The organism is Streptomyces sp. NBC_00358 (genome assembly GCF_036099295.1).
Lineage (GTDB): Bacteria > Actinomycetota > Actinomycetes > Streptomycetales > Streptomycetaceae > Streptomyces.
Window position 1 is genome coordinate 974,458 of the sequence record NZ_CP107976.1, and the last position, 229,987, is coordinate 1,204,444.

Sequence of the window (229,987 nt, forward strand, 5' to 3'; positions counted from 1 at the left end):
GGGCGAGCTCGTCGTTGGTGACCGCCCTGGGCGGCAGCCAGGAACCGAGTCCGCACACGACTGCGGCCCGAGCGGTCACAGGGCTTCCTCGAGGCCCATGTAGGCGAGCCGCGCGCGCTGCATCCTGTCCGCCCATTCGTGCGCCGTCCCGGCCCGCTCCTCGGCGGTGGTGTCGACCAGCCGCCGCCCCGGCCAGGCCTCGTAGTCGCCGACCAGTTCGCCGTGCCGTTCGAGGCCCTGCTGGAACAGCTCCTCGCGGCGCATCACCAGATCCTGCGAGGGCAGCTTCTCCCACAGGGCGTACCCCTCCTGGATCAGCTCCAGGATCCGCGGCTTGTCCTCGGGGTGGCGCAGCAGGTGCTCCCGGGCGATGGAGCTGCCGACGGTGAGGTGCCGGATCTCGTCGATGCCCGCGCCGCGCTCGATGTCGGCCGCCGCCGGATCGAAGACCCGCCACTTGCGCTCGCTCAGTTCCGCGGAGGGGGCGAGAACCCCCTCGACGAGCACCGTGAGGATCACGACGCCACCGATGAAGTCCCGCCGGTCGCGCAGGGCGCGCAGGCCGAACTCCTCCAGCGGCACCAGGATGCGCTCGCTGTCGGCGGCGGCCAGCCGGTCGATCGCCGTCCACAGGTCGTCCTCGGCGATGCCGAGCGACAGAAGATGGCGCCGGAAGACCATCGCGTGCCGTGCCTCGTCGAGCAGTTGCGTCGAGTAGAACTCCAGCGAGGCGTTGTCGGGGGCCACCGCCACCATGTACGCGATGGCACGGGTGGCCTTCTCCTCCGCGATGGAGCGGAAGGCCAGTTCCTGGCTGAGCGCGCTGTTCAGCGGCCCCGGCTCGGCCATCACCGGCAACGGTCGTACGTCGTCGGGGTGGCCGAGGGGATGGCCGCGCAGCGTGCCCTGCGGCACGGACCGCAGCCAGTAGCGCAGATCGCAGGAGTCGGCGGTCAGTTCCAGGTTCATGGCGCCGTCGACGAGTGAGGGCGCGTGCTCCCAGTCGGCTTCGGGTGGCGTGCTGGACACGGTCATCGATCCCTTTCCACGGACAGCGGGCGGACGGCGGCACGGCCGGGGCTCAGTTCCTCGGCGAAGTTGACCAGTGGGGTCCCGGTGCTCCGGGAGCCGCAGGAGACACCGGCGAAGATCACCCGGTGGTCGCCGACGGCGGTGCTGCGCAGGATGTGGCACTCCAGCCAGGCGACGGCGTCCTTCAGCCGGGGCACCCCGTGCGAGCTCAGTCCCGCCCAGGTATCGGACGGCAGTTGGGCCAGTCCCCGGGGGCGCTTCTTCGAGGCGAAGTGGTCGGCGAGGAAGGCCTGTCCGGACGCGAGGCCGTTGACGACGAAGCGGTCGCGTGCCAGCAGGGACCGCAGACCCCGGCTGTCCTCCCGCAGGGCCACGGAGATGATCGGCGGCTCCATGGACGCGAGCGCCACCGTGCTCACCGTGACCCCTTCGACGGTGTCGGGATCGCCGCAGGTCAGTACCGCGACACCGGTCGCCAGGCGGCGGACGGTGGCCCGCGTCTGCTGCGCGCCGGCCGCGGTGCCCGTCCGCCGCTCGGCGGCGAGGGTCTCCCTCATGACGTCCTCGCGTCCAGGTGGGCGGACACGGGGGCGAGCCGCTCCTCCTTGCCCTCGAACCCGGCGCGGAAGCGCAGGTACCCGGGGTCCTCGACCGGCTCGAACGGCAGCCGGAAGCTCTTGAGGAAGTTCCCGAACAGGGCACGGTCGCCGAAGAGATGGATCGGCAGGGCGAGCAGCGCCCACTCGGCACCGAACGCCCAGATCCACACCAGGGCCACGAGACCTTCGGTGACGAGGCTGTGCATGACGTTGTAGAGCACGTAGTAGACCTTGGAGATGTCCTTGGTCGTACTGCGGTGGTAGGCGATCGCTCCGGGGATGTAGCCGATCAGGTCGATGTAGAGGAACAGGCCGATGAAGGCCGGCCAGGACACGTCTCCCAGGTGGTCGAAGAACAGTACGGCGGCCACCACCAGGCCCAGGGCGTACTCGGCGCGGTGCAGTTTCGCCGTGGTCGGCGTCTCGAAGAGGTTCTTGGCGTCCATCAGCGTGCTCCTCCCACCGGGGCTGCCGCCGCCAGGACGGCGGCCAGTGCCCTGGCTACGGCCTCGTCGCCGATCACCTCGGCGTTCGGGAACAGTCCCCGCACCACGCGGGCGATGGTCTCCTTGAACACCCGCTCCGCCACCGGGTCGAGAATCCCGGCGAGGGAGGGGATGCCGAAGTCGAAGGCGGTGTCGAAGGCGATCCGGCAGCCGTCGCCGTCGGCGGCGATCACCCAACTCCCGGAGAATTCCTCGAAGTCGCCGTCGATCTGCTCGAAGACGATGGTCAGCGCCGCCGGATCGAACCGGTCGGTCTCGGTCCAGCGCAGGATGCCGTTGCGGAAGTACACCTCCCAGTCGCTGGACTCGTCCGTGTCGCTGGTGTGACGGACCGTCACGGACCGTACGACGTCTACGAGATCGGGGTAGGCGGCGAAGTCCTTCACCCGGGCGAAAGCGGCCTGAGGACTCACCCCCGGCACTCCGAGGGTCACATGGGCACTACGCATGGCCGTCGCCACCTTCCGACGAGAGCGAGTAGGCGGAGGCCTGCCTGCCGCACGCGCGGTCGAAGGCCTCGTACAGGAAGTCCGTTTCGGAACGGGACAGCACGGCGGGCGGGGTGAGCCGCAGCACGTGGTCCGAGTTGAGCGAGTGGTTGGCGATGACGCCCTGTTCCACGAGCTCGATCAGCAGGTCTCCGGCCGCGCCGGGCCGGACGAACTCGAAGCCCAGCAGCAGGCCCCGGCCGCGCACCTCGCGCAGTCCGTCGCCGTAGTGGCCGCGGGCGATCTCCCCCAGCGAGGCGAGCAGTTCGTCGCCGAGAACCCGGGCCCGCTCGACGAGACCGTCCTCGTGGATCGCGGCGAGCGCCCCTTGGGCCGCCGCCATGGCGAGCGGCGCCCCGGAGAACGTCGAGGTGTGCAGATACGGGTCCCGGTCGAAGACCGCGAAGGCCGCCGGGGTGGCGACCACGGCCGAGACCGGGACGATCCCGCCGCTGAGCCCCTTGCCGACGAGCAGCGCGTCCGGGGTGATCCGTTCCCGGTCGGCGCCCCACCAGGCGCCGAGCCGGCCGAGGCCTGTCTGCACCTCGTCGAGCACGAAGAACGCGCCGTGGCTGCGGCACAGCTCCTGTACCCGGGTGAGGTAGCCGTCCGGCGGGACGACCACGCCGGCCTCGCCCTGGACCGGCTCGACCACGACACAGCACTCGCCCGGATGCCGGGCCAGGACTTCCTCCAGGGCCGTGGCGTCACCGTAGGCGACATGATCCACGTCCGGCAGCAGGGGGCCGAAGGGGTCGCGGAAGACGTCGCGGCCGGTCAGGCTGAGGGCGCCCATGGTCTTGCCGTGGTAGCCGTCCACGGTGGCGACGAGATGCCGTTTGTCCTGGGTGCGGGCCATCTTGATGGCGCATTCGACGGCCTCGGCGCCCGAGCCCGCGAAGTGCACCCGTTCCAGTCCGGGCGGGGCGACCGCCACCAGCGCGTCGGCGGCCAGCGCGGCCTGCGGCTCCAGGAACACCCGGGTCGCGACGGGGTGCCGGTGCAGTTGCTCGGAGACGTACCGGACCACCGTGGGGTGCCGGGCGCCCATCAACAGCACCCCGTAGCCACCGCAGTTGAGGAACCCGCGGCCCTCGGAGGTGTACACCCAGGCCCCGCGCGACTCGGTCTCGATGTGGCCGCCGAACATCTCGCCCAGGACGGCCCGGCCCTTGTTGAGGCGGCGCCGGTAGAGCCGCCCCAGCTCCTCCCGGTTCAGGGGTGAGCGGGCGGGCGCGGCGGTACCGAGGGAGGCCGGGGCCGGCGAAGGCGAAGGCGAAGGCGAAGGCGAAGGCGAAGGCGAAGGCGAAGGCGAAGGCGAAGGTAACTGTGACGGCGGCTGTGACGGCGGCTGTGACGGTACGGATGTGGCGGAGGCCGGGGACACGGTCATCGCCGGCCTCACGCGATCCGCAGCGGTCGGCCGGCCAGGTGCTCCAGGAGCGGGCCGGCGATGCTCGACCTGGACGGCGGGTGGAAGGACAGTCCGTGCGAGGCCGCCGCCAGGTAGGCGACGTCCGGCGAGCCGATGAACGCCATCCCGCCGAGGAGTTCGACGGCCTGGTGCACGGACTCCGCGAGGGCGTCCTGCGCCGCGTACCGCGCGATCAGGGACTTGGCGAGCGCCTCGTCGCCGGTCTCCCCCTGCTCGATCATCCGCGCCATGCCCTCCAGGAGCAGTGCCGCGCCCTCCAGCCGGCACAGCAGCCGCGCCCGTTCGGAGTCGGTGCCCCGGCCGCGCTCCACGACGCGTTCCGCCAGGGCACTCGCCATCCCGAGGTACGAACCGGAGATGAGCAGTTCGAACCAGATGAACCCGACCGTCTGGAGGTTGTCCATGGCCCCCTGGTCGGCCTGCTCCGTCCGCATGAGCTGCTGCTCGCTGATGAACACGTCCTCCAGCCGCAGCTCGTCGCTCTCCGCGCCCGCGAGGACGGAGTTCGCCCAGAACGGATGCACCGACAGGCCGTCGACGCCCTTGGGCACCAGCAGGACGGCCGAGGCGTCCTCGCCGGGCACGGCCACGCTCGCGGTGAGCAGATCCATCGACCGCGACAGACTGCATGGCTTCTTCGAGCCGTTGATCCGGTAGCCGCCCTCGACGACGGTGGCCCGCATGGACGGGGTCAGGATGCCCTGGCCGGTGCGGCCCTCGGCGAAGCCGGAGGCGACCAGCAGGTTCTGTTCCGCGATGCCCTCCAGGAGAGCCCACTCGGCACCGCCGGCCTGCAGGCTGTCGGCCAGGGTGAACAGGGTGGCCACGGAGAAGTGGTGCATGGTCGTGGCCACCGCCAGCGAAGGCGCCGCCGCTCCGAGGGCGCGGGTGACCTGCAGTGCCTCCCGGGGACCCGCGCCTGAGCCGGCGTAGGTCTTGGGGATGACCAGTTGGGGTCCCCCGTGACGACGGAACAGGGCGATGGCGGGAGAGTCCGGGGACTCCAGTTCGGTCAGCGGGAACTCGCCGAGTCCGGCGAGCAGTCCGGGCATGAATTTCTCGCACGTCTCGCGCGCGGCATCCAATGGGCGCATGGCAGCTCTCTCCTAGTGCGCGGACGGGGTGTTCAGCACTCTCGCCGGTCCATGGCCCGCCAGGCACCGAAGACCGCGTCACGGGGACGCGACCCGGTGCTCACGCTGAGCCCCTGGACGTGCGAGGTGCGCAGGATCGGGTAGTTGGCCTCGCCGAAGACGCCGCCGGTCAGGCCCGTACCGCCGTGCGTCGGCAGATAGGGGAGGAAACCGATGTGCGAGTCGTTCACCTTCAGGATTCCGCCGGTGGTGATCCGGGCGACGAACGCGTCGACGACCGCCCGGTCGCGGGCCCATACGGAATTCCGCAGGCCGTAGGCGTTGGAGTTGACGAAGTCGACGAAACTGTCGATGAGTTCGGCGTCCGGTGCCGGTTCCGCGACCACCACCGGGATCAGCGGAAAGAAGGTCTCGTCGCGTACGGCGTCGATCTCCCGGGCGTCCTCCAGTCCGCGGACGACGACCACCGTGGGCTCCAGGAAGATGCCGGCCGTGTCGCGGGTCTCGTCGATCTGCATGGCGTGCCCGCCGCAGGCGATCTCCGCGCCGTTCTCCACGGCGTCCCGCAGGCAGGAGAAGAACTTCTCGTTGCGCAGGACGGGTGTCAGGAGGACATCCTCCTCCCAGGCGTATCCGGGGCGGATATGACCGGCAAGACGGACGATGTTCGCGATGAGCCGATCGGCGGCCTCCGGGTGCACGAGCACCTGGTTCGGAATCATGCAGAGTTGTCCCGAACCGAAGAAGCTCTCGGTGATCGCCTCCGCCGCCAGTTCGAGATCGGCGTCCTTCCAGACCACGACGGCGTCGTTTCCGGCCAGTTCCAGGATGGGCTTCTTGCCGGCCGCGATGCATCGTTCCTCGAAGGTGATGCCGTTCTCGCTGCTCCCGAAGTACATGATGTCGTCGACCTTCGGGCTCCGCAGCCAGGCGGCGAGCATGGGTGCCGGGTCGCCGCACACCACGTTCAGGGTGCCGGGCGGGGCGCCGATCTCCTCCAGTGCCGGGACGACGATCTCGTGCAGGACGTACATCGCCCCCAGCGGGGCGCTGCGCGGTGCGCGGACGACCAGGGAGTTGCCCGCCATGATCGCGGTGGCGCCCAGCAGGGTGCTGGACAGCGGTGCGTTCTGCGGCGGGTTGAGGCACACCACGCCGTCCGGGAGCCTGCGCACGGCCAGTTGCCGGTCGTTCTGCCGGAACTCCTGGAGCATCTGGGACCGGTAGAAGCCCAGCGACTGCGGCCCGAAGCAGTCGAGCATGCCGGACACCTGCCAGCGGGCCAGCGGCAGCGGATGTCCCTCGTCCACGAGGACGTCCACGATCTCCTGGGCGCGCTCCACGATGCGCCGGTGGATCTGACGGCCCAGCTCGGTGAGCCGTACGTCGAGCGGGAACGCCGCCCAGCGCGGAGCGGCCTCGGCCGCGGCCTCCACGGCCAGCGCGACGGTGTCGCGGTCCGCCTTGGCCACCTTGGCCACGATGCTGCCGGGCAGTTCGTCGGGCTCCCGCTGCCCGCGCTCCAGCTTGCGCTTGAGGCTGAGGCTCGCGAACGCGTCGTCGAGCAGTGCGTCGGCGCCGACGACATAGACCCACTCACCGCCGTCCAGGCATTCTCCGTTCACATAGGACCGGTACGTACGCAACCGCCGAGCGGAAATCCCGCCGCGTCGCCGGCCGGCCGGAGCGGACAACTGAACGCTGGTCACCCCAGGTCCCCCGCCTTCTGTAGACCAACTTCGACTGATTCGACGGCAACCTTCGCCAAGGCCTCTGAGAAAGCGCTGAGACGGTTCTGAGACCGTTGTTTCAGTCGGCTTCACGTCCCCGCTGAAAGAGTTCCGGGCGTTCCTGCAGATCCTCGAAGGGCGGTGCGGTGAATCGATCACGGATACGGCGGACGGCGGCACCCGCGGCGGACGCGAGCGACGGCGTCCACTCCGGTTTGCTGTCGGCCGTGGAGAAGCACGCCGACAATCCGAGCGCGTTCCTCGCGCTCAATGAGGGGAACCAGTACTTCCGCGACAGGGGTGGCGACGGCTTCGTCGTCTACCGGCGTTCCGGCCACCATCTCGTCCAGTTCGGCGGGGTGTTCGCCGCTCCGGAACAACGGGCGTCCCTCCTGCGTTCGTTCCGCTCCTTCGCGCGTGAACAGCGCTGCACGATCGTGGGAATCCAGTTGCAGCGCGAGGATCTCGGCCTGTTCCACGAAGAGGGTTTCACCATCAACCAGGTGGGCTCGTCGTATTCGCTGGACCTCACCGGATTCAGCCTGCGCGGTTCGAAGTTCGTGAAGCTGCGCAACAAGATCTCCCGCGCCCGGCGCAGCGGTCTGACGGTCGCCGAGACGGACTGGGAGACGTGCGCGCGGAGCATCGAGCGGATCGACAAGGCGTGGCTCCGTTCAAAGGGCCGGCACGTCAAGGAGATCGAGTTCCTGGTGGGCCAACTGGGCGGCCCCGCGCAGCAGCACCGGCGGCTCTTCGTCGGCACGCTGGACTCCGGACCGGTCTCGTACATCTCCTACAGTCCCGCCCACGGCAGCCGGCCGGGCTGGCTGCACGACCTCAGCAGGCGGCTGCCGGACGCCCCGCCGGGGGTGATGGAGGCGGTCAACCTGCACGCGACGGAGACCTTCATCAAGGAGGGCGCCGACTGGCTGCACTTCGGCTTCACCCCGTTCACCGGCCTCGCCCCGGAGCACGAGCCGGCCGGGGCGAGCAGGATGACGGGGCGGTTCATGCGGCTGCTCGCCGAGCACGGGCACGCCGTCTACCCGGCCTCGACCCAGCTCGCGTACAAGGAGAAGTGGGGTCCGCAGGTGGTGCTGCCGGAGTATCTCGCCTTCGAGCACGGCGCCAGTCTCGGAGCGATCTGGCAGGTCCTGCGGGTCACCAAGTCGGTGTGAGGCGGGGGCGGTTGCGAGCACGGCCGTCCGGCGCGAAAGCGTCGTTCGAACCATCGAATCCAGGGAGTACGGTGTGCACTCGCCGGACCACAGAGTGCGACACACGGGGGAACCATGCGTACGGAGACCGCGCTGCGGCGCGAGGAGAGCGATGAGCACTGCCTGAGTACCGCAGAGGCGGAGGCCTGTCTGGCGGGGGCGCGCTGGCGGCGCTTCCTGGTGATCGGCGACGAGGTCGCCGACGGCCGGGGAGAGCCGGCCGAGGGCTACGGCCGTGACGGCTGGGCGGATCGGGTGGCCGGGTCCCTGCGCCGGGTCCAGCCCGGCCTCGCGTATCTCAACCTCGGCAGGAAGGGCCGGCTGGCGGCCGAGATCCGGTCCCGGCAGCTCGGCCGCGTACTGGAGTTCAAGCCCGATCTGACGGCGCTGACCTGCTGCGGCAGCGAACTGCTGCGCGACCCCTTCGACGCGGACACCGTGGAGGGGGAGTTCGACCGGGTGGTGGCGCCGTTGCGCGACAACGGGGGTGACGTGCTGCTGCTGAACTGGTTCGACATCACCCGCTACGGGCCCGGTACGGACGAGGAGACCGAGCGCCTCCGGATCCGGCTGCGCGAACTGGCCGAGCGCAAACAGGCGGTGGCCCTCAGGCACGGCGCGATCTATGTGAACCTCGCCGCGCACGCGGCGGCCGCCGACCGGAACGTGTACGGCGCCGACGGCAGCACCCCCACCATGCGGGGTCATGCCATCGCCGCCGCCTCGGTGATCCGCGGGCTCGGCGCCCATCTCGCCGGTGCCGCGGACGAGCGCCGGTGAGACTTCGGCGCCGGCCCGGAAACCCGTCAGGCCTTGGCGAAGGACGAGAAGAGCAGACGGAACTGGCGCAGCGTGGCATCGAGCAACTCGTCGGCGTCGCCGTCGGCGTGGGCCAGCGCGACGGCGCTCTCGCAGGCGGCGCCGTGCACCATCGAGGCGACGGCCGTCACGTCCGCGCGCGAACGCTCCCTGCCGAGCAACTGGCCGAGACCGTAGGCGATCATGCGCCGGCAGTCCGAGCGGATCGCCCGCATCTCCGCCCAGCCCAGCGCTCCCGGCGCGTCGATGAGGGTGATGCGCTGGGTGCTCGGCTCCATCGACATGACCAGGAACTCGCGCATGCCCTCGTACAGGCCGTCCCAGGGGTCCTCGTGGAGGGTGAACGTCTGCGCGATGGCGCTCGACAGCCGGCTCTCCTCCGCCTCGTAGACGGCGCGGAACAGGTCCCGCTTGTTCTTGAAGTGGTGGTAGAGCGCGCCCTTGCTCGCCCCGATCTCCTCACAGATCGCGTCGAGCGAGGTCGCGGTGTACCCGTCTCTGGCGAAGAGCTTGCGAGCGGCGGAGAGCAGTTCGTTCGTCGTCGTACGAGAACGCTCTTCCTGCGATCGGCGTACCCGCTGCTGGCTGCCCATGGATCCGACCCGCCCTCCTGACCCCCCGAAAACGTCCATCGTTCGATCTTAGCGTCTCCCCCTCGTACCGAGAGTTCACCGATCCTCGGTTTCATAGACATACCATCGGTTGGAATGTAACATCACGGCCGCAGGGCGCCAACCCCGAGTCCAGGCCCGCGGCAGGTCCCCGTCCCTCTGGCCGTATCCGGCAAGGAGGTCATCAGCCATGCACAGCCCCGCACCTCCCGGCGCACAGGTTCCCGCTGACCGATGGGAACTGTTGCTCCCGCACCGGGAGCGCATCCACCGGCTCGCGAGGTCCCGGCTCTCCGGGGACCAGGAGGCCGAGGACTGCGCACAGGAGGCCCTGATCCGTGCGGCGACCTTCCGCGACCTCGACGAGAGCCGGGTCGGCCCGTTCCTCACCACGGTGACCCTGCGGCTCTGCATCGACATCCACCGCCGCGACGAGCGCGCCCGGCGGCTGCTGCGCGGCCCCTGCGCCGAGGTCACGGCGAGCCCGGAGGAGCTGATCTGCGCGGCCCAGGAGGAGGCCTGGGCGCTGGAACAGGTCGACCGGCTCGCCGGGCGCGAACACCAGGTGATCGTCGCCCGCCTCAACGGCATCAGCACCCGCGAGTTCGCCAGCCGGCGCGGCATCTCCCTCAAGGCGGCCGAGAGCGCCTTCACCAAGGCCCGCGCCAGACTGCGCCGCTGGTACGAGGAGGCGTTGACGGGCTGAGCGGACGGCAGGGAACGGCTGGGCGGACGGACCGCCGGGCCGCGTCGGGAGCGCCGGCACCTCGCGGGCGCGCGGCCGACCGGACCGCGGCGGGTCGGATCACGAAAACGTGGGGTGGCGGAACATGGGACACCGATCGGGAGACGGACCGGGGGTCGGAGGGCAGGCCTCGACCTGCCCGTGCCCCCGCTGCCCGACCGGGCCCCCTCCAGCCGGCCCTCGCCTCGCGAGCCTCGACGACTCTCAGTTCCTGGGCTTCGACGGCGCCCGGCAGCCGTGCGCAGGCCATCGCGATACCCGGCGGCATCCTGACGGACTCCGCCGTACCCCAGTGGCGACCGGACCCCCCGACGCCCAGCCGCAGGCGCACACACGCCGCGGCACCTCACCACGGGCCCACGCACTCCCCCATGACCGGCCCCAGCCTGCTCGGCTCCCCCATGGCCAGGCGCGGACCGACGGACCTCGGGATACCCGGCCACGGGTGCGGGGAATCGGTCCGGCGCATCATCGGGCCCTGGGGCCGCGTCTCGGCGTCGCCGGTAACCCAATAATCGTGAGCCCGCGGGTAGCGGGACCGCACTTCGGCCTCGCCGGAACCCCGGTGACGGTGAACCTGCGGGAAGCGGGACCGCCTTTCGGCGTCGCCGGAACCCCGGTGACCGTGGGCCCGCGGGTAGCGGGACCGCACTTCGGCGTCGCCGGAACCCCGGTGACCGTGAACCTGTGGGACGCCGGACCGCACTTCGGCGTCGCCGGAACCCCGGTGATCGTGGACCTGCGGGAAGCGGGACCGCGCTTCGGCGTCGCCGGAACCCCGGTGACCGTGGGCCCGCGGGAAGCCGGGCCGCGCTTCGGCGTCGCCGGTACCCCGGGGGCCGTGGGCCTGCCGGGAGTGGCGCCGCCGCTGGGGGCGCCGGGTTCATGCGGTCGTCCGCTCCAGCGCCGCGTTCAGGAGCTTGGTCACCTCCTGGGCGGAGGCCGTCTCCAGAGCGGCCATCGCGTCGGCGGTGTCCGCGGTCCCTCCGGTGCCGAGGAACTTCTCGCGCACCAGGGAGGCGGCCGGCGGTCCGCCCACCGCTCCTACCGGAACGTCCACCTGCCGGCTCACCGAACGACCGTCGCGGAACTCGACGGTCACCCGCGCCCCCGTCACCTTCCGCGCGGAACGGAAGTCCTCGCTCGGCGCCTCCAGCTCGCCCACCAGATCCACCAGCCACTGCCCGTCGTCCTTCCAGCGCGCGCCGAACGGGCGCAGCCACTCGGCGGCCCGGGGGCCCGCCTGCCGGAGCGCCTCGCCGAAGGGAACCTCGCTGTGGAACAGGTCGTAGGTCATCCGTTCGTCGAGGCGCGGCTCGACGAGTTCCGCGAGCCGCCACCGCTCCTCGTCCGCGACTCCCGGGGCGGCGAAGTCCCCGGTGGTCAGGTCACCGGTGAGCAGCACGGTCGCCAGCAGGTACGGCAGCGCGAACACCAGCGCGCTCACCGGCGAGTCGGCGCCCCGCAGATACACGCCCGCCTGGGCGTTCACCAGCATCGTGTAGAGCGAGGTGTCCACGGTGATCCCGGTGATGTCCCGGGCCCGTACCGGCCCCAGCTCCCGGTGGAGTTCGAGTCCGCAGTCGACCGCCGCGTCCATGCCAGGACCACCGGGGTGCACCTTGAACGACGTCGTATGGGTGTGCCAGCGCCGCCCGAGCCCGGAGGTCACGGCGGCGGGCAGCGGCACGGCGGCGAACCGGGACAGGAATCCGTCCGGGTGTTCCAGGATCTCCTTGCTGCCGGTGAAGCCCGCCGCGGCGGCGTCGCACGCGTCCAGGCCCACGGAGACGGGCGTCGAGGCGCTGAAGACCTTGGCGTCACCGCCGAGGAACCCGATCGGCACGGTGCGCGGCGGCAGCCCGAGGCCGAGGCCGATCGCGTCGACCCAGCGCCGCGCGGTCGCGTTCTCGCCCCGCAGCCGCCCGGCGATGGCGCCGATCACATGGGTGAAGGTGGCGCTCTGCCCGCGGAAGGGCCCCAGGGTGGCCGCCGCCGTGACGCGCGCGGCGCACTCGTTGGCCACGACGACCGAGGTCAGCAGCGCGCGCCCGTCCAGCTCCTGGCTCTGCGCGTACGCCATGGGCACGGCCACGGTCGAGTTGGACAGGTGCCCGGCGAACGCCGTGTCGTCGAAGTGCAGCCACGACCCGAGTCCGGCGAGCACGAAGGCGGCGCGCCGCGGATCGGGCTGCAGCGGCGGTCCGAAGCCCGCGGCCAGTTTCCGGCCCAGCGGATGCGTCGCGCCGATGCGCATGGCCGCGCACTGGGACAGTATCTGCAGCTTTGCTATGTCCACGACATCCGGCGGTATGTCCTCGAACCGCAGAGCATGGGCCCATTCCGAGAGTTCTTCGGTGAGGGTCATCGGTCTCCTTCACGGCCGCCGTTGCACACGGCGGCGTCCACGGCGGTCACCCTGCGCCGCCCTGCTTCTTTCCGGTTACGCGACAAGGGCGCCGAACCCTCGCAAACAACGGGAATCCCCGGGCCCGGAAAACGGAATACGCCCTTACTCAGGGGCTTACCGGAGTGGGCGCGTAAGACAGTCGACGCACACGCGCCCTTCACTCACCGGCTCTTCTCCCGCGCTCCCCATGGGCCGAATTCCGGAAAGGAATCACCATGCTGACACCGCACCAGCCGACCCGAATGCAATCGGGTCTGCCGAGCGACACCGCGTACCTCACCGCACGCGCCCGCGCCGCCGACGCGATCGTCGAACCCGCGCGCCGGCTGCTCGACGACCGCTTCGCCTCCCTGTTCGTCACCGAGCCCCCGCTCCCCCGGACGTCCGAGGAGGCGATCGCCCGGCTGACCGCGATGGACTCCGCGCACGGCGGCTTCATCGCGGAGATCCTGCTGCGCCAGCGGTTCTTCGAGGACCAGCTGATACGCGCGGTCGCCACCGGCATCCGCCAGGTGGTGCTGCTGGGCGCCGGCTACGACACCACCGCGCTGCGGATGCCCGGATACGACCGGCTGCGCTACTTCGAGGTCGACCACCCCGCCACCCAGCGCGCGAAGCTCGAAACCCTGGTGGAGGCGGCCGTCGACGCCCCGTCGGTGACCTACGTCCCGGTGGACTTCGAGGCGGGCGACTCGCTCACCGAGGCCCTCGCCGACGCGGGGTTCGTGAGCGGCCGGCCGTGCGTCGTCGGCTGGCTGGGCGTCACCTTCTTCCTGCGCCGCGACGCCTTCGAGCGCACCCTGCACCACCTCACCGACCTGTGCGCACCAGGGAGCAGCCTCGTCTTCGACTACATGGACGAGAGCGTCGTCGACGGCACCACCCGCTACGAGGGCGCCCTGTCGATGGCCCGCAAGGTGGGCGCGCAGGGCGAGCCGTACGTCACCGGGCTGACCGCGGAGACCGCGTCCGAGGCCGCTCGCCAGGCGGGCTTCTGGCCGACCGAGGAGGTGCGGGTCCCCGAGCTCGTACGGCGCTACGGCGGCGCCGATCCCTACTGCAAGGACGACGACTTCATGGGCCTGATCGCGGCCGAACGCGCCGCGCGGGAGAACGGAGAAACGACATGACCACGACCGAAGGACCCACCGCCGAGGAGACCGACGCGCATGTCCTGCCCCCCGAGGAGGTCGACCGGTTGCTGGGCAAGGCCCCCTGGAAGCGCTTCGCGGTCATCGGGGACAGCCTCGCCGAAGGACTCGGGGAGTCCTCCCCCGGCTACGCGGACTCGCCCTGGGCGGAGCGGGTCCTGGAGGCGCTGCGCCGGGTCGATCCCGGTATGGAGTACCTGAACCTGGGTGTACGCCATCTCAAGGCGGCCCAGGTGCGGGCGGGACAGCTCGAAGAGGCCCTGGACTTCCGTCCGGACCTCGCCTCGGTGGTGTGCGGCGGCAACGACATGCTCGCCCGCGACTTCTCGGCGGAAGCCGTGGAGGCCGAACTCGACGCGATGGTAAGGCCGTTGCGCGAGCGGGGCGCCGACGTCTTCGTCTTCACCATCCAGGACATCACGAAGGTCTTCCCCGAACAGCTCGGCGGCGGAGGCCTGAGCGGTCGCATCGAGATCTTCAACGACCAGGTGCGCAAGGTGGCCGCTCGGCACGGTGCCCTCGTCATCGACATGTGGGCCCACCCCACCAGCAGCTCCCGCAGCGTCTTCAGCGCGGACATGCTGCACGCCTCGATGCGCGGCCACGCCGTGCTGGCGTCAGCGGTGTTCGCCCAGCTCGGCGCGCATCTGGCGGCGTCGCAGGGCCACTGAGAGGGCCGTGTCAGAGAGATCTCAGAACGCCCTGGCACCTTGGAGATGTGCACCGAACCGCAAGCCTTCGAGGCAAGCGCTTCGGTGTACGAGGAGAGATTCCCGTAGCGGCCCAACGGGGATCCGGGAAGCATCCCGGACCGGGGCTTCATCGCCCTCGCAGGTTCGAATCCTGCTCTCTCCGCCGCTCCGTGTCAGGTTCCGGTCGTCCGCCCGTCGAGATCCGAGGAGTTCAGGCATGCAGCCAGGCCGGTGGGCGGACTCCGGTGTACTGATCACCAACCCCCTCGCCGGGGCGGGACGCGTCGACCTCGTCGACGCCGGCACACTGGCCAGGTCCTGCGCGGAACTGGTCGGGGACCTCACGGTGATCGGGACCAGGTATCGCGGCCATGCCGAGGAGATCGCGGTCAAGGCCGTCGCCGACGGCGCCGACCTGGTGGTCGTGGCAGGCGGCGACGGCACCACCCGCGAGGTGGCCTCCGGGCTCGTCCGGGCCGGCGTGGAGCGGTCCGGGGCGTTGCTGCCCGCGCTGTTCTGCGTACCCGTCGGCACCGCCAACTCCTTCTACCGCGAGATCTGGTCCGACCGTCCCTGGCGACAGACGCTGGCCGAGGCGCTGTCCGGGCCCGCACGCCGGGTACGGCACATCGACGTGGCGCACATTCAGGAGAGCGACACCTACGCCCTGCTCGGCACGGGAACGGGTGTCGTCGCCGAGGTTCTCGCCGCCGCCAACCGCCTCACCGAGCTGGCCGGCCGCGACCGCTACCGGCAGGCGGTGGCCCGGGTCGTGGCGGCGCACAGGCCCTACCCCGCGCGGATAACGGTGGACGGCGAGGTGGTGCACGACGGGACCGTCCAGCTCACCAACATAGGTGGCGGCCGGTACCGCGCCGGGCAGTTCAAACTGATGCCGCGCTCCGTCCTCGACGACGGACTGCTGGACCTGTGCGCGTTCGACGGCACCTGCGACCTGATCGAACTGCTGAACCTGACCCGCGAGGGACAGCACGTCGAACGCCCCGGGGTGATCTACACCCGGGGCCGGCACTTCGTCGTGGAGCGCACCGACGGCGCGCCCCTGTCCCTGGAGTACGACGGCGAGATGGCGACCGGGGAGCGGTCCCGCTGCACAGTGGGTCTCCGCGCCGGCGTCCTGCCGTTTCTCGCACCGCCGCACCGGGCGTGAGCCGGGGAAGAGCGGCGGCACCCGGATACGGAGGAGACCCCCATGCACGGTGCCGAGCGCACCGCCGACGACCGGTGGGTGCTGCCCACGGCAGGCGACACCCACTTCACCTGGAACTACGACGAGGGCCGGGACCGGCTGCTGAGCCTGTACCAGAAGGGCAAGGACAAGCAGTGGGACAGCACGGCGCGCATCGCCTGGGAGACCGAGGTCGACCCGTACGACGCGCTCGGCACTCCGGAGAACACGCTCGCCCTGTACGGCTCCCGGCAGTACGCGAAACTGAACGAACGCGAGCGGCGGGAAATGCGCCGCCACATGGCGTCCTGGGAATTCAGCCAGTTCCTGCACGGTGAACAGGGGGCGATGATCTGCTCGGCGCGGATCGTCGAATCGGTCCCCGATCTCGACTCGAAGTTCTATGCCGCGACCCAGGTGATGGACGAGGCCCGGCATGCCGAGATCTTCTCCCGTTTCCTGAAGGAGAAGATCGGGATGGAATACCCGATCAACTCCCATCTGAAGAGCCTGCTCGGCGACTCCCTCTCGGATTCACGGTGGGACATGCCGTATCTCGGAATGCAGGTGCTGATCGAGGGTCTGGCGCTCGCGGCGTTCGGAATTCTCCGGGACAAGACGAACAAGCCGCTGCCGAAGCAGATCCTCGCCTACGTCATGCAGGACGAGGCCCGGCACGTCGCCTTCGGCAGGCTGGCCCTTCGGGACTACTACGCGGAGCTGACCTCCCGGGAGAGGGCCGAGCGCGAGGAGTTCGTGGTCGAGGGCTGCTACCTCATGCGGGACCGCTTCCGGATGCAGGAGGTCTGGGAGAACCTCGGTTTCGACATGGCCGAGTGCATGGAGTACATGGACAAGGGCCCCCGCATGCAGGCGTTCCGCTCCCGCCTCTTCACCCGGATCGTCCCCTGCGTGAAGGACATCGGGCTGTGGGGACCGGCCGTGAAGAGGGCGTACGAGGACATGGGTGTCCTCGACATGGCCAAGAGCGATCTGCTCGCCCTGATGGCCTCGGACGAGGCGCAGGCCGAGTTGCTGGACCGCGAGCGCCGCGAGGAGCGCGAGCGCGAGAACCACGAACTGGCGGTCCGTGTCGCCGAGGTGGACGCGGCTGTCGCGGCAGGGGCGGAGGGACCCGTGGGGGCCGACGGAGCGACGGGGACCAGGGGTACGGCGCAGACCAGGGACACGGCCTGAGACGGGGCGTGCGCCCCAGGGGCCGAGACCCGAGACCCACCTCCCGGACCCTCGGGGCACGCGCTCCCGCTCGCCGCCCGTCCGGCCCGCGCACGGCCGGCGCACGGCCCTCCCCCGGCGCGCAGACCCGGCAGTGCGAGCGACGGGTCGGCTGCGCTCAGTGACAACCCGATTGACGGCCGAGCACTCACACAGATACATTCCAACCATCGGTATGTTGGAGGTGTTAAGCGATGAGCGCTGGGCCCGCTGAAGCGGCGGCCAAGCGGGGGTACGTGCCCCTGCTGCTCCTCGCGTCGAGTGCGACCTTCCTGGCCGTCCTCGACGTGACGATCGTCAACCTGGCCATTCCTGATCTGCACAAGGACTTCAAGGGCTCCGCCCTGGCGGACCTGTCCTGGGTGATCACCGTCTACGCCACTGTGTTCGCCGCGCTGCTGGCACCCGCGGGGCGCCTCGCGGACGTGATCGGCCGACGTTCCCTCTTCACCGCCGGCATCGCCGTCTTCACGGCGATGTCCCTGGTGTGCGCACTGGCTCCGAACATCCCCGTCCTGCTGGCCGCCAGGGCCCTGCAGGGCGCCGGAGCCGCCGCGATGATCCCGGCGTCCCTCGCCATCGTCCTGATGGACACACCGCCCGAGGAGCGGCGCGCCGCGATCGGCAAGTGGAGCGCGGCCTCCGCGTTCGCCGCCGCGGTGGGCCCGTCGATCGGTGGTGTCCTGGTCGACACCCTCGGCTGGCGGTCGCTGTTCCTGATCAATGTCCCGTTCGGCCTGCTGCTCCTGCTCCGCGCGCCCATCATTCCCCGGACCACCCGCCCGGAGAGCAGCAAGGTGCCGGACCTGATCGGCACGATCCTGCTCGGGCTCGGCATCGGACTGCTCAGCCTCGGCATCTCCAAGGGCGAGGACTGGGGCTGGGGCGACGCGGCGACAGTGGGCTGTCTGGCCGTGGGCGCCGTCTCCATGGCGATCACCCTGATGCGCTCCAGGACCCACTCGGCTCCGGCCGTGGAGACCAGCCTGTGGCGCAGCCGGACCTTCGCCCTGGCGAACCTGTCCGTGTTCTTCTACGGCGCCTGCCTGTTCGCCTGGCTCCTGGTCGGCGTCCTCTACGTCACCTCGGTGTGGCACTGGTCGGAGCTGAAGGCGGGCCTGGCGGTGACCCCGGGCGCCATCGCGGCGACCCTGGTGGCCCTGTACTCGGGCAGGATCCAGACGAAGTACGGTCCGCGGGTCGTCGTGGTGGCCGGGGCGATCGTGCTCGCGGGCACCGGTTTCTTCCTCGCCTTCACCCTGCCGGACGAGCCCGACTTCCTCGGCTACTGGCTGCCCACCGGCATCCTGGCCGGCGCGGGCATGGGCGCGATCACCACGGGAACGTCGACCGCCGCCGCCCTCTCGGTCTCCCCGCTGCGCTTCGCGGCGGCGACCGGACTCAACCAGACGGCCCGCCAGGTCGGCGGCGCCTTCGGTATCGCCACGCTGGCCACCCTGCTCAGCAAGGCGAGCACGGACGCCGCCGACTACGGGCACGTGCTGCTGTTCTGCTCCATCGTCACCGCCCTGTCCGGCCTGGCGGGCCTCGGGCTCGTCATCAAGGCCCCGCCGGCCGCGCCCCAGGGCCAGTCCGCCCAGGGCACGGCGTCCGGCGCCGAGCGGACGGCCGAGGCGAAACCGACCACCCGCTGACCTCCGAGGGGCGGCGCGCGCCGGATGCCGCCCACCCGGTCGCCGTCCATCCGATCCAGGTACACACAAAACCGACGGAAGGTACGCAAGAGATGCCCATCAAGTCCAGCGAAGCTCTCTACACCGCAGTCGCCACCGCCGAGGGTGGCCGGGAGGGCCGCGTATCCACCGAGGACGGCAAGCTCGACATCGTCGTCAGCCAGCCCAAGGAACTGGGCGGCACGGGCGGTGGCACCAATCCCGAGCAGCTCTTCGCCGCCTGCTACAGCGCGTGTTTCCACGCCTCGATCGGAATCATCGCCCAGATGCAGAAGATCGACATCACCGGTTCCAGCGTGACGGCCCGCGTCGGCATCGGCCGCAACGACGCCGGCTTCGGCATCGTCGCCGAACTCACCGCCCACCTCCCCTCGGTGGACGAGGCCACCGCCAAGGCGCTGGTGGAGAAGGCGGACCAGATCTGCCCGTACTCCAAGGTGACCCGTGGCGACATCGAGGTAACGATCAAGACGGCCTGACCCACGCCGCGAAGACCCCGCCGTCCGGTGAACCAGCCGGGCGGCGGGGTCTTCGTCCGTCCCGGCCGCCCGCACCGGACGGCCCACCACCCCGGGCACGGCAGGCGGAAGCACCAGGACGCGCGTCAACACGGTTGATTCGGGGCGGAGTTGCCGGTCCGGGCCGCCGGGTGACCCCAACCTGCCGGGCCTGCGTCCGGCCGAGGGGTGCACCCCGGCCGAGGCGGACGTGTTCACCCGCCGTCCGCGATCGCCGCCGGTGGTCCGCACGCCTGCCACCACCTGACCCGGGGCCCTCGCCGGTGCCGCCGGACCGCGGCACCGGCGCGTCCGTGCTCGCGGCCCGCGCGTCTCCTGCCTAGGCTCTAAGGGGTGGGCGGAACGGTGGAGGACCGGCTCGGAGCGGCGGGACCGGTCGACCCGGAGGACCGACGAGGGCTGCCATGGTGACGGGTTTCCCTTTCGTGGGACGCGAGGACGCACTCGGAGAACTCCGGGAGGCGCGGGAGCGCGCCGCCGCGGGCAGGGGCGGGCTCGTCACCCTCACGGGGGCGGCCGGAGCGGGCAAGACCCGCCTCGCGGAGGAGGCCACCGCTCGCGCCGAGGGTTTTCGGACGGTGTGGACCTGGTGCCCGCCGGACGCCGTGGACCACGCGCTGAGACCCTGGTCGCGGTTGCTGCGTGAGCTGGTCGTGGACAACGTGCGGTGCGGGCGGCTGGTCGCCGGGTCCCCGTCGCTGCGGGCGCTGGTGGCCGGGTCCGCGGAAGGCGGTCGGACGGAGGCCGACCCCGAGGTCGCGCGGCTGAGGCTGGCGGGGGATGTCACCGAGGTCCTGGGGACCGTTGCACGGCAGCGCCCGCTGCTGCTGGTCCTCGACGACGTCCACGCGGCCGACGCCTCCTCGCTGCGGCTGCTCCTGGAGACCGCGGACGCCGTGCGCGGTGCCCGGGTGCTGTTGCTGGCCACGGCCCGCGACGACGACACCGCCTGGCACGACCGCGCCTGGGCACGCGCTCAACTGCTGCGCCGCGGGCGCGCGTTGCCGGTCGGACCGCTCCGGGAGAAGGACGTGGCTGCCTTGCTCGACGCGGCGACCGGCAACGCGCCCGCGCCCTCGGCCGTGCAGGCCCTGACCCGGTACACGGGCGGTGACGCCTTCTTCGTGACGGAACTCCTGCGGGCGGGCGGCGGCCCCGACGGGCCCGGTCCCGGGGGCCCGGCCACGGCCGTCTCCGTCCGGGTCCGGGACGCGGTCCGTACCCGTAGTTCCGAACTCTCCCCCCGCGCGGCGCGGTTGCTGGACCTCGCCTCGCTGCTGGGCACACGGTTCCGGCTCGACGTACTCGCCGAGGCCGCCGCGGTGCCTCTCGACGAGGTGCGTGCCCTGCTCGGGGAGGCGGCCGGTGCCGGGCTCCTGGCGGAGGCCGGGGCGAACGAGGGCCGCTTCCGGCACGATCTCCTGCGCGAGGCCCTGTCCGAGAGGCCGTCACCCGGTGAGCGGGCCGGGCTGCACCGCACGGTGGCGACCGTGCTAACCGGCTACGCCCGGCGCGGCCGCGACACCGGCCCCGCCGAAGTCGCCCACCACCTCCTTCTCTCCGGCCCGGAACACGCCCGTGAGGCCGCCGGGTACTGCCGGGAGGCCGCCGATCGTGCCGCCGCGCTGCTCGCGTTCGAGGACGCGGCGCGCTGGTACGAGCGAGCCGAACAGGCGTACACGACCGGCGTCCTCGACGCTCCGGAGGAATCCGGGAACGGTACCGGCACCGGGACCGGCACCAACGCGGGTGCGGTGACGGTTGCCGGGGATGCTGCCGGGGCGGGGGTGCATGGCGGTGCCAGTGCAGGTGCCGGGGCAGGAGGACCTTCCGGGGTGGTCCGGGGTGGCGAGGTCCCCGGTGTCGGGCTCCGTGACGCCGACGCGCGCGTCGAGGTGCTGCTCGGCCTCGGGGCGGCGCGGCTCGGGTCCGGCGACTGGGCGGCGGCCCGTTCCGCGCTGCTGCGCGCCGCCGCGCTGGCCCGCCGGGCGGGGCGGCCCGATCTGCTCGCGCGGGCCGCTCTCGGCCTGGGTACGGGGCCCGTCGGCTTCGAGGTCGATGTCGCCGACCGCGAACAGGTCGACCTGCTGGGCGAGGCGCGGGCCGCGCTGGCGGACGATCCGGAGCGCGCCGCGCTCCGGGCCGCCGTCACGGCCCGGCTGTCCCTGGCGGCGGCTCTCCTCGAACCCGAGGGGCGCCGGGTCGCCCTCGCGGAGGAGGCGGTGGCCACCGCCCGTACGGTCGGCGCCGCGACGACCCTCGGCCCGGCGCTCGCGGCCCTGTGCGACGCCCGGCCCGGCCCCGACCACTGCCGTGACCGCCTCGAATGGTCCCAGGAGATCATCTCCGTGGCCCGTGCCGGGCGTGAGCTCGCCCTCGAACTCCTGGGCCGTCGACTGCGGTTGGTCGCGCTGATGGAGACCGGCTCGTTCACCGAGGCCGACGCCGAGTCGGCGGCGTACGAGGCGGCGGCCAGGCCGCTGCGGCAACCGCTGTACCAGTGGTACGTGCCGCTGTGGCGCGGCACCCGCGCCCTGATGGAGGGGCGGTACGACGACTGCGCCGACGCGCTCGACGAGGTGGACGCGCTGGGCGGAGCGGCGGGCAGCGGCAACGCCGCGCTGCTCGCCGAGACACAGCGCTGGTGTCTGTACGCCGAGACCGGCGACCGGGACAGGCTGCGGGAGCTGCGCGACCGGGCGCCGTTGGAGCGGATGCCCGGCGTGTGGCCCCGCGTCACGCTCGGCCTGCTCGCCGCGCAACTGGGCAGTCCCGAGGAGGCCGGACGGCGGCTGACCGCGGTGCTGCCGTCGCTGCTCCGGGCGCCCCGGGACAGCGAGTGGCTGCCGATGATGGCCCAGGCGGCGGAGACCGTCGGCGCGGTGGGCGAGCATGCCGCCGCCTCCCCGCTCTACGACGCCCTGGCACCGTACGCGGGCCTGTTCGCGGTGGAGGGCATCGGCGCGGCGATCCGCGGCCCGGTCGACCGTCATCTGGCCCTGCTGGCCCGGTCCCTGGGCGACGACCGCACGGCCCGCCGCCACCGCGACCGCGCGGTGCGGGCCGCCGTGGAGGCCGGGGCGGTCGCGCTCGCCGAGCGCATCTCGCACGAGACCGCGGAGACCCGGCGCGGTCCGCGGGACGGGAACGGGACCGCCGTTCCGGCACCGACGGCGTCCGGCGGGGGCGCTCCCCGGGCGCGGGAACGCACGATCGACACCGCGTCGCCCCCGGCCTCCACCGATGGGCCGGCCCAGGATTCGCCCCATCCCGCGACGCCGCCACCCGCCGCCGTTGTCCGGCCGGACTCCGGCCTTCCCGCAGCGCTCTTCCGCCGCGAAGGCCCACTGTGGCACCTCGTCTACGCCGGCCGGGAGGTCCGCCTCCCGGACAGCAAGGGCCTGCACGACATCGCCGTGCTCCTGGGGCGGCCGGGCACCCCGGTCCCGGCGGTCGATCTGGCGGCGCCCGGTCCCGCCGCCGTCACCGGTGAGCCCGGGGCAGCGGAGCTGCACCCTCCCGGTGACCTGGGTGAGGTGATCGACGCCACCGCGCGCGCCGCGTACCGGCGACGGCTGCGGGAGCTGGAGGAGGAGACCGAGGACGCCGACACGAGTGGGGACGCCGGGCGGTCGCGGCGGATCGCCGAGGAGAAGGACGCCCTCGTCCGCCAGTTGTCCGCCGCGTACGGCATCGGCGGCCGCGTCCGCCGCGCCGGTTCCCCCGCGGAACGCGCCCGCACCGCCGTCACGGCGCGGGTCCGCGCCGCCGTGCGCCGCGTCGCGAAGGTCCACCCGGAGCTCGGACGCCATCTGGAGACCGCTGTGCGCACCGGCACCCTCTGCGTCTACGAACCCGAGAACCCGCCCGACTGGCGCCTGTGACTCCCCGGGCCGGGCCCACCGGTCCGCGAGCGACGCCGGTGAGCCGTCACCTCACACCGTGCCGTCCGACCTCACGCCTGCGGGGTGAAGGCGCCGTACGAACCGGGTACGGCCTCGGAACGAAGGTCAGGAGACGTCATGCCACGCACAGCCAAGGCGGAGGCGGAGCTCAAGGTCGACGAGCCGGTGATCGAGGGCCGGTACGCCGAGGTGGGCCCGTACACCGTCTCGTACGAGACCATGAAGGCGGACATGGATCCGGCGCCGCTGTTCCAGGGGCTCCCCGACGACCGCTGCCAGTGCCCGCACTGGGGCCAGGTGATCTCCGGAAAGATCGTCTTCCGGTACGCCGACCACGACGAGGTCTTCCACGCCGGGGACGCCTATTACGGCGCACCGGGCCATCTGCCCCTCCTCTTCGCCGGGACCGAAGTCGTCGAGTTCAGCCCCACCACCGAGCTGGACCGCACCATGCGGACCGTCGGCCGCAATCTCGCGGAGGCACTGTCATGAGCGCCCTCGACGCCCGCCGGGCCAAGGAACTCGCCGAGCTCTTCGTGGAGTTCCTGCAGACGAACAGCGCCCCCGCCGGACTCTTCACGGACGATGTGTTCGTCGACCTCAGCCTGCCCCAGTGGCGGCTCCAGACATCCGGCCGGGACAACCTCGTGGCCCTGCGCCGAACCAGCCATCCCTTCCTCGGCAGCGTGCCACGCCACCGGGCCGACGTCACCGAGACCGGCATCGTCATCGAGTTCGAGGAGCGCTGGGAGGGCGCCGGCGGCACCTGGTACTGCCGCGAACTGCTCCGCGCCGACGTACGCGACGGCTCGATGAGCGAGGTGTCCGTCTACTGCACCGGCGACTGGTCCCCCGAGGTCCAGGACTCCCACCGCCGAGAGGTCACCCTCGTTCGGCCCTGAGGACAGCAGGCGGAAGGAAGCGGACAGCGATGGAAGGGGGGCGAGGCTGCTGGACGGCACCGCCATCCAGGTGACCATGTGGTGCGCCTGCCGCACGGCACGCCGCCCACCGGGAAGGTTGAGTCCGCGGGCCGACTCGGTCGCAAGGGCACGGCGGCGGGCATCGGGGCGGAGCGGTGGGCGGGAAGTCGAGGAGCAGTCGCCGGCAGACGCTGCGCGCCACCCTGCGGTCGCTCCTGACATCGGCCGTTCTCGTCGCCGCCTACTACCGGCTCCCGCTCGACTCGGCCTTCACCCCGGGCACGGTCCTCGCACTCGTGGGCGGCATCCTCGCGGTGGCGCTGCTCCTGGCCTGGCAGATCCGCGAGATCACCCGGGCCCCGCGGCCCGAGTTGCGCGCGATGGAGGCGCTGGCGACCACCTTCCCGCTCTACCTGCTCCTGTTCGCGACGGTCTACTACCTGATGGAGCACAGCGCGGCGGGCAGCTTCAGCGAGCCGCTGTCGCGGACCGACGCGCTGTACTTCACCATGACGGTCTTCAGTACCGTGGGCTTCGGGGACATCAGTCCGCGCAGCCAAACGGCCCGGCTGCTGGTCACGGGGCAGATGACGGTGAACCTGCTGCTGATCGGCGTGGCCGCCCGGCTTCTCGTGTCGGCGGTCCAGCGAGGCAGGCTCCAGCGGAACGCGCCGGGGACGCCCGGCACGGAGAGCGACGGGCTCCCGGGCGACCGGTGAATCCATGCGGCGAATCCGCGAGGTGCCGGCCATCGGCGGCCGCGCCGCCGGACCGGCACCCGCACCGCCCGCGACCGCCCGCGACCGCTTGCGACCGCCTCCTGCCGACGACGGAAGGAGAACCTGACGAGGCGGCCCTAGACGTTGGGCTCCGCCTCGATCTCCGCCTCGGCAACGGCGATCGCGATGCCGAACGCCGCCGCGATGTTCCCCGCCGCCGTCATGACACGCGCCGTACCCACGATGGGAGCGATGGCCACCAGGACATCCTGCACCGCGGCCATGGTCAGATCGGCCTTGATGGCGGGATCGATGTGCGCGAGGTAGGAGATGGGCGGCGCGTCCGAGGCCGCGAGCGCCGCGATGCGCGTGAGCAGGAGTTGGTCCGTCGGCAGTCCGCACCGCTCCAGGGAGTCGACGGTCATGGCGGCGATGGTGTCCAGGACAGGGGTGTCGGATGCTGTGGTCATGGTGGCCGGCCTCCTGATGCGCTGACGGGGGCGCTGGAGGCGGAAGGAGTCGCTGTCCGCGGGCGCCGCTCTGTGCGTCAACCGTAGGTGCATTCCGGACACCGCGCGCGCGGAGCCCGGAGGGGGCCCGAAGGTCCCGCCCCGGTCCCGGCCGGCTTCCCTGGCGGGTCGCCACCCGCGTTCGGGGCGGGCGCTGTTCGGTGTCCGGGCCCGTCAACTCGCCCGAGCGCTCGACCGGGAGAGTCGCCCGTCCGTGACCTCGGCCGACGGGACGAGCTCCGCCCCGGCGAGAACTCGTCCCGTGCGCTCGGACGCCGGTCAGGAACCGACGTACGCCGCGAGGTGTTCGCCGGTGAGGGTGGAGCGGGCGGCGACGAGGTCGGCCGGGGTTCCCTCGAAGACGAGCCGGCCGCCGTCGTGACCGGCTCCGGGGCCGAGATCGATGATCCAGTCGGCGTGTGCCATGACCGCCTGGTGGTGCTCGACGACGATGACCGACTTGCCGGAGTCGACGATCCGGTCGAGCAGACCGAGCAACTGCTCGACATCGGCGAGGTGCAGGCCGGTGGTCGGCTCGTCGAGGACGTAGACGCCGCCCTTGTCGCCGAGGTGCGTGGCGAGCTTGAGCCGCTGTCGCTCGCCGCCGGACAGCGTGGTGAGCGGCTGTCCGAGGGTGAGGTAGCCGAGCCCGACGTCGGCGAGCCGCCCGAGGACGCGCTGCGCGGCCGGCGTGTGCGCCTCACCGGCGCCGAAGAACTCCTCGGCCTCGTCCACGGACATCGCGAGCACCTCGCTGATGTCACGGCCGCCGAGGTGGTACTCGAGGACCGACGCGTCGAACCGCTTGCCCTCGCAGTCCTCGCAGGTGGTGGCGACGCCGGCCATCATCGCCAGGTCCGTGTAGATGACGCCCGCGCCGTTGCAGGTGGGACACGCCCCCTCGGAGTTGGCGCTGAACAGCGCGGGCTTCACGTCGTTGGCCTTCGCGAAGGCCTTGCGGATCGGGTCGAGCAGACCGGTGTACGTCGCCGGGTTGCTCCGCCGCGAACCGCGGATCGGCGCCTGGTCGATCGACACCACACCCTCCCCGGCCGGGATGGACCCGTGCACGAGCGAGCTCTTGCCGGAGCCGGCGACGCCGGTGACGACGACCAGGACCCCGAGCGGGACGTCGACGTCGACGTCACGCAGGTTGTTCGCCGACGCGCCGCGGATCTCCAGCGTGCCGGTGGGCTTGCGCAGCGTCTCCTTGACGGAGGCCCGGTCGTCGAAGTGGCGGCCGGTGACCGTGCCGCCGGTCCGCAGTTCCTCGACCGTGCCCTCGAAACAGACGGAGCCGCCGCCCGTACCGGCTCCGGGGCCGAGGTCGACGACGTGATCGGCGATCACGATGGTCTCGGGCTTGTGCTCCACGACGAGCACCGTGTTGCCCTTGTCCCGCAGCCGCAGCAACAGGTCGTTCATCCGCTGGATGTCATGGGGGTGCAGGCCCGCCGTGGGCTCGTCGAAGACGTAGGTGACATCGGTGAGCGAGGAGCCGAGGTGGCGGATCATCTTGACGCGCTGCGCCTCGCCGCCGGACAGTGTGCCCGCCGGCCGGTTCAGAGCGAGGTAGCCGAGGCCGATCTCCACGAACGAGTCGAGGGTCTGCTGGAGCGCGGAGAGCAGCGGCGCGACCGAGGGTTCGTCCAGATCACGGACCCATGCGGCGAGATCGCTGATCTGCATGGCGCAGGCGTCGGCGATGCTGATCCGCTTGATCTTCGACGAACGGGCGCCCTCGCTGAGCCGGGTGCCGTCGCACTCGGGGCAGGTGGTGAAGGCGACGGCCCGGTCCACGAACGCCCTGATGTGCGGCTGCATCGCCTCCTTGTCCTTGGAGAGCATCGACTTCTGGATCCGCGGGATCAGACCCTCGTAGGTCATGTTGATGCCCGCGATCTTCATCCTGACCGGCTCGTGGTGGAGGAAGTCGTGCAGCTCCTTCTTCGTGTACTTGCGGATCGCCTTGTCCGGGTCGACGAAGCCCGACTCCTTGTAGAGCCGCATGTTCCAGCCGTCCGAGCCGTAGCCGGGGATGGTGATGGCGCCCTCGTTGAGGGACTTGGAGTCGTCGTAGAGCTGGGTGAGGTCGATGTCGGAGACCGTGCCGCGGCCCTCGCAGCGCACGCACATGCCGCCGGTGCGGTTGAAGGTCGCCTTCACCGCCTTCTTGGCACCGCGCTCCACGGTGATGGCACCGCTGGCCTTGACCGAGGGGACGTTGAAGGCGTACGCGCTGGGCGGGCCGATGTGCGGCTTGCCGAGCCGGCTGAAGAGGATGCGCAGCATCGCGTTGGCGTCGGTGGCGGTGCCGACCGTGGAGCGGGGGTCGGAGCCCATCCGCTGCTGGTCGACGATGATGGCGGTGGTCAGGCCTTCGAGGACGTCGACCTCGGGCCGTGCGAGGGTGGGCATGAATCCCTGCACGAAGCTGCTGTAGGTCTCGTTGATCAGCCGTTGCGACTCGGCGGCGATGGTGTTGAACACCAGCGAGCTCTTGCCCGAGCCGGACACGCCGGTGAACACCGTCAGCCGGCGCTTCGGGATCTCGATGCTGACGTCCTTGAGATTGTTCTCCCGCGCGCCGAGCACGCGGATCAGATCGTGGCTGTCGGCACCATGCGGCGCGGACGGCTGCGGGTCCGTCCTCGTGGCCTTGCTCATCGTGTCTCCATCTGTCGGGCGGGGCCGCCTTCACGGTCTCCGCCTGCATCGCCTGCCTCGATCCAACCAGTTTCGCGCGGTGCTCCGGGTTCTCGTTCGCCGACTCCGTCCGTGCGGTCGTGGCCACCGCCCGCGGCGTACGCCACCGTCGGTGCCGGCCGATGTGATGGGACGGTGTCCATGCGCCACGCTAGGTGAGGCCCGGCCGTCGGCGCTTCTCCAATCCTGATCGGTCCGGGCACCCTCGAACGCTGATCGGGCACCCCCGAATCCTGCTCGGTCCTGGCACCCCCCGTCGGTCCGGGCACCCGTCGTCTGGGGAAGTATCGGGTCCGGGGCGAGAATCGGAGGGTGACCATGCCATCCGAGACGTCGCCCCTGTCAGGTCAGACTCAGTGCGGCAACCGCGCCCGCAGCCCGTTGCGCGCGTTCCTGCGGACGGAGACCGGCAGCGCCGCCGTGCTGCTGGCCGCCACCTTGGTGGCGCTGGCCTGGGCCAACATCGGTCCCGACTCGTACGAGAGCGTGTGGGGCACCGAGCTGTCGATCCGTATCGGGTCGGGCGGAGTGTCGATGGACCTGCGCGAATGGGTGAACAGCGGCCTGATGACGCTGTTCTTCTTCGTCGTCGGCCTGGAGGCGCGCCGCGAGTTCGACCTGGGCGAGCTGCGAGAACGCCGCCGGGTCACCCTGCCGCTGCTGGCGGGTCTCAGCGGCATGATCGTCCCCGTCGTCGTGTACCTGGCCATCACCTCGGGCCATGGCTCCGCGGCGCACGGCTGGGGTGCCGCCATGTCGACCGACACCGCCTTCGCCCTGGGCATGCTGGCCATCTTCGGCTCACGGCTGCCCACCAATCTCCGCGTCTTCATGCTCACCGTCGCCGTGGTGGACGACTTCCTGGCGCTGGCCATCATCGTCGTCGCCTACAGCGACACCATCTCGCTGCCCGCGCTGCTGACGGCGCTCGGCCTGTTCGTGGTCGTCCTGTTGCTGCGGCGCACCATCGGCGCGCGGATTCCGTCCCTTTACGGCGTGCTGGGCGTGGCGATCTGGGTGGCGCTCCTGAAGTCGGGCATCGACCCGGTGGTGACAGGTCTCGCGATGGGCATGCTGACGTACGCGTACTCGGCGGAGCGCAGCGATCTGGAACACGCCAGCCGACTGTTCCGGCGTTTCCGCGAGCAGCCGACGCCGGAGCTGGAGCGCACGGTGCGGCGCGGTCTCGCCTCGACGCTCTCCCCGAACGAGCGGCTCCAGCAGATGTTCCATCCCTGGACCAGTTACGTGATCGTGCCGCTGTTCGCCCTCGCCAACGCCGGAATCACCCTGAGCGCCGGTCAGCTCGCCGACGCCTTCACCTCACCGGTCACCCTCGGCATCCTCTTCGGCTACCTGCTGGGCAAGCCCGTCGGCATCATCGGCGGCACCTGGCTCACCACACGCGCCGCCCGAGGACGTCTTCACCCGCCCGTGGGCTGGGGCGCCATCACGGCCGGGGGCACGCTGGCCGGTGTGGGCTTCACCGTGGCGCTGCTGATCGCGTCGCTGGCCTTCACCGGCGACCGTCTGGCGCAGGCAAAGGTCGGCATTCTGGCCGCGGTCGCGTGCTCGTTCCTCCTGACCTGGGTCGTCACCCTGGTCATCGGTGCGCTCACCGGGCGCTCCCGCGCGCGGGCGCTCCTCGGCACCGGTCAGAGCATCGTGGACCTCAGCGAACCCGTCGATGTGGAGCGCGACCATGTGCGCGGGCCGCTCGAAGCGCCCGTGACCCTCGTCGAGTACGGCGACTTCGAGTGTCCGTACTGCGGTCTTGCCGAGACCGTGGTGCGCGAACTGCTCGCCGACTTCGGTGACGTGCGCTATGTGTGGCGCCATCTTCCGCTCACCGACGTGCACCCCAACGCGCAGCTCGCCGCCCAGGCGGCCGAGGCCGCGGCCCGCCAGGACCGCTATTGGGAGATGCACGACCTTCTCATGGGACACCAGGGTGACCTGGGGCCGAAGGACCTCTTCCGGTACTCCGCCCGCCTCGGCCTCGACAGCGACCGTTTCCGCGAGGACCTCCGGGGCGTCGCGGCCGCGGCCCGGGTGGCCATGGACGTCGAATCGGCCGACCTCAGCGGTGTGTCGGGCACACCGACGTTCTTCGTCAACGGCCGCCGTCACTACGGCGCCTACGACATCGCCTCGCTGACGGCCGCCGTCCGCGCCGCGCGCCAGCGGGCGTCGCTGACGGGAGCGGGTCAGGAGACCTGAGACCCACTCGTGCGACCCGCTCATGAGGGCCGCTCATGAGGGCCGCTCGTCGCGGTTCAGTTCGCGCGGGCCCGGAGACGGCGCAGCATGCGGGCGTCTTCGAAGCCCACCGCGTGGGCCGCGGCGTCGACGGTGGCACCGTGGCTGATGAGGTGCTCGGCGCGCTCCAGACGCAGGGCCTGCTGATAGCGCAGCGGTGTGAGGCCGTCGGTCGCGCGCCCGAACAGGCGGGTGAGGGTGCGTTCGCTCACGCCGACGGCCGCGGCCAGTTCCGGCAGGGGCAGCGGCCGGTCGAAGCGGGCGTCGAGCAGGTCCTGGGCCCGGTGCACGGTGTCGTCCAGGTGGGACCGGTACCGGAGCATCGCGCTGGTCTGCGGTTCATGGCCGTTGCGCCGTGCGTAGACCACCATGTCCCGCGCCACCCGGGCACCGACGGCCGGGCCGTGCCGGGTGGCGATCAGGTGCAGGGCGAGATCGATCCCGCTGGCGATCCCCGCCGAGGTGACCACCCGGTCGTCCTCGGTGTAGAGGACGTCGCGGACCACGACCGCCCGGGGGTAACGGCGGGCGAGATCGTCCTGGACGTCGTGGTGCGTGGTGCAGCGACGGCCGTCGAGCAGACCGGCCCGGCCGAGCGCGTCGGCTCCCGCGCAGACACTGGCGACGGTGCCGCCGTTCGCGTGGTGGTCCCGCAGGACCCGCAGGCCGGCCTCACCGATGGGCGGACCGTCGGTGAGGGTGGGCGCCCGCCAGCCGGGCACGACGATCAGATCCTCGGGGCCGAGCTCGGGCCAGTCGAGCCGGGTCACCAGCGGCAGCCCCTGAGCGGTGCGGATCCGCGGCTGCTCGGCGACGTAGTCGAGGGTGTAGGGGTGCCCGAAGTCGTCGGCCGTGGAGAAGACCTGCGCGGGGCCGGCCAGGTCCAGCAGATGGACTCCGGGCACCAGGAAGAAGACGATGTGGCTCACGATCCGGTCATCATGCCCGAGACCCGGCCCCGGTCTCCAGCTCGTCCACCGTGGCGATGGTGGCGAAGCGCCCGGCCAGGGCGTACTCGGTGCGCCGGATGACTTCCTCGGCGCTCAGGGTCCGGGGGTCCGCCAGCAGTTCGGCCACGCTCCGGTCGGCGGGGGCGTCGCGGTGCGGGACGGGGTTGGTGGCGGTGGCGTCGGTGACGAAGGTGACCCGGTAGCCGAGGTCGCTCGCGAGGCGGGTGGTGGTCTCCACGCACTGCTCGGTGCGGATGCCGCAGACGGTGAGCTCGCGGACACCGCGCTCGGTGAGGAGTTGCTGCAGATTGGTGGTGGTGAAGGCGTTGTGCGAGGTCTTGTGGATCAGCGGTTCGCCGTCCTGGCGCCGGAGCTCCTCCATCAGCCGGACATGGCCGAGGGCCGGGTCGAACACATCACCGCTGCCGGGCTCCGAGTGCAGCACCCACACCACCGTGTCGCCGGCCCGGCGGGCGAGCCCGACCAGTCGGTCCACCTGGTCGGCGATCTTCGGGTTGGAGATGGTCTCCCACAGCGGGTGGGCGCGGAAGGATTCCTGGACGTCGATGACGATCAGTGCTCGATTCATGCCACCCACTCTGTCCGGCGGGCCTGCCCTGGGGACAGGCCGCATCGGGTCCGGGTGCGGACCGATCCGGTCACACCGGAAGCAGGCCCGAAACGCCCGGGTGCGAGCGCCATGACGGCGCGGGCACGACGACGGACACATGAACAGGGACCAGACATGAACACATGAACACTTGAGGACGCGGGTGCCGACGCAGGCGAACATCGTGCCGCACATGAACACATGAACGGTCGAGGACACAGGACATGGCGCATGGGACATGGGACATGGGCGCTGAGGGACAGGGAGGCCGTCGGGCCATCGGGTCTGTCGCGGTTTCCGCCCGCCCGGGGGGCCGGCGGAAACCGCGACAGGGCGACTACGTACGGGACGCGCGTTCCGCCGCCTCGGCGACGCGCTTGATGTTCGCCAGGCGCCGGTCCCAGTCGGCGGCGAGTGCGGCCATCCAACGAGCGGTCGCGTTCAACGCGGCCGGCCGTACCGCGTACCGCACCTCGCGCCCCACCCGGCTCCCGGTGACGAGGCCGGCCGCGTCCAGCACAGCGAGATGCTTGACCACCGCCTGACGCGAGACGGGCAGTTCCTCGGCGAGTTGTGTGGCCGTGACCTCGCCCCGGGCCGCCAGCAGATCGAGCAGATGGCGTCTCGTCGGATCGGCCAGCGCGGCGAGGACGCCGTCGACCTCCTCGGCCTCGCCTCGTTCCTCGGTCACACCGACGGCTGGGTGGCGCGCTTCTTGAACGCGTCGAGCACCTGGGGCCAGCCGTTGCTGTTGTCCTCGTGAGCCTTGCGCCGCAGGTCCGGCGACCCGGAGAGCGCCGCGAAGCCGCTCTCGACGACACGCAGCCGCGTGTTCGCGCCTTCCGGGATCAGGGTGAACTCGACCAGGGTGCTGTTGCCGTCGCTCAACTCGTCTCCCGGGAACGCACTGGTCCAGCGGTAGGCGACGTACGTGGGCGGCTGGACCTTCTCCACCCGCACCGGGAACTCCCCGTACTGGGCGTTCTTGACCACCGCCGACTCGCCTTCCGTGCCCTGCGCCGTGGGCAGGCTCTCCTCGTCGGCCACCCAGAATCCGGGCACGGCCACCAACGGCCATACCCGCTCCAGGGGCGCTTCGATCAGGGTCTCGCGTTCGATCCGGTCCTCGGTCATGAGGGGCTCCTTCACAGCAACGAATGATGCAACTCCAGGGTTGCACGTCGGGCCGACATTCGCAACCACCCGGTTGCACGTCCCTGGAGCCGCCCGCCCCGATCGAGCCACCGCCTAGCAGGCGAGCATCTTCTGGATGGCCTGCCGCGTCACGCCGAGCTCCCGCGCAATGTCCGCCTGCGACACTCCCTGATCGATGAGCCCTTGCATCAACTCGCGCCGCTCGACAGCGAATTGCCGGGCCAGACGCGCGTGATGGATGGCCTGTGCGCGCACTTCCTTGATGCGACCGAGAGTCGGCTCGTACTCGGAGAGGTCCTTCGTGTTCGCCATGCCCCCAGAATGACAACCCCCCGTTGTCACGTCAACCCCCCGTTGTCATGTCGGAGAGCGACGACACCTCACCCCGGAGCCACGAAGGAACACATCCAGCCATAGTCCGTCATGGTGGTCGCAGACATGAAACGCCTCCCCCCAACTCCACGGAGTTAATTGATTGTTGAGGTACCAGCTCTATGCAAGGGGGGTCGCGGTGCCGATCATTCTTGTCATGAACCTGCAGCCCGATGGGCGGGTCGCAGCCTCATGGAGGTGTGGGATGCACCGAAGACTCGCCACCGGCCTTGCCGCCTCGGCCATGGCCATTGCCACCATCACAGCGACCGCTACAGCCGCTAGCGCCGCCCCTGCCGACAAGCCCCAGGTCCTGTCCAGTTGGACCCAGACCAGCGCGTCGAGCTACAACACCTGGGTCGCCGCCCGAGCGAACCAGTCCGCCTGGTCAGCGTATGCCTTCGACTGGTCCACCGACTACTGTTCCGACTCGCCGGACAACCCGTTCGGCTTCCCCTTCGCCACCTCATGTGCCCGCCACGACTTCGGCTACCGCAACTACAAGGCCGCCGGCGCCTTCGATGCCAACAAGTCACGTCTGGACAGCGCCCTTTACGCGGATCTCGAACGGGTCTGCGCCAACTACAGCGGCGCGACGAAGGTCTCCTGCGACAGCACCGCCTGGACCTACTACCAAGCGGTCAAGGCCTTCGGCTGAGCCTCCGCGCATGAAGGGGAGCACCGAACAGAGCGTGACCACGACGTGACACGCGCCCTGCCCGCGCCCCGGTGCGATTCGAGCCAACCCCTGTCGACCTGAGCCTTGATGATGGTTCGTCAGTTTTCGTCGCGGCACGGCGGCCGACGTGTGTCCGGTCCGCAGCCGGGCCCCTGCCACCCACCCCGCACTCACGACCATTCCCTCGTCCGCCGTGCGTCCACGGCACCGAGGGCGAGCACGCCATGGCTGTGGGAGCGCGGGTCGGGTGGCGCGGGCCGTCGTCCATGACCTTGCCGTCCACTCCGCGCCCGGTCCGGCGACCCACCACCCCTCTTCCCCTCCCCTCCCCCTCTTCTCCCTCTTACCCCTCCCCCCTTTCCTCTCTCCTCCCCTCCTTCCTCCCTTCCTTTCACGATCGGCCGAGAGCGGGGCCGGCCTCCGTGCCGTTCCGCCGGCCCTCCGCTGCGGTTCGGCCGTGCCCCGGCCGTTGCGGGCACCGGCCGGGGGCGCGTCGTCCGTGAGGCGGTTTCGACCGGACGGTCCCAGAATGAGTGGGACGGCCTCGTACCCGGCCGTCGAGCCGTCTCGGGGCGGTCTGATCGGGACCGTGGGCACCGCGGTCTCCGCCCCCTGAGGCTCGAGTCTTGCGAGCGCGCGGGTGGTTCAGCGATGAAGACGGACGAGCCGGCATCCACGGCCGACGAGAGCGGCGCACCGCGGGAAGCGGGTCGCGCCCCCGCTCCGCCCGCAGGCACCGGCCCGACGGCAGCCCCCGCCGCTCACCCGGGCGTCCGCCAGGCCGAGACGGTCGCCCTCCTTCGGCTGGCCGCACGGTTGAAGGCCGCCTACCCCTCGGTCGACCCGTCCGTCGTGGATCAGGTGGTCGCGACGGCCCGCGGTTCGTTCCAGCAGGCGAAGGTGAGAACGTACGTCCCGATCCTGGTCGAACGCCGGGTCCGGCTGCTGCTGGGCGCCCTCGACCGTGACCGGACCCCCGCCGCGCCGGAAGCCGTCGGCGACGCGACCGTGGAACGGCCGACACAGGCCGGAACGGCGGATCGGCAGACCCGGAACCCGGGACGGCCAACTCTGCTCGGCCGGTGGATACCCGCCAGACTCCGGCCCGCTCCCGCGCCCGACATGGGGCGTGCCGGTGAGCGCTGACGACCGCGTGGTACTCACCGTGAGAAGCAGAGAGGCGGGTCGTCATGACGGATGCCAGGGCCGAGCGCGTCGCGAAGCTCATCGAGCCACTGCGGGTCGAACCGGGATCGCGTGTGAACCTGGGCGAGGACTTCGACCCCCGGTACAAGGCCGGTCTGAAGAAGAAGCACGGCGCGGAGCTGCTCCGCGCCGGCGTGTCGCTCCTCGCCGAGTACCAGGAACGGCTGGCGGCCCAGGACACGTACGGCGTACTGCTCTGTCTCCAGGCGCTCGACGCCGGTGGCAAGGACGGCACGATCCGGCACGTCATGAGCGGGGTGAACCCGCAGGGCGTCAAGGTGAGCAGCTTCAAGCAGCCCTCCGCCGAGGAGCTCGACCACGACTACCTGTGGCGGTACGCCACCAAGCTGCCAGCGCGTGGCGACATCGCGATCTTCAACCGTTCGCACTACGAGGAGGTGCTCGTCGTCCGGGTGCATCCGGAGCTCCTCGACCGGCAGCGGCTGCCGGCGGACGTGCGCGGCGCGGACATCTGGGATCGCCGCTACCGGGCCGTCAACGACTGGGAACGCTATCTGACCGACAACGGGTTCAAGGTCGTGAAGATCTTCCTGAACCTGTCCAAGGAGGAGCAGCGCACCCGGTTCATGAAGCGGCTCGACCTGCCGGAGCGGAACTGGAAGTTCTCCGCCGCCGACGTCCGGGAGCGCAGGCGGTGGGATGCGTACCAGGAGGCGTTCTCCGAGATGCTGTCGCGGACCAGTACGCCGTGGGCGCCCTGGTACGTCGTCCCGGCGGACCGGAAGTGGTTCGCGCGCGTCGCGACCGCGGCGGTGCTGGTTCACACGCTCATGGACATCGACCCTCGTTACCCGGTGGTGGGCAAGGAGGCGCGCAAGGACCTCCGGGCCGCGAGGCGGGAACTGGAGGCCGACGCTCCCGAGGGCGCGCCGGCCGATCCGTACGCGGCCACGCATCCCGTCCCCGAAGGGGGCGGCGGACGACGGCGGAGCGGCCACCGGGCGAAGGGGCGGCAGACGTCCGCCGGCGCATCGCGGACCGGGAAGGGCAAGCGCGAGTGAGTCCCCCGGGACACGGACGGCGGACCGAATCCAGAGCGGAGAGCTGAGATGGCGATGCAGTCGAGCGGCCCGAAGGCTCCGGAGCGTGCTGCTCCGGAGCTCTGGTACGCGCGTGCTCCGCAGGACGTCGCGTCGGCCTTCGGTGTCGATCCGGCCTCCGGACTCAGCGCTGCGCGGGTCGCCGAACTGCTGGCGGAGAACGGGCCGAACGCGCTGCCCGAGGAGAAGCCGAAGCCTGCGTGGCGGCGGTTCGTCGAGCAGTACCGCAGCTACATGCAGATCGTCCTCGTGGTGGCGGCGATCGTGTCGCTGGCGATCGCCGAGTGGAGCACCGCGATCCTGCTCGTCCTGCTGACGCTGCTGAACGCGATCGTGGGTCTGCGGCAGGAGGGCAAGGCCGAGAGCGCGATGAACGCGCTCAAGTCGATGCTGACGGCGACCGCCCGGGTGCGGCGCGACGGAACGGAGTCGGAGATCCCGGCCGAGCAACTGGTCGTGGGCGATGTCGTGCACATCTCCGCGGGTGACCAGGTTCCGGCGGACGGCCGGCTCATCGAGGCCCACGCGCTGCAGATCGACGAGTCGGCCCTGACCGGCGAGAGCGTGCCCGCCTCGAAGGACGCCACGACCCTGCCGAAGGTCATCATGGGCCCGGGGGACCAGTCGAACATGGCGTTCATGCACACCCCGGTCACCCATGGCAGCGGTGTCGCGGTCATCACCGCGACCGGTGAGGGGACCGAGCTCGGAAAGATCTCGGAGATGCTGTCGGCGACCGAGCGCGAGGAGGCGCCGCTCACCACGGAGCTCAACACGCTGACGCTGTGGATCACGGCCGCCGCTGGTCTGACCATGATCGTGATGTTCGCGCTCGGGCGCAGCCGCGACCAGGCGTGGGACGCCCTGTTCGTCAGCGCGGTGTCGCTGGCCATCGCCGCCATTCCGGAGGCCCTGCCGACGGTGACCCAGGCGATCCTGTCCGTCGGCAGCCTCAATCTGGCGAAGCGCGACGCGATCGTGAAGGAGCTGCCGTCCGTCGAGACCCTGGCGTTCACGTCGGCGATCAACTCGGACAAGACCGGCACCCTGACCATGAACCAGATGACGGCCGTGGAGGTCGTGACGCCCACCGACCGGTACACCGTCTCGGGTACGGGTTACGGCCTGGACGGGCGGATCCAGCACGCCGCCGGTTCCTCCGCGGGCATCGAGGACGCGATCCTTCCGTACCTCGTCGCGAACGACGCCAAGCTGGTGGACGGTGAGGTCGTGGGCGATCCCACCGAGGGCGCGTTCCTGGTGCTGGCCCACAAGGCGGGGCTGGACCTCGACGCCACGCACAGGCGGTTGCCCCGTGTCGCCACGCTGCCCTTCGACCCGGGTTACAAGCTGATGGCCACCTTCAACTCGGCCGTCGACGCCGTGGGCCGGCCGGTGGTGCGCTGTTTCGTCAAGGGCGCGGCTCCGGCGGTGACGGCCCGTGCGGCCAGCGCGCTGTCGGGCGGCGCGACCGTCCCGTGGGACGAGGAGCTGAGCCGGCGAGCCGATGAACAGGCCGAGCGCATGGGCGGTGAGGGCCGCCGGGTGATGGCGGCGGCGACCCGGGATCTGGACCCGGCCGACTTCGATCCCGGCGGCGACCTGCTCGCCTATGTCACCGGCCTGCGGATGACGAGTCTGGTCGGGATGGTCGACCCGCCCCGTGAGGAGTCCCGGGCCGCGGTGGCCAGCGCCCAGGCCGCCCACATCCGGGTCCGCATGGTCACCGGGGACGACGTCACGACCGGTGCCGCGATCGCCCGGCAGCTCGGCATCCCGGGCGAGGCGGTCCTCGGCGCCGACTTCGCCGCGCTGCCGGAGCACGAACAACTGGCCCGCATCGACGACATCGGTGTGGTGGGGCGGGTGGCGCCGGAGCACAAGGTGCTGCTGGCGGACACGCTCAAGAAGAAGGGCGATGTCGTCGCGATGACCGGCGACGGCGTCAACGACGCTCCCGCCATCAAGTCCGCCGACATCGGTATCGCGATGGGCAGTGGTACGGACGTGGCGAAGAACGCGGCGCGGATGATCCTTTCCGACGACAACTTCGCGACGATCGTCTACGCCGTGGAGCAGGGCCGCAAGCTCTACGACAATCTCACCAAGTACATCCGCTTCGTCCTCCTGCTGCTCGTCACCTTCGTGCTGACCTTCCTCGGGGCGACCATCTTCAACATCGCGGCCGGTGAACCCTTCACCCCTCCCCAGGTGCTGTGGATCCACTTCGTGGTCAACGCCTCGTTCGGTTTCGCGCTCGGCTTCGACAAGGAGAGCGCGGGGCTGATGCGGCGCAGGCCGCGTCCTCGGGGGGAGTCGGTGCTGACCCGGCCCGTGATGGTCACGGTCGGGCTCAGCGGGCTGGCGATCACGCTCATCCTGCTCGGGCTGATCAAGCTGGGCGAGTCCCGCTTCGACAGCGTCCGCGTCGGCAGTTCGATGGCGTTCACCGCGTTCGCGCTCTGTCTGATCGTGGCCGCGTTCGAGTGCCGCAGCGAGACGGAGTCGGTGCTGACGACGAGCACCTTCGACAGCAAGCAGATGAACTGGACGGCCCTGGCGCAGTTCGTCCTCGCGGTCCTGGTGACCCAGATGGACGGGTTCCGTCGCATCCTCGGGACCACCGAGATCGACCTGAAGCAGTTCGGCTGGGCCCTGCTGTCCGCCGTCGCGCTCCTGGTCCTGTGGGAGGTGGGTAAGCTCCTGGCCCGCAGGGCTCAGCGCACCGAGTGAGTGCGCGGGCCCGTGTCCGTGGCCCGTCGGGCGCGGACCTACCCGAAGGACAGCCGTGTCGAAGCACCCCGGCACCCCAGGCGGAGGGTGGCGCCGTGCTGTGCCGGGGGTCCCCGGCCTCGCGGTGCTCAGGGGATACCGGCGGGACTGGCTGCGCGGGGACCTGCTGGCCGGGGTCACCGTCGCGGCCTATCTGGTGCCCCAGGTCATGGCGTACGCCAGTGTCGCGGGACTGCCGCCCGTCGTGGGTCTGTGGGCCATCCTGCCCGCCATCGTGCTGTACGCCCTGCTGGGCTCGTCCCGGCTGCTGTCGGTGGGGCCCGAGTCGACGACGGCGCTGATGACCGCGACCGTCGTCGGGCCGCTCGCCGGCGGCGACCCCGCGCGCTACGCGGTGCTGGCCTCGGCGCTCGCGGTCGCGGTGGGCCTGATGTGTCTCGTGGCGTGGGCCGCCCGGCTGGGGTTCGTGGCCGATCTGCTCTCCCGGCCCGTGCTCATCGGGTATCTGGCGGGCGTGGCACTGATCATGATGGTGGATCAGCTCACCAAACTCACCGGTGTCCCGACGGACGGTTCGGAGTTCTTCCCGAAACTGGCGTCCTTCTTCGGCAACCTGGACCAGGCGCATCCCACCACGGTGATCTTCAGTGCCGTGACGTTGGTCTTCCTCTACCTGGCCACGCGTTTCCGCTGGAGCATCCCGGGGCCGCTGCTGGCGCTCGCCCTCGGCACCGCCGTGGTCGCGGCGTTCGACCTGCAGGACCACGGCCTCGATGTGATCGGGGAGATCCCGGCCGGGCTGCCCAGCCCGCGGCTGCCCGATCTGGGCAGCCTGCCCCAACTGCTGCTGCCCGCCGTCGGTGTCCTGCTGGTGGGCTACACCGACTTCATCCTGACCGCGCGCGCCTTCACGACCGACGACGGCGGTACGGAGCTGGACGCGAACCAGGAGTTGCTGGCCCTGGGCGCCGTGAACCTCGGCGCCGGCGCCCTTCAGGGGTTCCCGGTGAGCAGCAGCGCCAGCCGTACGGCACTCGCGCAGTCCACCGGCGCGCACAGCCAGGCGTACGGGCTCACGGCCGGGGTGTCCGTACTGGCGGTCCTGCTGTTCCTGAGTCCGCTGCTCACCAACACCCCCATGGCGGTCCTCGGGGCGCTGGTCGTGTACGCCGCGATCCGGATGATCGACCTGGCGGGCTTCCGGCGGCTGGCGTCCTTCCGGGCCCGGGAACTCCTGCTGGCCCTCGGCTGCCTCGTCGGAGTCCTCGCGCTCGACATCCTCTACGGGGTGCTGGTGGCCGTGGGTCTGTCGGTGGCCGAGTTGCTGAGCCGGGTGGCGCGCCCGCACGACGCGGTGCAGGGGCTGGTGCCGGGCATGGCGGGCATGCACGACATCGACGACTTCCCCGAGGCCCGGGTGATTCCCGGTCTGCTGGTCTACCGCTACGACTCCCCGCTGTTCTTCGCCAACGCGGAGGACTTCCGACGCAGTGCCCTGGGCGCGGTGGCCGAACAGGAGATCCCGGTGCGGTGGTTCGTCCTCAACGCGGAGGCCAACGTGGAGGTGGACATCACCGCGCTGGACTCGCTGGACGAGCTGCGCCAGGAACTCAACCGGCGGGGCATCGAGTTCGCGATGGCCCGGGTCAAGCAGGATCTGCGCGACGAGCTGGACGCGTACGGGCTGAGCGCGTCCGTCGGCGAGGACCGGATCTTCCCCACCCTGCCCACCGCGGTCGCCGCGTACCACTCCTGGTGCGGCGGCGAGGGTGGCGATCCCGGCTTCAGGGAATCTCCTGTTCGGCCCAGATGACCTTTCCCTCCGCCGTGTGGCGAGCCCCCCAGCGATGGGACAGCTGGGCCACGAGGAACAGGCCGCGACCGCCCTCGTCCGTGCTGCGGGCGTGCCTGAGTCGTGGGGCGGTGCTGCTGGAGTCGGAGACCTCGCAGGTCAGCCGGGTGTCGCAGAGCAGCCGTAGTCGAATGGGCGGTTCGGCGTAGCGGATCGCGTTGGTGACCAGTTCGCTCACGATGAGTTCGGTCGTCATGGTCAGTTCCCCGAGACCCCAGGATTCGACGAGGCTCGTGGCACGGGCCCGCAGGTCGGAGACGGCGGCCGGGTCCACGGGCACCTCCCACGAGACGACGTGGTCCTCTCCCAGGGTGTGCGTGCGCGCCAGGAGCAGGGCGATGTCGTCGGGCTGGGGCACGGGCACGAGCTGCCGTACGACGTCGGCACACAGCGCTTCGAGGTCGGGGTCCGACCGGGCGAGCAGTTCCCCGAGCCGGGCCATGCCGAGCTCCATGTCGTAGTGCCCGCCCTCGACCAGACCGTCAGTGTAGAGACCGATCAGGCTGTTCTCGGCGAGTTCGATCTCATGGCTCTCGAACGCCATCCCGCCGAGCCCGAGCGGGGGGCCGGCGGGGAGCTCGGGAAAGGTGACCTGTCCGTCGGGGGCGACGACGACGGGCGGCGGGTGTCCGGCCCGGGCCATCGTGCAGCGTCTGGTGACGGGGTCGTAGACGGCGTACAGGCAGGTCGCGCCGAGGAAGGACGCGGTCGTGCTCCGGTCGGCCTCCTGCTCGTGGGTGCGCTCCTCGCTCAGCCGGAGCACGAGGTCGTCCAGGTGGGCGAGCAGTTCGTCGGGGGGCATCTCCATGTCGGCGAGGGTCTGCACCGCGGTGCGCAGCCGGCCCATGGTCGCGGCCGCGGTGATGCCGTGGCCGACCACGTCGCCGACGACCAGGCCGACGCGGGCACCGGACAGCGGGATGACGTCGAACCAGTCACCGCCGACCCCGCCGCTCGGGTCCGCGGGCAGATAGGAGGAGGCGATCTCCAGGGCTGTCCCGCCCGTCAGGGCGTGCGGCAGCAGACTGCGCTGAAGGGTGACCGCGGCCGTGTGTTCGCGGGTGTAGCGGCGGGCGTTGTCGACGCACAGCGCCGCGCGTGCCACCACCTCGCGTGCCAGCAGGACGTCGTCCGGCTGGAACGAGACCGGATTGATGGACCGTACGAACGTGGTGAGGCCGAGGGCGGTGTTGCGTGCCCGCATCGGCACGGAGATGAGGGAGTGCAGCCCGTACCGGCGGATGCTCTCCGCTCGCTCGGGTTCCTCGGCGATCCACAGGTCGTCGTCCGGGTCGAGGACCTGGATGAGGACCGGCTCGCCGTTGGTGAGCAGGTGCACGTCGTGGGGCGGCGGGAGGAAGTCCGCCCGGTCCCCGATGCGGGCCACGGCCTCCGGGCAGCCCTCCCGTACGGAGCTCATGCCGGCGCGCCGCATCATCGGCTTGGCGGGGGCCGGTCCGGCGTCCGACAGCCAGGCTCCGAGCCCCTCGGTGCTCAGGACGGAATCCAGGAGGTCGACGATGACGAAGTCCGCGAAGCGGGGCACGGCGAAGTCCGCGAGCTCCTGTGCCGTCCGCATGACGTCGAGGGTCCTGCCGATGGTGGTCCCGGCTTCGTTCACCAGCGACAGGAGCTGCCGGGCGTTCCACCGCTCGGTGACGTCCAGGACCATGTAGCACACGCCGGTGTAGGAGTTGTCGACGCCGAGCAGCGGGAAGAACGAGGTGGAATAGGCGTGCCGGCGATGCGGGTCGGCCCAGCTCCATCCCAGGTACTCGTAGTCGATCACGGGCTCGCCGGTCGCCAGGACCTTGTGCATCAGTCCCTCGATGGTCTCCGACTGGAACCCCGGCAGCAGTTCGGGGAGCCGGCGCCCGAGCCGCTGCTCGCGGGGCACACCGCCCAGGTGTTCCAGGGTGTCGTTCATCCAGACGTAGCGCAGTTGGAGGTCCAGCACCGCCATGCCGACGGGCGAGCGGGTCAGGAATCCGTCGATGAAGTCCGGGCCCACCGTCCACTGCCGTCTCCGGTTCCGTGCCGAGAGCAGGAAGCACTCGCTCTCGCCCATGTGGAAGGACGCGGAGACGCGCAGGTCCACGTCGATGCGCCGGCCGTCGCGGTGGCGTACGGGGATGAGGCCGCTCCAGCCCATGCCGGCACGGCACCGCGCCGCGACACCGGCCACCCGGAGCGGGTCCCTGGGCAGCGCCAGCAGACGCGCGGCCGAGGTGCCGACCGTCTCGGCCGCCGGGTAGCCGAGGAGTGCTTCGGCGCCCCTGGTCCAGCTCAGCACGACGCCGTCGCCGGAGACCACCGCCGCCGCGTCCGTGGACGCGTCGAAGGGATCGCCCGGTCCATCGGACGCGGGCGCGTCGGAACCTTCCTGCGCAGAATCCATGAAGCTCTCATCCTTTACACGACCATGTTCCTGCTTGTCCGGCCGATGTGCACGGCCCGGCGGACGATCACGGGACCGGGGCGGACCGCACCGCCGGACACCGCACCGGAGCGGCACCGCGCGGCGTCCCACGTCTGCTCCTGAACATGCCAAGGCGCTGCTCTGGAGTGGGCATCGCCGGGGGCAGGGCGCAGCATGGAAGGGCCGGGGTCGGCACACGGATGCGTGACGTCGGCGACGGAGCCCGGCACACCGCGCCGGCCGGTGGAGGAGGGCCAGGGATGACAGCCGATTCCCCGCAGTCCGATCGTGGAGGCTTCGAGCCGGGGCCCATCCGGCCGACCGGTCTGCTGGACGTGCTGAGCGTCGGCGCGATGGTCCTCGACGTCGAGGGGCGCATCGTGTTCTGGACCCCGCAGGCCGAGGAGCTCATCGGCTACTCGGCGGAGGAGGCTCTCGGCAAGTACGCGGCGCGCCTGATCATCCACCCCGAGCACCTGCAGTCCGTCACCAAGCTGTTCGCCGACGTGCTCCAGACGGGGCGGAGTTGGGCCGGTGCCTTTCCGATCCGGCACAAGGACGGCAGCACCCGTCTGATGGAGTTCCGCAACATGCGGCTCCTGGACGACCGCGGGGAGGTCTACGCCCTCGGTATCGCCGCGGACCACACCCTGCTCCAGCGGGTGGAGACGGATCTGGCCCTGTGCGAGCAACTGATCAACCAGTCGCCGATAGGTCTGGCCCTGATGGACCCGGACCTGCGCTATCTCATGGTCAACCCGGCGCTGGAGCGCATCGACGGCATCCCGGCCGAGGACCACATCGGCCGTCATCTGCGCGAGACGCTGCCCTTTCCCGATGTGGACACCGTCGAGTCCGCGCTGCGCCAGGTGCTGACCACGGGCACACCCCTGCTCGACCAGTACCACGTGGGCCGTCCCCCGGTCGATCCCGAGCACGAGCATGCCTGGTCGCTGTCCTTCTACCGGCTGGAGGACGCGGGCGGGCGGGTGCTGGGCGCGGCCGCCTCGGTCGTCGACGTCACCGAGCGCCATCGCGCGGCCGCCGAGGCCGACCGGGCAAGGCGGCGCCTCGCGCTCATCGCCAGCGCCTCCACGCGGGTCGGCACCACGCTGGAGGTGGAGCAGACCGCTCGTGAACTGGCCGAGATCGCGGCCCCCGAACTGGCCGACGTGGTCGCCGTGGACGTCCTCGACTCCGTCCTGTCCTGCCGTCGCAAGCGCAGACCGGACAACGGGCCGGAGTTCTTCCGCGCGCTCGCGCTCAAGGCGTCCCATCCCACCGTGGCGCTGCGCGCGGCCGACCCGCCCGGTGACCTGGCGGCGTACGACGGTGACCGGATGGTGACCCTGTGCGTCCACACCGGCAGGCCGGTCCTGGTGCGGCACGTCGGGGAACACGATCTGCCCCGCATCGCCCGCGACGCCGAGGGGACGGCGCTGCTGGCACGGGCCGGTGTCCACTCGTATCTCGCGGTTCCGCTGATCGCGCACGGTGAGGTGCTCGGCGCGCTCGACCTCAAGCGCACCCGCAATCCGCTCCCTTTCGACGACGACGACGTCGTCCTGGCGACCGAGCTGGCCGCCCGTGCCGCCGTGGCCATCGACAACGCCCGGTGGTTCCAGAGCGTGCGCAACACGGCCGTCACCCTCCAGCGCAGCCTGCTGCCCGAGCATCCACCGCATCTCACCGGTCTGGAGGTGGCCTCCCGCTATCAGCCCGCGCAGGCCACCAGTGAGGTCGGCGGCGACTGGTACGACGTGATCCCGCTGGCCGGCGACCGCACCGCGCTGGTGGTCGGTGACGTCATGGGCAACGGCATCGACGCGGCCGCCACCATGGGCCGGCTGCGCACCGCCACCTGTGCCTACGCCGACCTCGACCTCGACCCCGGTGATGTGCTCCAGCACCTGGACAAGATCACGTGCGACCTGGAGCACTACATCGTCACCTGTATCTACGCCGTCTACGACCCCCACAGCAGGAAGTGCCGCATCGCCAACGCCGGACACATGCCGCCCGCGCTGGCCCGCCCCGACGCCGCCCCCAGACTGCTGGACCTGCCGTCGGGCGCCCCCCTCGGCGTCGGCGGCGTCCCCTTCGAGACCACCGAGGTCGAACTCGAACCCGACGACGTCCTGGTCCTCTACACGGACGGTCTGGTCGAGACCCGGCTGCATCCCATCGACGACCGTCTGAACGTGCTCCTCACCTTCCTCGACGAACCCCGTCGGCCGCTGGAGGAGATCTGCGACCTCCTGCTGTACGGCCTGCGCAACTCCGACGACCACGACGACGTCGCCCTGCTCGTCGCCCGCGCGACGTAGGAGCCCTACGGCTTCTTCGCGTCCTTGGTGCGGCGGTGGGAGGAGACTTGTTCGCGGGTGGTCCGCCAGCGCGACCGGGCCTGATCGACCACGCTGTCCCACTGACGGCGGACCTCGTCGTCGGAGGGTCGGTCGCCTCCTCGGATCCGGGTGAACTCGTCGCGCATCTCGCGCCCGAGGGCCGCGGACGCGACGATGACGAACATGGCGGCGAAGAGCGCCGAGATCATCGCGAAGACGGCGCCCACGGCTCCGTAGCGTGCGGCGTAGGAGTTGAACAGCCGCGGAAGGTAGACGGTCGCGCCCACCGAGTAGAGCGCGGTCAGGATCCCCGCCGTGATGCCGAACGGCAGCAGGTCGCGCCAGGGGATCCGCTTCGCCGACAGGTCCCAGCCGCTCCAGACGAGGAAGACGACACTCACCGGGATCTCGCACACCGAGGCCACCACCCCCAGCTTGCTCCCGCCGAGGACCGCGTGGAGCCAGCCGGTGGCCGCCGCGTAGCCGCCGAGCCCGAGGATCCACCACAGGCCGTTCCTCGTGTTGCGGACGCTGAGCGGGGCCAGTTGCCAGGTCTGCTCGAACAGTCGCTGCGCCGCGCGCGAGAAGCTCAGCACGGAGATGATCAGGAACACGCCGCCGAAGACACCCACGCTCGCGGTGGTGCCCTCGGCGGGGGCGAGCAGGGACCTGACCGCCTCGGCGCCCTGGCCGGTGAGTCCGTAGCGCTGGATGATGCGCTCGGCGGCGTCGTAGTCGGAGAAGCTGCTCAGCACGGCGCCGCAGAGGATCGTGAGCGGGATCAGCGCGGTGAGCGCACTGGATGCCAGGGCCATCGAGCGGTCGAAGCCCACGATCTTCTGGAACCGGTTGATGACCCGCAACGCGAAGGCGGGACGCAGCCAGAACGTCAGCGTTCTGACGAGGCGCTCGCGATTGATCCCCGCCGTCCTGTCCTCCGAATGTCCGGGCCCGGTCTGGCGCTGCGAGCGTAACGAAGGCCGTCCGGGCGGAGATGGACGACACGGCGGGGCGGGGGCGTCCGGGCGGGCGATCCGTGTCAGGCCACCCGGTCGGCCGCTACCGTGGGTAACCTGGCCGAGCGGGCCGTTCGGTCGGCCGGTCGCCACGGGTGCCGGCCGGTGGTCCGCGCGCTCAGAAGTCGTCCTCGGAGAGGGCGACCTCCGCCCAGATCGTCTTGCCGCGTGCCTCGGGCCGGGTCCCCCAGCGCCGGCTGACCTGCCAGGTGAGGTACAGGCCCCGGCCGCCCTCGTCGACCTCCTCGGCGTGCCGCAGGTGGGGCGCGGTACTGCTGTCGTCGGTCACCTCGCAGACGATCGCGGACCCGTCGAGGATGAGGCGCACGTCGATGGGACCGTCCGAGTACCGGACCGCGTTGGTGACGAGTTCGCTGACCACCAGCGTGGTGGTGAAGGCGTGCTGCTCCAGGCCCCAGTCCGCCAGCGCGCTCTCGGTGCGGGCGCGCGCGTCGGCCACGGACGCGGGGTGGTTGGGCAGCGTCCACGACGCGACCTGGGCCGGTCCGAGGACGCGGGTACGGGCCAGCAGCAGGACGGCGTCGTTCTCCACCTGTTCCGGCGTGAGCTGGTACAGCACCTCGTCGCAGATCTCCTGCAGCGGCCGGTCGGCCGGCAGCAGCGCGTCGCTGATGCGGGCCAACTGCTCCTGGGGGTCGTCCGAGACGGCACGCAGCATGGCGGTGTTGGACAGCAGGAGGATGCTGCCCTCGGCGAGTTCGAACTCGGCGGTGCCGTACTTCGCCAGACCACGGCCGAGCGACGGTCCCGCGGGCACCATGGCGTACTCGACGGTGCCGTCGGGCACGGCCACCACCGGAGGCGGATGCCCGGCACTCGCGACGGCGCAGCGGCGGGTGACGGGGCTGTAGACGAGGTAGAGGCAGGTGGTGTCCTCCGGGCCGTCGTCGTCGGCCATGGGGTCCAGCCGGTCGGGCCGTTCTCCGCGCAGGCGCGTCACCAGGGCGTGCAGCCGTTCCAGGACCTCGTCGGGAGCCAGGTCGAGGACGGCGAGCGCGCTGATCGCGGCCCTCACCTCGCCCATCGTGGCGGCGGCCCGCAGACCCCGGCCCGCCGTGTCGCCCGTCACCAGGGCCACCCTCGCTCCGGACAGCGGGATCACGTCGAACCAGTCCCCGCCCGCGCCGAGCGGGCAGTAGCTGTAGGCGGTCTCCACCGCGGCATGGCCGTGGACCCGGGCCGGCCGGAGACTGAGCTGGAGGATGCGGGCGGCGGATCGCTCCCTGGTGTAGAGCCGGGCGTTGTCCAGACACAGGGCCACGCGATCGGCGAGTTCGGCGGCGAGCGCGAGTTCGCCCTCGTCGAAGCCGTGCGGCGTGCGGTCCCGGTAGCAGTGCGCCACCCCGATCACGGAACCGCGGGCGGCCAGCGGCAGCACGAGCAGCGAGTGGGCCCCGCCTTCGATCATGCGGCGCCCCCGTACCGGTTCCCTGCGCAGCCAGTCCGCGTCCGGGCTCAGCTGCTCGATCCTGCGGGGCGCGAGGTCGGACAGGCACTGGGAGAAGGGGGTCGCCGACGACAGGCCGATCGCCTCACCGATGGAGGGAAGGTACTGCTCGGCGCCCGGAGCGACGGAACGACGGCCCGTGCACCGCAGGGCCCCGTACTCCATGACGGTGCCCGGCGCGGAGACCTCGCCCCGCAGGACGGAGTCCAGGACCTCGATCACCACCGTGTCGGCGAGCGCGGGCACCACCTCGTCGGCGAACTCCTGCGCCGTACGGAAGATGTCCAGCGTCGTACCGATGCGCCCGCTCGCCCGCTCCAGCAGGGCGAGCCGCGCCGCCGCCCGTTTGCGCTCGGTGATGTCCACGACCGCGGTCGCCAGCCCGAGGACGCCGCCGGCCGCGTCCTCCAGCCGGAAGCAGGAGACCGACAGGACGATCTCGGGCTGGTCGGGCCTCAGATGGCCGCGCACCTCGACATCCAGCGCCGGCACCCCGGTGTCCAGCACCTCCAGCACGGTCGACTCGTAGTTTCCCGTGTAGAAGTCACCGGCCCATTCCCTGGGGTGCCGGCCCAGTGCCTCCTCCAGGGCGAACGCCTGGACGTAGCGGGCCGCCGTGTTGAACCGCACCAGGCGAAGCTGCGTGTCGAGGACATGCAGGCCAACGGTCGACTCGGAGAAGAGCGCCCCGAGCACAGCCTCGTCCAGCTCCGACCCCGGTCGGCCATGTCCGCCCAGCGATGCATCCATGACACTTCCGTAGACCGTTACCCGCCTATACATTCCGGTTTGCCAGAGTTCCACCATATTCGCTCATCGGCGGCGCGCGACCCGGGAGCCGGCGGCCGTCGCTCCGGCGCGCTGCCCGAGCACCCGTGACGGGCAGCGCGCCGGAACCCTAGAACGGCGTCAGGGTCACGCGGATCGCCGTGGGCGCGGTGTCCTGGATGTAGGAGGCGAAGTCGGCGACGTCGTCGAAGGCGAAGCCGTAGGCCTTGCCGTCCTCGGTGGCCGCGTGAATGGCCTTGGAGTAGTGGTTGGTGAGGTCGGTCCGGTAGAAGTCGGCCGCAGAGGTGGTCGGTTGGGCCGGGTTGCTGAGCAGCGTGGAGCGGTTGAACCCGGCCCCGAGCACCGCGGCCACCGGGCCGGTCGTGCCGTCGTTGGGGGCGGCCAGCGTTCCGTCGCAGAAGAGGACGTCACGGGTGGAGGGCTTGGCGAACGAGACGGAGGCGGGTCCGTCGAACGTGAACCGGTCCGCGCGCACCCGGCCGGTGAACGTGCCCGCGTTGGTGGTGACGGTCAGGTCCTTGCCCGTGTACGTGCTCCACACCTCGTCGATGTACGGGGCGAAGTAGTCCTTGGCGAACAGACCGGAGTCGAGGCCGTGCCCGGGGGCGATGACGCGGAGGTCGTCCACCACCAGGGGCGCGAAGTCCTCGATCTGCTTCACCGCGGCGAAGGCGGCGGCCCGTCCGCCGTCACGGACCGTTCCGGTGGTCTGCACCTTGTCACCGCTCAGCCGGATGCTCATGGGCACGCTGAACATGTCGACCATGGTCGTGTTGCAGAACATGCCGGCGGCGTTGTGCGTGAACTCGGCGCAGTCGTGCAGCACCTTGAAGCTGGGGTCGGAGGTGACCCAGCCGGCCGGGTACTGGAGGGCCGCGTTGCCGTTTCCGTCCTTGACCGCCTTGAACTTCAGCTTCTCGCCCAGCGCCACATAGATGCGTCCGGACATGTACGGGAGGCTGAGCTGCGTCTCTCCGCTCCCGGCCAGCGTGAGCGCGTAGTCGGTGAACCCGTCCGCGCCGTTGTCCGAGAGCGCGATCGGCGCCAGGGTGCCGTCCTGGGTGACCCGGACCTGCTGGCCGTCCTGGTTGCCGACGATGTACACGTACACCGACTGGTTGCCGAACGAGCCGCTGTTGTTGACGATCGTCAGCGGGAGCGAGCCCGCGGCCGCCTTGGTGGCGGCGTCCGTCGTTCCCGCCATGGCGTACGGCGCGATCGCCGCGATGGCGGGCGCGGCCACGGCCGCGCCGCCGAGAGCGAACAGCACCTTGCGGCGGGACAGGTTGCGCTGGTGACGAGGCGTCATGTGACGTGTGCTCCTTGGTGCTTGTGCCTCGGGGAGGCGGTGGGGGGAGGTAGGGCTGAGGAACTCGTGGGGTCGGCGGGTCAGCCGAGGGTCCACTTCTGGTTGGCGGTTCCGCCGCAGGTCCAGATCTGCAGACGGGTGCCGTCGGCCGAGGAGCCGTCCTTGGCGTCGAGGCACTTGCCCGAGCCGGTGTTCGTCAGATCGCCGGCGGAGGTCAGGGTCCACTGCTGCGCCTTCGTGCCGTTGCAGCCGTAGAGCTGAACCGGCGCTCCGTTGTCCGTGGAGGCGGCGCGTACGTCGAGGCACTTGCCCAGGGCTCGTACGGTGCCGTCGCCGCTCACGGTCCACTTCTGGGCGTCGGCCCCGTTGCAGCCGTGGAGCTGGATCGGCGTCTCGTCGGCGCTGGAGGCACCCGCCACGTCGACGCACATGCCGCCGATGCCCTTGATGGCGCCTGTGGTGCCGGTCCCGGTGGTGGGCTGGGCGGTGTCGGCGCTGGTGACCCGTACGTAGTCGACGGTCATGGTCTGCGGGAAGGACGTGCCGGAATCCGGGCTGCCGGGCCAGTCACCCCCGACGGCGAGGTTCAGGATGGCGAAGAACGGGTGGTCGTAGACCCACTTGTTGCCGTTCACGTCGGCCGGTGTGCGGGTCTCGTACTTCTGCCCGTCCACGGACCAGGTGATGGCTGTGGGGCTCCAGTCGACGGCGAAGACGTGGAAGTCGTCCGCGAAGGCCTTGCCGCCGGGCAGGGTGTACGCGGCACCGATACCGCCCGCGCCGGAGTATCCCGGGCCGTGGATGGTGCCGTGCACGGTGCCGGGTTCCTTGCCGACGTTCTCCATGACGTCGATCTCGCCGCTGTTCGGCCAGCCCGCGCTGTCCAGGTTGTCGCCCAGCATCCAGAAGGCCGGCCAGACACCCTGCCCGCGCGGCACCTTGATGCGCGCCTCGAACCTCCCGTACGCCTGGGTGAAGGTCCGTGCGGTGTTGAGCCGGGCCGAGGTGTACTGGCAGGTGCCGTTCCAGCACTGGAGTCCGCTGTCGCCGTTCTTGCGCGCGGTGATCACCAGGTGGCCGTCGCCGTCGAGGGCGGCGTTGTCCGGACTCTTCGTGTAGTACTGCAGCTCGTGATTGCCGTTGCCCGAACCACCGGTCTCCAGCGTCCACTTGGCGGTGCTCGGCGCGCTTCCGGCGGCTCCGTCGAATTCGTCGGACCAGGTCTGCACGGCGGAAGCGGCATGGGCCCGGTTCACGGCGGGACCCGTGGTGGTGAAGAGGACGCCACCGGCGACGCCTGTGGCGAGCAGCAACGCCAGCCCTCCGAGGGACCATCGACGTGCGCGATGAGCAGCCATGGCTGAACACACCTTGTCTGTGGGGAGGTTGAACCCGTGCTCCGGCCCGAACTCGCTGTTCGGGCGACGAGGACGCATCGATGAGAGCGCTCTCGTGCCAGCGGTGGACGGCACCGGTGGGCCCCGATGCTACGCACGAGTTGTTGAGAGTCCAACTGACGTCCGAGTACACCAAATGGCTCTGAGCTGGGGTTACTTGCGGAAGCACAGGGTGCCCAGGGTTACTTAAGACGCGTTTAACCCGCACTTAAGAAGGCGCGTTCCGCTTCCGCGGCGCCATCCGCCCGGTCTGTCGTGGATCCGCCCGATCGGCCACCCGAGTTCAGTTCACTTCCGGCCGGCGGCGCTCGCCCCCCGTTCCGGACCAGCGGTACACGAACGTCGGGAAGTCCTCACCCGTCTCTCGTCTCCAGGCCGGTACGACCGTGTCCCGGTGCTCCGCGAGGGCCTGGGCGAAGGCGGCCACGCAGCGGACGTGGACGTCCGACCTGTCGGTACGTCGGGTGAGAGCCAGCAGGGAGCGCAGGGCGAGGACCGCGTCGTCGGTACGGCCGTCGGCCAGGTGGGCATCGGCCGCCGCCCCGAGTGTGCGGGCGAGACCGATATGGGTGCCCCCGAGGTCGGCGGCGTGGCGGCCGGTCCCGGCAGCCTCCGAGGCCTCCGAGGCTGCCGCCAGGATGCTCTCCGACTCCTCGTAGCAGGCCACAGCCGCCCCGAGGTCGCCGTTGCGGCGGAGGGCACGGCCGAGCAGACGGAGACGGCGGGCTGTCAGGGCGTGGTGGGCGAGCCAGTCGGACTCGGCCAGGCGGCGGGTGAGGGCGACCGCCTCCCGGGCGTCCCCGATGGCGCCGTCGAGGTCCCCGTCGTCCCCCCGCAGACGGCTCAGGTTCGCCAGCATCCGGGCGAGCCTCGGCTCATGGGCGGCGGGGTCCAGGTCCGCGGCGCGTCGCTGCGCCGCCACGCCACGCTCACTCGCCCGCAGCGCCGAGGAACGGTCGCCCGAAGCGTCCTGGCAGTCGGCCAGCCGCTCAAGACAAGCGGCCAGGAGCGGGTCGTAGACGTCGGGCCGCTGGGCCGCGAGGGCGGCGCACAGGTCGACCGCTTCCCGGCGCGCACCCAACTCGGCCGCCGACTCGCCCAGTTCACCGAGCTCGTCGGCAAGACAGTCGAGCGCCGTGATCAGCGACGGCTCCCCCGCCCCCCGGTCCCGGCCTGCCAGGTTCCGGGCCTCGGCGACGGCTTCCTCCGCGGTCGTCCGCGCCGCCGGCAGGTCTCCGGTGGCCTCCAGGCAACGGGCCAGGTCCGTGAGAAGCCGTACCCGCGAAGACCGTGCGGTGTCGGGCAAGGCCCACAGGATCATCGGGTCCGTGGCGTCCCTCGCCTCCCGCCCGACGGACAGCGCCTCCTCGTACCGGCCTGACGCCCGCAATCGGCTGGTCAGTTCACCCAGTACGAGCACCCGCAGCAGCGCCACGCGACCCAGTTCCCCTGTCGACACAGTCCGCAGCAGCCCGGCGCACTCCTCGTAGGCGGCCACGGACTCCTCGGAGCGGTCCAGGGCGGCCAACACCATTGCGTACGTGCGCAACGCCCTCGGCAGACCGCCGAGGGCACGATCCCGGCGTGCGGGAAGAAGCCGGCGGTAGGCGGCCACGCACTCCTCCGCCGGGCCGAGCGCGTCGTCCGGTCGGGCCAGTTCGAACCGCGCCTGCGCCTGGAGAAGAAGCAGGAACGCCCGCTGCGCCGGCGACCACCGCGCGCCCGGTACGGCCATTGCCGCGTCCAACGCCGTGCGGGACTCCTCGCTGCGGCCGACGAGCTGCAGCGCGTGGCCGTGCAGGACCAGACTGCGGGCCAGGTCGTCCCGGTGTCGCGGCCGGGGGGCCGCCGTCTCGACGAGCGCCCGGCACACGGCCACCGCCTCCTCGGCCCAGGCCAGCCGTCGTTGCGGCGACGGAGGCCGCAACAGCACCCTGTAGGGGACGACGCAGCGCATCAGCGCGGCGCCGTGCAGCCGCCGCCCCGAACGTGTGTTCAACCGGGCCGCCGCCCGGGACAGCGGCAGCAGTGTGCGCACCAGACCCATCAGTGCCTCCCCCGCGGGATCCTCAACCAGAGGACGCCCGAGCGCCCGGACCGGTTGCCCGGGCAGCGTGGACTCCGGAACATCCGGTGAGCACCGGCGCGTTGACCGGCGGAGGTCCGGGGGAACGCGAACGGAGGCTGTCGCCCCATCGGCCGCCTTGGGGTGGGCGGCGTGACGGCTCGGGGCGACAGCCTCCGTGTACGTACTACTTCAGGCCGTAGGCGCGGATCACCTCCTGGGTGATCCGGTTGCCCGCGTCGTCCCAGCCCTCGGCCTTGAGCGACACGTAGCCGTGGTGCGGGGCGTCGTAACGGGCGGTCCAGGTACCGGACTTGCCGTCGGTTCCGACCGGTGTCCAGGTCGCGCCGTCGTCGTACGACACCGCCAGTGTGGCGCCCTGGAGTGGCGCTGCGACCACCAGTAGGTGCCTCCGTTGGCGGGGCGCGGAGTCCTGACCATAGCCCTCGTCGGAGAGCACCTTGCCGATCAGCAGGTCGGCGCCGGGCGCGACGCCCTTCTCCGCGCCGTCCGAGGCGGCCCCGCTGCCGCCGACGGTGGAGGCGGTGTGGGTGCCGTGGCCGTGTCCGTCCTCGGTGGTCTCGTCGGGGACGAAACTCCGCGACGCGCCGACCCGTCCGGCCAGGTCGGGGTGGTGGGAGTCGGTACCGGTGTCCAGGGCGGCGACCTTGACGCCCTTGCCGTCATAGCCCTTGTCCCAGGCGGCGGGTGCGCCGATCTGCGCGGTGCTGTCCTTCAGGGTGGCCTTGACGCGGCCGTCCAGCCAGATCTTCGACAGCCGGTCGCCGAGCCGGGCGGAGACGAGGCCATTCGCGACGCCCTGGCCGCACAGCACGTCGAAGGCCCCTGGGGTGCGCTTCCGCGCATGTCCGGTACACGTGCCCGGGGCGTCTCGGGCGCAGACGGGCCCGACCCTGCTCGGCGTCGCCGGCCTACCGACGCCCCTGCCTCCGACGACCTTCGACGCGGCCGGGCGAGCCGACTCCGACGACCGCCGCCTCCGGCTTCCGGCTTCCGGCTTCCGGCTTCCGGCTTCCGGCGGGGGAATCAGACACGGGAATCCGGGGCGGCACCCCCGGTCACACCCGCGCGGCCGGTCACGAGCGGGCGGGAGACGCCCCCGGCTCCGAGGCCGCGGGCGAGGAGGTGTCCACCGCGCCGGTCGAGCCGGGCTGCGGAGTCTGCGCGGAGCTGCTGTCCGGCGAGAACCAGGCCACGCCCACGAGTACCGCCAGAACGAAGACCACCGCTCCGGCGGCGGCTCCCACGGCTCTTCGCCGATGGGTGAGGAGCTCGCCGACCCCCGGACGCGGGCGCCGCCGCGACCGGTGGCCGCCCGAACCGTCCCGCGCCACCGACGGCAGGGCGTACGTGGTCGCGGGGCCGGTGGCCCTGAGGTCCTGCCGGTGGCGCCCCGGCTCCGGCATCGCGGCCGGGAGCGGCTCGGGGCGCCCCTTCCAGGCTCCCGTTCCGTACCAGGCGGCCGCCTGAACCGCGGTGGGCCGGTCCTCGGGTTTCTTGGCGAGCAGCCCCAGCAGATAGTTCTCGAAGGCGGGCGGCAGGTCGGCGCCGAGCTCCCGGGGCGGCGTGGGCGCGGTGTCGAGGTGGTGATGGAGGACCGCGACAGGGCTGTTGGCCTGGAACGGCGGTCGCCCGGTGAGGAGTTGGTACAGGACACAGCCGAGGGAGTACATGTCGGACGGTGGCCCGGCGGTCTTGCCCAGGGCCCGCTCGGGAGCCAGGTACAGGCTGGTGCCGACGATCTGCCCGGTCGCGGTCAGACCGCCCGCCGGATCGTCCAGGAAGCGGGCGATCCCGAAGTCGCCGATCTTGACACTCCCGCCGGCGTCCAGCAGCAGGTTCCCCGGCTTGATGTCCCGGTGGACGATGCCCTGTTGATGCGCGGCGGCCAGACCCGCGGCGGCCTGGGCCGCGATCTGTGCGACCCGCTCGGCGGTGAGCGTCCCGGCACTGGCGAGGACCCGGGCCAGGCTGTCGCCCTCGACCAGCTCCATCACCAGGAAGAGCCGGTTCTCGTACGACCCGAAGTCCAGGACGCCCACCACATGAGGATGGTTCAGCAGGCCCGCGGTCTGGGCCTCCAGACGGAACCGGGCCGCGGCGGTCGGGTCGGCGTCCTGGGAGAGGAGCAGCTTGACGGCCACGGACCGGCCGATCATCTCGTCGTAGGCCCGCCACACCTCCCCCATCGCGCCCCGCCCGAGGGTCGTGTGCAGCCGATACCGCCCCGCTATCAGCACTTGTGCTTCATCCTCACGCAGTTGGGATCTTGTCGGTCACCGCGGGTCAATGCCCTACCGAGCAGGAGTGATCATCGGGGCGGCGCCGCAGCAGGTTGAGCCTACTGCCAACACGGCAGTGATCAGACGCTGTTCACCCTCGGCCCCGAGATCGCGACGAACCGGTCGGAGTGCCACTGAACCTTGACTGATGGTGACGAGGAAGGTCGATCCGGGGGTCGCTGGAGGGGGGGTCGCGCAACGAACTCGACAACACTGTCACTCCGGACCGTCACTCCGGGAGGCGTGCCCGCGTCGCCACGACGGCGGCGTCCGTGCACGATGGGAGGGTCCCCTCGCGCATTCGGAAAGGCTCCCCCGTGATCAGCATCCCGGCCCGCACGGCCCACGACGGTACGCGGATCCCGGCCGTCGGCCTGGGCACCTGGCCGATGAACGACGCAGAGGCGGAGGAGGCGGTGAGCCACGCGCTCGGAATCGGCTACCGGCTCATCGACACGGCGACCAACTACGGGAACGAGACCGGCACCGGCCGGGGCATCGCCCGTGCCGATGTGCCGCGCGAGGAGATCGTCGTCACCACCAAGCTGCCGGGCAGGCATCACGGCCACGACGAGACACTCGCCTCCTTCGAGGAGTCGCGCGGCCGGCTCGGTCTGTCCCACGTCGATCTCTACCTCATTCACTGGCCGCTGCCTCGCGTCGACAGGTACGTGGACTCCTGGAAGGCGATGATCGAGCTTCGCGACGCGGGCCTGGTGCGTGCGATCGGCGTCTCGAACTTCACCGCCGACCAGCTCACCCGGCTGGAGGACGAGACCGGAGTGATGCCTTCGGTGAACCAGATCGAACTCCATCCGGCCTTTCCCCAGGACGAGTTGCGCGCCTTCCACACGGCCAAGGGCATCATCACGGAGAGCTGGAGCCCGTTGGGCCGCGGCAGCAGCCTCCTGGACGATCCGGCGCTCGGAAGGATCGCCGGGGCGCACGGCGTGACACCGGGCCAGGTCGTACTGCGCTGGCACACCCAGCTCGGGGCGGTCCCGATCCCCAAGTCCGCCGACGCCGGGCGGCAACGGGAGAACCTGGACATCCTCGGATTCGAGCTGACCGCCGCCGAGATGGCGGCCGTCACGGACCGTCCGCGGCGGCGCCTCGGCGGCGACCCCATGACACACGAGGAGTTCTGACGCACGAGGGGTTCCGAGGTCGCCAGGGGTTCCGGACCGGCTCGTGCGGTGGGCTACGCGGGGTCGTACACCGTGCCGGTGAACTCCGGCCCATCGTGCGTGGCACCGCTCCCGTCGGAGAACGTGGCTCGCAGCCGGACCGTCTCCTCGGGCTCGGTCACGGCGTCCGCGAGGGTGGGGACGGTGATCTCCGTGCTGGTCCGGCCGGCCGGGACCTCGGCGAAGAGGAAGAGCCCGCGCACCTGGGAGAGAGGCCGTGACGGCAGTGGTTCCTCGCCGGAGTTCTGCCGCAGCCACCGGGGATCGACGTCGGTCGTCGACAGTTCGGCTCCGCCGGTGGACGGCAGGACGGCGAGGTCGGCCTGGATGTCCGCGTCGGCCGCCGAGGAGAGGGACATCCGCCAGGTCAGGGGCCTGCCCTCGGCGGCGCGGGCGGCGGCCGGGGTCACCTTGAGCGTAGGTACCGGATCGTCGTTCAGGGCGGTGACACCGCCCCGGTGGGCACCGATCACCGCTCCGTGGACCGCCTTGACGAAGACGTCGTGCGAGACGTCGTAGCCGAAGCGGGTGTTGCCCCGGACCTCGACCCTCACCTCGGGTCCCGTGCCCCCGGGCCGTACGCTCACCTCGCGCGAAGCGGTCCGGCCCGTGTCCGGATCGACGACGAACAGGCGGACCGTGCCGCTCCCGTGCCCGGTGACCCTCACGGGCACGCGATAGCTCCGGACGCCGGCGTCGCCCTCCTTGACGATCAGGCGGCCCAGATCGACGCGCGACAGCGCCGCGGCCCGGACGACGGGCGTGCCGGGGCGCCATCCCCACGAGTCGATGAGCCACGCCTGCCCGGACGGGGTGCGCGGGACGATCTCCAGGGCCGTGACGCGGTGCAGGTCGACGCCCGCGCGGGTGGCGGCGGCCAGGGGCAGCCGGACCTCCTGGCCCCAGTAGGAGGCGGTGCGGCTCGTTCCGGGCAGCCCGTCGAGGTGGACGCGGCCGAGGGTCGCCCGGTGGCCGGACGCGTCGGCCAGGGCGATGTCGAGCCGGTTGTCCCGGGTGTTCGGCGGAACGATCAGGCGCAGCGCCAGAGCCTCGGAGCCGGCGATCGAGACCGGCCTCGCCGCGCCGACCCGGACCCTGGAGCCCGAGGCCGTCCAGCGCAGCGCCACGGCACGCCGGCCGGGCTCCGCCGACGTCTCCCAGCGGGCGAAGTGCGGTGAGACACCGTTCGTACCCGTGCCCAGGCAGGCCTCCGCCGTGTCGTCGTCCACCTCCTCGCACAGCCGGCCGCCGGTGGTGGAGACGGGTCCGTCCGGCAGGAAGGCGGGAGTGCGGTGGGCGCCGACCGCGTGGGTGAGGACCCGCGCGGGTCCGGCGGAGGGCGCACGGCGCCCCGACCCGTCGAGCAGCGGCCGTACCCGGTCGTCACCGGCGACGAACAGCCGCGCGGCCGCGGCGATGTAGGTGGCGCCGGCGGTCTGCTGCTGACGGGCCGTCAACCTCGTTGCCGCCCCCGGCGAACACACCCGGTCCGGGCGGTCCCCGCTCCAGAAGTCGTCCTCCGCGGGGGCCTCGGCCTGGCCCGGTGTCCACTCGCTGTTGAAGAAGTTGTGGTCGGCGCCGACCAGGTAGACGGCGCTGTGCAGGGCGGCGCCGCGGCTGACTCCGCGGGTGGCGTCGGCGTACATCTCGCCCTGGAGGTCGGACACATCGCCGTCGCAGCCGGGCAGGATCGTGGCGGACGGCACGTCGGGGGTCGGGTTCTGCCCGAAGACGGTGGGGCCGATCAGAACGGTGCCGCGGATGTGCCAGCGCACCGGTCCGCGGTAGCCGTCCTGGTCGGCCGGGGCGCGGTACAGGCTGTCCATGGCGGCCCGGTTCACGCCCTCGCCACCGCGCGAGTGGCCGACCAGCAGGACGCGCGACAGATCGGCGACCGCCGTCCGCCGTACGATCGCGGGCGCGGCGGCCGGATGCGCCGACCAGTCCGCCCAGCGGGCCAAGTGCTGCCGCACCAGGGACGATCTGGCCTGCGCGCCGCCGTCCTCCGCGGCGTAGTCCTGTCCGTTGACGCCGTTGGCGGCGACGGACACGGTCACATATCCCTGCGAGGCCAGCAGTTTCTGGTCGGCGAGGTAGCCCCGGTAGCTCGGGATCGGCTTCGCGCCCGCGGGGCACGGCCATTCGCCGCCGGTCTCGTCGCCGCGGCCGGTGTAGCAGGTGGCGTGGCGGCCGTGCAGGAACAGGGCCAGGGGCCGGTGTCCCGGGGCGTCCGTGGGCGCGACCACCACCGCACGCATCTCCACGGGCTGCGGGAAGCCGGGCAACCGGACCGGGGCGAGCGCGTAGTCACCGGTCGCCGTCCGGTAGGTGCCCGGCTTCCCGGGGTCAACCGCGTTGGCCGGAAGCCGGGTCGAGGGCTGGGCCGTGAGTCCGGGGCGTTGCCCGGCGGGCCGATTCTGCTCGCCGCCCGCCGCGTCGAGGCGCCGTTCACCGGTCCGCGCCTGGAGGTCCGACGGTTTCCCGAGCGGTGCCGGACCGAGCGCGAGCCGGAAGGAGCGGCCGTCCGGGGCGCCGACGGGGCGGCCGAGGAACCGGTCCCCGGCATAGAACGCGACGCCGGAATCGGTGACCGGCACCGGACGGTCCGAGCGCCAGACCAACTGGCGCGCCGCTCCGCCGCCGGTGACGCTCCACCCGGCGGGCAGTGGGCCCCGCACGGCCGCGGCCGACGCGTGTCCCGCCGACTGTGCGGTGCCGGCGGTGTTCTCCTGCGCCTGCGTCGATCCTGGCGATCCCGCGACCGCCGCGCACAACACAGCGGCGACGACTCCTGTGCGCCGGACACGGAACAAGGCCTTCTCCTCCTGGTCGGCGTTCACCCCGGTCGCCCCGTTGGTCCCGAAGCGCTCCCCCGTCCCACGAGGACGGAGGGCGAAGCCCGGGGGTTGCCTCGTGCCGGCGGCATGGCGCGTTCTCAACCCCCTTTCTCGGGAGCGGAGTCAGGTAGTCCGGGCACGGCGAGGAGGTACACCGTCAGGAGATCCGGTGTACGGCGGCAGGTCAGGTGTCACGCGTCCGAGGCCGCGCGCCGCGGCACGTGGGGCGGCGCGGCTCTCAGTCGTCCTCCGGGCAGAGGAAGTTCCCCGAGGGCCCCCAGTGCGTCACCGGATCCTCCTTCGCGGCCACGGCTCCGCACGTCAGGTCGGTGATCCTGGTGCCGTCCCCGGTGATCTCCCGGATGTCGACCTCCTTGTCCACCGGGTACTTGTGTCCCTTGCCGAAGGTCATGATCCCCGACTCGCCCACATAGTCGGTGACTCCGGTCGACTGGAGGAAGGTGACGACGGCACTGGGGGTGAACTGCGGGTCGGTGACCGCGATTTCGTTCATGACCTGGAAGAACACCTTCACCGCGTCATAGCCGGCGGCGCCGTCGCTGTCGGAGGAAACCCCGTAGGAATCGCGGAAGTTGGTGGCGAAGGGCCCCTTGGCGTCGGGCAGGCTGAACTGGTTGTAGAAGAGGCTGAGCGAGCCGTACTCCCGCGCCATCAGTTCCGGGTGCAGTACGAGATTGGGGGCGGCGCTCTCGGCCAGCACGGCGACGCGGCCCTGGTGCGTACGGCATTGCTTGTCGCCCTGCAGGTAGTAGAACAGGTCGTACATGACACTGGACCGGCCGGCGTAGAGGATGAAGCCGTCCGTCCTGCGGATCAGCGCGCAGACACTGGCCGCCACGGAAGGCGTCTGGCTGTCGTTGCCCGATTCGCCGTACGGCACCGGGTAGACCTGTGCCGCCGAACCGTAGGCGTCGGTGAACCGCTTCTTGAGATCCGCGCTGAAGTACGTGTCGTGCGGGTCGAAGACCAGGACGGCGGCGGGCGCGGTGTGCCCCGGGGCGACTTTGGTGAGGGCCGCCAGACGGGGTGAGCGCCGGGCGAAGGACGCCATGACACGGGCCACCCGTGCGTCCGGCGCCGAGAGCTGGAAGTACGACACCGGGGAGTCGCCGTCGACCATGGGCTGGCCCGAGACACCGGTACCGAGGACCGTGACGCCCTGGGCGTCGAGTTCGATGGCGGCCTGGAGGGACTCGGGGCGGCTCTGCGTGAGGCCGATGACACCGGCGATGTGGTCCCGGTGGATGCGGTCGACGATCATGTGGGCGACATCCACACCGGAGTGGTTGGCCGTGTTGAGTCCGCCGTGCGATCCGAACGCGAAGTACTCCCCCGCGTTGGCGACGAGCAGCCGGATCGGCATCTGGGACTTGAGGTTGAGGTCGTTCACCTCCTTCTGGGCGAGCAGCGCGCCGCGCAGCATCTGGAAGCCCGTGGGCACGGTCCGGCGTGACGCGGACCCGACACTCAGCGGGGCGAAGAAGACCAGGGTGCGATAGGGCTTGGTCAGGTCGACGCGCGCGTTCTGGCGTCCCAGTCGGGCTTCGAGTGACCGCAGTTCGGGCGCGTACAGGCCGTGGGCGAGTTCGCAGGTGTCGCTGCCGTCGGTGATCCCGACGCGTTCGCCCGTGCTGACCCGCGGACACCAGGTGTCGGTGGCGTGGTGTACCGCGCTCGTCCCGGCGCCGGCGTGGGTCGCGCCGGTCCGCAGTCCTTGGAACAGTCCGGCGGCGACCACGGCTGTGACGGCCAGCGCGGCCACCACGGGACGCAGCCAGTCGCCCGGGCGCCGGTCGCGGGAGCGCACGGCCCTTTGCACGCAGGGCCGTTCGGCACTCGTCCCGTTGTCGCGGACGCGGGAGAGCGGCACCGCACGCACCGCTTCGACCGGTTGTCCGGCGGCGCCCGCCGCGAGCAGCGAGGCCACGGCGCGGGCGGTCGTGCCCTCGGTGGTGTGCCGGGTCGCCTGGGACGGGATGCCCTGGGATGCGGGGTCCTGCCGGGGAAGGCCGACGGCGTACGGCGGGATGTCCGCGGTGGCGGCGCCCAGCACGAGCAGCGGGCAGGTCCCGAGGTCCTCGGAGACCGCGGAGAAGGAGTTCAGGAGTCTGCGGCTCGGGGAATCGTCGTCGCCGACGGTCGGCAGCAGCAGGACGAACGGCCATTGCCGCCGCGGCCTGCGCACACTCCACACCGGCGGGCGGGCCGCCCGCGCGAGGTCGTGGATGAGGGCGGTCAGCAGGACCTGCCGGACCACCGCCTCGTCACGGGCCGATACGGCGGACGCGGCGGAGCGGGCCGAGGCGGCCGCCGTACCCGCGTCGGCCGGTGCTCCCTGGTCGGCCCTGTCCTGGGCGCGCGACCGCAGATGGGCGTCGCGCAGGGACATCGCGGCGTTGAGGAAGCTGCGCCCCGGCTCGTCGAGCATCCCGCCGACCCACCGGAAGCGCGCCCCGCGGTCGATCCGTACCCCGTACGACCACCGCCACAGCCAGGCCAGTGGTGTGGTCACCAGCTTCGTGATCGCCGACCACTGCCGGGCGCCGAGTTCGTCGCCGAGAGCGGTGACCTCAGCGGCGAACCCGAACTTCCAGGCGTACTTGTCGTAGATCCTGTCGCGCAGCGCGCGCCGTTCGTCCGCCACGTCCCCCTCGGCGACGACGGCGCGCAGCACCGACAGGCAGGCGTCGAACTCGGTCATGCGCAGGGTGCCGGAACCGTCCGGCATGGTGACGCGCAGTTGTCTGGCGACCCGGTCCAGCAGGCGTACGTGCGGGCCGTCCTGCCTCCCGCCGTCCTCCCCGGGGTGCTCGCACGCGAGCAGTTCCTCGTCGACCAGCGCATGCGGCGCGAGGCTGGCCAGGTGGCCCGTCTCCCCGGTGCCGAGGCGTACCAGCCGGTGGTGGTAGACGTGCACCAGCGCCGAGAGGGCGGGATCCGGCTCGCCGCGGCCGCTGTAGGCCGTCGCGGCACCGGCCGCCGTCGCGCCCTCCGCGGCCGGGTCGGCCGGCGGCTCGCGGGTGAGCAGCAGTGCGGGGAGCCGGTGCCGTGAGCTCTGCCGCCCGCGCGGGATGCCGTGCCGCCGGTCGACGACATAGCGGTCGATCACTCGGACGATGTCGTCGAAACCGCTGGGGAGGACGAGATCGGGTTCGTCCGTCCGATGGGGTTGCGGCACGCGGGGCTCCCGGATGCTGAGAAACAGGAGGCGATCCTAGAAACGTCCGGGCCGGTTCACGGTGCTTTGGTTCTAATAGGCGCCCATTGAGCGATTGCGGCCGCTTGTCTTTCGGATCGGACCCGCCCCGGTGGACGGGCTCGGCGGCGGTGTTCGCCGCTTCCCGTGATCGGGCCCGTTCCGCGGTCGTACGCGCGAGGCCGCTCACTTCCACCCGTAGGCGTAGGCGGCCACCCAGGTGACGTCGAGTTCGGCGCTGCTGCCGGGCGCCGCGCCGGGGCCTTCGAGCGCGCTCTCGTTCTGCAGCACCCAGGACAGGGGTGCGGTGGGAACCCCGCGGGTGTCCTCACCGATCCGGCGTCCGTCGACGAAGAAGCGCACCCGTCCGGGAGTCCATTCCGTCGACACGGTGTGCCAGTGGGTCCAGTCGTCGCCGCTCGGGAAGTAGCCCTGCCGTCCTCCTCCGCACGGATGGTGGAAGGCGGTGACGGTGCCGGTCCACTCTCCTTCGGGATGGTCCATCTCGCAGCCGGCGCCGTAGTGCAGCCAGGCGGACTTGTAGCCGGGGGCCGGCTTCGTCACCTTGATACGGGCGCTGTACTTGCCGTACGCCATCTGCATCACGGCACGGGGCACGAGTGCCGCAGCGTGCACGGGGCCGCCGTCCTCGGGGCGCCACATCCGGATGTGCATCATCCCGTCGCCGTTCTCGCCGGGACCCACGCTCACGGTGTCCTCGGGGTGGTACTCGCCCACGACGTCCCGGCCCCGGTCGTTCGCCGTGTCACGCCAACCGGTGGGATACGCCCACCAGTTGTCGCGGTAGGTGCCGCTCAGCCCACCGCAGTACGCGGCGGACGTGTCGACGTGGTGGTCGCAGTCGCGGAACGAGCCCAGCGGGACCCGGTCGCCGTTGAAGTCCTCCGCGAGGACCTGCCAGAACGGCCCGCAGTCGCCGCGGGGCAGGACCGTACCCGCGTTGTGGCAGGCGTCCGCCGGGCGCGGTGCTCCGTCGGCGCGGGGAATCCAGAACAGGGCGCCGGCCAGCAGGACGAGAGCGAGAGGCATGAGCAGTGCCCGCCCGCGCCGGCCGGGCGCCGCGTGTGAACCCATCGGGGCCTCCCTCGCTCCTCGGCGTGCGGACGCCGCAGCCCTCCCCCGCACGGGGTCCGCGAGAACCGCTCCGGAGACCGTCCGCGGCGGCGAGCACCACGCGAGGGAGCATCCTCGCGTCCCGGCACGGGCGGCACCACCCCGTGGACAGCGCTCGATGCGGACGGTCCGGCTCCGGCGCGCCGTCGTCGCGGGCCCCGGGTCCGGTGTTCTCCGGTGTCCGGCGGACCCGCGCGTGCGGCGCCCTTCGGTGTCCAGCGGGCCCCGGCGCGGTGGATCCGCGCAAGGGCCCGCGCTTCGGCGACTCAGGGTTGCAGCGGCATCGTCCAGCAGTTGGAGGTGGCGCGCTTGCCGGAGAGGCGGTCGGTCAGCCAGGAGATGGCGTCGCCCTGGTCGGTGATGAGGGGCGCGACGTGGTTGGTGAGCAGTCCGTCGCCGAGGTTCGGCAGGTTGATGGCCTCGTAGGTGATGTCGGCGCCCTTGCGGCACCAGTCGACGGCGAGTTGGCGCGCCTGGGCGTGCGGGACGATGTCGTCCTGGATGCCGGTGGCCACGCGGACCGGACTGGTCGGCTTCAGGTTCCCGATGCGCTGGTTGTCGATCGTGGCCTGGAGCGCCGGTGTGCTCGCGACGAGTTCGCTGACGGACTCGCCGTTCGTCGTCCACGACGTGCTCTTCTTGAACGCGTATCCGAGGATCGCGTCGCCGACGCACATCGTGGACAGGTCGTCCAGCGCGGCCTTCCCGGCGGCGTTGAGGTCGGCGTCGGCGATGGCCCGCAGGCCGGGGTCGGACTGGATGAAGCCGTTGAGGGACCAGCCCAGGGCGCCGGCGAGGGCACTGCCGTCGATGCCCTTGATGACCTCGGTGAGGTTGGCGGGCGGTGCTCCGGAGTAGGTGCCGGCCAGCGTGACGTCCGGGGCGTAGGAGGGCTGGAGTTCGGCCGCGGACGCGCTGGCGCCGCCGCCCTGGCTGTAGCCGAAGAGGCCGACGGGTGAGGCGGAGGTGACCGACGCCCCGGTGAGCGAGCGGGCCGCGCGGACGGCGTCGAGGAGTGCGTGACCGCCGTCGAGGCGGTTGACATAGGTGTGGAGCCGGTCGGTCGCGCCCAGCCCGGCGTAGTCGGTGACGACCACCGCCGTGCCGGAGGCCAGGAGCCGGTAGATCGCGAGGTCCTCGTAACCGACCGACACCGTCTGGCCGTTCAGGGTGATCGGGCTCTGCAGGCCCATGGAGGCCGCGCACTGGTCGCCCTGGCCCATGGTGCCGGGGGCCACGGCCACCAAGGGGCGCGGGCCGCTTCCCTTCCAGGCGGCGGAGGGCTCGATGTAGGCGCCGGTCACCGCGACGGGCAGACCGTTGGAGTCGGTGGACTTGTACATCAGGCGGGTCGCGGTGCCGGGGAGCGGACCGTCGAGGCCGGGCAGGCTGAGGGCGAGCGGAAGGGGTTCGCTGCGGATGAGGGCGCCGTCGGCCGAGGGGAGGTTCGCGGGCGGGGTGTAGAACGCGGGAATGGTCACGCCTCGGGAGACCACGTCGCTCGCACCGGCGGCCGCCGCGGGGATCGCCTGGACACTCAGGCAGGCGAGGGCGGCGAGGGCGGTGGCGAGGAGAAGGCGGCCGCGGTTCGGCGCGGCGGGACCCGGGCGCACGGCGGGGGAAGTCCGCTCCGGGTGGGGACGTCGGCTGAACGCCGGATGCGGCTGATGGGGGTTGTGGGGTCGTTCCATGCGGCTCACTCCCTGCTTCGTCAAAACGTGGGGGTCGTGCGGGCGGCCGACGGCGTCAATGGCGTGACACCGGTTCGGGCTGGGGCGCAGGCCGGGGCCGCCACCGGGGACTTCTGGTGGTGGTCCCGGGCCGGAGCGGGGGAATAGGGCAGCGTGGATCGACGGACGGGGGCGGGGCTGGGCGGGGCGGGACCGCATTCGCCCGCATCACGGACATGGGGAGGCGACGGCACCGCCCGCGCGCCGTCGGCCGGGCGGCACGCAGTGCGGCGCCCGCCCGTACGTCGTACGACGCCGGGCGAAGCGGTGGTCCTGAGGGTTCTGTATACGGCGGAGCCCGGTGCTCGTGGCTGCGGCTCCGCCGTCCTGTCCTGTCCTGTACTGCCTTGTTCCGGTATCCGTGCTCGGCAGCGACGGACGTCGAAGTCCCGTGCGACATCCGTTAGTTACTCCCGAGTCACATCAGGAGAGTAGGAGCGGATGTCACTCAGTGACAAGATGTCTGCGCACGTCATTTCCGAGCGACTCGCTATGCTGCCGACGGTCGAGAAGACAGGGGTGGTGGCAACGGTGCGCGACGCGGCGCCCGCAGACCGGGCCACGACGGCCGCGAGGCCGTCACTGGGCGAACGACGCAAGGAGGCCCTCCGCCTCGACATAGCCCGCGAGGCCGTCCGCCTGTTCGTCTCACAGGGCGTCACCGGCACCACGGGGGACCAGATCGCGGAGGCCGTCGGCGTCTCGACGCGCACCCTGTGGCGCCACTTCCCCACGAAGGAGAGCTGCGTACGCCCCTTACTCACGGCGGGACTTGACGCCGCCACGGATCAACTGCGGCACTGGCCGCCGGAGACCGGCCTGCTGGACTTCCTCACCCATTCCTGCCGGCACGGCGGACTGCCCTCCGCCGACCCCGCCGTACTCGACCTGATCCGCATGACCCCCACGGAGCCCGCGCTGCGCGCCGTCTGGCTCCAGGCGCACGACGACGCGCTGCCCGTCCTCACCGAACTCCTCGCCCGGCGCTCCGGCAGGAGCGCCGACGACCTGCGGGTGAAGGTGCACGCGGCCACGGTGAACGGCGCGCTGCGCGCGGCGGCGGAGGACTTCGCCGTGCGCTTCGCCGACGAGGAACGGGCCTCGGAAGCGGATCTCGCCACGTGCATGCACGCCGCCCTGCACGCGGCGTCCGAGGGCCTGCCCTACTGACAACAGCCCAGCGGGACAGCCGAGTTGGACCGGCCCCGGTCCAGCCGTGCGGCCGAGTCGGGCCGGCTCCAGCCACGAGCGAGGAGCCCGCGAGGAGCGAATCGCCCCCTCGCGCCCCACAAGGCACGAGAAGGGAGCGTCAGCCGGGTAAAGAGTTTGCCTGGTCTAGTCCAAAGGCCTGCCTGGTCTAGTCCAACCATATTGACGTGATCGCGACAGGACCGGAAGCTGGGGCTCCCCCACCCCTCTGGAGGCACAGTGAGACGTCTTCGCGCATGTCTGGGCGCGGCAGCCGCCGTCAGCCTGGCTGCGGTCGGCACTACCGCGCTCGTCGCGGGCAGCGCCTCGGGCGCGACCAGCGCGCTCAGCAACCGGTGGTACGCCGCCGCCCCTTACCTGATGCCGCTGGACAACGACCCGCCGGACGCGGCCGCCATCATGGACGCCACCGGTCTCAAGGCGTTCCAGCTCGCCTTCGTCCTCGCCCCCAACGGCGGTGGATGCTCACCCACTTGGGGCGGCACGAACGCGGTCTCCTCGGACACCGCCGTGCAGTCGGTCATCAACACGATCCGCGCCAAGGGCGGCGACGTCTCCATCTCCATCGGTGGCTACGGCGGCACCAAGCTCGGCCAGACCTGCTCGGACGCGGCCTCCACCGCCGCCGCGTACCAGCAGGTCATCACCAAGTACGGCCTGCACGCGATCGACTTCGACCTTGAGGAGCCGGAGTACGAGAACACCGCGGCCATCAAGAACGAGATCGGTGCCGCCAAGATCCTGCAGCAGAACAACGCGGGACTGTACGTGTCCGTCACCACGCCCGGAACGGCGGACGGCACGGGCTGGTTCGGCAAGCAGATGCTGCTGGAGGCGAAGTCGCAGGGCTTCACGCCCAACAACTTCTCCATCATGCCGTTCGACGGCGGCTTCAACGGCGCCGCGTCCCAGACCAGCGCGCTCGCCAACTTCAACTCGATCCTCCAGTCCACCTTCGGCTGGGACCAGGCGACCGCGTACGCCCATGAGGGCTTCTCGGGCATGAACGGCCGCAGCGACAGTGGCGAGTACTTCTCCCAGGCCGACTTCCAGACGGTGCTGGACTTCGCCACCAGCCACAACATGGACCGCTTCACCTTCTGGTCCCTCAACCGGGACCGTCAGTGCTCCCCCGCCGACAACGGCGGCCGCACGTCGGGCACTTGCTCCAGCGTGGCCCAGAACTCCTGGGACTTCGCGAAGTACTCGGTGAAGTTCGCCGGCGCGACCCCGCCCACCGGCACTCCCACCCCGACGCCCACGCCGACCCCGACGCCGACTCCCACGCCGCCGAGCAGCGGCTGCAAGACGGCTTGGAGTTCGAGCACGGTCTACACCGCCGGCAACGAGGCTTCGTACAACAACCACAACTGGAAAGCCAAGTGGTGGACCCAGAACGAGACGCCGACCGGCGTCGACTGGGGTCCGTGGCAGGACGAAGGCCCCTGCTGACACCCGGCCGGTTCCGGGCGGGGTGCCCGTGGGGTGCCCCGCCCGGCTCCGTCGGTCCCATCGGCTTCAGGCCTCGCGCCGAGCCGTGACCCCGAGGGGACGACGTCACCCGAGTCCGGGCGGCGCCGTCCCCTCGGTGCGTTCGCCCTTGGCCGGTTCGAGTCCGCGCCTGCCGCGCCACTACCCTGACTCCGTGACCCAGCGAATGAGCACGGTCGTTCTGATGTGCGGCCTTCCGGGGGCGGGCAAGACCACCTACGCGATGGAACTGGTGCGACGTGGCTGGGTTCGGCTGTCGATCGACGAGGCGGTCTGGCGGCGTCTCGGGCAGCGCGACGCCGGCCTCGTGCTGGACCCGGCGGATTTCGACCGGCTCAAGGAAGAGGTCCGCGGCGAGCAGCGGCGGGAACTGGTCGAGTTGATGCTGGCCGGGCGCGACACGGTGGTGGACTACAGCTTCTGGAGCCGCGCCGCCCGCGACGACTACAAGGCGCTGGTCGAAAGCCATGGCTGCCGTTGGGAACTGGTCCACCTCAAGGCCGACCGGCAGACGCTGGAGCGCCGCCTGACCATCCGCAACGGCCAGGACGGGGCGAATTCCGTCAGCGTGGACCAGAACCTGCTCCATCGCTACCTGGCCAAGTTCGAGGAACCGCACGGCGAGGGTGAGCGGGTCATCACGCAGCCCTCGCGCTGAGGCCGCCTGAACCGGCACCACGGGGAGGAGCGAGCGCCGGGGTCCTGCCGCCCGCCCATGGCAGCACCCGACAACACGGCGCGCGGGGCCCGAATGCCCGCTTTGCCCACGGAGTCCCTCCGTCCTGACGCGTTCGCGCTGCTCAGGGTCTTGTCGCTGCCCTCTTTGCCTGATCTTCTGTACGCCCGGTGGGCAAGAACGCCTCGCCTCGCACGGACTGCACGCAGCCCGCTCCGAGGCGGGCCGGCAGGAATCAGGAAAGGCGACGACGTGGACGCAGTGGCGGGGCAGGACGTGCGGAGGCCGCTGCCCGAAGGGCTGAGTGCGGCGATACACGAGACCGCCGAGGAGATCGCCGCGCTGCTGCGGGCCGACGCCGACATGGACCGCCGGATTCCCGGAGCGGAGTGGAACGTCGGCGAGGCGGCGGCACACCTGGCCCTGGCCAACGAGCTGATGGCGGAGCTCGCCGCCGGCCGAGCGCGCCCCTACGGTGACGGCACACCGGACAGCCTCGCCGGGGCCAACGAGCGGTCGCTGGCGGAGTTCCCGGAACGGGCTGCCGAACCACTGGCGGCGATGATCGTCGAGCACGCCGACGCCTGTGTGAAGGCGCTGGAGCAGGGAACGGCGGACGGCCCGGTGGCCACTCCGCTGGGCTCGATGAGCCCGCAGGAGCTGGGGTCGTATCTCCTCACGCACATGCTCGGCCACGGCTACGATCTGGCGCGCGCGCTGGGCCGGGCGCACATGATCGACCGGACCCGCGTGGGACTGACCCTGCCGTTCATGCTCACGGCGATGCCACGGGTGACCGATCCGCTCCGCACCGCCGGTATGAACGCCCGCTACGCCATACGGCTGTGGGGCGGCGGCCGGTTCGGCGTGACGCTGGCCGACGGCGTACTGACCGTCGACCCGCAGCCGCCGGCCGGGCCCGACTGCACCATCTCCATCGAACCCGTCACCTTCCTGCTGATGGCACTCGGCCGCCAGGGACAGGTGGGCCCGATCGCCCGCGGCCGCATCCTCGTCCGGGGCCGCAAGCCCTGGCTCGCGCCGCGCTTCCCGGGACTCTTCACGGCGCCCTGAGCCGGGTGTCCGGATCGTTCGTCAGCCGAGCTTGCGGTCGAGGTTGAAGGCCGCGCTGATCAGAGCGAGGTGGGTGAAGGCCTGGGGGAAGTTGCCGCACTGCTCCCCGGTGTGGCCGATCTCCTCCGCGTAGAGACCGAGGTGGTTGGCGTACGTGAGCATCTTCTCGAAGGCGAGCCTGGCCTCGTCGAGCCGGCCCGCGCGGGTCAGGGCCTCGACGTACCAGAAGGAGCAGATCGAGAAGGTGCCCTCCTCGCCCTTGAGTCCGTCGGGGCTGGCCTGCGGGTCGTAGCGGTAGACCAGGGAGTCGGAGACCAGGTCCTCGCCCAGGGCGTCGAGGGTGGCGAGCCATTTCGGGTCGGTCGGGGAGATGAACTTCCCCATCGGCATCATCAGCAGCGACGCGTCGAGGATGTCGCTGTTCTCGGTCTGGGTGAAGGCGTTGCGGGTGCTGGACCAGCCCCGGGTCATGATCCGCCGGTAGATCGTGTCGCGGACCTCGCCCCAGCGGATGATGTCGGCCGGCAGGCCGCGGTGCCGGGCCAGCCGCATCGCCCGTTCGATGGCCACCCAGCACATGAGACGGGAGTACAGGAAGGGCTTGCGGCCCCCGCGGGTCTCCCACACCCCTTCGTCGGGCTGGTCCCAGTTGTCGCACACCCAGTCGACGAGCCCGCTGACGGTGTCCCAGTGGGCGCTGGAGAGGGGCTGCCCCCACTTGTCGTAGAGGTAGAGGCAATCGATCAGCGCTCCGTAGATGTCCAGCTGGAGCTGGCCCACGGCGTCGTTGCCGATGCGCACGGGAGCGGATCCGCGGTAGCCCTCCAGATGGGTCAGCTCGCGTTCGGGCAGGTCACGGCGCCCGTCGATGCCGTACATGATCTGCAGCGGGCCGTCCGGGCCGACGCGTTCGGGCAGGTCGCTCTGGACGTGCTCGGCGAGGAAGCCCATGAAGGCCTCGGCCTCGTCGGTGAAACCGAGACGCAGCAGGGCGTACACGCAGAACGCCGCGTCACGGATCCACACGTAGCGGTAGTCCCAGTTGCGCTCGCCGCCGATCCTTTCGGGCAGGCTGGTGGTCGGCGCGGCGATGATGGCGCCGGTGGGGGCGTACGTGAGCAGTTTCAGGGTGAGGGCGGAGCGGTGCACCATCTCCCGCCAGCGGCCTCGGTACCGCGACCGGGACAGCCAGTGCCGCCAGTAGCGCACGGTGGCGTTGAAGTCCCTCTCGGCCTCGGTCACGGCACAGAAACGCGGACTCGTCTCGTCGTCGATCTGGTCGAGGGCGAAGACCGCGGTCTCCCCCTCGTGGAGCTTGAACAGCGACCACACATCCTGTCCGGCGACCTCGATCGGCACGGTGGACGTCAGGGCCAGCGTGAGCGCGGGTGAGGTGAAGACGGCCTGGCCGGACTCCACCCGCACGGTGTGCGCGACCGTCCCGTACTCGAAGCGGGGTGCGATCCGCGCGCGAAAGGGCAGCGTTCCCCGGACGCACACCACACGGCGGATGAGCCGGTGCCGACGGGCCTCGCGCGAGTCGTCGACGACCGGCATGAAGTCCTGGATCTCACCGACCCCGTCGTCCGCGAAGAACCGGGTGATCAACACGTTCGTATCGGGGAAGTAGAACTGCTTCGTACGCGCGGGGACGTCGGCGGCGAGTTCGAAGCAGCCGCCCCGGTCGGCGTCCAGGATCGAGGCGAAGACGCTGGGCGCGTCGAAGCGCGGGCAGCAGTACCAGTCGATGGTGCCGTCCGTGCCGACCAGGGCCGCGCTGCGCAGGTCGCCGATCAGACCGTGGTCGGCGATGGGCAGATACCGCGGAGTGCCGGTGCCACCCGGTCCAGCGGGCGCACCACGGGTCCCGTCGCTCGCTCCGGCCCCAGAAGTCACATGAGCCGTACCGGCCATACCGGCCTCCTCTGGGCCGTCACCCGAGCCTCCCCCTCCCGTCCAGGCTAACGAGTGGCTCGACCGCCGGGCCACTCGTCTCCTGCCGTCAGTGCTTCAGGACGACCTTGGCGGCCACGATGATCAGTCCGAGAGTCAGGTTGGCGAAGCCCTCGGCGACGATCAGCCCGCGCGAGGCACCGGCGCGCGCGGCTCCGAGGCACGCCCACATCACCTGCTGGGCGACCGCGGTGGCCAGAGCCACCCACAGGCCCGCGCCGACACTCATGTCGAACACGGCGCTGAGGGCCACGGCGGCCGCGGGAAGGGTGGCGGCCTCGACGATGGACCACTCGTGCGTACCGATCCGGCGGATCTCCCGCAAGGACCAGGGCTGCCCCACCATGCGCTCGCCAGCGATCTGCGCGTAGACATGGGTCGCCCAGAAGACCAGGCCGGTGATCACCAGCAGGACGACGACCTCCAGCCGCGGGTACTCCCCTCCCGTTCCGGCCGTGGCCACCACGGAGGCGGCCAGGATCGAGCCGTAGATGGCGCCCGCGTAGTCGGTTCGATGGCTGGCCGGCGGGTCTGCTCGATCGTCGAGTTCAGGCGGTTCGCTGGAGCCACTCACCAATTCAACATAGGCGGCGGCCCGGGCCCACGCCCGGCGGGTGGGCCGTCCGGGCGTGGGCCCTGTGGACGGGCCCGGGACGCGCCCGGCACTCGGTGCCCCGGGGCGACAGGCTGGGGTGCGGTCGGGGTCGCACCGGCGGTCCGCCGGTCCCGGACCGGACGCATCCGCGGGCTGGACGCGCGGAGCCGGTGCCCGTGGTCCCGGTCCCGCACGGGCGTCGGGTCAAGCGGTCCAGGCCGGCCCGATGCCGACCGCCTCGGCCGCGAGTTCACCGCGGATCACTTCCAGCAGTCGTCCGATCCAGTTCCGTCCGCGCTGCCCGGCCTCGCCCCAGTAGTACGAATCGGCGCCGGAGTAGAGGATCTTGCCGTCCCGTGTGCTGAGCAGGAGCTCCGCGAGCGCGGGATGCTGGGCGTACTTGGCCCGCATCAACTGCGCCATCACGGCGAGTCGGGCCTGCTCCCAGCCTCGGCGCCGGGGAGCCTTCTCCGCGGCCCGCTTGGCCGCGAAGTCGCTCTCGGCCGCCAGCACGGCGCGCTGCCCGTTCTCGTCGTCGGTCGACAGGGCCAGGTAGGCGCGCTCGACATTGGCGTATTCGACGCCCCGCACCTGGATGGGGCAGGGGTACTCGTTGCGCAGCGCGAGGAGTCCGGGGTCGTCGGGCCAGCCCTTCGGGAACACCACGTGCTGCAGCCTGACAGCGGGGGCCAGGGGCTCGACAGGTCCGAAGGCCTCCCTTCCGGCCTTGGATTCGGTGTCTGCTTCTTTGTACTCGGCGAAGTACGTGAGCGCCGCCGCGTGCATCTCCTCGGTGACGGTCGCGTTGCCACGCGACACCCGGCCGCCGACACCGACCGCCAGCACCTGAAGCGGCCAGTCCTTGTAGTCCATGTCGCCCAACGCGTAGTGGCGCAGGTGTTCGGGAATCGCCAGGTAGGCGTCGAGGAGCCGGCTCCGGGACTCCTCCGTCCGGTCGGCGAGATAGACGTCGACCGCGGCCAGGCACCGGTCGGTCGAGTCGGGGCGATCGTTCAGCGTGTCGATGGCGTCCCTGACCTCGCCGAGAAGCATCTCCGGGGTGACCCACGACTGCGGCTCGTCGAACTTCCACGCGGCGACGTGATGGACCGAAGCCCTGGCTCCCTCTTCGAGCGTGGTGGCGACCCATCCGGAGCGGAGCTTCTCCTCGAACTCCACCAGGCCGACGAGTCCCCAGCAGTCGATCAGGCCGTCGGCGTAGACGATCAGGTCGGTGAGGTGGTAGTCGCTGCCGTTCCGGATGAAGGCGTGCCGCGTGATACCGGGTATCCGCTCGTCGTCGACATATCTGTACGTGGGGTGCTGAGCTGGCATGGCGCCACCCTAAGGGCTGTCCTGCAACCCTCAAGCGGCGAGCGACGGCCCCGTGGCACGGGAGCCTCAGTCTTCGTTTCGTCCCTCTGATACGGCGCGATCACGCACCTGAGCTTCGGAAGCTGCCAGCCACTCGTCCACCACGTCGTGGGCTTCGTCCAGGGCAGGATCGCGTCTCCCATCGGGTGCATAGGCCGGGGACCGATCCGCGCGCAGCGGCAAGTGAGCGCAGTACCAAGCGCGTTCGGCGCCAGCTCGCTCTGCCTCCGTGCCCGAGCGGAGGTGATCGAGCAGTGCCGTCATCACCCTGCGGCGCCCGAACGTGTAGAGCGCCGGCTCGACGAACCAGCGGCAGAAGCTCGGGTCTGGGTCATAGACGGCGGCGGCCATCAACGGAGCGAAGAACTCTTCGGGCGGGCTGACGCGTTCGAGTAGTGGCCTGCGTACCGCGTGGGTCAGGTGCCGCGCGCGTTGATCTTCCGGCACGTCGGCCACGTCACCGAGGTCCAGCAGTTGGGCCACCTCGGCTGCGGATGACAGGAATGAACGTGCTGCTACCTCGTTGCGGTCGTCATCGGTCATGACAGAATTCTGGACCGTCCAACGGTCGTCAGGCACCGCGATGTTGGTGGCTGATCCACGCACGATGGCTGCTTGCTCAGCTGCCTCTTCCCAGTTGAAACGATCACCTTGTGGCTGGTGTGTCCACGGCGTCGGTGCCGTCCTGGATAGAACCCTTCACCGGGCTGACCCCGCGCTGTTTCGGCAAGCTGGTAGCCGAGGTACGACGCGAACGGGGCGCAGATCAACAGCGTGTTCGCCCTTGGAGTCTGGCCCTGGAGGACCGCGTCCTGCTGGTCACGGCATATTGGCGCACGAACTTGACGATGTGACAGTTCGCTCCGCTGTTCGGGGTCACCAAGTCGGCCGCAGACCGGATCATCGACCACCTCGGTCCGCTGCCGGCGCTCAGGCAGCGGAAGCGGTTCCGCAAGAACACCGTGCTCATCGTCGAGGGCACCTTGGTGCCCACCCGCGATCACCGGCGACCTATTAGAACCTCAACCTAGCCGGATAGGCGAACCACTCGGAGCAGCCGACCTTGCCCGTCCCAACTCCAAGATCGTTACGGGACAGCCCTTACGCATGACCGCTGTCGTCTCTGACTTGAAAGGCCCATTCCCTACAGGGAATTGCCGGTCTCCCCTACGCCCCGCAGGATCTGGTCCGAAAGGACCTGCCCGGGCAAGGAGACGAAGATGATCGAGATCGACCCGCAGCAGCTGGCCGACCACTACATGGACCAATGGAACGTGCCCGACGCCGCAGAGCGCCGCGCGGCCATCGAGCAACTCTGGGCCGAGGACGGCACCCACATCCTTCACCCGCCCGCGGAGATACGGGAGACCGCCGCGGAACTCGGCTTCGACCATCCGACTCTGGAGGCTCGGGGATACGACGCCATCGAGACCCGAGTGGCGCGAAGCTACGAGCGGTTCGTCGAGAAACAGGGATTCGTCTTCCGGGCGCGCCCCGGTGCGGTACGTCTCCATGACGTGGTCAGGATCGGCTGGGAGGCGGTGTCCACCGCAACCGGCGACGTGGTGGGTGGTGGTTCGGATCTGCTCGTACTCGACGACAACGGCCGCATCAAGACCGATTACATGTTCCCGGGTTCCTGACCGGCGGCAGTGCGAGCCATTGCCCCGGCGGCTGCGGAGAGAGCCTCGGCCGTCGCCGGGTCGGCCGGCAGGAACGCCTCCAGCTTCAGCTCGGCAAGTGTCACGTCAACGGCGGTGGCGAAGGTCGTCACGGTCGTCATCAGGCGCAACTCACCGTACGAGGACCGCAGGCGGAGCGGCACCGCGAAACCGAGTTGCCCGGCGGACGGCTCCAGCTCGGGAACGTACCCGGTGAGCTCGGCGCGCAACTCCTCCAGATGGCCAAGGCGCGCCAAGATGTGGCGCGCCCACTCGGCGAGGTTGAGGATACGGGGAGCCAGGCCGTCGGGATGCAGTGCCAGGCGGTAGACATTCGTGCCCGGACCCACCAGCTCGGCAGCGGCGCCCTCGGTGATCAGGTCGAATGCGGTGTTCGCGGCGATCAGGTCACCGCCCCGGTCCACCACCAGCGCCGGATACGGCAGATGCCCGCGGAGGATATGGTCGATCGCGGTGCGCACGGGGGCCAGCACCGGATCGTCCAGTGAGCTCTCCGAGTAGGCGGGCGCGTATCCGGCGGCCAGCAGCAACTCGTTGCGCTCCCGCAGCGGCAGCTCCAGCGACTCGGCCAGGCGCACGACCATGTTCCGGCCCGGGACAGACCTGCCAGATTCAATGAAGCTGAGGTGGCGCTGGGTGGTGCCCGCTCGCAGCGCCAGGTCGAGCTGGCTGACATGACGGCGGGTACGGCGTTCACGAAGCGTACGAGGAAAGTCCACGGGCCTGTTGTAACGGCGGCGGAGGGTCCCAGGCCATTCCCCGCAGGGAATTGTCGCCACTCGCACCGGTCGTGACCATTGCCGACATGGACATCGGTGTACTCCTTCCGACCGGAACCGCCCAGTGGGGCGCTGCCGACGACCCCCGCGAGCTGATTGCCTTCGGCCAGCCGTGTTCACGATCGAGGCCAGCCGGAGAAAGCAGCACCGAGACGCGCGCCCGACGTCCAGCTACTTCTGCGGGGCGCGGGTGCGGACGGACCCCACCAGGAGAGCACGTCACGCTCGAAAGCTCAGACCCTCGACCGAGGATGATAAGGAACAGGCTTAGCGGCGGATTTCGAACCCTCCGGCGCCGACCGCGGCCGGGCCACACCCTGCCGACGTCCAGGCGTCGTGCGGCCGGCACACAACGCTCGGCCAACCCCCCACTCCGGCAACGGAGTTCGGCGTCCGCCGGGCCGCCGCCCGGCACCGCGGTCTTCGGTCCCATCGAGCGCGGCTGCGCCCGACGCGGACCGCGCGCAAGGGCGGCGTACTCCCGCTTCAGAGGCTGCGGGCGGTGATGGTGCCGTGGGTGGTGGTCGCCCGGAGGGCCAGGGCGGGGGTGGTGTCGGAGTTCTTGAGGGTGTTGTCGATCCGGCCGTAGGTGGTGCCGGCGTCGAGGGTGGCGGAGACTCCGGCGGCCGCGCCGATGTTGATGTCGCCCTTCTGGGTGCTCAGGGTGAGCGTGCCGCGGACGGCTTCGGTGATGGTCAGGTCGCCTCGCTGGGTGCTGATCTCGCCGGGGCCGGTCAGGCGGCCGATGGTGATGTCGGCGTCGAGGCCGGTCAGGTGCACGGTGTCGGCCTCGTCGAGCTTGACCTGGCCGTGGGCGCCGTCGAAGGTGAGGTCGCCGAGGCGTCCGACGCCGCGGAGTCCGGCGGCGGCGGCCGTGGCCTGGACGCGGGAGCCGGCGGGGAGCTGGACGGTGACCTCGATGGAGCCGGAGGGGCCGAGGAGCCGGTTCCTGGCCTGGGGGGTGCGGACGCGCAGGACGCCGTCCTGGTAGGTGACCTCGGTCTGTTCGGCCGTCTTGATGTCGCGGCTCCTGGTGGCGTCGGCGGGCAGGATCTCGACGGTGGTGTCGGCGCGGTCGGCGGCGATGAGCCGGATGTGTCCGGCGGTGATGTCGAGGACGGCCAGGACGGCGGCGGGGGTGTCGAACTTCTGCATGGTGCTCTCCTTCGTCTGTCGCGTCCGCGGTGGGTCCGTCTCCGCGGTTCGCGTTTTCCGATGAAGGAAACGCTACGTTGCATTCGAGGTTCGGGCAATGCTGTTGTTGCGTCAGATCGCTTTAACCGCAGGTGATGGCCGTGAAATCGTTGCAATGATTTTGGGAGCGAATGCAACAGGCCGCGATGCGTTCGTTGCAATGAAATGCCGGTGAACGCTATACCGGTGAACGCCCCGCCGGGGACACCCGAACCACGCCCGTCACCGGAACAGGACGAGAAGCGCGGCGAGCAGCAGCGCGCCCGCGACGGACAGCCCGAGGGGCCGGTAGAGGCGCCACGGCGTCAGCGCCAGGCCGCCCGCCCACACCGCCGCCACCACCGTCGCCGACCACGAGCCGACCACCTCCCGCGCAGCGAGAACCGGGAAGGGGGCCAGCAGGATCGTCGGCGGGACGACCACCCGCCGCGGGCGGATGCCCAGCAGCCGGTACACCAGGATCAGCGCGACGAGCGCGATGACGAACGAGGCGGGAACCGAGATGAGCGGCCACGGCGTCATGCAGAATTCCTGCGCCTGGGCGCAGGTGCGGGCATCGTAGCGGTAGGCGCTGTCCACCAGCCAGAAGGACAAATACGTGAGGGCCGCGCCGGTCGCGGCGGCGCCCATGACACGCACGGCCAGGACCTGGCCGGAGGGTGCGACATGCTCGTCGCGCGACGATGTGGAAGCAGTGTTCATGACAGAATTCTTCCCCTCCTTGGCGGCTGTGGCCTGAGTACGGGTACTCAGGCCACAGCACTCCGAAGTGAAGTGGGCCGACGCCCCGCCCCTTCGAGCCGGAGATCATCGATTCACGCGGCCCGGCGCGATGTCTGTACGCGGCCCGGGTCCTGAGATAGCGTCACCTCGCCCACCGCGATTGAATCGTTTCAAACCGTTGAGGAACGAGGCGCCATGCCCTCTGACAGCACTTCCGGGAACGCTCCGCGCGAGAACGCCCCGCGGTCCGGTCTCCCCCGGCGTACGGTCATCGCCGCCGGGGCCGGCGCCCTGGCCCTGCCCGCCGTGGGTTTCCCGGCCGCGGGGACCGCGGCCGCCGCCGAGAGACCGGCCGGCGCGACGGCCCCCTCGGCCGGGCACGCGCCCCGCTCCGGAACGGGCTGGCAGGCCTACGTACAGGCGCCCGCCTCCCGCGCGGTGCGACCCGTGCGCGTCACCGCCTCCACCGGAGACGTCGACAGCCCCGAAGGCCTGCTGCGGCCCGGCGGCCCCCGGACCGTCCTGCGGCGGCCGCGCCCCGCACCGGCCCCGCGCTGGCCGGACGGCACCACGGCCGAGGCGTCGTCGGCGCACGCGGGGAACAACGGCAACGACGGACAACCACGCACCTACGACGCCCGGAACGCCATCGACGGCGATCCCGACACCTTCTGGAACGACGACACGCTGGGCGTGTTTCCCGACACCCTCACCATCACGCTGCCCGCCACACGCGAGATGTCGGGCATCACGCTGGTCTCCAACAGCGACGGCGTCCCCACCGACTTCGTGGTCGACGTGTGGCAGAACGGCGCGTGGCAGACAGCCGCCACCGTCTTGGACAACGATGTCATCCAGCGTGCCGTGGCGTTCGCGTCCAAGGTGTCCACCACCGGGGTCCGGATCACGGTGACACGCGTCCAGGACACCTCGCGAGGGGCGTTCACCCGGGTCAACGAGGTGTGGCCGGAGGCCGTCGCGCCGGTGGTGACACCGGCCGTCACGGTGGACTTCGGCAAGGTCGTCGTCGGACACCCGCGCGTCCGCTTCGCCTCCGCGTCGGACAACTCCCCCGGTGTGCGGCTCGCGTTCTCCGAGACCCTGCAGTTCCTCACCGACCGCTCCGACTTCACCCGCTCCGACCAGTCCGGCGGGGCGGGCCGGGGAACCGACCAGTTCGCCGTACCGACCGCGGGCGCGGACTGGACCGACCAGAAGGGCTATCAGGCGGGCGACAAGGTCTACGCGGACGGGCTGCACGGCTTCCGCTATCTCAGGATCACACTGGACGCACTGCCGGGCGACGCGCCTGCCGCCCAGCCGTGGGGAACGGTCGAGATCGACTCCGTCGGCCTCGACTTCAGCGCCTACCTGGGCACGCCCGGTACCTACCGGGGATGGTTCCTGTGCTCCGACGACGACCTCAATCGGTACTGGTACGGAGCCTCGTACACCAATGAGCTGGTCACGGACACCTTCCGTCAGGACGACGTCGACCCGCGCAACGCCTGGAGCCCTTCCCTCGAAGGCAAGTCGGTGCTGCACGACGGCGCGAAGCGCGACCGGGACCCGTACGTCGGTGACCTGGCGGTGTCGGCGCGCACCCTCTACCTGACCCATGACGACGCGGCCGCCGCCGCGCGCAACGTCCTGGCCGACCTGGCCGACCATCAGCGCGCCGACGGCTGGATCCCTCCCGCCTCCATCTCCGGTTACGCACTGCCCCTGTTCGACTATCCGCTGTGGTGGGTGACATGCAGTTGGGACTACGTGCTCTACACGGGGGACCGCTCCTACGCGAACCGCTACTACCCGAACCTGCTGAAGGTGCTCGACACCTGGTACCCGAGTGTCACCGACGACGCCGGTCTCCTGAGCAAGGGCCTGAACGGCACGGGCGGATACGGCGACTACGCCTTCCTGGACCGCACCGGACGCATCACCTACTACAACGCCAACTACGTCCAGGCCCTCAACGACGCCGCGCGGATGGCTGGTTGGCTGGGCCGGACCGCGGACGCGCAGCGCTGGAGCCGGCGGGCGTCGGCGGTCAAGGACGCCATCAACACGCATCTGTGGGACGACACCGCCGGCGCCTATCTCGACTCCGCGACGGGACCGGTCAGGCACGCGCAGGACGGCAACGCGATCGCCATCACCGCGGGTGTCGCCGGGAGCGACCGCGCCGCCTCGGCCCTCGCGCATCTGGACGCCACCACACAACGCCCCTACGGCAACGCGTTCATGGACAACGACACCCTCTTCGCAGATGCCTCACAGCGCGTGTACGCCTTCACCTCGTACCCCGAGATCGTGGCACGCTTCGAGGCCGGTCGCGCGGAGTCCGCCGTCGACCAGATCCGGCGCACCTACGGCTGGATGGACAGCCACGACCCCGGCATCACCAACTGGGAGGGCATCGGTCCCGGCGGATCGTTGTACGAGGGCGCCTACACCAGCATGGCGCACGGCTGGTCCACGGGTGTCCTCCCCGCGCTGAGCCATCAACTGCTGGGCGCTCAGCCGACATCCCCCGGATACGCCACCTGGGAGGTGCGGCCCAATCCCGGGGGCATCGCCTGGGCCCAAGGACAACTTCCCACCCCTCAGGGGCCTTTGGAGGTCAGTTGGGACAACGGTGAGAACACCTTCGTACTGACCGTTCATGTGCCCTCGGGAACCCGGGGCACTGTCGCGTTCCCGATGAGCGGTCATGATGTGACGGTCCGCAGGAACGGGCGCGTGCTCTGGGACGGTCGCCGGGTCCCGGCCGACCATGACGTTCGGGTCGTCGACGGCCGGATCACGGTGTCGGGCCTGCGCGCGGGCACCCACAGGTTCTCCGCCGTCCGCCACGGCTGAGGCGCGCCGCGGGTGGTGCGACCGGGCCACCCGCACCAGGAATCCGGAGCGGGGCCGACAGCGGGTCGGCCCCGCGGCCGACCCTCGGGTCGAACGCGCGCTCACCGGCGTTCATGGGTGTTCATGGAGGTTCATGGATGTTCATGGCCCAGTAGATCCTGCTCCGCCGGACTGGGCATCCCTCTGTGCCGGCGGCACGCGGGACATCGACGCACCCGCTCGGCCCATGAAGGACGGGGAACCTCAGTCACCGTCGTCGCGCTGTCCGGCGCCGACCGGGCGGAAGCACGCCGTGACCGTCTTCCCGTGCCGCTGGCACTTCATGCCCCACTCGTCGGCGAGCATCCGCACGATGCCGACCCCACGGCCGGACAACGCCCCGGGCTCCGGATCGCGTTGGGTCGGCAGCGTGGAGTCCTCGTCGTGGACACTCACGTGCAGGCAGTCGCCGTCCCAGGTGAGGACGAGATGCGCGTCGCTGCGGGCGTGGATGTGGGCGTTGGTGAGCAGTTCCGACACCGTCAGCACGACGGCGTCCACCGTCTCGGGTTCCTCGGCCGTCCACGCGAGGGACTCCAGGTGTCCGCGGGTCCAGCGCCGCCCGGCACCGACCCCTCCCGAGACCGGGAACGAGTGTGCCCAGCCCATCGCCCTGACCGCCATCGCCCGACCTCGCTCCCGTTGTTGTCGCCCGTTCCCGCCTCTGCCGCTCTCGTACTCGGCGGGTACCCGGAACGCGGCCCGGTACCCGGAAGCCGGTCACGCGGTGGGCGGCACCGCCGACTCGCCGGAACCCTGTGGAGGTCGATCGGCACCACAACAGGCGCTCCCCTTTGGGGCGAACCGGCACGCTAAGGGAACAACGTGCCAACGCTGTCCGTACTATCTGTAAGCCGGGGCATACGCATCAAGTGCGTCCGCCCAGCCATACAGCCCGGTCAACATGAACACGCCCTGCCCTCCGGCCCCATCGCGGCGTGTTCATGCGGCGACCGCGCGCCGAAGAGAGGTCTCCATCGTGCCCGACACCAAGACTCCCACCGAACTGACATCTCAGTACACCGCTCAGGTGGTCGGCGACCTGGAGCGCAACGCCAAGGAGCAGGAGCGCGTGGGCGCGGAGATCGACGCTCTGCAGGAGCAGTTGAACGCTCTGCGGCACGACCACGCGGTCCTCACCAACCTGCACCAGGCGCTGGGCGTCACGGGCGGGCTCGTCGAGGCCGGCCCCGAGCCGGTGGCGGCCTCCTCGGTGCCGCGCCAGAAGGCTCGCGGCAAGTCCGCCGACGGCAAGCGGTCACGGACCAGGAAGACCGCCGCCACCAAGGCCACCGCGGCGCGGACGGCGGACGCCGACAAGCCCACGGACAAGGCCGGTTCCGCCCAGCCCACCCTCATCGAGCTCATCCGCCGCTACCTCACGGAACAGAGCGAACCGCGCTCCGCCGCGGAGGTGTCCACGGCGCTCGTCCAAACCCACCCCGACCGCCGCATCCAGACGAACGTCGTACGGACCACTCTGGAGAACCTCGTGGCCAAGAGCCATGCCCATCGCGCCAAGCAGGGCAGCTCCGTGTTCTACACGGCCGTCGATGAGCAGGACCCCTCGGAGCCGGCGACGGACACGGAACAGCCGGCCGAGGCCAAGAGCAACTGACTGTTCGTCAATTGCATTTCACCGGAGCGGACTTGAGCGTCCACGCGATCCCGTCGACGGCGATGGCGGGCGCTCGCGTCGGCCGTCGGGGGGTCCGGCGCGGCTCCGCACCGGACGCTTCGATGCGCGGCGCGCCCGGAGGGCCGCTCAGGCCGTCACCTTGGCGATGAACGCCGCGAGGTTCGCCACGGTCCGCTGGATCTTCTCCTCCGGGGTCAGCGACTCATGGAGCCGCCCTCCGACGCCCGCGTCCTTCTTCCCCCGCACGTACAGAGAGCAGGCGAGGTCGCTGCACAGGTAGGCGCCGACCGAGTTCCCCTGTTGTCCGGCCTTCCCCGCCTTGGGCGCGACCATCAGGGAGACGCCGCCGGTGTGCATGGTCACGCACACCGAGCACATGCTGCGCCGCATGTGGCCCGAGGTCGCGCTGGGGCAGCGGAGCTGGAGGGCCTTGGGGCCGTCGTCCAGTTCCGCCACCAGGTACGCGCGCTCCGGCGCCTGGGGGTCGCGCCAGCCGAGGTAGTCGAGGTCGTCCCAGGGCCGGTCGGTCAGGTCACGCGGGACGGAGAGGCGCTTCGCCTCGCCCTTGGTGCAGTTCACGAAGGCGGCGCGGATCTCTTGCTCGGTCAACGGCTTCATATGGCTCACGGTAATTTGCCTAAAGGTATTAGGCAAATACATAATCGGTTACGCCTAGGGAGAGGAAGGACATGGTTCGCGCGGGACTGAACGCCGAGCGCCTGACGCGAGCGGGGGCCGAGCTGGCCGACGAGGTCGGCTTCGACCAGGTGACCGTGTCGGGGCTGGCCCGGCGGTTCGACGTCAAGGTCGCGAGTCTGTACTCGCACGTGAAGAGCTCCCACGACCTCAAGACCAGGATCGCCCTCCTCGCGCTCGACGAACTCGCCGACAGGGGGGCCGCCGCGCTGGCGGGGCGGGCCGGCAAGGACGCCCTGACCGCCTTCGCGAACGTCTACCGCGACTACGCCAGGGAGCACCCGGGCCGCTACGCGGCGGCACAACTGAGGCTCGACCCGGAGACGGCGGCGGCGAGCGCCGGGGTCAAGCACGCGCGGATGATGCGGGCGATCCTGCGCGGCTACGACCTGACGGAACCGGACCAGACCCATGCCGTGCGGATGCTGGGAAGTGTGTTCCACGGCTATGTCAGCCTGGAGACGGCCGGAGGGTTCAGCCACAGCACCCCCGACTCGCAGGAGAGCTGGTCGCGTGTCCTGGACGCCCTCGACGCCCTGCTGCGGAACTGGCCCGCTCCCTGAGAGCCGACGCGTCGAGCGACGGGATGCCGACCACCCGGGCGTCCCTTTCCGGTCCTGATACCGGACACCGGCCATTCTGCCGGTGTCCGGCACAGGACCGTCCGCCGTGCTCCCCTGCCCACATCGTGCATCGCCGTACGTGACAGCCGCATTGCCGGTTCCCGGCAGTGTTGCCTAGGCTCTGCGTGCCGGTCACCGTCAAGAAGTCGTCACCGGGCCGTCAGGAAACCGGGGGACGAATTGATGGAGCGACAGATACCCGAGCAGTATCTGGAGGGCTATGCCCGGATACTGGCCGAGGTCTCCGTCACCGGCCGCCGTCTCACCCGGGACGAGATCGAGTCCCGGCGAGTGCTGGGCGAGCGGGCCGCCATCGCCGGTCACGGCCTGCCCGCGCTCGTCAGTGCCCACCTCTCCGCCGCCCGCGCCGCCTGGCCCGCGGCGCCCGCCGCGGCCGACTGCACCCTCGCGGCGGTCCAACAGGTCATCGACGCCTTCGCCGAGGGCTACGAGCGGGCCCAACTCCTCGCGGTACGCAAGGAGGAGGCCGCGCGCCGCGAGTTCATCGACGACCTCCTCTACGGGCGCAGCGACCTGGGCCGCCTCGCCGAGCGTTCCGAACGCTTCGGCCTGCGCCTCTCGCACGCGCACGCCGTCGCCGTCGCCGAGGGCCCGTCGGCGTACGACGAGTCGGCGCCGGTCCCCCGACGGGTGGAGCAGGCCGTCATCGCCCGGTTCGGCGACCGCAGCATCCTGTTCACCACGAAGGGCGGGCGGATGCTGTGCGTCGCGCCCGGCGACCAGGAGGACGTCCTCACCCACTTCGCCCAGCAGGCGCACGCGGCGACCGGCGGCGGACGCGTCGCCATCGGCCGCCCCCAGCCCGGCCCCGGCGGGGTCGTCCAGTCCTACGAGGAGGCCCTGAACACCCTGGAACTCGCCGAGCGGCTCGGCCTGGACGCTCCCGTGCTGCGCGCCGCCGACCTGCTCGTCTACCCGGTTCTCACCCGGGACCGCCAGGCCATGGCCGAGCTGGTCCTCGCCACGCTCGGCCCGCTCACCGGCGCGCGCGGCGGCGCCCAACCGCTCCTGGACACCCTGACCGCGTACTTCGACACCGGCTGCGTGGCCGCCGCGGCGGCCCGCCGCCTCTCCTTGAGCGTGCGGGCCCTGACGTACCGCCTCGAACGCATCCACCAGTTCACCGGGGCCGACCCCAACGATCCCGCCAACCGCTACATGCTGCAGACCGCGGTCATCGGGGCCCGGCTGCTGGACTGGCCCGCGCGGAGTCTGTGACTCAGCGGTAGTCGGGGTTCGGGGCGTCCGGACGGCAGCCCGCGTCCCACTGCGAACGCTGGTTGCCGTGGGCCGGGATACCGCCGGACCGCTTCAGCAGGGCCGCCATGTGCATCAGGTTCCAGGTCATGAAGGTGGTGTTGCGGTTCGTGAAGTCGTTCTCGGGGCCGCCCGAACCGGGGTCGAGATACGACGGACCGGGTCCCGCGGGACCGATCCAGCCGGCGTCGGCCTGCGGCGGGATGGTGTATCCGAGGTGCTGGAGGCTGTAGAGGAGGTTCATCGCGCAGTGCTTCACACCGTCCTCGTTGCCGGTGATCAGACAACCGCCGACCCGCCCGTAATAGGCGTACTGGCCCGCGGAGTTGAGCAGTCCCGAGCCGCTGTAGAGCCGTTCGACGACCTGCTTGGTGACGGAGCTGTTGTCACCGAGCCAGATCGGGCCGGCGAGGACCAGGATGTCGGCGGCCATCACCCGCTCCTGGATGGCGGGCCAGTCGTCCGTGGCGAAGCCGTGCTCGGTCATGTCCGGGTAGACGCCCGGCGCGATGTCGTGGTCGACGGCGCGGACCTCCTCGACCGCGACTCCCTGGGCCTCCATGATCTCGCTGCTCTTGTCGACCAGCCCCTGGGTGTGGCTCTGCTGGGGGGCGGGCTTGAGGGTGCAGTTGATGAACAGGGCGCGCAGATCGTCGAAGCGGTAGGTGTTGTCGGCTTCGGGGCTCGACGGTGACGCTGTCACGGGGAACTCCTTCGTGCGGGGCTGCAACGGCGTGGGCCTGGATACGGAGGTGACCCGGCATCGGGTCCGGGTGGTTGTCCAGGAGCAGCGTCTCCCGTCGGCCCCGGCTTGTCCTCGAACGACGCACGGGCGCGCGTGACGAGTGGCGTGCGCCGGTGCGTCACGTGCCGCGCCGGCCGGACCGTACGCCGTCCGCCGTGTGACGTGCGCCCGGCCCAGTGCACCGCGCGCCCGGTGTCTCGGGCCGCGCGTGGGACGGGCGGAACACCGGTCGCGCGACGGTTCCGACGGCACGGCTCACGGCCCCTGCGCGTCCCCGGACGGTCCCCGGTCCGCGGTACCGGCTCTCCGCCGCGGGGCTAGGGTGGTGATCGTGACGACTGGACGATGGGCACTCGGCGGCGACTTGAGCGTCGCTCGAATCGGATACGGCACGATGAAGCTGACCGGCTGGCCGCGGGGCGACCGGCCGGACCGGGACACCGCACTGGGGATTCTGCGCCGCGCCGTGGAACTCGGGGTGAACCACATCGACACCTCGTACTACTACGAGCGTGACGGGGTGTCGGCGAACGAGCTGATCCGGGAGGCCCTGTACCCCTACCCGGACGATCTGGTGATCGTCACCAAGGTGGGCGCGCTGGTCGAGGGCTCCGACATCGCCCTGCCCGCGGCCGGGAAGACGGGCCTCACGGCCGACAATCTGCGCCGGGGTGTCGAGGCGAACCTCAGCTCGCTCGGCCTGGACCGGATGGACGTGGTGAACCTCCGGCTGGGTGATCTCGCCGAGACCGGGACACCGTCCCTGGCCGAACCCCTGGAAGCCCTGATGGCGCTGCGCGACGAGGGCCTGATCCGGCATCTGGGGATCTCCAACGTCACGGCCGACGAGTTCGCCGAGGCCCGCAGGATCGCGCCGATCGCGTGCGTCCAGAACCTCTACAACCTGTCCCAGCGCGATGACGATCCCCTCGTCGACGCCTGCACGGAAGCCGGCATCGCCTACGTCCCGTTCTTCCCGGTCGGCGGTTTCCAGCCGGTCACCGCCGAGCATCTGGAGTCGGTCGCCGCCCGCCACCGGGCGACGACACCCCAGGTCGCCCTGGCGTGGCTGCTGGCCCGGTCACCCGACATCCTCCTCATCCCCGGCACGGGTTCCCTGGCCCACTTGGAGGAGAACATCGCCGCCGGTGCGCTCGAACTGACCGCCGAGGACCTCGCCGAACTGGGGTAGCTCGGGCGGTTCGGGAGGGCCGGACCAGAGTCGGTGGACGAGGGTCCGTACGCCGATGGGGTCGACGGGTCCCGTTCTGAGCGAAGCGCCGGACCGGCCACGACGGGCGGGAAACAGGGGCCGGCGACGGCCCGTCGATTACGTCTTCGCAAGCCTGCAACCGAAGCGCCCCCGATCGTGTCTCACAGGACGCGACTGGAGCGCGTGGGGACCGGGATGCCTCACGTGCCCCACGTCATGGGGAGGCATGGGTCATGAGCACATGGGCGGTACCGGGCTACGCCGAGTCCCGCGAACTCGGTTCGGGGGCGAGCGGACGCGTCGCGCTGGCCGTTCACGAGGGGACCGGCCATCCGGTCGCGGTCAAGTACCTGAACGAGTCGCTGCGCACCCGTCCGGGTTTCGTGCAGGAGTTCCGGGCGGAGGCCCGGCTGCTCGGCGGACTGCGAAGCGACCACGTGGCAGGCCTCTACGAGTATGTGGAGGGGCCGGAGGGCGCGGCCATCGTGATGGAGCTGGTGGACGGTGTGTCCCTGCGGACACTGCTCGGCCGGCAGGCTCCCCTCGAACCGGAAGCCGCGCTCGTCCTCCTCAAGGGCTCGCTGCTCGGCCTCGCCGACGCCCACCGCATCGGCGTGGTCCACCGTGACTACAAGCCGGAGAACGTCCTCGTCCGCCCCGACGGCACGTCCAAGCTCGTGGACTTCGGGATCGCCACCGCCGACGGCACCACGGCGGGCATCGCGGGCACCCCGTCGTACATGGCCCCGGAGCAGTGGACCGGCGCCCCCGCCTCACCGGCCGCGGACGTGTACGCCGCGACCGCCACCTTCTTCGAGTGCCTGACCGGCCGCAAGCCCTACACGGGCGAGAACCTGGCCGAACTCGCCCTCCAGCACGTGGACGGCGCGATTCCCGCCGACGAGGTCCCCGAGCCGGTGCGCTCCCTGGTCCAGCGCGGCCTGGCCAAATCACCTGAACAACGGCCCGCCCAAGCCGAGGACTTCGTGGCGGAGCTGGAGGCCACGGCCGGCGGCGCGTACGGGCCGGACTGGGAGGAGCGCGGCCGCGGGCGGCTCGCGGCACTCGCCGCGCTGTCCCTTCTGCTGCTTCCCTCCGCCCCCTCCGTTCCGCGCCGTGCCACGGACACGGCGCGCACGATCCTCGGCGGGACACCCGACTGGCTCCGCGCCTGGCGTCCGAGCCTGCGGGCGCTGCTCGTGTCGGGGGCCGCGCTGGTCGCGGCCCTCCTCCTGACGTACGGCATCGACCGGCACGCTCCGGACTTCGGCACACCGCGCAAGGCCGCGCAGGCACTCGCCACCACCAGCGCGCAGCCGACCCTCCTCGGCGACCCCGCGACGACGGCCGGTCCCGGTTCGCCGACGCCGTCCTCCGCGTCCTCCACATCGGCCGCGCCCACGGTTTCCGGCTCGGCCTCGGACGCCACGACGCAGCCGACCTCGTCGGACTCCGCGACCACGGCCGCGTCCGGCACCGTCGCGCCCCCGACCACACCGGCCCCGACGTCGGCGGCGCCGACCACGGCGTCCGCGTCACCCAGCCCCACCGTCAACGTCAAGTCCGTCGCCTTCGACGGCTTCCGGCAGACGGGCAACACGACCGCGACGGCGACGGTCACCGTCACCACCGACGGAACCGGACCGGTCACCCTCACGGTCGCTTGGTTCACCGGCGAGGTCAGCGGCCAGGCCGGGGCCCAGGACGGCGCGGCGGACACGTACCAGCGCAGTGGATCGACCCAGTACACGATCGCCCTGGCCCACACGTTCCAGGGAATGGGCTGCTACTGGGGCGTCCAGGCCAGGACCCAGCCGGCCTCCGCCGACGGCGGCGCCTGGCAACAGCTACTGACGCGGCGGTGCCTGATCTCATGACCGACCACCCCGGCGCCGCGGGCGCCCCCTCACCCGACGACGAGTACAGCGCGACCGTGCTGGCCAGTCACTGGATCCAACGGCCGGACTCCCCCGACACGCTCGCCCTCACCGGGAGTTCGACGACGGTGGCGCTGTCGGTTCCGGCGATCGGGGAGACGCGGCCCGACCGGGTCGAGGGCACTCTGCTGCGCTTCGGCCCCGGCGTGAACGCCGACACCGTACGACGGGTCACCGAGGTTCCTCGGGCGGTCCCGGTACGCCGCCGGACCTGGCGCAGACACGCGCTGCCCGCCGTGGTCCTGCTGGCCGTCGTCGCCTTCCTCCTCTGGCACCGCTCCGCGCCCGCCATCGGCGTGGACGACGTCAAGGTCGCCAGTGCGTCGCCCTCCCCCGGATGCGACGAGACCGCCGATGTCACGGCCACGGTCACGACCAATGGCAGGCCCGGCACACTCGCCTACCGCTGGGTGCGCAGCGACGGCACCTTCTCGGCGGTCCTGCACGAGGACATGACGCGTCATCAGGAAGTGGCCCGGCTGCACCTGTTGTGGACGTTCCAGGGCAACGGCCGTTACGCGGCGCGCGCCGAACTGCACCTGCTCTCCCCGGTGCGCCGCACCGTCTCGACGGAGCTCGCGTATCACTGCCCTTGAGAAGACGGCAGGGCGCCGGCGTCAGCGGCCATGCCCGCGCGGACCGAGGACCCGGGCGAGGAGGGGAGTCCGTCGCCCGGGTCGGTATGTCGGGTGACGGACTCACACGCTCGCGGGTGTGCAGGTGCTGAGGCCCGTCACGTAGTTGAGCTGGGGGCCGTAGCCCGAGAAGGTGGCGATGGCCTGGGGAAGCAGGGTGCGGCAGGGGGCGCCCTGGCCGTCGGTGTATTCGACGGTGACGTCGACCGTGGTGTCGCAGTCGTTGACGACGGTCGTGTAGCGCCAGTCGCTGTAGTAGTGGACGCAGTCCGGAACGGTTGTCGCGTGGACGACGTCGTCGGCAGGAGTGTCCCGGCCGGCGTCCCGCGCGGCGGCGGGCGCGCCGGTCGCACCCAGCAGACCCAGGACTACGGCGGACAGACCCAGGACCGCCCTGAGCCGGTGCGGGGATGCGAGGCGACTGGCGGGGAACATGGTGGCGTCCTTCGTGTCGGCGAAGCAGCGGCCTCGGGGCCGCCGCGCGGTGCCACCTTGCAACGCCTGCAAGAATTGCGCAAAGCCATGCAACGGCTTTCAGTCGATGATGAACCCTCAACCGCACAGGTGCCGTTCAGGAAAATGCCCGGATCATGCCCGCCTCCGGGCCCTGCGCCCGCCTCCCGCACGAGAGCCCTTCAGGGGCAGGTCGCCGACCACGACGGCCGGACGCGTCGACGGCAGCGCTGAAGCGCGGGCCGGGTGCTGACCAGCGGAAGTCGTGGGCGAAGCCGGGCGCACAAGCGTTCCGGCGGGTCCCTCGGGCCGCCCGATGGCGTCCCGCGGCCGACCCGCCGGGTCCGTGGGACCAGGTCGTCGGGCCTCTCGGGCCGACCTGTCGGTCCGGCCCGTCAGGTCTGTCGGATCCGTCAGGTCCGCCGGGCCGGACCGGGGTCGGCCGGGTCCAGACCGGCTTGTTCCGCACGTCCGCCGAGCGGGGTGCGGACGTGGTCAGCCGCGCGATCTGCCCTGGTCGCGTCGGCCCTGCCGGGGCTGGGGGCGGCCACGGCCGGCGGCGCGGCGCCGTGACGGCGCAGGCGGCGCGTCCGCGCTGTTGAAGCCGGGCCCGGTCGGGGCACTGAATCCGCCGGGGATCGCGGGCGCGACGACCGGGGCACCGGCGGCGGCCTCCGGCGTGGTCGTCGCGGACGGTGTGGAGGGCGTACGGGTACGGGGCACGGCACGGCCCACGACGCGGGTGTGCGTCATCATCGGAGCGCAGGCGGCGCAGACCTCCATCAAGGTCCACACCTGGGCGATGGCCGGATCATGGCGCAGCACCAGCAGCACACTGCCCATGCAGTGCACCTGGCTGTCCTCGTGGGAAGCGCACTGCGCCTGCCGGCAGGCGCAGGCCGCGTCCGCGTGCACGGTGGCCGCGCGGGCATGCGCCCCGACGTGGGCCTCGGCGAAGCGGCGCAGCGCGGCGAGGTCGCGGGAGCGCGGGGGCATGGCGCAGGGAGAGGAGCACGATACCGACGCGGTGCGGTCGCTGTGGCCGGAGATGCGGACGGTCCACGTGCGTCCGGGACGTCGCGCGGCAGGTGATTCGGAGTGTGGGAGGTCCAAGACCGGCAGTCCTTCGGCAGTGGGATGTTCGCGCAGGTGCGCATAGTTTCTTTACCCGCGCGGGCCGGTCCGTCATCCACCGGTGGGCCGCGAGCGTTCTCGAATCTACGAGCGATGGCGTGCACGGGGCCCGGACTGCTGTCGTGCGGGGTTGCGATCTTCCCACAGCGGCGCATCGGACACGTTCGACCCGCCTGGGGCCCTGAGGATAACCCCGCCCCGCCCGGCCTGTCGTGGGGGGTGTCCGATCATCCGCGTTGACGGCACCTTCCCGCCGGTCAGCGGCGTGGGCGGCCGCCGGCGATGCGGTTCCACAGGGAGCGTGTGGCGCCGAATCCGGTCTCGTGGACCCAGACATGGGTGCACGACGGGCATTGCAGGTGGAGCAGGCTTCCGGTGGTGGAGAGCAGGTAGCGCCAGTGGTCGGAGCACGACCGCCGTTCCTCGCACGGGGCGCACCCGCGGCTGTCGGCGCAGTTCGGACACGTCACCCAGGCGCGGCGCCCGATGTCCGCCTGCGGATCAAGCGGCAGCACTGCCGTCTCCGCGCCGGGGAAGTACGCCGGACGCGACCAGGTCGTCGTAGACGCGCTGCTGCTTCTCGTCGAGACCGGAGTACAGAAGGGCGTACGCGGCCTCCTCGCCGCGCATCACCTCCATCGGGTCCCAGTCGGGGCCGAGGGCGGCCAGTACCTGGACCTGCCGCCGGACCTCCTGAGCGGTGAGGTCGACGGAGAACTCGACCAGAGCGGGGGCGTCCGGTCGCCCGGCAGCCGGGTGCGGCGGGGCGTCTGCGTCGCCGGAGCCGCCGGGGCCGTCGGGGAGCGGGGGATCGTATGGGGCCATGGGACAGAACTTAGGTATGCCTTCCTTGTCGGGACAAGGGGAGGTGGGCGAAGTCACAGCAGGTGAGCGGCCACGTCGACCGGGTTCCGCGACGGATCCGCGGGCCCGCCCCTGGGCCGCAAAGGACACTCGCGACTCCGGGGCGTTTACGTCTCCCTCACATTCTCGCCATGTGCTGATCACACCATCGGTATGCTCCTGGAGCTCCATTCGCACCACCGAGGGGGGATTCCTCATGCGCATGCGCAACACCCTGGCTGTCACCGCCGCCGCTGTCGGCACGCTCGCGGCCATCGCCGCGGCCCCGGCACAGGCCACCACCGAGTACTCGTCCGCGCTGAAGATCAAGGGCGTCCAGTACGACGCGCCCGGCCCGGACTCCAACAGCTGCTCCAGCGGCAACAGCAGGGACGAGTACCTGACGATCAAGAACTACTCGTCCACGGCGACCGTGAACCTGAAGGGCTACGTCGTCAAGGACGCCACCGGCAACAAGTTCACCTTCCCCGCGAACCACTACCTGGAGCCCGGGGACTACATCAAGCTCCGCGGCGGGCACGGCACCGACTCGGACGCCCGGAACGTGGTCTACCGCCAGAACTGCAACTTCATCTGGAACAACGACAAGGACAGCATCTACCTGTACAAGTCGTCCGGCGCCCGCGCCGACGTCCACTCGTACACCAAGTCGGCCAACGACCGTGACGGCAACGGGTACATCACCTATCACGGCTGAGCCGGACGCCGGAGCCCGATGACCGGGCTCCGGCCGGCTGCCGGGCTCGGTCCGCCCGGATCGACGCCCGGCTGCGGGTCCCCGAGGCGGCGCCTCGTCCGATTCCACGCCGAGGCAGGCCTGTTCAAGGCGTTCCGGGGCAAACGGCGGGGGACCCGGGAGGAAGCGCGGCCCGGGTGGAATCCGGCCGGACCGCGCTGCCCCGGGAGTCCCGATGCCGACCGCCGTACCGGACAGAGCCGCCGCGAGGTCCCGCGGCCGAACCGAAGTCGCGGGCCCGGCCCGCTCGTTCGCACTCCCCCGGGGCACCGGCCGGACGGCCGCACGCGTCGGCGCGCTGACCGCGTGCCAGGCGGCGGTGATGGTGGGCTTCGGACTCCTGATCACCGGCCCCGCCCGCGGGCTGTGGCCGCTGACGGCCGAGGACACCGTCGACGAGGGCCTCGAACGGGCCCGCACCGGCACGCTCACCACGCTGTCGTCCATCGGTTCGGAAGCCGGCAACACCCTCACGGTGATCGCCGTCACGCTTCTGACCTGCTTGGGCCTGCTCCTGATACCCCGTCTGCCGATGTGGCGCCAAGCGGTCTTCCTCGCCCTCGCCGTGTCCCTCCAGGCGCTGGTCTTCCTGGCCATCACCGAGTCGGTGGACCGGCAGCGGCCGGACGTGGACCGCCTCGACGCCTCTCCGCCCACCTCCAGTTACACCTCAGGACACACCGGGGCGGCGACCGCGCTCTACGCGGGCCTGGCCGTGGTCGTGCTGTCCCGAGCGCGCGGGCCGTGGCGCAGGATCGTGGCCGGACTCCTGCTGGTCCTGCCGCTGCTCGTCGGCGCCGCCCGGCTCTACCGGGGCATGCACCACCCCACGGACGTGCTCGGCGGCCTCGCCAACGGCGGGCTGTCGCTGCTGATCGTGGGCCGCGCCCTGCTGGTCGACCGGTCCGTGACCGCCGCGCCCTCCGCGGACGCCGCACCCGCCGCACGGACCGCCGACGAGCGCCCGCCCGGCACGACGGCCGTGATCCTCAATCCCACGGTCACCGACGAGGCCACGCGCGAAGACCTGCGGCGGACCCTTGAACGGCACGGCCACCGGGACCCCGTGTTCCTGGAGACCACCGTGGCCGACCCCGGGGCCGGGCAGACGGCCCGCGCGGTCCGCGAGGGCGCGACACTCGTCGTGGTCTGCGGTGGGGACGGAACGGTCCGCACGGTCGCCGACGCCCTGGCCCAGAGCGGTGTTCCGCTGGCCATCGTCCCCTGCGGCACCGGCAACCTGCTGGCGCGCAATCTCGGTCTGCCGCTCTCCCCCACCGCCGCGCTCGACGCCGCGCTGGACGGCGGCCCGCGCCCTCTCGACCTGGCGGCCGTCGAGGGCGACGGCCTGACCGCCACCCGGTTCGCCGCGATGGCCGGAGCGGGCCTCGACGCCGCGATGATGGAACACACCGACCCTCGCGCCAAGGCCCACCTGGGCTGGCCGGCCTACGCTCTGGCCGGGATCGGAACGCTGCGCACACCCCGTATGAGAGTGACGATCCGGCTGGACGACTCCCCCGCCTTCCGGCGCACGGCCCGTATGGTGCTGGTCGCCAACGTCGGAACCGTGCAGGGCGGGGTGACCCTGCTGCCCGACGCCCGTCCCGACGACGGACTGCTCGACCTGCTGGTCCTCGACCCCCGCGGCGCCGTCGGCTGGCTGCGCGCCGCGCGGACGCTCCTGCGCCGCCGCGCCGGGTCACCCCGGCCGTCCGCCGTACACACCGTCGCCGCCGATGGCACCGCTCGACGCGGGGTCCCCGTGGAGTTCTTCACCTTCCGGCGCGCGGAACTCGTCTTCGACACCCCTCAGTCCCGGGAGCTCGACGGGGACCCGGTGGGCCCCGGGCGGCGCCTCACCGCCGAGGTCGAGCCGGCCGCGCTGACCGTCCTGCTGCCCGCCCGGGAGAAGTGAATGGGTACCGCGACCAAGGTCCCGGAGACCCACGTCATGCCCGGAGACGAACTCTCCGCCGACGATGCGCTCGCGGCCCTGCGCCGCTACGGCGGCTGGCCCCTGCTGCGCGACGCGTTCATCCGGTTCCGCTACGCCGACGGGTTCAGCCATTCCCGCGCGCTCGCCCTGCAGACGGTCCTGGCCCTGATCCCCCTCGCCATCGCGTTCGTCGGACTCTCGTCGGCCCTGCACACGGAGGACATCGGCAGGGTCGCCGAACTGACGATCCGCCGGATCGCCGCGGGTCCGAGCGCCGACGTCGTCGACGACGCGCTGCGCCGCAGCCGGCACACGGCGGGCGACGGGGCGCAGGTCGCCCTGTGGTTCGGCCTCGCCTTCTCCCTGGTCAACGTCACCACCGCGATGTGCCAGATAGAACGCGGTGCCAACCGGATCTACGGGAACGAGCGCGACCGCGTCTTCCACCGGAAGTATCTACGCGGCCTGGTCATGTCCCTGAGCGCGGGAATCCCGCTCGGCCTCGGATTCGTCCTGATGGTGGCGGGCGGCGACCTGGCGTCCGCGGTCGTGATCGTCTATCACCTCGACGGAGTCGCCAAGACCGCCTGGGACATGCTGCGTTGGCCCTGCGGGCTGTTCCTCGCCCTCATCTCGGCCAGCGCGATCTTCCGTCGCTCGCCCCGCCGCCAGCAGCCCGGTTACACCTGGCTGGCCTTCGGCGCCGCCGTGTATCTGGTGCTCTGGACGGCGCTGACCTGGCTGTTGAGCCTCTACCTCGGGATCAGCGGCTCCTTCGACACGGTCTACGGCCCCCTCAGCGCCTTCATGTCGCTGCTGCTCTGGGCCTATCTGACCTCGATCGCCCTCTTCCTCGGGCTGTCCTTCGCCGCGCAACTGGAGGCCTCACGCGCGCGGCGTCCGGGTCCGGTCCGCCCCGACCCGGGAGTCTGAATGGCAGCGCGTGTCGCGGTCCGGAGCCTGCGGGACCGCCGTCGGGCGGCCGACCGCAGATTCGGCGCCCGGCTCCTCGGCTCCGCCGCCGTCGCGGCGATCGCCGCGGTGCCGTTCGGTCTGCTCCTCGTCCTCGTCGAGGGACAGTGGCAGCCCCTGCGCCGGATCGACGCGGGCGCCGCCCGACGGCTGCACGGCATCGCCCTGGCGCATCCCGCCTGGACGAGTACGCTGCGCTTCCTCTCCGACCGGGTCTGGGATCCGCTCACCCTGCGTACGGCTGTCGCGCTGCTGACCGGCTGGCTGCTGTACCGCCGGGCATGGCGGCTGGCCGCCTGGTCCGCGGTGACCGCCGTGGCGGGCGGAGTCATCGGGCTGCTGGTGAAGACGGTCGTCGAGCGGGCGCGTCCGTCGCTGGAGGATCCGGTGGCACGGGCTCCCGGCTTCTCCTTCCCGTCGGGTCACGCGATGACCGCCACCACCTCGTTCGCCATCCTCCTGCTGGTCCTGCTGCCCTTGGTGCCGCGGTCCTGGCGGGCGCTGTGCTGGTACGCGGCGGTGTTCTCCGTCCTCGGGGTCGGCTTCACCCGCGTCGCCCTGGGTGTGCACTGGTTCAGTGATGTGGTGGGCGGCTGGCTGCTCGGGCTGGCCGTCGTCGCGCTCACCACCTGGGCCTTCGAGGCGTGGCGCGCCGACGCGGGCCGGGTCCGGACGGCCGTGGGCGAAGGTCTTGAGCCCGAACTCACCGACGAACGGCCCGAACCGGGGGCCTTCGACGGGACGGGGGAACGGCCCGTCCCCTGACGGTTCGTCCGCGCGGCCTGTCCCGTGGGACGGAAGGCGGCCTGGAAACATGGGCACATGGACAAGGTCAGCACTCCTGAGATCCTGGAATCGATCGCGCACGGGTTGAACGACTGGCGCAAGCTCGCCCAGCCGCTCGCCGCCCGCTACAGAGCCGCCGGTCCGGGCCCGGGCGCCGCCTTCGTCGGCGCGGTGGCGCAGGCGTCGCTCATCGCCGGACATGACGTACCGGAGATCAGGCTGGGTCCCGGTGTGGTGGATGTGAGTCTTTTCAGCGTCGACGAGAAGGGCGCCCGCCAGGTCACCGCGCAGGACCTCGAACTGGCCCGCGTCATCTCGGGGCTCGCCCGCGAACACGGGCTGACGGCTGCCCCGGACGAGGTGACACAACTGGAGATCGCACTCGACACCGCGGACGACTCCGCGGCAGGCCCCTTCTGGTCGGCCCTGCTCACGGGGGACGCCGGCGACACGGTGCACGACACGGTCTTCGACCCGACGAACCGTGTCCCCAGTGTGTGGTTCCAGCAGACCGACGCCCACGAGACCCCCCGCCAGCGCTGGCACATGGATCTGTGGCTGGCCCCCGAGGCGGCGCGGACGCGTATCCCGGCCGCCGTCGCGGCCGGTGGCACCGTGGTCGACGACTCTGCATCACCGTCGTACACCGTGCTCGCCGACCCGGAGGGGAACAGGGTCTGCGTCTGCACGGCGGTCGGACGCGATTAGGGAGGTTCACCACCGGACGGGGTCCTCGCGGGCCCCGTCCTCAGCCCGGGCGATGGCTGAGGAGGTCGCCCGGCTGGCATTCCAGTACCTCGCAGAGCCGTGTCAGGGTGGTGAACCGTACGGCTCTCGCCCGGCCGTTCTTCAGGATCGACAGGTTCACATGAGTGACACCCACCCGGTCGGCCAGGTCGGCCAGGGTCATCCCGCGTTCTTCGAGCAGGCGGTCGAGATGGACCTCGATCGCGTGCTCCTCCTTCTCCTCGGACATCAGACCGTTCCGTCGAGATCTTCTCGCATGGTGATGCCGACACGCATGATCCGGGCGAACGAGAGAACGCCGAGGCCGGTGAGTATCGCCATGTAGGGAGCGTCCCACGAGATCAGCCCGGTGACGGCACTGTTGTCGCCCCCTCTGCTCAGGGAAGCGAGCAGGGCCTGTTCGGCCGTGGAGGTGGCGATCGCGGCGAGCACACTGCCGGCCAGCAGCCACCAGCCAACACCCCGCAGCCGCTGCGCCGTCCGCGCGGCGTAGAGTCCCTCGCGCTCCGCGCCCCGGATCAGCCGGAGAACGAGCAGGAGCGCTCCGAGGGTGAAGACGAAGGCGGGAACCTCGGTCGCGGAGTGGAGCAGGCTCTGGGCCGCACCTGGATGGTCGGTGCAGTACCTCGGGTGTGCGTCCAGGCCGGCCGAGACTCCCGGCGCGGGCTTGAACTCGATGGGAGACGCCTCTCCGCTCGTGGACGTGGACGTGTCCGTCACGCAGATGGTCTCGTCGCCGATGCCGAGGATGTGCACTCCGCCCACGAACATCCCACTGAGCAGGCTCGCGACCATCAGCGCCGCGAACAGCGTCACGATGCCCCTGACCACGCTCGACATGGGCTCCAGTGGATTGCGTACCCTAGCCATGACTTCCCCCGTATCGATTATCGATGTTATCGAAAAACGATACAGAGCCGGCCACCTCTCGGCAACAGAAATCGACCACGGACATCACGTGACCCGCTTACGTCTCCAGGTCCGGGCAGGGTCGCGAGAGGCGGGACCGTTCCCGGGGGTGGCGGGACAGCTCTCGGCGGTTCCCCCGGTCGGCCTACGCGCCCCTGGCGTTCAACTGCCGTCGACGGCACAGAATGGCTCAGCACAGAACCGAGGAGCCCTCATGATCTTTATTACCGCCAAGTTCAGTGTCCGCCCCGAAGACGCGGAGAAGTGGCCGGAGATCACCGCCGACTTCACCGCAGCCACCCGCGCCGAGCCCGGCTGTCTCTGGTTCGACTGGTCCCGGAGCGTCGACGATCCGACGGAGTACGTCCTGGTCGAGGCCTTCCGGGACGACGAGGCCGGCGCGTCCCACGTCCAGTCCGCGCACTTCAAGGCCGCCCAGCAGAAGCTGCCCCGACACCTGGCCGCCACACCGCGCATCCTGAACATGAAGATCCCCCAGGACGACTGGTCCCTCCTGGGCGAGATGGACGTCGAGGGGCGGTCCTAGACCGGAGCGGCACCCGCCGGAAGGAGCGGTGGGTGTCAACCGTCGTCGGCGCTGCGGCGTACCGCCTCCTCGTACCGGCTGCGGTAGTCGGCCCGCGGGTTCACCCTCAGGAGCGCGGCCAGGGCCTGTACGGCGCCCTCGTCGTAACCGGCGCCCTCCGCCTCGCCCGCGGCCCGGTCCAGCAGCAGGATTCCCTCGCTGTGCGCGCCGAGCGCCAGTTGGGCCTCGCCGCAGACGGTCAGCAGCAGGGCACGGCGCGCCGCCTCCTCGTGCTCGGGGCCGAGATCGAGCGCCGTACGAGCCGAGCGGAGCGCCTCGCGGGGCTGGTTCGCGGCGAGTTGGATGCGTGCGAGGTGCTGGAGCGCGAGCATCTCGGTGTGCGCGTCGGGTTCCTCCCGGGCCAGCACGATGGCCCGGACGCAGTTCTCCAGCGCGGCCCCGAGGTCGCCCTGCGCGGCTTCGACGACGGCGAGATTGATCAGCGCGGTCGCCTCGCCGAGCCGGTCGTCCGCCTGCCGGGCGAGCGATGGCGAGAGTTCCAGCAGGGCGAGCGCCTCGGTCGGCCGGCCCTCCTCGCTCAGCACCCAGCCGAACAGTGTGAGCACCCGCGACTGGGCGTACGGGTCGCGCTCGGCCCGCGCGCATTCCAGCGCGATGTTGAGCAGCGGTACCCAGCCGTCCCGTACCCGCCAGACCACTTGGGGCCACTGGAGCAGGATGATGCGCCAGGCGCGGTCGTCGAGGCCGGCAGCTCGGGCCGCGACGACGGCCAGGGCCAGGTCTTCACGCTCGGTGGCCAGCCAGTGCATGGCGTCCGCCCGGTCGGTGAAGTCCCGTACGGCGGCTGGGCGATGAAAGTCCTCCGGCAGCGTGAAGCAGGGCTCGCCGCCGGGCTGCGCGGTGTCGGCGGCGGCGAGCGCGGTGGCGATGTAGTGGTCGAGGACACCGATGAGGGCCTCTCGTGCGGCTCCGGGATCGAGGGTGCGGGCGTAGAGGCGTACCAGATCGTGGAGTTCCCATCGGCCGGGTGACGGCTCGGTCACCAGGTGGGCGGCGGCGAGGCGCTCCAGCGCCGCCGCGGCGGCGGGCGGATCCGTGTCGGAAAGTGCCGCTGCGGTGAAGGGGTCGAAGTGGGAGCCGGGGTGGTGGCCGAGCCGGGTGAACTGGTGCAGCGCGTCGGGCGGCAACTGCTGCACGGTCAGGCGCAGGGCGGCGGAGACGCTGGTGTCGTCCACGTCCAGATACGTCAGCCGGCTCCGCTCGTCGGCGAGTTCGTCCGCGAGGTCGGCGAGCGTCCGCTGCGGGCGACCGGCCAGTCGTGCGGCGGTCACGCGCAGCGCGAGGGGCAGTCCCCCGCACAGTTCGGCGAGCCTGCGCGCGGCCATCGGTTCGGCCAGCACCCTGTCCTGGCCGAGGACACCGGCCAGCAGGGCTGTGCCGTCCTGGGGTTCGAGGCTGTCCAGCGGGACGGCGGTGGCGGCCTCGGAGGCGACGAGGCCGTCCAGCCGGTGCCGGCTGGTGACCAGGGTGACGCAGTCGGCGCCACCCGGCAGCAGCGCGCGGACGGTCGCGGAGTCGCGGGCGTTGTCGAGGATGACGAGCAGGCGGCGCCGGTGGGTCAGGGAACGGAACAGCGCGGCCGCGGCCGACGCCGATTCGGGCACGCGTCGCGGCGGCACACCGAGCGCCGGCAGGAACTCACGGAGGACTTCGATGAGGGCGGCTTCTCCGGTGTCGCCGAAACCGCGCAGATCGGCGAAGAGCCGCCCGTCGGGGAAAAGGCCGGCGTTGCGGTGGGCCCATTGCAGAGCCAGCGCGGTCTTGCCCACCCCGGGCAGCCCGGTGACCAGACAGACGGGTGCCTCGGCGGCGGCGGCCCGGGTGAGCGCGGCCAGTTCGGTCTGGCGCCCCTGGAATCCCCGGGGCGCCCGAGGCAGCAGATCGGTGGGGTACGGCAGGCCGACCGGCGTCGGGAGGCCAACGGTCCCTGACCGCGCGGGGGTTGAGGTGGAGACGTCGTCGGCACGGGCTTTTGGCCCCCGCGGAGGAAGGTCGCTCAGCCCGTCGCCGGGTATGCCGGGGTCCACGTCGGCGGGCTGTCGGGCGGCTGCCTCGCGGATGTCTCGGGGCGGCGGGGAGACGGAGGCCGAGGAAGGGACGGTGGGCGGTGCGACGCCCGGCCCGTCCTCCTGGAGGGGGTCGCCGCGCAGAATCAGCGCGTACGCCTGGGCGAGTTCGCGCCCCGGATCGACACCGAGTTCGTCCACGAGCAGCCGCCGGGTCCGATGGAACCAGGCCAGCGCCTCCGACTGACGTCCGGCCCGGTAGAGCGCGGTCATCAGGGACGCCGCCAGCGGCTCCCGCATGGGGTGGACGACCGCCTCCGTGCGCAGCACCGCCGCGGCACGGTCATGCTCCCCCAACGCGGTGTGCGCGTGGGCCAGTTGCTCGACCGCCGCCGTTCGCGACTCCTCCAGGGAATGAGCGGCCGCCTGGAGGGGCGGGCCGGGGAAGGCACCCGCGAGGGCAGGCCCCTGCCACAGCGACAGGGCGTCCTTGAGCATCAACACGGCGTCCCGTGGGTCCTGTTGTCCTCTGGCGAGGGCGAGCAGTTCCTCGAACCGCTGCGAATCCAGGAGGGTTTCGGGCGACCGCAGGGCGTACGCGTCGCCGAGTGTGGCCAGTTCGACCCCGTAGGCGGCGGCGTCCGCGCCGGCCAGCAGGGCACGCAACCGCGACACATGCCCCTGGATGACACCACGCGCGTGCAGGGGCGGCGCGTCGTCCCACAGGCAGTCCGTCAGACGGGTCACGGGTACGGGGGTGTTGACCGACAGCAGCAGTGCCGCGAGCAGGCTGCGCCGTTTGGCCGGGCCGAGTGGCAGGGGTCCCACGCGGGTGTCGACGGACACCGTGCCGAGCAGCCGGAACTCCACAGGTGCGATCCCTTCCAGGTGGGGGCACCCGAACTCGGAGACGGAGAAGGAAGCTGAAGGATATCGGGGGCGCGTCGGAACCCCGACGGGGAACATCGGCGTCCGACCATGACACGAGGGTGACGGCCCCCACACTCAAGGACCGGCGCGACAGGCGAAGTTGCGGACGACACGGGGGACGCGGCGTCCACGGCCGTCCGGCAGGCGGTATCCCGGCGCGAGCGGTCAAGCAGTGGAGCAGCGGAGCAGCGGAGCAGTCCGGAACGCGCGGCTTCTCGTACGGGTTCCCGCGTGCGGCCGGCGACGTCCGCGGCCGGCATGTCGTCGGCCCGGCGGTCCCGGCAGTGTGTGCCGGGACCGCCGGGCCGACGGGGTGAGGTGGCCTGAGGTGCCCATGCCCCTCGGGCGCGAAGGTGCCGTCGACTCAGCCGACGAACTCCTCGACGGGCTGCGAGAATTCGCCTCCGAGCTGCGACATCATGTTGCCGAACTCCTTGTCGCTGATCGCCTCGCGCATGGTCACGAGCACAGCGCGGACACCGCTGTCGGCCTCGTCCTTCTTGAGCATGTTGCGGTCGGCGACGCGCCTTACGGCCTCGTCGTAGCCGAACGCCTCGATCGCCGGGGTGGCGCCTCGCCGGACGGACTCGGCCAGCCCTTCCGGGAGCTCGAGCGCCAAGGCCCGGTCCTCGCCCCCGCTCAGCCGGTGGGCGAGTGTCTCCAGCGTGGCCCGTGTCAGATCGGCCGACTCCTGCCGCGACAGGCCCGTGCGCTCCGACACCGCTTGGATGAATTCCCTCTCCTCCACGCGCTGTCTCCTTTTCTGCCTCGCCGGTCCGACGGCTCGGCGGTCTGAAGGCCTGGCGCCCGAAGTCCTGGTGGTCTCACGGCCACGCGGCCATGGATCCACACTGACACGCGCCTGCCGGGCCCGCGCGGGCAAACCGTGGCCGACCGTTCACGACCGCCGGGGAACGAGGGCGCGGACCAGTCCCGGAACGCGGCGCAGGTCTGTCCGGTCAGCGCCACGAAGCCGCAGGCGTCCCGCACGGCACCGCCGTCGCCGCCGTCCAGGAGGCGGGCACGGCAGGGGTTTACGGATTGAGGACGACTTTCCCGGCGACGGTGCCGGACTCCGCCAGCCGCAGCGCGTCGGCGGCGCGGGTCAGCGGCAGCCGGGCGGCGATCTGGGCGGTGACGTCACCTCGCTGCAGGGCTCCGAAGACCTGCGTGAGGTCGGCGCGAAGCCGGGCCCGGAAGCGGTTCTTGGACAGGGCCCGGCCGGCCCAGACATTGAAGAAGTACGCGTGGCGGCCGTTGGGCAGCGTATTCCACAGCCACACCCGGCCGAGCAGCTTGAGCACGGGCCACTGCTTGGACCCCGTGTCGTCCCGGGTGGAGGCGCTGCCGTAGGAGACGAGCGTGCCGCCGGGGGCGAGCAGGTGCCAGGAGTCGACGGCGCTGCGGCCTCCGACATGGTCGAAGACGGCGTCGACCCCGCCTGGGGCGAGTTCGCGCACACGCGCGGGGACGTCCTCGGTGCGGTAGTCGACGGGAGCGACGCCCCGGTCCCGGAGGGCGTCGTGGTGACGCGCGGAAGCCGTTCCGATCACCTTCACACCGGCGGCCTGCGCGAGCTGGACCAGGACCGTACCGACCCCGCCGTTGGCGCCGTGCACGAGGATGGTCTGCCCGGCCCGGACCCGCGCCCTGCGGTGGAGCATCTGCCAGGCGGTGATGCCGTTGACCACCAGGGTCTCCGCCTCCGCGGCCCCGATCCCGTCGGGTACCGGCACCACGTCCGCCGCCTCCACCCGCACATGGCTGGCCCAGCCGCCGACCTTGACCAGGGCGGCCACCCGGGTGCCGGCCAGCCCCGGGTCGACGCCCTGGCCGGTGGTGAGAACGGTGCCGACCAGGTCGTAGCCCGGCACGAAGGGGAAGGGCGGCTGGTCGTAGTACCGCCCGCGGCGCATCTGCTGCTCGGCGAAGGAGACCCCGGTCGCCTCCATCCGGATCACGACCTGGCCTGGGCCCGCGACGGGGACGGCGCCGTGCCGGATCTCCAGGCCTTCCGGCTCCACCTTGCCCGGCAGGACGACCTCGACGAGTCCTTCGGCGTTCATGACGACCTCCACTGCGCTCCGCGCGAGTTACCTACTATCGCTTTAGTTAGAAGGTATAACTCGCGGGCGTGAGCGTCAAGAGTTTTCGTTAGAGGCTCTAACTCCACTGCGGCGGCGCCGTCATCGGCATCTCCGGCAGTGGCCCCGCCACCTCGGGCGAGGCGGGAACGCGCCTGGCTACGCGGCGGGTTCGGCGGTCCACTCGATCTGCGGCGGCACGACGCGGGCGCAGCGAGGGTTCCCCGACTCGTCGGTCAGACCCAGGCGCCCGATGAGGAGGCCCTCGCGCGCGGCCGCGGCGAGCACGTCGGAGGGAACGGCGTCGAGCATGAGTTTGGCGCGACGGAACATGCTGAAGACGCCCGCCTCGTCGACGGTGCCCCACGACAGGTAGATGAACCGGTGGCCCAGGCGGTCCTGCACATAGGGCCCCTTCACCTCGATCCCTGTCGGCTCGATCCCCGTCGGCGAGGGCTCCGCGGTGCATTCGAGGGTCCAGGTCGCCGACGCGGCGTCGCCCGGCTGGGGATCGAGCAGCTCGGCCGGGCGGTCACGGCGTTGTACGGCCACATGGATGTTGTCGTACGCCGAGACGGTGCGGCCCTCGGGGGCCCGGCAGGTGAGGCCGGGCAGGTCGACGGCGTCGATACGGATGCGCATGCGGGCCATCATGCCGCCGAACCGCCCGGCGGCGAGATCCGCGTGACCATCCGAGGCCGTTCGCCCCACCGTCAGCGCGGCGACGCGCACCTCGGTACCCAAGACCGCCACCGGCGACGCACACCTCGACTCCGGGCACCGGCGTCGGCGACGCGCGCGCCGGTACCGCACACGTCAGTACGGGGCGCCTCGACTCCCAGCACCGCGGCATCGCGGCACCGCGCCCCGTGCCGCACCGCTGTCGATCCATCCACCCACTTCTCCGCATGGCGGGGCGGGGCCGGGCCGGGCCTGCCGGGCCTGCCGGGCCTGCCGGGCCCGCCGGTGCGGTCTCAGCCGGACAGTGCCGCAGAGACCACCGCCTTCGCCTCTTCCTGCACCTGGCGCAGGTGATCGGTCCCGCGGAACGACTCCGCGTAGATCTTGTAGACGTCCTCGGTGCCCGACGGGCGGGCCGCGAACCAGGCGTTCTCGGTGGTCACCTTGATACCGCCGATGGGCGCACCGTTGCCCGGGGCCTCGGTGAGGACCTCGGTGACCGTTTCCCCCGCGAGGGTGTCCGCGGTGATCTGAGCGGGCGAGAGCTTGGCGAGGAGGGCCTTCTCGTCGCGGGACGCCGGGGCGTCGATGCGCTCGTAGGCGGGTTCGCCGAAGCGCGCGGTGAGTCCGGCGTAGTGCTCGGAGGGCGTCTTTCCGGTCACCGCCGTGATCTCGGAGGCCAGCAGGGCCAGGATGATGCCGTCCTTGTCGGTGGTCCACACCGAGCCGTCACGGCGCAGGAAGGAGGCGCCCGCCGACTCCTCACCGCCGAACCCGATGGACCCGTCGACCAGCCCGTCCACGAACCACTTGAACCCGACGGGCACCTCGACCAACCGACGGCCGAGGTCGGCGGCGACCCGGTCGATCATTCCCGACGACACCAGCGTCTTGCCGATGCCTGTGTCCGCGGGCCACCGATCCCGGTGGGAGTACAGGTAGCCGATGGCGGCGGCGAGATAGTGGTTGGGGTTCATGAGTCCCGCGTCCGGGGTGACGATCCCGTGCCGGTCGGCGTCGGCGTCGTTTCCCGTGGAGATCTGGAAACGGTCGCGCCGCTCGATGAGCGAGGCCATCGCGTAGGGCGACGAGCAGTCCATGCGGATCTTGCCGTCCCAGTCCAGCGTCATGAAACGCCAGGTCGGATCGGTGAGCGGGTTGACCACGGTCAGGTCGAGCGCGTGCTGCTCGGCGATGCGCCCCCAGTAGGCGACCGAGGCCCCGCCCAGCGGATCGGCGCCGATCCGGACCCCGGCCGAGCGGATCGCGTCCAGGTCCAGCACCTGCGGCAGATCGGCCACGTAGGCGCCGAGGAAGTCGTGGCGACCGGTGCCGGGGGCCGCGAGCGCCCTGGCCCAGGTCACGCGCCGTACGCCCTTGAGGCCGTCCCTGATGAGCTCGTTGGCCCGGTCCTGGATCCAGGAGGTCGCCTCCGAGCCCGCCGGACCGCCGTTCGGCGGGTTGTACTTGAAGCCGCCGTCCGGCGGCGGGTTGTGGGAGGGCGTGACCACCACACCGTCCGCGAGGCCCGAGGACCGTCCGCGGTTGTACGTGAGGATGGCGTGCGACACCGCCGGAGTGGGCGTGTAGCCGTCCGCGCTGTCGAGGAGCACCGTCACGTCGTTGGCCGCGAACACCTCCAGGGCGGTCACCTTCGCCGGCTCCGAGAGCGCGTGGCTGTCCGCGCCCAGGAAGAGCGGGCCGTCGACGCCCTGTCCGGCGCGGTACTCGCAGATGGCCTGGCTCGTCGCGGCGATGTGGTCCTCGTTGAACGCGGTCGCCAGTGACGAACCACGGTGTCCGGACGTACCGAAGGAGACGCGCTGGCCGGGTTCGGCCGGGTCGGGGTGGAGCGCGTAGTACGCGGTGACCAACCGGGCTACGTCGACGAGGTCCTCGGGACCGGCCGGACGGCCCGCTCGCTCGTGCTGCATGTGCCCGCACCTCCACATCGGTGGTTCTTCGCTGGTGGTCCCATCCTTCCCCACCGGGCCCCGCGGCGGCACGGTACGGGCACGACGGCTGAAGGCGGCGACGGGCCACGCCCGTTCAGCGGAGCGGCCCGCCGTCGGTCAGGCCGTCCTCGCCCGCGGGAGGCGGTCTGGGCGAGGGATTCCCTGCGGTCAGGTGTTCCAGGACCTGCACCAGCTCCTGGCAGGCCAGTTCCACCGAGCGTCTGGTGTTGCGCTGTTCGGTGATCACCGCGGACAGGAGCAGCGCCGTCAGGGCCATGGTCCCGTTGAATGCCTGCAGCTTGATCATGATCTCGGTGTGGCTCATCCGGTCGAACGGGCCGACCTCGTCCGTGGCCGACACCGTGGCCATGACGGAGGCGAGGAGGGCGCACGCCAGGCTGCCCGGGAGCTCGAACCGCAGCGCCGCCCAGATCAGCAGGGGGTAGATGAGGAACAGCAGGCTGATGGAGCTGCGGGTGGCGATCGGCACCATGGCACAGACCGCGACGAGGAGTACGGCGGCCTCCTTCCACCGGGTCAGGGGCACCGGCGCGCGTGCGGCGTACAGCATCAGGATGACGGGCGTGACGATCAGGACTCCCATCGCGTCCCCCACCCACCACGCCAGCCAGACCGCCCAGAATCCGTCCGCGGTGAGTTTGTCCGTGAGTACCAGCAGGCCGACATCCGCGGACGCGCTGATCATCATGCTGCCCAGGGCGGCCAGGAACACCAGGGCGAGGCCGTCGCGCAGACGGCTGAGATCGGTGCGGAAGCGCACCCCGCGCAGCAGGAGGTAGGCGCAGATCGGGGCGACGGTGTTGCCCACGACGATGCCGATGGCGGAGGGCTGGAACGAGGTGAACGAGGAGAGGGACAGGACCACCAGAAGGGCCCCGATCGCGATCCCGAGCCACGATCTGATCCCCAGGATCAGCAGGGCGGCCACGGCCACACCGGTGGGCGGCCAGATGGGTGTGAACACCGCTCCCTCGACGGAGAGCCGCCGCAGGAGTCCCAGCCGCCCTGCCCCGTAGTAGCAGGCGGCGATCCCCAGCGTCTGAAGAGCGACGACAGCCGGTCGGCGCAGCTCGTGTGTAGCCACCACAGAGCCATCAGACACCGCCGGGGTCGTGTCGGCGAGGCGAGCGGCGCGCCGCCCGGGGCCCGGGCGCGCTTCCCTGGGCCCGCGATCGACGGGCCTCAGGGCGGACCGGACGGCGGGCGGGGCCCCGGGCCGGACGACGGGCGGGGCCCCTGGCCGGACGGCGGGCACGGCCCCTGGCCGGACGGCGGGCACGGCCCCGGGCCAGACGGCGGGCACGGGCCCTGGCCGGACGGCGGGCACGGCCCCGGGCCAGACGGCGGGCGCGCGCCTTGCGGTCGGACGGCGGGCGCAGCCCCGGGCCGGACAGCGGGCGGGCGCCTTGCGCTCGGACGGTGGGCGGGCCCAGGGTCGGACGGTGGGCGGGCGCCTTGCGCTCGGACGGTGGACGCGCCCCCAGACCCGACGGCAGGCGGGGTCGGCGCCGGAGGCCGACGGCGGACGGGCCCCAGGCCCGACGCGCGGGGGGGGGCCGATCCCGGACGCCGGGCGCCCCCAGACCGGACGGAGGACGGGGCCAGTGCCCGAGGCCGAAGGACGGGACCAGTGCCCGAGGTCGGCGGACGGGGCCATTCCTGATGCCGATACGTGCCCGGGTCGGGCGGTGGGCGGGGTCGTGAGCCCGGACTGTGGAGGGGTCCTAGTGGGCGGCCGTGGACGCTTGCCGGGGGCGGACGGAGGGGACTCCGTGGCCGACCACGAGTACGGCCGCGTCGTCCTCGTGTCCCACCCGCTCGGCGCCCCTGATCACCGCGGCGGCCAGCGCACCGGCCGACAGGCCCGCGACGGCGGCGATTCCGGCGAGCCGTACGACCTGGTCGAGCCCCTCGTCGACGCTCATCGCAGGACCCTCGACGACGCCGTCCGTCAGCAGGACGAAGACCCCGCCGGTGGTGAGCCGCTGCCGGGTCACCGGGTACTGCATCCCGGCCTCGATGCCGAGCGGCGGGCCGCCTTCGTCCTCGGTGATGCCGGACTTCCCGTCGGCCGTCGCCCAGACGCAGGGTATGTGCCCGGCCCGCGCGCTCTCGATCACGCCGGTGGCCGGGTCGAGGCGCATGAAGGTGCAGGTCGCGAAGAGGTCGGCGCCGATGGACAGGATGAGGTCGTTGGTCCGGGCGAGGAGCTCCCCGGGGTCGCTCGTGACGGAGGCGAGCGCCCGCAGACCGACTCTCACCTGACCCATGAACGCGGCGGCCTCGATGTTGTGGCCCTGCACGTCGCCTATGGACAGGCCGATCCGCCCGTCGGGCAGGGTGAAGGCGTCGTACCAGTCCCCGCCCACGTTGAGGCCGTAGCAGGCGGGCGCGTACTGGACGGCCACGTCGAATCCCGGGGCGGACGGCATGTCGCCCGGAAGCATGCCGCGTTGCAGCTCGATGGCCAGTTCGACCTGCGAACGCTGGAACTCCGCGCGTTCACGCGCCTGGGCGGTCAGCGACCCGAGCCGGGCCAGCAGCTCGTCGTCGTCGCCCGTCGAGGGCTTGCGGGACATCGACCACCCCGGGAGAAGAGCCGCCCAATGAAAGAAATATAAGAAAAGGCCTCTATCGGATGATAACGACCTCCACGGTATGACCCGACATCGGCGTCTCCCGGCCGGCGACGCAGCCACCGCCGCCGCGCCGTCGGCCGGGTCCGCCCGCGCTACACGGTCAGGTGCGGCATCCGGCGGTCCAGCCGTCGCGGCAGCCACCAGTTGGCGCGTCCCATCAGGAACATCAGCGAGGGCACGAGAACAAGGCGTACGACGGTGGCGTCGAGGACGACGCTGATGGCGAGGCCGAGCGCGAGCATCTTCACCACGACGGCCGGGGAGCCGGTGAAGGACAGGAACACGGCCGTCATGATCAGCGCGGCGCAGGTGATGACCCGCCCGGTGAGCGAGAGACCGGTGCCGACCGCCCGCTCGTTGTCATGGGTCGCGTGCCATTCCTCGGCGATACGGGAGAGCAGGAAGATCTCGTAGTCCATCGAGAGCCCGAAGACGATGGCGAACATCATCATCGGGACGTACGACTCGATGGGGACGGGCTCGCCCATGCCGAGGAGCCCGTCGCCCCAGCCCCACTGGAAGACGGCGACCAGAACGCCGTACGACGCCCCGGTCGTGAGCAGGTTCAGGACGACCGCCTTGAGGGGGATCACCAGGCTGCGGAAGACGAGTGCCAGCAGCACGAACGCGGCGACCAGCACGATGCCGATGATGAGGGGCAGGCGTTCGGTGACGGTGTCGCGGAATTCGAGCTGGCCCGCGGTGCTGCCGGTCAGATGGCCCGTCGCGCCGGTGCCCTTGAGGGTGGCGGGCAAGGTGTGGTCGGTGAGGGTGGCGAAGAGGGTGCCCGTCCCGGCCGACTGGGGGCCGGTGGCGGGGACGACGGTGGCGACGAGGACCTTGCCGTCCCGGCTGGGCCGCGGTGATGTGACGTGGGCGACGCCCTCCGTCTTCGTGAGGCCGTCGGTGAGCAGGCCCGCGACCCGGTCGGCGGACACGGTCGCGCGGTCGAGGTCGACGACCAGGGTGAAGGGTCCGTTGGCACCCGGTCCGAAACCGGGGCCGCCGGCGTCGGCCATCCAGTCGTAGGCGTGGCGCGTGGTGCTGCCCGCCGGATCGGCGCCGTCGTCGATGTGCCCGAGACGCATCGAGAAGAGCGGGACCGCGCAGAGCGCGACGAGGGCGAATCCGGCGGTGAAGAACGTCCAAGGGCGCCGGGCGACCAGGCGCGCGTAGCGGTGCCATCCGTCGCGGTCCCCGGAGCTCTCGGCGACCGGCCGGCGGCGGACGCGCAGCACGTCGATCCGGCGGCCCACCAGGCCCATGGACGCGGGCACCAGGGTGAGCGCCGCGACGGCGGTGACGACCACGGCGATGGTGGCGGCGAGGCCGAGCCGTCCGATCATGGTCAGACCGCAGGCGTACAGGCTGAGCAGCGCCACGGCGACGGTGACGGCGGCGACCAGAACGGCCTTACCGCTGACGGCCGTGGTGCGGCCGACGGCCGTTTCGGGATCGTGCCCGTCGATCAGGTACTGGCGGAACCGTGTGATCAGGAAGAGCGCGTAGTCGATGCCCACGCCCAGCCCGATCATCGTGGCCAGCGTGGGTGCCGAGGTGGCGAAGGTGAGGGTCCCGGCCACGATGCCGACCACCCCGAGGCCGACACCGACGCTGATCAGGGCGGTGACCAGCGGCATGAGGGCCGCGGCGACGCTGCCGAAGGCGAGCAGCAGCACGATCAGCGCCGCGCTGATGCCGATGGCCTCGCTGGCGGCGTCATTGGCGGGGGCGCGCACGATCTCGTGCAGGTCGCCGCCGTAGCCGACGCCGATCCCGGCGTCCCTGGCGGGGGCGGTCGCCTCGTCGAGCCGCTCGGTGTAGGCGTGGCCGAGGGACTTGAGCTTGCGGTCGAAGGACACCGCGGTGTAGGCGGTCGCGCCGTCGGTGCTGGTCACGGGAGCGGCGACGGCGGTGACATGGGGCAGACCCTTGAGGCGGTCGAGTGTCTTCGCCAGCCCGGCCTCACGGTCGGACACCTTCCCGGAGCCGACATGGAAGACGATCTTCCCGCTGGGCGCGCCCGCCGCCGGGTCGGACCTCTTCAGCAGGTCAGCGCCGGTGCTCACCTGGCTGCCGGGGAGGGTGACCTCGTCGCCGAAGGTCGCCCCGACCGCCTGCCGGCCCGCGAACGCGGCCGCGAGGACCAGTAGCCAACCGGCGATCACCCACACGGGATGCCGGGCGCAGAAGGCGCCCGTGCGGTACAGGACCGACGGACTGGGGGCAGGGGGAAGGGACACTGCGCCTCCAAGGAAGTGACAGGACTGCCACAACTTAACCGGGAAGATGGCAGGGCCGTCAATTGTCAGTCATGCCACTTTCCCCTGATCCTCGTCCGTCCCCCGTACGGGGCGAGGCGCCCGCCCGAACGGCAGGCCCCGCACGCCGGAACGGCGTGCCGGCGGTCAGCTGTCGGCCTGCCCCCGTCCGGAAGCGCAGGCGGAAGCCGCTTTCGCCGTCGCCAGGGCCTGCCGGGGACCGCGGGACGCCACCTTGAAGTCCAGGACGAGACCGTCGCTCCCGGGGTGGGCGCCGACGAGCGTGGCACCGTCCGGGAGTTTGCGGATGTCGATGGTGCGCGGCTTCAGCTTGTCCGCGAAGCCCGCGGCCCCCGGAAGCGCGGAGAGCGCCGACACCGGCAGTTCGCGGCCGAGGATCTGGACGTCGGCGGGGGTGATGGTGAGGCTGTGGGCCGTGGTGGACAGGTCCGTCACCACCGTGACGGGCATCCCGGCACCGCCGGCCGCGCCCGTGAGGGTGAGACGACTGCCGTCCGTGCCCGTCTTCAGCCCGCTCACGCCGGCGCCGGAGCCGCCCCGCGCGCCGACGGTCCTGTCCAGGGCGGGGTAGGCGATGGTGGCGGTGGCGGTCCCACCGGACGTGGCGCCGCCGGTGGACACGTCACGCAGGTGGACGTCGACGTCCATGTCGGTGCCCTGGCGGCGCACCCCGTCGGCGCTGATGTCGACGGCCCCGACCGTGCCGGTGAGCGCCTCCAGTCCGGCCAGGGTGTCGTCGAGGTCGACCCGCACCCCCTTGGCCGCGCCGAGACGGCACTGGGCGGTCTCCGCGACCCGGTGCCGTACCCGGTGCTCCACGACGAGGTCGGCGGTCGCGGCTCCCGCCACAGCGGCGGTCAGGCATATCGCGGTGAGGGTGACGCGGCGGCGACGGCTCACGAGGTGGTGGCTCCGATCGTGGTCAGGAAGGTGAAGGCCCGTGGGAGCAGTCGGTCGGGTTCCACGGGAACTCCGGCCGTACGGCGGTTGCGCAGGGTACGCAGGACGGCGCGCGCGGCCGACAGCGCGCAGTTGGCGATCACGGCGGCACGCAGATCGGCGTCCGGTGCCTGCTCCGGGAGGCGTTCCAGGACGAGTTCGGTGAGGCGCGCCTCGAACTGCTGGAACTGCCGCGACAGTCCCTCGCGCGCCTGCTCGCGGATCTCGTCGAGCGGATGGGCCAGCGCGGTCAGGCTGCTCGCGGCGAAGTAGGACACCGCGTCCGTGATGGCACCGCAGGCCGCTTCGAGCGGGGTGTCGCTGTCCGGCCGGGCCAGAAAGGCTTCCTCTATGCGCGCGAAGAGCTCGATCCCGTCGGGGAGCAGCAGGGCTTCCTTGCTGTCGAAGTAGCGGAAGAAGGTCCGCTCCGACACGTTCGCCTCCGCGGCGATGTCGGCCACCGTCGTCTGCGCGAACCCGTGCTCGGCGAAGAGCCGCCCGGCCGCCTCCCGCAGTCCGCGCCGGGTCTCGTCCTTCTTCCGCTCCCGCAGACCGGGACTCTCGGTTCTCTCTGGCATGGTGACACCCTCACCATTGGCGCCGGGTCTGTCAATTGTCAGCCCTGCCATTTCGCCGGGGTGTCGCCGCCCTCGGTTCCCGGGCGCGGGGTGTCGCCGCCCCCTGCTCCCGGGCCTGTCATCCGAGCGCCCGACCCGAGTGATACCGCGGTACTACGGGCCCCGCGGCAAGCCGGCTCTCAGGTGCCACGGATCCGGCGCGATGGTCTCCTAGCGTTGAGGGTGAGCAGTCAGGTGGGGGGCCTGCCCCCGAACGTAAGGGAACATCGATGATCGAGGCACATCAGCTGACGAAGCGGTACGGGGAGAAGACGGCGGTGGACCAGCTGGACTTCGTCGTGAAGCCCGGTACCGTCACCGGCTTCCTGGGCCCGAACGGCGCGGGCAAGTCCACGACCATGCGCATGATCGTCGGACTGGACGCGCCGTCCGGCGGCAGCGTCACGGTCAACGGCAAGCACTACGCCCAGCACACCGCCCCGCTCCAGGAGGTCGGCGCGCTGCTGGAGGCCAAGTCGATCCACCCGGGCCGGTCCGCGTTCGACCACCTCATGGCGCAGGCCTACACCCACGGCATTCCGCGCCGCCGGGTGGAGGAGGTCATCGAGCTGACGGGCCTCCAGACGGTGGCCAAGAAGCGCGCGGGCGCCTTCTCGCTCGGCATGGGCCAGCGCCTGGGCATCGCCGCGGCACTCCTCGGCGACCCGGCCACCATCATGCTCGACGAACCGGTCAACGGACTGGACCCCGAGGGCGTGCTGTGGATCCGCAATCTGCTGACCGGGCTCGCGGCGGACGGGCGTACCGTCTTCGTCTCCTCGCACCTGATGAGCGAGATGGCGCTGGTCGCCGATCACCTGATCGTCGTAGGACGCGGGCGTCTGCTGGCGGACACCACCGTGCGGGAGCTGATCCAGCAGTCCGGCGGCGACACGGTCACCGTGGCGACCGACCAGGCGGCCCGGCTGCGCGAGGTGCTGGCCGGCCCCGACGTCGAGATCACCGGTGCGGCCGGATCCGAAGAGCTCCAGGTGACGGGTCTGACCGCGCGCGCGATCGGTCTCAAGGCCGCCGAGCACGGCATCCCGCTGTTCGAGCTCAGCTCCCGGACCGTCTCCCTCGAAGAGGCGTTCATGGATCTGACCCGCGACGCTGTCGAGTACCACGCCAGCGCCACCGTCGAGGCCCCTGGGAGGGCGGCATGAGCACCGTCACCGTCACCGACAGCCCCGCACCGGCACCGGCGCGGGCGGCCCGTCCGACGTACAAGGTCACCGGCCGCCGTGTGCTGCGCTCCGAGTGGGCGAAGCTGTGGTCGCTGCGCTCCACCTGGATCACCCTCGGTCTCGGCCTGCTGTTCCTCGTCGCGTTCGGCGTGATCGCCGCCGCGCACTACAAGTCCGAGCTCAACTCCGGCCGTCCGATGCACCGCGACGACGTCGCGGCCACCGCGCTCAGCCTCTCCGTGTTCGGCACGAACTTCGCGCAGCTCGCCCTCGGCGTGCTGGGCGTCCTGATCACCGCCGGTGAGTACTCCACCGGCATGATCCGTTCCACGCTGGCCGCCGTACCGCGCCGCCTGCCGGTGCTGTGGTCCAAGGCCTCGGTGTTCGGCCTGGTCGCGCTCGTCGTCTCCACCGTCGGTGTCTTCGTCGCGTTCACGATCGACAGCGGCATCGTCTCGGGCACGCCCGCGGCACTGACCATGTCCCACTCCGGCGTGGTCCGGAGCCTGCTGGGCGCCGGCCTCTACCTCGGCCTGGTCGGAGTGATCGGCACCGCCCTGGGCGCCCTGCTCCGCTCGGTCGCCGGTGGCATCTCGGTCCTGGTCGCCTCGCTGATGCTGGTGCCCGGTCTGATCTCGCTGCTGCCCAGCTCGTGGCAGGACAACATCAGCCCCTACCTGCCGAGCAACGCGGGCGAGTCGATGTTCGCGCTGACCCACGACTCGACCACGCTGTCGCCCACCGCCGGGCTCGTGGTCTTCCTCGGCTGGACCGTGCTCGCGCTGGCGGGCGCCGCCTACCGTCTCGTGCGCTCGGACGCCTGATCCACCCGGCACCACCCCGCCCGACCGGCACGGCACCGACCGGAACACCCGGTCCGGTGTCGTGCCGTCCGGCCACCGGCACCACGACGGACCTGCGGGGTCAGGCCCGTACGCGGGCACGAGGAGGCGCGTGCGAGGACGCGGCCGGACCCACAATGGACAGGTGAGACCCATGAGCGCGGACCAGTGACTCCCATGAACATCGACGACACCGTCACGCGGGCGGCGGTCGACCCGCCCTTCGCGGAGGCCGAGCTGCCGTGGAACCACCCGCTGGCCCGCGCCCTGTCCCGTCTCGGCCGCCGGCTCAAGCAGGGGGACCGCAGAAGGCCGTGGATCCTCGACGCGGCGGTGACGGCTGTCGTGGCGCTGCTGTTCTGCGTGCCGGACCTGGTGCACGACGAGGACGGCCGCCACCACGGATTCGACACCCAGTTCACCCACCTGCCCTGGCCGGGGACCCTCGCGCTGCAGGCCGGACTCGTCCTGCCCCTGCTGTGGCGGCGCCGAAGGCCGTCCCTCGCCTTCGCCGTGATCACCGCGGTGTTCATCCTCCAGCTCGCGCTGGGCGTCTGGCTGCGCGCCGACGTCGCCGTGCTGATCGCCCTCTACAGCCTGGTGCTGCACGGAGAGCTGCGCCGGCTCCCGGCGGCCTGCGCGGTCACGGCCGGCGCGCTGGGCCTGGTCGCCGTGCGGCTGCCGTCCGACGTACATGTACTGGACGCGCTGTTCTTCCTGTTCAGCACCATAACCGCCGCCGTCGCGCTCGGACTGGCCGTACGGATCCGGCGCGGTCAGCTCGCCGTGCTGCGGGACCGCGCGACCCGCCTGGAGGTCGAACGCGACCAGCGCAGCAAGCTGGCAGCCGCCGCGGAACGCACCCGCGTGGCCCGCGAGATGCACGACATCGTCGGTCACAACCTCTCCGTCATCATCACCCTCGCCGACGGCGGCGCGTACGCGACCGACCTCGCGCCGGAACGCGGCAAGCAGGCCCTGCTGCTCATCGGCGACACCGGGCGGCAGGCGCTCGGCGAACTGCGCCGCATGCTCGGCGTCCTGCGCGAGCAGACCCAGACTCCCGCCACGCCCGAGCTGAGCCCCCAGCCGGGCATCGGGGACATCGACGGCCTGTGCGGGCGGATACGGGCCGCCGGCCCGCGGGTCGTCCACCGCAGCAGCGGCGAACTGGGCACCCTGGACCGAGGAGTCCAACTGGCCGTCTACCGCATCGTCCAGGAGGCCCTCACCAACGCCCTCAAGCACGGGGGCCCCGAGACCCGCGTCGATCTCGCGGTGGGCGTCGCGGACAACCTCCTGCACATCGACGTCCACGACACCGGCCCGGGCACCGGCACCGCCCGCTCCCGGCCGCACGACGACGAAGGACACGGAATCCCCGGCATGAGAGAACGCGCGGCCCTCTACAACGGGACAGTCGTCGCGGGACCCGCCTCCGACGGCGGCTGGACCCTTCGGGCGACCCTCGATCTCACGCCGCCCGCCGGGACCGATCTCGCTCCGTCGGCCGCCGCGGGCGGTGCGGCGTGACGAGCGTGCTCATCGTCGACGACCAGCCGCTGCAACGCCTCGGCTTTCGCATGCTCCTGGAGAGCACGCCGGACACCGAAGTCGTCGGCGAGGCGTCCCACGGCGGCGACGCCGTCCGGCGGGCGGCCGAGCTCCGCCCCGACGTCATCCTGATGGACGTACGGATGCCCGGCATGGACGGCATCGAGGCCACCCGCCGGGTCGTCGCGTCCGGTGGCCGCTCCCGCGTCCTGATCCTGACCACGTTCGACCTGGACGAATACGCCTACGCGGCACTGCGCGCGGGAGCCAGCGGGTTCCTCCTCAAGGACGCCCATCCGGAGGAACTGCTCGCGGGTATCCGCGCGGTCGCCGCGGGCGACGCGGTCATCGCGCCCGCGCTGACCCGCCGTCTCCTGGACGCCTACGCCAAGCATCTGCCCAACGATCCGACGACCGGCAGACCCCAGGACGACCCCCGCGTCAACGCCCTCACCGAGCGGGAGTACGAGATCTTCGTCGCCATCGGCGAGGGCTGGAGCAACAGCGAGATCGCCGAGCGGCTGGTCGTCGCGGAATCCACGGTCAAGACCCACGTCGGCCGCGTCCTGTCGAAGGTGGGCGTCCGGGACCGCGTCCAGGCCGTCATCCTCGCCTACGACCTCGGTGTCGTCCGCCCGAACCCGCCCGACTGAGTCCCCGAGCCCGCACACGGCTACGCGTACTCCGCCGTCGGCGACCGAGGCATGCGTACGGGCGCGGACGACAGGGCCGGCGTGGCAGCGGGCCGGCGCACCGGCGAGGGCGCGTCCGGGGCGGGCCGCGCGGCGCGGGGCCCGGACAGGTCCTAGGGTCGGCGGTATGACCGACGACAACCTGCGCCACGTCACCGTCGAGCGGACCGGCACCGGGCATTTCACCGCGACGAACGCGCGGGGCGGGACCATCGCCTTCGGGACCGGTTCCGGACCCGGCGCCGAGGACGCGTTCACCCCGGTCGAGTTGCTGCTCGCCGCCATCGGGGGCTGCTCCGCGGCCGATGTCGATGTCGCGACCAGCCGCCACGCGGAGCCCACGCGGTTCACGGTGAGCGTGACCGGCGACAAGGTCGGCGACGCCTCCGGAAACCGGATGACCGACCTCGCGGTCACGTTCTCCGTGTCGTTCCCGGACGGCGAGTCCGGCGACCGGGCCCGCGCGATCCTCCCCCGGGCCGTCAGGACCTCCCACGACCGGCTCTGCACGGTCAGCCGAACGGTCGAGGCCGGGACCCCCGTCGCCGTGACGGTCGCCGACGTCTGACCTCGCCGGGACCCGGCGCCGTGCCCGGCGGAACATTGCGCGGCCGGGTGGAGTGAAGCCGGATTTCCGGGGCATACGCCGAACGTCGGAGAGGGTGAGCGCAGGACGGATCGTATGGGCCAACCGGTGAGCGAAGCGGGACAGCAGGAACAGCGGGGTGCACTGATCGAGGCGTCCGTGGCGTACGACGGTGACTCCGCGTGCATCGCCGAGGCGCGGGCGTTCACCCGTGACTTCCTGACGAGGGTGCAGGCGGTCGCCGGGCTGCCCGTCTCCGGACGGGTGATGGGGATGGTCCCGCTGGTCGTCAGCGAACTGGTGACGAACGCGGTCAAGTACGCGGGCGGACCCTGCCTGTTGTCGCTCCAGGTGGAGCGGGGCGCCGTACGGGCGACCGTCTGGGATTCCGACCCGACCCTTCCGGTGGCACGCGCCGCCGACGCGGGCCGCGTCGGCCAGCACGGGCTGGAAATCGTCATGGCCGTGTGCCAGGCCTTCGAGGTGCACCGGGAACCCGTCGGCAAACGGATCACCGCCGTGGTGACGCTGACCGACGAGCCGGACAGTGACGTGAGCGGCTCCGCCGGCTGACGCCGGGCCCTGGCACCGGCGCCCACGGCGCGGTCCACGGCAACCCGCCCGAAGGAGCCGTCGGTTCGGCCGCGCGGCATCGCCGCGCCGTCCCCGGCAGACGCCTGAAGAGCCGAAACGAAATCGTGTCGCCCCACATCGGGCCGTCTGCGGGACAATGGCGAGTTCGCAGATCTCTTCCGGCAGGGAAACGGGTGGTTAACACAGTGCGGCAGGCAGGTGTACTGGACGTCGGGTGCCACAGCGCGTTGCTCACCGTGGCGCGCCGCCGCGCCGGGATCGACATGGAGCAGGTGCTGTCCCGCAAGGTACGGCTCCAGTTGCACGAGACGCTCGACGCCACGGGCAGGCTGGACAAGGCAGGCGTACGCAGTGTGCAGCTGGCCGTGGCCGAAACCCTCGCCGAGGACCGGGAGTCCTTGCCGGAGGTGTACGCGTTCGCCACATCGGTGATTCGCGACGCGCCCAACCGCGAGGAGGTCCTCGCCCAGGTGGCCAGCGCCACCGGAACCCGGCTGCGGGTGCTGTCGGGCGAGGAGGAGGCCCGGCTGGCCTATGTGGCCGCACGCCACTGGGCCGGCGCGCGAAGCGGTTCCCTGCTGGTGCTCGACATCGGCGGTGGCACCGTCGAGATCGCGTCCGGCACGGCCAAGCAGCCGCGTACCGTCCTCTCCCTGCCGCTGGGAGCCCGGACGGTCACCCGCGACTGGAGACTCGACGAGGCCGTGTCCTCGAAGCGGCGGCTCGCCGAGGTGCGCGACCATCTCAGCGACCGCCTGGCCGAGGTGTCCGCCCTGCCGCGGGCCGAGCCGGACGGGCGGGTGCTGGCCTGTTCCAAGACCTTCACACAGCTCGCCCGCTACACGACCGCCGGCCGCGACCGCTCCCGGGCCGTGCAGCGCCTCACCCTCGACGAGGTACGGGCCGCGGTGGACGTGCTGGCCCGGAACGGGTCCGCGGGCCGCGGCCGGCTGCCCGGGATCTCACGTCACCGGGCCGGACAGTCCCTGGCCGGCGCGCTGGTCGCGGAGGCGCTGATGGAGGCCTGCCGGGCCACGAGCGTGGAGATCTCCCCCTGGTCCACCCGGGAGGGTCTGCTCCTGGAGCGCCTGGGTGCCCTGCGCACCAAGAGTTCCGCCCGCCGCTGACCCGGGCGATCACCGGGCCCACGGCTGTCCGGTCCCTCCCCTCCCCCGGCGCGCCCGGACAGTCCGGTTCCGTCAAAGCCCTGGAGTCCGCGGCGCGTTCGGGACGGCACGGCGCCGGCCGGCGGCTCGGCGCGACCGGTCGTCGGAGTGCGGGACGACCGGAGGCCGGGAACAAACCGGTATCGCGTGACGCTGATCCGGACAGTGCGGCCGGTGCCCGCGCACAAGGTTCGTCCTCGTGCCGGGACCGGGCGGTGGAGCTGCTCGTGGAAAGGCGTGAGAGCGATGATGGCGTCCGGACAGCGACGACCGCGGGGGACCGGGGCGGGCGAGTCGCCCCTGGTGACTTCCTGCGGCCGCAGGATCTCCGTGAAGGAGCTGCGGGTGCCCACGCCGGGCCGGCTGATCGGCCGCGTGACCCTGGACGTGGGCCCCGACCAGGGCGACGAACACGGGGTGTGGGCCTCGCTCACCCCCGCCGAGGCACGTGAACTGGCTCGTCGTCTCCTCGTTCACGCCGCCCTGGTGGAACCGGCGGGTCCGCCCGACCAGGAAACGCCCCGGGCTCACGACCTGCCCCTCGACACGGCGGAGGCCGCGCTGGGCGCTCGCTCGGGTCATCACGCCGCCTGAGCGGGCGCCAGGGGCGCGGCACGCGTCCTTGTCCGGTACACGACGCGAACGGCGCGCGGGTGCCGGTGCTCCCCCAGGAGAGGGTGGAGCACCGGCACCCGCGCGCCTGTCAGTCGGCGGCGTTCAGGGTCACGGGAACTGTGTGACCTTCGACGGAACGGTGTCCGTCCCCGAGGTGGGTGCGCCGGTGTTGTTGATGACGTGGGCGTACTGGCCCTTGCCACCCAGGGAGATCACCAGGATGTCGTGCATCTTGACCCCTGTCTTCACCGGGACCTGGAAGCCGTGCGCCTGGACGATCGTCGGGTCCGTGGTGAAGTTGCAGTAGCTTCCCAGACCCCATGCCTCGTGCACGGCGACGGAGTCGGCGACCTTGTACGCCGCGTATCCGACGATGCCGTCGTGGGTGATGGCGGCGGCGTTGGGCACGTCGTACGCCTTCTCGTTCTGGAAGAAGATCGTGCGTCCGTTCTCGCCGTTCCACAACACGTCGTACTTGTTGAAGTGTTCGACGAACAGGCCGGTCGCCAGGACGTCGTCACCGTTGACCACGAGGCCGTAGTCGGCGCGGTTGGTGTCCCAGCCGACCCCGTCACCGTGGTCGGCTCTCCAGAGCCAGGTGTGGTCGATCACGACGTCGTCGCTGTTGACCACGACCGAGTTGGTGGCGAGGCCGGGGCCCGCGCCGCCGATGCGCACGAACACGTCCTGCATGGTGGTGGGGTTGGCGGAGTGGTCGGCCGAGGAGCCCGACGGGCCGATCTGGAGCAGGGTGTCGGAGTTGGAGCGGCCGGCGTCGATGAGGAATCCGGCGAGCCTGACTCCGTCGACGTCCGCGACATGCATGGCGTCGATGCCGTTGTCCGGCACGATGGTCGCGAGGCCGAGACCGAGGACGACGGTGTTGGCCCGGGTCACGTTGATGGTCTGGTCGAGGTGGTAGACACCCGGGGTGAACAGCAGGTTGAGGCCCTGGGCGAGGGCCGCGTTGATGGTGGCCGCGGTCGCGCCGGCCTTGACGACGTAGAACTGGTCGAGCGGGATCGACGTGCCGGCCGTGTTGGGCCACGAGACGCCGCGGGCGTTGGTCCGCTTGGAGGGCACGAACACCTTGTAGGTGCTGCCGTCCATGTAGAGGAAGGGCTTCTCGCGGGAGACCGGGGTGGTGTCCAGGGTGGTGTACGGGCCGGAGTCGAAGTTCGTCGCCGGTGCTCCCTGGACACCCGTGAAGGTCATGTTCCAGACGCCGTTGGTCCAGCCTCCGACGGAGCTGTCACGGGTGTACCACTGCTGCTGCGAGTACGGGCCGACCGTGCCGTCGATCTTCGAGTCGGCGATGTAGCCGCCGGAGGCCCAACCGTAGCCCGCCGGGGCGAGGTTGAGGCCGCCCTGGACGTGGATGCGGCGGAAGGGGGCGGCCTGTGCCACCGCCCAGCGGTCGGTGCCGTTGGAAGGCGTGATCGACAGGTTCTCCGCCGAACGCCAGAAGTTCTGGGTGGCGTTGCCGTTGAACCAGCCCGCGTCCACGGTGATGTCGCCGTTGATGTGGGTGTCGTCGGGGTTGAGGCCGAGGCCCGAGATCGAGGTGTAGAAGCCGAGTTGGGCGTTGATGCCGTTGTAGGTGCCGGGCTTCATCAGGAACTGGTAGCGGCCGGAACCGAACTGGTTCGACTCCTGCTGGGCGAAGACCTGGTCGAACTTGGCCTGCAGGTCGGGCGTCGAGGGGTCCACGACGATGACGTTGGGCCCGAGGTCACCACCGCCCTGCACCGGCGGGGTGCCGCTTCCGGTACCGGTGTGGACGGCGACCTCCCACAGGGAGTACCCGTACGCGGTGCCGCGGGTCGTCCCGTAGATCCGTACGTAACGGCCCTGGCCGGAGACGTCGTAGGACGCCGTGCCCCCGGTGCCGTCGGTGACGGTCTTGAGGGTGGTCCAGTTCTGGCCGTCCGTCGAGGCCTGGATCTGGAAGGCCTTGCCGTACGCGGCCTCCCAGTTGAGGTCGATCCGGCACAGGTCGCTGGTCGTACCCAGGTCGACCTGGACCCACTGCGGGTCGGCGAAGGTGCTGGACCAGCGCGTCGTCGTGTCGCCGTCGAAGGCGGCGGAGGCCGGGCTGGCCGCGTTCTCGGTGGTGGAGGCGGTGGCCGTCTTCCCCTGCGCCGCGTTGGCCGTGCCACAGGTCGCGGGGGTGGTGGTGCCGCTGGTGCCGAACACCTGGAACTCCCAGAGGGAGTAGCCGTATTGGGTCGCGCGGTGGACGCCGTACATCCGCACGTAGCGGCCCTGGCCCGACACGTCGAGGCTGTCGGTGCCCCCGTCGCCGCCGGTCACTGTCTTGACGTCGGTCCAGGTACTGCCGTCCGGGGACGTCTGGATGCGGTAGTCGCTGCCGTACGCGGCCTCCCAGTTGAGGACGACCTTGGTGATCGTGGCCGAGGCACCGAGGTCGACCTGGAGCCACTGGGTGTCCGTGGCGGCCGAGGACCACCGGGTGGCGGTGTCGCCGTCGACGGCGTAGGCGGCGGGAGTGCCGCCGTTCTCGTCCGAGGAGGACGTTGCCGTCTTGCCCTGGGACAGCGGGAGATCGGCCGCGGCGGCCGGTCTCTGCAAGGGCAGGGTGATGAGCGCGGCCATTGCGGCCAGCGCGACACCCAGGGTTCTGAGTTTCATGCCGTGACTCCATGCGGGTGGGGTGACGAGCGGAGCGGACACACCTGTTGAGCAGCTGTGGACACAGCTGCTTGCGAAGGGATGAACGTGAACTGACCGAGCGGCTCTCTTAGTTCACGATTTGATTTAAGTAATGAACCATCAAGGTGGCAAGTCCCGTGACAGTGTTTTCTTCAACTGGTCTCCACCAGGCCCGTGTTGACCGGCCACCCAAAGGGAGTGAGGCCTGGACAGAGGCGTCACAGTCGGGCCGAAGGCCGCTCGGATCCGTCAAGGCTTGAAGACGCGGCAGGGACGGGAGAAGCCGAGTGCCCGGGGTCGTACCGCCGTCGTGACGGCGGTACGACCCCGGGCACTCGGCCGGGCGGGTCCGCCCGTCCGGACCCTGGTGGGCGGTCCGGACGGGCGGCGATGGCACGCGGGTCAGGGAGTGATCCGCCACTCCTGGATGTAGCCCACGTCGATCGACGCGAGGTCCCGGACACGCAGCTTCCAGGTGCCCTCCACGGGCTGGGCCGAGGCGTCCACCGTGAACGTCTGGTCCACGTTGTCGGCCGAACCGCCGCTGCGGTTCAGGAGGGAGTACACGGTGCCGTCGGGGCCGACCAGATCGACCGTCAGATCGCCGCGGTAGGTGTGGACGATGTTGACGTAGACCTCCGTGGTCGCCGAGGCGTTGCCGGGCCGGCCCGTGATCGTGATGGGCGACTCGACCGCGGGCCCGAGGTCCGGGATGTCCACGCGGGTGCCGTTGGCGTAGATGTAGGCGACCCGCCACTGGAAGGAGACCGATACGGCCGCGCCGGTGCTGTCGGTCACCGTCACCGTCGTGTCGCTGGTCCCCGTGGTGGTCGGGACCCCGGAGATCAGACCGCCGTCACTGATGGCCAGGCCGTCCGGCAGTCCGGTGGCCGTGTACGTCAGGCTCGCGCCGGTGTTGGTGGTGTAGGCGTTCACCTGGAGGGACACTTCCTGGCCGACCCCGGAGGTCTGGTCGGCGACCGGCGCGACGTTGACACCCAGGGCGATCCGGTCGCCGACGTTGATGCCGGCCCAGGCGTCGGCCACGGCGAGATAGGTGGCGCTGTAGGCGCCGAAGAGATCGGCGGCGGCCTGGAGGCTGGCGACCCGGGCGCCGGCGTAGTCGGTCGTCGACGTCATGTACGTCGTCAGCGCCCGGTACCAGATCGCGGCGGCGTTCTCGATGCCGATGCCGGTCACGGGCACGCCGTCATGGGTCGGACTGTCGTACGGCACACCGTTGACGGTCTTCGCGCCGCTCCCCTCGGAGAGCAGGTAGAAGAAGTGGTTCGCCGGCCCCGAGGAGTAGTGGACGTCGAGGCCGCCGAGCGAGGAGTCCCAGTAGTCGCGGGAGGAACCGTCCTTGGACGGCTTGTCCATGTAGCGCAGCGGGGTGCCGTTGCCGCGGATGTCGATCTTCTCGCCGACCAGGTAGTCGGGGACGTCGGCCGCGAGGTTCGCGTGGAACTCCACCGCCGCGGCGAAGATGTCCGACGTCGCTTCGTTGAGGCCGCCGGACTCTCCCGAGTAGTTCAGGTTCGCGGTGGCGCTGGTGACACCGTGGCTCATCTCGTGGGCCGCCACGTCCAGCGCCGTCAGCGGATGGGTGTTGCTCGCGCCGTCGCCGTAGGTCATGCAGAAGCAACTGTCCGACCAGAACGCGTTGACGTAGTTGTTTCCGTAGTGGGCCCGGCTGTACGCGGCCACACCGTCGTTGCGGATGCCGTTGCGGCCGAATACGTCCTTGTAGTAGTCCCAGGTGGCCGCGGCTCCGTAGGCCACGTCGACACCGGCGGTCTGCCGGTCGCTCTGGGTACCGTCACCCCAGACATCGTTGTCATCCGTATAGAGGGTTCCGGTGCCGGAGGTTCCCTGGTTGAGGTCGTAGGTGCGGTGTCCCGCACGGTCCCCGTCGACCAGTTGGTACGACGATCCGGACGGCGTGGTGGAGAGCGGTACCGAACCCACGTACTGGCCCGTTCCCGTGCCGGTGTCCACGCCCTGGTACCGGGAGGCGACCTTGCCGGAGTCCGCGTCGGTGATGACGTGCAGCTCGCTCGGTGTGCCGTCGCGCTGGAAGCCCTCGATCACCGACTCCCAGGCGAGCACCGGGTGCGTGCCCGCGGCCCAGACGACGAGCCGGGGCGCCCCGTCGACCCTGGACCGCCCGACCGCCGCCTTCCTGCCCGCCGTGAGCGCCTTCGCCGCCGCGTCGGCGGCGGCGATCCTCGGCCTGACGCTCGGAACGGTGATGGTGGCGCGCGTCGCCTCGGACACGGTGCTCAGGGCGCCCTTGCGGTGTTCGACCAGATCACCGCCGATCACAGGAAGTCCCGCGTAGGTGCGCTCGTACCGCGTGTGGGTCGTCCCGTCCACGTCCTGGACGACGTCCTTGACGAGGAGCTTCTCCCGAGCTCCGAGACCGAGCCGCTTCGCGGTGGCGCCCACCGCGGCTCCGGCACTCTTGACCAGGGCGGTGCGCCTGGCCGGGGACAGCGGGACCTGGGCCGCGCCGGCCCGGGACCGGGCGACGATCTTGGCGGGAGCGTGGTCCGCGCGAGCGTGGCTCCCGGGGGCGGCGGACGCGGAGCCCGGCTGGACGCCGAGGACCAGTAACGAAGCCGCGGTCGAGAGGGCGAGGACCGCGGCGTGTCTGCGCCGACGGGCGGAAGGGTGTTGCCGGTTCAAGGTCAGCTCCTTCTGCGGGGGGTCGACCCGGCTGGAGTCCCTGGGCGACCGCACCGACGGGTGCGGTCGGCTCCTGGAGGGCCGGGCGGGAAGGAGCGCCGCGGAGAACGCCGCACGAAGACGCGCGGACTCGGCGGCGCGTGGATCGTGAGGGCGGGAATCGAGGGAGTGCGGGGTGGGTGCGCGGCGCGCTGATGCGGCCTGCGACTGTGCTGACGGGGGATGTTGGTGTGGGCGCGCCGACCTGCCGTGCGCCCAGGGGCGCCTGCCGGCGGGCGGTGCGTCGGCCCGCGTCTGCTGACGGGCGGGCGCCGACGGGGATGAGGGTCGGTGGGGGCCGGAGCCAGAAGGGGGGTGAGGGCCGGAAGGGGGGTGAGGGTGCCGGAGGGGGTGAACGAAACGTGAAGGTTCGAGAGCAGAGTGCCATCCCGCCGAAGGTCTTGTCATGGAGGCGACAAGAGATCGGCTTGAACTGACCATTGCCTACTGCGAGTTCATCACTTCGCTGAGGCCCTTTCGGCCGCTGTGCGATGACTGTGAGATGACTGTGAGGCACGCGCGCCGCCCGCCGGGGGCGGGGGACCCGAAGTGGCCGGATCACCGCAGCCTGCGGCCATTTGTTGCGCAAAGTAACGCCAGGAAGCTGAGCCGGGTGACATCATCTGCGTTACTCGCTGCAGCCTACCCACTACAGGCCTGTCGCGAGAGGGCTGGGCGCATACGCCGAGGGGGAGTCCGGCTCACCTTCTGCTCGCCTGCGACGGCCCTCCCTGTCCATGCTCGACCTGGGGCCGTTCATGACCTATCACCACGGCTGGTTCGCCGGTTATGTATTACCGGCCATGCTGAGTGCCGGCCTCGCGTGGGTCGGCTTGGCGCGCAATTCCGTCGGCAAGGGCCGACTGCTGGGCAGTTGGAGATCCGCCGGCCTGACCCTCCTGGTTCTCTCTCTGACAGGTGCGGTCGGAATCGCGGCCGGGATGGCCCTTCCACACCTGGCGAAGCTGCCCCCGGTCGCCGCGGGCCTGGCAACCGGTGTCACCACCATGCCGCGCAAGCGGCAGGACGATACGACCCAGCCGTACGTCAAGTTCATGACGCTCGGCATCGCCTGGTTCAGGGAACGGCTCGAGTACCGCATGCAACTCGACGCTCACACCTGGTGCGACGGGTTCCTGGACAGCTTCGAGAGATCGACGCAGCTCCGCGTGTTCGTACACGACCTCAGGAACTATCTGGCGGACCGGCATCCCACGCTCACCAAAGCGATCACCAACCTCTTCGACGCAGCCGACAAGGCGATGATCCACGCGCTTGAGGTGCAGACGAAGACCGATCAGGCGCGCCGTGAAATCCCGACCAACTGGATGCGCGAGCCGACCGATGAAGAGGTCTATCAGTGCCGCAGCGCCATGGGTGAGGCGCGCAACCGCTGCGGTGACCTGCTGATGTACGCCTATGTGCACGGCCGCCGGACGGAGGAGGCCGAGCTTGAGACACTGCGCGCCAAGGCCCTGCCGAACGACGCCTTCCACAGCTCGGCTCTGCCGCAGCAAGGACGACGGTTCAGCCTGCGCCGCAACCGCACCTAAGGGCTGAGGTCGGCGCAGAAACGGGATGTCCGCCGCAGGACGTCCATCGGCTCCCGCAGGCACCGACGACGGAGCACACCTATCGATGTGTCGGGATGCCGCTTCCACGTAGGGTCGAGGACTCTCCGCTCCTCACGGACGCCTCTTCCGCGGCCTCTGGGCGGCGAGGAGAAAACCTGATCTCGACGTCCGCTCCCAGCGCTTCCGCCGCCGCGGCCAGCGTGCGCACCGTCAGGTTCGCCTCGCCCGACATGATCTGACTGACCCGGCCGGGACTGACGCCCATGGCTCTGGCCAGGTCCGCACGTGTCTTGCCCAGGCCCGCCAACAGGCCTGCCAGAGAAGCTGTCGCCTGGTGCGCCAACTGAACTCCGGCTAACTCGGTGCTGCCTTCACCACGAGTGAAGAAGCTCATGCATTGCCCCCAACCAAAGCTGCTGCAGCGGGTGTTGCCGCTATCTCCAGAATGCCATCTTTAGGTCTACCTAAACACTCGATTCCAGCGGAATCTCCGGACACGACGGCCCGAAGCGGTCTGCCGGCATGCCTGTGACCTGCCGCTACAGGTTCTCCGACCTGTCCATCCGGGGCTGATTCAACGTCACTCCAACGGGGGTTCAGAGCCGGTGACGACCCCTCAGAGCCGAGTCGCACGGCTGGGCCCGTGGGACGGTTCCGGTGGGCGGGGCGGAGGCCGGGGCCTTCGGTCGCGCAGCCAGTCGTGGACAGCCAGGCCGAAGGCGCCCAGGATGAACACGATCCCGGAACCGATGGCGATCACAACGGCGGACCGGTAGTCGTGGCGGCCGGTGCCGAGCACCACGTAGAAGAGCCCCGGCAGCGCGGCCGTACCGACGGCGCCGCCCAGTCGCTGGGCCGTCTGCAACGCACCGCCGGCCGCGCCCGCCATGCGCACCGGCACGTCCCGCAGGGTCATCGTGACATTGGGCGAGATGACACAGCCGCTCCCCAGACCGCCGGCGAACAGGACGGGAGCCGCGAACCACAGGGCGGTGTCCCCGGAAGCGAGACGCAGCGCCAGGACCGCTCCGCCGAGCCCGAGGGCCACGACAGCGAGACCGCAGACGGTCAGCAGCCTGCCCAGCCGCTCCACCAGCCGCCCGGCCACCACGGCCGCCGCGGCCGAACCGAGGGCGAAAGGGGTCACCGCGAGCCCCGAACGCAGCGGCGAGTAACCCTGACCGTTCTGGAAGTAGAGGGCGAACACCAGCCACACCCCGCTGAACCCCACGAAGTACAGGGCGGCGATGGTCGCACCGACGGCATACCCCCGCGTGCTCGTGACCAGGCGAGGATGCAGGAGCGGTCGGCCGCCGCCCGCCGCCAGCCGCCGCTCCCACCACGCGAACGCCATGAGCAGCGCCGCCCCCACCGGGAACAGCCACCACAGCCTCCGTACACCGCCGGACTCCGCGAGGACCAGCGGAAGCATCATCGCGAGCACACCGCAGCCGAGCAGCGCGACGCCGCGCAGGTCCAGTCGCTCCCGGTGGCCCGGAACGACCCTGGGCAGCAGGCGCAGGCCCAGCAGGAACGCGACGGCTCCGACCGGCACGTTCACGTAGAAGATCCAGCGCCAGCCCTGCGGCCCGTCGGCGAGCATCAGGATCAGTCCCCCGATGACGGGGCCCACCGCGCTGGAGATGCCGACCGTCGCACCGAAGAGGCCGAAGGCCCGGCCGCGCTCGGCTCCCCGGAACATCTGCTGGATGAGGGCGGAGTTCTGCGGCGCGAGGCAGCCGGCCGCCACGCCCTGCGCCAGTCGGGCCACGACGAGGAGGGTGATGGTCGGGGCCGCGCCCGCCGCGGCGCTGCACAGGACGAAGCCGGCGAGCGCGAGAAGGAAGATCCGCCGTCGGCCGATCGCGTCGCCCAGCCGTCCGGCCGTTACGAGTACGAGCGCGAAGGTGAGGGCGTAGCCGGAGACGACCCACTGGATGGACGGGGCACTGGCGTGCAGGTCACGCTGCATCGACGGCAGGGCCACCGCGACGATGGTGACGTCGAGCAGGCTCATGAACCCGGCCGCCAGGCTGACCCACAGAGCACGCCAGCGCCGCGGATCGGCGCCCTCGGCCGACGCCCCCAGCTCGCCGGCCCCGGGCCCGTCGTCCCGGCTTCCGCCGCGTCCGTCTGCCTGCGCGTCCGGTCCCACGCCGGGGGCTCCTCTCCGCCGCTCCCCCACCATCTTCGGCCCGCGCGGGCATCCGGCAACAGGAACTGCCCCGCCGCTCGGCGTCCCTCCGAGCCGCGGGACCTCACGCCCAGCGGCTCACTCCGGCCGTCGGACGGGCGTCGGCGGGGACAGGGGGGAGGGCGGGGGCGGCAAGTGGCCGCCCCTGGGCACGTGACTGTGGGGCCCGTTCCCCTGAACGGGCCCCACATGGTCCGGTCGAAGCGACCGCGCCGACTCCCTGGACGTGCGCCGTCAGCGTTTCCTCGACGTGCGCCGTCAGCGCTCTGTGAACGATCGCCGTCAGCGTTTCCCGAACGTTCGCTGTCAGCCCTTGAAGACGTCCTTCGTCTTCTCCTTGGCCTGCCGGGCGTCGCCCTTCGCCTTCTCGGCCCGGCCCTCGGCGGTCATGCGCTCGTTGCCGACGGCACGTCCGGCCGCCTCCTTCGTCTTGCCCTTGGCCTGCTCCATCTTGGCCTTGGCCTTCTCTTCGCCACCCACGATGTCTCACTTCCCCATCACGATCGACTTCGGGTGTCGAACATCGAGTGACCCGTCCGACCGGGGTCAAACGTGAAGATCGGGGATCAGTACCGTCCGCTCGGTGACCCTCCGTGATCGCGTGCGGCTCCGGCATGCCGGAATGAGTGGGCTGGGCCAGCCTGGATACATGGGCCGATGCCCCTTCGATCGGTCCGGAGGGTCACGCCCGTCTTGGGCAGCCAGAGCGAGGACGACGTCATGGGTGATGAGGTCTACCAGCCGGGAGGCCCCGATGTCCGCGAGGACGAAGGCATCCTCGACCCTGAGGACACCCTTGAGGACCGGGGCTCGGATCCCTTCGACGAAGGGTGGTCGCCTCCCGAGCGACCGCTCGCGGTCGAGCATCGAGGCACCACGGCGCGTGAGCAGCGTGAAGGCGAGAGCCTGGACGAGAAGCTGGCCGAGGAGCGGACGGATCCGTCACTGGAGGAGTCCGACGAGGACGAGGACGACGGTGTCGGCGGCCTGGCGGACGAGGACGGCGAACTCCTGGACGGCGAGATGGGCGCCGACCGTGCGGAACGGATCCTGGCCCTCGACGAGGGCGCCCATCAGGACGCCGAGCACGACATGATCGCCGAGGACGGCGACGCCGACGACGGCACGGCCTCCGCGGAGGAGGCGGCCGTCCACCTGATACCCGACGACGACATGCCCGAGCGACTGCCGGACGAGGACGGTCGCCGCGCCCCGCGGGACGAGGTCCGCCGCCTGCGCTCGGAGACGGACGTCACTCCGTAGCCGGAGGCTGATGCCCCTCCCCGCACGAGTCGGCGTGCGGACACCCGGTCGGTGCACGGTGTGCGGACACCCGGTGGTACGAGAGGACCGGGTTCCTACGGACGGTGCCCAGGTGCTCGTACGGCGCGGGCATGGTCGTACCGTGCCGGCGCGTTCGTCTCGTACCGGCTGGGTGGTACGCCGCCGATGCCGTCCGTCGTACGGCCCCGATGCCGTCGGTCGTAGGTGCCGATGCCGTCGTACGGTGTCGAGGGGCGGTCGGTCAGTCCTCGCCCCTGACGATGTTCCAGTCGGGGGCGGACCGGTCCGTGCGGGCCGTTCGGTCGGCCGTCGCCGGGACGCAGGTCCGCGGACCGCCGAGGCGCCGACGGCGCGACATGGCCCATCCCGTTTCGGGTCGTGCGGTGGTCCTGGTACTGATGTCCGCGGTCACGGCTCTTCTTCCTTCTTCTCCGCTCGGCCCCGGTTCCCTGTGCGTCCGGGCCCCGTCGGGTCCGGCCGTCTCTCCTGCGACTCCGGGCTGTCCGTATCGGGTCCCCCTCGGCGGCTCGGGGAAACCCGGCCACAGCCGGCGGGGCGTCGTACGCGGACGGACAGGCCGGTTTGCGGTGCCGTCCGCGAGGCCACACGGTGAGAAAGGGAGGCGTGGCCCGCCGGGTCGCGGCACGGAGCGCCCCGAGAGGACGGCGACGATGATGTTCAAGGGCAACGCGAAGGCGAAACAGATCAAGGGCAAGGTGAAGGAGTCCGTCGGAAAGGTGTTGGGAGACACCTCGGTCCAGAGAGCGGGACGCCGTGATCAACTGCGCGGCAAGGCCCAGGAGATGACCGAGAAGACCACGGCGCGCGTCCGCAGCTGGACCAAACACTGACCAGGACTCCTCAGCACCTCACCGACCGCGTTGACGGCGGCGAACACGGCGGGTTCCAGCGCCACCCCGGGTCCGGGTCGGAGTCCGGGTCGGGGTCCGGGTCGGGGTCGGGGTCCGGGTCGGGGTCCGGGTCGGGGTCGGGGTCCGGGTCGGGGTCTTTCGGGCGCCGCGCCGAATCCGGGGCGGGGTCCACCGGCTTGCCCGCCTTCTCCGCGTTCCGCCGGGTCGGGCCGGTCTCTCTCACCGTCGCCGCGCACCGCGCAAGGAGCACCGTGGAACGGGTCTACGCCTGGGCATGCGCCCTGGAGACGCGGCGTGGAACTACGGCCTGGACATGCGCCTTGGGATCGCACGGCCCGCGGCTCCCCCGGGCCGTACGATCCCCCTGAGCGGGCGGACCTCATGAGGTGCCGTGCCCGTCTTGTCCGGTGCCACAAATGCCACCTCTATGATGGTATTGGGCGTTTCCGTCCGATGTGTGGCGTCCGCCGCCACGACCGGAGACACCTTGCCGCAGCGGAACCCGCCGAAACAGCCATCAGAGCGGCGAGGCGGCGGGGCCAGGAGGAGACGGTCGCGCAAGCGTGGCGACCCGCTCGGCACTCCTCCCAGCGGGAGAGAAGCGCGTCTCACGCGGAGGAGTGAGCCATGGCCGTCCACGTCTACTCGATCACTTTCAAGGATCATCCGCTCCGCCTCGACGACCTCGACGGCGTCGGCACGCCGCCCACCCCGTTGCGCACGGTGACCGGCGGCCCCCTCTGCGCTGTGGTGAGCGACGGACCGGCGGAACTGCCCCTCGAACAGGGGGACATCGACGCCCACGAGAAGATCCAGAAGCGACTGATGGCGGACGGCACCGTACTCCCCCTGAAGTTCGGCTGCACGGCCCCGGACGACGAAGCGGTCCGGCTCGCGCTGGAGGAACGCGCCGACGACTACGCCGACCGGCTGGGCCGGTTGGAGGGCTGCGTCGAGTACCGGCTCAGGGCGTCACAGGACGAGGAGATGCTGCTGCGGGAGATCCTGTCGGAGTCCGAGGCGGCCCGGCGGCTCGACGAGCGGATACGCGCGGGCACGGCGGCACCCGACACGGCTCCGCGCCTCGGCGAACTGGTCGTCGCGGAAACCCGGGCCCGGCAGAAGGCCTTGGCGTCGGGAGTGATCGAGGCGCTTCGCCCCTTCGCCCGGGAGACCGACTCCGGGCAGCCGGACGGAACGGACTTCCTCAGCGTCTCCTTCCTGGTGAACGAGGAACAGGACGAACTGTTCCTCGCAACGGAGTTGAGCCTCGCCCACCAGATGGGCGAGGGCTTCGACTTCCGACTCGACGGTCCCCTTCCTCCGTACAGCTTCGGTTGATACAACGGCTGTGTTCACAGGCCGACGGGCCCATGTCCTGCGTTCCGTGCGGCCGACGGGGGAGTCGCGGTGCCGTTCACCCAAGTGATCAGCGGGTGCGGGTCGATCGCGCTCATGACCCTGGTCGCGCTGCGCCCGCCGCGGCCCCGGCGTACAACTCCCTTCACCCTGAGCTTCTTTCTGACGTTCCTGATCAACGAGCAGCCCTTCCTCGCCCTGTACGTACTGGCGGCCGGAACGGTGCCCCCACTGGTCGCCGGCGAGACGGCAACGCCGTCGTGGTGGCTGGGCACGGGTTTGGCCACGGGCACCGCAGCCGGGGTGCTGTGGCTCGCCGTGCGTGCCCGCACCGCGGGGCCCCGGCTGACCGCCGCGCTGCAGCGGGCACTCGGGCCGCGGGCGGTACCGCGACGCCGACGACACGGCGTGTGGCCGCTGGTGCGTCTGCTGGTCCTGCCGCTGGTTTCCTACCGGTTCGGCGTACGGCGGGTGGCGAACGTCCGATACGGCGACGGGGGCCGCGGCCACCTACTGGATGTGTACCGCCCCCGCTCAGGAGCGCGGAACGCGCCGGTCCTGGTCTACCTCCACGGCGGAGGCTTCCGCATCGGCAGCAAGCTGCTCGGCGCACGCCCCCTGCTCTACCGGCTCGCCGGCCGCGGTTGGGTGTGCGTGAGCGCCAACTACCGCCTCGGCGGGGGCCTTGACTACGCCGACCGGCTCGCCGATGTCCGGCAGGTCGTCCGCTGGGTGCACGAGAACGCCGCCGCCCACGGAGCCGACCCCGCGGCGCTGTTCCTCGCCGGCGGCTCGGCCGGGGCCCATCTCGCCTCCATGGCCGCGCTCACCGCCTCAGGTGTCCCAGGCCGGCCGGACGGCGAGGAGTGCGACAACGCGGTGGCGGGGGTGATCAGCCTCTACGGCTACTACGGGCAGGCCGACGGCGGCACCGACTCCACCCCGCTGGCACACCTGCACCCCGACGCCCCGCCGTTCCTCATCGTCCACGGCACGCTGGACACACTCGTCCTGGTCGAGGACGCCCGCCACTTCGCCGCCGAGCTCGAAAGAGTCTCCACACAGCCGGTGGCCTACGCCGAACTCCCGGGCACCCAGCATGCCTTCGACCTCTTCCCCTCGCTGCGCTTCCACGCGGTCACCGACGCGGTCGAGGACTTCACGTCCTGGGTCCGCGCCAACGACACCAACCCTCCGCGGCATCGGGGGACGGCACCCTCCGACCAGGAAGGTGATCCGTTTTCGCCGCGATAGAAACCGAGCGCGACCGACGGACTCACGAGGGCGGATACCGGTCACCGTCCGGCACCCGTGCCACCGGGCCCTCCCGCCGGTCAGCCCTTGACCGCGTGAAACAGGGTGACGCCGAGCCACGGGCCGCCGTACCAGTATCCGGGGCCCAGTCCGCGCAGCGTGCCGCGGCCGAGGTGTGCGGCGTACTTCCTGGCCATGGGCCAGAAGTCGGCGACGATCAACTGGCCGCCCGGTCGCAGCACCCGCATGGCCTCGTCCACCGCGCGGTACCGCTCTTCGGGCGACGGGATGTTGTGGATCGCCAGCGCGCTCGTCACGACGTCGAAGGAGGCGTCCGCGAAAGGCAACGCGGTCATGTCGGCCGTACGTACCTCCACGCGGTCGGCGACCCCCGCCGCGGCGGCGTTGGCGAGCGTGACGTCGGGCCGGTTGCCGCTCTGGTCCTTCGCGGACCACAGGTCGACGCCCACGGCCTGTCCCCTCGGCAGCCGTTTGGCCGCTTCGACGAGCACGGCGCCGCGGCCACAGCCCAGGTCCAGCAGCCGCTCGTCGCCCTTCAAGTCGGCCAGGTCCAGTTCCCGCCTCCAGATGCGCAACTTGCCGTGCAGGGTGGTGTGCAGGTAGATGCCGGTGTTGGCGAGCAGTACCGTCCCCGTGACCGCGGCCGTCGTCGCGGTCCGTCCCGGCCGCCACCGGCGGGCGGCCAGCCAGCAGGCCGTGCCGGCGACGGCGAGTACCGCCGGGAACGCTGGAGCGTCGACGCCGTACCGCGGCCATGGAGGACGCGACGGCGGGAGGTCATTCCGGTCCTTTGACATGCTCACAGTGTCACGCGTCCGGCCACCGGGCGTCTTGTAGGAATGTTCCCCCGGACCAGGCGCGCGGGCCCCGCAACCGCCGGGTGCGGACCGTCGGTTCAAGCCTTCGACAGGTACGCCGGGGCGGCCCACGCGACGTCGTCGACCGCCAGCCACGGCGCGACGGCGACCGCCGTGGGCGTCACACCGGAGAAGGCCACGACATCCCGGTGGAGGTGGGACTGGTCGACGTAGCCGGCCTCCGCCGCCACTCGTGCCGCGCCGTGACCCGCGGCCAGCCGGTGGGCCGCGTGGTCGAAACGGACGAGCTGAGCGGCCCGCTTGGGGGTGATCCCGATCTGCGCCCGGAAGCGGGACCACAGTCGCTTACGGCTCCAGCCGATCTCCGCTGCCAGCCGGTCGACCCGAACCCCTCCCAGGTTCGCCACCATCTGACCCCATACGAAGGCGACTTCGGGCTCGACCACTCGGCTCGCCTCGTAGCGTCGGACGAGCGCGGCCTCCGCCAGCGCGAACCGGTGCTCCCACGACCGGGCGGCGCGCAGTCGCTCCTCGGTCCGCTGGGCGTCACGGCCCCAGAGGTCGTCGAGGCGGACCACCGTCCCGCCCAACTCCGGTGAGGCGCCCAGCACGGCGTGCGCGACCACCGGCGACAGTCGCACCTGCAGGCACTCGATGGCACGGCCCCGCCCTCGAACGCCACTGGCCGCGAGTCCGACGACGACGCTGCTCTCCTGCCGACGGCCGCCGCTGTCGTCGACGGCGAGCGACCCGTCACCCAGGTCGACGGCCACCGTGACGGCCGGATAGGGGACGACGCCGAGGTCGACGGGCTCCGTGGTACGAGCGCGGAACCCGGCCATGCCGACGCCCGGCAGCCGACCGGGCCGCGACGGGGTGGCGATGTCCCACACCGCCGCGGCGTCATGAGCCGACTCGGCGTATCGCATGGGGCCAGGGTAGGCGACATGCGTCCCCCATCGACAGGATCGCCGTGCCCCCCGCATGCGCCGCAGCCGCAGCCTTCGCGTCGCCGTCGCTCTTCGGGCGCTCGAATCGGCGGGTCACGATGTCGTCGGCACCCGTCCTCCGCTTCCCCCGACCGACGAGTTGGTGGCGGTCCGCACGGCCGCCTGGAACCTCGGCGCCAGTGGGATACCGCTCGCGGACCCCGACCGTGGCGAGCCGCACGATCGCGCCCTGCGGGACGCGGGACGATCGGCCGCGTACCTCTGGACCGACCGCCGACCGCCGGGCGCCCGTCGGTTGAGGTTCCGGGCCGACCGCCGGCCTTCCGCACCGCCGTCGGCGTCCTGACTCTCGACATCGACACCGCTTTGACGGGTACCGGCCCGATAGGGTGAGAGCGGTGTGCCGGGAAGTCTGGTCGGCGGGGAGCCACAAGGTCTCCTCTTCATGACCGGAGGAGTGCCATGCGCGCGGTAGGGACAGTCCTGGCCCTCGTGGTCCTCGCCACCGTCGTGGCCACCTCCGCTCGCCACTGGCGCATCCCCGCGCCCTCCCTGCTCGTGATCGCGGGCCTGGCCGTCGCCCTGCTGCCCGGCACCCCGGAGATCCAGATCAGCCCCGGGATCATCGGCCTCGTCGTCCTACCACCGCTCCTCTACGCGAGCGGCGAGGAACTGCCCTGGCGCGAACTGCGTGCCGTGTGGAAACCGGTCGGAGTCCTGTCGACGGGCCTGGTCCTGGCCTCGGCGGCCGCGGTGGGGGCGGTCGCCTCCCTGGTCACGCCCCTGTCGTGGCCGATGGCGTTCGTGCTGGGCGCCGTGCTGGCGAGCACCGACCCGGTGGCGGTGACCGCGCTGGGCAGACGGCTGGCGCTTCCGCCCAAGGTGCAGGTGCTGGTGCAGGCCGAGAGCCTCTTCAACGACGCGACCTCGCTCGTCCTCTTCCGGGTCGCGGTGAGCGTCGCCGTGGCCTCGGCGGCGGCCGGCTGGGGTACGGCAGCGGGAGAGTTCGCGCTGCTGGCGGGTGGCGGCATGGTCATCGGTGCCGCGGTCGCGGGCGTCGTGACACTGATCAGGCGGCGAACCGAGGACCCGGTCCTGGAGACCGTGATCGCGCTGGTCACGCCCTACGCGGCCTACGTCCTGGCCGAGGCCGCGCACGCCTCGGGCGTCACCTCGGTGGTCGTCGCCGGAGTCGTCCTGGGCGGCCGGGGCGACCGCCTCACCAACGCCCGCATCCGCCTCCAACTGCACGCCGTCTACGGCACGGTGGTCTTCCTCCTGGAGAGCGTCGTCTTCAGCCTGATCGGGCTGGCGCTGCCCGCCCAGGTGCGGGCGCTGTCCGACGCCGACCGGGCCTGGCCGCTGTACGCGCTCGCCGTCGCCGCCACGCTCATCGCCATGCGCCTGCTGTGGCTGGCGCCGGTGTCCGCGGTGGTGCTGCGCAAGGGCGGGATCCAGCGGATGACCTGGCGGGTGCCGGTGGTCCTGACCTGGGCGGGCACCCGTGGCGTGGTCCCCCTGGCCGCAGCCCTGTCCATTCCGGTGGCCACCGAGAGCGGTACCCCGCTCTCGGAACGCCCGCTCGTCCTCGTCCTGACCACCTCGGTCGTGGTCGCCACGCTCGTCGTCCAGGGCTTCACCCTGGCACCGGTCGTCCGCCGCTCGGGTATCGCCCTCGAACCCGACCACACCGAACGCGAGGAGGCCCACGCCCGCCGCAGCCTGGCGAACGCGGGCCTGAACCGCCTGGACGAGCTGTCGGACCTGGAAGCCGTCCCCGACGTCGTCCTCGACCGGCTCCGCCGCGGCCTGACGGCCCGCCTGGACGACGCGAACGACCGCCTCGGACAGACCGACGGCAACGGCGATCGGACGGAATCCGCCGACCTCACCTACCGCCAGCTACGACGCGACCTGATCACGGTCGAGGAGGCCGAACTCCAGCGCCTCTACGACCGACACCGCATCAGCGACACGACCCGCCGCCGCCTGCAACGCTCACTGGACCTGGAGGAGGCCCGACTCGCGGACGCCCACGGCCCGCCCGGCGATTGAGGCCGAGCGCCGACGGTCGGTCGCGGTGTCCGCCTGGGCCGAGGGCCGGCTTCCCACGTCAGCGCCGAACGTCCGGGCGCCTCAGCGGAACTCTGCGAGCCGCGGCCGCGGCCGTACGGGATGTCCCGACGGATGTCCCCGCGTTCGCGGACACCCGTCCGGGGTATCGGCCCACGAGCAGAGGGGGCTCACGTGCCGGGGGTGTCGGTACGCGCACCCCGCTCGGCGCCGGACCTGGCCATGGGCTCGCCGACGGGAGGGTGGAGCGGGAACGTCACCCGCACGTCGAGTCCGCCCGATTCCAGCGCCTTCGCGGTCAGGACCGCGCGGTGTGTCGTCGTGATCGCTCGCACGATGGCCAGCCCGAGTCCGTGTCCGTCCGGATGCCGGGTGCGTTCGGTGTGCAGCCGCTGGAACGGCACGAACAACCGGTCCATGTCGTCGTCCGGGACCACGGGGCCGGTGTTGGTGACGGTGATGCGGGCGCCGTGCTCGGACGACGAAGTCGTCACGCTCACGTGGCCGTCGGCGACGTTGTGCTGGATGGCGTTGTCGACCAGGTTGGCGACCAGGCTCTCGACCAGCCGCCCGTCGCCGGTCGCCGGAGCCCGGGCGAGTACGGTGTCGATTCGGACGCCTCGACGCTCGGCCTCGGGCCGCCGGACCAGAACCGCCTCCGCGGCGATCACGCCGAGGTCCAGAGGCTCCCACTCCTCGACGCCCTGCTCACTGCTGGCCAGCGTCAGCAGCGACTCGATCAGGCGTTCCTGGGCCGCGCCGAGTGTCAGAAGCTCCTCGCAGGTCGACCTCAGCGACTCCGCGCTCGCGTCCGGATCGGCGAGCGCCACCTGCAGCAGCGCCCGCTCCACGGTCAAGGGTGTCCGCAGCTCGTGGGAGGCGTTGGCGACGAAATGGCGCTGCGACTGGAACGCCGCGTCGAGTCGTTCGAACAGCTCGTCGAGGGTCGCGCCGAGTTCCTTGAACTCCTCGTACGGACTGTCCAGCCCGATCCGCGAGTGCAGGTTGCTGGCCGAGATCGCCTGGGCGGTCGTCGTCATCGTGAGCAGTGGCCGCAGGGCCCGACCGGCGATGATCCAGCCGAGGGCGACCGAGGCCAAGCCCGTCACCGCAAGGGCGATCCCGGAGGAGACCAGCAGCGTGTGGAGGTCGTGGCCGTGCTGTCGGTCGGCGATGGCCGCGCCGTCGGGCACCTGCCGGCCGTCCAGTACCGGTGTCGACTCGCGCGTCGAGCGTCCGGTCCAGAACAGTCCGAAGACGAAGGCGAGCAGGATCATGCCGGAGACGAAGAACACGCTGCCGTACAGGAGGGTCAGCCGCCCGCGCAGCGTACGGCGCATCACGGGAGCGCGATCCGGTAGCCGCCCTCGCGGACGGTCTCGATCAGCGGTGGTTCGCCGAGCTTCGCCCGTAGCCGGCCGACCGTGGTCTTGACCGTGTTGGTGAACGGGTTGGCCCTCTCGTCCCACACGCGTTCCAGCAGTTCCTCGGTCGATGTCACGGCGCCGGCGCGGCTGAGCAGGCACTCGAGCATCGCGAACTCCTTGGGGCTGAGGGCGAGGCGTCGGCCGGCCCGGAAGGCGGCCCGGGTGCTGGGGTCCAGCGTCACGTCACCGCACTCCAGCGTCGGCGGCAGCGCGGCGGTGGCGCGTCGTCCCAGTGCCCGGACGCGGGCCACCAGCTCGGAGAAGTCGAAGGGCTTGGGCAGGTAGTCGTCGGCGCCCAGGTTCAGGCCGGTGACCCGGTCCTTCACGGTGCTGGCGGCCGTCAGCATCAGCACCCGGGTCGGCGAGTGCTGCGCGACCAGACGGCGGCACACCTCGTCGCCGTGCACCCGGGGCAGGTCACGGTCGAGGACGACGACGTCGTAACGGGTGACCGAGAGGTGTTCGAGCGCGTCGTCCCCGTCCAGCACGACATCGACCGCCATGCCCTCACGGCGCAGCCCGGTACCCAGGGTTCGCCCCAGCACCTCGTGATCTTCGACAACGAGCACCCTCATGGTGCTCAAGAATGCCAGCCCGGCGGTCACACCCCGGTCACAGAAGCTGTGCCCGGGGTGTGACCGCCGGGCGCGTAGAACCGGGTTCCATGACTCACGACACTGTGCTGGTGGCCCGGGGCCTCGGCAGACGATTCGGGCGGCGCTGGGCGCTGTCCGACTGCACGCTCGCCGTGCCGGCCGGACGGGTGGTCGGCCTGGTCGGCCCGAACGGGGCCGGCAAGACGACGCTGATGCGCCTCACGGTCGGGCTGCTCACCCCGACGTCGGGCACCGTCGAGGTGCTCGGTCACCCACCGGCGCAGAACCCGGCCCAGCTCGGCCGCGTCGGGTTCGTCGCGCAGGAGACCCCGGTCTACGCGAACCTGACCGTGGCCGACCATCTGCGTCTGGGCGGCCGGCTCAACGCCCGCTGGGACCGCGGCCTCGCGGAACGTCGTATCCAGCGGTCGGGCCTGGACCCCAGGCAACGGGCCGGCCGGCTCTCCGGCGGGCAGCGCGCCCAGCTCGCCCTCACCCTCGCCGTCGCCAAACGGCCCGAACTACTGGTTCTGGACGAGCCCGTGGCCAGTCTGGACCCCCTCGCCCGTCGCGAGTTCCTGCAGGGCATCAGCGAGGTCGCCACCGAGCAGGGCGTCGGCGTCATCCTGTCCTCGCACCTCGTCTCCGACCTGGAGCGCGTCTGCGACTTCGTGATCGTGCTGGTGGCCTCCCGGGTACGGGTCGCCGGGACGATCGAGGATCTGCTGGCCACCCACCGCCGACTCACCGGGCCGGCCCACCACACCACGGCCGGCGTCGAGGTCGTCGAGGCACGCCACACCGAGCTGCACAGCACCTTGCTGGTGCGCTCCGAGGAGCCGATCGACGATCCGGCGTGGACCGTCGAACCGGTCAGCCTCGAAGACGTCGTCCTCGCCCACATGGGCACGGAGGACCGCTCATGATCCAGCTCACCTGGCGCCAGTTCCGGACCCCCGCCGTCGTGGCGTGCGGAGCACTGCTGGTGGTGGTCCTCCTCGCCGCCCTGACCGGCCCCGGCCTCGCCCACGCCTACTCCACCACCAGGACCGAGTGCCGCCAGGCGGGAACCTGCACGTCGGCCATGGCGGACTTCGCACACACCGACAGCGTCCTGCGCACGGCGTTCGGCACCCTGGTCACCATCGTGCCCGGCCTGCTCGGCATGTTCTGGGGCGCTCCGCTGATCGCCCGCGAGATCGAGGGCGGAACGATCCCACTGGTGTGGACACAGAGTGTCACCCGCACCCGCTGGCTCGCCGTCAAGCTCGCGGTCGTCGGCCTGGCGGGCGTCCTCGTGGCAGGGCTCCTGAGCCTCGTCGTCACCTGGTGGGCCCACCCGCTGGACCGGGCCGCTGCCGCCGCCTACGACACGTTCGGCGAGCGTGACCTCGCACCGGTGGGCTACGCGGCACTGGCGTTCGCGATCGGTGTCACCGCGGGCATGCTGATCCGCCGCACGGTGCCGGCGATGGCCCTGACACTGTTCACGTTCGTGGTCGTGCGCGTCGGCGTCGCCTACGGGATCCGGCCGCGCCTCATCGGCCCCGCGCACCGGACCCTGGCGCTCGACCCGGCCTCGACCGGCTTCGGTTCCTCGGTCTCACCTGACGGCATGTTCAACGCGCTGTTCAACGGCGGTCCGTCGAGCGCACTTGCCCCCGCGACACCGAATCTGCCGAACGCCTGGATCTACTCCACCCGGGTCGTCGACGACGCCGGGCACGACCTGACGGACAAGGTCCTCGACGCGGACTGCCCCGGTATGGCCTCCGGTGGCGGCGGGCCGGCCGTTCCCGGCCATGTCCAGGTCCCGCAGTCCGCGCAGCAGCGGATGCAGGCCTGCGTCTCCAAGGTCGGCGCCACCTACCACGAACTCGTGACCTACCAACCGGGCAACCGCTACTGGGCTCTCCAGTGGCAGGAACTGGCGCTCTGCGGCACGGCCGCGCTGCTCCTCGCCGCGTTCTGCGTGTGGTGGGTGCGCCGCCACCGGATCGCCTGACCACGCACGCGCCTCGGCCGGGTCGCCCGAGGAGATCTCGTCCTCGGACAGCCCGGCCCACCGGATCAGCGGGGGAAGAACAGAAGCAGACCACCGTCGAACCCGGCATCCATCCGGTCGCCATCCGGTCGGGGCCGCGGAAAAGTGTTGAGGCAGCGACCGGTCGTCCGCAAGGCTGCCGCCATGGATTCCCTGAAGTTCACCGCGCCGCCGGCCGCTCCTGAATCTCGCGCCGTCGACGCCTTTCTCTCTGCCGTGGACAGCTCGATGAACAGCAACACCCTGCTCCTCACAGCGGATTGCGAGGTGCCCGTGTCGGCCGGGAACCGCCAGGACGTCCTGCACGCTTTCCTGCGCAGTGCCCTGTTCGAACGGCTGATGCGTGCCCCCGACGTGCGCCGCGACGGGTACGACCTGACGGACGAGTACGACAGCGAACCCTTCACGCATCCGCTCCTGCGGGAGGGCTTCAGCGCCATGGTCAGCCCGCTCGACCATGGCGGCTTCCTGACGCGACTGCGCTGGATGCTCTGTGGGGCGTTCAGCCCCTACAACCACCATTTTCCGGCAGCGGACGCCGAGTTGCTGGTGCGCGGCTTCGCCCGGGAACTGTTCGGTGCGGACGGCCCGGCATGGTCCTTCGCCGCTGTCAGCCCCGATTTCCTGCGCTCCACCGGTTACTACAGTGGTGAGGAGCCGCTGCGGCCGGTGTACTTCGACGGAGGCGACTCCGACACCGCCACGTTCGTCCACCGGGACCGCACCTTCCACCTGCTGCTGACGAACGGCTCACCCTGAGACGGCGGTTCGTGAGGCGACGTCCGTATCCAGGTGAAGCCGGGGGCGGGGATGCCGGTCGCGGGTGTACCGGCCAGTCGGGCGCGCGGCCGGGCGCTGCGGCTGACGCCCGGCTGGGTGAGCCCGCGAGCTCAGGTGAGGGCCGTGACCAGCAGGGCGAAGGCGGCGATGAGGACGGCGACGCGGACGTAGTGGAAGCGGTTCCAGCGGTTCTGCTGCTGCTTCCAGTCGGCGGGCCGGTTCTCGGCGGTCCACGTCTTGCTCCGGTTGTTGATCGGGACGAGCAGCAGGATCGACATCAACACGCTGAGGAGCAGCAGCGCGCCGGCGGTGACGACGAGACCGGTGCCGTGGTGGTGCCGTCCGGCGACGGCCCAGACCGCGGCGAGGACGAGCGAGCCGATGTACCAGTACGGCATCACGGCTCCGAGCATCCGGCCGCCGTGGGCGCGGCCGAGCTGGCCGCTGTCCTCGGGGAGCGCGTCGAAGATCGGGTTCATGACGAAGGCGACGGAGAACTCCACCCCCACCATCACGCCGACGGCCACGGTGGTGACGACCTGGAGTGCGTTGAGCATGACGACCCCTCTCGGTATCTAGCATCGCTAGGTGATATGGCTACGCTAGTACTACTGCCGCTCGATTGTCTAGCAGTGCTAGGATCGAATCATGTCGGTACAGGAACGCAAGGAGCGAGAACGGGCGGGCCGCGAACATCTCATCGTGGCGACGGCCCGCGAACTCGCCGAGCAGCAGGGCTGGGACGCGGTCACCACGCGCCGGCTCGCCGAGCGCATCGAGTACAGCCAGCCCGTCCTCTACAGCCACTTCCGCGGCAAACGGGAGATCATCGGTGCCGTCGCCCTCCAGGGCGCCACGGAGATGGCCGCGGCGGTGCGCGCCGCGACCGCCGACGTGGACGGCCCGCGCGCTCGGGTCGCCGCCCTCGCCCGCGCCTACCTCGACTTCGCGGAGCGCAACCCGGCGGTCTACGACGCCATCTTCCAGCTCGACGGCGGCCTGGCGTTCGCGCACGAGGACACCCCGGCCCCCCTCAAGGACGCGTTCGCCGCGCTGCTGGAGAGCCTCGGCGAGGTCGCCGGGGACGGCGTCGACCCGGGGCTGTTCACCGAGACGTTCTGGGCGGCCCTGCACGGCCTGGCCACCCTGACCCGGGCGGGACGGCTGCCGCCGGAGGTCACCGAGCAGCGGGTGGAACTGCTGGTGGACCGGCTCGCCGCGGTCTGACCCACCGTCCCGGCGGGCACGCAGCCGGGGTTTCTCGACGCCTGTCAGCCTGTCCTGTCCTTGCGCCCCCAACGCGTCCTCAACGACTCCGACGAGGTCGGCACATGCCCGAAACCCCCGTCACCCGGGTGGCCCCGGCCCAGCACATGTGGCCGTTGTACGCGGCCGGATTCACCACCGCGTTCGGCGCCCACGGCATCGCCGCGAACCTGGGCGGCCACGGGAGCGGCGCGGTCACCTCGCTGATGGTGCTCGGCGGTCTGCTCGCCCTGTACGACGGCGCCGAGGTGCTGCTCAAACCCGTCTTCGGAACGCTCGCGGACCGGGTCGGGGCGCGCCCGGTCCTGCTCGGCGGGCTCGTCGCGTTCGCCGCCGCCTCCGCCGTGTACGCGGTCGCGGACAGCCCCGGATTGCTGTGGGCGGCGCGTCTCGGTCAGGGCGCCGCCGCGTCCGCCTTCTCGCCCTCGGCCTCCGCGCTGGTCTCCCGGCTCAACCCTGCGGCGAGGCAAGGCCGGGCCTTCGGCAGTTACGGCTTCTACAAGTCCGTCGGCTACACCCTCGGCCCGCTGCTCGGCGGAGTCCTCGTGTGGGCCGGCGGGCTACGGCTGCTGTTCACGGTCCTGGCGGTGCTGGGCGCGGCGGTGGCCGTGTGGGCGGCGCTCGCCGTTCCGGTGGTGCCGCCGCTGCCGAAGGCCCGGCAGACGGTCATCGATCTGGCCGAGCGGCTGGGGCGCCCGGACTTCCTTCGTCCGACCGCCGCGCTGGCTGCCGCGACCGCCGCCCTGTCCGTCGGCGTGGGCTTCCTGCCCGTGTCGGGTCGCGTGGCCGGCCTGGGCACGGTCGCGACCGGGGCAGCCGTGTCGGTGCTCGCGGCCTGTGCCGCCGTCGTTCAGCCCCGGGCCGGACGCGCCCTGGACGCCGGACGCCTCACCGCGCGCGGTGGCATCATGGCCGGGCTGCTGCTCGCCGCCGCGGGCCTGGGCTGCGCGACCCTGCCGGGCGTACCGGGGGTGCTGTCCGGCGCGGCCCTCATCGGCACCGGAACCGGCCTGATCACGCCCCTCGGCTTCGCGGCCCTGGCCGCCTCGGCTCCCGCCGAGCGGCTCGGCCAGACCATGGGCGCCGCCGAGCTCGGCCGTGAACTCGGCGACGCGGGCGGCCCGTTGCTCGTCGCAGCCGTCGCCACGCTCACGACCCTCGACCACGGTTACGCGACTCTGGCCGTGGTCCTCGCTCTCGCACCCGCGACCGCTCTCGTACGCCGAGTCGCCGGGATACGCCTCTCTCGCTGACGGGCTCAGCAGGGCATGTCGAGCGTGACAGCCGCTCCCCTCACTCCCGCAGCACCCATGGCTCCCGTGGTTCCCGGCGGGATGTTCTCGGCGCGGGCCGTTCCGCCGTGCGAGGCGGCGACGGCGGCGACCAGCGCGAGGCCCAGGCCCGCGCCGGGCGTGGTGCGGCTCGCCTCGGCGCGGCTGAAGCGGTCGAAGGCGTGCGGCAGGAAGTCCGGCGGGAAGCCGGGGCCTTCGTCGGAGACCGCCAGGGACAGCCGGCCGTCTCCTGCCTCGGCGCGCACCCCGATGGCGCCGCGGCCGTGCCGCAGGGCGGAGACGTTTCCACAGGTCAGACACTCTCCTCCACGCTGGGGCTCCTCAGCCCTCGTCAGTCTGTTCCTGTCCTCGCGGCCTCGACTCGGCCTCGACCGAGGCCTGGCAGGATCGCGCTGAAGGCGCCCGGACTACGTGGCTGGAGTGCCTCCCAGCGCGAGCGCGGCCGCAACGGCGGAAACGAACGCGAGCAGGGTGAACAGGACCGGATAGCCGCCCAGTTCTCCGGCCAGCGCGGCCCCGGCGAAGGGGGCCAGGGCTGCGGCGGCTGTGGTCGGAGCGGCGAGGAGGCCGGAGAGGCGGCCGTAGTCCGTGGTTCCCCAGCGGTCTGTCACGGCGGTGGCTTGAAGAAGTGTGAGGTTGCCGCGGACCGTGCCGGCGACGACGGCCAGCAGGAGCAGCAGGGGGTAGGGGCCCGAAACGGTGGCGAGGGCCATCGTGGTGGCCCCGCCTGCGGCGATCAGTGTGGCGGTGCGTGTGGTGACGCCGGTGTTGCGAGCGAGGATCGAGTAGAGGGTGCGGCCGAGGGTCTGGCCCGCGCCGCCGAGGCCGAGGGTCCAGGCTGCCGCGGTGGGGCCGGCCCCCCGTTCGGTCAGCAGAGGGATGAGGGCGATGACGACGGCGTACATCGCGAAGCCGTTCAGCGTGAATGCGGCGGCGAGCACGAGGAACGGGCGGCTGCGGGTGACTGTCCCGCTGCCGCCCGGGTGTTGGACGATCCCCGACGGGGCGGGGGGCCATGGAGCGCGCAGGGCGAGTGCGTGGGCCGGGATCGTGACCGCGGCGAGGATCATGGCGAGGACGGCGTAGGTGGCGCGCCAGGTGAGGTGCTCGGCGAGGGTTGCTGTCAGGGGCGCGAAGGCGGTGGAGGCCAGGCCGCCGGCGAGGGTGACGATCGTGAGGGCGCGGACGCGGTCCTGGCCCCACCAGCGGGTCACGGCGGCGAACGCGGGCTGGTAGAAGGTTGCCGCCATGGCGGTGCCGGCCAGCAGCCAACCCGCCGCGAAAGCAGGGAAGTCGGGGGCGTACGCGATGTCCAGTACCGCGATGACGCCGAGCAGCGAGCCCGTGGTCATGACCGTGCGTGGGCCTCGGCGGTCGAGGATGCGGCCGACCGGAATTCCTGCGAGCGCGGAGATGATCAGTGCCGCGGAGAACGCCCCGGTTGTCGCGGTGGTGGACCAGCCGGTGTCTTCTGTGATGCGGGCGTCGAGGACGGGGAAGGCGTAGTAGACGATGCCCCAGCTCGTGATCTGGGTGACGCACAGGGCGGGCAGGGCGGCGCGGGGCCGCGACCGGTCCCCTGCTCCGGTCGCGGCCCCGCTGGTCCGAAGGTTGGCCATCGACGGTCAGCAGCAGCCTGCGGCTGAGGCCGTCGACGTGTCCGGGACGCCCGGGCCGGTGCAGCAGGCGCTGCCTTGCTGCTTGGCCAGGGAGTCGGCGTCGGCCTTCACGACGTACACCTCCCAGGGTTCCTGCCCGGGGCCGTGGACCCAGACCTTGTCCTGGAGGGCGTAGCAGCAGGTGGTGTCGTTCTCCTCGACGGTGGCCAGCCCGGTTTCGGCGAGCCGGGTGGCGGCCGTGCGTACGGCCTCCGTCGTCTCGACCTCGACGCCGAGGTGGTCCATGCGGGTGTCCTCTCCCGCGGTGCCTTCGACGAGGACGAGCTTGAGCGGGGGTTCGGTGATGGCGAAGTTGGCGTAGCCGTCGCGGAGTTTGGCGGGCTCGGTGCCGAAGAGCTTGGTGTAGAAGGCGATGGACGCGGCGAGGTCGGGGACGCGGAGGGCGAGCTGTACGCGGGACATGGCGAGCCTCCTGCTGGTGATGGGTGGCGGGTCTGGGATTGTGGGTCAGCAGCCGCCGGACTGGGCCGGGGTGCCTACGCCGATCTGGAGGGTGGTCGGGGTCGCGCAGCAGCCGCCGCCGGTCGCCTCGGCGGCCTCGGGCTGGTCGAAGAGGCCGGCGCCGCCGCAGACCCCGGTCTCCGGCAGGGTCAGCTCGACGCGCTCGGCGGCCTCCCGGTCGCCCGCGAGGGCGGCGGCGACGGAGCGGACCTGCTCGTAGCCGGTCATCGCCAGGAACGTGGGGGCGCGGCCGTAGGACTTCATGCCGACCAGGTAGACGTCCTTCTCGGGGTGGGACAGCTCGTTGACGCCGTGCGGGTAGACGGTGCCGCAGGAGTGCTGGTTGGGGTCGATGAGCGGGGCCAGTCCGGTGGGGGCCTGGAGGCGCTCGTCGAGGCCGAGGCGCAGCTCGGACAGGAAGGAGAGGTCGGGGCGCAGACCGGTGAGGACGATGACCTCGTCGACCGGGTCGAGGCGGCGGCCGTCCTCGCCGACGAGTACCAGACGGCCGTCGGTGTCGCGCTCGAAGGCGTCGGTGCGGAAGCCGGTGACGGCGTCGGCGTGGCCTTCGTCGACGGCGGCCTTGGCTGCGAGGCCGAGGGCGCCGCGGGCGGGGAGCTGGTCGGCGGTGCCGCCGCCGAAGGTGGAGCCGGAGATGCCCCGGCGCAGAACCCAAACTCCCTTCGTGCCGGTACCGTCGTCGGACTTGGCCAGGTCGGCGAGGTGGGCGAGCGCCGTGAAGGCGGAGGCGCCGGAGCCGATGACCGCGGTGCGCCTGCCCGCGTACCGGGCCCGCACGGCCGGGTCCTTGAGGTCGGGCACGCGGTAGGTGATCCGGTCGGACGCGGCCTTCTCACCGAGGGCGGGCAGGCCGCTGCCGCCGGCCGGGCTCGGGGTGGTCCAGGTGCCGGAGGCGTCGATCACCGCGCGGGCGAACAGCCGCTCCTCACGGCCGTCCGCGTGGGCGACGTGGACGACGAACGGCTGTTCCTCGCGGTCGGCGTCCACGATCCGGTCCCGGCCCGCACGGGAGACGCCGGTGACGGTGGCGCCGAAGCGCACCTTCTCGCCGAGGACGTCGGCGAGCGGCTGGAGATACCGCTCGGCCCAGTCCCCGCCCGAGGGGTAAGTGGCCGCGTCCGGCTTCACCCATCCTGTCGGGGCGAGCAGCTTCTCGGCGGCCGGGTCGGTGACCTCGCCCCAGGTGGAGAACAGCCGGACATGCGCCCACTCGCGCACCGCCGCTCCGGCGGCCGGCCCGGCTTCCAGAACCAGCGGGGTGAGACCGCGGTCGACCAGGTGGGCGGCGGCGGCGAGTCCGGCGGGGCCGGCTCCGATCACGACGACGGGCAGATCGGTGGTGACAGGCGCGTTCACGGTCGGCTCCTCGGTATTTCGACATCCGTCGATGGCTCGCGACGCCAGCATGGCACCTGATTCGATGAGCGTCAACATAGACATCCATCTAATTCATAGCCTCGGCGAGAGCGCCCAGATGGACGTTCCGGCCATCGCCAGGCTGGTTCGACGTGTGTCAACATAGATGCATGTCGAATACGAAGCTGCTGCCGCTGCTGGAGCCCGCCGACCAGGCCGTGGAACCGTGCTGCCCGCCGCTCACCGAGCGCCCCTTCACCGCCGAGGAGGCGGAAACGGCCGCGCGGATGTTCAAGGCACTCGGTGATCCGGTGCGGCTGCGGCTCTTCTCCGCCGTGGCCTCGCACGAGGGCGGCGAGGCCTGCGTGTGCGACATCTCCGACGTCGGGGTCTCCCAGCCGACGGTGTCCCACCACCTGAAGAAGCTCAAGGAAGCCGGCCTGCTCACCTCGGAGCGGCGTGGCACCTGGGTCTACTACCGGGTCGAGCCGTCCGTGCTGGCCGCGATGGGGAAGCTGCTGGGCGGCGCTGCCACGCCCTCGCCCGGGCTCGGCTGACTCCCGCTCACCGCCGGCCTCTCACCAGTGACCCGCGAAGAGGGCCGAGGAGATCACGGGGTGCTCGCCGGCTTCGCGCCGGCGGGGGCCACGACCGGGCCGACGGACGGACCGACCAACGTCACTCAATGGTCGCTGGAGAAGATCTCCCGGACCTCGCGGGCGGCGTAGTGGACCAGCACGAACCCGGCCAACGGATCGGCCCACCAAAGGCCCCAAAGCGCGTTCAGCACCAGGCCGACCAGGACGGCCGCCGCGAGCAGACCGTCGATGAGCGTGACCCGCCCCTCCGTCCTGAGGACCGGGTTGTCGAGCGCGGCACCGGTGCGGGCCTTGCCCGCAGCCAGCGAGAACATCACCGCCGCGGTCACCGCCGTCCAGACGATCCCGAGCGACGAGTGGTGTGGGTGGAAGCCCGTGACCAGTACGAACGTGGACTGCACGAGCAGATAGACCGCCAGCAGCGCGAAGCCGATCCCGATCAGCCGCAGCGCACGCCTCTGCCGCTCCTCACCCGTTCCCGAGAGCTCCCAGAGCACCACGGTCGACGCGCCGATCTCGATCAGCGAGTCGAGGCCGAAGCCGGCCAGCGCCACCGAGCGTGCGGAGATCGCGGCCACGGCAAGCACCACGATGCCCACCACGTTCCAGCCCAGGGTGGCGTATTCGAGGGCGCACCCACGACGGAGCAGGGTTCGGCGGGAGATCTCGTTCACGTCGGTCACCAGGCGATCCTCCCAGCGCGCCCTCCAGCACTGGCCGCCACCCCAAGCCCAGACGCATGCACCCTCACCTGCGCTCTTCGGCGAGCGAGAGCAGGAGTGGCGGCGCCGGCCGAGCCACCACGTTCCGGCGGCGAGCACGGCCCGACCGCCGCCGAATCACTACGACTCACCACGACCCGGGTTGTCCGCGTCATCCGGCGGGCTGCTCGGCTCCGCGTCGGCCGGGCATGAAGATGAGAGCCACCAGCGCCAGCCCCACCACGGCTCCGATGACCTGCATGCCGATGAACCCGGGGACCGCGCCGGGGGCGATGCCCGCGAAGGTGTCGGTGAAGGCGCGGCCGATCGTCACCGCCGGGTTGGCGAAAGACGTGGAGGAGGTGAACCAGTAGGCGGCACCGATGTACGAGGCGACCGCGACGGGGGCGAAGCGCAGGCGGTCGGTGCGGGCCAGGCCGAAGATCAGCAGGATCAGCCCGGCCGTCGCGACGACCTCGCCCAGCAGCAGATGCCCCGCCGAGCGGTCGTGCGTGGACCATTTCACCAGAGGCTCACCGAACATCGCGTCGGCCACGACGGCTCCCACGATCGCGCCGACGATCTGGGCGGGGACGTAGGCAGCCGTCTCGCGCAGGGTGACTCCGGCGCCGCCGCGGCGGGCGGTCCACCACTCGGCCAGGGTGACGACCGGGTTGAAGTGCGCCCCGGAGACCGGTCCGAGCAGGGCGATCAGGACGCCGAGGCCGAAGACGGTGGCGGTGGAGTTGGCGAGCAGTTGCAGGCCGACGTCCGGGGTCAGCTCGGTGGCCTGGATGCCGGAGCCCACCACGATGGCCACCAGGGCCGCGGTGCCGACCAGTTCGGCCGCCACCTTGGCGATCAGCGGGGGCGCCTGGGGCGGAGTGGCACCCGGGGCGGGCTGCGGCGCGACAGCGGCGGGAGCCGTGGCGGTTCCCTCGGTGCCGTCGTGCTCGGTGGCCTCGATGGCGGTCAACAGGACTCCTCGGTACGGGTCGCCGCAGGGGCGGGGATCAGGGGCAGGACCGCTTGACGTTGTTCTCGGCGGTGGCGCGCGCGGTCTCCGCCAGGTCGGCGAACTGGCCCGCGAGGGAGGCGATGACGTCGGGTTTGAGCCGGTAGTAGGTGAACCGGCCGCACGGCTCGGTGTCCACGATCCCGGCCTCGCGCAGCACCTTCAGATGGTTGGAGAGGTTGGTCTGCCTGGCCCCCGTCTCCTCGATCAGGTGCGTGCTGCACAGCGTCTCCCTGGCGAGCAGGGTGACGATCTGGAGCCGCAGCGGGTCGGCCAGCACCCGCATCAGATCAGTGTCGACCGGCGTCATCATGGGCTGATACTCTCACATCATTCCAGACTGATACCAGCATGGAGTGATTCTTGGGACTCGCAGCCCCACGCAGGTGGGGACCCATGCTGACCGACGAGGTCGTGCGGGCCGCCGGCATCGCCATCACGATGGGGTGCGGGGACGTCCGCCCGGTCGTACCCGGCCGCCGCCGCCTGGAGCGGCCCGTGACGGACCCCGAAGGCGCCCCGACGGCCGTCGCCCGCGGGATTCGGGCCGGGATCGACGCCCACATCACCGAACCGCTCGACTCCATGCGGATCAACTGAACTTCCCGTCCCGCAGCGTCCGCTCAACCCGCTCGATCACTCGCAAAGGAAGAACCCATGTCCTCCAGCCCGCTCGCCTCCGTGCTCTTCGTCTGTGTCCACAACGCCGGGCGCTCGCAGATGGCCGCCGGATTCCTGAACAACCTCGCGGGCGACCGGATCGAGGTCCGCTCCGCCGGCTCGATCCCGGGCGACCAGGTCAACCCGGCCGCCGTCGAGGCCATGAAGGAAGTCGGCGTCGACATCGCCGACGCCGAGCCGAAGATCCTCACCACCGAGGCCGTCCAGGCCTCCGACTACGTCATCACCATGGGATGCGGCGACGCCTGCCCGGTCTTCCCCGGCAAGAAGTACCTCGACTGGGCCCTCGAAGACCCGGCCGGCAAGGGCGTCGAGTCCGTCCGCCCGATCCGCGACGAGATCAAGACCCGCGTCGAGGCGCTGATCGCCGAGATCGACGCGAAGCGGGGGGCGTGACGTCCGTGACGGACACCGGCGTACGCGAGGTCATCGTCGTCGGATCATGAGTCCTTCCCTCGGGGTTCCCTCACCACCGCGATCTCGCCCGGGTCGACCCGTACCGAGCCCGACAGGGGCTTGCCTGTGAGGAGTTCGGTGGAGCCGGGTGGGACGGGGATCTCCGCTCCGGTGCCCGCGTGATCGATGAGGAACACGTAGTCGGCGTCCCGGCCGCGTCGGCGGACGGATTCCACGCCCGGAGGGGTGTCGCCGGCGTCGGGGACTTCGGCCTCGGTGCGGATGCGGTGCAGCAGGGCGGTGAGCGTCTCCGGGTCGGGCAGGGTCGCCAAGTACCAGGCGGTGCCTGGTCCGTGGGTGTTTCTCGTCACGGCGGGGACTCCGGCCAGGGGTCCGTCCGTGTAAGTGGCGACCGCTTCCGCGCCGTTCAGGCGCATCCGCTCCGACCACAGGCCGGCCGTCGCGCCCGGGGGCACCTGGCCGCTCAGTCCGGCGGACTCGCCGGGCAGGAGGGGGAACAGCTCGTCGCTGCGGACGCCGAGGAGTTCCCGGAAGGCGCCCGGGTAACCGCCCAGCCTGACATGGCAGTTCTCGTCGACGGCGCCGCTGTGGAAGCCGATGGCGAGGGTGCCGCCGCGCTCGACGTGGCCGGTCAGGTTCGCGGCGCCCGCCTCGTCGACCAGGTAGAGACTCGGGGCGAGGACCAGTCGGTAGGCGGAGAGGTCCGCGTCGGGACGTACGAAGTCCACGGCCACGCCGGAGCGCCAGAGCGGCTCGTACCAGGCGCGCACGAGGTCCTTGTAGCGGAGTTCACAGCTCGGCTGCGACGGGAGTTCCAGCGCCCAACGGGCGTTCCAGTCCCAGACGATGGCGACCTCGGCCGCGCCGGTGCTGCCGCGTACCTCGGCCAGGGCTCTCAGGTCGGCGCCGAGACGCACCACGTCCTGCCAGATGCGGCTGTCCGTGCCCGCGTGCGGGAGCATCGCCGAATGCCACTGTTCGGCGCCCGCCTTGGCGGCCCGCCACTGGAAGTAGGCGATGCCGTCGGCCCCGTGGGCCACGTGGGCGAGGGCGTTGCGCCGCATTTCGCCGGGGACCTTGGCCCGGTTGACGGGCTGCCAGTTCACGGCGCCGGTGGAGTGCTCCATGAGCAGCCACGGTCCGCCGGCCAGCGACCGGGTCAGGTCCCCGCAGAGCGCGACGTCGATCTCGGAGGCCGGGTCGGCGGACATCAGGTAGTGGTCGTTGGAGACGACGTCCAGTTCCGGGGCCCACCGCCAGTAGTCCAGCGCGTCGAAGGTGTCCATCACCATGAAGTTGGTGGTGGCCGGTGTCGACGGGGCGGCCGTGCGCAGTACGTCCCGTTCCGCCGTGTACAGGGACAGCAGTTCGTCGGAGCAGAAGCGCCGCCAGTCCAGTTGGTGGGTGGGATTGGGGACGGCGCCGGTGGCGCGGGGCGGCAGGATCTCGTCCCAGTCGTAGTACCACTGGCTCCAGAAGGTGGTGCCCCAGGCGTGGTTGAGGGCCGCCAGGTCCTCGTAGCGCTCGCGGAGCCAGCGCCGGAAGGACTCGGCGCTCGTGTCGCAGTAGCAGGCCGCGTTGTGGCAGCCGTACTCGTTGTGGATGTGCCACATCACCACGGCCGGGTGATCGGCGTACCGCTCGGCGAGCGCGCCCGTGATGCGCAGGGCGGCCTCACGGTAGGCGGGGCTGCTCGGGCAGAACGTCTGCCGGCTGCCGTACGAGAGCCGGCGGCCGTCGCGGTCCGTCGGGAGCGCCTCCGGGTGGGCCCGGAAGAACCATGCCGGTGGCGCGGCCGTCGGAGTGGCCAGGTCGGCGGCGATGCCGTTCTCGTGGAGGAGGTCCAGGAGCCGGTCCGTGCGGGTGAAGTCGTACGTCCCCGCGGAGGGTTCAAGGAGTGCCCAGGAGAAGATGCCGACGCTGACCATGGTGACGCCGGCCTCGCGCATCAGGCGCATGTCCTCGGCCCAGACCTCCTCGGGCCACTGCTCGGGGTTGTAGTCGCCGCCGTAGACGATGCCGGGGACGGAGAGGGTGCGTTCGGCGGTCATGCGGCCCCTCCCGAGGACAGCAGGCGGCGGGTGGTGGCCACGCCCCACTCGTCGAGGGACAGCAGGCGGTCGCTGGACGCCATCAGGCCGCCCGTCGCCTCGACATGGGCCGCCCAGCGTTCCCGGGTCTCGACGGCGGGGCGGGCCATCAGGCAGTCGGGGTCGTTGATCCACAGGCGCCGGTGCTGCCATTGACGGCCGGCGCCGGTGAACTCGGCGGCGTCCTGGCCGGGTTGGCTGTAGTCGTCGGCCTCGGGGCGCCGGTGCGGTGCCGTGTCGGGGCTGACCCGCATGGCGTCGAACAGGCCGGTGGACGGGAGGATCGGCGCACCGCAGCCGAGCAAGTAGGCGTCGGGGCCGATGGCTTCACGGATCAGGGCGATACCGGCTCGGTAGGCGGTCAGCGCGTCGGCGCCCGAGTGCCGTACGCCGTCCAGGGCGCCCGCGTAGAGGAAGTCGGTCTTGAAGTAGTCGTATCCCTCGGCGCGCAGGGTGGCGAAGACGTCGGCCAGATGAGCGGCGGCCTCGGGGTGCGTGGTGTCGAGTGCGTACAGGTCGTGGTCCCAGTTGTGGCCCGCGTGCGAGGGCTCGCCCTCGGCGTCGCGGACCAGCCAGTCGGGGTGCCGGGCGGCGAGTTCGCTGTGGGGGGCCACCAGGAACGGCGCCGTCCAGATTCCCGCCCGCCGGCCGCGCGCGCGGATGGCGTCGGCGAGGGCGGCGCGGGAGCGGAAGCGGCCGGAGAGGGTGAGCCAGTCGCCCAGCGCGCTCTGGTAGCCGTCGTCGATCTGGACGACGTCGACGGGCAGGTCGAGGGTGTCCATCGCGCGGAGGTTCTCGTGGATGTCGTCCTCGGTGACGGCGGTGAAGTACTCGTACCAGGAGCACCAGACCGTCGGCGCGGGCCGCGGCGCGGGCAGTCCGAGCCCGTCGGCCCAGGCGGCGAGCACGCCCTGGATTCCGTCCGGTCCGGGGTGGGCCGACTCCGTGACGGGGCCGTCGGCGCTGACTTCGGCGCGGCCGTCCCGGACGGTCAGCCGGATCGACGGGACCGAGGCGGTCGGATCCGCGGCCGCCCACAGCCGGACCGGGGAGCCGTCGCCCGGGTCGAGCGCGAGCAGTCCCTCGCCCTGGAAGGTCCCGGGTGGCACGGTGCGGCCGGGCCGGTAGCAGACCGTCGCCCAGTTGGCGTCGGCCGGGCGGTACGGGGTGTCGTCGAGGGCGTAGGAGCCGCTGGGGCTCCAGGACTGCCAGCCCTCCTCGTGGACCCGTGCCGTGCGCGGGTCCACGGGCACGGAGGCAACCGGGGTGAAGGATGTGGGCACGTCGTTCTCTTTCACGTGAAGCCGCCTGACTCTTTCAAGTGGAGCTGTCTCCGTCTCAGCCCTTGTTGGCGCCGAGGGTCAGACCGCTGACGAACTGCCGCTGGAGCGCGAAGTACACGACGAGCGTGGGAATCGCGGTGAGCAGGGCGCCGGAGGCCACCAGGTTGGGGTCCGTGAAGTACTGGCCGGAGAGGTTGTTCAGGGCCGAGGTGATCGGCATGTTCTCGCCGGTCGAGATCAGGACGAGCGCCCAGAAGAAGTCGTTGTAGATCCAGATCGACAGCAGGGTCGCGAGGGCCGCCATCGCCGGCTTGCACAGCGGCAGGGTGATCTGCCAGTACAGCCGCCACACCGACGCTCCGTCCACGAGCGCGGCCTCGGTCAGCTCGTGCGGCAGCGAGCGCATGTAGTTGCTCAGCACGAACGCGCAGAACCCGGACTGGAACGCCACGTGGATCAGCACCAGGCCGAGCGCGGAGTCGTACAGCTTGCCGCTCGCCGTGATGCCCGGCAGGTCGGTGAGCAGGTACATCCGGTACAGCGGGGTGATGATGACCTGCTGCGGGAGCAGGTTGCCCGCCGTGAAGACCAGCAGCAGCGCGAGATTGACGCGGAAGTCGAAGCGGCTGACGTAGAAGGCGACCATCGAGGACAGGAACAGCGTCAGCAGGACGGCCGGCACCGCGATCAGCAGTGTGTTGACGAAGTAGTGCGTCATGTCCGACTGTTCGAACGCGTTCTTGAAGTTGTCGAAGTTCAGTGTGTCCGGCCAGGACACATAGCCCTTCGCGCTGGTCTCGCCGTACGGGCGCAGGGCCGAGAACATCGCCCACAGCAGCGGGGCGAGCCAGGCCAGGGCGGTGCAGGCGAGGAAGACGTGCAGCAGCACGCGGGCGGGGCGGACGGGCGCCCGCTGCCCCCGCCCGCCGGCCGCGAGGGTGGGGGCGCTCACGATCGCCGCTCCTTCCGGAAGGTGGCCACCAGATAAGGGATGATCACGACGAGTGAGATGACGAGCAGGACCACCGCTATCGCGGAGCCGTAACCGATGCGGCTGGACTCGCCGATGATGTTGTTGGTCACCAGGATCGAGAGCAACTCGGTTCCCTGGGCACCCTTGTTGAAGACGAAGACCAGGTCGAAGGCGCGCAGCGACTCGATGATGGTGACGACCAGCACGACCGTGTTGGTGGGACGCAGCGTCGGGAAGATGACGTGTTTGAACGTCTGCCACTCGTTCGCGCCGTCCAGCGCGGAGGCCTCTCTGAGGGAGGGGTCGATTCCCTTGAGGCCGGCCAGGTAGAGGATCATCATGTAGCCGGTGTGGCGCCAGGAGGCCGCGACGAGGACTGCCCACAGGTTGAGTTTGGGGTCGCCGATCCAGTCGATGTAGTGGCCCGGCTTGTTGGCGCCGATGAGGCTGTTGATCAGGCCCGTGTCCGGGTTGTAGACGAGCTGCCAGACGAAGCCGATGCAGGCCATCGAGATGACGACCGGCAGGAAGAACGCCGTCTGGTAGACACGGCTGAAGCGGATGTTCTTGTCGAGCTGGACGGCCAGGAAGAGGCCGAACGGTGTCGGGATCAGGATGAGGACGACGAACCAGATGACGTTGTGCTGGACGGCGGGCCAGAACTGCGGGTTGTCGGCGAAGAGTTGATGGAAGTTCTGGAGGCCCACCCACTTGATCGAGCCGAACCCGATGCCGTCCCAGGTGGTGAAGGCGAGGGCGATGGAGGCGAGGGCGGTGGCCCAGACCAGGGCCACGTGCAGGACCGTGGGCACGCCCGCCATGAGGGCGAGCGTGAACCGGTCACGGCGGGTCAGCAGGCGGCGGTGGCCGCGTGCGGCCCGCTTCGGCGCGGAGGCAGCGCCCGGAGGCGGCACGCTGGCCGCCTCCGGGGACTTCGTCGTGGTTTCGGTGTTCATGGTGTCGTTCACGCGGTCGCGAAGATCTGCTTCTTCTGGCGCTCGATCGAGGACAGCAGACTGTCCACGCCCTTGGGGTTCTGGAGGAACTTCTGGAGTCCGGGCTGCATCACCGTCGAGGTGAAGTCCGGGCGGGAGTCGCGGTCCATGAACTGGGTCAGGGTCTTGGCGCCCCCGATCATGTCGAAGGCCTTCTTCTGGAGCGCCGAGTACGCGGAGGTGTCGGCCTTGCTGGAGGCGGCCACCACGCTCGGGTCGCCCTTGAGGTAGAGCTCCTCGGCCGCCGGGCTGCCCATGTACTCCAGCAGCTTGAGGACGCCGGCGTGGTTCTTGGGGGCCTTGCTGACCATGAGGCCGTCGGTGGGGGCCTCCACGGTGTCCTGCCCGTACGCGGAGTTGATCTCCGGGAAGGGGAAGAAGTCGAGGTCGTCCAGGTCGTCCTTGTTGGTGAACTGCTGGGCCACGAAGGTGCCGAGGAGGTACATGCCGGCCTTCTTGGCCACCAGCGTCTGCGCGGCGTCCTGCCAGGTGCGGCCCATGAAGCCGTCCTGGTGGTACGGGAGGAGTTCGGCCCAGTGGTCGAAGGTGGCCTTGACCTTGGCGTCGGTCCAGGACGCCTTGCCGGCCATGAGCTGGACGTGGAAGTCGTAGCCGTTCAGGCGGAAGTTGATCTGGTCGAAGGTGCCCATCGCGGGCCAGGCGTCCTTGTCGCCGAAGGCGATCGGGACGAGCTTGTCCTTCTTCATCTGCTTGCACAGGGCGACGAGTTCGTCCCAGGTGGTGGGCACCTTGTAGCCGTACTGCTGGAAGACGCTCTTGCGGTAGAAGACGGCCCACGGGTACGTGGTCATCGGAACGAAGTAGTACTTGCCGTCCTCGCCCTTGCTGAGCTTCTTCATCGCGTCGGGGAAGTTGTCCCCGATCTTGGCCCACACGTCGTCGATGGGCGTGGCGAGCTTCTTGGCCGCGAAGAACTGCATGCGGTACCCGGCGAACCAGTTGAAGACGTCGTCCGGGGTGCCTTGCAGATACGAGTTGATCTGCTCCTGGAAGGTGTTGTGGTCCTTCGTGTTGACGTCGACCGTGAGGCCGGACTGCTTCTTGAAGGCCGCGTAGACGTCGGCGAACGCCTTCTTCGGCACGGCGTCGGACGCGTTGGAGCCGACCGTGACCGTCTTGGAGTCCGACGCCGCGTCACTGCCGCCGCAGGCGCTCAGCAGGGGTATGCCCGCGCCGAGCGCGGCCGCGCCGCCGATTCCGCGAAGCAGGGTGCGACGGCTGGGGGTCGGGGCGGACAGACCCGGGAGGGGAAGGTGCATGACGGCTCCTGAGGGCAGGGTTCGGTCGAGTTGGACGGCGGGGAGGCCGGAAATCGATCAGAAACCAACTCGACCGAACAACGTGGGCGTAATGACAGCCCGATGTCGCCGTGGCGTCAAGACCTCGCACTCCACGTGCCCGAAACGTGACCGACACGAAGCGGGGCGACGGTGGTCGCGCCGCGGGCACGTCCGTCCGTCAAGGCCACCGATCCGGACAGCGGAAGGCCTCCGGATACAGCTCAGCGGCCATGTGCGGGGCAAAGAAGGGGTATTGGACCGGTCAGGGAGAAGGCCGCGGGCACCGCGCGCGCCGGACCACGACGGGTGACATGCGGGGCGGGGCGCGGACGACGAGGGCCGCCGACGCCACCTCCGCGGGCGGTCCGCAAACCGGTCCGCCCGGACAGGCCGACGACAAGAGCGGTGTCGGCTTTCACGACGGAGATGACCAAAAGTCAACAGTCGCTGGTTGGTTCTGTTTGCAGGCAGCCCAAATCGACATGAGGGCGATTCCATAACAAATGACAACAGGGGCATGACGGACCATGGGGCCGCCCACCCCCCGGCCGGGCCGTCGCCCGCCGCCCAGTCTCGCGCAACGTAATCGATTACGCTACGGTCCCTCGACATCGATCCGGCAAAGCCGCGGAACGGAAACCGGCGTTCCGGAAGCGGTGGTTGGCGGTCGGTCCCGGCGTCGGGCGTCGACGCCGGGACCGCGTCGGACCGACTCCGAGGCCGTGTCGGGCATCGACGCCCGGGCCGTGTCGGGCCGACTCCGAGCCGAGGTCAAGGCGACGCGGCCGCGTCAGGCCGAGGGGGGCGACGGGCCGAGGCGGCGTCGGCGTCGGCGTCGGACCGGGTATGGGCCGGTGCCAGGCCCACACCAGGGCCGCGTCAGCCCACGCCAAGGGGCAGACCCACGCCGACGCGGCGTCAGAGCGACCCGAGGCGGCGTCAAGCACCGGCCCGAGGCGGGCCCCACCACAAGTTGGCGTCGGAGCGAAGCCGAGGCACCCGAGGCCCATGCCGGACCGAGTCCCAGCCGGTGTCAGGCCCACGCCAGGGCCGTGTGCACGAGGGGCCGGCTCCAAGGCGAAGGCCGAGGAGTTGGGCCCGCGTTGTGGCGCCGTCAGAGGCCCCGGCCCGAGGCCGGCGCCAGGCCGACGCGGCGGCGTCCCGCCCGCGTGGGCGGCGCCCTGCCCACGTGGCTGCGTCAGGGTGACGTGGCGGCGTCGGACCGGGCCGAGGCGGAGGACTGGCGTCGGGGCGGCCGGAGTTGCGGCGAGGTGGCGTCAGACCGAGGCGCGTGCAACGAAGTTCGCCGCCACCCGCACGGTCCGCTGTCGCGTCCGGCCGTCGATCTGCTCCAGGAGGAGTTCGGCCGCGACTCGGCCGACCTCGCGCGCCGGGTAGCGAATGGTCGTCAGCCGCGGGCGTACCAGCGAGGCGAAGTCGATGTCGTCGTGCCCGACCAGAGACACGTCGCCGGGGATGTCGAGCCCGAGGCGCTCGGCCGTGTCCATGGCGCCGACCGCCGTGATGTCGTTGCCGCACAGCACCGCTTCGGGCCGGCGCCGGGAACGCATCAGGCGTTCGAACCCCTCCGCCCCCGCCTCGCGGGTGTGCTCACCGTGGACGATGTGCTCCTCGGCGATGCGCAGACCCGCCGCGGCGGCGTGCTCCCGGACCCGCTCCAGTCGCGGATCACCGCCCGCGGCGTCCTTCGGCCCGGCGATCACGCCGATGCGCCGCCGGCCGGCGGCCGCGACATGCGCCAGCGCCTCGCGGACCGCGGTGTCGGCGTCGGGAGTGACCAGATCGACGTCGCCGAACGAGACGTCCGCACTGACGACCGCCGGAATCCCCGCGGCACGCAGCGCGTCGAAGGCGTCGGTGGCCAGCCGGAACGGCGTCATCACCACCCCGGCGAACCGCTGCTGCACCGACTCGCGCAGCAGCGCCTCCTCCTCGTCCCGGCGCGCCCCCGTACTGCTCACCAGGACGTGGTAGCCCCGGCCGCGCAGCTCGTCCTGTATCGAGCGGGCGAGCAGCGCGTAGAACGGGTTGGCGATGTCGGGCACCAGGAGGGCGACCATCGTGGATTTGCCGGTCCGCAGACTTCGGGCGACGGGATTGAGACTGAAGCCGAGCCGCTCGATGGCCGATTCGACCGATTTACGCGTTTCCTCGGTTACCGGCCGCTTTCCGCTCAGGACATACGAGACGGTCGCGGACGAGACTCCCGCGGCTCGCGCCACGTCACTCATGGTCACCCGCTGCCGCATTCGCGTCCGCCCCTTCTCCGACCACAACCCTACCGGCGCCACCGCCGCCCGAGGGATACGACGGACGCCACGCACTCCACGTCCTCGCAGGTCCACGCCCTTCAGCAAGCCGGACGCGGCCCGTCGGCGGCCTCGGAACGCGCGCCGGGAGCCGGGCCGCCCCGCCCGTCGCGGCGAACCGGCCGGGCACTCGGCGTCCTCTTCGAATTCTTCGCGATAGCCGCAATACGGCCAATCGTCAACGAAATTCCCATAGTCACCCGATGGCGGAGGTCCGTGATCCCTGGGGGCCTCGCCTCCCGACTCCTGGCCAAAGGCGACCATACTGGGAAGGCACACCACACCCCACCAGCAAAGTGACTCATGCCGAAGTCCTCCGCAGACCGTCCCACCGCCCCGGAAACAGTCTGGCTGGCCGCCGGGCGCCATACCGGCCCCGCCCCGCAACAGGCCCTCCGGGATCACCTGCAGGAACTGAAGAACAGCGAAAGGATCCAGGACTTCCTGGAGACGGAGAACGCCGCGACGCCCGATGGCCATGTCTTCGAGGTGCGCTGGTTCGTCGCCGACGACGTCACGGTGCGGGCGCGGCTCGCCACCGACGGACGTGAGCAGGTCGACGGCGAGCGGCGCTGGACGCTGGCGGCGGAGGCGGAGCGGCCCTGGGATCCCTCCTGGCCCTCCCCCGCCGCCCTGCTCTGGCCCGAGCGGCACGACCTCTCCTGGGACCGGGACGCCGCGGCCGGGCTGCGGCTCCAGGACGTCAATCCGCTGCCGAAGGACGACGCCGCCCTGCGCCGCCTGATCAAGGACACCGCCCGGCACAGTTGGAGCATCAACGTCGTCGTGCACGAGGCCATGACGCCCGACGCCGACGGCCGGCTCCCGCTGGCCCGGCTGCTGCCGCCCGCCCTGCGGCATCGCGTCGTGGAACACCGCGCCACGCCCGAGCAGTTCCACGCCGTCAACTGGGCGCTCGGCGACCTCGGGACGTCCGTGCCGCGGGGCGGGGCCGTCATCCTGTCCGGCACGCCCGCCCGGGTCGGATTCGACGAGCAGGCCTTCAGGGTGCGCAGCGTCTTCCTCGACGGCTCCCAACCGACGGAACTCCTGGACAAGGTCGTCCAGTTCGCGGCGCTGCCCTGGCCGTTGCCGGACGACGCGGCGGCGGCCCTGACCGCGCTCCGCGAGGAGTGGCATCTGCTGACCCTCGAAGAGGAACTCGTCCACGCGCGGGCCCTGGTGGCCTCGTACTCCGAGGCCCTCGACGCCATGACCAAGTCCCGCGACCTGTACCGCGAGGCGACCGAACTCGCCCACGCGGCGCTCGCCGAGATGGCCGAGTACCGGGACGCTGCGTCCGCCGCACGGGGCTCCGCGCAGGGACCGGACAAGCACCCCCTGTCGAAGACCCTCCAGCGTGTCACCGACACGCTGCTGTCCCGGCGGGCGCCACGCGTCGAAGCCCATCTCCAGGAGGCGCGCGCGAGCGAGGAGCGGGCCCGCGAGGCTTCCGGGTGACACCCGCGCGAAGGAGACGGCGTTCCCGCCGGCGCGCCACCAGGGGCGCAGCGCCGCTGGGCGCCCGGCCGTCGTAGCGCGGAGTCCCTGGCTGACGTACACGGTCTCGTCCCAGCCGAGGCCGATGCACTGGTGTCACCGGTTCCGCTCAGGCGCCCGGCCCTCGGAACCCGGAAGACCCTGTTGCCGGTTGCGCTCCGGCGCCCGGCCCTCCAGCCCGGCGGGCCCGTGGCCGAGTCCGCCCGGACGGCCGGCCCTCCGAGCCCGCAGGACCCCGTGCCGAGTCCGCTCGGGCGCCGCGCCGGATGTCGGCGAACGCCGCTCAGGCGCCGCGCCAGATGTTGGCGAACGCCGCGTTCTCGATGGCTCGGCGCTGGCGGACGGCTTCCAGTTCCATCACCGCGTCGTGCACGGCGGCCAGGACGGTCGTCACGGCGTCGTCGGCGACGTCCGGGCCGTCCTCGGTCTGCTCGGCGGGGATTCCGACCACCGCGGCGAGGGACGTGAGGACGGGCTCGTCCGCCGCCCAGCGGTGCGTCGCCCGGCTGCGGGCCGGTGAATCCACCAACTCCATGCGGTTGGCGCCGAAAGGCAGTCGGCCCCGCCGCTGCCGGGTGAGCTGCCCCGTCTGTTCGAGGTCGCTCTGATAGGCCGCCGACAGGTCCCGGCCCCTGCGCCACAGCCAGTCCTCGACCCGCTCGTACGGGGCCTGTCGCACCAGCACGGACGCCGCCTCCCCCAGAAGCCGGTCGTCCGTCGCCGGCTGTCTCGCCGGAACCATGCGGTCACCGTCCAGTGTGATCGCCTCGCCGGCGAGAAGATCGATCACCTCGGCTCCGGCGAGGGCGAGCGACAGGTCGCCCTGCCCCACCGGACGTTCCGGCTCCTTGTCCATCGTGATGATGAACAAGTCCCTGGCCGTGGTCACGAACGGCTCCCTTCGGAGTACTGCGCCCGGCGCGACCGTCACGCATCGGATCCAACACCTCCGGCGCACCACCGTCCGCGGGCGATTCGGCCGCCCGCGGAGAAGGGCACGTCACGATCGTGATCGTAACTCCCGGCGGACCGGCGCGTCAGTGAGCCGCGGGTTGCGCCGGCAGGTTGAAGACGTGCTGCGGCGTGACGATCTTCGTGATCGCGTCACCGAAGAGGGTGCTGGGCTCCGAGCCCTCGTGGTCGATGTCAGTGTTCAGCAGTACGACCAGGGTCGCGTGCGCCGGCGGGAAGTAGACGGTCAGCGACTCGTAGCCCGGCAGGGAGCCGTTGTGTCCGATCCATCCCTGTACGTCGAAGATGCCGAGGCCGTAGCCCGCGCCCGGGATCGTTGTGGGGGGTGTGGTGAGCCGCTGCTTCTGGGTGGCGGGGCTGATCATGGTGCTGCCGTCGGGGAAGACACCCGTGGCGACCGTACGCGCCCAGGCGCGCAGGTCCCGCAGATTGGAGATCATCGCTCCGGCCGCCCAGGCCCAGGAGGGATCCCAGTTCGTCGATTCCTCGACGTTGCCGCTCGCGGTCTGGTCCGTGTAGCCCTGCGCGTGCGGGCTCGGGAAGGCTGCGTCGACGGGGAAGTCGGTCTGGTTCAGGCCGGCGGGCGTCAGGATGTTGTTCTGGATGTACTGTCCGAGCGGAGCGCCGCTGATCTTCTCGACGACCAGGCCGAGCAGGATGAGATTGGTGTTGCAGTAGGAGAACTTCTGGCCCGGCGGGAACAGCACGGGGTGCTTGAAGGAGTACCCGAGCAGTTCCTGAGGAGTGAACGGGCGGCGCGGGTCGGACGTCAGCGCCGTGAAGAAGTCCGGGTCCATGGAGTAGTTGAAGAGCCCGCTGCGCATACCGGCGAGTTCGCGCAGGGTGATCTTGTCGCCGTTCGGCACACCGCCGACGTACTGGTCGATCGTGTCGTCGAGGCCGACCTTGCCCTGGTCGACAAGCTGCAACAGTGCCGTCACGGTGAACGTCTTGGTCTCGCTGCCGATGCGCATGTACAGATTCGGCGACATCTGCCGCCCGCTGCTCTTGTCGGCGAGCCCGAACGAACGCACGTAGCCGGCCTGGTGGGGCGCCCACAGCCCGACGGTCACCCCGGGCACGTTCGCCTCTCGCATGACCTTCCGTACGGCGTCGTCGAGTTGCTGCCGCACGGCCGGGGTGAGGTCCTGGAAGCCGTCCGACGTGCCGGACGGCGAGGGCGGTTCGGTCGCGGTGGCGGCCACCGGTACGGAGGCCGGGGCGGCGAACGCGGCGCCTCCCGCGACGGGTACCAGGAACGTCCCCACCACGACGGCGGTGACGGCACCTCTGCGCAATCGCCTGGACGAACGCCTCATGGGCCGACTCCCAGCGGACGAGGACGGGTCCCGCGTGCGGACGGGACGGCGGCGCGAACGGCACGCGGCCACGGGATGCGGGTCCGCCTCGGGGACCGCGGCGCAAGGACCGCCGCGGGAGACGTCCCGGTCCTGACGGACGACATGGCAAGACACGCGGAACGCGGAGGGGAACGATTCCTCACCCGCGGACCACCGCGGCGCCGGTCACGGGCTCCCGGTGCGTGGTGTCGCGGGTCACTGCCTCGCCTCGGACAACGGCCTCCGACGGCCGGCCCGGACATCCGCCCCGGACGACGGCCCGGACAACCGGCCGGGTCGCGTGGCCTCGAAGTCGTACCGTTCCAGCATAGGAGCGCCGGTGGTCCGCGTCCTGTCGGACCGTTCGCTCCCGTAGGGCGACCCGCCGTGGACGCGGACGGGCAGCCACGTACGCAAGATGCGCAGGGTACGCGGCCGGTCCGGCGGACGCGCTGTGCGTCCGCCGGACCGGGTCCTTCATCTGATGCGCCCTCAGCCCTGGCGGGCCTTGAGACGCGGGTTCTTCTTGTTCACGACGAAGACGACACCGCGCCTACGGACCACCTGGGCCCCGGGCTTGGACTTCAACGAACGCAGTGAGTTGCGTACCTTCACGACTCTGTTCTCCTCTCGCCGAACCGTCGAACCGTCGAACCGCCCAGTGCTCGAACCGCCGAGCCGACACGCCTGCCAATTCGTCGGCTTGCCGACTTGTCGGCCCGCTGGACCGTCTAGCCCGGCGCGCTCCGGCGGTCAGTGCCGGTTCGAATCCGACCGTCCGTAGCGGCGCTCGAAGCGCTCCACCCGGCCGGCGGTGTCCAGGACCCGTGAGGTCCCGGTGTAGAAGGGGTGGCTCGCCGACGAGATCTCGACGTCGACGAGGGGACGGGCGACGCCCTCCCACTCGATCGTCCTGGCCGAGTGCGCGGTGGACCGCGTCAGAAATGCGACGCCCGCGGCACGGTCCCGGAAGACGACCGGACGCGATTCGGGATGGATGTCGGGCCTCATGTGGTTCCCCTCTCGATTGCGGCGGGTGCGCCTGCCTCGCTTACGGCACGCGCACGGCCTCCGTGACGGCGGGTACGGCTGCCTCGATCACGGCAGCCACGGCCGCCTCCGTCACGGCATGTACGTCGTCGAACACACCGGGTACGCCCGTCGGGCGCGTCCGGCGTCGGGTCAGCGCTCCTCGCGGAACGCGACGTGCTTCCCGGCCAGCGGGTCGTACTTCCGCAGGACGAGCCGGTCGGGGTCGTTCCCGCGGTTCTTGCGCGTCACATACGTGGCGCCGGTCCCGGCCGTCGACTTCAGCGTGACGACGGGGCGCGCGCTGCTGCGTGCCATGAGGTCCTCCTTCACCCACCACGCACGAGCCTTGACTCGCGCATGCCAATCAGTTACGTGAGCTGTAACAGCGCAGCCCGCGTCCGCATTCCCCGGCCCCGGACCACCGGGCAGGCGACACGCCGTCGGCGCCCGCCGTACACGGCCCGCGACACGCCGTACACGGCAGGCGACAGAACCGCGCCGGATGCGTCCCGGGCGCCGGAGTCGGCCTGTATTCCGCCGACGGAGCAAGGCTCGCCCGTGCCGTAGGAATGGAGCGTTCCCGTTCCGTAGGTCCGGCGGCCCTGTGCGGCACTCTCCGTCCGTCCCGGGGCCGAGTCGGCGCGGCCCGGGTCCGGCAGCCTACGGACGGTTCCCCCGGAGACCATCCCCTGCCGCTCACCCGAGCCGCTCACCCCTAGCCGCGCACACCGATACGTACGTCACCGATGCGTACGTCACCGATGCACAGGCTTCACCCAGGGCCGGTCACGAGACCGGTCAGGCAGGCTTGGCCGCGGTGACCGCGGTGACCGTCGCCTTGTTGTCGCACTCGGCCAACACCCCGTCTTCAAGGGCGAGTTGGTGCGCCCCGCCGGAGGGGAGGGCCACCACCAGAGTCGGGTAGGTGACGGGATCGGCCCCGGACACGCAGTAGCCGTCGCCCTCACCCTGGACCTGTACGAACGTCACCTTCACCCAGGCCTTCCCGCCGGGCGCGACCAGCACCTGGGGCGAGGAGCCCGTCGGCGTCACGGCCAGCGGGTGGTTCTTCTCGGGGGAACCGTTGGCGGCTCCCGCCACCGTCGGATACCCCCGCATGGCACACGACGTGCCCGACATGTTGGTGAACTCGACGATCACCGCGCCGGTTCCGGTGCCCTGTGGCCTGACAGCCGCCTGGTACATGAACGCCTTCAGGGACTCCGCGGCGCAGGCCTTCGTCTTCGTCGTGGGGGTCGAGGTGGCGGACGCCGAACCCGGCGCCTTGGGAGTGGAGCCGCCCACGGGGCCGGCCGACGATCCCGTCCCGCCGGACGAGGCCGCCGGACTCGGGGAGTTCGAGGACGAGGACGTCGAACCGGCCCGCTTGCCCGACGGCGAGGCACCGGCGCCCGCGCCGTCGTCGCCCGGTTGGCACGCGGTCATCACAAGTGTGGCCGCCGACAGGGTCGCCATCGCCAGAGCAGCCCTGCGGACGCCCGGCCTGTACCGCATCCCGTTGTGCATGAAGTCCCCCGATTGCCATGTTCAGGCGCCGGTCGCTCACCGGCACTCGTCGCTACAGACCGCGCCACGGCCGCCCGTGGTTCACGTACGCACAGGGCTGTGACACGACGGTGACGGGGAGGACACCGGTCACTCCGCGCCGAGGACCAGCGACAGGCGCTGGGCGGTGCTCGACGTGGAGGTGAACTCCCGGCAGTCGACCACGACCCGCAGAGCCCGGGCGGCGGCCCGGACGAGGTCGAGCCGGGCCGTCCGGCCCGCGCCGGCGACGAGACGGGCCTCCACCCACGTCGTGGTCGCACCGACGTCGGTGCGTACCGTCCGCCGCCCGGTCAGCACGCGTGTCGTGGCGTCGCCGGACGTGCTGTGCAGGACGGGGACCTCGGCCCGGTCGGCCGTCAGGGTGCCGTCGTCCTGGAGCGTCCAGCGGGCGCCGCGCAGCCGGTCGCCCACGTCCTGCGCCTGGGCGCGGGTTCCCGAGAGTGCGTCGGCGGAGGTGACGTCGAGGGTGCGGAAGGTGCGTCGTCCCCGCGGCCGGTCGGGCGTGTCGTCCCCGGACGGCGACGGCTTTCCGGGCGTGAAGGTCGGCAGGACCGCCGCGAGCAGCCGGCCCCGGCCGATTGTGGGCGTCGATGCGTCATGGCAGCCATGACACTCCCCTCCCCACACCGGGCCGCTCCCCCACGAGCACCCAGGACATGCGGGACATTACGCTGTCCGGGCACACCCTTACCGGCCAGAAAATCCTTCGTTACCTTTTCGTGCCTGCGCCCGGCGCCGGACAGGTGGACCGCGCGAGTCCACCGGCGCGTCGGCTGGTGCACCATGGGCGACGAATCGGGCCGGTGCGGCCGGCCCGATCCTCGGAGCTGGGGTGTGGTGATGGGCGGAGACCGGGGCCGGGTCCTCGTCGTCGACGACGACGCGGCGATACGACGGTCACTCGAACGGGGGCTGCGGCTGGGCGGATTCGCGGTGGATCTCGCCGACGGCGGCCGGCCCGCGCTGGCCATGGTCCGGCGGACGCCGCCGGACGCGATCGTGCTGGACATCTCCATGCCGGACCTCAGCGGCATCGACGTCTGCCGGACGCTGCGCGAGGAGGACAACGACGTACCCGTCCTGATGCTCTCGGCGCTCGACGAGACCCATGACCGGATCGCGGGCCTGCAGGCCGGGGGCGACGACTACCTGGTGAAACCGTTCGCGCTGCAGGAGTTGGTGCTCCGGCTCCAGGCACTGCTGCGGCGCCGGCCGCCGAGGGACACCGACACCGTACGGGTGGGTGGGCTGTCGCTGGATCCCGAGACCCGCCTGGTCAGCCTCGACGGACGGCAACTGGAGCTGACGCGGCGGGAGTTCGAGCTGCTCCATGTGCTGGCGCGCAACGCGGGCATCGTGCTCGGCCGCGATCAGCTCCTCGACCGGGTCTGGGGATACGACTTCGATGTGCGCACCGACGCGGTGGACACGTTCGTGAGCTATCTGCGGCGCAAGCTGGAGGCACCGGGGCGGGCCCGGATCATCCACACCGTACGGGGCGTGGGGTTCGTGCTGCGTGACGACGGGCCGGAGGCCGCGCGATGAGGCTGTCCACCCGCATCGCCCTCGCCGTCGGGGCGACCGTGCCCGTGCTGGTGCTGGCCACGGGCTGGTTGCTGCTGCGGCTGGTCGCGACGGATCTGCACCACCAGCAGGACGCGCACCTGCGGGAGAGCGCGGCGGCGGTGGCGAAGGACGCCCGCGGGCTGCTGCGGGCGAGTGCCGCCGACCGGTCGGCGGCAGTGGAACAGGCGCGTGAGCGGCGGCTGTTCACTTCCGCCCTGGATGTCGGCGTCCGGCTGGTCGGCCCCGGGGAGACCTTCACGGGAGGCCCGCAGCCCGAGCAGGGAGTGCCGCTTCCGGTGAGTGCGCCGGTGCCGGTAACCCTGCGGGCCGGCGGGGACTCCTGGCGGGTGCTGTCGACGCGGGTGTCCGGTGCGCGGCCCGGAGTACGCGGCACGCTCTGGCTGTTCGCGCCCGACACCGCCGCGGACACCCAACTGCGGCTGGTGCGCAGGCGCGTGGTGACGGTGGCGCTGCTCGCCGCGCCGTTGTCGGGGCTGCTGGCCGGAGCGGTGGCCGGGCGGGCGAGCCGCCCGTTGCGGCGGCTGCGGGACAGCGCGAGCGGTCTGGATCCGCGGACCAGCACCGCCCGCCTCGATCACGCGCCGGCGCGGATCACCGAGGTCGACGATCTGGCGCACACGCTCCAGACGGTCCTGAGCCGCTACGACGAACAGGCCGGCAGGACCGAGGAGGCGCTGGCCACCGCCCGTTCCTTCGCCTCGGCCGCCGCGCACGAACTGCGCACTCCGCTGATGAGCATGCAGACCAATCTGGAGATCCTGACCGAGCATCCGGGCCTTCCGGGCCCCGACCGCGAGGAGGTGCTCGACGACCTGCGCCGCGAACACGCCCGGCTGCTGGGGCTGTTGGTCATGCTGCGCGAGCTCGGTCGCGGTGACCTCGTCGAGGCCGACGCCTTCGGTCCGGTGGACCTCGCGGACGTCGTCGAGGCGAGTGTCCGGGAGCAGCGGCGGCGCCATCCGCTCGCGCACATCACCGGCGACTGTCCGCCGGGGCTGCGGGTGTACGGCTGGGAGCCCGGCCTGCGTACGGTCCTGGACAATCTCCTCATCAACGCGCTGGTGCACGGCGGCGGTTCGGACGGCCGACCCGCGCGGGTCGGCGTCACGCTGGGCGTGAGCGGCGACCACGCCGTCCTGTTCGTCGACGACGAGGGGCCCGGGATCGCGCCCGAACGGCGCGGCGAGGTCTTCGAACGCTTCGAGCGCCGGCCGGACAGTCCGGGTTCGGGCCTGGGACTCACCCTGGTCGCCCAGCAGATCGGCCTGCACCGGGGCCGTGTCCGTGTCCTCGGAGCGCCGGGCGGAGCCGGGGCCCGGATCGAGGTCGTGCTCCCGCTGCTCGGCGGCGGCGCCGGGACGGAGGCGGCGCTCCCCGCGCAGCGCAACTGGGTGATCGACACCGCCGGCGGGCGGCCACAAGAATTCCACAAAGAGGACTCCTAGCGTGCCGGACATGCGGGCAACCGCCCCCGAACGAAGAGGAGTCGAGCATGTCGAGTACGTCGAGGCCGTGGATGCCGGCGGCATCGCGGACCAGGAGGACCGTCGTCTCGCTGATGGCGGTCGGCGCGCTGCTCGGCGCGGCGGGCGCCGCGTCGGCCGACGGCACGGGGAAGCAGCCGTCGGGGGCGCCGACGGGTGACGGCGCGAAGGCGCTCTGCAAACGCGCGCCGAAGATCGACCAGCGGATCGACCGCATCCTCGAACGGCTGAACGGGGACGCCTCGCAGCGCGGTTCCATCGCCCGGCTGGAGGAGCGGGTGTCCCATGCCAAGTCCGCCGGGCACACCGCGGTCGAGACCTATCTCAACGACCGGCTCACCTTCCGACGCTCGCTCGTCCCGACCCTCCAAGGCCGCCAGAAGGATCTGGCGGACGTCGAGAAGTGGTGCGAGAGCAACGGCGAGGGAGCCGACTCCTGATGCGCGCACGGTACTTGGCCCTGGCTCTCGCCACGACCGCGCTGCTCCTGACCGCGTGCGGCGGCCCCGCCGACACCGGGAACGCCCCGGCCTCCCCGGCACCGACGTCCACGGACCTCGCCCATGTGCGGAAACTGGTCGACGGCGCGGAGTCGGCGGCGAGTTCGGCCGAGTCCGACATGGCCCGGGACTAGGACCTGTCCGGGGGGCGTGTCCGGGGGGCGTGTCCGGGGGGCGTGTCCGGGGGGCGTGTCCGGGGGCGTGTCCGGGGGGCGTGTCCGGGGGCGTGTCCGGGGGGCGTGCCGCCGCCACGCCCCCGACGGAGCACGGGAGTTCACCCGGCCGGGGCCTTCGGTGCGGCGGCGGCCGGTGACGCGGCCGCGGGGGTCCTATCCCATCCGTGGCACGGGTTCCTCGGACATCGGGCGTGCGCCCTGGACGTACGTCAGCCAGGGGCGGACGTCGCCGGTCCCCCGGATCTCGAAGCCCGCGCCGGCGACGATCCCGTCCAGCAGGTCGGTGCGGTTGTGGGACATGGCGTGCCCCAGGCCGCCGTGCACCAGATGCCGCCCGAGGGCGCTGTTCGGCGGTCGGAACTCGACGACCAGCAGTCGTCCGCCCGGCCGCAGGACGCGCCACATCTCCTTGAGGGCGGTGGGCCGGAGTTCCTCCGGCAGGTGGTGCAGCATCAAGCTGGTGACGACGGTGTCGAACGACCCGTCCGGCAGGCCGAGGTCCTCCGCGACCCCTTCCCGGTAGCCGCACGCGGCGCCCTGTCCGGCCCTGTCCTTGCGCCGGGCGTAGGCGAGCACCGAGGGCGAGGGGTCGACCCCCGTCACCGATCCCTCCGGTCCGACGGCGAGCGCCATGCGCCGGGTCAGGTACCCGGTGCCGCACCCCACGTCCAGTACGCGGTCCCCGCGCTGGGCCCCGCTCAGCGCGGCGAGCCGGGTGAAGGCACGGTTGCGTCGGCCCGCGAAGCAGAACGCGCCGCACAGTTCGTACGTGCGCGGGGCTCCGATCGTCACCCCCGGGGTGTCCGCGTGCGGTTTCCCCTGCATAAGACGTCCGATGGCCATGTCAGCCACTCCTTAACTTAGCGACGACTAAGTACGCCTCTAACTTAGTCCCGACTAAGAAAACCCGCAAGGGGCCTACGATGGCCTGTGTGACCGACACCGAGAAGACCTCCGCCCACCAGGGCAAGGCCCGTACCCGCACCCGGATGCCCGCCGCGGAGCGGCGCGCCTCGATCCTGGCCGCGGCCACCGAGGTCTTCTCCGAGACGGGCTACGAGCGGGGCAAGGTCTCCGACATCGCCCGGCGCGTCGGCGTCACGGAACCCGTGGTCTTCCAGAACTTCGGCTCCAAGTCGGCCCTCTACCAGGCGGCGCTGGACCATGTGACGACGGCGGTCACCGCGCTCCTGGGCCAGGCCGCCGACACCGGACGCCCCGTCCCCGAGGTACTGGCCGCGTTCCTGGACCCGGCCCACATGGACCGCTTCCACCAGCGCGGCGCGCACGGCTTCCTCTTCGCCGACGCGGCCGCCCTGGCCCACGACCCGGCCCTCGGCGAGGCCGCCCGGAACATCCACCAGAACTTCGCGGAAGCCCTCGCCGGCCTGCTGCGCCGCGGCCAGAGCGCCGGTGACATCCGCGACGACATCAGCGCGGACACCGCCGCCTGGTGGCTGATCTCGCTCCTCGCCGGGCGCCCCCTCCGCAGCGCGGTGATTCCCGAACGGGCCTCCATGGAGGCCCAGTTGACGGACATGACGCTGCAATCACTGCTCCCCCCGGGCGGCCCGCGCACTCCGGGACCCCCGACCGGCCACCAGCCGCCCGGTAGCTGACCGAGGCCCCGGCATCCGTCCGCCTCGCCGGATCGCCTGATCGCCGGTGGGACGCGGACGCCGACGCGCCCCGCCATGGGCGAGGTCCTACATTAGTAGAATCAGTGCTTTATGGACCGAACGGGACATGATTCGCGACCTGACCTCCTCCGGTGATTCAGCCGTCGAAGTCTTCCCATGACGCTGAGCTGCCCAGCCGGACGCACAGCAGAGGTGATTCCGGTGACCGGTGCTACTCCGCTGATGGTCGTGGACGGCGCGGGCGTCGTCGTCCGGTGGAGTCGCCGGGCACGTGAGATCTGGCTGCGGTCGGACGCCGAGGCCGTCGGACGAACGGCCCTGACCGTGGTCGCGAACCGCGCCAGGGACGACGGCGACGACGCCGAACCCGGATCGGGCCCCGTGGGCATCCACGACGTCGACGGAAACCCGCTCGATCTCCGCGTCCAGATCGTGCCGCTCTCCGACGGCGCGGTGGCGTGGGGCGTCTTCGAGGCGGAGGACGGCGTCTCCCGCGTCGACACCCGGACCGCGATGGTCGACGTCCTCGGCCCGGACACACGCGAGGCCTTCTTCGTCCTGGACTCCGAGTTGCGTGTCCTGAGCGTCAACGCGGCGGCCTGCGCGTTGTGCGGCATCGCGCCGGACGAAGCGCTCGGTCGGCCTGTCACCGACGTGTGCCGTCCCTCCCCGCACCAGGATCTCGAAGGCGTCCTGCGGGGCGTCCTCGCTTCCGGCACCTCGGTCACCGACCACGTCGTACGACTCGATCCCCCGAACCCGTCGTCTCCGGAGCGCCGCGCCAAGCTCTCGGCGTTCCCGCTGAGGTACGCGCGTGGCGTGGTCGTCTCCATGACCGAGGCCACCGAGCCCCTGCGCACCCGACGACGGCTCGCGGCGCTCGGTTCGGTGCGGGAGCGGGTGGGGAGGAGCCTGGACGTCGTCACGACCTGCCAGGAACTCGTGGACGCGCTGGTCCCCGGCTTCGCCGACATCGCGGTGGTCGACGTGGTCGACGCGGTGGTGCGGGGCGAGGACCCGCCGCTCAGCCCCCTCGGGCGCGACATCCCGTTGCGCCGCGCGGCCTTCCGTATCGAGGGCCCCGCCGACAGGGCGCAGGCCCATCCGCTCGGCGACGTCCGTGCCGTGCCCTCGCCGACTCCGTACTCACAGGTGCTCAGCGATCTCAGGCCGCGAGCCGTCGCCCTGGAGAGCGGCACCCCCTGGCTCGACGTGGATCCGGAGCGGGCCCGCGCCATCCGGGCCTCCGGCGCCCGCCTGCTGCTCACCGCACCACTGGCGCTGCGGGGCGCCGTGCTCGGACTGCTGAGCCTCTACCGCACGGAACCGCACGACGCGTTCGACGAGAACGACCTCGCCGTCGCCGAGGAACTGGCCGCGCACACCGCGCTGAGCCTCGACAACGCCCGCCGCTACACCCACGAGCACACGATCGCGGCAGCGCTGCAACGCCATCTGCTGCCACCCGAACCTCCCTCGCAGACGGCCATGGAATTCGCGCAGTTGCACGTCCCGGCCGACGCGGGAGCGGGTACCTGGTACGACGCCTTCGGTCTGCCCGGCGCTCGCACCGCCCTGGCGATCGGGGAGGTCAGCGGGAGCGGCATCGACGCCGCGACCGCCATGGGCCGGCTCCGGACGGTGATCCACTCGCTGGCGGCACTCGACCTGGAGCCCGACGAACTGCTCGCCCGCCTCAACGACGCCGTCGTACGGCTCGCCGACGAGCGTGCCGCCCTGCCGCCGGGCGATCCCCTGCGCCGGCAGCCGCTCAGGGCCGGCTGTGTCTACGTGGTCCACGACCCGCTCCACGCGGTCTGTGTCATGGCCTCCGCCGGTCATCCGGCACCGGTCGTCGCCCACCCCGGCGGTGTGGTGCACGTCCCGGAGATCCCGACGGGCCCTCTGCTGGGCAACCACGACGGACCCCCCTTCGCCACGGCCACCGTGCCCGTGCGGGACGGCAGCGTGCTCGCCCTGCGCTCCACCTCGTTCCCGGGCTCGCAGGGTCCGGACGGAGACGGGCCGGACCCGTTGCGCGAGGCGCTGACCCGGCTGGACCGCCCGCTGAACGAGGTGCGGGACGACGTTCTCTACCGCCTGGGCCACACCTCCGGCCGGCACGACGTCCTTCTGCTGCTGGCCCGCACCCGCGCCTTTCCGCCGGACCAGGTCGCCACCTGGTCCCTGGACTCCGTGCCCGCGGCGGCCTCGGCGGCACGGCACCACGCCCGGGACCTGCTCGCCAAGTGGCACGTGGACGAAGAGGTGGCGTTCGCCACGGAGTTGATCGTCAGCGAGCTGGTCACCAACGCCGTGCGGTACGGAGCGCCACCGATCCGGTTGCGCCTCGTCAAGGACTCCACGATCACCTGCGAGGTCAGCGACACCGGCGGGGCCGCACCGCGCCTGCGGCACGCGCGGACGGTCGACGAGGGCGGACGCGGCCTCTTCATCTGCGCGCAGATGAGCCACAACTGGGGCATCCGCTACACCGCGCAGGGCAAGACGATCTGGACGGAGCAGACGCTGCCCCAGAACACGCGACGGCCACGGCCCTGAGGGCTGCCCCGGAAGGCGAGAATCACCCGCGCGGCCGCCGAACCCGACCGCGGGACACGGCCCCGGCCCGGGGTTCTCCGGCGCGACGCGGCTACCCCGCGAGGTCCCTCGCGACCTCGCGGGCCGCGCGGGCGCCGGACGCCAGCGCGCCCTGCACCGAGCCGGTGGCCCGGTGGTCCCCGCACACGTAGCGGCCCGGGGCCACCCGGCTGGTCCGGCCGAGCGGCTGCGGGGGCGGCATCGCCGGCAGGGCGTCGGGCACCGTACGGACGGTGAGCAGGTCCCAGCTCGCGGTGTCGGTGCCGTAGACCTCCGCGAGGGCGTCGCGCAGCCACGCCTCCCGGCCCTCCTGGTCCTGCCCGAGGACCGAGGTGGCGATCAGCGACATCCCGGGCGGGGCGTAGCCGGGAACCACCTCGCTGAGGACGCACGTGTTCAGGAAGCGTCTTCTCGTGTCGGTGACCAGGATGGCCTCGGCCGCCGGGCGGCGGGTCGCGGCGTGGTAGTACGTCGTCACGACGCGGTACGCCGGAAGGTCCAGCCCCGGCAGCAGACGGGCGGCGGGGCCCGGCCCCGTGGCCACCACCACGGCCCGGGCGGCCAGTTCGCCTCCGGCGTCCAGTTCGACCCCGTCGTCCGTGAGCCGCGCGACCGGGGTGCCGAGGTGTACGGCGTCCGGGGGCAGCGCCTCGGCCAGCAGACGCGGCACGGCCCCGATACCCGCGCCGGGCAGGCAAAGGGTGCCGCGCAGCATGCTGCGCCAGACGAGGTGGAAGACCCGGCCGGAGGTCTCCAGTTGGTCCTCCAGGAAGACGCCCGACAGGAAGGGCCGGAAGAACCGCTCCACGAACTCCTCGGAGAATCCGGCCGCGGCCAGCGCGGTGCGCGTCGTACGGTCCTCTCCGCGCTTGAGCGAACGCACGGGAGCGAGCATGTCCCGGCCGGACAGCGCGGCCAGCGCGATCAGATCGCGGGTCCCCGCGAGGCGGCCCGGACGCAGGTCTCCCAGACGCCGGGGACCTCGGGTCGGGTCGCTGAAGCGCAGCGGCCCGTCCTCCGTGTGCACGAGGATGCCCGGCGTGAAGGGCCGCAGCCGCAGCTCGCGCAGCGCGAGCCGGCGCCGGACCTGCGGATAGGACGTGTTGAAGACCTGGAAGCCCCGGTCGACGACGAATCCTTCGTGCGCGTCGGAGCGCATCCGGCCGCCCACCCCGTCCGACGCTTCGAGGACGCGGACCCCGAAGCCGTACCCGGCGAGATCGCGGGCACAGGCCAGACCGGCGAGCCCGCCGCCGACGACCAGGACATCGGGTACGCCGCTCTTCGCGGTCATGGGCATCATCCTCCGGGCTTCCGGTCCGTCCGCGCGCCGGTGGGCGTGCGTGGGGGGTCCGGGCACGGACGGCGGCTCCGCGCCGTCGCACGCGCCCTCCTGAACCGATCTTCCCGCCGGGCCCGCCGGGCGGATGCGGGGCCACGCCGGAAGACCGTGCCGAAGGGCACGGAGCCCGGGACTCCGGGTTCTGCCGAAGCGGAACAATTCGGTGCGGCCGGCCGTTGATGGGGATGTGGTGTGGAGAGGGCCGTATCAGGGAGCCTTTCACCGATTGGCGTCCGCCCTCCGCCCACCCTGTGAACGGCCCCGGCTGGTCTCCCCCGTCCAGCCGGGGTCTCTCGTTGTAACGCGCCGGTTCTCCACGGCGTGCGGCGGCCGCGAGAACGGCCGGTGCCGCCCGGATTCCGGGCGGCACCGGCCGTTCTCGCCGCGTCAGTGACCGGAGCCGTAATGGCCCCCGAGCTGGTCACGGTAGTGCGGGTCTCCGAGATGCTTCTCCTTGTCGAATTCCGGGGCCGCCTTGATCTCGTCCTTGGTCCGGGCGACCTGGATGGTCCTGTCCTCGTGGCTGATCGACGTGATCGTGCCGGCGGGCAGCAGGACCTCCTTGCCGAAGATCCAGACACCGGTGTCGACGACGATGTACTGAGAACCGACCACGTCGGAGTGCTTGTCGACCTTCCCGATGTGACCGTCGGTCGCCTCCACCTTGTAGCCGGAGAGGTCGGCGTCGGGCGTGTGACCGCTGGTCGGACCGTAGCCCCAAAGGTTCTCGTTCACGAAGAAATCCTCCAACTCGTCCGCGGACGCGCATCCGGTCCCGACCGGGTCCGTGAGCGCGCTTCGACGACCGGATGCCGGTCACCATTTCTCAGCGTATTTCCGCCGGAAACCGACGGATGTCCCCTTCCCGGCCGCTGACACCCGTTTCTTCACGACGGCCCGGAATTCTCGGGAATCCGCCCGGGAATCAGCCCGGGAATCCGCTCCGGTGAAAAAGCGGCGGCCCCGTCCGCGATCCCGGGGGGAGTGGAATCGCGGACGGGGCCGAGAGCCCGCGGCTGCCGGGGGGAAGCCTCCGCGAGCGGTCCGCGACTCCTTGTGCCCTCGCTCCCCCGCTTCATGCACGCTCACCCCGGACGAGTCCTCCTCCCGGGACTCGGGCCTCCTTTCCCTCGCTTCGATGGCATGTCTCGGTCAAATCTGCGAGGCTTCCTGGTGCCGTCGCCCTGACCCCAGGGTGACGGCACGGAAATCTCACCAAGCGACCGCGCGCACCCGCACGCGGCCCGCGGCCACCCAGCGGCGCACCCCAGTCGTCCCGGGCGGCCACCGAGCAGGCCGGAATCCCGGCCGCCTCAAAGGAGTTTCGTGTGAGACCGACCCCCCTCAAGGCCCTGGCGGCACGCGTCCTCGTCGTCGCCGCCCTGGCCGCAGTCTCGCTCCCCAGCACCCCCGCGGCGGCCTCGCCGCGTACAGCACCGGCGGCAGCGGCCGCCTGCACCCCGTCCCAGGTGGTGACCAACGGCGGCTTCGAGAGCGGCACTTCGCCCTGGACCCAGTCCTCGACCACCGTGATCACCAGCCGCACCGGCCAGAGCGCCCACGGCGGCACCAGCTTCGCCTGGCTGGACGGCGTCGGCAGCACCCACACCGACACGCTCTCCCAGAGCGTCACGATCCCTTCCGGGTGCAGCAGCGCCAGCCTCACCTTCTGGCTGCACATCGACACGGCGGAGACGACCTCGTCGACGGCCTACGACAAGCTCACGGCGAAGATCGGCAGCACGACGCTGGCGACGTACTCGAACCTCAACAAGGCGTCCGGGTACGCCCAGAAGACGTTCGACGTCTCGGCGTTCGCGGGCCAGACCGTGACCGTGGCCTTCACCGGCACCGAGGACTCCAGTCTCCAGACGAGCTTCGTCCTCGACGACCTCGCCCTCAACACCTCCGGTGACACGACCCCGCCGGCCGACTCCACCCGCACGCCCGCCGCCCCCGGGTACACGGTCAGCCTGACCAGCAACACGAGCGGCACCGGCTGGACCGGTCACGAGAGCGTGACCTTCACCAACGCCTCCTCCACCTCGCTCAGCGAGGTGTACCTGAGGCTGTGGGACAACTACCACGGCACCTGCTCGGCGATGCCCATCGCCGTCACCAACGTCAGCGGCGGCACCGCGGGCGCCCTCTCGGTCGGCTGCACGGCCCTCCAGATCAGCCTGACCTCGCCGCTGGCGCAGGGCCAGAGCGGGACGATCGGCTTCGACCTGGCCATCACCGTGCCCAGCGGCGCCGACCGGTTCGGCTACGACGGGGCCTTCAGCATGGTCGGCAACGCGCTGCCCGTGCTCGCGGTCAAGGACGGCTCCGGCTGGCACCTGGACCCGTACACCAACAACGGCGAGTCCTTCTATTCGCTGGCCGCCGACTTCAAGGTGACCCTGGACCACCCGACCAGCATCCTCGTCCCGGCCACCGGCACCTCGGTCGACACCGCCGGCTCCAGCGGCCGTACGGTCACGACGGCCACCGCGTCCAAGGTCCGTGACTTCGCCTGGGCCGCCGGGCCGTTCACCAAGATCTCCGGCACCTCCACCGCCGGCACCGCGATCAACATCTACTCCGTCACCGGCATCAGCTCCGCCAACGCCCAGTCCATGCTCACCACCGCCAAGTCGGCCGTGGACGCCCACGCGGCGCGCTTCGGCGCCTACCCGTACGGCGAGCTGGACGCGGTGATCGACAACAACTACTGGTTCGGCGGCATGGAGTACCCCGGGTTCGTCCTCGACCTGGTCAGCACCACGGCGCTCACCCATGAGATCGGTCACCAGTGGTTCTACGGGATCGTCGGCGACGACGAGTACAACAGCCCGTGGCTCGACGAGGCGTTCACCGACTACGCCACCGACCTGGCGCAGGGCCTCACCGGCACCAACTGCTGGAACAGCACCTCGTGGGCCTCGACCGCCGAGAAGATCACCAACTCGATGGCCTACTGGGACGCGCACTCGTCGCGCTACTCCACCGTCGTCTACGGCTACGGCAAGTGCGCCCTGCACGACCTGCGGCGCGTGCTCGGCGACACCGTCATGGCCAAGCTCCTCAAGGACTACGCCACTTCGCACTGGTACGGCGTCTCGACCACGGCCGAGTTCAAGGCGGCCGCCCAGGCCGCCACGACCACGGACCTGACGTCGTTCTGGACGACCCACCGCATCGACGGCTGACCGATCAGCGGTTCGCCGCGGTGGCGCCTTCGGGCGGCACCGCGGCGAGCCGCGCCGACCGCGATCCCCTCTCTCGCACGATCCCGCGGCGCGCATGGTCCGCCCGGTCCAGGGCAGGTTCCGCCGTACGGCGGCTCCCGGTCCGGGAGCAAGGCGCCCGATCATGGTCGGGTGAGCCGCCGGGTTCGGCAAGAGGAGACGTCATGCTGCTGGTACCGCCCCCGTTCGACCCCGAACTGGGTGTCGCCCTCGCGGCGGTCGGCCCGTCCACGCCCTCCGGGCCGACTCCGGCGGACATCATCGCCCTGCGTGCGGCCCAGGAACTCGCGGTGTCCGCGTACGACCTCACCGGCGGCGGCGCCTTCACGACCACGGACCTCACGGTGCCGGGGCCCAAGGGCGCTCCGGACATCTCGCTGTTCGTCATCAGGCCCGTCGCACCCCCGAAGAACGGGCCGCGCCCGGTGATCTACCACTCCCACGGCGGCGGCATGGTCCTCGGAACCAACCGGGCCGGGGTGGAGGTCGTCCTGGACTGGGCGAAGGAGCTGGACGCGGTCGTGGTGTCCGTGGAGTACCGGCTGGCGCCCGAACACCCTTATCCGGCGGGGGTGGAGGACGTCTACGCCGGTCTGCTGTGGACCGCGCGGCACGCCGGGGAGTTCGGCGGCGACCCGGAGCGGATCGTCGTCGCCGGTGCCAGCGCGGGCGGCGGCCTGACCGCGGCAGTCGCCCTGCTCACCCGGGACCGTGAGGGGCCGCGCCCGCTCGGGCAGGTCCTGATGTACCCGATGCTCGACGACCGCAACGACACTCCGTCCGCGCACCAGATGGTGGGCGTCGGCGCCTGGGACCGCACCGCCAACTCCACCGCGTGGACGGCCGTGCTGGGCGATGCCCGCGGCGGCCCGGACGTGCCGGCCTATGCCGCCCCGGCGCGTGCCTCCGATCTGTCCGGACTGCCGCCGGCCTTCCTCGACGTCGGTTCCGCCGAAACCTTCCGGGACGAGGTCGTCGACTACGCGTCGCGGATCTGGCAGGCCGGCGGAGTGGCCGAACTGCATGTGTGGCCCGGCGGTTTCCACGGCTTCGACTCGTTCGCCCCGCACACCTCGCTCGCCCGCACCGCCCGCGCCGCCCGCGTCACCTGGCTGCGCCGGCTCCTCGCCCCCTGACGTCTCCGCGTCCTCGACTCCCGCCGCTCCGGCGGATGTTCGGTCGGCATCCCCAACGCCCCGGGCGCCCGCGGGTGTTGAGTCGGCGTCCCCAACACCCGGCGCGCCCACGCGGGTGTTCAGACGGGCAGCAGGCGGCCGATCAGGGTGCTGAGCTGCTGGACGTTGCGGCACTCGTGCGTCTCGACGAGCTCGGCGTAGGCGAGGGCGGCGGAGTCGCCCGTGCCCCACTGCGAACGCGCTTCGGGATTCAGCCAGTAGACGCGGCGGGCCTGCCGGACGAGCTGCCGGACGGCGGGCAGGTTCGGATCGCTCATGTTCGTACGGGCGTCACCGAGCACGAAGACCGTCGTCCGGGAGCCGACCGCCCCGGTGTACCGCTCGGTGAACTCGCCGAAGGCGACACCGTAGTCACTGCTGCCGTGCCAGCCCGTGATCGTCGCCTCGGAGCGGATCCTGGCACTCAGCCCCTGGGAGTCGGCGGCGCCGGGCCCGATCAGCCCGGTCACCTCGTCGACCCGGTTGACGAAGGCGAACACCCGCACCTTGCTGAACTGGTCGTGCAGCGCCTGCACCAGCAGCATCGTGAAGTCCGAGAATCCCGACACCGAGCCCGACACATCGCACAGCAGCACCAGTTCGGGCCGCACGGGACGGCGTCTGCGCAGTACCGGACGCATCGGCACCCCGCCCGTGGACAGCGAAGCGCGCAGGGTGCGCCGCAGATCGATGGTGCCGCGACGGGCCCGGCGGCGGCGCGCCGCGAGCCGGGTGGCCAGTTTGCGCGCGAGCGGCTGTACGGCCCTGCGCAGTTCGGCGAGCCGGTCCCGGCCGGCGAAGAGGAAGTCGACCCGGTCGGCGGTCGGTGCCACCGCGCGCCGGGCGATCTCGTCACGGTCGCGCCGCTCGGCGATCCGGCGGCGCGCCTCCGTCGCGACCTGTCGGCGGAACACCTCGATGCGCCGCCGGATCTCGTCCTCCAGCAGCCGGTCGGTGAACCCGGCTCCGCCGCCCTGCGCACGGACCGTGTCCCGCGCGCGGGCCATCAGGGTCTGCGGTCGCAGCCGGTCGAGGGTCTGGTGGGACGACCAGCCGTCGGACGCCGGCGTACCCCCGTAGCCGCCGAATCCGTCGACCGCCTCGATGGCCAACCGGCCCATGAGAGCTTGGTCGTTGGCGGCCAGGGCCGCGGTGAGGCGGTCCCGCAGATCGTCCCGGTCCGCGGGCCCCGCACCTTCCGGTGCCCCGACGCCCCGCGGGAAGTACACGTCGAAGACGGGATCGAAGACCCGCCGCTGTCCCGGATTGTGGAGCAGGGTGGCGGCCAGCCCCTCGCGCAGCCGCTCGCGGTCCGCGAAGCCCAGCGCGGCCAGGGCCCGCGCGGCGTCCACCGTCTCGCCGGTGCCGATCCGCACGCCGTGCGAACGCAGCGCGCCGACCAGTCCCGTCAGCCGGTCCGCGGCACCGGCCGTCGGCACGGCGGCGTTCACACGGCGCCCAGATCGAGCTTGGCCGCCGCCTTCAGTATGTCGTCCTGGTGCTTGAGGATCACGCCGAGGCTGTCGCGTACGACGTCCTCGTCGATGGTGTCGGCTCCCAGGGCGAGCAGGGTGCGGGCCCAGTCGATGGTCTCGGCGACGGAGGGGACCTTGCGCAGGTCCATCTCCCGCAGTGCCCCGACCACCCGCACGACGGACTGGGTGAGCGCCTCGTCGAGTCCGGGGACCTTCAGTCTTACGATCCGGCGCTCCAACTCCTCGTCGGGGAAGCCGATGTGGAGGAAGAGGCAGCGGCGGCGCAGTGCCTCGGACAGCTCGCGGCTCGCGTTCGAGGTGAGCACCACGAAGGGGCGGCTGGTCGCCACGACGGTGCCCAGTTCGGGGACGGTGATCTGGAAGTCGCTGAGCACTTCGAGCAGCAGGCCCTCCACCTCGACGTCGGCCTTGTCGGTCTCGTCGATCAGCAGGACCTTGGGGTCGTCGCCCCTGATGGCGGTCAGCAGCGGGCGCGGCAGCAGGAACTCCTCCGAGAAGATGTCCGTGCGGGTCTCGTCCCAGCTCTCGTCCCGGCCGGCACTGATGCGCAGGAGCTGCTTGGCGTGGTTCCACTCGTACAACGCCCTTGACTCGTCCACGCCTTCGTAGCACTGCAGGCGGATCAGCCGGGCCCCGGCGACCTGTGCGACGGCCTTGGCGAGTTCGGTCTTGCCCACTCCGGCGGGGCCCTCCACCAGGAGGGGTTTACCGAGCCGGTCGGCCAGGAAGACCGTCGTGGCGACGGCGGGCGACGCCAGGTAGCCCACGTCGGCGAGGCGTGCGCAGACGTCGTCGACGGATGTGAACAGCAACGGGGCCTCCAGCGCGCGCGGACGTGGTCGGCTCACTATCTAAGCGCTTGTTCACCCTCGCTGTCACGTGTGACGACCCCCACGCGTGCTAGGAGACCCGCAGTACGATCTTGCCCCGCCGGTGCTCCCGTTCGAGGGCCGCGTACGCCCCCGGGGCGCTCTCCAGCGGGACGATCCGGTCGACCTGCGGGACCAGCCGGCCCGCCTCGACCAGGGCCGTCAGCTCCTCCAGACCGGCGCGGTCGGGCTCCACGACGAAGAACACCGCGCGGGCGTCCGCCCCGTCCGGCGGCGTCGCCGGCGCGACGACGCTCACCAGCACTCCGCCAGGCCGCAGCACCTGCCAGGAGCGGTCCTGGGTGTCCCCTCCGACGGTGTCGAAGACCACGTCCGCGTCCTTGGTCCCGGCCTCGAAGCGCTGCCCGGCGTAGTCGATCACGGTCTCCGCCCCCAGACCGCGGACGAAGTCCACGTCCCGGGCCGCCGCCGTGGCCGTCACCTCGGCCCCCAGCGCGGCCGCGACCTGGACCGCGAAGGATCCGACGCCGCCCGCCCCGCCGTGGACCAGCACGCGCTGCCCAGGCTCCACACCGGCATGAACGACCAGACCCTGCCACGCCGTCAGCCCCGCGAGCGGCAGCGCGGCCGTCCGCTCGTGGTCGAGCGAGCCCGGCTTGGCGGCGAGATCCGCGGCGGGGACGGTCACGTACTCGGCAGCCGCGCCGTCACGGGTGAAGGGAATCAGGCCGTAGACCGCTTCGCCGGGCCTGAGGTCCGCGACACCGTGTCCGAGCTCGGCCACGACACCGGAGACCTCCTTGGACGGCACGACCGGCAGCCGTGGGCTGCCGCCGCCGTCGAAACCGTCGGTCCAGGTCGCGTCCCAGCCCAGCTCCCCCGAGGTGATCGAGGCCGCCCGCACCTCGACCAGCACCTCGCCGGGGCCCGGGACCGGCCTCGGCGCCACCTCGTAGATCAGCTCCTCCGGACCGCCCCGCCGATGACCGCGCACCGCGTGCATCGTGCCGTTCATCCGGTTCCTCCTCATCGGGACGGCACAGGGCCGCCGTCGAGTCGATCGCGATCGGGCCCTTCTGCTCCGGCACGGACCGGCCGTTCTTCACGATAGATCCGGGACGGTCGGCTTTCCTGTCCAGGCGCGGGGGCCGACGTCCGCGGACCGCGGCGCCAAAGAGGTCTGACCCGTCACCACGGGGGGAGCGACGGGCCAGACCCATCGCCCACGGTGCCATGCGCGGACCGCCTCGCGCAGTGCCTTCCGCGAAGTCCCGCACGGCCCCGCGCGCGCCCGCCCCGGCCGTGGCCCCGTGACCTGCCCGGTCCACCCGTCGGCCCGGACCGGCAGGCTGCGACAATCCCCGGTGGCGCCGGTGTTCGGCACGGCGCGACGTGAACGAAGGAGGAGCCTGTGCCACTGCCCTCACGCCCCCTGCGGAAGCTGGGTTTCCTGACCATCGGGCTGTTCGACGAGGACGAACCCGGGCGCGGCCACGAGTCCACGCTCGGCGTCATCGAACTGGGCGAGCGGCTGGGCTTCGACAGCGCGTGGCTGCGCCACCGCCATCTCCAGTACGGCATCTCCTCGCCCGTCGCCGTCCTGGCCGCCGCCTCGCAGCGCACCCACCGCATCGAGCTCGGGACCGCGGTCATCCCCGTGGGCTGGGAGAACCCGCTGCGCCTGGCCGAGGACCTGGCGACCGTGGACGTGCTGGCCGGCGGCCGCCTCAACCCGGGAGTCAGCGTCGGTCCGCCCCTGCACTACGAGCGCGTGAAGCACGCTCTCTATCCCGATACGGGCGAGAGCGAGGACTTCGGATACGCGCGCCTGGAACGGCTGCTGGACTTCGTGCGCGGCAACCCGGCCACCGACTTCAGCGGGACGGAGGGCTTCGAGGTCTTCTCGGACCGTGTCCAGCCGCACTCCCCCGGCCTCGGCCGCCGCATGTGGTACGGCGGCGGCAGCCTGCGGTCGGCCCGTTGGGCGGGCGAGCACGGCATGAACTTCCTGACCAGCAGCGTCGTGAAGGCGGAGGAGTCCGAGGACTTCGCGGAGGTCCAGCTCTCGCACGTGCGGGCCTTCCGCGCCCACCACCCGGACGGCGACCGTGCCCGCGTCTCGCAGGGGCTCGTCGTGATCCCCACCGACAGCGCCTCGCCCGAACAGCGCGCGCGGTACGAGGAGTACGCCAAAAATCGGCTGCCCCGTACGACGGCGCCGCAGGGACCCGCGCGCCTGATGTTCGCGCCGGACCTCGTCGGCAGCTCCGACCACATCGCCGAACAGCTCTACGCCCACGCCGCGTTCAGGGAGATCGACGAGGTGGCGTTCGCCCTTCCGTTCACGTTCGCCCACGAGGACTACGTACAGATCCTCACCGACATCGCCACGAAGCTGGGCCCGGCGCTCGGTTGGCGGCCGGCCGCCTGAACTGGGCCGAGGAGCCCGCCGGGTGGTGTGATGGCCACCCGGCGGCGTCGCGCGGCGGTCAGTCCCGGAGGCGGTCGATCTGCCGGATCTTGTTGGTCGCGTCCAGGGCGGCCACCTTGTAGGACTCGGCGAGCGTCGGGTAGTTGAAGACGGCGTCGACCAGATAGTCGACCGTACCGCCGCAGCCCATGACGGACTGGCCGATGTGGATGAGCTCGGTCGCGCCGGTGCCGAAGCAGTGGACGCCGAGGAGCTTGCGGTCGTCGGGCGAGACCAGCAGCTTCAGCATGCCGTGCGAGTCGCCGATGATCTGTCCACGGGCCAGTTCCCGGTAGCGGGAGATGCCCACCTCGAACGGCACGCAGTCCTCGGTGAGCTGGTCCTCGGTGCGGCCGATGAAGCTGATCTCCGGGATGGTGTAGATGCCGATCGGCTGCACGTCGTGCATCCGGTTCACCGGCTCTCCGCAGGCGTGGTACGCCGCCGTACGGCCCTGTTCCATCGAGGTGGCCGCGAGTGCCGGGAAGCCGATGACGTCACCGACGGCGTAGATGTGCGGCACCTCGGTGCGGTAGTGCTCGTCGACGGTGATCCGGCCTCGCGGGTCGGCGGACAACCCCGCCTTGTCGAGGTCGAGTTCGTCGGTGAGGCCCTGCCGGCCCGCCGAGTACATGACCGCGTCCGCGGGGATCTTCTTGCCGCTCTCCAGGACCGTGAGCGTGCCCCGGGCATGGCGCTCGACGGCGGCGACGGTCTCTCCGAACCGGAAGGTGACGGCGAGATCCCGCAGGTGGTACTTCAGCGACTCGATCACCTCGACGTCGCAGAAGTCGAGCATCGCGGAGCGCTTCTCGACGACCGTGATCTTGGAGCCGAGGGCGGCGAACATGGAGGCGTACTCCATGCCGATCACACCGGCGCCGACGATGACCATGGAGCGCGGCACCTGCTCCAGGTTCAGGACGTTGTCCGAGTCCATGATCGTCCGGCCGTCGAACTCGACGGTGTCGGGCCGCGCCGGACGCGTGCCCGTGGCGATGACGATGTGGTCGGCGCTCAACAGCCTTTCGTTGCCGTTCGCTTCGACCAGGGCGACGGTGTGGTCGTCCACGAAGCGGCCGGTGCCCGCGAACAGGGACACATGGTTGCGCGAGAGCTGGCTGCGGATGACGTCCACCTCGCGGCTGACCACGTGCTCGGTGCGAGCGGTCAGGTCGGCGACGGTGATGTCCTCCTTCAGGCGGTAGCTCTGGCCGTACAGATCCCGCTGGCCGATGCCGCTGAGATAGAGGACCGCCTCACGCAGCGTCTTGGAGGGGATGGTCCCGGTGTGTATGGAGACACCGCCGACCATGTCGGGGCGGTCGATGACGGCAACCCGACGGCCGAGCTTGGCCGCTGCGATGGCGGCCTTCTGGCCGCCCGGGCCGGATCCTATGACAAGCATGTCGAAGTCGCGCACCTGCGGAGTCTGTCAGCCCGGGACCGCTTCCCGGAAGGGTGATCGGGTGATCAGTCGAAGGAGTGACGGATGAGGCGCCGCGACACGGCCCAGGCACCCTCGCCCACGGGCGCCCTGTCCGCGTCGGGGCGACGCCGTCCCGGATGAGCCGATGGCCTCCGGGGTCCCGGTCTCCCGGATCGTCAACGTCGGCTGGGCGGGCAGGTGTTGACGGTCCGGGGGGCGAAAAGGACGGTCCGGGGGACTGAAACTCAGCGTCGGGCGAACGCATGCCGGAATGGGGCGCGGCCGTCGCCCGTCTGGGCTACATTCGGGAATCCTTGACATCGGCGCCTCCGGGGGCGAGGCCACGTCGAGGAGAATTCCGGAGCGGCGAATGCACCAGTCCCACCTTCCGCCACCACCAGCAGTACTCATCCAGGGGGGACTCGCCGACAGCCTCCGCGAAGCGGCGCTCACCACCCCTGATCTGCCGCAGCTCGCGCGCCGCCCCGAGGGCCGATCGGGCGCCTGGACGCAGGTGACGGCGGCCGAGCTGTGGGGCGAAGTGGTCGACGTGGCACGGGGGCTCGTCCGCTCCGGCATCCGTCCCGGCGACCGTGTGGCCATCATGGCGCGCACCCGCTACGAGTGGACGCTGCTCAGCTATGCCCTGTGGTCGGTGGGCGCCGAGATCGTGCCGATCTACCCGACCTCGTCCCACGAACAGGTCGCGTGGATCCTGAAGGACGCGCACTGCGTGGGCGTGGTGGTCGAGGACGAGCAGGGCGTCATGACGGTCGGCTCGGCGTGCGCCGCGCTCCCGTTCCTGCGCCACGTCTGGCAGTTGGACACCGGGGCGATCGCGCAGCTGGTGGAGCGCGGCCGTGCGATACCGGTGACCGCGGTGGACTCGCTGCGCCGGATCGTCCTGGCCGACTCCACCGCGGTCGTCGCGTACACCTCCGGCACGACGGGACAGCCCAAGGGCTGCGCCCTGACGCACCGCAGCCTGGCGAGCCCCTGCGACACGCTGCTGCAGGGCTGGCGGCAGACGGCGGCTCCGCCGGGTGTGCAGCCGGCGGTCCTCGCCTTCCTGCCCTTCTCCCACGCCTACGGCCTGATGGTCCAGGGGATCTGCCTGCGCGGCGGGATCCTGATGGGGCACGAGCCGGATCTGAGGGAGGAGACGCTGTCCGAGGCGATGCTCACGTTCCGGCCGACCTATCTGTACGCCGTCCCGTCCGTGTTCGAGCGGATCTACAAGAACTTCGTGAAGGCGTCCCAACGGGCGGGCCGCAGTGTGCTGTTCGAGCGTGCCGTGCGCGCGGCGCAGGACTTCGCCCTGGCCGAGGAGCAGCAGCGGCTGGGCACGGGGCCGGGACCGGCCTTCGACCTGCGGCTCCAGCACTCCCTGTACGAGAAGACCGTGTACAAGAGGCTGCGCGGGGCGCTGGGCGGACGGGTGTGCGGCGCGGTCTCGGGCGGCTCCCCGCTGAATCGTGAACTGGCCCTGTTCTTCGCGGGAATCGGCATCTTCATCCACGACGGATACGGGCTCACCGAGACCAGCGGGGGAATCACCGCTCAGCCGGTCGGGCGGGAGAAGTTCGGCACCGTCGGACGCCCCCTGCCGGGCACGGAGATCCAGATGTCCGAGGACGGGGAGATCCACGTGTGGGGGCCCTCCGTGTTCCAGGGCTACATCAACGACGCCGCGGCGAGCCGGGCCTCGTTCCGGAACGGCTGGCTGGCGACCGGGGACCTGGGACAGGTCGACGCCGACGGGTATCTGACCATCACCGGGCGCAAGAAGGACATCATCATCACCAGCGGGGGCAAGAGCGTGGCCCCCGCCGCTCTGGAGGAACGGCTGCGGGTCCATCCGCTCATCCATCAGGCGGCCGTCGTCGGCGACAACCGGCCCTGCGTGGGCGCCCTCATCACCCTGGACCCCGAGTTCGTGACGCACTGGCGCGCCGCGCGGGCCAAGGGGGAGACACCCGCCCGGGACGCGCGTGAGGAGAACGAGCTGCGCGAGGAGGTCCGGCGCGCGGTCGCGGCGGCCAACACCACCGTGTCCCGCTCCGAGTCCATCCGGGTCTTCCGTGTCCTCGCCGAGCCGTTCGACCTGTCCAACGGGCTGCTGACACCCTCGCTTAAGCTGCGCCGGGACGCGATCGCCCAGCGGTACGCGGCCGAGATCGAGGCGATGTACCAGACCTCGTCACGGGTTCCGCGGGAGACGCTGATCGGCGAGCCGTCGATCCTGGACGACTCGGACAACGTGTTCCGGTGAGGGCGATCCGGCCGGGCCCACCGGGAATGCGGCGCCGATCGCTCAGCCGGACCCGTTCGCGGACACGGCGGGTGCCTGTGCGGTGGGCAGCCGCAGGCTGAAGACCGTGCCGGTGCCCGCTTCGCTGGTCACGGAGGCGGTGCCACCGTGGGCTGCGGCGAGCTGCCGGACGATGGCGAGGCCCAGACCGCTGCCGCCGGTGCGCCGGCTGCGGGACTTCTCCGCCCGCCAGAACCGGTCGAAGACGCTGGCGAGGTCTCCGGCCTCGATACCGCAGCCGGTGTCGGCCACCTCGAACACGACGCGCCCGTCGTCGTGGTGTGCGCAGAGGGTGACCGTTCCGCCCGGCGGGGTGTGGCGGATCGCGTTGGACACCAGGTTGCCGAGCGCCTGCCGCATCCGCACGGGGTCGGCGTCCAGCCAGGGGGTCCCGGCCGGCGCGGTGACGAGAAGGACGCCCGCGGCCTCCGCGCCCACCCGGTGCGCCGCGGCGACCTGTTCGAGGAGTTCGTCGGCGCGCACCTCCTCGCGGTGCAGTCGCAGGGTGCCCGCGTCGGCGGCCGCGAGGTCCTGGAGGTCGTCGATGACGCGCTGCAGGACCACGGCCTCCTCGTGCAGTGAGGACAGCAGTTCCGGGTCGGGGTCGACCAGGCCGTCGCGGGCCACTTCCAGCCAGCCGCGGATATTGGTGAGCGGGGTGCGCAGTTCGTGCGCGATGTCGCTGACCATCGCCTTGCGCTGCGCCTCCATGCGTTCCCGGCGCTCGGTCAGTTCGTTGAAGGCCAGTGCCAGGATGCCGGTCTCGTCCTGGGTGGTGACGGGTACCCGTACGTGCCGCTCGGGTGGCTGCTGCGCGGCCTGGGTCAGTGCGCGCAGCGGGCGTACGAGCCGGGTGGCGACCAGCGCGGTCACGGCCACCGTGAGGGTGAGGACGAGCCCGGCGACACCGGCGACCTTGGCCTTGTTGGCCGTAGACATGTCGAAACGGGGGACGGGCCTGTCCCCCGTACCGAGGAAGAGCTGGGCGACCGGGGCGACGTACGGGGCGAGCTGGCGGCGCCGGGCGTCGTCGACGCAGGCGTTCGCCGTCCGGGCCAGGGCGCCGTGCCGGTCGACGGCCCTCTTCTCGAACAGGTAGGGGTCCTGGGTGGCTCCGCCGGCGGCCGCCAGCGACAGTGCCACGGGCTCGCCGAGGAGCGCCTTGTGCCGGTCCAGGCACGTCCGGGTGAGTGCCGACAGACCGTCCAGGGCCTTCTGCTCGGTCGGGGTGGGGGTGTTGAGCAGGCCGTCGGCGCACTCGGTCGGCACATAGCCGGAGTCGAGCCGTCCGTCGGAGTCCGTCAGGACGGTACGGCCGCTCGGCATCCGCTCCAGGCGGGTCTGCAGACCGTTGCGGGCGAAGCACATCTGACGCACGGTGGCCAGCTTGGCCACGCGCAGGCGCTCGGTCAGGGGCAGCCGGTAGGGACCCACCGCTCGGGGGTCGACGCCGGCGAGCTGTGCTCCGGGTTCCGTGTACGTGTCGGTGCGCAGCGGGTCGACGGTGGCGGCGGCCCGGGGCGGCAGCGAGGTCCCGCGGGCCGCGGAGTCCGCGAAGGGGGTGCGGTCGCCGGTGGTCAGGGCGATGCGCCGGCCCGTCCTGCGCGCGATGGTGCGCAGCGTGCCGTCGACACCGGACCAGTCGGGGTGGGTGGCCGCGTATCCGCTGAGCTGCCCGAGGATGTCCATGTCCTCGGCGAGCACCTGGCCCTGCTCCTCCTGGATGGCCCGGGTGGTGGTCTGCACCGCGAGCCAGGCGGTCGCGGCGACGGAGCACAGGGCGATGAGTACCGAGGTGATCAGCAGCCGCACCAGCAGGCTCCTGCGCAGCGGCAGGGCGCGGCTCACGCCCGTTCCCCCGTCAGCTTGTACCCGACGCCGAAGACCGTCAGCAGGCGCGTCGGCCGGCGCGGATCGGCCTCGATCTTCTTGCGCAGGTTCATGATGTGCACATCGATGGCCCGTTCGGTCGAGGCCCGGTCGATTCCGCGGGTGTGGTGCAGCAACTGCCTGCGGGAGAAGACCCGTTCGGGCTCGCCCACCATCGCGAGCAGGATCTCGTACTCGCCCGGTGTGCAGTCCACCGGCGAGCCGTCGCACAGGACCGTGTGCCGCTCCGGGTCCACCGCGATCCCCGCCGCCCTGACGACCGGATCTCCGCGCCGCCGGTCGGCGGGCCGTCCACTGCGCCTGAGCACCGTACGGATACGGGCCATCAGCTCGCGCGGACTGTACGGCTTGGTCATGTAGTCGTCCGCGCCGAGCTCCAGGCCGAGCAGCACGTCCTCCTCGGTGGACCGGGCGGTCAGCATCAGGACCGGGATGTCGTCGTCCTCCCGCAGTACCCGGCACACCCCGAAGCCGTCGACCACCGGGAGCATCAGGTCCAGGACGACGAGGTCGGGGCGGTGCCGGCGCACCTCGTCGAGAGCCGCCCGGCCGTCGTGGACCACGGTCGCCGTGTGCCCCTCGCCCAGCAGCGAGCGGCGTATCAGCTCCGCCTGCTTCTCATCGTCCTCCGCGACCAGCACATGTGCGCACACGCCGTCGATGTTAGGGGCCCCGGGCCGCGAATCGGCCGGTGGGAGGGGCTTCCCACACCCTGACATGTTCCTCACATCCGCACGGGACACTGCTGGTGGCCGCGGCCCGACGGGGCCGGCCGGACGGTGTTCAGCGTGCCAGCGAGGCCGCGTCCCCCATGACCACCACGGGGTGGCGGGCGGGGTCCAGAGCGCGCATCAGGTCTTTCAGGTCGTCCTCGCGCAGCCCGACGCAGCCGTGGGTGGGGCCTCCGTGGTCCACGTGCAGCCAGATGCCGCCGCCGCGGTCCGCGCCCATCGGCCGGGTCCAGTCCAGGGGTGTGGTGCCGGGCCTGCGGTTGTAGTCGACGGCGACCACGTAGTCGAAGGAGCCGGCCAGCGGCTCGCCCTCGAAGCCCGTGCCCGGTGAGGTGAAGGCGCCGGAGCGGTGGTACGGCAGCCGGGTGCCGGGGTCGGGCAGCAGCCCGCCGGCGTCCGTCAGGGTGAACACGCCTATGGGGGAACGCAGGTCACCGGCGTGATGGTGGTCGGTCCAGCCCTTGAGGGCGTTGTGCGCGGTCAGGTCCGGGCCCGGCCGCCAGCCCGCGTCCGTACGCTCGTACAGCACCGCGGTGGACAGCGGGGAGTTCCGGCCCCGGCCGGTCACGACGACGGCCTGGCGGGTCCGCGTGGGGACGGCGGCCGAGGTCCTGGGTCCGAGGCCCGGCAGTTCCCGGGGCGTTGACGCGCGCGAGGCGGCCGGTCCGGGGGCGGGTGACTGCACGCCCCGGGGCGCCGCGGAACCTCCGGCTCCGGGTCCGAGCCGCTCGGGCGGGCCGCCGCCGCAGCCGACCAGCAGGAACGACGCGGCGGCGATCGCCACCGGAACACGGCGCAGGGGGTTGATCATGCGTCGACCCTGACCGACACATATGAGGAACTCGTCAGATCATCCACAGTCCGCCGCGTACCCCGGCTGCGCCGGATCACCGGTGTTGCGTGGATCACCCGGACGGCACGGGAACGCGGACGCGCCGCACCGAATCACCCGACCGCACCCGGCCGCGGGTGCGGTGCACGGATCACCGGCTCCGCACCCGGACAGCGCGGACAGCGCCTCACGTCATGTCACACGTGATCCACCGGTTCGTACGAGGCAACGGGCTCGCGGGAGTTCACCCAGCCGAGCAGGGACACCGAGACGACCGCCGCGAACGCGCACCACGTCGAGACGAACTCCAGCTCCCACAGCGACCAGCAGACCGCCGCGCCCGCTCCCACCAGGAACCCGAGGAGCAGCAGCCCCCGGTCGCCGGACATCAGCAGCGCGCCGACGGTGGCGAAGAGGTAGCCGGCGATGACCAGTTCGGGCCGGGGCAGGTCGACGACGTAGCCCATGGTGTGGCCGCGGATCTCCGCCCTCACCGGATGGACGGCCATGGCGTGGACGAGCACCGCCGCGGTCGCGACACCGGAGGCGAGCGGGAACACCAGCCGCCGCCGGGCCCGGCGCGGTGCCGCGCACAACACGCCCACCGGCACCCACACCGCCAGCAGCGGGAGGGCGATCACCGCCCAGGCGACGGTCGCGGGACCCGTTCCGCCACCGGCGTCCCAGACCCGGGACTCGACGATCTGGTGGGCGCCGAGCAGCAGCGGCAGTGCGGCCAGCGGAAGATCCTCCCTGCGCCGCGCCCGGATCACACAGGCCGCGCCGACGGCGGCGACACCGGCACCGGCCGCGAGGTCGGCCGTCGCACTCCAGCACATCGCCCCACCCCGAATCCGCCGTCACAAGATCCTGCCGTCCGGAGTCACGCTACGACGGCGTACGGCCGGGCCCCGTCCGGACACGAGACCGCCCGCCGGTCCGTCACCTCGGCCCGGCACTTCATGAAGTCTCGACAAAGGTGTCCGTACGGTCCGGTTCGTCCCTGTGCCGCGGCTGCGAAGAGTGATTGGGTGGGCCCGGCCATGCCGTACGACACGCAGGAGAACTCCGCAACCATGAGCAACCCGTACACCTACGAATACAAGGTCGTCACGTTCCGTGAGTCGCTGATCGGCGACGCGCTGGACAGCGACAAGCTGGAGAAGGTCCTGAACAAGCACGCCGAGGACGGGTGGGCGCTCAAGGCGATCACGGCCGCGGACGTCAAGGGCCGCATAGGCCCCGGCGCCGTGGAGGGCCTGCTGCTCACCCTGGAGAGGCCCCGCGCGTAGCCGTCGCGTGGTGCGCTCGGCGCCGGGGCGGGGGATGCTGTTGCTGATGGGACAGCGGATCCGCAGGTGCTACTGACGCCGTCGGAGGCCTTCCGGCACGGAAGGCCTCTCACGGCTGAACTCACGTCCGGGGACCCGACGAGGGTCCCGCACCTCGTGCGACCGTTGCCGACCAATCAGGCCAGGACGGACGGCGATGAAGAGCGACGGAACACTCCACCCCGGTGTCGTCACCAGCCAGTCGGTGTTCGGCGCGCCGTGCTGGGTCAGTCTGACCACTCGCGACCTGCGGGCCGCCGAGGCCTTCTACACCGCGGTCCTCGGCTGGAGATGGGTCTCGAACACCAAGATGGGCGACCAGTACCGGATCGCCCGTGTCGCCGGGATTCCGGTCGCCGGGGTCGCCGAGGTCGGCTTCGTGGCGCGGACCGCGGTCTCCTGGACCCCGTTCTTCGCCGTGGCCTCGGCGGACGAGACGGTCTCCCGCAGCCAGGAACGCGGCGGTACGACGGCGGTGGGGCCGATCTCGCTGTCGCCGGGCCGGGCGGCGCTGCTGGCCGACCGGGACGGTGCGGTCTTCGGCATCTGGGAGGGCGAGCTGGTGTCCGGCTGGGAACGCTGGCGCAACGCGGCGCCCTCCTACGTACGGCTGCACACCCGTGACGCCTTCGACGCCGCGATCTTCTACGGGGAGGTGCTGGGCTGGGCGTCCTCGGTCCCCGGCTGCTGCGAGGTCGACTACGAGGAGAACGAGGTCGTCCTGCGCAGCTTCGGCGACGTGGTGGCGCGGATCCACTCCGGCGCGGTGGGGGCCGCCCCCGACCCCGCCGTCAGGCCGCACTGGCAGATCCACTTCGCGGTCGACGACGTGGAGGCCTGCGTCCGCGCCGCGCGCGCCAACGGCGGCACCGCCCGTCAGCAGGGCATCGGCTCGATGGAGGCCGTCCTCACCGACCCCGACGGGGCCCGCTTCACGGTGACCTCCCGGGCCGCCGGATGAGGACGCCGAGGAGGCGCCCGCGACCGCCCCGCCGCGAAGTCGTCCGGCCCACGACGCGACGGATTACGCCGTTCGGGCTCCAATGGAGGATGACGGGATACCACCGGTACGACAGGCGCCGCCGCCCTGCGTGGTCACGCGGCGACCCGATGGAGGTCCGCGATGCCCACTGCTCTCCGGCTCCTGCCCGCGCTCTCCCCCGAACACCGCGAACGGCTGATGGGCGTGGCCCGCGAGGTCTCCTTCCCCGCGGACGGGACGATCTTCGAGGCGGGCGGTACCGCCGACCGCTTCTGGGTGGTCCGCTCCGGAACGGTGTCCCTGTACCAACGGGTCATCGCCGAGAGACGGATCACCGTCGCCCAGCTCGGGCCCGGCGACCTGCTCGGCTGGTCGTGGCTGTTCCGCCCGCACACCTGGGACTTCGGCGCCGAGGCCTTCAGCCCGGTGCGCGCCTACGAGTTCGACGCCGGCGAGGTGCGGACCCTGTGCGACCAGGATCCGACGCTGGAGCTGTCGCTGACCCGGACGATCGGCGCGATCCTGGCCCACCGGCTGGAGACGACCCGGGCGGCGCTCATCGATCACTACGCGCGCCACGGGGGCGGCGGCTGAGGGCGCCGGGCCGGGGACGCGGGACCGAGGGGCACAGTCGGTCCGGCCCACTGTCGTACCTGGCTGACACAGTGATCCCTTATGAACGACATTCGCCATTCCCCGGGCGTCCCGGACACCCCCGACTCCTTCGCGTTCCTGCCCGGCGCGGTCCACTCGCCGGTGATCCTGCATGTACCGCACTCCTCACGGGAGATTCCGGCGTCCGTCCGTGCGGGCATCCTCCTCGACGACGCGGAGCTGGCCGGCGAGTTGGACCACATCACCGACGCGTACACCGCCGAACTGGCCTCGGCCGCCGCCGAGGCGGCCGGGCTGCGGCCGTGGCGGTTCGTCAACCGGCTGTCCCGGCTGGTCGTCGATCCGGAGCGCTTCCCGGACGAGCGGGAGGAGATGCTCGCGGCCGGGATGGGCGCGGTCTACACCCGCACGTCGCACCGGGCACCGCTGCGGGCCGCGGACACCGACCAGCGGCCGCTGATCGACCGCTGGTTCCACCCGTACGCGCGGGCGATGACGGCCGCGGTCGCCGACCGGCTGGCCGCCACCGGGCGGGCCGTGATCATCGACGTCCACTCGTACCCGACGGCACGGCTGCCCTACGAACTGCACGGTGACGGGCCCAGGCCGCCGATCTGCCTGGGTACCGACTCCTTCCACACACCGCCGGAACTGGTCACGCTCGCGGAGAAGGCGTTCGCGGGGCTCGGCGGGGTGGGGATCGACAGCCCGTTCTCGGGCGCGTACGTCCCCCTGCGGCACTACGAGCGGGAACCGGGGGTGGCGGCGCTGATGGTGGAGATCCGGCGGGACACGTACATGAAGGAGCCGGGAGGCCCGGCGGGCCCGGGTTTCGCGCGCCTGGTCACGGCCCTGACCGCGCTCGTGGACGCCGTGGGCGGGTAGACCGGGGGCGTGGGACATCCTAGGGTCGCGGGTAAGCGAACGCTCAGTCATCGGCTCAGGGAGGGCCTCGGACCATGCCGGTCGTCGACGCGTGGATGCAGCACCCCACACTCCGCCACTCCAACCACGAGATGTTCGAGTCACTTCGCCGCTGGACCGGCATGAAGGTGCTGGAGGAGGAGATGCCGGTCGAGGCCACGCTGTCCGCGCTGGCGGCGGCGGACGTGGACACCGGTCTGTCCTCGGCCTGGTACGGACCTCAGGGCGCGCTGATCACCAACGACGAGGTCGCCGGATTCGTGGCACGGTCGAAGGGCCGGCTGCGCGGGGTCGCGGGCGCCGACCTCACCCGTCCCGTCGCGGCGGTCAGGGAACTGCGGCGGGCCGTCGAGGAGTTGGGCTTCGTGGCCCTGCGGATCATTCCGTGGCTGTGGCAACTGCCGCCCACCGACCGGCTCTACTACCCCCTGTACACCGCCTGCGCCGAACTCGGCGTCCCCTTCTGCACCCAGGTCGGCCACACCGGACCGCTGCGCCCCTCCGAGACGGGCCGGCCCATCCCGTACATCGACCAGGTCGCGCTCGACTTCCCCGAACTGACCATCGTCTGCGGGCACATCGGCTACCCGTGGACAACGGAGATGATCGCGGTCGCCGACAAGCACGCGAACGTGTACATCGACACGAGCGCCTACACCACCCGCCGCTACCCCCCGGAGCTGGTCGGGTATCTGCGCGGCCGGGGACGGCGCAAGGTCCTCTTCGGCTCCAACTACCCGATGATCGAGCCGAGTCGGGCGCTGGAACACCTCGGCGAGCTGGGGCTGGACGAGGAGACGACCGAGCTGTTCCTGTCGGGCAACGCCAGGCGCGTCTTCCGCCTCCCCGATCATTCGTAGATGCTGGGGCCGGAACAGCGTTCGACCGTGAGGTGAGGGCAGCCCGGCCATGGCTTTTCAGATCAGCGCGACCAACCCGGAGCATCCCGCGCTCCTGCTCGAACTGCCGTGGCAACTCCCCCTGGAGGAGTGGCCCGAGCACCTTCTGGTGCCGCTGCCACGCGGCATCTCCCGGCACGTGGTGCGCTACGCGCGCGCCGGGGACGAGGTGGTGGCCGTCAAGGAGCTCGCCGAGCGGCCCGCGGTGCGCGAGTACGAGCTGCTGCTCGGCCTGGACCGGCTCGCGATCCCCGCGGTCGACCCTCTCGCCGTGGTCACCGGCCGCACGGACGCGACGGGAGAGCCGCTGGAGTCGGTGCTGATCACCCGGCATCTGGGCGGCTCGCTGCCCTACCGGTCGATGTTCGAGACGACCATGCGGCCCGCCACCATGCACCGGCTGATGGACGCGCTGGCCGTCCTGCTGGTGCGGCTGCACCTGGCCGGTTTCGCCTGGGGCGACTGCTCGCTGTCCAACACCCTGTTCCGGCGCGACGCGGGAGCGTACGCCGCGTACCTGGTGGACGCCGAGACCGGCGAGCTGCACCCACGGCTCAGCACCGGCCAGCGGGACTACGACCTGGATCTCGCCCGGGTGAACATCAGCGGCGAGCTGCTGGACCTGGAGGCGGCGGGCGCCCTGCATCCCTCGGTGGACCCGATCGAGTTCGGCCGGGAGATCTGCGCGCGCTACCGGGGCCTGTGGGAGGAGCTGACCCGCACCTCGGTCTACCCGGCGGGCAAGTACCACTACATCGACCGCCGGATACGCCGCCTCAACGACCTCGGCTTCGACGTCGCCGAGATGCAGATCGCGAGTTCCTCCAACGGCGACACCGTGACCTTCGTGCCCAAGGTCGTCGACGCGGGCCACCACCAGCGCCAGTTGCTGCGGCTGACCGGCCTCGACACCGAGGAGAACCAGGCCCGGCGGCTCCTGAACGACCTGGAGAGCTGGATGGCCACCCAGGACGACTACGCGCCGGGCGGCCGCCGGCCGGGCTCCCGGTCCGTCCCGGGCGGCGGACGGCCGCCCGCCGCCCGGCCGGAGGTGCTCGCCCACCGCTGGGTGCGGGACGTGTTCCGGCCCGCCGTCCGGGCGGTGCCCGTGGACCTGCGCGGCTCCATGGACCCGGCCGAGCTCTACCACGAGCTGCTCGAACACCGCTGGTTCCTGTCCGAGCGCGCCCAGCACGACATCGGCCTGGACGCTGCCGTCGAGGACTACGTCACGAACATCCTCCCCAAGGTCCGCGACCCGCTGCCGGCCCCCGCGGACGCGCCGGAGCCGTCCGGCGGCTACCCGGTTCCCGAGCAAAGGTGACCGATCGTACATACGATTGGCTGTGTACCTGCCGTGGGGTGCCTCGCGGTGCCGCTCGGCCGGAACGCAACTGACCTGCTCGGGGTGGGAGAGGTATGACCCAGGCCGCCAGTCCGGCGCGGACCGTCATTCTGACCGTCGACGACGACCCCGGGGTGTCGCGCGCCGTCGCGCGGGACCTCAGACGCCGCTACGGCGAGGCGCACCGGATCGTGCGCGCCGAGTCCGGCGACGCGGCGCTGGAAGCCCTGCGCGAGCTGAAGCTGCGCGGCGACCAGGTGGCCGTGATCCTCGCCGACTACCGGATGCCGCAGATGAACGGCATCGAGTTCCTGGAGCAGGCCCTCGACGTGTATCCGGGCGCCCGCCGGGTGCTACTGACCGCGTACGCGGACACCAACGCGGCGATCGACGCGATCAACGTGATCGACCTCGACCACTACCTGCTCAAGCCCTGGGACCCGCCGGAGGAGAAGCTCTACCCGGTCGTCGACGATCTCCTGGACGCGTGGCGGGCCAGCGACTACCGGCCGGTCGGCGCCTGCAAGGTCGTCGGCCACCGGTGGTCGGCGCGTTCGTCGGGCGTCCGGGAGTTCCTGGCCCGCAACCAGGTGCCCTACCGGTGGTACTCGTCCGACACCCCCGAGGGACAGCGGCTGCTCAGCGCCGCGGGGCAGGACGGGGAGCGGCTGCCGCTGGTGGTCACCCCGGACGGCACTCCGCTCGTCGAGCCCGACGACCACGAGATCGCGGCGCACGTCGGGCTCGCCACGACGCCCACCTCGGAGTTCTACGACCTCGTCGTCATCGGCGGCGGACCCGCCGGGCTCGGGGCCGCCGTGTACGGCGCGTCCGAGGGGCTGCGCACGGTGCTCGTGGAGCGGTCCGCGACCGGTGGACAGGCGGGCCAGAGTTCCCGGATCGAGAACTACCTCGGCTTCCCCGACGGCGTCTCCGGGGGGCAGCTCACCGACCGGGCGCGGCGGCAGGCGGCCAAGTTCGGCGCCGAGATACTCACCGCGCGTGAGGTGACCGGACTGGAGGTCACCGGGGCCTCGCGCACCATCCGCTTCTCCGACGGCTCCGCGATCTCCGCGCACGCGGTGATCCTCGCGACCGGTGTGTCGTACCGCCAGCTCCAGGCGCCCGGCCTGTCCGAGCTGACGGGCTGCGGCGTCTTCTACGGCTCGGCGCTCACCGAGGCGGCGGCCTGCCAGGGGCACGACGTGTACATCGTGGGCGGCGCGAACTCGGCCGGCCAGGCGGCGATGTACCTGGCCCGGGGCGCCAAGTCCGTCACCATCCTGGTGCGCGGCTCCTCGCTGTCCGCCTCGATGTCGCACTATCTGATCGAGCAGATCGGCGACGCGCCGAACATCTCGGTGCGCACCGGCACGGTCGTGGAGTCCGCGCACGGCGACGGCCATCTGGAACAGCTGACCCTGCGCGATGTGCAGAGCGGCCACACCGAACTCGTCGACGCGCAGTGGATGTTCGTGTTCATCGGCGCGGCCCCGCTCACCGACTGGCTGGAGGGCACCGTCCTCCGGGACGGCCGCGGATTCATCGTCGCGGGCCCGGACATGACACCCGACGGGCAGCCGCCCCGCGGCTGGGAGCTGGACCGGCCCCCGTACCACCTGGAAACCAATGTGCCCGGCGTGTTCGTGGCCGGGGACGCGCGCGCCGAGTCGGCGAAGAGGGTCGCGTCCGCGGTCGGAGAGGGAGCCATGGCCGTCATGCTCGTCCACCGTTATCTGGAGCAGTCGTGAGCGGGCGGCCGGTGCCGTGCGACGCGGCGGAACTCAGCACGCTCTTCCTGTTCGAGAAACTCGACGACGACCAGTTGGACCGGCTGTGCCGGGAGGGCCGGACGGAGCAGTTCGACCCCGGGCCCGTGTACACCGAGGGCGATCCGGCCACCTGTTTCTACGTGCTCCTCGAAGGCACGGTGGTGATGTCGCGCCGGGTCGGCGCGGACGACGTGGAGATCAGCCGCACCTCGAAGCGCGGGGTGTACGCGGGCGCGATGCAGGCGTATCTCAGCGGTCCGGACGACGCCCGGTACAAGGGGTCCATGCGGGTCACCGAGCTCTCGCGGTTCTTCGTCCTGCCCGCGGCGACGTTCTCCGCCATCCTGCGGGACTGGTTCCCGATGGCCGTCCATCTGCTGGAGGGCATGTTCTTCGGCAGCCAGAACACCCAGCGGACCATCGGGCAGCGCGAGCGGCTGCTGGCACTCGGCTCGCTGTCCGCGGGGCTCACGCACGAGCTCAACAACCCGGCCGCGGCGGCCGTGCGGGCCACCTCGGCGCTGCGCGACCGGGTGGCCCACATGCGGCAGAAACTGGGGGTGATCGCGTCGGGACCGTACGCGCGCGACACGCTGGAGACGCTGGTGGAGATCCAGGAGCGGACCGCCGAGCAGGTCGCCAAGGCCACCCCGCTGACCCCGCTGGAGGCCTCCGACCGGGAGGACGCGCTCGCCGACTGGCTCGACGACCACGACATCGCGGGCGGCTGGCAGCTCGCCCCGACGTTCGTGCAGGCGGGACTCGACACCGACTGGCTGGACCAGGTCGCGGCGGCCGTGGACGGACCGACCCTGGAAGGCGCGGTCCGCTGGCTGAACTACACGGTCGAGACCGAGCTCCTGATGAACGAGATCGAGGACTCCACCGGCCGTATCTCCCACCTCGTGGACGCGGCCAAGCAGTACTCGCAGCTCGACCGCGCGCCGTACCAGGTCGCCGACGTCCACGATCTGCTCGACAGCACGCTGATGATGCTCTCCGGGAAGATGGGCTCCGGGGTCAAGGTCGTCAAGGACTACGACCGTACGCTCGCCCGGATCCCCGCCTATCCCGGCGAGCTGAACCAGGTGTGGACGAACCTCATCGACAACGCGGTCGCGGCCATGGACAGGCAGGGGACGCTGACGGTGCGCACCGCGCTCGACGGCGACCAGGTGCTCGTCGAGTTCCGCGACACGGGTTCCGGGGTGCCCGCGGAGATCCGCGACCGGATCTTCGACCCGTTCTTCACCACCAAGGCGGTGGGCGAGGGCACCGGTCTCGGCCTGGACATCTCCTGGCGGATCGTCGTCAACAAGCACCACGGGAGCCTGCAGGTGCAGTCCGTGCCCGGCGACACCCGCTTCCAGGTCCGCCTGCCCCTGACCGCCGCGGAGACCTCCGAGGAGCCTTCATGACCACGCCGAACGGAATCGACCCGTCCGTACCGCCGAGCGGCACCGGCTGCACCGAGTGCGACGCCGTCGGCGGCTGGTGGTTCCATCTGCGGCGCTGCGCCCAGTGCGGGCACATCGGCTGCTGCGACGACTCCCCGGCCAAGCACGCCACCGCGCACGCGCGGAGCACCGGGCACCCGGTCATCCAGAGTTTCGAACCGGGCGAGAACTGGTTCTGGGACTTCGACACCTCCGAGCTGTACGAGTCCGGTCCCGACCTCGCTCCCCCGGTGAGCCATCCGCTCGACCAGCCCGCTCCCGGCCCCGCGGGACGCGTTCCGGCGAACTGGGCCGAGACGCTGGGCTGACGCGCCGGGAGGCCTGCGCCCCGGTCCCGGGCCCTGGGCTCAGAGCACCGTGTTGCCGTACATCTCGCCGAGCGGGTCGGCGAGCAGCTCGACCCGGGCGCCGTCGGGGTCGCGGAAGTAGATGGAGGTGCCGCTCTCCTCCATGTACGCGACCTCGGCGGCGTCGAGCCGGTCGCGCAGGCCGCGCCAGGTGACGGGGTCGACCGAGATGGCGAGATGGTGCAGCCCGCCGAGGACCTCCGCGTACGGACCGAGGTCGAGGCCCGGGAAGTCGAAGAAGGCGAGCAGGTTGCCGTTGCCGACGTCGAAGAAGAAGTGGGTCGAGCCCTCGTAGTCCCGGTTCTCGATCATCTCCGTGAGCGGGAAGCCCAGGACCCCCTGGTAGAACCGTACGGTCCGCTCCACGTCCGAGGAGAGCAGCGCGACATGGTGCACCCCGCGGGCGGTGCTCGCCGGCCGCTCCGCCATCAGATGGGCGTCCCGGATCCGCCCACGTTCCGCCTCGATCGCTGCCAGATCCTTCGCACCCATCGAAAGCTCCTCACCAGAGATAGCGCCGCACTCCGTACTGAATACAACCACTTCACGCCATGGAACGACTTGGTGTCCGTCCTCGTCCGCCCGTCCGGATGCGAGGCGCGGCCCGAAGGACGATCCTGGATACATGTCCGGACGGGCTCCTTTGGTTGTGCATCCGGCCCTGGATACCAGTGGCCGTGAGGTGACCGCGCGGGGCGAGAACCTCGGCGTGGCGTTCTCGGACGAGGATCTCCTGGAGTTCCTCGGCCGGGCCGGTCTCCCCGACGCGGAGGATCTGCTGGACGATCCCGCGTGGGTGAAGTGGCGCGGGGGCCAGGCGCACTTCTACGGGACCGGGTAGCGGGCGGGCATCGTCGCGGCCGTCCACGGCGTCGCGTTGCTCCGAACGGGGGGCGTGCTCACCCGACCCGGTGGGTGGTCGGCGAGGCGCGTTCCACCGGCGCGTCCGCACACGTTGCCCGGGCATGGACAGCACTCACAAGGCGTTGCGACACGTTCCCGCTCGCGCGGGTGCCGGTACACGTACGATCTCCGGCACGGCCGTCGGCACCGGCGCCGCCGGGCCCCGCTCCGAAGCGTCCGACCGCCCCGGCCGTCCCGGTCGTCAGGGCGTGTGTCCGGGCGGCCATCCACCGATCTACGCCCAGCTCGTGTCGGAGTGGCGGGCCGAGGGCCGTCTCGTCCCCGAGCCCCAGGACGTGCTGTGGGCCACCTTCGCGGCCCCCGGCCCGGAGCAGGACGGCCACACCGACGAGTCCGTTCCGGCGGTTCCCGTACCCCGGGGCCTGCCCGAGAGGACCGGTGAGTGCTAGCCGTCGGCTCCCGGTGCCAGTACGGCGAGGGTGCCGTTGGCCTGGCGCAGCGCCAGTTCCAGGGAGAGGGCGGGGTGCAGTGCACCCGTCCCGTCCGGTGGGATGATCCACTCCAGCGGTCCGGCGGAGCGGTACGGCGGCGGTACGGCGATCCATGAGCCCTTGCCGAGGTGGCGGAGACCCGATCCCTCCCAGCGGCTGGCGGGGTCGGGCGGCAGGAAGAAACCGACGCGGCTGGCCGCGCAGTCGACCAGGGTGGGCCCCGGTACCTGGATCGGGTCGGACCACAGGATGTCCAGGGCGAGCAGGCCGAGTTGCTCGGGCACGCTCAGCACGTCCCAGTAGCGCCCGGCCTCCAGGAGCACACCGCCGCTCCCCTGGTCCCACTCCCGTTTGCATGCCCTCGGATCGGTGGCGGCGGCCGCGAGCCACTCCACGCTCTGCATCCACATCACGTTCGTCACGGATCACCCCGGAGATAGTGCCTTCCGCCCTGCAGGCGCGGAAGGCGGCACGGGCCCGACGGCCCGCGGTCGACCTTCAAGTCCTCGGCATATGCATGGTGGTAGATATCTCTACATGGCGGAAGGGGTGGCGCGGTGTGGCGTTTCCGGTGGCGTCAACCGGGCGACTCGGTCGCGGACTCAGGTGTCACGCATCCCCATGCGGCGTACGAGGGATCGGCACGCGATGGAGCCGGGCAACCGTGCACCCAACGAGTCAGGACGGTGAATCGACGGGGAACGCGGGCCTGAACTGTTCGTACGGGTGCGCGTCAACGACGCGGCCGGGCAAAAACAGGTATTTCGAGGCGTCTTCCGTTGAACACTCTTCGTCACGCCCCGCGTACTTCTGGGAAAGGTAGAGAGCCCAGTCGCAACGAGGGATGACGATGGCCAAGGCGCAAGACTCCGCGGGCGACCTGATCGCCGGGAGACACCGGCTGCTCGATGTCGTCCTGCGCGAGGAGGGGCGGACCGTCTGGCACGGCGAGGACACCGCCTTCGGGCGGCCCGTCGTCCTGACCCGGTCCCGCGTCGCCGAGCCCGGGGACGAGGGGACCCGGGGCGAGGGGACACCGGGCGGGGGGACCCGGGAGACCGCCGCCGAGCGGATCGTGCGCGTGGCCGAGATCCTCGGCCCGGCCTGTCCCGGCCAGGTGGCCGCGGTGCTCGACGTGGTCGAGGGAGACGGCTTCGTATGGACCGTCACGGAGCGGCCCCCCGGCACTCCGCTGACGGAACTCCTCCTGCGGGGTCCCGTCGACCCTGTGCGGGCGGCCCGCATCGGGCTCGGAGTCCTCGACGTCCTCACCGCCGCCCACCGCGAGGGAGTTCCCCACGGCGAACTCGGACCGAGCCAGGTGTGGACCGACGAACAGGACACGGTCACCGTGACCGGGTTCGGATCGACGGCGGCGGCCACAATCGCTACGCGCGTCACCGATCCCTCGTACGCCTCCCCCGAACAGGCCCGTGGCCAGGGCCGCGCGCCGGCCACGGACCTCTGGGCGCTGGGCGCGCTGATGTACGCGCTGGTGGAGGGCCGGCCGGTGGTGCGGGACCGGGGCCAGATGGAGTCCACGCTCCGGGCGGTGGACCGGCTGCCGGTCAGGTCCCCGCGGCGCGCGGGGCCGCTGGCGCCCGCCGTGCTGGGCCTGCTGCGCTGGGACCCCGAGGAGAGGGTGCCCGAATCCGTCGTGCGCGAGTCCCTGACGCGCATCCTCCGGCAGAACCTCGAAGAGACGACGCCGCCCGAGCCGCTGCCCGACTTCTTCGATCCCCGGGGTGACTTCCGCGCCGGGGACACGGGTGAGGGGAGTACGGGCCGCTCCCGGAAAGGCCTGTCCGTCGGGCGGCCGGTTCTGCTGGGCGGGGCGCTCGCCGTCACCGTCGCCGCCGTCGCGGTGTTCGCCTCGATGGGCGGGCCGAAGGACGGGGACGACACCGCGGCGTCCGGCCCCGCACCGACGCGGACCGCCTCCGGCGCGCCGTCCGCGTCCCCCTCCGCTCCCGGCTCGCCCCCCGGCCGGACGCCCACGGCGTCCACCGGGCCGTCCCGCTCCCCCTCCCCCTCCCCCACCGCCGGCGCGGGACTGCCGGCCGGCTTCTCCCTCTACCGGGCGCCCCAGGGCTTCGCCGTCGCCCTCCCGTCGGCCTGGAAGCCCCTGGAGACACAGACCTCCGACGACCGGGCCTACCGGGTGACCTTCGGCGCGAGCGGTGACCCGCGCACGCTGGCGGTCACCTACAGCACCCAGCTCGGCCCGGACCCCGTCGCCGTCTGGAGCGCCCTGGAGCCCGCGCTGCGTGCCGACTCCACCGGCTACGAACGGGTCGGCGACATCCAGCCGGTCACCTATCACGGCATGAAGGGCGCCGACATGGAGTGGTACTCGGTGTCGCAGGGAGTACGGGTGCGCACGTTCGGCCGCGGCTTCCTCATCGGCGACCACCGGGGCTTCTCGCTGCGCTGGACGACCCCGGCGGACGACTGGGACACCACCGCCAACCGGCAGGCGCTGAAGACGTTCCTCGACACCTTCCGGCCGAACGCCAAGTGATCGACCGTCACCACGTACTCATGTCAATGTCCTTCCGGGATACGGAGACCGGGTCTTCGCTGCGCCAGCCATACGGCGACCTCGTCGGCGATGGGCTGCCCGGTCTCCAGCTCGACGAAGCCGAACTGGCCCCCCTGGTTGCACTCCAGGAACCACCAGATGCCCTCGGCGTCCTCGGCGAAGTCGAAGGCCGCGTAGGCGAGTCCGGTGAAGGCGAGGTAGTCGTGGACCGAGCGGGCGATGCGGTGGGGCACCGGTGTGGGCTCCCAGCCGTTGCCGGTCTCACCGAACCGGCCGTCGACCTGGCCGGGCTCGGCGGCCTTGCGGGCCGCGAACAGACGGGTACCGATGCCGGTGAGCCGGATGTCGGCGCGCTTGGGAATGTAGCGCTGGAGCAGCGCGGGACCCGCCGCCACACCGGAGAAGTCCGTGCCGGGACCGACCAGCGTGGTGGGCAGGGCCGCCGGCGGCTCGCCGGGCGGCGGCCCCGAGGCAGACTTCACCACCACCTGCCCGTACTCCTGGACGAACTCCTGGGCCACCCGGGGAGCGGTCGTGATGACGGTGGGCGGCACCGCGAATCCGCTGCTGTGCGCCACCCGTAGCTGCCAGGGCTTGTGCCGGGCCTGCTCGGCGCGGCGCGGGTGGTTCATCCAGCGGGTCGAGGCCGAGTAGAGCATGCCGAACAGGGCCTGCCTGGTCTCGGCGGTGAGCCAGGCCGAGGGCTCGGCGGCGTGGGCCGCCGGCTCGCCCGGTCTGCGCACCCACACGGAACGCAGGCCTCCCATGCTGAGCACATGGCCGTTGACCGACAGATAGCCGTCGAAGTCACCGTGGGCGTAGTCGGCGGACAGCACCGCCTTGCCGGGCAGGTCGGCGGGATCGAGGCGCACCATGGGCACGCCCCGATCGTGCAGTTTGGCCACCACCATGTCGGCGGTGACGTCCTGTTCGGCCGTGAGTATGAGAACCGTCATGCGCGCGGCATCCGTCAGTCGTCGAAGTGCGTCTGGGAACCGGCCGTCGACGTCGTGGTGCCGGTCGCCATCAGCAACGCGCGGTCGCTGACGGCCGGGCGGCCGTCGGGCAGCACGTTCAGTTGCAGGGACACGTCGAAGTGGTACGGGGGTACTGCGGCCGACTGCCCTGAGGGCTGGGCGTAGTTGAGAGTGAACGGTCGCACGAAAGATCCTCCCGCGGTCGCGCGATGGTCGATACCCAGCCATACGTGACACGGCCGTAAGGAATTCATCACTTTCTGCCACATCGGGGTGAAGGTCATCACATCGCGTCGTTTCTGGCTTGCACATTTCGGATTTACTTGGGTGTCCGCTTGGCCGCGGTCTACGCGTGGCTGCTTGATTCCACGCAGACCTTAGGCCAATGCTTCATCCTCCGTGACATCAACGCCCCGCCATCCCAGGAGAGTTCCCGTTGACCGCAGCCATCGCCTCGTCCGAAGAATCCGCCACGGACACCGGCGTGCCGAACCCCGTCGAGCGCGACGCCCATGACTTCGGCGCCTACGCGCGCAACGGCGGCTGGGCCTTCGCGCTGAAGGTGGCGCGCAGTGTCCGCCCCGGCGGACAGTCCGCCGACGACACGCAGAAGGTGTCCGCGAAGGAGTTCGCGGAACTGGCCGGCTGCTCGCCCGAGCGCGTCATGCGCTACTACAAGGCCTGGGACAGGGCCGCCGACGACGGCCTGGTCCCCCACTTCGAGACCCTGCTCCCCGGCGCGGACGTCGAACTGCCGGGCGCCGAGGCCTGGTCCACCTACTACGCCTCGCGTTCCAGCGCCGCCTCGGACCGCGGCGCCGCCATCGCCGAGGCGGCCGAGGCCGAGGGCATCCGTCCCACCAAGGCCCTGGAGGTGGCCGAGAACCCGACCGCGCTGCGGGCCGCGATCCTCGCCGACCCCTCCACCGCGAAGGCCGCGCGGGCCGCGCTGCTCGACCGGGTCAAGGAAGACCCGGCGCTCCAGACCGAGTTGGCCCGTGACATCTCCCGCACGGACGAACTGAAGAAGGCCGTCGCCACCGAGAACAGGGCGGCGGACCGGATCGGCTATGTGCGCCAGATCGCGGAGAAGGGCCAGATCAGGACACCGGCCGGGCAGACCCTGGACGCACCGGCCGAGCTCCGCTCCGAGGCCGAACGGCATCTGTCCCTCCTCGACGAGCTCGACGAGGGCGAGGACGCGGGCGAGTGGGCCACGGAGGCGTACGACACGATGAAGAACCTCGTCGTCGAGACGGTGGAGGCCGACCCCGAACTGCGCGTCCAGGAACGCCGGACGAAGTTCTACAGCAGCCTGCAGAAGGCCACGAAGGTGTTCGAGGAGCTGACCTTCGACGACGCCGACGACATCTACGAGGACGACATGGTGCAGCGCCTGGAGGAACTCCAGCAGGCGATCGGCACCGCCATCGCGGCGCTGCGCGGGGCGGCCGGCCGGGAGTGAGCGGGCCGCCGGGCCGCGCGGGAACGGGTGTTCCCGCGCGGCCGCGCGGTCACCGCGGCAGGTCCTCGGGGGCGGTGGCCCACTCGGTGTCGGGCTGCTCACCGAGTTCGAATCTCACCGTGCCGCCCTCGGTCGTGAGGCCCGCACCGGTCCACGAGCGTTGCGTGGGGCGCCCGTCGACCCGTACGGCGTCGATGTAGAGATGCGTGCCGTCCGCGTCGGGCGCGCTGACGACGATGCTCTTCCCGCCCGGCCGCGGAAGCACCGCGCGCGGGAAGACCGGGGCGCCCAGGAGCATGGTCGCGCTGCCCGGGGTCCGCGGGTACAGGCCGAGGGCCGAGAAGACGTACCAGGCGGACATGGTCCCGAGGTCGTCGTTGCCCGGCAGTCCCGAGGGGCCGGTGCCGTAGTCGGTGTCGAGGATCTGCCGGACGGTCGCCTGGGTCTTCCAGGGCTGTCCGAGCCCGTTGTACAGCCAGGGGGCGTGGATGCCGGGCTCGTTCGTGGGGTCGTAGCGCAGGGCGTCCCCGCCGCGCACGGACCAGGAACCGTCGGCCTTGTGGAAGAAGCCGTCCAGCCGGGCCGCGGCCGCCTCCCGGCCGCCCATGGCGGCGGCCAGCCCCTGGACGTCCTGCGGGACCATCCAGGTGTAGGTGGCGCTGGTGCCCTGCGCGAAGCCGAGGTCGCTGCCGGGGCTGAACGGCGTCACCCAGGACCCGTCGAGCCTGCGGGCCTGGATGTAGCCTGCGTCGGCCGTGGCGGCGGGGTTGAACACGTTGCGCCAGTAGGCGCCTCGCTCGGCGAAGACGGCCGCTTCCTGGTCGCGGCCCAGCAGCCGGGCCCACTTGGCGAGCGCCGAGTCGGCGACCGCGTCCTCCAGTGTCTCGGCGGCGCCGCCCCAGCAGTGGCACACGTCCTGTGCGGCGTAATGCGACGTCAGATACTGGGCCAGGTTGGGACGTTGGCCCACGCACTGGCCGGGGCAGCCGGCGTCCAGCAGCTCTTCGGGACGCGGCACGGTGGCCTGCCGTACGAGCGAGTCGAACGCTCCCTCGTAGTCGAAGTTGCGCACGCCCATCGCGTAGAACGTGGCGAGGGTCGCCGCCGAGGGGTCGCCCGTCATGACGTGGGTGGCGCCGCTGATGTGCACCCAGCGGTCCCAGATCCCGTCGTTCTGCCGCGCGAAGTTGAACAGGGACTGGGCGAAGTCGCCCGCGACCCGGGGCTTGAGCAGGGCGAGGAGCTGTATCTGGGCGCGGTACTGGTCCCAGCCGGAGAAGTTGCTGTACTGCGCGCGCTGGCCGCGGGCGAGACGGTGCACGGCGCCGTCCATGCCGTAGTAGCTGCCGTCGACGTCACTGATCAGGTTGGGCTGCATGAGCGCGTGGTAGAGCGCCGTGTAGAAGGCGGTGCGCCGGTCGGTGGTGCCGCCGTCGACCCGTACGGTGCTCAACTCGCGGTTCCAGACGCGGCTTCCGGCGTCGGCCACGTCCGCGACGCTCGCGTCCGGGGCGATCTCCCGGCGCAGGTTGGCCTCGGCGCCGCCGAGACTGACGTACGAGATGCCGATCCGCATGTGGACATCGTTGTCAGTGCTGGTGTCGAAGCCGACGTACCCGCCGGAGCCGCGGCCCGCCCGGTCGGCGCCGGTGGCGTAGCCCTCTCCGCCCGAGGCGGTGGTGGACCCCGCGGACAGGGTGCCGTCCTTCCAGGTGCCGACGGTGGAGAAGTCCCGGTCGAAGGACGCGCTGAAGTACAGCCGGTAGTAGCTCTTGCGGTTGTTGGTGCCCCCGTTGGCGCGGCGGCCGCAGAACGCGCCGGTCAGCACCGAGCCGGTCACCCTGCGGTGCGCGGTGTCGATGTCGACCTGCGCGTCCTCGCTGCCGTTGAGGGAGTTGGAGACCCGGAAGAGCAGGTTGGCGGGACGGTCGGCCGGGAAGGTGAAGTCGGCGACGCCCGCCCTCCTGCTCACCGCGAGGTCGGCCGAGGCGCCCGAGGCGAGCCCGAGCGAGTAGCGCCCGGGTACGGCCTTCTCGGCGGTGTGCGAGAAGTCGGCCGCGTACACCGCGTCCTTGGTGTCGGCCGAGGGCGAGGACGTGACGTCACCGACGTACGGCATGATCGGGACGTCGCCCGCCGCGCCGGGGTTGCATCCGGCTCCGTTGACATGGGTGAGGCTCAGACCGCGGATGCGGGTGACGTCGTACCGGTAGCCGTTGGCGGCCCCGGTGCCGGTCTGGTCGCCGGTCGTGCTGGTCGGGGACCAGCCGATCATCCCCTGCGGGAGGGTGGCGCCGGGGTAGGTGGTGCCGTTGTTCGCCGATCCGATCAACGGGTCCACCAGGGACGCCGGCCGCTCCACGGCGGTGACGCCCGCGTCGGCGGGGAGCGGGGTCGCGAGGGCGAGGGCGGTGGTCACGAGCAGGGCGGCGGATCTGCCGCCGAACCGTCTTGCTGTGCGCGGCCATGAGGGGCGCATGGGAGGTGTCACCTTCCGACGGACAGGGTGCGAGGACAGGTCGGACCGGTGATGCCCGGCGACTGCCCCGGACCCCGGCCCCGGCGCGAGGATAGAGGGCGCCCGGGAGTGCCGGAAGTGACGTGTGCGTCCGGAGAGTGACGGCGTGGTGAAGGGTGGGCCCGCCCTTCGGCGAAGGATGTCGCGATACCGGGCGAAGCGGACCGGTCATTGCTGACAAGACATCACATCGACTTGTCCGTACGTCAGTTGACCTCGTCCCGGTACTGGTTCATCAGGTCGACCAGGCTCTGCGGGGCGTCCGGGGCGAAGCAGATCGACAGGTTCGCGGCTGATTCGGTGGCCGACCTCTCGGAGCGCGGGAAGAGGGCCTCCTCGTAGACGGCGAGGGCCTTCTCCGTGTCGTCCGGGTGGGCGACGAGGGCGGTGGCGAGTTCGGCGCCGTCGAGCATCGCGAGGTTGGCGCCCTCACCGGCGAACGGGGACATCAGGTGCGCCGCGTCTCCGAGCAGGGTCACGCCGGGGACGCGCTTCCAGCGCAGACCCGGAGGCAGGGCGTGGATCGGGCGGGCGACGAGTTCGCCGTCCGCCTCGCCGATCAGCGAGCGCAGGCTCTCGTCCCAGCCGTCGAAGTGGTCCAGGAGGCTCCGCCTGGCCGCCTCGGTGTCGGTGAAGTCGACGGCCCCGGAGACCGCCCAGTCGGCGGGCGTGCGCAGGGCGGCGTACACGTGCAGGGAGCCGTCCGGGTCGCGGTGGCCGAGCAGGCCCTTCTCCTCGGCGAGCGCGAAGAGGATGCCTCCGCCGACGACGGCCGCGCCCCGCGGGTGACGGGTGTCGGCGTCGAGCAGATGCATCTCGACGAAGGAGATACCGGCGTAGACCGGGGTGGTGTCCGTGACGAGCGGGCGGACCTTCGACCAGGCGCCGTCGGCGCCGATCAGCACGTCGGCGGTGAAGGTGCGTCCGTCGGCGAGGGTCACCTCGTGGCGGCCGTCCCCGGCCGTCCGTGCCCCGGTGACCTTGGCGCCCCAGCGGACGGTTCCCTCGGGCAGGGAGCCGAGCAGGATGTCGCGCAGGGTGGCCCTGGAGATCTCCGGACGTGACTCGTTCTCGCCGGCGTCCTCCATCCGGACGGTGGCGTTCTTGTCGAGGATGCGCATGGCCTCGCCGCCGGCGTGGATGGCCGCGCGGAACTCGTCGTGGAGCCCCGCGGCGCGCAGCGCGGCCTGGCCGGAGTCCTCGTGCATGTCGAGCATCCCGCCCTGGGGGCGGGCGGTCGGCGAGGCGTCGAGGTCGTAGACGGCGGCTTCGACGCCGTTCAGGTGCAGGACGCGGGCGAGCGTGAGGCCGCCGAGACCGGCGCCGATCACGGCGATGGGGTGGTGGGTGCGGGTGTCCGTCATGGCTGGTTCTCCTTGTACGCGGGTAACCGTCGGCTCTCCGTGACGGTTCCTGGTGGTGACTGCCGTGCCCCGGCGGGGTTCACGGCGTGTCGGATGGGGTGGGTGCGGCCGGCGCGTCGGGCGCGTCCGGCCGGGGTGTGAGCAGCACGCCGTTGATCAGGACGTGGAAGCCCCAGTTCAGACGGGCCGTGCCCGGACCGGAGAGCAGCTCCGTGCCCAGCGCGGCGATGTGCGGGTGCCGCTCGGGGGAGGCACCGCGCACCGCCGCGGCGAGGGCAGCCCACTCGCCCTCGCTGTCGGCCTGGTCCTTCTCCCCCGCGGAGTGCTCCGCGGCGGTGGCGGTGGCGAACTGGAGCAGCAGGTCGATCGCCCAGGCCGCCCGATCACCGGGGACCCCGCCCTCGTCGAGCAGGGACAGCAGCGCCTCGGCCAGGTCGAGGTAGCGCTCGCCGGAGGGGCGGGCCACCAGGGCCGAACGGGCGAGCCCCGGGTGTTCGAACAGGACAGCCGTGTACGAGGTGAGTACCTCCACGAGCCGCTCGCGCCAGTCGCCGTCCGCGCTGGCCGGGCCCAGGTCGACGCCGCCGAGCAGGTCGTCGAGCACCGCCGCGTGCAGTTCGGCGGTGTTGCGCACATAGACGTAGAGCGAGGCCGGTCCGGTGTCGAGTTCCTGCGCGAGGCGGCGCATGGTGACGCGGGTCAGGCCTTCGGCGTGCATCAGCGCGACAGCGGTCCGGATGATGCCGTCCCTGGTCAGGGCCGGTTTCGCCGGACGTTCGCGGCGGCTGGGTCGGGGGGCGGGTTGCTCTGTCACCCCTTCACCATAACGAACATGTTCGTTGCGAACAAGTACGTCACGAACATGTTCGTCGAGAGGTGCGCAGCGGCCGGGTGAGTACCCGTACTCATGCCACCCGCCCCGGCGCTCCACCACGATGGGGCCACCTGGACCAAGGAGCCCGCCATGCCCGGATCAGTCCTCGCCCCGCCCGCCCGACACCCCGCTTCCCCGGAACGCGCCGCCCGCCTGACGCTCCCCGCCGCGCTCGTCGTGGTGGTGGTCGCGGGCATGGCCCTGTCCGCGTGGCACGCGCACGACGGGACGACCTGGCTGCTGGAGACCGTGTGGGTGATCGTCGGGCTGCCGGTGGTCGTGCTCAGCCGACGGCGGTTCCCCCTGACGACCCTGCTGTACTGCCTGCTCGCGGCGCACGCGCTGGTGCTCGCGGTGGGCGGGCACTACACCTACGCGCAGGTGCCGTTGGGCGACTGGGTGCGCGACACCTTCGGGCTCGACCGCAATCCGTACGACCGGTTCGGGCACCTCATGCAGGGTTTCGTGCCGGCCGTCCTGGTGCGGGAGCTGCTCAGCAGGACGTCACCGCTGCGCGGCAGCCGGTGGCTGGCGCCGCTGACCGTGTGCGCGTGCCTCGCCTTCAGCGCCCTCTTCGAGATGTTCGAGTGGGCGGCCGCCGTGATCGGCGGCCATGGCGCGGACGCGTTCCTGGCGACCCAGGGCGACGTGTGGGACACCCAGTGGGACATGTTCTGCGCCCTGATCGGCGCGAGCGTCTCGGTGCTGGTGCTGAGCCGTGCGCACGACCGGCAGCTCGACGCGCTCCCGGGGGCGGGCACGGCCCGGCACTGACGCATCCCGGCGGCGCCGACGCGTCCCGGCGCCACGGGCCGTCGGGTATGCCCCGTCCCGGCCGCACCTGCTGCCGGCTCACCGGTCCCCGGCCCTACCGACATCACGCCCGGCACACCCTGCCGCACCGCCCGGCGGCGGGACACCGTCAGCAGACCGGCGTGCCGCCGCCGGGTTCCGCGGGGCCGCTACCAGCGGCTCTCCACCTGCTCCTTGATCCGCCGCTCGTACAGCTCGTCGATGGCGTCCAGCGTCGCGCGCGACAGCGCGGGCAGCTTCGCCGCCTCCGCGTTGGCACGGGCCTGTTCGGGTGAACGGGCTCCCGGGATCACCGTCGTCACACCGGGCTGCGCGACGATCCACCGCAGCGCCAACTGAGCCGGGGTGTAACCCTCGGGAGCGAGCGCGGAGAACTCCGCCGCCGCCTCCACACCCGTCGCGAAGTCGACCCCGGAGAAGGTCTCGCCCTGGTCGAAGGCCTCGCCGTGGCGGTTGTACGTGCGGTGGTCGTCGGCGGCGAAGACGGTGTCCTTGGTGTACTTGCCGGAGAGCAGCCCGGAGGCCAGCGGGACTCGCGCGATGATCCCGACGCCCGCCTCGCGCGCGGCCGGCAGTACCTCGCGCAGCGGCTTCATACGGAAGGGGTTGAGGATGATCTGGACGCTCGCCACGTTCGGCCGGGCGATGGCGGTCAGTGCCTCCTCGCACGTCTCGACACTCACGCCGTAGGCGGCGATCCGCTCCTCCTCGACCAGGGTGTCGAGGGCGTCGTACACCGCGTCGGAGGAGTACACGGGTGTCGGCGGGCAGTGAAGCTGGACCAGGTCGAGACGGTCGACGCCGAGGTTGCGGCGGGAACGGTCGTTCCAGGCACGGAAGTTGTCGAGGACGTAGTTCTCCGGGAGCTGGTCGACGCGGCGGCCCATCTTGGTGGCGACCATGACGTGCAGGTCCGGCCGGCCGCTCAGGAAGGTGGCGATGGTCTCCTCGCTCCGTCCGTCACCGTACACATCGGCGGTGTCGAAGAAGGTCACCCCCGACTCCGCCGCCGTCTCCAGCACCGCCAGGGCGTCCTTCTCGCTCACGTCGCCCCAGTCGGCACCCAGTTGCCAGGTGCCGAGACCGATGACGGAAGCCTGCTGACCCGACCTGTCGAATACGCGCTCGTCCATGGCGCCAGTCTGACACTTCCCGCCTGCCGGACAGGACGCCCCCGCCCCGCGCGTCCTCGCGCGCCGGTGCGTCCGTCACCCGTCGGCGGCTCGCGGGCCGCGCCGGCCGACCCGGCGCCAGATGGCGCGCTGCCCCCGCAGCGTGAGTGTGCCCACCACGATCAACACAACGACGTTGATGAGGAGTTGGATGAACGCCCCGCGTGCCTCGGTCCAACTGCCGAAGGCCGCGGAGACACTGAAGTCGGCGGCCGCCGGGATGGTGGTGACGGAGATAAAGACGCCCAGCAGAGCGCTCGTCCTGGCCTCGCTCAAGGACACGATTCCCACGATCCCGGCCAGCGTGGCGACCGCGAACGAGAAGAAGTCGGGTGTGTCGATCAGATGGGAGACGGGACGCACGCCCACGTCGAACGCCCTGGACTCCAGGTCGAATCCACGGATCAGCAGGGCGAACAGGAACGTGGCGGCGATGGCCAGCGCGAACCCGGCCGCCAGAGCGGTCAGCCCCTTGCGGATGCGCGGCCGTGCGTGCTGGTCGATGCCCAGCGCGACGCTGACGATGGCGCCGTACTCGGGTCCGACGACCATCGCCGCGACGATCAGGATCTGGGAGTTGGTGACGATGCCGACCGCGCCGATGAGGCCCGCGACCACCAGATAGAGGTAGAAACTCGGGGCGTAGCTGCCCTGCGCGCGGATGCGGGCCTCCACCTCCTCCCAGACGGGCGCGCGGGAGAGCGCCCCGCGCCGATCGGCACCGGCCCGCGCAGCGCGTCCGGAGAAGGCCATGTCGACGGGTTCGATGACGATGGAGCCCGTCCGGTCGATCCGCAGCTCCCGCAGACCGCGCAGCACGTCGTTCGCCCCGCCGGTCAGCACGTCGCAGGCGAGGGCGTCGCCGTCCGGGTTCCGCGCGATGCCGGGCTGCACGATGAGGTTGAGCACACAGGGGTCGGCGGCGAGGAAGGCGACCGCGGCGTCGGTCAGCCGGGCGGGGCTCACCATGCGCACATGGATCATGTCCATGCAGGTACCTCCCGGGACACCGGCGCGCGCCTCGTCGACGTGGAGCGGTCCCCTCCAGTAACTCCGGCCGCCCCGCGTTCGGCAATCCGGCCGCCTCCCGCGAGCCGTCACCCGCCCGAGCCGTCACCCGCACGGGCGAACAAGCGCGTATGTCCACCATGTCGGATAGTGAAGATGCCTGGATCCTCGAGATTGGATCACCATGGACCGCTATCCGCCCATAGCCGACCACGGACTGGTGGGCGATCTCCAGTGCTCCGCTCTGGTCTCCTCCAAGGGCGTCGTGGACTGGTTCGCCGCCCCGCGCTTCGACTCCCCCAGCATCTTCGCCGCGCTGCTCGACCACGACGGCGGGGGCTGTTTCCGGCTGGCGCCCTCCCTCCCGGAAGGCACCTGGAAGCAGCTCTACTACCCGGACACGGCCGTACTGGTGACCCGGTTCATGTCACCCGACGGGGTGGGTGAGGTACTCGACTGGATGGCTCCGGACCGCACCGGCACCCCCTCCGCCCGGCACCGCCTCGTCCGGGCGGTGCGGACGGTGCGGGGCACCATCCGGTTCGACCTGGAGTGCCGCCCGCGCTTCGACTACGCGCGCGCCGGCCACGATCTCGTCCTCGGTCCTGACGGCGCCGTCTTCCGGAGTCCGGGGATCACCGCGTTCCTGCAGAGCACCTTTCCGCTGGAGCGGGCCGGACAGGACGTCCGCGGCGCCGTCACCCTGAACGCCGGCGAGATGGCCACGGCCGTGTTCACGGTGGACGGGCCGGACGCCACGGCACCGGCGCCGCCCACCGTGGACGGGACCGAGCGGAACATGGCGGAGACCATCGAGTTCTGGCAGGGCTGGGTGCGGACCTCCCGGTACCGGGGCCGCTGGCCCGACATGGTGCACCGCTCCGCGATCACCCTCAAGCTCCTCACGTACGCGCCCACCGGCGCCCCGGTCGCCGCGGCCACGATGGGCCTGCCGGAACAGGTGGGCGGCGAGCGCAACTGGGACTACCGCTACACCTGGGTACGGGACGGATCTCTGTCCCTGCGGGCGCTGCTCGACCTCGGGTTCGCCGAGGAGGCCACGGCGTTCACCCACTGGCTGCGCGAACGGCTGATGGAACGCCTGGACCGGGAGGGCGAAGCGCTGCAGATCATGTACCGGGTGGACGGGACACCCCTGCTGGGCGAGGAGATCCTGGACCACTTCGAGGGCTACCGGGGCTCCTCGCCCGTACGGGTCGGCAACGCCGCCGCCGACCAGCTCCAGCTCGACATCTACGGCGAGGCCCTCTACGGCCTGTCGGAGGGCCGCGAGATCGGCATCCAGGCCGACTACGCCGGCTGGAAGGCCGTGGCCCGCACCCTGGACTGGCTCGCCGACAACTGGGACCGCCCCGACGAGGGCATCTGGGAGACCCGGGGCGGGCGCAAGGACTTCACCTACAGCCGGGTGATGTGCTGGTCCGCGTTCAACCGCGGCCTGCGGCTGGCCCGCGCCTGGAGCCGCCCGGCGAACACGGCACTGTGGACCCGGGCCCGGGACGCCGTCCTGGAGCAGGTGATGGAGCGCGGCTGGAACGACAAGGAGAAGGCGTACGTCCAGTACTACGGCGGCGATGTCCTGGACGCCTCGCTCCTGCTCATCCCCCGGGTCGGGTTCCTGGGCGCGAAGGACCCGACCTGGCTGTCGACGCTCGACGCGATGGGCCGGACCCTGGTCTCCGACAGCCTCGTCTACCGCTACGACCCCGCCGCCTCCCCGGACGGCCTGCGGGGCTCGGAGGGCACCTTCAGTCTCTGCACCTTCCTGTACGTCGACGCGCTGGCCCGCTCCGGCCGGCTGGCCGAGGCGCGCTACACGTTCGAGAAGATGCATACCTACGCCAACCATGTGGGCCTCTTCGGGGAGGAAGTGGGCCCGACCGGCGAGCAACTGGGCAACTTCCCCCAGGCGTTCACGCATCTGTCGCTGATCATGGCGGCCACCACGCTCGACGAGGCCCTCGACCGGCTGCGGGACGGAGACCGGGCGACACCGCCGTACGGACGCAGGCGTACCGACACCGCCGTACCTGGATCCCTGTAGCGAGATCCCCTGAACCGAGATCGCCGGGAGCACGCTCATGTCCGATCCCACAGAAACCGCCGGCGCACCGCGGATGAGCCCCGAGGAGTTCCGGACGCTGTACCGACGCCTCCGGGACCGTGCCGAGGGCCCCGGCCAGGGAGCGCCCCACGTCACGCCCGAGCAGTTGCGTGCCGCCGCAGCCGAGGTCAGGGCCGGACGGACGGTCACCATGGCCGCGCCGGTGGACACCCGGCCCGGACCGGACAACGCGGAGCCCGCGGTCCACCGGCTGACCGGCCCGCCGGCCGGGGAGGCGGGCGCCCCTGGCCTGCACTTCGCCTTCGACCGGTTCGCCATGAACGTGCACGGAGACGCCGACAGCCATCTCGACGCGCTCTGCCACGTCATCTACGACGGCACCCTGCACGGCGGAGTCCCGGCGACCTCGCTGACCGCCGAGGGGGCCACGGAACTGTCCGTGGACGCGGTCCGCGACGGGCTCGTGGGCCGCGGAGTCCTGCTCGACATCCCGAGGCTGCGCGGTGTGCCCTGGCTGGAGCCGGGCGACAGCGTCACCGCGCGGGACCTCGTCGCCGCCGAGTCCGCCCAGAACGTACGGGTAGGGGCGGGCGACCTGCTGTTCGTGCGCGTCGGTCACCGCCGTCGGCGCGCGGAGTGCGGACCGTGGGACAGCGCGCGGGCACGGGCGGGGATCCATCCCGGCGCGATCGAGTTCCTGGCGGACCGGCGGGTCGCCGCGCTCGGCGGCGACGGCAACAACGACACCGCCCCGAGCCCGGTCGACACGGTGGGCTTCCCCACCCATGTCCTGGCGATCCACGCCCTGGGCCTCTATCTGCTGGACTACCTGCAGTTCGAGGACCTCGCGGAGATCTGCGAGGCGGAGGGACGCTGGTCCTTCCTGTGCGTGGTCGCGCCGCTCCGACTACCGGCGGCCACGGGCTCACCGGTCAACCCGATCGCCCTCCTGTGAGCGGCCGGCTCCGGCTACACCCGGGCCCCGTGCACGTGCTTCGGCTCGGTCAGCAGGCCGTAGATGACCAGCAGGGACACGAGCATCGTGAACACCGACCAGAACGGGTACACCGGCAGGAAGATCATCTGGGCGACCAGGGCGAACGCGGCCAGGCAGATGCCCGTCAGCCGCGCTCCCCTGGAGCCCACGAACACGCCGAGACTCGCGAGCGCCATCACGATGCCGAGGACGACGAAGATCCAGCCCCAGGCCGTGTAGTTGAGGATGAGCAGTCGGTTGCCCTGGGAGTACACCTTCGAGTAGTAGCCGTGGTTGAAGATCGCCACGAAGCCGTTGAGAAGGTTGAACAGGGCACTGACCATGAGCAGGATCCCGGCGAAGGCCACCCAGTGCGAACGCTCCATCGGTGGCACGAGGTCGTCTGGCTCAGAGGCTTGTCGCTGCATGACAACCATGAGATCCAGCCGGGCGGCGGACCGCAATTCGTACGGGACCGTTGGTGTTCCGACGCGACGGTGACGGCCGGCCCGCAGGGGCCGTCGTCGGGCCGGGCACTCGGCCCTCCGCCGGTCCGCGGCGCCGGGCCCGCCGTCAGTCCGCCCGTACCGCGCCGGTCACCCGGGCCGGACCGAGCAGGATCGCGGTGTCCTGGGCCCCGGGCCGCGGGGCGCTGGTCTCGGTGACCGGTTCCAGCCGCCCGTCCGGCCGTACGAGGAACAGCAGCGCGTGCCCGGCCGGGATGCCCGGTCCGACGGGGCGGAAGGTGATCCGCGCGCCGCTCTCGTAGCGGCGGGCCAGCTCCGGTCTGTTCAGCTCGGCCCCGAACAGGGTGTCGCCGGTCGTGTAGGGGGCGACCACGCCGTGGCTCAGACCGGGCGGCCCGAGCCGGTGGACGAACCCGTCGACCGTGCCGCGCAGGGTCTCCGACGCCAGCGCGTTGAAGTCGTCCTCCTCGGTGAGCAGCAGGACGCCGGTGATCCCTTCGAGTTCCGCTCCCTCGCCGGTGGCGGCGGCGAGCAGTTCACCGGGCGCCAGGCTCAGTCCGGCTTCCCGGATCAGGTCGCGTTGCTCCTCTCGTCCGGCCCACATCAGCACGTCGAGGCCCGCCGAGCGAAAGGCGCGTCCCAGGTCGATCGCCCAGGGGTCGCCGCCCACGAGCAACGGCCGGGCCCGCGCGGGACGCAGCGCGCCCAGACGCCGGGCGACGGGGTGCGCGCTCAGCCCGTACAGCGTCACCGTGGTGACGATCACCAGGAAGGTGGCGGGCAGGATCTTCTGGGCGCCGCCCACATGATCCGAGACCAGTGCGGCGGAGAAGGTGGAGGCGGTGGACGCGGCGACGATTCCGCGGGGTGCCATCCATCCGATGAACGCCCTCTCGGCGCGGAGCACGTCCGTTCCGGCGGTGGACAGGAACGCGACCAGCGGCCTGACCACCAGGACCAGGGCGGCTACCAGCACGAGCGTGGGCAGGATGATGTGGCGCAGCGACGCCGGGGTGACCGTAGCCGAGATGGAGATGAACAGCAGCCCGATGATCAGCGACACCAGCGTCTCGAGGAAGGGGCGGCGCGCCGGGAGGGACACGCCCGGCAGATTGGCGAGGGCCATTCCCATGACGACAGCGGCGATGAGTCCGGTGTCGTCCCGGATCACGTCGCACAGGGCCGCCACGCCGACCGCGGCGGCGAGTTGCACGGTCGTGCCCAGCACCTCGCCCAGGTGCAGGCGGCTGAGAAGGAACCACAGCACGGCGGCCCCGACCGCGCCTCCGATCAGTCCGACGGCCGAACTCACCGCGAACTGACCGATTTTGCCGCCCGGGCCTCTGCCGCCGCTGGCGACGACGGCGTGGAAGACGAGCGCCCCGAGGATGCCTCCGACCGGGTCGATCAGCGACCCTTCCCAGATCAGGATGTGCTGCAACCGCTCGGTGGGCCGTACGAAGTGGAGCAGCGGGCCGACGACCGTGGGCCCCGAGACGACGAGGATCACGCCGAGCATGACCGCCGAGCTCTTCGACATGCCCAGCAGCGGTACCGCGAGAACGGCGGTGACCGCCCAGGTGATCAGGACACCGATCCAGATGAGTCGCGCCACGACGCGCCGCATGTGTCCGTGCAGCCTGCGCACGTTCAGGCCGAGCCCGGCTTCGTAGAGGATCACCGCGACGGCGAGCGACACCATCGGGGAGAAGGCGTCCCCGAGCAGTTCGTCGGGGTTGACGATGTCGGTCAGGGCGCCGGCGGTGAAGCCGACCGGCAGCAGGACGATCAGGGCCGGGATCCGCAGCCGGCCGGCCAGCAGTTGGGAGCCGACGGCCAGGACGACGATCAGTCCGAGGCCCTCAAGGATCTGATTCTCCGTCATGGACGTTTCCCTGCACGGTTGTTGTGGCCGACGGGTCGGTACGTCGCGGTCCGTTGTCCGGGAGGGCGCGGCGGTCGGCCCGCGCCGGAGCGGTCAGCCCGCGTCCGGACTGCCCGCTCCGCCCTCGACGTCCGCGTCGGTCTGGGCCTCCAGCAGGCCTCGGGTGTCGAGGCGGTAGAGCAGCACCAGCGCGGGCCCCACGAGCACGATCGCGATCGCCGTGACGATCAGCAGCCAGTGCAGCGACCCCGCCGCGCCCGCGGCCTGCTGGACCGTGAGGGAGGTGGGAATGAGGTAGGGCCGCTGGGCGGCGCCCCAGGCGGCGATCACCAGGACCACGGCGCCCACCGACGTGAACCGGGCCCAGCCCGCGGCCCGTCCGGCGACCAGCCACGCGGTGGCGGCCGCGGCCAGCGCCGAGAGGATGACGAGCAGCAGCCCCAGACCGTGGGTGAGGCCGTGGTAGACGTAGGCGGTGTGATCGCGGGTCTCGCCGAGCCCGATCAGGGCCAGGACGGTCACGACGGCGAGGCTGCACCAGGCGCGCCGCCGGAAGTAGACGATCAGGTCCGGGGCGTCGAAGCGACGGGCGTCCGCGGTGAGGAAGACGGCCCCGAGGAACGCGGTGGCCGCGACGGCGAGGAGTCCGGCGACGATGGAGGTCGTACTGGCCCACACGTCGGCGGAGGCGGTGACGCCGGGGGCGGCCCGGCCGGAGGCCACGCCGCCGACCGCCGCGCCCAGGAAGAACGGGGTCAGCAGCGAGGCGACGGCGAAGACGGCGCCGAAGATCCGGCGCTGGGCCAGCCGGTGGGTGGGTTTGCGCAGGGCGAATCCCGCGCCGCGCAGCACCAGACCGACGGCGGCCAGGGCGAGCGGCAGCCACATGGCGCTGAACACGGCCTCGAAGAAGACCGGGAAGCCGGTCCACATGAGGATGAACACGAAGATCAGCCAGACGTTGTTGACCTCCCAGACCGGTTCCATGGCGTCGTCGATCAGACGGCGCGGCCGGCTGCCCCGCCGGGTGCCGCCGGCGGCCAGGTCCCAGAACCCGGCCCCGTAGTCGACACCGCCGCCGCAGGCGTAGGCGGCCGTCGCCAGGAGCAGGACCCAGGCCGCCACCGTGGCGGTCATCGCGTGTCTCCCGGGCCGGGCGGCGGGCCGGACTCCGGTGGGGCGGCGGGCCCGCGTGCCGCGTCGACCCTTTCTCGGCGGGGCCCGTAGGGCGTATCGGCCTCCGGCTCGTGGCCGGGCTCGCCGGGGCTCGCGCCCGCGAGACGCCATCGTCTGCTCATCTTCATGACGACGCCCAGGAACGCGCCGAACATGAGCACGTAGACCGCGACCACGATGCCGAACATCGTCCACAGCGAACCGGCCGCGGTGGGCGTGACCGCGTCGGAGACCCGCATGTACTGATAGACGATCCAGGGCTGGCGGCCCACCTCGGTGGTGATCCAGCCGCATTCGACCGTGACCACGCTGGCCACTCCGGCGACGGCCGCGCACCGGAAGAACCACGGAGAGCGGGGCAGATCACGGCGGCGCAGCCAGCACCAGCCGTACCAGAGCGCGAGCAGGATCAGCACACTGCCGATGGTGGCCATGATGTCGAAGGCCCAGTGCACGATGTTCGCCTGCGTCGGGGTGGGGCGGTCCTCGGCGGGTACCGAGGTGAGCCCCGTGACCTTGGTGCTCGGTCTGCCGCCGGCCAGGATGGAGTCCAGTTGGGGGATCTTGATGCCGCCCTTGATGCTGCCGTCGGACTGGAGCCGGCCGAAGAGGTATTCGGGAACGTGCGAGCCGGTCTTCCAGACCAGCTCCGCGGCGGCGAACTTCACCGGCTGCTTCACGTAGATCTGCCGGGCGATGTTGTCGCCGAGGAAGAACTGCACGGGCGTGAGGATCGCCGCGACGGTGAACGGCACGCAGAACCCGAGCCGGTGATACCGGTCCCGCCGGCCGCGCAGCCAGCCGACCGCGTAGACCCCGGCCACGACATAGCCCGCCGTCAGGAACATCGCGACGACGAAGTGCCAGTACTCGGGCCCGAACATGGGGGTGAACACGGCCGAGCGCACGTCGACGTTCGTGGGCCTGCCCTGGGAGTCCAGGGTGAAGCCCTGGGGTGTGTTCATCCATGAGTTCGCGCCGATGATGCCGAACGCGCCCATCAGCGCGGCGAGCGGCAGCGGTGTGGCGAGCCAGAAGTGCGGCCACGCCGGGAGGCGGCGCCAGCCGTAGAGGTAGACGGCGATGAGGACCGCTTCGAGGAAGAAGGCCCAGGCCTCCACGCCGAAGCCGAGGCCGAAGACGTCTCCCCAGGTGCCCATCATCTTCGGCCACAGCAGCCCGAACTCGAACGACAGCACGGTGCCGGTGACGATGCCGACGGCGAACTGCACGGCCATGACGGCCGACCAGCGCCGGGCCAGCAGCAGGGCGACCGGGTCGTTCCTGCGCAGGGCGCGGTGGTGCATGACGAGGGTGATGAACGGCAGGGCCACGCCCAGCGGCACGAGGATGATGTGGGTGGCCAGGGTGAAGGCCATCAGCTCGCGCGCGGGCAGCAGTTGCCCGGGAGTGCCGGCCAGGAGGACGAATGCCTTGCTCATGCGGGCCTCATTGGCTGGTGCCGGCGGTGGAACGCGGGTGCCGGGGTCGGCGAGGAGTGCGGGGTGAGCGCGGGCGCCACCGCCTCAGCCGCCGGTGGCGAAGCCGGGGAAGAGGGTCATCCCGCCGTCGACGAACAGGGTCGTGCCCACCACGTAGTCCATGAGGTCGGAGGCCAGGACCGTCACCGCGGCGGCGATGTCCTCGGGGTCCCCGACCCTGCGGTAGGGGATCAGTTTGAGCAGTTCCGCCTCGGCCTCGGGGGTCTCCCACGCGCTGCGGTTGATCGGGGTCTTGATGGCACCCGGCGCGACCGCGTTGACCCGGATCCCGTGCGGGCCCAGTTCCTGCGCGAGCGTCTGCATGAGCATCAGGACCCCGCCCTTGGACGCGGCGTAGTTCAGGTGACCGGACCAGGGGATGATCTGGTGCACGGAACTCATGCAGACGATCTTTCCGGCGGAGCGGGAGGTCTCGGGCACGACACCGCGGCGCAGGAACTCCTTGGTCGCCTCCCTGGCGCACAGGAACTGCCCGGTGAGGTTGACGTCGATGACCTTGCGCCACTGGGCGAGGGTCATGTCGGTCACGGAGGCGTCCCGTTGCAGACCGGCGTTGGCCACCAGGATGTCGATGGTGCCGAACTCCTCCAGCATGCGGGCGAACATGCCGACGACCTGGCCCTCGTCGGACACGTCCGCCTCGTGCGCGAAGGCCCGCACGCCGAAGCCCTGGATCTGCCGGACCACGTCCTCGGCGGCCTCCTGCCCGGATACGTAGTTGACGACCACGTCCGCGCCCGCCCGGCCCAGGGCGATCGCCGTCGCCAGTCCGATGCCGGAGTTCGCCCCGGTCACCAGCGCCTTCTGGCCCCGCAACAGCGGCAGCGTCCCGAGCTGCCCGCCGGTGTCCACGCCTGAGGTCACTGCCGTCTCCCATTCGTCGGTTCGCCCTGTGCGGGGACCGGCACGCGCCCTCGGCCCGTCCCGGGCGTGCCCGTCCGGCACGGCGCCGGTGCCCTTGGGCCGCGGGCGGTTCCCGTCCGCCGTGGGCGTGCCGGCCTCGGGTACGCAAGCCCCGCACCCGAGGCAACCACTCCCGCCCGAGGACGGCGAGGGCGGACCCGCCCGACTCGGCCGTTGGAAGTAGCCGGGTCCCTCCGGCGGAGCAACCGCCCGGTCCCGGGCGCCGCGCGGGGCGAGAGGGCCCCGCGGTCGGGTCCGCCTCGGCGCGGAACCGCTCCGCGCCGAGGGGCGTCGCCCCGCGTCCGCGGCGCGTCCGTCCGGGTGCATTCCTCCGGACCCGCCTCACCGCACGGGCCCGGTGTCCCGGCGCTCCCGGCAGGATTCCGGTGGGCACCCCTGTCCTGTCGGATCGATCCACGAGGAGCCGCATGCCATCACCCGGGAGCGCGCCGACGATCGTGGTCGTCATGGGCGTCTCGGCGTCCGGCAAGAGCACCTTCGGGAGGGAGCTCGCCCAGCGTCTCAACGTGCCCTTCGTGGAGGGCGACGACTTCCACACCCAGCGGAACATCGCCAGGATGAGCGCGGGGCTGCCGCTGGACGACGCCGACCGCGAACCGTGGCTGCACACGCTCGCGAACTGGATCCGCGACGCGACCCGGTCCCGGCACGGCGCGGTGGTGTCCTGCTCGGCTCTCAAACTCACCTACCGGGAGCTGCTCCGCGCGGCCGGGCCCGGCGTGTGGTTCGTGCACCTGGACCTGGACCGGGAGACCGCCCGGCGGCGCATCACGCACCGCACCGGGCACTTCATGTCCGAGGAGCTGCTCGCCTCCCAGTACGCCACCCTCCAGCCGCTGCGCGACGACGAGCCGGGGCTGACGGTCGAAGCGGCGAACGACACCGGGGCGAACCTGGACCGGGTGCAGACCGCCCTCGCCGCCTTCGAATCCGACCGGCGGGGCACGAACACCGACTAGCGGCACCGGCACACACGCCGTGCGTGTCCGGGCACCCGCGCCACGCCACGGTCCACGGGCCGCGCGCCCCGCGGTGGCCGGACACGCACGGCGCCCCGGAGGTTCTCCGGGGCGCTGTTCCGCGGCAGCCGCTTCCCTTGCCGCAGGACACGAACCGGCGGTGCCGGTCGGCGCGGTGGCCGGTGGATTCCCGTGTCTCTCCACGACGGGAGTCACCGGCCCGGAACCAGAGTGCCCTGAGATGCGGGTGCGGTGGGCGCGGTTCGCCGTCATGTCATCGCCTTGTAAGGAACCACACACCCGCGCGACCGTCCCGGACATGCGTCCGACGTTCCTTCAAGAAGTGAACCGCGTTCCGCCTTCGGCTTCCGTCACCACATGTCGATGAACACCCTTGCGCCGAAGCCGCGTTCATGGTGAGGCGATCACCGGGTCGTTCAACTCCTCGTGGTGGACGCCGATTTCAAAGGGTTCCTTGTTTCATATCTTGACGTCTTTGGTGCAGACCTTTAGGTTCACCGATCACCACGACTCCATGAATGCATTCGATGTTCACGGACATGAACCCCCCACCAGTTCAGGAGTGTCCCCCATGTCCAGATTCACCCTGCCCGGATCCCGAAGAGAGTCCGGGCGCCACCGAACGGCCAGGCTGCTGACGGTGACCGCTCTCGTGGCGACCACGCTGTCGGGCCTGGCCGTCGGCTCGCAGAACGCCGCAGCCCAGAACGACGCGGTGGCCCAGGCCGCCGCGGTGCCGGCCGGCTGGGCCACCGTCGTCAACACGGGCAGCGGCAAGTGCGTCGACGCCCGCGCCGCCGCGACGGCGAACGGTACGGCGGTCCAGCAGTACGCCTGCAACAGCAGCCAGGCCCAGCAGTGGCAGTTCGCCGCCACGTCGGGCGGCTACTCCCAGGTCGACAACCGGGCCGACGCCACCAAGGCCTGGGACGTCACGGGCGTCTCGGCCGCGGACAGCGCGCCGGTGCAGTTGTGGGCGTACGGCGGCGGCACCAACCAGCAGTGGCAGGCCGTGGCGGAGGCCGCGGGCACCTACCACTTCGTGAACCGCAACAGCGGCAAGTGCCTCGATGTGCCGAGCGCCTCCACCGCCGACAGCGTGCAACTCCAGCAGTACACGTGCAACGGCACGGCGGCCCAGTCCTTCTCCGTCAACGCGGTGGACACGCAACAGCCGCCGGGGACACCGGACCTGGGCCCGAACGTCACCGTCTTCGACCCGTCGACCCCGGCCGCGACCGTCCAGAGCAGTCTCGACTCGGCGTTCTCCCAGCAGGAGACCAATCAGTTCGGCACCGCCCGCAAGGCCTTCCTGTTCAAGCCGGGCACCTACAGCGCCAACGCGAACGTCGGCTTCTACACCCAGGTCGCGGGTCTCGGGCTGTCCCCCGACGACGTCGACATCCGGGGCTCGGTGCACGCCGAGGCGGACTGGTTCCAGGGCAACGCGACCCAGAACTTCTGGCGTTCGGCGGAGAACCTCTCGGTGACTCCCACGTCCGGGTCGGACCGCTGGGCGGTGTCGCAGGCGGCGCCGTACCGGCGGATGCATCTGCGCGGCAACCTCGCCCTGGACGACGGCGGCTGGTCCAGCGGCGGCTACATGGCCGACACGAAGATCGACGGCCAGGTCGACTCCGGTTCGCAGCAGCAGTGGCTGTCGCGGAACACCGAGTGGTCGAACTGGACCGGATCCAACTGGAACATGGTGTTCGTCGGCGCGAAGAACGCCCCGGCGAACAGCTTCCCGAGCCCGCCGTACACGACGGTGGACCAGACACCGGTCTCCCGCGAGAAGCCCTTCCTCTACGTCGACGCGGCGGGTGCCTGGAAGGTGTTCGTGCCGTCCGTACGCACCAACTCCAGTGGCACCAGTTGGAGTTCGGGAACTCCCGCAGGGACCTCCCTGCCGCTCTCCGACTTCTTCATCGTCAAGCCCGGCGCGACCGCGGCGCAGTTGAACGACGCGCTGGCCCAGGGCAGGAACCTGCTGGTGACACCCGGGGTCTACCACCTGGACCAGACGCTCA

General features: G+C 71.4%; 199 protein-coding genes, 1 tRNA gene and 3 pseudogenes (2 of these 203 running past the window's edge). 92 read left to right on the forward strand and 111 right to left on the reverse strand.

From position 1 onward, the window contains the following. From OHT01_RS04040 to OHT01_RS04075, 8 genes are all read right to left on the reverse strand, one after another. Positions 1-79, reverse strand: the beginning of a protein-coding gene (locus OHT01_RS04040; protein ID WP_328551716.1) for a beta-ketoacyl-ACP synthase III. Its footprint begins 926 nt before the window's first position; 79 of the gene's 1,005 nt are visible here — the first part of the coding sequence; its start codon is at positions 77-79; the stop codon falls past the left edge of the window. Next, positions 76-1,035, reverse strand: a complete 960-nt coding sequence (locus tag OHT01_RS04045) for a VlmB-like protein (RefSeq protein WP_328551717.1) — start codon at positions 1,033-1,035, stop codon at positions 76-78. Before OHT01_RS04045 ends, OHT01_RS04040 begins: the two co-directional genes overlap by 4 nt. Next, the gene (locus tag OHT01_RS04050; protein ID WP_328551718.1) at positions 1,032-1,589 is read right to left on the reverse strand and encodes a flavin reductase family protein; all 558 of its coding nucleotides are present in this window, start codon (positions 1,587-1,589) and stop codon (positions 1,032-1,034) included. Before OHT01_RS04050 ends, OHT01_RS04045 begins: the two co-directional genes overlap by 4 nt. Beyond that, positions 1,586-2,077 carry a hypothetical protein gene (locus OHT01_RS04055; RefSeq protein WP_328551719.1) on the reverse strand — a complete coding sequence of 164 codons (492 nt, stop codon included), beginning with the start codon at positions 2,075-2,077 and terminating at the stop codon, positions 1,586-1,588. The genes OHT01_RS04050 and OHT01_RS04055 overlap by 4 nt, the downstream gene beginning before the upstream one ends. Next, positions 2,077-2,586, reverse strand: coding sequence for a type II toxin-antitoxin system RatA family toxin (locus OHT01_RS04060; RefSeq protein WP_328551720.1), 510 nt, complete (start codon positions 2,584-2,586; stop codon positions 2,077-2,079). Before OHT01_RS04060 ends, OHT01_RS04055 begins: the two co-directional genes overlap by 1 nt. Beyond that, complete coding sequence (locus OHT01_RS04065) at positions 2,579-3,775, reverse strand: aspartate aminotransferase family protein (RefSeq protein ID WP_328551721.1); 1,197 nt, start codon at positions 3,773-3,775, stop codon at positions 2,579-2,581. The genes OHT01_RS04060 and OHT01_RS04065 overlap by 8 nt, the downstream gene beginning before the upstream one ends. Positions 3,776-4,026: 251 nt before the next feature. Further along, complete coding sequence (locus tag OHT01_RS04070; RefSeq protein WP_328551722.1) at positions 4,027-5,154, reverse strand: acyl-CoA dehydrogenase family protein; 1,128 nt, start codon at positions 5,152-5,154, stop codon at positions 4,027-4,029. Between the two features lie 32 nt (positions 5,155-5,186). Continuing rightward, positions 5,187-6,779: an aldehyde dehydrogenase family protein gene (locus OHT01_RS04075; protein ID WP_328551723.1), complete on the reverse strand. Its 1,593-nt coding sequence runs from the start codon at positions 6,777-6,779 to the stop codon at positions 5,187-5,189. Positions 6,780-7,099: 320 nt separating this feature from the next. Between OHT01_RS04075 and OHT01_RS04080 the strand changes: the two genes are divergently transcribed. Together OHT01_RS04080 and OHT01_RS04085 are read left to right on the forward strand one after the other, a co-directional pair. Continuing rightward, positions 7,100-8,062 (forward strand): bifunctional lysylphosphatidylglycerol flippase/synthetase MprF, encoded by a 963-nt coding sequence (locus tag OHT01_RS04080; protein ID WP_328558017.1) that lies wholly within the window; start codon positions 7,100-7,102, stop codon positions 8,060-8,062. A 114-nt stretch (positions 8,063-8,176) separates the two neighbouring features. Continuing rightward, positions 8,177-8,881, forward strand: a complete 705-nt coding sequence (locus OHT01_RS04085) for an SGNH/GDSL hydrolase family protein (protein ID WP_328551724.1) — start codon at positions 8,177-8,179, stop codon at positions 8,879-8,881. A 26-nt stretch (positions 8,882-8,907) separates the two neighbouring features. On the opposite strand, the gene OHT01_RS04090 is transcribed toward OHT01_RS04085, so the two are convergent. Next, entirely contained in the window at positions 8,908-9,513 is a 606-nt protein-coding gene (locus tag OHT01_RS04090) for a TetR/AcrR family transcriptional regulator (protein WP_328551725.1), read from the reverse strand. 208 nt (positions 9,514-9,721) lie between these two features. Between OHT01_RS04090 and OHT01_RS04095 the strand changes: the two genes are divergently transcribed. Then, complete coding sequence (locus tag OHT01_RS04095; RefSeq protein ID WP_328551726.1) at positions 9,722-10,237, forward strand: RNA polymerase sigma factor; 516 nt, start codon at positions 9,722-9,724, stop codon at positions 10,235-10,237. A gap of 922 nt (positions 10,238-11,159) precedes the next feature. Here the strand turns inward: OHT01_RS04095 and OHT01_RS04100 are convergent. Beyond that, positions 11,160-12,644, reverse strand: a complete 1,485-nt coding sequence (locus tag OHT01_RS04100; protein ID WP_328551727.1) for an MmgE/PrpD family protein — start codon at positions 12,642-12,644, stop codon at positions 11,160-11,162. Positions 12,645-12,901: 257 nt separating this feature from the next. Here OHT01_RS04100 and OHT01_RS04105 point away from each other — a divergent pair, with 257 nt between their 5' ends. The 11 genes from OHT01_RS04105 to OHT01_RS04155 all read left to right on the forward strand — a co-directional run bounded on the left by OHT01_RS04105 (position 12,902) and on the right by OHT01_RS04155 (position 24,713). Then, positions 12,902-13,816: a class I SAM-dependent methyltransferase gene (locus OHT01_RS04105; RefSeq protein ID WP_328551728.1), complete on the forward strand. Its 915-nt coding sequence runs from the start codon at positions 12,902-12,904 to the stop codon at positions 13,814-13,816. After that, the gene (locus tag OHT01_RS04110) at positions 13,813-14,508 is read left to right on the forward strand and encodes an SGNH/GDSL hydrolase family protein (protein ID WP_328551729.1); all 696 of its coding nucleotides are present in this window, start codon (positions 13,813-13,815) and stop codon (positions 14,506-14,508) included. The genes OHT01_RS04105 and OHT01_RS04110 overlap by 4 nt, the downstream gene beginning before the upstream one ends. Before the next feature lie 92 nt (positions 14,509-14,600). Next, positions 14,601-14,692: transfer RNA gene (locus OHT01_RS04115), tRNA-OTHER, on the forward strand. A gap of 54 nt (positions 14,693-14,746) precedes the next feature. Continuing rightward, positions 14,747-15,700: a diacylglycerol/lipid kinase family protein gene (locus OHT01_RS04120; RefSeq protein WP_328551730.1), complete on the forward strand. Its 954-nt coding sequence runs from the start codon at positions 14,747-14,749 to the stop codon at positions 15,698-15,700. Between the two features lie 42 nt (positions 15,701-15,742). After that, positions 15,743-16,915: a ferritin-like domain-containing protein gene (locus tag OHT01_RS04125; protein WP_328551731.1), complete on the forward strand. Its 1,173-nt coding sequence runs from the start codon at positions 15,743-15,745 to the stop codon at positions 16,913-16,915. A gap of 233 nt (positions 16,916-17,148) precedes the next feature. Next, positions 17,149-18,609: a DHA2 family efflux MFS transporter permease subunit gene (locus OHT01_RS04130; RefSeq protein WP_328551732.1), complete on the forward strand. Its 1,461-nt coding sequence runs from the start codon at positions 17,149-17,151 to the stop codon at positions 18,607-18,609. 92 nt (positions 18,610-18,701) lie between these two features. Next, entirely contained in the window at positions 18,702-19,127 is a 426-nt protein-coding gene (locus OHT01_RS04135) for an organic hydroperoxide resistance protein (RefSeq protein WP_328551733.1), read from the forward strand. A gap of 464 nt (positions 19,128-19,591) precedes the next feature. Further along, positions 19,592-23,050: an ATP-binding protein gene (locus OHT01_RS04140; protein WP_328551734.1), complete on the forward strand. Its 3,459-nt coding sequence runs from the start codon at positions 19,592-19,594 to the stop codon at positions 23,048-23,050. A 138-nt stretch (positions 23,051-23,188) separates the two neighbouring features. Further along, positions 23,189-23,563, forward strand: a complete 375-nt coding sequence (locus tag OHT01_RS04145; RefSeq protein WP_328551735.1) for a hypothetical protein — start codon at positions 23,189-23,191, stop codon at positions 23,561-23,563. Further along, positions 23,560-23,973: a hypothetical protein gene (locus OHT01_RS04150; RefSeq protein ID WP_328551736.1), complete on the forward strand. Its 414-nt coding sequence runs from the start codon at positions 23,560-23,562 to the stop codon at positions 23,971-23,973. The genes OHT01_RS04145 and OHT01_RS04150 overlap by 4 nt, the downstream gene beginning before the upstream one ends. Positions 23,974-24,149: 176 nt before the next feature. Next, positions 24,150-24,713 carry a potassium channel family protein gene (locus OHT01_RS04155; protein WP_328551737.1) on the forward strand — a complete coding sequence of 188 codons (564 nt, stop codon included), beginning with the start codon at positions 24,150-24,152 and terminating at the stop codon, positions 24,711-24,713. 137 nt (positions 24,714-24,850) lie between these two features. Here OHT01_RS04155 and OHT01_RS04160 read toward each other — a convergent pair whose 3' ends face one another. Continuing rightward, on the reverse strand, positions 24,851-25,183 hold the full coding sequence (locus tag OHT01_RS04160; protein ID WP_328551738.1) for a carboxymuconolactone decarboxylase: 333 nt from the start codon (positions 25,181-25,183) through the stop codon (positions 24,851-24,853). Positions 25,184-25,501: 318 nt separating this feature from the next. Continuing rightward, entirely contained in the window at positions 25,502-27,889 is a 2,388-nt protein-coding gene (locus OHT01_RS04165; RefSeq protein WP_328551739.1) for an excinuclease ABC subunit UvrA, read from the reverse strand. A 357-nt stretch (positions 27,890-28,246) separates the two neighbouring features. Between OHT01_RS04165 and nhaA the strand changes: the two genes are divergently transcribed. Then, positions 28,247-30,148, forward strand: coding sequence for a Na+/H+ antiporter NhaA (gene nhaA, locus OHT01_RS04170; RefSeq protein WP_328558018.1), 1,902 nt, complete (start codon positions 28,247-28,249; stop codon positions 30,146-30,148). Positions 30,149-30,204: 56 nt separating this feature from the next. Here nhaA and OHT01_RS04175 read toward each other — a convergent pair whose 3' ends face one another. From OHT01_RS04175 to OHT01_RS04195, 5 genes are all read right to left on the reverse strand, one after another. Further along, a complete protein-coding gene (locus OHT01_RS04175) occupies positions 30,205-31,116 on the reverse strand; it encodes a GlxA family transcriptional regulator (RefSeq protein ID WP_328551740.1) in 912 nt (303 codons plus the stop codon). Between the two features lie 10 nt (positions 31,117-31,126). Further along, entirely contained in the window at positions 31,127-31,726 is a 600-nt protein-coding gene (locus OHT01_RS04180) for an isochorismatase family protein (protein ID WP_328551741.1), read from the reverse strand. Between the two features lie 358 nt (positions 31,727-32,084). Further along, on the reverse strand, positions 32,085-32,438 hold the full coding sequence (locus OHT01_RS04185; RefSeq protein ID WP_328551742.1) for an ArsR/SmtB family transcription factor: 354 nt from the start codon (positions 32,436-32,438) through the stop codon (positions 32,085-32,087). Then, positions 32,435-32,881, reverse strand: coding sequence for an SRPBCC domain-containing protein (locus tag OHT01_RS04190; protein ID WP_328551743.1), 447 nt, complete (start codon positions 32,879-32,881; stop codon positions 32,435-32,437). Before OHT01_RS04190 ends, OHT01_RS04185 begins: the two co-directional genes overlap by 4 nt. 114 nt (positions 32,882-32,995) lie before the next feature. Beyond that, entirely contained in the window at positions 32,996-33,214 is a 219-nt protein-coding gene (locus tag OHT01_RS04195) for a hypothetical protein (RefSeq protein ID WP_328551744.1), read from the reverse strand. A 265-nt stretch (positions 33,215-33,479) separates the two neighbouring features. Here OHT01_RS04195 and OHT01_RS04200 point away from each other — a divergent pair, with 265 nt between their 5' ends. From OHT01_RS04200 to OHT01_RS04220, 5 genes are all read left to right on the forward strand, one after another. Next, positions 33,480-33,932 (forward strand): phospholipase, encoded by a 453-nt coding sequence (locus OHT01_RS04200; protein WP_328551745.1) that lies wholly within the window; start codon positions 33,480-33,482, stop codon positions 33,930-33,932. Positions 33,933-34,604: 672 nt separating this feature from the next. Then, entirely contained in the window at positions 34,605-35,099 is a 495-nt protein-coding gene (locus tag OHT01_RS04205) for a three-helix bundle dimerization domain-containing protein (RefSeq protein ID WP_328551746.1), read from the forward strand. Positions 35,100-35,143: 44 nt separating this feature from the next. Next, on the forward strand, positions 35,144-36,181 hold the full coding sequence (locus OHT01_RS04210; protein WP_328551747.1) for a polyphosphate kinase 2 family protein: 1,038 nt from the start codon (positions 35,144-35,146) through the stop codon (positions 36,179-36,181). Between the two features lie 54 nt (positions 36,182-36,235). Beyond that, on the forward strand, positions 36,236-38,953 hold the full coding sequence (locus OHT01_RS04215; RefSeq protein WP_443043512.1) for a cation-translocating P-type ATPase: 2,718 nt from the start codon (positions 36,236-36,238) through the stop codon (positions 38,951-38,953). Between the two features lie 55 nt (positions 38,954-39,008). Continuing rightward, positions 39,009-40,766, forward strand: a complete 1,758-nt coding sequence (locus OHT01_RS04220) for a SulP family inorganic anion transporter (RefSeq protein ID WP_328551749.1) — start codon at positions 39,009-39,011, stop codon at positions 40,764-40,766. Here OHT01_RS04220 and OHT01_RS04225 read toward each other — a convergent pair. Continuing rightward, a complete protein-coding gene (locus OHT01_RS04225) occupies positions 40,738-43,203 on the reverse strand; it encodes a SpoIIE family protein phosphatase (RefSeq protein WP_328551750.1) in 2,466 nt (821 codons plus the stop codon). The genes OHT01_RS04220 and OHT01_RS04225 overlap by 29 nt on opposite strands. Before the next feature lie 281 nt (positions 43,204-43,484). On the opposite strand from OHT01_RS04225, the gene OHT01_RS04230 reads away from it, so the two are divergent. Then, complete coding sequence (locus tag OHT01_RS04230; RefSeq protein WP_328551751.1) at positions 43,485-45,551, forward strand: SpoIIE family protein phosphatase; 2,067 nt, start codon at positions 43,485-43,487, stop codon at positions 45,549-45,551. 5 nt (positions 45,552-45,556) lie between these two features. On the opposite strand, the gene OHT01_RS04235 is transcribed toward OHT01_RS04230, so the two are convergent. From OHT01_RS04235 to OHT01_RS04265, 7 genes and pseudogenes are all read right to left on the reverse strand, one after another. Beyond that, positions 45,557-46,435, reverse strand: coding sequence for a YhjD/YihY/BrkB family envelope integrity protein (locus OHT01_RS04235; RefSeq protein WP_328551752.1), 879 nt, complete (start codon positions 46,433-46,435; stop codon positions 45,557-45,559). A 271-nt stretch (positions 46,436-46,706) separates the two neighbouring features. Further along, positions 46,707-48,806 carry a SpoIIE family protein phosphatase gene (locus OHT01_RS04240; RefSeq protein ID WP_328551753.1) on the reverse strand — a complete coding sequence of 700 codons (2,100 nt, stop codon included), beginning with the start codon at positions 48,804-48,806 and terminating at the stop codon, positions 46,707-46,709. A 148-nt stretch (positions 48,807-48,954) separates the two neighbouring features. Then, positions 48,955-50,154, reverse strand: coding sequence for a glycoside hydrolase family 64 protein (locus OHT01_RS04245; RefSeq protein ID WP_328551754.1), 1,200 nt, complete (start codon positions 50,152-50,154; stop codon positions 48,955-48,957). Positions 50,155-50,234: 80 nt separating this feature from the next. Further along, positions 50,235-51,512, reverse strand: coding sequence for a family 16 glycosylhydrolase (locus OHT01_RS04250; RefSeq protein WP_328551755.1), 1,278 nt, complete (start codon positions 51,510-51,512; stop codon positions 50,235-50,237). A gap of 322 nt (positions 51,513-51,834) precedes the next feature. Beyond that, positions 51,835-53,598 carry a hypothetical protein gene (locus OHT01_RS04255; protein WP_328551756.1) on the reverse strand — a complete coding sequence of 588 codons (1,764 nt, stop codon included), beginning with the start codon at positions 53,596-53,598 and terminating at the stop codon, positions 51,835-51,837. Between the two features lie 445 nt (positions 53,599-54,043). Beyond that, positions 54,044-54,388 (reverse strand): annotated as a pseudogene (locus OHT01_RS04260) (S8 family serine peptidase); the annotation flags it as partial. 325 nt (positions 54,389-54,713) lie between these two features. Then, positions 54,714-55,877, reverse strand: a complete 1,164-nt coding sequence (locus tag OHT01_RS04265) for a serine/threonine-protein kinase (protein ID WP_328551757.1) — start codon at positions 55,875-55,877, stop codon at positions 54,714-54,716. Between the two features lie 359 nt (positions 55,878-56,236). Here OHT01_RS04265 and OHT01_RS04270 point away from each other — a divergent pair, with 359 nt between their 5' ends. Then, a complete protein-coding gene (locus tag OHT01_RS04270; protein WP_328551758.1) occupies positions 56,237-57,067 on the forward strand; it encodes an aldo/keto reductase in 831 nt (276 codons plus the stop codon). Positions 57,068-57,120: 53 nt separating this feature from the next. Here the strand turns inward: OHT01_RS04270 and OHT01_RS04275 are convergent, their stop codons facing one another. The 4 genes from OHT01_RS04275 to OHT01_RS04290 form a co-directional block, all read right to left on the reverse strand. After that, positions 57,121-59,919: a hypothetical protein gene (locus OHT01_RS04275; RefSeq protein WP_443043513.1), complete on the reverse strand. Its 2,799-nt coding sequence runs from the start codon at positions 59,917-59,919 to the stop codon at positions 57,121-57,123. A gap of 262 nt (positions 59,920-60,181) precedes the next feature. Beyond that, positions 60,182-63,142, reverse strand: coding sequence for a hypothetical protein (locus OHT01_RS04280; RefSeq protein ID WP_328551760.1), 2,961 nt, complete (start codon positions 63,140-63,142; stop codon positions 60,182-60,184). A gap of 204 nt (positions 63,143-63,346) precedes the next feature. Further along, on the reverse strand, positions 63,347-64,255 hold the full coding sequence (locus OHT01_RS04285) for a glycoside hydrolase family 16 protein (protein WP_328551761.1): 909 nt from the start codon (positions 64,253-64,255) through the stop codon (positions 63,347-63,349). Positions 64,256-64,560: 305 nt separating this feature from the next. Further along, entirely contained in the window at positions 64,561-65,985 is a 1,425-nt protein-coding gene (locus tag OHT01_RS04290; RefSeq protein WP_328551762.1) for a lipase family protein, read from the reverse strand. Positions 65,986-66,516: 531 nt separating this feature from the next. Here OHT01_RS04290 and OHT01_RS04295 point away from each other — a divergent pair. The 4 genes from OHT01_RS04295 to OHT01_RS04310 all read left to right on the forward strand — a co-directional run bounded on the left by OHT01_RS04295 (position 66,517) and on the right by OHT01_RS04310 (position 70,474). Beyond that, entirely contained in the window at positions 66,517-67,194 is a 678-nt protein-coding gene (locus OHT01_RS04295; protein ID WP_328551763.1) for a TetR/AcrR family transcriptional regulator, read from the forward strand. Positions 67,195-67,452: 258 nt separating this feature from the next. Continuing rightward, positions 67,453-68,685 (forward strand): chitinase, encoded by a 1,233-nt coding sequence (locus OHT01_RS04300; RefSeq protein ID WP_328551764.1) that lies wholly within the window; start codon positions 67,453-67,455, stop codon positions 68,683-68,685. A gap of 193 nt (positions 68,686-68,878) precedes the next feature. After that, on the forward strand, positions 68,879-69,382 hold the full coding sequence (locus tag OHT01_RS04305) for an AAA family ATPase (RefSeq protein ID WP_328551765.1): 504 nt from the start codon (positions 68,879-68,881) through the stop codon (positions 69,380-69,382). Between the two features lie 270 nt (positions 69,383-69,652). Further along, positions 69,653-70,474 carry a maleylpyruvate isomerase family mycothiol-dependent enzyme gene (locus OHT01_RS04310; RefSeq protein ID WP_443043352.1) on the forward strand — a complete coding sequence of 274 codons (822 nt, stop codon included), beginning with the start codon at positions 69,653-69,655 and terminating at the stop codon, positions 70,472-70,474. Positions 70,475-70,495: 21 nt separating this feature from the next. Here OHT01_RS04310 and OHT01_RS04315 read toward each other — a convergent pair whose 3' ends face one another. The 4 genes from OHT01_RS04315 to OHT01_RS04330 all read right to left on the reverse strand — a co-directional run bounded on the left by OHT01_RS04315 (position 70,496) and on the right by OHT01_RS04330 (position 74,939). Then, positions 70,496-72,388: a glycoside hydrolase family 15 protein gene (locus OHT01_RS04315; protein WP_328551766.1), complete on the reverse strand. Its 1,893-nt coding sequence runs from the start codon at positions 72,386-72,388 to the stop codon at positions 70,496-70,498. Positions 72,389-72,476: 88 nt separating this feature from the next. Then, entirely contained in the window at positions 72,477-73,001 is a 525-nt protein-coding gene (locus tag OHT01_RS04320; RefSeq protein WP_328551767.1) for a hypothetical protein, read from the reverse strand. Between the two features lie 225 nt (positions 73,002-73,226). Then, positions 73,227-74,357 carry an NADAR family protein gene (locus OHT01_RS04325; protein WP_328551768.1) on the reverse strand — a complete coding sequence of 377 codons (1,131 nt, stop codon included), beginning with the start codon at positions 74,355-74,357 and terminating at the stop codon, positions 73,227-73,229. A 66-nt stretch (positions 74,358-74,423) separates the two neighbouring features. Next, entirely contained in the window at positions 74,424-74,939 is a 516-nt protein-coding gene (locus tag OHT01_RS04330; protein ID WP_328551769.1) for a hypothetical protein, read from the reverse strand. Positions 74,940-75,049: 110 nt separating this feature from the next. Here OHT01_RS04330 and OHT01_RS04335 point away from each other — a divergent pair. Both OHT01_RS04335 and OHT01_RS04340 read left to right on the forward strand, forming a co-directional pair. Then, positions 75,050-75,400, forward strand: a pseudogene (locus OHT01_RS04335) (helix-turn-helix domain-containing protein); the annotation flags it as partial. A 216-nt stretch (positions 75,401-75,616) separates the two neighbouring features. Beyond that, positions 75,617-76,039, forward strand: coding sequence for a hypothetical protein (locus tag OHT01_RS04340; RefSeq protein ID WP_328551770.1), 423 nt, complete (start codon positions 75,617-75,619; stop codon positions 76,037-76,039). Here OHT01_RS04340 and OHT01_RS04345 read toward each other — a convergent pair. The 3 genes from OHT01_RS04345 to OHT01_RS04355 all read right to left on the reverse strand — a co-directional run bounded on the left by OHT01_RS04345 (position 76,018) and on the right by OHT01_RS04355 (position 78,753). Next, positions 76,018-76,797, reverse strand: a complete 780-nt coding sequence (locus OHT01_RS04345; RefSeq protein WP_328551771.1) for a helix-turn-helix domain-containing protein — start codon at positions 76,795-76,797, stop codon at positions 76,018-76,020. The genes OHT01_RS04340 and OHT01_RS04345 overlap by 22 nt on opposite strands. A 546-nt stretch (positions 76,798-77,343) precedes the next feature. Further along, entirely contained in the window at positions 77,344-78,012 is a 669-nt protein-coding gene (locus tag OHT01_RS04350; RefSeq protein ID WP_328551772.1) for a DUF4097 family beta strand repeat-containing protein, read from the reverse strand. Between the two features lie 261 nt (positions 78,013-78,273). Then, positions 78,274-78,753 carry a hypothetical protein gene (locus OHT01_RS04355; RefSeq protein WP_328551773.1) on the reverse strand — a complete coding sequence of 160 codons (480 nt, stop codon included), beginning with the start codon at positions 78,751-78,753 and terminating at the stop codon, positions 78,274-78,276. Between the two features lie 216 nt (positions 78,754-78,969). On the opposite strand from OHT01_RS04355, the gene OHT01_RS04360 reads away from it, so the two are divergent. Further along, complete coding sequence (locus OHT01_RS04360; RefSeq protein WP_328551774.1) at positions 78,970-81,636, forward strand: alpha-L-rhamnosidase-related protein; 2,667 nt, start codon at positions 78,970-78,972, stop codon at positions 81,634-81,636. 243 nt (positions 81,637-81,879) lie between these two features. On the opposite strand, the gene OHT01_RS04365 is transcribed toward OHT01_RS04360, so the two are convergent. Further along, the gene (locus OHT01_RS04365) at positions 81,880-82,299 is read right to left on the reverse strand and encodes an ATP-binding protein (RefSeq protein ID WP_328551775.1); all 420 of its coding nucleotides are present in this window, start codon (positions 82,297-82,299) and stop codon (positions 81,880-81,882) included. Between the two features lie 355 nt (positions 82,300-82,654). Between OHT01_RS04365 and OHT01_RS04370 the strand changes: the two genes are divergently transcribed. After that, positions 82,655-83,293 (forward strand): hypothetical protein, encoded by a 639-nt coding sequence (locus OHT01_RS04370; RefSeq protein WP_328551776.1) that lies wholly within the window; start codon positions 82,655-82,657, stop codon positions 83,291-83,293. Between the two features lie 147 nt (positions 83,294-83,440). On the opposite strand, the gene OHT01_RS04375 is transcribed toward OHT01_RS04370, so the two are convergent. Beyond that, entirely contained in the window at positions 83,441-83,932 is a 492-nt protein-coding gene (locus tag OHT01_RS04375; RefSeq protein WP_328551777.1) for an FBP domain-containing protein, read from the reverse strand. 71 nt (positions 83,933-84,003) lie between these two features. Here OHT01_RS04375 and OHT01_RS04380 point away from each other — a divergent pair, with 71 nt between their 5' ends. Then, positions 84,004-84,573, forward strand: coding sequence for a TetR/AcrR family transcriptional regulator (locus OHT01_RS04380; protein ID WP_328551778.1), 570 nt, complete (start codon positions 84,004-84,006; stop codon positions 84,571-84,573). Positions 84,574-84,813: 240 nt separating this feature from the next. Continuing rightward, complete coding sequence (locus OHT01_RS04385) at positions 84,814-85,872, forward strand: PucR family transcriptional regulator (protein WP_328551779.1); 1,059 nt, start codon at positions 84,814-84,816, stop codon at positions 85,870-85,872. A 1-nt stretch (position 85,873) separates the two neighbouring features. Here OHT01_RS04385 and OHT01_RS04390 read toward each other — a convergent pair whose 3' ends face one another. Further along, positions 85,874-86,614: a flavodoxin family protein gene (locus tag OHT01_RS04390; RefSeq protein ID WP_328551780.1), complete on the reverse strand. Its 741-nt coding sequence runs from the start codon at positions 86,612-86,614 to the stop codon at positions 85,874-85,876. 373 nt (positions 86,615-86,987) lie between these two features. On the opposite strand from OHT01_RS04390, the gene OHT01_RS04395 reads away from it, so the two are divergent. The 3 genes from OHT01_RS04395 (at position 86,988) to OHT01_RS04405 (ending at position 90,402) form a co-directional block, all read left to right on the forward strand. After that, complete coding sequence (locus OHT01_RS04395; RefSeq protein WP_328551781.1) at positions 86,988-87,848, forward strand: oxidoreductase; 861 nt, start codon at positions 86,988-86,990, stop codon at positions 87,846-87,848. Positions 87,849-88,102: 254 nt separating this feature from the next. After that, positions 88,103-89,746 carry a protein kinase domain-containing protein gene (locus OHT01_RS04400; protein WP_328551782.1) on the forward strand — a complete coding sequence of 548 codons (1,644 nt, stop codon included), beginning with the start codon at positions 88,103-88,105 and terminating at the stop codon, positions 89,744-89,746. Continuing rightward, entirely contained in the window at positions 89,731-90,402 is a 672-nt protein-coding gene (locus tag OHT01_RS04405; RefSeq protein ID WP_328551783.1) for a hypothetical protein, read from the forward strand. The genes OHT01_RS04400 and OHT01_RS04405 overlap by 16 nt, the downstream gene beginning before the upstream one ends. A gap of 102 nt (positions 90,403-90,504) precedes the next feature. Here OHT01_RS04405 and OHT01_RS04410 read toward each other — a convergent pair whose 3' ends face one another. The 4 genes from OHT01_RS04410 to OHT01_RS04425 form a co-directional block, all read right to left on the reverse strand. Then, positions 90,505-90,876 carry an alpha-amylase gene (locus OHT01_RS04410; protein WP_328551784.1) on the reverse strand — a complete coding sequence of 124 codons (372 nt, stop codon included), beginning with the start codon at positions 90,874-90,876 and terminating at the stop codon, positions 90,505-90,507. A gap of 513 nt (positions 90,877-91,389) precedes the next feature. Continuing rightward, positions 91,390-91,890, reverse strand: a complete 501-nt coding sequence (locus tag OHT01_RS04415) for a hypothetical protein (protein WP_328551785.1) — start codon at positions 91,888-91,890, stop codon at positions 91,390-91,392. Positions 91,891-92,285: 395 nt separating this feature from the next. Then, positions 92,286-92,543: a hypothetical protein gene (locus OHT01_RS04420; protein WP_328551786.1), complete on the reverse strand. Its 258-nt coding sequence runs from the start codon at positions 92,541-92,543 to the stop codon at positions 92,286-92,288. Next, a complete protein-coding gene (locus OHT01_RS04425; protein WP_328551787.1) occupies positions 92,530-92,853 on the reverse strand; it encodes a DUF6400 family protein in 324 nt (107 codons plus the stop codon). Before OHT01_RS04425 ends, OHT01_RS04420 begins: the two co-directional genes overlap by 14 nt. Before the next feature lie 235 nt (positions 92,854-93,088). Here OHT01_RS04425 and OHT01_RS04430 point away from each other — a divergent pair, with 235 nt between their 5' ends. From OHT01_RS04430 to OHT01_RS04450, 5 genes are all read left to right on the forward strand, one after another. Next, entirely contained in the window at positions 93,089-93,589 is a 501-nt protein-coding gene (locus OHT01_RS04430) for a lamin tail domain-containing protein (protein ID WP_328551788.1), read from the forward strand. A 214-nt stretch (positions 93,590-93,803) separates the two neighbouring features. Beyond that, positions 93,804-95,546 (forward strand): diacylglycerol kinase family protein, encoded by a 1,743-nt coding sequence (locus tag OHT01_RS04435; RefSeq protein WP_328551789.1) that lies wholly within the window; start codon positions 93,804-93,806, stop codon positions 95,544-95,546. Continuing rightward, positions 95,547-96,500: a YihY/virulence factor BrkB family protein gene (locus OHT01_RS04440; RefSeq protein ID WP_328551790.1), complete on the forward strand. Its 954-nt coding sequence runs from the start codon at positions 95,547-95,549 to the stop codon at positions 96,498-96,500. Continuing rightward, entirely contained in the window at positions 96,501-97,304 is an 804-nt protein-coding gene (locus OHT01_RS04445) for a phosphatase PAP2 family protein (RefSeq protein ID WP_328551791.1), read from the forward strand. 57 nt (positions 97,305-97,361) lie between these two features. Then, on the forward strand, positions 97,362-98,033 hold the full coding sequence (locus OHT01_RS04450; protein ID WP_328551792.1) for a VOC family protein: 672 nt from the start codon (positions 97,362-97,364) through the stop codon (positions 98,031-98,033). Between the two features lie 40 nt (positions 98,034-98,073). Here the strand turns inward: OHT01_RS04450 and OHT01_RS04455 are convergent, their stop codons facing one another. Together OHT01_RS04455 and OHT01_RS04460 are read right to left on the reverse strand one after the other, a co-directional pair. Beyond that, a complete protein-coding gene (locus OHT01_RS04455) occupies positions 98,074-98,301 on the reverse strand; it encodes a helix-turn-helix domain-containing protein (protein ID WP_328551793.1) in 228 nt (75 codons plus the stop codon). Beyond that, entirely contained in the window at positions 98,301-98,912 is a 612-nt protein-coding gene (locus OHT01_RS04460) for a DUF2975 domain-containing protein (protein ID WP_328551794.1), read from the reverse strand. The genes OHT01_RS04455 and OHT01_RS04460 overlap by 1 nt, the downstream gene beginning before the upstream one ends. Before the next feature lie 283 nt (positions 98,913-99,195). Between OHT01_RS04460 and OHT01_RS04465 the strand changes: the two genes are divergently transcribed. Next, the gene (locus OHT01_RS04465; RefSeq protein ID WP_328551795.1) at positions 99,196-99,528 is read left to right on the forward strand and encodes a putative quinol monooxygenase; all 333 of its coding nucleotides are present in this window, start codon (positions 99,196-99,198) and stop codon (positions 99,526-99,528) included. A gap of 35 nt (positions 99,529-99,563) precedes the next feature. On the opposite strand, the gene OHT01_RS04470 is transcribed toward OHT01_RS04465, so the two are convergent. The 10 genes from OHT01_RS04470 to OHT01_RS04515 all read right to left on the reverse strand — a co-directional run bounded on the left by OHT01_RS04470 (position 99,564) and on the right by OHT01_RS04515 (position 113,703). Next, on the reverse strand, positions 99,564-102,464 hold the full coding sequence (locus tag OHT01_RS04470; RefSeq protein WP_328551796.1) for an AfsR/SARP family transcriptional regulator: 2,901 nt from the start codon (positions 102,462-102,464) through the stop codon (positions 99,564-99,566). Between the two features lie 424 nt (positions 102,465-102,888). Then, positions 102,889-103,272 (reverse strand): DUF2267 domain-containing protein, encoded by a 384-nt coding sequence (locus OHT01_RS04475; RefSeq protein WP_328551797.1) that lies wholly within the window; start codon positions 103,270-103,272, stop codon positions 102,889-102,891. 286 nt (positions 103,273-103,558) lie between these two features. Further along, on the reverse strand, positions 103,559-104,590 hold the full coding sequence (locus tag OHT01_RS04480; RefSeq protein ID WP_328551798.1) for a medium chain dehydrogenase/reductase family protein: 1,032 nt from the start codon (positions 104,588-104,590) through the stop codon (positions 103,559-103,561). Positions 104,591-104,767: 177 nt separating this feature from the next. Then, positions 104,768-105,262, reverse strand: coding sequence for a DUF5990 family protein (locus OHT01_RS04485; RefSeq protein ID WP_328558020.1), 495 nt, complete (start codon positions 105,260-105,262; stop codon positions 104,768-104,770). A 320-nt stretch (positions 105,263-105,582) separates the two neighbouring features. Further along, a complete protein-coding gene (pgm, locus tag OHT01_RS04490; RefSeq protein ID WP_328551799.1) occupies positions 105,583-107,223 on the reverse strand; it encodes a phosphoglucomutase (alpha-D-glucose-1,6-bisphosphate-dependent) in 1,641 nt (546 codons plus the stop codon). 115 nt (positions 107,224-107,338) lie between these two features. Beyond that, the gene (locus OHT01_RS04495) at positions 107,339-108,352 is read right to left on the reverse strand and encodes an MASE1 domain-containing protein (protein ID WP_328551800.1); all 1,014 of its coding nucleotides are present in this window, start codon (positions 108,350-108,352) and stop codon (positions 107,339-107,341) included. A 637-nt stretch (positions 108,353-108,989) separates the two neighbouring features. Then, positions 108,990-109,844, reverse strand: coding sequence for a PP2C family protein-serine/threonine phosphatase (locus OHT01_RS04500; RefSeq protein WP_328551801.1), 855 nt, complete (start codon positions 109,842-109,844; stop codon positions 108,990-108,992). A gap of 152 nt (positions 109,845-109,996) precedes the next feature. After that, positions 109,997-112,147 (reverse strand): MMPL family transporter, encoded by a 2,151-nt coding sequence (locus tag OHT01_RS04505; RefSeq protein ID WP_328551802.1) that lies wholly within the window; start codon positions 112,145-112,147, stop codon positions 109,997-109,999. A gap of 165 nt (positions 112,148-112,312) precedes the next feature. After that, a complete protein-coding gene (locus OHT01_RS04510) occupies positions 112,313-113,086 on the reverse strand; it encodes an LmeA family phospholipid-binding protein (protein WP_328551803.1) in 774 nt (257 codons plus the stop codon). Beyond that, the gene (locus OHT01_RS04515) at positions 113,083-113,703 is read right to left on the reverse strand and encodes a TetR/AcrR family transcriptional regulator (RefSeq protein ID WP_328551804.1); all 621 of its coding nucleotides are present in this window, start codon (positions 113,701-113,703) and stop codon (positions 113,083-113,085) included. The genes OHT01_RS04510 and OHT01_RS04515 overlap by 4 nt, the downstream gene beginning before the upstream one ends. A gap of 269 nt (positions 113,704-113,972) precedes the next feature. Here OHT01_RS04515 and OHT01_RS04520 point away from each other — a divergent pair, with 269 nt between their 5' ends. The 8 genes from OHT01_RS04520 (at position 113,973) to OHT01_RS04555 (ending at position 120,957) form a co-directional block, all read left to right on the forward strand. Continuing rightward, entirely contained in the window at positions 113,973-114,908 is a 936-nt protein-coding gene (locus tag OHT01_RS04520) for an ABC transporter ATP-binding protein (protein ID WP_328551805.1), read from the forward strand. Next, complete coding sequence (locus OHT01_RS04525; protein ID WP_328551806.1) at positions 114,905-115,753, forward strand: ABC transporter permease; 849 nt, start codon at positions 114,905-114,907, stop codon at positions 115,751-115,753. Before OHT01_RS04520 ends, OHT01_RS04525 begins: the two co-directional genes overlap by 4 nt. 195 nt (positions 115,754-115,948) lie before the next feature. Continuing rightward, on the forward strand, positions 115,949-117,304 hold the full coding sequence (locus OHT01_RS04530) for a sensor histidine kinase (protein ID WP_328551807.1): 1,356 nt from the start codon (positions 115,949-115,951) through the stop codon (positions 117,302-117,304). Beyond that, complete coding sequence (locus tag OHT01_RS04535; protein WP_328551808.1) at positions 117,301-117,978, forward strand: response regulator transcription factor; 678 nt, start codon at positions 117,301-117,303, stop codon at positions 117,976-117,978. The genes OHT01_RS04530 and OHT01_RS04535 overlap by 4 nt, the downstream gene beginning before the upstream one ends. 166 nt (positions 117,979-118,144) lie before the next feature. After that, positions 118,145-118,585 (forward strand): OsmC family protein, encoded by a 441-nt coding sequence (locus tag OHT01_RS04540; RefSeq protein WP_328551809.1) that lies wholly within the window; start codon positions 118,145-118,147, stop codon positions 118,583-118,585. 114 nt (positions 118,586-118,699) lie between these two features. Next, positions 118,700-119,176, forward strand: coding sequence for an ATP-binding protein (locus OHT01_RS04545; RefSeq protein ID WP_328551810.1), 477 nt, complete (start codon positions 118,700-118,702; stop codon positions 119,174-119,176). Between the two features lie 194 nt (positions 119,177-119,370). Further along, positions 119,371-120,324, forward strand: a complete 954-nt coding sequence (locus OHT01_RS04550) for a Ppx/GppA phosphatase family protein (RefSeq protein ID WP_328551811.1) — start codon at positions 119,371-119,373, stop codon at positions 120,322-120,324. Between the two features lie 384 nt (positions 120,325-120,708). Beyond that, positions 120,709-120,957 carry a hypothetical protein gene (locus OHT01_RS04555; protein ID WP_328551812.1) on the forward strand — a complete coding sequence of 83 codons (249 nt, stop codon included), beginning with the start codon at positions 120,709-120,711 and terminating at the stop codon, positions 120,955-120,957. A gap of 129 nt (positions 120,958-121,086) precedes the next feature. Here OHT01_RS04555 and OHT01_RS04560 read toward each other — a convergent pair whose 3' ends face one another. Further along, positions 121,087-123,630 (reverse strand): discoidin domain-containing protein, encoded by a 2,544-nt coding sequence (locus OHT01_RS04560; RefSeq protein WP_328551813.1) that lies wholly within the window; start codon positions 123,628-123,630, stop codon positions 121,087-121,089. Between the two features lie 423 nt (positions 123,631-124,053). After that, positions 124,054-126,339, reverse strand: coding sequence for a M4 family metallopeptidase (locus tag OHT01_RS04565; protein WP_328551814.1), 2,286 nt, complete (start codon positions 126,337-126,339; stop codon positions 124,054-124,056). 776 nt (positions 126,340-127,115) lie between these two features. Between OHT01_RS04565 and OHT01_RS04570 the strand changes: the two genes are divergently transcribed. Then, a complete protein-coding gene (locus OHT01_RS04570; protein WP_328551815.1) occupies positions 127,116-127,931 on the forward strand; it encodes a hypothetical protein in 816 nt (271 codons plus the stop codon). A 79-nt stretch (positions 127,932-128,010) separates the two neighbouring features. Here the strand turns inward: OHT01_RS04570 and OHT01_RS04575 are convergent, their stop codons facing one another. From OHT01_RS04575 to OHT01_RS04585, 3 genes are all read right to left on the reverse strand, one after another. After that, positions 128,011-128,346: a helix-turn-helix transcriptional regulator gene (locus OHT01_RS04575; RefSeq protein WP_328551816.1), complete on the reverse strand. Its 336-nt coding sequence runs from the start codon at positions 128,344-128,346 to the stop codon at positions 128,011-128,013. A 222-nt stretch (positions 128,347-128,568) separates the two neighbouring features. Next, positions 128,569-130,107, reverse strand: coding sequence for an MFS transporter (locus tag OHT01_RS04580; RefSeq protein WP_405915246.1), 1,539 nt, complete (start codon positions 130,105-130,107; stop codon positions 128,569-128,571). Positions 130,108-130,452: 345 nt separating this feature from the next. Continuing rightward, positions 130,453-130,626: a CsbD family protein gene (locus tag OHT01_RS04585; RefSeq protein WP_328551817.1), complete on the reverse strand. Its 174-nt coding sequence runs from the start codon at positions 130,624-130,626 to the stop codon at positions 130,453-130,455. 177 nt (positions 130,627-130,803) lie between these two features. On the opposite strand from OHT01_RS04585, the pseudogene OHT01_RS04590 reads away from it, so the two are divergent. The 4 genes and pseudogenes from OHT01_RS04590 to OHT01_RS04605 all read left to right on the forward strand — a co-directional run. Next, positions 130,804-131,319 (forward strand): annotated as a pseudogene (locus tag OHT01_RS04590) (DUF5709 domain-containing protein); the annotation flags it as partial. Positions 131,320-132,101: 782 nt separating this feature from the next. After that, positions 132,102-132,281, forward strand: coding sequence for a CsbD family protein (locus OHT01_RS04595; RefSeq protein WP_328551818.1), 180 nt, complete (start codon positions 132,102-132,104; stop codon positions 132,279-132,281). A gap of 648 nt (positions 132,282-132,929) precedes the next feature. Then, on the forward strand, positions 132,930-133,643 hold the full coding sequence (locus OHT01_RS04600) for a GvpL/GvpF family gas vesicle protein (protein WP_328551819.1): 714 nt from the start codon (positions 132,930-132,932) through the stop codon (positions 133,641-133,643). 69 nt (positions 133,644-133,712) lie between these two features. Continuing rightward, positions 133,713-134,915, forward strand: a complete 1,203-nt coding sequence (locus OHT01_RS04605; RefSeq protein ID WP_328551820.1) for an alpha/beta hydrolase — start codon at positions 133,713-133,715, stop codon at positions 134,913-134,915. An 80-nt stretch (positions 134,916-134,995) separates the two neighbouring features. Here OHT01_RS04605 and OHT01_RS04610 read toward each other — a convergent pair whose 3' ends face one another. Both OHT01_RS04610 and OHT01_RS04615 read right to left on the reverse strand, forming a co-directional pair. Continuing rightward, positions 134,996-135,733 (reverse strand): class I SAM-dependent methyltransferase, encoded by a 738-nt coding sequence (locus tag OHT01_RS04610; protein ID WP_328551821.1) that lies wholly within the window; start codon positions 135,731-135,733, stop codon positions 134,996-134,998. 98 nt (positions 135,734-135,831) lie between these two features. Further along, a complete protein-coding gene (locus tag OHT01_RS04615) occupies positions 135,832-136,683 on the reverse strand; it encodes a helix-turn-helix domain-containing protein (protein ID WP_328551822.1) in 852 nt (283 codons plus the stop codon). Between the two features lie 483 nt (positions 136,684-137,166). Between OHT01_RS04615 and OHT01_RS04620 the strand changes: the two genes are divergently transcribed. Then, entirely contained in the window at positions 137,167-138,759 is a 1,593-nt protein-coding gene (locus tag OHT01_RS04620; protein ID WP_328551823.1) for a Na+/H+ antiporter, read from the forward strand. 188 nt (positions 138,760-138,947) lie between these two features. Here OHT01_RS04620 and OHT01_RS04625 read toward each other — a convergent pair whose 3' ends face one another. After that, positions 138,948-140,117, reverse strand: coding sequence for a sensor histidine kinase (locus OHT01_RS04625; RefSeq protein ID WP_328551824.1), 1,170 nt, complete (start codon positions 140,115-140,117; stop codon positions 138,948-138,950). Further along, a complete protein-coding gene (locus tag OHT01_RS04630; RefSeq protein ID WP_328551825.1) occupies positions 140,117-140,779 on the reverse strand; it encodes a response regulator transcription factor in 663 nt (220 codons plus the stop codon). The genes OHT01_RS04625 and OHT01_RS04630 overlap by 1 nt, the downstream gene beginning before the upstream one ends. Before the next feature lie 89 nt (positions 140,780-140,868). Here OHT01_RS04630 and OHT01_RS04635 point away from each other — a divergent pair, with 89 nt between their 5' ends. Both OHT01_RS04635 and OHT01_RS04640 read left to right on the forward strand, forming a co-directional pair. After that, positions 140,869-141,726: an ABC transporter ATP-binding protein gene (locus OHT01_RS04635; protein WP_328551826.1), complete on the forward strand. Its 858-nt coding sequence runs from the start codon at positions 140,869-140,871 to the stop codon at positions 141,724-141,726. After that, positions 141,723-142,805 carry an ABC transporter permease gene (locus OHT01_RS04640; RefSeq protein ID WP_328551827.1) on the forward strand — a complete coding sequence of 361 codons (1,083 nt, stop codon included), beginning with the start codon at positions 141,723-141,725 and terminating at the stop codon, positions 142,803-142,805. Before OHT01_RS04635 ends, OHT01_RS04640 begins: the two co-directional genes overlap by 4 nt. 65 nt (positions 142,806-142,870) lie before the next feature. On the opposite strand, the gene OHT01_RS04645 is transcribed toward OHT01_RS04640, so the two are convergent. Beyond that, positions 142,871-143,083: a hypothetical protein gene (locus tag OHT01_RS04645; RefSeq protein WP_328551828.1), complete on the reverse strand. Its 213-nt coding sequence runs from the start codon at positions 143,081-143,083 to the stop codon at positions 142,871-142,873. Between OHT01_RS04645 and OHT01_RS04650 the strand changes: the two genes are divergently transcribed. Further along, the gene (locus tag OHT01_RS04650; protein WP_328551829.1) at positions 143,073-143,603 is read left to right on the forward strand and encodes a hypothetical protein; all 531 of its coding nucleotides are present in this window, start codon (positions 143,073-143,075) and stop codon (positions 143,601-143,603) included. The two genes, OHT01_RS04645 and OHT01_RS04650, sit on opposite strands and share 11 nt — an antisense overlap. Before the next feature lie 131 nt (positions 143,604-143,734). On the opposite strand, the gene OHT01_RS04655 is transcribed toward OHT01_RS04650, so the two are convergent. Then, the gene (locus OHT01_RS04655; RefSeq protein ID WP_328551830.1) at positions 143,735-144,181 is read right to left on the reverse strand and encodes a DUF1772 domain-containing protein; all 447 of its coding nucleotides are present in this window, start codon (positions 144,179-144,181) and stop codon (positions 143,735-143,737) included. A gap of 91 nt (positions 144,182-144,272) precedes the next feature. Between OHT01_RS04655 and OHT01_RS04660 the strand changes: the two genes are divergently transcribed. Continuing rightward, positions 144,273-144,851: a TetR/AcrR family transcriptional regulator gene (locus OHT01_RS04660; protein WP_328551831.1), complete on the forward strand. Its 579-nt coding sequence runs from the start codon at positions 144,273-144,275 to the stop codon at positions 144,849-144,851. Between the two features lie 146 nt (positions 144,852-144,997). Next, the gene (locus tag OHT01_RS04665) at positions 144,998-146,143 is read left to right on the forward strand and encodes an MFS transporter (RefSeq protein WP_328558022.1); all 1,146 of its coding nucleotides are present in this window, start codon (positions 144,998-145,000) and stop codon (positions 146,141-146,143) included. Positions 146,144-146,148: 5 nt separating this feature from the next. Here the strand turns inward: OHT01_RS04665 and OHT01_RS04670 are convergent, their stop codons facing one another. From OHT01_RS04670 to OHT01_RS04685, 4 genes are all read right to left on the reverse strand, one after another. Further along, positions 146,149-146,517: an ATP-binding protein gene (locus OHT01_RS04670; protein ID WP_328558023.1), complete on the reverse strand. Its 369-nt coding sequence runs from the start codon at positions 146,515-146,517 to the stop codon at positions 146,149-146,151. 72 nt (positions 146,518-146,589) lie between these two features. After that, complete coding sequence (locus tag OHT01_RS04675) at positions 146,590-147,801, reverse strand: MFS transporter (RefSeq protein WP_328551832.1); 1,212 nt, start codon at positions 147,799-147,801, stop codon at positions 146,590-146,592. 6 nt (positions 147,802-147,807) lie between these two features. Continuing rightward, the gene (locus OHT01_RS04680) at positions 147,808-148,263 is read right to left on the reverse strand and encodes an ArsI/CadI family heavy metal resistance metalloenzyme (RefSeq protein ID WP_328551833.1); all 456 of its coding nucleotides are present in this window, start codon (positions 148,261-148,263) and stop codon (positions 147,808-147,810) included. Positions 148,264-148,308: 45 nt separating this feature from the next. Further along, entirely contained in the window at positions 148,309-149,679 is a 1,371-nt protein-coding gene (locus OHT01_RS04685; RefSeq protein ID WP_328551834.1) for an NAD(P)-binding domain-containing protein, read from the reverse strand. A 170-nt stretch (positions 149,680-149,849) separates the two neighbouring features. Here OHT01_RS04685 and OHT01_RS04690 point away from each other — a divergent pair, with 170 nt between their 5' ends. Then, entirely contained in the window at positions 149,850-150,236 is a 387-nt protein-coding gene (locus OHT01_RS04690) for an ArsR/SmtB family transcription factor (RefSeq protein WP_328551835.1), read from the forward strand. Between the two features lie 125 nt (positions 150,237-150,361). Here the strand turns inward: OHT01_RS04690 and OHT01_RS04695 are convergent, their stop codons facing one another. From OHT01_RS04695 to OHT01_RS04705, 3 genes are all read right to left on the reverse strand, one after another. Beyond that, complete coding sequence (locus OHT01_RS04695) at positions 150,362-150,961, reverse strand: cation transporter (protein ID WP_328551836.1); 600 nt, start codon at positions 150,959-150,961, stop codon at positions 150,362-150,364. 190 nt (positions 150,962-151,151) lie between these two features. After that, a complete protein-coding gene (locus OHT01_RS04700; RefSeq protein ID WP_405915252.1) occupies positions 151,152-151,955 on the reverse strand; it encodes an aquaporin in 804 nt (267 codons plus the stop codon). 37 nt (positions 151,956-151,992) lie between these two features. Further along, positions 151,993-152,307, reverse strand: a complete 315-nt coding sequence (locus OHT01_RS04705; RefSeq protein WP_328551837.1) for an ArsR/SmtB family transcription factor — start codon at positions 152,305-152,307, stop codon at positions 151,993-151,995. 83 nt (positions 152,308-152,390) lie between these two features. Between OHT01_RS04705 and OHT01_RS04710 the strand changes: the two genes are divergently transcribed. Together OHT01_RS04710 and OHT01_RS04715 are read left to right on the forward strand one after the other, a co-directional pair. Then, positions 152,391-152,594: a hypothetical protein gene (locus tag OHT01_RS04710; protein WP_328551838.1), complete on the forward strand. Its 204-nt coding sequence runs from the start codon at positions 152,391-152,393 to the stop codon at positions 152,592-152,594. A 57-nt stretch (positions 152,595-152,651) separates the two neighbouring features. Next, positions 152,652-153,071: an arsenate reductase ArsC gene (locus tag OHT01_RS04715; RefSeq protein ID WP_328551839.1), complete on the forward strand. Its 420-nt coding sequence runs from the start codon at positions 152,652-152,654 to the stop codon at positions 153,069-153,071. A gap of 44 nt (positions 153,072-153,115) precedes the next feature. On the opposite strand, the gene OHT01_RS04720 is transcribed toward OHT01_RS04715, so the two are convergent. The 6 genes from OHT01_RS04720 to OHT01_RS04745 form a co-directional block, all read right to left on the reverse strand. Beyond that, positions 153,116-155,143 carry a beta-galactosidase gene (locus OHT01_RS04720; RefSeq protein WP_328551840.1) on the reverse strand — a complete coding sequence of 676 codons (2,028 nt, stop codon included), beginning with the start codon at positions 155,141-155,143 and terminating at the stop codon, positions 153,116-153,118. After that, positions 155,140-156,465 (reverse strand): glycoside hydrolase family 36 protein, encoded by a 1,326-nt coding sequence (locus OHT01_RS04725; protein WP_328551841.1) that lies wholly within the window; start codon positions 156,463-156,465, stop codon positions 155,140-155,142. Before OHT01_RS04725 ends, OHT01_RS04720 begins: the two co-directional genes overlap by 4 nt. 55 nt (positions 156,466-156,520) lie before the next feature. Beyond that, positions 156,521-157,417, reverse strand: coding sequence for a carbohydrate ABC transporter permease (locus OHT01_RS04730; protein WP_328551842.1), 897 nt, complete (start codon positions 157,415-157,417; stop codon positions 156,521-156,523). Continuing rightward, positions 157,414-158,394, reverse strand: coding sequence for a carbohydrate ABC transporter permease (locus OHT01_RS04735; RefSeq protein ID WP_328551843.1), 981 nt, complete (start codon positions 158,392-158,394; stop codon positions 157,414-157,416). The genes OHT01_RS04730 and OHT01_RS04735 overlap by 4 nt, the downstream gene beginning before the upstream one ends. A gap of 8 nt (positions 158,395-158,402) precedes the next feature. Then, positions 158,403-159,713: an ABC transporter substrate-binding protein gene (locus OHT01_RS04740; protein ID WP_328551844.1), complete on the reverse strand. Its 1,311-nt coding sequence runs from the start codon at positions 159,711-159,713 to the stop codon at positions 158,403-158,405. 1,298 nt (positions 159,714-161,011) lie between these two features. After that, positions 161,012-161,986 (reverse strand): LacI family DNA-binding transcriptional regulator, encoded by a 975-nt coding sequence (locus tag OHT01_RS04745; protein WP_328551845.1) that lies wholly within the window; start codon positions 161,984-161,986, stop codon positions 161,012-161,014. A gap of 381 nt (positions 161,987-162,367) precedes the next feature. Here OHT01_RS04745 and OHT01_RS04750 point away from each other — a divergent pair, with 381 nt between their 5' ends. Continuing rightward, positions 162,368-163,525 carry a hypothetical protein gene (locus OHT01_RS04750; RefSeq protein ID WP_328551846.1) on the forward strand — a complete coding sequence of 386 codons (1,158 nt, stop codon included), beginning with the start codon at positions 162,368-162,370 and terminating at the stop codon, positions 163,523-163,525. Positions 163,526-163,847: 322 nt separating this feature from the next. Here OHT01_RS04750 and OHT01_RS04755 read toward each other — a convergent pair whose 3' ends face one another. The 7 genes from OHT01_RS04755 to OHT01_RS04785 form a co-directional block, all read right to left on the reverse strand. Further along, positions 163,848-164,453, reverse strand: a complete 606-nt coding sequence (locus OHT01_RS04755) for a GOLPH3/VPS74 family protein (RefSeq protein WP_328551847.1) — start codon at positions 164,451-164,453, stop codon at positions 163,848-163,850. Between the two features lie 148 nt (positions 164,454-164,601). Further along, positions 164,602-165,855: a serine hydrolase domain-containing protein gene (locus tag OHT01_RS04760; RefSeq protein ID WP_328551848.1), complete on the reverse strand. Its 1,254-nt coding sequence runs from the start codon at positions 165,853-165,855 to the stop codon at positions 164,602-164,604. A 513-nt stretch (positions 165,856-166,368) separates the two neighbouring features. After that, positions 166,369-166,491 carry a type B 50S ribosomal protein L36 gene (gene ykgO, locus OHT01_RS04765; protein ID WP_081220789.1) on the reverse strand — a complete coding sequence of 41 codons (123 nt, stop codon included), beginning with the start codon at positions 166,489-166,491 and terminating at the stop codon, positions 166,369-166,371. 138 nt (positions 166,492-166,629) lie between these two features. Further along, positions 166,630-166,887: a type B 50S ribosomal protein L31 gene (locus tag OHT01_RS04770; protein WP_328551849.1), complete on the reverse strand. Its 258-nt coding sequence runs from the start codon at positions 166,885-166,887 to the stop codon at positions 166,630-166,632. 171 nt (positions 166,888-167,058) lie between these two features. After that, positions 167,059-167,223, reverse strand: coding sequence for a 50S ribosomal protein L33 (gene rpmG, locus OHT01_RS04775; protein WP_328551850.1), 165 nt, complete (start codon positions 167,221-167,223; stop codon positions 167,059-167,061). A gap of 483 nt (positions 167,224-167,706) precedes the next feature. Then, a complete protein-coding gene (locus OHT01_RS04780; RefSeq protein WP_328551851.1) occupies positions 167,707-168,423 on the reverse strand; it encodes a DUF4232 domain-containing protein in 717 nt (238 codons plus the stop codon). Between the two features lie 141 nt (positions 168,424-168,564). Continuing rightward, complete coding sequence (locus tag OHT01_RS04785; protein ID WP_328551852.1) at positions 168,565-169,104, reverse strand: hypothetical protein; 540 nt, start codon at positions 169,102-169,104, stop codon at positions 168,565-168,567. Between the two features lie 213 nt (positions 169,105-169,317). Between OHT01_RS04785 and OHT01_RS04790 the strand changes: the two genes are divergently transcribed. The 4 genes from OHT01_RS04790 to OHT01_RS04805 are packed head-to-tail and all read left to right on the forward strand — an operon-like array spanning position 169,318 to position 172,182. After that, complete coding sequence (locus tag OHT01_RS04790; RefSeq protein ID WP_328558025.1) at positions 169,318-170,022, forward strand: response regulator transcription factor; 705 nt, start codon at positions 169,318-169,320, stop codon at positions 170,020-170,022. Next, positions 170,019-171,509, forward strand: a complete 1,491-nt coding sequence (locus tag OHT01_RS04795; protein WP_328551853.1) for a sensor histidine kinase — start codon at positions 170,019-170,021, stop codon at positions 171,507-171,509. The genes OHT01_RS04790 and OHT01_RS04795 overlap by 4 nt, the downstream gene beginning before the upstream one ends. 47 nt (positions 171,510-171,556) lie before the next feature. After that, positions 171,557-171,988 carry a hypothetical protein gene (locus tag OHT01_RS04800; protein ID WP_328551854.1) on the forward strand — a complete coding sequence of 144 codons (432 nt, stop codon included), beginning with the start codon at positions 171,557-171,559 and terminating at the stop codon, positions 171,986-171,988. Further along, complete coding sequence (locus OHT01_RS04805; protein ID WP_328551855.1) at positions 171,988-172,182, forward strand: hypothetical protein; 195 nt, start codon at positions 171,988-171,990, stop codon at positions 172,180-172,182. The genes OHT01_RS04800 and OHT01_RS04805 overlap by 1 nt, the downstream gene beginning before the upstream one ends. A gap of 195 nt (positions 172,183-172,377) precedes the next feature. Here OHT01_RS04805 and OHT01_RS04810 read toward each other — a convergent pair whose 3' ends face one another. After that, the gene (locus OHT01_RS04810) at positions 172,378-173,067 is read right to left on the reverse strand and encodes a class I SAM-dependent methyltransferase (RefSeq protein ID WP_328551856.1); all 690 of its coding nucleotides are present in this window, start codon (positions 173,065-173,067) and stop codon (positions 172,378-172,380) included. An 89-nt stretch (positions 173,068-173,156) separates the two neighbouring features. On the opposite strand from OHT01_RS04810, the gene OHT01_RS04815 reads away from it, so the two are divergent. Further along, positions 173,157-173,843, forward strand: coding sequence for a TetR/AcrR family transcriptional regulator (locus OHT01_RS04815; protein ID WP_328551857.1), 687 nt, complete (start codon positions 173,157-173,159; stop codon positions 173,841-173,843). Positions 173,844-174,065: 222 nt separating this feature from the next. Next, positions 174,066-176,426: a SpoIIE family protein phosphatase gene (locus tag OHT01_RS04820; RefSeq protein WP_328551858.1), complete on the forward strand. Its 2,361-nt coding sequence runs from the start codon at positions 174,066-174,068 to the stop codon at positions 176,424-176,426. A gap of 91 nt (positions 176,427-176,517) precedes the next feature. On the opposite strand, the gene OHT01_RS04825 is transcribed toward OHT01_RS04820, so the two are convergent. Both OHT01_RS04825 and OHT01_RS04830 read right to left on the reverse strand, forming a co-directional pair. Further along, positions 176,518-177,759 carry an NAD(P)/FAD-dependent oxidoreductase gene (locus tag OHT01_RS04825; RefSeq protein ID WP_328551859.1) on the reverse strand — a complete coding sequence of 414 codons (1,242 nt, stop codon included), beginning with the start codon at positions 177,757-177,759 and terminating at the stop codon, positions 176,518-176,520. 435 nt (positions 177,760-178,194) lie between these two features. Continuing rightward, positions 178,195-178,542 (reverse strand): PRC-barrel domain containing protein, encoded by a 348-nt coding sequence (locus tag OHT01_RS04830; RefSeq protein ID WP_328551860.1) that lies wholly within the window; start codon positions 178,540-178,542, stop codon positions 178,195-178,197. A 593-nt stretch (positions 178,543-179,135) separates the two neighbouring features. Here OHT01_RS04830 and OHT01_RS04835 point away from each other — a divergent pair. Beyond that, a complete protein-coding gene (locus OHT01_RS04835; RefSeq protein WP_328551861.1) occupies positions 179,136-180,998 on the forward strand; it encodes a M1 family aminopeptidase in 1,863 nt (620 codons plus the stop codon). A gap of 203 nt (positions 180,999-181,201) precedes the next feature. Next, on the forward strand, positions 181,202-182,173 hold the full coding sequence (locus tag OHT01_RS04840) for an alpha/beta hydrolase (RefSeq protein WP_328551862.1): 972 nt from the start codon (positions 181,202-181,204) through the stop codon (positions 182,171-182,173). Positions 182,174-182,292: 119 nt separating this feature from the next. Here the strand turns inward: OHT01_RS04840 and OHT01_RS04845 are convergent, their stop codons facing one another. The 3 genes from OHT01_RS04845 to OHT01_RS04855 form a co-directional block, all read right to left on the reverse strand. Then, entirely contained in the window at positions 182,293-183,663 is a 1,371-nt protein-coding gene (locus OHT01_RS04845) for a VWA domain-containing protein (RefSeq protein WP_328551863.1), read from the reverse strand. Further along, complete coding sequence (locus tag OHT01_RS04850; protein ID WP_328558026.1) at positions 183,660-184,517, reverse strand: AAA family ATPase; 858 nt, start codon at positions 184,515-184,517, stop codon at positions 183,660-183,662. The genes OHT01_RS04845 and OHT01_RS04850 overlap by 4 nt, the downstream gene beginning before the upstream one ends. A gap of 91 nt (positions 184,518-184,608) precedes the next feature. Beyond that, a complete protein-coding gene (locus OHT01_RS04855; RefSeq protein ID WP_328551864.1) occupies positions 184,609-185,553 on the reverse strand; it encodes an NADP-dependent oxidoreductase in 945 nt (314 codons plus the stop codon). A 396-nt stretch (positions 185,554-185,949) separates the two neighbouring features. Here OHT01_RS04855 and OHT01_RS04860 point away from each other — a divergent pair, with 396 nt between their 5' ends. After that, complete coding sequence (locus OHT01_RS04860) at positions 185,950-186,969, forward strand: LLM class flavin-dependent oxidoreductase (RefSeq protein WP_328551865.1); 1,020 nt, start codon at positions 185,950-185,952, stop codon at positions 186,967-186,969. A 58-nt stretch (positions 186,970-187,027) separates the two neighbouring features. Here OHT01_RS04860 and sthA read toward each other — a convergent pair whose 3' ends face one another. Next, positions 187,028-188,431, reverse strand: a complete 1,404-nt coding sequence (gene sthA / locus OHT01_RS04865) for a Si-specific NAD(P)(+) transhydrogenase (protein ID WP_328551866.1) — start codon at positions 188,429-188,431, stop codon at positions 187,028-187,030. Between the two features lie 376 nt (positions 188,432-188,807). Between sthA and OHT01_RS04870 the strand changes: the two genes are divergently transcribed. After that, positions 188,808-190,709: an AMP-dependent synthetase/ligase gene (locus OHT01_RS04870; RefSeq protein ID WP_328551867.1), complete on the forward strand. Its 1,902-nt coding sequence runs from the start codon at positions 188,808-188,810 to the stop codon at positions 190,707-190,709. 42 nt (positions 190,710-190,751) lie between these two features. Here OHT01_RS04870 and OHT01_RS04875 read toward each other — a convergent pair whose 3' ends face one another. From OHT01_RS04875 to OHT01_RS04890, 4 genes are all read right to left on the reverse strand, one after another. Next, positions 190,752-192,596, reverse strand: a complete 1,845-nt coding sequence (locus OHT01_RS04875; RefSeq protein WP_328551868.1) for a sensor histidine kinase — start codon at positions 192,594-192,596, stop codon at positions 190,752-190,754. Next, positions 192,593-193,291: a response regulator transcription factor gene (locus OHT01_RS04880; protein ID WP_328551869.1), complete on the reverse strand. Its 699-nt coding sequence runs from the start codon at positions 193,289-193,291 to the stop codon at positions 192,593-192,595. The genes OHT01_RS04875 and OHT01_RS04880 overlap by 4 nt, the downstream gene beginning before the upstream one ends. Before the next feature lie 130 nt (positions 193,292-193,421). Next, positions 193,422-194,180: a L,D-transpeptidase family protein gene (locus OHT01_RS04885; RefSeq protein ID WP_328551870.1), complete on the reverse strand. Its 759-nt coding sequence runs from the start codon at positions 194,178-194,180 to the stop codon at positions 193,422-193,424. Positions 194,181-194,398: 218 nt separating this feature from the next. After that, positions 194,399-195,040, reverse strand: coding sequence for a DUF6629 family protein (locus OHT01_RS04890; protein ID WP_328551871.1), 642 nt, complete (start codon positions 195,038-195,040; stop codon positions 194,399-194,401). A 204-nt stretch (positions 195,041-195,244) separates the two neighbouring features. Here OHT01_RS04890 and OHT01_RS04895 point away from each other — a divergent pair, with 204 nt between their 5' ends. From OHT01_RS04895 to OHT01_RS04935, 9 genes are all read left to right on the forward strand, one after another. Then, complete coding sequence (locus OHT01_RS04895) at positions 195,245-195,493, forward strand: DUF4177 domain-containing protein (RefSeq protein WP_328551872.1); 249 nt, start codon at positions 195,245-195,247, stop codon at positions 195,491-195,493. 196 nt (positions 195,494-195,689) lie between these two features. Further along, positions 195,690-196,493: a VOC family protein gene (locus OHT01_RS04900; RefSeq protein ID WP_328551873.1), complete on the forward strand. Its 804-nt coding sequence runs from the start codon at positions 195,690-195,692 to the stop codon at positions 196,491-196,493. Between the two features lie 162 nt (positions 196,494-196,655). Next, complete coding sequence (locus OHT01_RS04905) at positions 196,656-197,108, forward strand: cyclic nucleotide-binding domain-containing protein (protein ID WP_328551874.1); 453 nt, start codon at positions 196,656-196,658, stop codon at positions 197,106-197,108. 81 nt (positions 197,109-197,189) lie between these two features. Beyond that, positions 197,190-198,014: an N-formylglutamate amidohydrolase gene (locus tag OHT01_RS04910; RefSeq protein WP_328551875.1), complete on the forward strand. Its 825-nt coding sequence runs from the start codon at positions 197,190-197,192 to the stop codon at positions 198,012-198,014. 74 nt (positions 198,015-198,088) lie between these two features. Beyond that, the gene (locus tag OHT01_RS04915; protein ID WP_328551876.1) at positions 198,089-198,913 is read left to right on the forward strand and encodes an amidohydrolase family protein; all 825 of its coding nucleotides are present in this window, start codon (positions 198,089-198,091) and stop codon (positions 198,911-198,913) included. Positions 198,914-198,962: 49 nt separating this feature from the next. After that, positions 198,963-200,276, forward strand: coding sequence for a DUF4032 domain-containing protein (locus OHT01_RS04920; RefSeq protein WP_328551877.1), 1,314 nt, complete (start codon positions 198,963-198,965; stop codon positions 200,274-200,276). Between the two features lie 95 nt (positions 200,277-200,371). Beyond that, complete coding sequence (locus OHT01_RS04925) at positions 200,372-202,048, forward strand: FAD-dependent oxidoreductase (protein ID WP_328551878.1); 1,677 nt, start codon at positions 200,372-200,374, stop codon at positions 202,046-202,048. Beyond that, complete coding sequence (locus tag OHT01_RS04930) at positions 202,045-203,487, forward strand: ATP-binding protein (protein WP_328551879.1); 1,443 nt, start codon at positions 202,045-202,047, stop codon at positions 203,485-203,487. The genes OHT01_RS04925 and OHT01_RS04930 overlap by 4 nt, the downstream gene beginning before the upstream one ends. Beyond that, positions 203,484-203,834: a UBP-type zinc finger domain-containing protein gene (locus OHT01_RS04935; protein ID WP_328551880.1), complete on the forward strand. Its 351-nt coding sequence runs from the start codon at positions 203,484-203,486 to the stop codon at positions 203,832-203,834. Before OHT01_RS04930 ends, OHT01_RS04935 begins: the two co-directional genes overlap by 4 nt. Positions 203,835-203,873: 39 nt before the next feature. On the opposite strand, the gene OHT01_RS04940 is transcribed toward OHT01_RS04935, so the two are convergent. Next, positions 203,874-204,365 carry a VOC family protein gene (locus tag OHT01_RS04940; protein WP_328551881.1) on the reverse strand — a complete coding sequence of 164 codons (492 nt, stop codon included), beginning with the start codon at positions 204,363-204,365 and terminating at the stop codon, positions 203,874-203,876. 133 nt (positions 204,366-204,498) lie between these two features. Here OHT01_RS04940 and OHT01_RS04945 point away from each other — a divergent pair, with 133 nt between their 5' ends. Beyond that, positions 204,499-204,714 carry a hypothetical protein gene (locus tag OHT01_RS04945; RefSeq protein WP_037617573.1) on the forward strand — a complete coding sequence of 72 codons (216 nt, stop codon included), beginning with the start codon at positions 204,499-204,501 and terminating at the stop codon, positions 204,712-204,714. 124 nt (positions 204,715-204,838) lie between these two features. Then, on the forward strand, positions 204,839-205,186 hold the full coding sequence (locus OHT01_RS04950) for a hypothetical protein (protein WP_328551882.1): 348 nt from the start codon (positions 204,839-204,841) through the stop codon (positions 205,184-205,186). On the opposite strand, the gene OHT01_RS04955 is transcribed toward OHT01_RS04950, so the two are convergent. Next, entirely contained in the window at positions 205,183-205,638 is a 456-nt protein-coding gene (locus OHT01_RS04955; RefSeq protein WP_443043514.1) for a hypothetical protein, read from the reverse strand. The genes OHT01_RS04950 and OHT01_RS04955 overlap by 4 nt on opposite strands. A gap of 440 nt (positions 205,639-206,078) precedes the next feature. Here OHT01_RS04955 and OHT01_RS04960 point away from each other — a divergent pair, with 440 nt between their 5' ends. Further along, positions 206,079-207,749 (forward strand): serine/threonine protein kinase, encoded by a 1,671-nt coding sequence (locus tag OHT01_RS04960; RefSeq protein ID WP_328551884.1) that lies wholly within the window; start codon positions 206,079-206,081, stop codon positions 207,747-207,749. Between the two features lie 23 nt (positions 207,750-207,772). Here OHT01_RS04960 and tgmB read toward each other — a convergent pair whose 3' ends face one another. Next, positions 207,773-208,726, reverse strand: coding sequence for an ATP-grasp ribosomal peptide maturase (tgmB, locus tag OHT01_RS04965; protein WP_328551885.1), 954 nt, complete (start codon positions 208,724-208,726; stop codon positions 207,773-207,775). A gap of 14 nt (positions 208,727-208,740) precedes the next feature. Then, positions 208,741-208,932, reverse strand: coding sequence for a putative ATP-grasp-modified RiPP (gene tgmA, locus OHT01_RS04970; protein WP_261706291.1), 192 nt, complete (start codon positions 208,930-208,932; stop codon positions 208,741-208,743). A 251-nt stretch (positions 208,933-209,183) separates the two neighbouring features. On the opposite strand from tgmA, the gene OHT01_RS04975 reads away from it, so the two are divergent. Beyond that, the gene (locus OHT01_RS04975) at positions 209,184-210,212 is read left to right on the forward strand and encodes a hypothetical protein (protein ID WP_328551886.1); all 1,029 of its coding nucleotides are present in this window, start codon (positions 209,184-209,186) and stop codon (positions 210,210-210,212) included. Between the two features lie 49 nt (positions 210,213-210,261). On the opposite strand, the gene OHT01_RS04980 is transcribed toward OHT01_RS04975, so the two are convergent. From OHT01_RS04980 to OHT01_RS04990, 3 genes are all read right to left on the reverse strand, one after another. After that, entirely contained in the window at positions 210,262-212,691 is a 2,430-nt protein-coding gene (locus tag OHT01_RS04980) for a GH92 family glycosyl hydrolase (RefSeq protein ID WP_328551887.1), read from the reverse strand. A 245-nt stretch (positions 212,692-212,936) separates the two neighbouring features. After that, on the reverse strand, positions 212,937-214,094 hold the full coding sequence (locus OHT01_RS04985) for an FAD-dependent oxidoreductase (protein WP_328551888.1): 1,158 nt from the start codon (positions 214,092-214,094) through the stop codon (positions 212,937-212,939). A gap of 79 nt (positions 214,095-214,173) precedes the next feature. Next, positions 214,174-214,908 carry a TetR/AcrR family transcriptional regulator gene (locus OHT01_RS04990; protein ID WP_328551889.1) on the reverse strand — a complete coding sequence of 245 codons (735 nt, stop codon included), beginning with the start codon at positions 214,906-214,908 and terminating at the stop codon, positions 214,174-214,176. 150 nt (positions 214,909-215,058) lie between these two features. On the opposite strand from OHT01_RS04990, the gene OHT01_RS04995 reads away from it, so the two are divergent. Then, positions 215,059-215,742, forward strand: a complete 684-nt coding sequence (locus OHT01_RS04995; RefSeq protein WP_443043353.1) for a DUF2238 domain-containing protein — start codon at positions 215,059-215,061, stop codon at positions 215,740-215,742. Positions 215,743-215,930: 188 nt separating this feature from the next. Here OHT01_RS04995 and OHT01_RS05000 read toward each other — a convergent pair whose 3' ends face one another. Continuing rightward, positions 215,931-216,914, reverse strand: a complete 984-nt coding sequence (locus OHT01_RS05000; protein WP_328551890.1) for an aldo/keto reductase — start codon at positions 216,912-216,914, stop codon at positions 215,931-215,933. 75 nt (positions 216,915-216,989) lie between these two features. Continuing rightward, positions 216,990-217,943: a DUF389 domain-containing protein gene (locus OHT01_RS05005; RefSeq protein WP_328551891.1), complete on the reverse strand. Its 954-nt coding sequence runs from the start codon at positions 217,941-217,943 to the stop codon at positions 216,990-216,992. Positions 217,944-218,145: 202 nt separating this feature from the next. Here OHT01_RS05005 and OHT01_RS05010 point away from each other — a divergent pair, with 202 nt between their 5' ends. Together OHT01_RS05010 and OHT01_RS05015 are read left to right on the forward strand one after the other, a co-directional pair. After that, positions 218,146-220,026 (forward strand): glycoside hydrolase family 15 protein, encoded by a 1,881-nt coding sequence (locus OHT01_RS05010; RefSeq protein WP_443043354.1) that lies wholly within the window; start codon positions 218,146-218,148, stop codon positions 220,024-220,026. A gap of 73 nt (positions 220,027-220,099) precedes the next feature. Further along, positions 220,100-221,002 (forward strand): cyclase family protein, encoded by a 903-nt coding sequence (locus tag OHT01_RS05015; protein ID WP_405918386.1) that lies wholly within the window; start codon positions 220,100-220,102, stop codon positions 221,000-221,002. Positions 221,003-221,016: 14 nt separating this feature from the next. On the opposite strand, the gene OHT01_RS05020 is transcribed toward OHT01_RS05015, so the two are convergent. The 5 genes from OHT01_RS05020 to OHT01_RS05040 form a co-directional block, all read right to left on the reverse strand. Beyond that, positions 221,017-221,409 (reverse strand): DUF7144 family membrane protein, encoded by a 393-nt coding sequence (locus OHT01_RS05020; RefSeq protein ID WP_328551893.1) that lies wholly within the window; start codon positions 221,407-221,409, stop codon positions 221,017-221,019. 187 nt (positions 221,410-221,596) lie between these two features. Then, positions 221,597-223,375, reverse strand: a complete 1,779-nt coding sequence (locus tag OHT01_RS05025) for a cation:proton antiporter (RefSeq protein WP_328551894.1) — start codon at positions 223,373-223,375, stop codon at positions 221,597-221,599. Between the two features lie 93 nt (positions 223,376-223,468). Next, a complete protein-coding gene (locus OHT01_RS05030) occupies positions 223,469-224,512 on the reverse strand; it encodes a cytochrome d ubiquinol oxidase subunit II (RefSeq protein WP_328551895.1) in 1,044 nt (347 codons plus the stop codon). Beyond that, complete coding sequence (locus OHT01_RS05035; protein WP_328551896.1) at positions 224,509-225,993, reverse strand: cytochrome ubiquinol oxidase subunit I; 1,485 nt, start codon at positions 225,991-225,993, stop codon at positions 224,509-224,511. The genes OHT01_RS05030 and OHT01_RS05035 overlap by 4 nt, the downstream gene beginning before the upstream one ends. Positions 225,994-226,077: 84 nt before the next feature. Beyond that, positions 226,078-226,872, reverse strand: a complete 795-nt coding sequence (locus tag OHT01_RS05040) for an SDR family oxidoreductase (RefSeq protein ID WP_328558029.1) — start codon at positions 226,870-226,872, stop codon at positions 226,078-226,080. A gap of 512 nt (positions 226,873-227,384) precedes the next feature. On the opposite strand from OHT01_RS05040, the gene OHT01_RS05045 reads away from it, so the two are divergent. After that, entirely contained in the window at positions 227,385-227,936 is a 552-nt protein-coding gene (locus tag OHT01_RS05045) for a gluconokinase (RefSeq protein WP_328551897.1), read from the forward strand. A 592-nt stretch (positions 227,937-228,528) separates the two neighbouring features. Next, positions 228,529-229,987: the 5' portion of an RICIN domain-containing protein gene (locus tag OHT01_RS05050; RefSeq protein ID WP_328551898.1), read on the forward strand. The gene runs 788 nt beyond the window's last position; 1,459 of the gene's 2,247 nt are visible here — the first part of the coding sequence; its start codon is at positions 228,529-228,531; its stop codon lies beyond the right edge, outside the window.

What these genes read in the sequence shown, in the direction of transcription:
- OHT01_RS04045 (WP_328551717.1), bottom strand. Translation starts at nt 1,035, where the DNA reads ATGACCGTGTCCAGCACGCCACCCGAAGCCGACTGGGAGCACGCGCCC.
- OHT01_RS04050 (WP_328551718.1), bottom strand. Translation starts at nt 1,589, where the DNA reads ATGAGGGAGACCCTCGCCGCCGAGCGGCGGACGGGCACCGCGGCCGGC.
- OHT01_RS04055 (WP_328551719.1), bottom strand. Translation starts at nt 2,077, where the DNA reads ATGGACGCCAAGAACCTCTTCGAGACGCCGACCACGGCGAAACTGCAC.
- OHT01_RS04060 (WP_328551720.1), bottom strand. Translation starts at nt 2,586, where the DNA reads ATGCGTAGTGCCCATGTGACCCTCGGAGTGCCGGGGGTGAGTCCTCAG.
- OHT01_RS04065 (WP_328551721.1), bottom strand. Translation starts at nt 3,775, where the DNA reads ATGTTCGGCGGCCACATCGAGACCGAGTCGCGCGGGGCCTGGGTGTAC.
- OHT01_RS04070 (WP_328551722.1), bottom strand. Translation starts at nt 5,154, where the DNA reads ATGCGCCCATTGGATGCCGCGCGCGAGACGTGCGAGAAATTCATGCCC.
- OHT01_RS04085 (WP_328551724.1), top strand. Translation starts at nt 8,177, where the DNA reads ATGCGTACGGAGACCGCGCTGCGGCGCGAGGAGAGCGATGAGCACTGC.
- OHT01_RS04090 (WP_328551725.1), bottom strand. Translation starts at nt 9,513, where the DNA reads ATGGGCAGCCAGCAGCGGGTACGCCGATCGCAGGAAGAGCGTTCTCGT.
- OHT01_RS04095 (WP_328551726.1), top strand. Translation starts at nt 9,722, where the DNA reads ATGCACAGCCCCGCACCTCCCGGCGCACAGGTTCCCGCTGACCGATGG.
- OHT01_RS04100 (WP_328551727.1), bottom strand. Translation starts at nt 12,644, where the DNA reads ATGACCCTCACCGAAGAACTCTCGGAATGGGCCCATGCTCTGCGGTTC.
- OHT01_RS04105 (WP_328551728.1), top strand. Translation starts at nt 12,902, where the DNA reads ATGCTGACACCGCACCAGCCGACCCGAATGCAATCGGGTCTGCCGAGC.
- OHT01_RS04110 (WP_328551729.1), top strand. Translation starts at nt 13,813, where the DNA reads ATGACCACGACCGAAGGACCCACCGCCGAGGAGACCGACGCGCATGTC.
- OHT01_RS04120 (WP_328551730.1), top strand. Translation starts at nt 14,747, where the DNA reads ATGCAGCCAGGCCGGTGGGCGGACTCCGGTGTACTGATCACCAACCCC.
- OHT01_RS04125 (WP_328551731.1), top strand. Translation starts at nt 15,743, where the DNA reads ATGCACGGTGCCGAGCGCACCGCCGACGACCGGTGGGTGCTGCCCACG.
- OHT01_RS04130 (WP_328551732.1), top strand. Translation starts at nt 17,149, where the DNA reads ATGAGCGCTGGGCCCGCTGAAGCGGCGGCCAAGCGGGGGTACGTGCCC.
- OHT01_RS04135 (WP_328551733.1), top strand. Translation starts at nt 18,702, where the DNA reads ATGCCCATCAAGTCCAGCGAAGCTCTCTACACCGCAGTCGCCACCGCC.
- OHT01_RS04145 (WP_328551735.1), top strand. Translation starts at nt 23,189, where the DNA reads ATGCCACGCACAGCCAAGGCGGAGGCGGAGCTCAAGGTCGACGAGCCG.
- OHT01_RS04150 (WP_328551736.1), top strand. Translation starts at nt 23,560, where the DNA reads ATGAGCGCCCTCGACGCCCGCCGGGCCAAGGAACTCGCCGAGCTCTTC.
- OHT01_RS04160 (WP_328551738.1), bottom strand. Translation starts at nt 25,183, where the DNA reads ATGACCACAGCATCCGACACCCCTGTCCTGGACACCATCGCCGCCATG.
- OHT01_RS04165 (WP_328551739.1), bottom strand. Translation starts at nt 27,889, where the DNA reads ATGAGCAAGGCCACGAGGACGGACCCGCAGCCGTCCGCGCCGCATGGT.
- nhaA (WP_328558018.1), top strand. Translation starts at nt 28,247, where the DNA reads ATGCCATCCGAGACGTCGCCCCTGTCAGGTCAGACTCAGTGCGGCAAC.
- OHT01_RS04180 (WP_328551741.1), bottom strand. Translation starts at nt 31,726, where the DNA reads ATGAATCGAGCACTGATCGTCATCGACGTCCAGGAATCCTTCCGCGCC.
- OHT01_RS04190 (WP_328551743.1), bottom strand. Translation starts at nt 32,881, where the DNA reads ATGACCGAGGACCGGATCGAACGCGAGACCCTGATCGAAGCGCCCCTG.
- OHT01_RS04195 (WP_328551744.1), bottom strand. Translation starts at nt 33,214, where the DNA reads ATGGCGAACACGAAGGACCTCTCCGAGTACGAGCCGACTCTCGGTCGC.
- OHT01_RS04200 (WP_328551745.1), top strand. Translation starts at nt 33,480, where the DNA reads ATGCACCGAAGACTCGCCACCGGCCTTGCCGCCTCGGCCATGGCCATT.
- OHT01_RS04205 (WP_328551746.1), top strand. Translation starts at nt 34,605, where the DNA reads ATGAAGACGGACGAGCCGGCATCCACGGCCGACGAGAGCGGCGCACCG.
- OHT01_RS04210 (WP_328551747.1), top strand. Translation starts at nt 35,144, where the DNA reads ATGACGGATGCCAGGGCCGAGCGCGTCGCGAAGCTCATCGAGCCACTG.
- OHT01_RS04215 (WP_443043512.1), top strand. Translation starts at nt 36,236, where the DNA reads ATGCAGTCGAGCGGCCCGAAGGCTCCGGAGCGTGCTGCTCCGGAGCTC.
- OHT01_RS04225 (WP_328551750.1), bottom strand. Translation starts at nt 43,203, where the DNA reads ATGGATTCTGCGCAGGAAGGTTCCGACGCGCCCGCGTCCGATGGACCG.
- OHT01_RS04230 (WP_328551751.1), top strand. Translation starts at nt 43,485, where the DNA reads ATGACAGCCGATTCCCCGCAGTCCGATCGTGGAGGCTTCGAGCCGGGG.
- OHT01_RS04240 (WP_328551753.1), bottom strand. Translation starts at nt 48,806, where the DNA reads ATGGATGCATCGCTGGGCGGACATGGCCGACCGGGGTCGGAGCTGGAC.
- OHT01_RS04245 (WP_328551754.1), bottom strand. Translation starts at nt 50,154, where the DNA reads ATGACGCCTCGTCACCAGCGCAACCTGTCCCGCCGCAAGGTGCTGTTC.
- OHT01_RS04250 (WP_328551755.1), bottom strand. Translation starts at nt 51,512, where the DNA reads ATGGCTGCTCATCGCGCACGTCGATGGTCCCTCGGAGGGCTGGCGTTG.
- OHT01_RS04255 (WP_328551756.1), bottom strand. Translation starts at nt 53,598, where the DNA reads ATGGGTCTGGTGCGCACACTGCTGCCGCTGTCCCGGGCGGCGGCCCGG.
- OHT01_RS04285 (WP_328551761.1), bottom strand. Translation starts at nt 64,255, where the DNA reads ATGGGTTCACACGCGGCGCCCGGCCGGCGCGGGCGGGCACTGCTCATG.
- OHT01_RS04290 (WP_328551762.1), bottom strand. Translation starts at nt 65,985, where the DNA reads ATGGAACGACCCCACAACCCCCATCAGCCGCATCCGGCGTTCAGCCGA.
- OHT01_RS04295 (WP_328551763.1), top strand. Translation starts at nt 66,517, where the DNA reads ATGCTGCCGACGGTCGAGAAGACAGGGGTGGTGGCAACGGTGCGCGAC.
- OHT01_RS04315 (WP_328551766.1), bottom strand. Translation starts at nt 72,388, where the DNA reads ATGGCCGGTACGGCTCATGTGACTTCTGGGGCCGGAGCGAGCGACGGG.
- OHT01_RS04325 (WP_328551768.1), bottom strand. Translation starts at nt 74,357, where the DNA reads ATGCCAGCTCAGCACCCCACGTACAGATATGTCGACGACGAGCGGATA.
- OHT01_RS04330 (WP_328551769.1), bottom strand. Translation starts at nt 74,939, where the DNA reads ATGACCGATGACGACCGCAACGAGGTAGCAGCACGTTCATTCCTGTCA.
- OHT01_RS04340 (WP_328551770.1), top strand. Translation starts at nt 75,617, where the DNA reads ATGATCGAGATCGACCCGCAGCAGCTGGCCGACCACTACATGGACCAA.
- OHT01_RS04350 (WP_328551772.1), bottom strand. Translation starts at nt 78,012, where the DNA reads ATGCAGAAGTTCGACACCCCCGCCGCCGTCCTGGCCGTCCTCGACATC.
- OHT01_RS04355 (WP_328551773.1), bottom strand. Translation starts at nt 78,753, where the DNA reads ATGAACACTGCTTCCACATCGTCGCGCGACGAGCATGTCGCACCCTCC.
- OHT01_RS04360 (WP_328551774.1), top strand. Translation starts at nt 78,970, where the DNA reads ATGCCCTCTGACAGCACTTCCGGGAACGCTCCGCGCGAGAACGCCCCG.
- OHT01_RS04365 (WP_328551775.1), bottom strand. Translation starts at nt 82,299, where the DNA reads ATGGCGGTCAGGGCGATGGGCTGGGCACACTCGTTCCCGGTCTCGGGA.
- OHT01_RS04375 (WP_328551777.1), bottom strand. Translation starts at nt 83,932, where the DNA reads ATGAAGCCGTTGACCGAGCAAGAGATCCGCGCCGCCTTCGTGAACTGC.
- OHT01_RS04380 (WP_328551778.1), top strand. Translation starts at nt 84,004, where the DNA reads ATGGTTCGCGCGGGACTGAACGCCGAGCGCCTGACGCGAGCGGGGGCC.
- OHT01_RS04400 (WP_328551782.1), top strand. Translation starts at nt 88,103, where the DNA reads ATGAGCACATGGGCGGTACCGGGCTACGCCGAGTCCCGCGAACTCGGT.
- OHT01_RS04410 (WP_328551784.1), bottom strand. Translation starts at nt 90,876, where the DNA reads ATGTTCCCCGCCAGTCGCCTCGCATCCCCGCACCGGCTCAGGGCGGTC.
- OHT01_RS04415 (WP_328551785.1), bottom strand. Translation starts at nt 91,890, where the DNA reads ATGCCCCCGCGCTCCCGCGACCTCGCCGCGCTGCGCCGCTTCGCCGAG.
- OHT01_RS04425 (WP_328551787.1), bottom strand. Translation starts at nt 92,853, where the DNA reads ATGGCCCCATACGATCCCCCGCTCCCCGACGGCCCCGGCGGCTCCGGC.
- OHT01_RS04430 (WP_328551788.1), top strand. Translation starts at nt 93,089, where the DNA reads ATGCGCATGCGCAACACCCTGGCTGTCACCGCCGCCGCTGTCGGCACG.
- OHT01_RS04435 (WP_328551789.1), top strand. Translation starts at nt 93,804, where the DNA reads ATGCCGACCGCCGTACCGGACAGAGCCGCCGCGAGGTCCCGCGGCCGA.
- OHT01_RS04440 (WP_328551790.1), top strand. Translation starts at nt 95,547, where the DNA reads ATGGGTACCGCGACCAAGGTCCCGGAGACCCACGTCATGCCCGGAGAC.
- OHT01_RS04445 (WP_328551791.1), top strand. Translation starts at nt 96,501, where the DNA reads ATGGCAGCGCGTGTCGCGGTCCGGAGCCTGCGGGACCGCCGTCGGGCG.
- OHT01_RS04450 (WP_328551792.1), top strand. Translation starts at nt 97,362, where the DNA reads ATGGACAAGGTCAGCACTCCTGAGATCCTGGAATCGATCGCGCACGGG.
- OHT01_RS04455 (WP_328551793.1), bottom strand. Translation starts at nt 98,301, where the DNA reads ATGTCCGAGGAGAAGGAGGAGCACGCGATCGAGGTCCATCTCGACCGC.
- OHT01_RS04460 (WP_328551794.1), bottom strand. Translation starts at nt 98,912, where the DNA reads ATGTCGAGCGTGGTCAGGGGCATCGTGACGCTGTTCGCGGCGCTGATG.
- OHT01_RS04465 (WP_328551795.1), top strand. Translation starts at nt 99,196, where the DNA reads ATGATCTTTATTACCGCCAAGTTCAGTGTCCGCCCCGAAGACGCGGAG.
- OHT01_RS04480 (WP_328551798.1), bottom strand. Translation starts at nt 104,590, where the DNA reads ATGAACGCCGAAGGACTCGTCGAGGTCGTCCTGCCGGGCAAGGTGGAG.
- OHT01_RS04485 (WP_328558020.1), bottom strand. Translation starts at nt 105,262, where the DNA reads ATGATGGCCCGCATGCGCATCCGTATCGACGCCGTCGACCTGCCCGGC.
- pgm (WP_328551799.1), bottom strand. Translation starts at nt 107,223, where the DNA reads ATGCAGCACGAGCGAGCGGGCCGTCCGGCCGGTCCCGAGGACCTCGTC.
- OHT01_RS04500 (WP_328551801.1), bottom strand. Translation starts at nt 109,844, where the DNA reads ATGTCCCGCAAGCCCTCGACGGGCGACGACGACGAGCTGCTGGCCCGG.
- OHT01_RS04515 (WP_328551804.1), bottom strand. Translation starts at nt 113,703, where the DNA reads ATGCCAGAGAGAACCGAGAGTCCCGGTCTGCGGGAGCGGAAGAAGGAC.
- OHT01_RS04520 (WP_328551805.1), top strand. Translation starts at nt 113,973, where the DNA reads ATGATCGAGGCACATCAGCTGACGAAGCGGTACGGGGAGAAGACGGCG.
- OHT01_RS04525 (WP_328551806.1), top strand. Translation starts at nt 114,905, where the DNA reads ATGAGCACCGTCACCGTCACCGACAGCCCCGCACCGGCACCGGCGCGG.
- OHT01_RS04530 (WP_328551807.1), top strand. Translation starts at nt 115,949, where the DNA reads ATGAACATCGACGACACCGTCACGCGGGCGGCGGTCGACCCGCCCTTC.
- OHT01_RS04540 (WP_328551809.1), top strand. Translation starts at nt 118,145, where the DNA reads ATGACCGACGACAACCTGCGCCACGTCACCGTCGAGCGGACCGGCACC.
- OHT01_RS04545 (WP_328551810.1), top strand. Translation starts at nt 118,700, where the DNA reads ATGGGCCAACCGGTGAGCGAAGCGGGACAGCAGGAACAGCGGGGTGCA.
- OHT01_RS04560 (WP_328551813.1), bottom strand. Translation starts at nt 123,630, where the DNA reads ATGAAACTCAGAACCCTGGGTGTCGCGCTGGCCGCAATGGCCGCGCTC.
- OHT01_RS04570 (WP_328551815.1), top strand. Translation starts at nt 127,116, where the DNA reads ATGCTCGACCTGGGGCCGTTCATGACCTATCACCACGGCTGGTTCGCC.
- OHT01_RS04575 (WP_328551816.1), bottom strand. Translation starts at nt 128,346, where the DNA reads ATGAGCTTCTTCACTCGTGGTGAAGGCAGCACCGAGTTAGCCGGAGTT.
- OHT01_RS04595 (WP_328551818.1), top strand. Translation starts at nt 132,102, where the DNA reads ATGATGTTCAAGGGCAACGCGAAGGCGAAACAGATCAAGGGCAAGGTG.
- OHT01_RS04600 (WP_328551819.1), top strand. Translation starts at nt 132,930, where the DNA reads ATGGCCGTCCACGTCTACTCGATCACTTTCAAGGATCATCCGCTCCGC.
- OHT01_RS04610 (WP_328551821.1), bottom strand. Translation starts at nt 135,733, where the DNA reads ATGTCAAAGGACCGGAATGACCTCCCGCCGTCGCGTCCTCCATGGCCG.
- OHT01_RS04615 (WP_328551822.1), bottom strand. Translation starts at nt 136,683, where the DNA reads ATGCGATACGCCGAGTCGGCTCATGACGCCGCGGCGGTGTGGGACATC.
- OHT01_RS04620 (WP_328551823.1), top strand. Translation starts at nt 137,167, where the DNA reads ATGCGCGCGGTAGGGACAGTCCTGGCCCTCGTGGTCCTCGCCACCGTC.
- OHT01_RS04625 (WP_328551824.1), bottom strand. Translation starts at nt 140,117, where the DNA reads ATGCGCCGTACGCTGCGCGGGCGGCTGACCCTCCTGTACGGCAGCGTG.
- OHT01_RS04630 (WP_328551825.1), bottom strand. Translation starts at nt 140,779, where the DNA reads ATGAGGGTGCTCGTTGTCGAAGATCACGAGGTGCTGGGGCGAACCCTG.
- OHT01_RS04635 (WP_328551826.1), top strand. Translation starts at nt 140,869, where the DNA reads ATGACTCACGACACTGTGCTGGTGGCCCGGGGCCTCGGCAGACGATTC.
- OHT01_RS04640 (WP_328551827.1), top strand. Translation starts at nt 141,723, where the DNA reads ATGATCCAGCTCACCTGGCGCCAGTTCCGGACCCCCGCCGTCGTGGCG.
- OHT01_RS04650 (WP_328551829.1), top strand. Translation starts at nt 143,073, where the DNA reads ATGAACAGCAACACCCTGCTCCTCACAGCGGATTGCGAGGTGCCCGTG.
- OHT01_RS04655 (WP_328551830.1), bottom strand. Translation starts at nt 144,181, where the DNA reads ATGCTCAACGCACTCCAGGTCGTCACCACCGTGGCCGTCGGCGTGATG.
- OHT01_RS04660 (WP_328551831.1), top strand. Translation starts at nt 144,273, where the DNA reads ATGTCGGTACAGGAACGCAAGGAGCGAGAACGGGCGGGCCGCGAACAT.
- OHT01_RS04665 (WP_328558022.1), top strand. Translation starts at nt 144,998, where the DNA reads ATGTGGCCGTTGTACGCGGCCGGATTCACCACCGCGTTCGGCGCCCAC.
- OHT01_RS04675 (WP_328551832.1), bottom strand. Translation starts at nt 147,801, where the DNA reads ATGGCCAACCTTCGGACCAGCGGGGCCGCGACCGGAGCAGGGGACCGG.
- OHT01_RS04680 (WP_328551833.1), bottom strand. Translation starts at nt 148,263, where the DNA reads ATGTCCCGCGTACAGCTCGCCCTCCGCGTCCCCGACCTCGCCGCGTCC.
- OHT01_RS04690 (WP_328551835.1), top strand. Translation starts at nt 149,850, where the DNA reads ATGTCGAATACGAAGCTGCTGCCGCTGCTGGAGCCCGCCGACCAGGCC.
- OHT01_RS04705 (WP_328551837.1), bottom strand. Translation starts at nt 152,307, where the DNA reads ATGATGACGCCGGTCGACACTGATCTGATGCGGGTGCTGGCCGACCCG.
- OHT01_RS04710 (WP_328551838.1), top strand. Translation starts at nt 152,391, where the DNA reads ATGCTGACCGACGAGGTCGTGCGGGCCGCCGGCATCGCCATCACGATG.
- OHT01_RS04715 (WP_328551839.1), top strand. Translation starts at nt 152,652, where the DNA reads ATGTCCTCCAGCCCGCTCGCCTCCGTGCTCTTCGTCTGTGTCCACAAC.
- OHT01_RS04720 (WP_328551840.1), bottom strand. Translation starts at nt 155,143, where the DNA reads ATGACCGCCGAACGCACCCTCTCCGTCCCCGGCATCGTCTACGGCGGC.
- OHT01_RS04735 (WP_328551843.1), bottom strand. Translation starts at nt 158,394, where the DNA reads ATGAACACCGAAACCACGACGAAGTCCCCGGAGGCGGCCAGCGTGCCG.
- OHT01_RS04740 (WP_328551844.1), bottom strand. Translation starts at nt 159,713, where the DNA reads ATGCACCTTCCCCTCCCGGGTCTGTCCGCCCCGACCCCCAGCCGTCGC.
- OHT01_RS04745 (WP_328551845.1), bottom strand. Translation starts at nt 161,986, where the DNA reads ATGAGTGACGTGGCGCGAGCCGCGGGAGTCTCGTCCGCGACCGTCTCG.
- OHT01_RS04750 (WP_328551846.1), top strand. Translation starts at nt 162,368, where the DNA reads ATGCCGAAGTCCTCCGCAGACCGTCCCACCGCCCCGGAAACAGTCTGG.
- OHT01_RS04760 (WP_328551848.1), bottom strand. Translation starts at nt 165,855, where the DNA reads ATGAGGCGTTCGTCCAGGCGATTGCGCAGAGGTGCCGTCACCGCCGTC.
- OHT01_RS04770 (WP_328551849.1), bottom strand. Translation starts at nt 166,887, where the DNA reads ATGAGGCCCGACATCCATCCCGAATCGCGTCCGGTCGTCTTCCGGGAC.
- rpmG (WP_328551850.1), bottom strand. Translation starts at nt 167,223, where the DNA reads ATGGCACGCAGCAGCGCGCGCCCCGTCGTCACGCTGAAGTCGACGGCC.
- OHT01_RS04780 (WP_328551851.1), bottom strand. Translation starts at nt 168,423, where the DNA reads ATGCGGTACAGGCCGGGCGTCCGCAGGGCTGCTCTGGCGATGGCGACC.
- OHT01_RS04790 (WP_328558025.1), top strand. Translation starts at nt 169,318, where the DNA reads ATGGGCGGAGACCGGGGCCGGGTCCTCGTCGTCGACGACGACGCGGCG.
- OHT01_RS04795 (WP_328551853.1), top strand. Translation starts at nt 170,019, where the DNA reads ATGAGGCTGTCCACCCGCATCGCCCTCGCCGTCGGGGCGACCGTGCCC.
- OHT01_RS04800 (WP_328551854.1), top strand. Translation starts at nt 171,557, where the DNA reads ATGTCGAGTACGTCGAGGCCGTGGATGCCGGCGGCATCGCGGACCAGG.
- OHT01_RS04805 (WP_328551855.1), top strand. Translation starts at nt 171,988, where the DNA reads ATGCGCGCACGGTACTTGGCCCTGGCTCTCGCCACGACCGCGCTGCTC.
- OHT01_RS04810 (WP_328551856.1), bottom strand. Translation starts at nt 173,067, where the DNA reads ATGGCCATCGGACGTCTTATGCAGGGGAAACCGCACGCGGACACCCCG.
- OHT01_RS04825 (WP_328551859.1), bottom strand. Translation starts at nt 177,759, where the DNA reads ATGACCGCGAAGAGCGGCGTACCCGATGTCCTGGTCGTCGGCGGCGGG.
- OHT01_RS04840 (WP_328551862.1), top strand. Translation starts at nt 181,202, where the DNA reads ATGCTGCTGGTACCGCCCCCGTTCGACCCCGAACTGGGTGTCGCCCTC.
- OHT01_RS04855 (WP_328551864.1), bottom strand. Translation starts at nt 185,553, where the DNA reads ATGAACGGCACGATGCACGCGGTGCGCGGTCATCGGCGGGGCGGTCCG.
- OHT01_RS04870 (WP_328551867.1), top strand. Translation starts at nt 188,808, where the DNA reads ATGCACCAGTCCCACCTTCCGCCACCACCAGCAGTACTCATCCAGGGG.
- OHT01_RS04885 (WP_328551870.1), bottom strand. Translation starts at nt 194,180, where the DNA reads ATGATCAACCCCCTGCGCCGTGTTCCGGTGGCGATCGCCGCCGCGTCG.
- OHT01_RS04890 (WP_328551871.1), bottom strand. Translation starts at nt 195,040, where the DNA reads ATGTGCTGGAGTGCGACGGCCGACCTCGCGGCCGGTGCCGGTGTCGCC.
- OHT01_RS04895 (WP_328551872.1), top strand. Translation starts at nt 195,245, where the DNA reads ATGCCGTACGACACGCAGGAGAACTCCGCAACCATGAGCAACCCGTAC.
- OHT01_RS04900 (WP_328551873.1), top strand. Translation starts at nt 195,690, where the DNA reads ATGAAGAGCGACGGAACACTCCACCCCGGTGTCGTCACCAGCCAGTCG.
- OHT01_RS04905 (WP_328551874.1), top strand. Translation starts at nt 196,656, where the DNA reads ATGCCCACTGCTCTCCGGCTCCTGCCCGCGCTCTCCCCCGAACACCGC.
- OHT01_RS04910 (WP_328551875.1), top strand. Translation starts at nt 197,190, where the DNA reads ATGAACGACATTCGCCATTCCCCGGGCGTCCCGGACACCCCCGACTCC.
- OHT01_RS04915 (WP_328551876.1), top strand. Translation starts at nt 198,089, where the DNA reads ATGCCGGTCGTCGACGCGTGGATGCAGCACCCCACACTCCGCCACTCC.
- OHT01_RS04920 (WP_328551877.1), top strand. Translation starts at nt 198,963, where the DNA reads ATGGCTTTTCAGATCAGCGCGACCAACCCGGAGCATCCCGCGCTCCTG.
- OHT01_RS04925 (WP_328551878.1), top strand. Translation starts at nt 200,372, where the DNA reads ATGACCCAGGCCGCCAGTCCGGCGCGGACCGTCATTCTGACCGTCGAC.
- OHT01_RS04935 (WP_328551880.1), top strand. Translation starts at nt 203,484, where the DNA reads ATGACCACGCCGAACGGAATCGACCCGTCCGTACCGCCGAGCGGCACC.
- OHT01_RS04940 (WP_328551881.1), bottom strand. Translation starts at nt 204,365, where the DNA reads ATGGGTGCGAAGGATCTGGCAGCGATCGAGGCGGAACGTGGGCGGATC.
- OHT01_RS04945 (WP_037617573.1), top strand. Translation starts at nt 204,499, where the DNA reads ATGTCCGGACGGGCTCCTTTGGTTGTGCATCCGGCCCTGGATACCAGT.
- OHT01_RS04950 (WP_328551882.1), top strand. Translation starts at nt 204,839, where the DNA reads ATGGACAGCACTCACAAGGCGTTGCGACACGTTCCCGCTCGCGCGGGT.
- OHT01_RS04955 (WP_443043514.1), bottom strand. Translation starts at nt 205,638, where the DNA reads ATGTGGATGCAGAGCGTGGAGTGGCTCGCGGCCGCCGCCACCGATCCG.
- OHT01_RS04960 (WP_328551884.1), top strand. Translation starts at nt 206,079, where the DNA reads ATGGCCAAGGCGCAAGACTCCGCGGGCGACCTGATCGCCGGGAGACAC.
- tgmB (WP_328551885.1), bottom strand. Translation starts at nt 208,726, where the DNA reads ATGACGGTTCTCATACTCACGGCCGAACAGGACGTCACCGCCGACATG.
- OHT01_RS04980 (WP_328551887.1), bottom strand. Translation starts at nt 212,691, where the DNA reads ATGCGCCCCTCATGGCCGCGCACAGCAAGACGGTTCGGCGGCAGATCC.
- OHT01_RS04985 (WP_328551888.1), bottom strand. Translation starts at nt 214,094, where the DNA reads ATGACGGACACCCGCACCCACCACCCCATCGCCGTGATCGGCGCCGGT.
- OHT01_RS04995 (WP_443043353.1), top strand. Translation starts at nt 215,059, where the DNA reads ATGCCCGGATCAGTCCTCGCCCCGCCCGCCCGACACCCCGCTTCCCCG.
- OHT01_RS05000 (WP_328551890.1), bottom strand. Translation starts at nt 216,914, where the DNA reads ATGGACGAGCGCGTATTCGACAGGTCGGGTCAGCAGGCTTCCGTCATC.
- OHT01_RS05005 (WP_328551891.1), bottom strand. Translation starts at nt 217,943, where the DNA reads ATGGACATGATCCATGTGCGCATGGTGAGCCCCGCCCGGCTGACCGAC.
- OHT01_RS05010 (WP_443043354.1), top strand. Translation starts at nt 218,146, where the DNA reads ATGGACCGCTATCCGCCCATAGCCGACCACGGACTGGTGGGCGATCTC.
- OHT01_RS05015 (WP_405918386.1), top strand. Translation starts at nt 220,100, where the DNA reads ATGAGCCCCGAGGAGTTCCGGACGCTGTACCGACGCCTCCGGGACCGT.
- OHT01_RS05020 (WP_328551893.1), bottom strand. Translation starts at nt 221,409, where the DNA reads ATGGAGCGTTCGCACTGGGTGGCCTTCGCCGGGATCCTGCTCATGGTC.
- OHT01_RS05025 (WP_328551894.1), bottom strand. Translation starts at nt 223,375, where the DNA reads ATGACGGAGAATCAGATCCTTGAGGGCCTCGGACTGATCGTCGTCCTG.
- OHT01_RS05030 (WP_328551895.1), bottom strand. Translation starts at nt 224,512, where the DNA reads ATGACCGCCACGGTGGCGGCCTGGGTCCTGCTCCTGGCGACGGCCGCC.
- OHT01_RS05035 (WP_328551896.1), bottom strand. Translation starts at nt 225,993, where the DNA reads ATGAGCAAGGCATTCGTCCTCCTGGCCGGCACTCCCGGGCAACTGCTG.
- OHT01_RS05045 (WP_328551897.1), top strand. Translation starts at nt 227,385, where the DNA reads ATGCCATCACCCGGGAGCGCGCCGACGATCGTGGTCGTCATGGGCGTC.